Consider the following 230,686-nt stretch of genomic DNA (forward strand, 5'->3'; position numbering starts at 1 on the left):
GTGGCCGCGTTCGCGCGTGCCCCGATGCTGCCCGGCTATCCGCGCGCGGGTGGGACGGTGCTGTTCCTCGGCCGCTACGACGAACCGCGCAAGGGGATGGAGGTCCTGCTCGGCGCGCTGCCCGAATTGGTACGCCGACATCCGGATGTCGAGATCCTCATTGTCGGGCGCGGTGACGAGGACCGACTGCGCCGCGAGGCCGGGCCGCTGGCGCGGCACCTGCATTTCCTCGGCCAGGTGTCGGACGAGGAGAAGGCCTCGGCGATGCGCAGCGCGGACGTGTACGTCGCACCGAATCTCGGTGGTGAGAGCTTCGGCATCATTCTGATCGAGGCGATGGCGGCCGGAACCGCTGTGGTGGCAAGCGAATTGGACGCCTTTCGTCGGGTGCTGCGCGACGGTACGGCGGGAATGCTGGTCCCGGTGGGGGATTCGGCTCGACTCGCCGCCGCGCTGGACACCCTGCTCACCGATGATGTGCGCCGCGAAGCCCAGATCCACACCGCCGACCGGGTGGTCGGCGAGTACGACTGGCCGGTGGTCGCCGAACAGATCCTGCGGGTCTACGAAACCGTTACGGTGGGGGATACGCGCGTGCGGGCCGCCGGATGATCGAGTGGTGGGCGCTGCGTGGATCGCGTCACGATATCGGCGATAGCACGGTGAGGGCTGCTTGATGATTACCTTCTCCGCCACAACGGTTCTCGTACTCGCGCTCATCGCGGCGGTGGTCGTCGCCATCGGTCTGTGGGCGGCCTCGACGGCGAACCGGCTCGACCGGCTGCATGTGCGGTCGGATCAGTCCTGGCAGGCCCTCGACGGTGCACTGGCGCGGCGGGCGGTGGTGGCCAGGTCGATTGCCGTGGCCATCGCGGGTCCGACCGATTCCGCGCTGGTCGAGCAGGCGAGACGGTTGACCGCACTCGCCGATCGGGCTGAGCGGGCGGGCCGCGCCGACCGCGAAACCATCGAAAATCAGCTTTCCGCAGCGCTTTCCGCGGTCGATATCGCCCAATTGCGTCCACAGCAGGTCGCCGAGCTCGCCGATGCCGAGGCCCGGGTGCTGATCGCGCGCCGCTTCCACAACGACGCGGTGCGCGACACCCTCGCCTTGCGCACCCGCCGCCCTGTCCGCATTCTGCACCTGGGTGGTACCGCACCACTGCCGACGTATTTCGAGATCAGCGAACGTGCCACCCCGGCCGCTTCGACCGGCCTGGCCGTCGATACCGTCCGCACGTCGGCGCGTGTGGTGCTGCTCGACGAACAGGATCGCGTGCTGCTCATGCGTGGCAACGACCCGAAGACGCCCGAGGTCTCCTTCTGGTTCACCATCGGCGGTGGCGTGGAACCGGGGGAGACCCTGCGCAGTGCCGCGGTGCGGGAGCTGTGGGAGGAGACGGGATACACCGCGGATCCAACCGCCCTGCGCGGTCCGATCTGGCGGCGGGTCGCGGTATTCCCGTTCGACGGTGAACTCATCCGCGCCGAGGAACTGTTCTTCGCTCTGCGCGTCCCGGCCTTCGACCCCAACCCGGGCAATCTGACCGCGGTCGAGCGACGCAGCATCACCGACAACAAATGGTGCACCGGCTCCGATATCGTCGCGCTCGACCACACCGGCGAGACCGTTTACCCCTATCACCTGGACCAGTTGCTCCCCGAAGCCGCGTCGGCCGCATCGGGCGATTCCGATCCCGCGGTGCGGTCCATTCGGTGAGCGGAATTGCCGGGAACGCCCGCTCTGTCCTCGACTACCCGGGTTCCCGCGCAATCGGTGCTCTGGCCGATCACCCTCGATCGGCATGTGGGGCTGGATCTTTCGACTGTGATGTGTTTCACGATCGTGATAGCGTCGCGACTGGATCGGTGCCGCCTGGGTAGTGCTGCTGGGGGGAGCGCTACTGGGAGTTCTGGTGGTACTTCCACTGCAGTGAGATGGTCCGTTGGCGTGTGGAAGGTAAGCAGTACATGTCCTACCTGTTGTTCGATTTCCTGTTGCCGTTGCTGGGTCCGGGCGCCGCCGAGTACTGGGCACAGCTACTGGTGATCGGCCCTCTCTAGAACGAAACCCGGTGTTCGCCGGGGCGGCGAAGCAATTCGTCGACCCGGCGAAGACCGTTCCCGTGCTGGATCCGGGTTCGCGCCGCAGATGTCGGCTCCCGAGCACCGCCCGACCGGTCCAGTCGCCACCGACCACGCGTGGACCCGCTGGTCGGGGCAAGGCCAGTGGTGTCCAACTGGCTATCAAGTGGCCTGATCGGCTTGCCTAGAATCGGTGACGTTACTTCCAAGCGACCCGATTGGCGCACATGACTCAGGAGTTTGCCGTGACCACGCCCGAGACCACCAACACCATCGGCACCGCCCGCGTGAAGCGCGGGATGGCCGAGATGCTCAAGGGCGGGGTGATCATGGATGTCGTCACCCCCGAGCAGGCCAAGATCGCCGAGGACGCCGGCGCGGTCGCGGTGATGGCACTGGAGCGTGTTCCGGCCGATATCCGCGCCCAGGGCGGCGTCTCCCGGATGAGCGACCCGGACATGATCGACGGCATCATTTCGGCCGTCTCGATTCCGGTCATGGCCAAGGCGCGTATCGGCCACTTCGTCGAGGCGCAGATCCTGCAGAGCCTCGGTGTCGACTACATCGACGAATCCGAGGTGCTGACCCCCGCCGACTATGCCAACCACATCGACAAGTGGAACTTCACCGTGCCGTTTGTCTGTGGCGCGACCAATCTCGGTGAGGCGCTGCGCCGGATCACCGAGGGGGCGGCGATGATCCGCTCCAAGGGCGAGGCGGGCACCGGTGACGTCTCCAATGCCACCACCCACATGCGCAAGATCCGCGCCGAGATCCGCAAGCTGTCCGCACTGCCCGAGGACGAGTTGTTCGTCGCGGCCAAGGAACTGCAGGCACCGTACGAACTGGTGCGTGAGATCGCGCAGACCGGCAAGCTTCCGGTCGTACTGTTCACCGCGGGCGGTATCGCCACCCCCGCCGACGCCGCGATGATGATGCAACTCGGCGCCGAGGGGGTCTTCGTCGGCTCGGGCATCTTCAAGTCCGGCAACCCGGCCGAGCGCGCCGCCGCCATCGTCAAGGCGACCACCTTCTACGACGACCCGGATGTGCTCGCCAAGGTTTCGCGCGGTCTGGGCGAGGCCATGGTCGGCATCAATGTCGAGGAGCTGCCGGTTGATCACCGGCTGGCCGAGCGTGGTTGGTGATTCGGCGCCAGGCTGAACTGATTCGACGCCCGCGGCAAGGGGATCCTGCCGCGGGCGCTGCTCGTACTGGGTGATCGTGTGTGGGAGAAGCTGTCGCTGCCCTCATCGTTGTCTTATGCCCGCCACAGAGTTGATGGCTAGCTTCGGAATTCGGTGCACATCGGCGGCCGTGCGGGCAGTTGGCACGGCACCGTCGGGGTCACGGACCTGTCCGAATGGCAAAGGATGATCAGTTGAAGCTTCGTAAGACCGGACGTATCGCGATCGCGGGTCTGGCTGCCGTGGCCGCGCTGGGCCTCTCGGCGTGTGGCAGCGATGACTCGAAGACCGCGACCACGCCCACCAAGACCTCGACCAGCGTCACGAAGTCGAATGCGAACCTCCCGCCGACCCCGAGCGTTGCCGACCTCAACGCCCAGTTGCTCCGCGCGCTGGACCCGTCGGTGCCGAATTCGGAGAAGGTGGATCTGGTGCAGGGTGCCCAGGCGGATCCGGAACTGCCGAACCGCTTGGCGCAGGCCTTCCAGCAGGCGGGCGCCAAGGCCGAGGTCACCGAGGTGAACGCCTACGGTGACGCACTCAATGCCAAGGCGAAGTTCACCGTCAACGGCCAGGAGAACATTGTCGATGTGCCCTTCGTCGCCGAGGACGGCAAGTGGAAGGTCGAAAAGAGTTGGGCCTGCACCATGTTGACCAACCTCGGTCAGCAGTCGACGGCCTGCGGCTGATCTCTGATTCCGGCCGCAGTGGGTTCGGCCGGGGGAGTGATGATTCGAGGCGGCGAGCATTTGCTCGCCGCCTCGCTGCGTTTCTCAACGCGAATATCCCCACCTTTTCCGAGAGATTCGCGTCCGTCGCGGGCTGCTCCCGACGAGTTATGGGATTCCGCAATTGGCATGTTGATACTAAGATATGCGCATTCGACTATATGACCTGCCCGAGTCCGGAGACGTCTCCCACGCAACAGAATTGCCAGGAGGGGCGGCCAGTGGTCTCGGCTGGATACACCTACCGACGAGCGGTGTCGTCTATGCGGACTGCCGGCCGATCGGAATGGTCCCAGCGGATGAAAAAGGTTGGGGTACTGGCGCTGTCGCGGTCGTGGCCGACGAGGGCGGGGATGGTCCATCGATCGTCCGGTGGGGTGCGGCGGTGGAGCGCGGGTTCGGACATGTCGAGGTGAACGGTCAGGTCGAAGTCGAGACCGCGACCCAAAAGCATCGGACCCGCGACGAGCAAGACGGTCCCGGGGGCGGCGGTGCGGATAGCGGAGCGGGCCGAGCGGTCACGGTGCTCGTCCCAGAGCGCCGGGAGCCAGCGGGCGTCGTGGCGCAGCGCCCGGATGACTTCGCGGTCGAGTGCGGCGTAGTCGAACCAGGCGGTGCGATAAGACATTTCGTCAGTGCGGCCGAATTCCATGCGCAGCGAGGCGGGGCGGATGTAGTCGTGCAGCGAGATGACCGCGGCGGCGCGGCCGGTGTCACGCAATGCGATGGCGATGCGCTCCGCGAGCGCCGCGGGTTCGGCCGCGTCGGCTCCGTCGATGGCGATCAGCATCCGCTCGCCCTGCTCGAGGATGCGGCTGCTGACGAGTTCGACGAGGCCGTCCCGGGTGATCGGATCGAAATGCGGCACCGATCCATTCCATCAAACGATGGTGTCGAACCCGGTTTTGGGCGGCGAACGCGGCCATTGCCGTGAGGTCACCGAGAGGCCGCGTGGGCGCGCGGGATAATCTCGGCCTCATGGCGACAATCGAAGAGGCGCTGGAGATCGAGCGGCTCGAGCGGGATATCTTCCGTGGCGCGTCCACCAAGACCCAGCTCGTACGCACATTCGGCGGACAGGTTGCCGGCCAGGCGCTGGTGGCGGCGGTGCGGACGGTGGAACCGCGGTTCCAGGTGCATTCACTGCACGGGTACTTCCTACGGCCCGGAAATCCGGAAGAGCGGACGGTGTATCTCGTGGAGCGGATCCGCGACGGCCGCTCCTTCTGCACCCGCCGGGTCACCGGCGTACAGGACGGCGCCGCGATCTTCACCATGTCGGCGTCGTTCCATGTCGGTGACGCGGGTCCGGAACACCAGGACGAGATGCCGTCCGTGCAGGGTCCGGATGAGCTGCCCGATGCGAGCACCACGACGAGTCCCGAACAACTGTGGGCGATGCGGGAATGGGAGCACTGGGATATCCGCACCGTGCCGCAGGACGTGGTGACCCGCCGCGACGGCGTGGTATCTCCGCAGCAGGTGTGGTTCCGCTACCGGCATGCGTTGCCCGACGACCCGGTCGTGCATATCTGCACCCTCGCCTATATGAGCGATATGACCCTGCTGGGTTCCTCGAAGGTGACACATCCCGACGAGCCGACCCAGAACGCCTCGCTCGATCACGCCATGTGGTTCCTGCGGCCGTTCCGTGCCGACGAGTGGCTGCTCTACGACCAGTCGTCGCCGTCCGCGGGCTTTGGTCGCGCACTGACCGGCGGCAAGATTTTCAACCGCGAGGGTGAGTTGGTGGCGGCAGTTGTGCAAGAGGGCTTGATTCGCACATTACGCGGGGAGTGAGCGTCCAAACGCTTACTATCCCTGGTAATGGAAAATAGCGAACGGTATGTATTCGTTCGGGGTGCCTCGTAGACTGCCGCGCAAAGAAGTCGCCGACCAGGAACGACGGTTTCAATGCGTCAAGAATGGAGGCAGGAATGTGGCTGTCGGGAGCTTTTCCTTCCAGAATGGATCAGGCTATTCGGACCGGATCGATAATCCGGACGAATACCGCACCTACAACATAGCCATCGGCCGGGGAGCGGCGGACAATCAGACGAATGCAACCGTCTGGTTGTACGCGCGGTCGGACGCTCAAGGGGATTCGACCTACCTCAACCCGGGCACCGGCACCTATCTGAGCACCGGCTATCAGAGCTGCAAATTCACCGGTTGACCCGGCTCGACCAGCGGTGGCAGTGAGTGTGGCCGACTTACGCCACCGCGGCCGGATGAGCCTTCGTCGGGCTCAAACCACCTGGACTCGCAGGTGGCAGACCACGGTGTCGGCCATCCGACGGAGTTCGCGTTCGAGTTCATCACTGCGATGACTGGGCAGCACCCGGTCCCAGCCGGTCGGCGGATCGATCTCGGCGATGACGACGACCTTGCGTCGGCCGGAGAAGTTCTCGCGGACATAGCGGGCGACGGGTCCGCCGACGGTGGCATCGCTGTCCTCGAGCAGGACCAGCCGGACCTCGGGATGCCACGCCTCCCAGGCCTTGGTGAACGCCTTCACCGATTCGTCGGGCAGACAAACATGCACGGCGACAATGTCTTTGCCGATGGACATGGCGGCCGAGAGCGCTTCGCGGCTGAGTTCGGAGACCTCGGAGATCGGCACTACGATCGCGGTACCGGTGGCCTGGGGCTGGTCCGGGATCACGCCGTTGCCGCGGCAGCCGCCGATTTTGATGTAGGCGTCGCGAATTCGCTCCATACCGAGCACGAGTGCGGGCAGCACCAGCACGATCAGCCACGCGCCGTCGGTGAATTTCATTGCGATGGTGACGATGGCGGCGACGCAGGTGAGCACCGCACCGAAACCGTTGAGTGCGATTCGCCAGTGCCAGCCCGTGGTCCTGGTCTGCCACCAGTGCCGGACCATACCGATCTGCGCGATGGTGAATCCGACGAAGACGCCGATCGCGAACAACGGAACGAGCGCGTTCATATTGCCGCGCGCCCCGATCAACAGCACCCCGGCCGTCACACCGAGAGTGAGTACGCCATAGCGGTACACCTGACGCGGTGAGGTGACCGCAAACCGGTGCGGTAGACAGTTGTCGTCGGCCAGAATCCGGGTGAGTGTCGGGAGCCCGCCATAGGAAGTGTTGGCGGCCAGAGCAAGCAGCACGACCGTCGCGAATTGCACAATGTAGTAGCTGATTCCGTGCCCGAGTGCCGCCTCGGTGAGCTGGGACAGCACAGTCGTACCGTCGATCGGGTGCACCGAGAACTTCTCGATGAGCACCGCGAGCCCGATCAACATGATGCCGAGTAGTGCGCCGAGCGCCACTTCCGCGCGCTGGGCGCGTTTCACCTTCGGCTTGGCGAAGCTGGGCACCGCGTTCGCGATCGCCTCGACTCCGGTCAGCGCCGCGCAGCCGCTGGAGAATGCCTTGAGCAGCAACAACACTCCGACGGTGTGCATATCGCCCATGGCTGCGGCACCGCTGGTGACATCGGCTGGTTCGGAGCGCATCAGCCCGCCGATAAGGACGGCGAAGATACCCGCGACGAAGACGATCGTCGGAAGCATGAAGGCACGCGCACTTTCTCGGATGCCGAGCAGGTTGAGCGCGGTGACCCCGACCAGTATCGCGATGCAGATCCACACCGTGTACCCGTGCAGCGCCGGAAATGCCGAGGTCAGAGCCGCGACACCGGCTGCGATCGAGACCGCGACATTGAGGATGTAGTCGACGATCAACGAGGCCGCGGCGACCAGGCTGGTGCGGTGGCCGAGGTGCCGCTTCGCTACCGCGTACGCGCCGCCGCCGTCGGGGAAGGCCGCGATCACCTGCCGGTAGGAGGCGACCAGCACGGCGAGCAGGGCAGCGATCGCGAGGGTCACCGGCAGCGTCATCCCGAGTCCGGCGCCACCGGCGGTGGCCAGCACCAGCACGATTGCTTCCGGACCGTAGGAGACCGATGCCATGGCATCGAGGGAGAGTCCCGCCAAGCCGGTCGATACGGTCAATCCCCGGCGCTCCGACGCGGTATTCGCTTCCGCACGCGGCGCGGGCGCCTTGCGCGGCAACAAGGTAATCACATGTGTGAGTGTCGACCGGTTTCGGGCATATGAACCCGGTCTTGACGCAACGTTGACGGCCACCGTGAGCGGAGCCACAGCGACCCGCCTCGTAAGCTCGTGGCGTGAACGCATCGGTCGCCGCACCCGCAACGGGTGCGCAGCAGAGTCCCGACCGGCCGACCATCGGCGTGCTGGCCCTGCAGGGTGATGTGCGCGAGCATGTCACCGCGCTCGCGGAATGCGGTGCGCAACCGGTACTGGTGCGTCGCGTGTCCGAGCTCGCCGCGGTGGACGCGCTGGTGTTGCCCGGCGGTGAATCGACCGCGATCAGCAAGCTGCTGGAGGTCTTCGAACTCCTCGAACCGCTGCGCGCACGGCTGCGGGAAGGTATGCCCGCCTTCGGATCCTGCGCCGGGATGATCCTGCTCGCCTCCGAGGTGCTCGACACTCGCCCCGATGCCCAACATTTGTCCGGGATCGATATGACGGTGCGGCGGAATGCTTTCGGTCGCCAGGTCGATTCGTTCGAGACCGATCTGGAGTTCGCGGGCCTGACCGATGGCCCGGTGCGGGCGGTGTTCATCCGGGCGCCCTGGGTGGAGCGGGTCGGCGCGGGTGTCGAGGTGCTGGCGACGGTGCCCAGTGGCCCGGCGGCCGGGCGCATCGTCGCGGTGCGGCAGGGCCGGGTGGTCGCGACGTCGTTCCATCCCGAGGTCACCGGCGATCTGCGGGTGCACCGGATGTTCGTCGATCTGGTTCGCACCGCCCAGTAGTCGCCCTCGGGAAGCCGCTGTAACCGGACGAGTAGGCTGGCAGAGTTGTCAACCCGGCCGGTGCGGGTACCGTGCGCACGATCAGACGTGCTGTCGACTGGAGGAAGTAGGGAATGAGCGGCCACTCCAAATGGGCCACCACCAAGCACAAGAAGGCGGGGATCGACGCGAAGCGCGGCAAGCTCTTCGCCAAGTTGATCAAAAACATCGAGGTGGCGGCCCGCACTGGTGGCAGTGACCCGGCGGGCAATCCGACGCTGTACGACGCGATCCAGAAGGCGAAGAAATCGTCGGTTCCGAACGACAACATCGAGCGTGCCCGCAAGCGCGGCGGCGGCGAAGAGGCCGGCGGTGCCGACTGGCAGACCATCATGTACGAGGGCTACGGCCCCAATGGTGTCGCGGTGCTGATCGAATGCCTCACCGACAACCGCAACCGCGCCGCGGGCGAAGTGCGCGTGGCGATGACCCGTAACGGCGGAAATATGGCCGACCCGGGTTCGGTCTCCTACCTGTTCCACCGCAAGGGCGTCGTGACCTTGGAGAAGAACGGGCTGTCCGAGGACGATGTGCTGATGGCCGTGCTCGACGCGGGTGCGGAGGAGGTCAACGACCTGGGTGATTCCTTCGAGGTCATCAGCGAACCGTCGGATCTGATCCCGGTGCGCAAGGCGCTGCAGGACGCCGGAATCGATTACGACTCCGCCGAATCCGGCTTCCAGCCGTCGGTATCGGTAGCCGTCGACATCGACGGCGCGCGCAAGGTGTTCAAGTTGGTCGACGCGCTCGAGGACAGCGACGACGTACAGAACGTCTACACCAACGTGGACATCTCCGATGAGATCGGCGCCCAGTTGGAGCAGGACTGACGCGGCATTGTCGGTGTAGGGGTCTCGATGACGTACAGAACGTCACTGCATCCGATGGTGGACATTTCCGATGAGATCGGCGCCCAGTTGGAGCAGGACTGACGCGGCATTGTCGGTGTAGGGGTCTCGATGACGTACAGAACGTCACTGCATCCGATGGTGGATATTTCCGATGAGATCGGCGCCCAGTTGGAGCAGGACTGACGGGGCATTGTCGGTGTAGGGGTCTCGATGACGTACAGAACGTCACTGCATCCGATGGTGGACATTTCCGATGAGATCGGCGCCCAGTTGGAGCAGGACTGACGCGGCACGTCATCGACCAGCGCCTCGGGGCGGTTCGCGGACATGCGGACCGCCCCGAGTGCACTTCGCACCCGGCTCGGGCTGGTTATTCCGCGATTCGTGTCCGATCGGACCACTCGTAGACCGGAAGCCGCCCTTCGGGCGTATCGGCCTCCCGGTTGGTGACCTTGAAATGCTCGTATCCGCCGCGGAATTCGACCTTGAGTTCGACGCCGGGCGGCGTGATCGGAACGATGCGAGTGGGCAAGTCTTTCGGCCCACCTTCGAGGACAGCCTTCACAACATTGCTCATCCTTCGGATGGTAGGTCCCGAATGTGATGCATGCCACAAACGTGGCCGAAGATCCGTGCTGTCCTGGGGGAATTCCGATGCCGCGACCCGGGGTGATGGCCGAGAGTCACGATGCGGTCGGCTGAAGATTGCTAAAAGTCAGCCGACTGTAGTTCCCGTGTTCGGGGCAGGTGATCTCGGCGGTGTAACAATTGCGACTCGACTGCTGATTAAGAATCGAGGGTTGCGACAAAGCGTCGCGGCCTACCCGATCCGGCTCCAGTGCACCGAGGACTTGCCCCGACCGGAAAGAGACCAGTCATCATGAGTCGATCCCTGGCTGACAAGCATCCCGGCGATTCGATCGATCTGAACGTCACTCTCGCCCCACTCGCGGTTGCGATGGGACTGGCCCTGCTCATCGCCGCATTCGCGACGGTGAACCGGATGCCCGGCTGGGCTGCCGACTATGGTGCGAGCCTGGTGTACTTCGCGATCTTCCTATATGTGGCGATCGCCGGACGCCTGACCTGGTGGGGTGTCGACATTCTGATCGGCCGCGGCAAGAAACGCTGACTCTCGCTCACGGCACCGTGAGCACCAATTTGCCGACGGTGCGACCGGTTTCACCGAGCGCGTGCGCCTTTGTGGCCGCCGTAAACGGGAAGACCCCGGCAATGGCCGGGTGCAGTACACCGGATTCGGCGAGTTCCGCGAGTGCGGTCATACCGGCGTGATCGTCCTCGACCAGCATGCGTGCGGCGCGGACGCCCAATTGCTGTGCCTCGGTGGCCAATTCGGTCGCCCCGAAAGCCCGCAGCGAGACCAACAAGCCGTCCGGGCGGAGTGTGCGCAGCGAGCGCACGCTGTTCTCATCATCGATCGAATCCAGCACGACATCGACATCGCGGACCGCGTCGACGAAATCGATGGTGCGGTAATCGATCGTCTCGTCCGCGCCGATTTCGCGCAGGAATTCGTGGTTGGCCGCGCTCGCGGTGCCGATGATGTACGCGCCGCGCGCCTTGGCGATCTGAACCGCGAAGTGTCCGACGCCACCCGCCGCCGCATGGATCAGGATGCGTTGTCCGGCTTGTAGTTTCGCGGTATCGATGAGGGCTTGCCAGGCGGTGAGCGCGGCCAGGGGGATGGCGGCGGCCTGAATGTGATCCAGATTCACCGGCTTCGGGGCGAACGCGCGGGCGGGACCGACGACGTATTCGGCGAAAGCGCCGTGTCCATGGGGATACGGGAGCATGCCGAAGACCGCGTCGCCCGGCTCGAACAGGGTGACCCCGATGCCCGTAGCGACCACTTCGCCGGATACATCCCAACCCAGTACGAACGGCGGTTCGCCGAGGAAGAGTCCGGCGACGCCGCGGTGCCGCCAATCGGTCGGGTTGAGACCGGCCGCTCGTACCCGGACCAGAATCTCGCCGGGGCCGGGCGTGGGAATCGGCAGTTCGACTTCGGTCAGGACCTCGGGGCCGCCGAGCACATCCTGGCTGATCGCGCGCATGGTGGTGTCGTTCATGTCGTTCAGCCTGCCGTCGGCGGCAATGCGAGAAAATGGCACAATTGCCATTATTCGATAGAATCGCGCCATGGTGGCTACCTCGGATGAGCAATCGGTGCGACATCGGGTGGTCGTGCTCGCTTTGGACGGTGTATATCCATTCGAGCTCGGCATTCCGAGCCGGGTTTTCGGCACCGCCGCGGATCGGTACGAGGTGAGCACCTGCTCGATCGATGGCGCACCGGTGCCGAGCCGAGCCGATTTCGCCATTGCGGTCCAGCACGACAGTCGGGCGCTGGCGACCGCCGACACCGTGGTCATCCCGGCCTGCGATATCGATATAGCGCTCGGTGGCACACTGCCGCCGCCGGTGGCCGCGGCATTCGCGGGTATCCGACGGGGCACCCGCATCGTGTCGATCTGTACCGGCGCATTCGTAGCCGCCGCCGCCGGATTGCTCGACGGTCGTCCCGCGACGACGCACTGGAATGTGGCGGAACTGTTCCGGCGCACCTTTCCTCGGGTGCGACTGAATACCGATGTCCTCTATGTCGACGACGGCGACGTGCTCACCTCGGCGGGCGCGGCGGCAGGCATAGATCTCTGTCTGCACCTGGTGCGCCGCGACCACGGCAGTGCGGTCGCCAATACGGTGGCGCGTCGCTGCGTGATGCCGCCGTGGCGTGATGGTGGCCAGGCGCAATACATCGAGCAGCCGGTGCCGCCGTCGACTTCGCCGGGGACGGCGGCCGCCAGGCACTGGGCCCTCGCGAATCTCCAATTGCCTTTGACCATGGATGATCTGGCCGCCCAGGCCCGAATGAGCAAGCGCACCTTCGCTCGTCGCTTCCGCGACGAGGTCGGCATGAGCCCGGGGCGCTGGCTCATCCAACAGCGCGTCTTCCGCGCCCGCCAACTCCTCGAATCGACCGAGTTGACCGTGGACCGCATCGCGGGCGAGGTCGGCTTCGCCACCGGCAGCTCACTACGCCAACACCTGCACGATTCCATCGGCGTATCGCCGCTGGCCTATCGGCGAACCTTTCGTGCGGAGTCGGTCGCGCCGGCCGAAGTGCTCGGCTGAGCCGAAACCCGATTCATCGACCGCGCAATCGGTTTCAGGTCGCGTCGGGCACCGGGAGACCCACGCGGGCGACGATCCACGGGAACGACGAGGTGAACGCGGCCGAAGCGAATTGCCAGGTGTGGCCGCCCTGGGTGGTGTGGATGGTGCAGTCGATGCCGACTTCGTGGCCTGCGTCGCACAGCTTTTCCGCGGCGCCGACCTCACCGGTGTCGAAAACTCCGTCGTGGCCGCCCATACCGACGGCGTCGTCGTCGGCGGCCGCGGACTGTTGATGTGCGCCATGGGATCCCGGACCGGATTTGGGCGGGGTGAGATCGTCGAACAGACCCGCCATGCCGGTGTACGGGCCGTGTTCGGCCATGACGGTGAGCGGATCGAAGGCGGCCCAGCGGTCGGCGTCGCCACCGAAAAGCCTTCGGATCGTTTGTTCTTTATTACCCGAGGCCGGGCCGAGATCGCCGGCGATGTCGACGAAGGTACGCACCAATTCGGGGTGCATGACCGCCAGATCGACCGCGCAGGTTCCGCCCATGGACCAGCCGACCACCGCCCAGTTCTGCGGATCGGCCGAGGCACCGAACCGCGATTCGAGGTAGGCGGGCACATCTCGGGTCAGATGGTCGGCGGCATCGCCGCGTGGACCGTTCACGCATTCGGTGTCATTGTTGAAGCTGCCGCTGGAGTCGACGAAGACGAGGATCGGCGCGCGTCCGCCGTTGGCGGCGGTGAACTTGTCCACCTCGGGCATGATCTGGCCGCTGCGGATCCAGTCGGCGGGCGTGTTGAATTCGCCGCCGATCATCATGACGACCGGCAGCGTCGGCGGCGTCGGACCGGTGAACCAGGCCGGTGGCAGGTACACGTATTCGGTGCGATGCGGAAAGCCGCTGCCCGCGTCCGGAATTCGCACCGGCACGATCTTGCCGGTCGAGACATCGGTATTGCGCAGTCCGGGCAGCGCATCGATATCGGTCTGATTCGGCAGCGGACCCGCGGTGAGCGCATTCCACGCGGACTGCACGGTGGGGTAGTAGCCCACCCACTGATTGAGCACGATGCCGGTGCTCAACAGCGCCAGCGGTATGGCGAGCACAGAGACACCGCGTCGCCACCACCTGGCACTGCGCCAGCCGAGCGCGGCTATCGCGATCGCCGCGACCGCGATGCCGACACAGGCCCACAGTTCGACCGGGGCGGGATCCGAGGCCAGCCCCTGATTGTTCACATACGCCCACGCCGCCACCGCACCCGCCGCGCCGAGTACCACGCAGACCGGCAGCAGCACCAACCGCCAGCGCCGGGTCCGCCAGCCGATCGCCAGGATGAATGCGGCCACCCCGACCAATTCGACGGTCACCGGCAGCCAGCCGTGCAGCAGCGATATGCCGTGATGAAAGCCGTTCTGATAGTTCGGATTCAGATTCGCCGAAGGTAGCCGCGGTGGTGGCGGCGGTGTCACGGGGGCCGCGGGCGCGGCGAGCGGGGCACGGACTACGGGCACCTACGGCATTGTCGAGACCATTCCTCGAGAAAGCCTGTGAATTCGCTCCAGCAAACCTGGGTTCCCTGAAACGCTGGTAGAGCGCAGGTCGATAACCGCACAGGTGAACCGGACGCCGAACAGTCTTGTCCGGTAAGGTTCAATAGCTGGTCGTGCATGGATTCGGGAGGGGTGCACATGACTTATCAACCACCGCCGCAGTATCCGCAGTATCCGGGGCAGGGGTATCAGGGCTACCCGGGATATCCGCCGCAGCCGCCCAAGGGTAAGCCGGTGTGGCCGTGGGTGCTCGGTGGCGTCTTCCTGGCGATAGTGCTCACCGTCGGCGGCTGCGTAGCAGTCTTCGGATCCATCGCCTACCGGATCGACAGGGAGTCGAAGAAGGAAACCTCGATAACCTATGAGATCACCGGCTCCGGCACCGCCGATATCTCTTACACCAGTGGCGATTTCGACACCACCGATGCCAACGATTCACCGCTGCCGTGGACGAAGGCCGTGACCGTGACCGGATACGTCCGCACCGGCCGGGTGTCGGCGAGCGTCAGTGGCTCCGGCGGCGGCACGGTGACCTGCCGAATCCTGCAGGACGGCAAGGTGATCGTCGAGGATTCGGATTCCGGCAGCTACGCGTACGTGAGCTGCTACCACACGTTCGACTGACCCGCGACCACCCGAATCCCGGACGGGCACCGTGTCCTTGGTGCAGGGCGCGCGCCGTGTCCACTAGACTCTCGAACAATTGTTCGTGCCTTCGAGAGGGGATCGTGTGCGGGTGATGGGCGTCGACCCGGGACTCACCCGGTGCGGCCTCAGCATCGTCGAGGGCGGGCTGGGGCGGAAGGTGACGGCGCTCGATGTCGACGTGGTGCGCACCCCCGCCGATATGGACCTGGCACACCGGCTGATGGGCGTCGCCGACGTCGCCGAACGCTGGATGGACACGCATGAACCCGATGCCGTCGCGATCGAGCGAGTGTTCGCACAGCACAACGTGCGCACCGCGATGGGGACCGCGCAGGCGGGCGGCGTGATCGCCCTGGCGGCCGCGCGGCGGGGGATACCGGTGGCCTTCCACACCCCGAGCGAGGTGAAGGCCGCCGTCACCGGCAACGGCACCGCGGACAAGGCTCAGGTGACCGCGATGGTGACGCGTATCCTCGGGCTCCAGGTCGCGCCGAAACCGGCGGATGCGGCCGATGCGCTGGCCCTGGCTATCTGTCATTGTTGGCGGGCGCCGCTGATGGCGCGGATGGCCGAGGCCGAGGCGCGCGCCGCGGAGGCGCAGCGGCGGTACACACAGCGGCTTGCCGAACAACGGAAGGTGGTGCGCGGGTGATCGCGTCGGTACGCGGTGAGGTGCTCGAGATCGCGCTCGATCATGTGGTGATCGAGGCGGCGGGCGTGGGCTACCGGCTCAATGTCACCCCGGCGACGCTGTCCACACTGAGCCGCGGCGAGGAATCCAGGCTGTTCACGGCGATGATCGTGCGCGAGGATTCGATGACGCTGTTCGGATTCGCCGATACCGAATCACGTGACCTGTTCGGCCTGCTGCAGACAGTCTCCGGAGTCGGCCCCCGGCTGGCCATGGCGGTGCTCGCGGTGCTCGAGCCCGAGGCGTTGCGCAAGGCGCTGGCGGAGAGCAATGTCGCGGCGCTGACCCGGGTGCCCGGCATCGGGAAGCGCGGTGCCGAGCGCATGGTTGTCGAGTTGCGTGACAAGGTGAATCTCGTTCCGGTACAGCCGGGTCCGCCCGGCAGTACGCCGACGCCGGTGCTCACGCCGGTGCGTGAGCAGGTTGTCGAGGCGCTGGTCGGACTCGGATTCCCGATCAAACAGGCCGAACCCGCGGTCGATGCGGTACTCGCCGAGAACTCGGCCGCCGATACTTCGATCGCGTTGCGGGCCGCGCTCGGTTCGCTGGGGAAGAATCGGTAAGACGTCATGGATCACGATCCCGAACCGGACGCCGAATCCCAGGTCAGTGCAAGCTATCTCACATCCGACGGCGATATCGAGGCCAGTCTGCGCCCGAAATCCCTGGACGATTTCATCGGCCAGCCGCGCGTCCGTGAACAGCTCACGCTGGTGCTGCGCGGCGCCAAACAGCGCGGCGGCACCCCGGACCATGTGCTGCTGTCCGGTCCGCCCGGCCTCGGCAAGACCAGTATGGCGATGATCATTGCCGCCGAACTCGGTACCGCACTGCGCATTACATCCGGTCCGGCGCTGGAACGCGCGGGCGATCTCGCCGCGATGCTGAGCAATCTGGTCGAGGGCGATGTGCTGTTCATCGATGAGATCCACCGGATCGCCCGGCCCGCCGAGGAGATGCTCTACCTCGCCATGGAGGATTTCCGCGTCGACGTGGTCGTGGGGAAAGGCCCCGGGGCAACGTCGATTCCGCTCGATATCGCGCCGTTCACCCTGGTCGGCGCAACCACCCGCTCCGGTGCACTCACCGGACCGCTGCGCGATCGCTTCGGCTTCACCGGCCATATGGATTTCTACGAACCCGACGAACTCCTGCGCATCCTGCAGCGCTCGGCCCATATCCTGGGCGTCGCCATCGACCGCGATGCCGCCGCCGAGATCGCGGGCCGCTCCCGCGGCACTCCTCGTATCGCCAACCGCCTGCTGCGCCGCGTCCGCGACTATGCCGAGGTTCGTGCCGACGGCATGATCACCCGTCCCATCGCCCAGGCCGCACTCGAGGTCTACGACGTGGATGTCCTCGGCTTGGACCGCCTCGACCGCGCCGTGCTCGGCGCGCTGGTCCGCAGCTTCGGCGGTGGGCCCGTTGGTGTTTCGACGCTCGCGGTCGCGGTGGGGGAGGAGGCCGCGACCGTCGAAGAGGTCTGCGAGCCATTCCTCGTCCGTGCGGGCATGGTCGCCCGCACCCCGCGCGGCCGTGTCGCGACCGCCGCCGCCTGGGAACACCTCGGTCTCGTGCCGCCCCCCGATCTCGTCTTCGGCTCCATCGAAGTCCGCGGCCGCGAACCCCACCCGACCCTCGACCTCTTCGACTGAACCCTGGAGCCGCGTTGCGGCCAGTTAGCGGTGGTTGTTTTCGAGGGCGGTGACGACGAGATCGAGGAAGGCATCGACCTCGTCGCGGGCGTAGCCGCGGGTGCCGAGGCGGGCCTCGGTGAAGCGGACGGCGCGCACGTCGGCAATGGTCAGGCTGCCGTGACTGCCATGTGCGAGAGTGGCGGCGACCAGGTCCAGGAAGGCGTCTACTTCTTCGGTGTCGTAGCCGCGGCGGCCGACCGCGGCCTGGGTGAACTGGATACGGTGCACATCGTCGGGGGTGAGCAGCGCGGCGGGACCGGAGCCGTTGCCACCGGCGGGGACCGGGCGGGCGCCGCGTTGCCGGTACTCCAGTTCGATGCGGACCCGGTCCAGGAATTCGTCGACTTGATCGGCCTGGTAACCGCGGCCGCCGAAGCGCGGGACGTCGAAGGCGACATGGCGGATATCGTCGGCGGTCAGCACGCCTTGGCCGGCCAATGTCGCCGAGACCAGTTCCAGGAACGCATCGACCTCATCGGCGTGGTAACCGCGGTGCCCCATGGGTGGCATGGCGAAGTGGATTCGGCTCACGTCATCGGGGGTCACCTGCGACATTGTTCCAGGTACGCTGCCCTGCTCGCGTCGAATGCGGATTTTTCGAACTAGGCGGTCTCTGCCGAACACGTGTTGCCCCCGTGGGCCGGTCGATCCGGAACTCACCCTAGCCGGAATCGACTCACCTAGCCGCCGGAGATCTGCCGGATTTCAGTCCTTGCGCACACCGTCGATCAGCAGCCGCCGGATTGCCTCGTTCAACTCCTGCACCGCGGCCTCGTCCGGATTGCGCAGCCCGTGCAGGATGCCGGCGAGCAGCATGCCCGTCACCGCCTTGGCGGTGTGCTTGGTATCGAGATCCGCACGCAGATAACCGAGTTCGACGCCGTGCGACAGATAGCCCGCGGTGAGCGCGTCGGCCATATCGAGCAGGCCATAGAGCCGGGTGGTCAGTTCGTCATCGATACCGGTGGCGTGGAACAGCAGCAGTTGGGCGACCCGGCGATCGTCCACCAGGATTCGGGTGAGTGCGGTGCCGATGCGATCGATCTGGGCGCGGTATTCGTCAAGGGAGGTGGCGGCGTCGGGCGCGTTGTCGGTGCCGAGCGCCTCGATGATGCGGGTGGCCAGATCGTCGATGACCACGTCGATGATCTCGCGCTTATTGCTGAAGTACCGGTAGAAGGTGCCGTGGCCGATGCCCAGTTCGTTGGCGATATCGGCGATGCCGGTGGCGTGATAGCCCTTCTCGGCGAAGCAGACGAAGGCGGTATCGATGATTTCCTGCCGCAGCTCGGCCTTGCGCCGCTGGATCGCATTTCCGGCCGCTGGGCGGGGCGCACGCGTGGATGGCTTCGTCACGTCTCCGATGATACGGTGTTCACAAACGGAATGATGTGTCATTCCGTGAGGGATGGTTCCTACATTCCCGATGGAATGTTTAAGCAGGAGGTTCGACGTGGCGCCTCAATACGACGCGGTCGTGGTCGGTGCGGGATTCGGCGGCATGGGAGCGGGCATCGAGCTCGACCGGCTGGGGCTGAGCAATTTCGTCATTCTGGAGCGCGAGGACGACCTCGGCGGCACCTGGCATGTCAATCACTACCCGGGTCTCGCGGTCGATATCGCCTCGGTGACCTACTCGTATTCCTTCGAGCCCAACCCGTATTGGACGCGCCTGTTCGCACCGGGCCGGGAGCTCAAGAGGTACGCCGCCCATGTTGCCGACAAATACGGCCTGCGCCGCCGGATGCGCTTCGGCACCGTGGTGGACGGCGCCCGCTGGGACGAGGAGCACCAGCATTGGGTCGTCTCCATCGACGGCGGTGAAACCCTCACCGGCCGTTATCTTCTCACCGCCACCGGCTTCCTGTCCCAGCCCTACACGCCGCCGTTTCCCGGCATCGATTCATTCGCGGGCAAGATCATCCACACCACCGCGTGGGAGGACGATTTCGACCTGACCGGCCGCAGGGCCGCCGTCATCGGCACCGGTGCCACTGCCGTGCAGCTGATACCCGAGGCCGCGAAGAAGACCAAGGAACTCACGGTGTTCCAGCGCACCCCGATCTGGGTGGTGCCGAAGATCGACACCGCGATTCCCGCGCCGGTGCAGCGGCTGTTCGCGCGGGTGCCCGCCACTCAGAAGGCCGCGCGGCTGGTCAACACCAGTCTGCTCGAGGCGCTCATGGTGATCGGCGTATTGCACTTCAAGCAGGCCAAGCCGATGAATCTGGCCGCGGGCGTACTCGCCAAGGCGCATCTGCGGGCTCAGGTGCGCGATAAGGAAATCCGCAAGCAGCTCACCCCGCATTACGATTTCGGCTGCAAGCGTCCCACCTTCTCCAACCAGTACTTCAAGACGTTCAATCAGCCGAATGTCCGGTTGGAGACCGATTCGATCGATCACATCGAGGCCGACGGCATCGTCACCGCCGACGGACACAAGACCGAGATCGACACCTTGATCCTGGCCACCGGCTTCAACCTGTGGGATGTGAACTTCCCGGCCATCGAGGTCATCGGCCGCGACGGTGTGGATCTCGGAAAGTTCTGGCGCGACAACCGGTTCCAGGCCTACGAGGGCATCACCGTGCCGAAGTTCCCGAACTTCCTCAGCCTCAACAGTCCGTATTCCTACAGCGGCCTGTCCTACTTCACCACCATCGAGGCCCAGATGAAGCACATGGGTCGGCTACTCGGTGAAATGTTCCGGCGCGGCGAGACCACCTTCGAGGTGACCGAGCAGGCGAATACCCGGTTCCTGGACCGCGTCACCGAGAAGCTGGGTTCCTCGGTGTTCTACGGCGGCGATTGCGCGACCGCGCGCAGTTACTACTTCAACCCGCACGGCGAGGCCGCGCTACTGCGCCCGACCAGCACCGTCAATGCCCACCGCGAGGCGGTGAGCTTCCCGCTCGACGACTACACCTACGGCAAGATCGCCTAGACACCCATTGCGCGGCCCCGTGATCGTCGCTCGGTCGCGGGGGTTCGTGCTGTCCTGGAGTCGCTCGAGACCCGCATTCCGGTACGTCAAGGGTGTGCCGGTGTGGTGGTGCCGACATGAGCTGGCAGACTGTTGGGGTAATAGCCCACTACCACCCACAGACTAGGGACTGACTTCGACGATGGAACTTCTGTTTCCGCTCCTACTGGTAGCCCTGCTCGTGCCCATGTTCCTCGGTGTGCGTCGCCAGAAGCGCGAGGCCGAGAAGGTCACGACCATGCAGGAAAGCCTGAAGGTCGGCGATCAGGTCACCACCACGTCGGGTCTGTACGGCACCGTGGTCGATCTCGACGACACCACGGTCGATCTCGAGATCGCCGAGGACGTCATCACCACCTGGCTGCGTCAGGCCATCCGTGACGTGCGCACCGAGGACGAAACCACGGATGAGACCGTGACCGACGAGGCCGAGACCGGTCCCGTCGAGGAGTCCGCGGAGCAGACCGAAACCCGGCTGACCAAGGACTGACCGGTTCCGCTGGCCTCCGTAGCGACTGCTTGCAGGCCGCTCGAAAGGACCAGCCCGCGCGCGCAGATCGCCGCGGGCCATCCGTCCGGGTGCCCGGCCGTGCGCGCCCGACCGTTCCACCTTCGACTTCCGCCTAGGAGATGACGAACTGTGCCACCTTCCCAGGGATCGGCGCATCCGCTCCGGTTGCTCGGCGTCTACGCCGTGCTGCTGGCCGTGATCTATGCGCTGGTGTTCTTCGCCGGTGACCATTCCCCGACCCCCAAGCTCGGCATCGACCTGCAGGGTGGTACCCGCGTCACCCTGACCGCCCGTACCCCCGACGGCAGCAAGCCCAGCCAGGACAGCCTGCGCCGGGCGCAGACGATCATCGAGAACCGCGTCAACGGCCTCGGTGTCTCGGGTTCCGAGGTCGTCATCGACGGCGACAACCTGGTGATCACGGTTCCGGGTGACGACGGTGGCCAGGCCAAGGCGCTGGCGACGACCGCCAAGCTCTACATCCGGCCGGTGCTGTCGGCGGTGCCCGCGGTCGGTGGTAAGGCATCGTCGCAGACGTCGGGTACCGCGGGGACGGCGACGCCGGGCACGGTTCCGGACACCACCCAGCTCAACCCCGACGGCGCCGTGCCGACCCAGCCCGCGCCCACCACCGAGGCGACGCCGACCACGGAGTCCGCACCCGCTGCGGAGTCGACCCCGCAGCCGCGCGTCTTCCCCGCGCAGGCCCCGACCTCGCCGCCGGCCCCGCCCGGCGGTCTGACGCCGCAGGAACAGGCGAAGAAGGAGATCGCGGACGCCAAGGCGACCAGGCAGAGCGCCGATCCCGCGGTGCAGCAGGCCGCGATTGCCGCGATGGACTGCAATAAGTCCGACCCGCTCGCCGGTAACGACGATCCGAATCTGCCGCTGGTCACCTGCTCCACCGACGGCAAGGAAATCTTCCTGCTGGACAAGAGCCGCATCGACGGCCAGGAGATCAAGAACGCCACCTCCGGACTCAACCAGCAGCAGGCGCGCCACGAGGTGAACCTCGAATTCAAATCCGGTGGTTCCGATGCGTGGGCCTCGCTGACCGGTGAGTACATCAACAAGCGGGTCGCATTCGTGCTCGACTCCAAGGTGGTCAGCGCGCCGGTTGTGCAGTCGGGGCCGCAGCAGGGTGGTCGCACCACCATCTCCGGCAGCTTCACCGCGGCCAGCGCCAAGGAACTCGCGAACACCCTGAAGTACGGTTCGCTGCCGCTGTCGTTCCAGACCTCCGAGGCCGAGACGGTTTCGGCGACACTGGGTCTGTCCTCGCTGCGCGCGGGTCTGCTCGCGGGTGCGATCGGTCTCGCGGTCGTGCTGCTGTACTGCCTGCTCTACTACCGGATGCTCGGCTTCCTCGCCGGATTCTCGCTGATCGCCTCGGGTGTCGCGGTGTACGGCATCATCGTGCTGCTCGGCCGGTGGATCGGATTCACACTGGATCTGGCCGGTATTGCCGGTCTGATCATCGGTATCGGTCTGACCGCCGACTCCTTCGTGGTGTTCTTCGAACGCATCAAGGACGAAATGCGCGAGGGTCGCAGCTTCCGTTCGGCCGTGCCGCGCGGTTGGCAGCGGGCTCAGCGCACCAACCTCTCCGGTAAGACCGTCAGCCTCATCGCCTCGGTGGTGCTCTACATTCTCGCCGCCGGTCAGGTGAAGGGCTTCGCGTTCACGCTCGGTATCACCACCGTCCTGGACGTGATCGTGCTCTATCTGGTGACCGCGCCATTGATGATGTTGGCCTCGCGCTCGTCGTTCTGGGCGAAGCCGTCGGTCAACGGGCTCGGTGCGATTCAGGAAGTGGCCAGGGAGCGCAGGGCCGGCGAGGCGCTGGTTAAGGAGACGGCACGATGAGTACAGCATCGCGTAGCGATTCCATGAGGGGCGGCGGTCCGGTGACGGGTGGGCCGAACTCGACCCTCGAGCCGTTCGCCGATGAGGTGAACGATTTCGAGACGCCCAAGCACAGCGTTTTCGAGCGCCTCTACACCGGTACCGGCGGATTCAAGATCGTCAGTCGGCGGCGTTTCTACTATGCGCTGACCGCGGCCTTCGTGCTGATCTCGTTGCTGAGCATCGGAATTCGCGGATTCACCCTCGGCATCGATTTCGCGGGCGGATCACGCATCCAGATGCCCGCGGCGGGGACGGCCACCACGCAGAAGGTCGAGGACATCTACTCCCAGACCATCGGCCACGCCCCGGTGACGGTGCAGAAGGTCGGGTCCGGCTCGGCAGAGACGATCCAGGTCCGTTCGGACACGCTGAGTGCCGCACAGACCGACGCGCTGCAGACCGCGCTGTTCAACGCCTTCCAGCCGAAGGACAGGGACGGCAACGTCTCGCGCAATGCCATCAGCATCGCCGAGATCAGCGAGACCTGGGGCAGCCAGATCACCAAGAAGGCGGTGATCGCGCTGGTCGTATTCATCGCGCTCACCATGGTCTATATCGCGATCCGCTTCGAACGGGATATGTCGATCGCGGCGATCGCGTCGCTGTTCTTCAACATGATCGTCACGGCGGGGATCTACTCACTGGTCGGCTTCGAGGTGACACCGGCCGCGGTGATCGGTCTGTTGACCATCCTCGGTTACGTGCTCTACGACAATGTCGTCGTCTTCGACAAGGTCGAGGAGAACACCCGCGGTGTGGTCAATACGAGCAGGCGTACCTATGCCGAACAGGCGAATCTCGCGGCGAACCAGACGTTGATGCGTTCGATCAACACCACGGTTATCGGCATTCTGCCGATTGTCGGCATGCTGGTGATCGCGGTGTGGTTGCTCGGCGTCGGCACGCTGAAGGATCTCGCGCTGGTGCAGTTGGTCGGCATGATCGTCGGCGCGTATTCGTCGATCTTCTTCGCGGTGCCGCTGCTGGTGTCGATCAAGGAGCGGTGGGGTCCGGTCGCGGTACACACCAAGAAGGTGCTCAACAAGCGGGCCGGATTGGCGTCGGCGCGTGCGGGCGCGGAGGCCGAGCGGCGTGCGATCGCGGCGACCGGCCGGGAGCTGGGTGCGCGTCCGGTGCGGGAAGCCGGACAGACTCCGCGTCCGGGCGCCCGACCGAGCGGAAAGCGAAACAAGCGCAGGCACTGACAGCCGACGGCAGGGGTTTGCACATATGAAGCAGTCGCTAGCGGTACGTCTGATCGAAGCGGTGGCTGCGGGCACCGTCGCGGCCACGGTGGTGGTCGGGTGCTCCAGCCAGAACCAAGTACCCTCCATCGGCTACGCCGTCGACGCGGTGATCGCCAGCTACAACGGCGGCACCACGCTCGGGGCGAGCAGCGGTTCGGATGCGGTGTTCGCGCGGGTGCTGACCGGGTTCTTCTACACCGGACCGGACGGTCAGCAGGTCGCGGACACCGATGTCGGCACCGCGAAAGAGGTGCCGGGTGAGGCGCAGACGGTGCAGTACCGGCTCAATCCGGACGGGGTGTACTCCGACGGGGTGCCGACGTCATGTGACGATCTGGTGCTCGCCTGGGCCGCGCGCAGTGGCCGCTACAACAAGCCCGGCCAGGTTCCGCTGTTCGATGCCGCGAGCACCGCCGGTTACGCCGATATCGAGCGGGTGGACTGTCAGCCCGGATCCAAGGACGCCACCGTCGTATTCCGCGCCGACCACCACTACCTGCCATGGCGCAACCTGTTCACCGCGGGTGAGTTGATGCCCGCGCATGTGGCGGCGCGGGTGGCGAACGTGCCGAATGTGGTGACGGCCGTGCAGTCCGGTGATCAGGCCGCATTGCAGCGGATCGCCGACTTCTGGAACAACGGGTGGACGATCGGCACGGACAAGATCGATTCTTCGCGGTTCCCTTCGTCGGGTCCGTATCGGATCGATTCCTACTCCGCCGAGGACGGTCTGGTCCTGGTAGCCAATAAGCGCTGGTGGGGCAATAAGCCCGAGACCGGGCGGATCGTGGTGTATCCGAAGACCGCCGATCTGAAGGCGAAGGTCGGCGACAATGCGGTCGGGGTCGTCGATATCGGCGCCGGATCGGTGAAAGACATCAATCTGGGTGGGTTTTCGGTGCGAACCGTCCCGGCGCGCGGTGCCGAGCAGTTGGTGCTGGGTACTTCGGGAGTCTTCGCTTCCGCCGACGCACGGCGGGGTTTCGCATTCTGTGTGCCGCGGCAGGACCTGTTCGACAAGCTCGGCAGGGCCAAGGACGCACCGAAGATCGGACTCGGCACCGCGGTGCTGAATTCCCGTATCACACAGCAGGATTCGCTGTTCTATCCGAATGTGATCGGTGCGGCCGACAAATACCGCGGCGGTGATGCCACCGCCGCGGCCGCGGCCGCCGGTGCGGCGAAGCCGACCATTCGGATCGGATATGTGCAGCCGGACGATCGGCGCACGCAGACCGTGCAGATGATCGCGGACGCATGTAAACCGGCCGGTATCAATGTGGTGGACGCCGGGTCCCCCGATTTCACGCCGTCCCAGCTCACCGAGGGCAAAGTCGACGCCGTCCTCGGCAGCACCGCATCGGCGCCGGGTCCGGCCGGATCCCAGACCGGTGTGGCCGCTACCAGTGCGTTGCGCACCGGTAGCGGGCTCAATTTCGGTCGCTTCGGTAACGGCCGCTACGATTCGATCACCGATCAGCTTGCGGGCGACGACAACTCGACCACAACGCTGAATCTGCGCACCGAGGCCGAGAACCTGCTGTGGGCGGAGATGCCGAGCATTCCGTTGTTCGTCACGCCTCGCACCATCGCATTCGGCAACGGTCTGCAGAACGGCATAGCCGGTCCCACCCAGGCGGGCACCGGCTGGAACATGGACCGCTGGGTGTTGAAGCGGTGACAGGTGTTGGTGGGTGAGTAACCATGGAGAGGTGTCGATGAGCAAGCACGCTGCGGTGGAATCGGACGACGTTCTAGCCGAGCGGACAGGTAAGGCGGCCGAAGTGGTCGAACGCCTGACCCGCTGGCGCGACGATTTCCCCTCTCCCGGCATTCGCTTTGCCGATCTCACGCCTGTTTTTGCCGATCCGGAGGGTTTCCGCGCCGTTATCGACTGCCTCGCGGCGTGCGCGCCCGATGCCGACTTGGTCGCGGGCGTCGACGCTCGCGGATTCATCATCGGAGCCGGCGTTGCCGCGACGCTGGGCACCGGTGTCTTGGCGGTGCGCAAGGCCGGGAAGTTGCCGCCGCCGGTCATCTCGCGTGAATACAGTCTCGAGTACGGCACCGCATCGCTCGAGATTCCCGCAGACGGTGTCGAGTTGAAGGGGCGGCGCATTCTGCTGCTCGACGATGTGTTGGCCACCGGTGGCACCTTGGCTGCCGCCGCGGATCTGTTCCAGGCCGCCGGCGCCGAAATCATAGCGGCCGCAGTCGTTCTGGAATTGGGCTTCCTCAACGGACGTGATCGCCAAGGTGATTATCCGCTGACCTCGGTGGTGCGCATCTAGGTCGCTCGTCTGTGGTTTGCCGGCCGCCAGGCTCGCCGGGTGGTTGTTTCCGCGCCGATGCGCCGGATTCGGGCTTCGTATGATGACGCGACAGTAGTTGTCTATCAGGCATATTCGCCGCAGATCGCCGAACCCGCGGTCGCCGGTGGAACTTTCGTGAATCCGTTCAAGCGGAGCGGACGACGTGGATCGAACCGTCGATGCTGTGGATGATGTATCGCTGCGGATGGGCCGCAAGGGGGCAGGAGCGGATCAGGCGTGGCGAATCCATGAGTTGGTGGTGGCCGGGCAGTTGTCCGCGGCCGGTGCTGCCCTTCCGGTCGAGACGTCGAACGATCATGTCTGCTCCGCGACCCGAAATGGGTGCGAGGAGTGCGAATCCTGGCGCGGCTCGGAGCCGCCGCCGCGTTCAGGCGAAACGTGATTCGAATATCAGTGGCACAACATCCGTGGATGTGGTTAATCTAGACGGGTCTTATCCCCGTTGATCGGAGTCATGTCGTTGCTCTCATGAGGTAGCCACTCGGGCGGCCCGCATCCTGTGCGCCGCATTCCCGCGCAACCTCTGGGGTTTACATGACCAATCTTTCTCTTTCCGATCTCACTTTCTCCTGGGCTGATGGCACCCCCGTCTTCGACGGTCTGGATGCGGTGCTCGGACCCGGCCACGTCGGCCTGGTCGGCGGCAACGGCGCGGGCAAATCCACGCTGCTGCGGTTGATCGCGGGTGAGCTGCCACCGGCGCGCGGTTCGATCACGGTCACCGGGCGGCTGGGCTATCTGCGTCAGGATCTCGGACTCGGCGACGGCCAGCGCGTCGACACGGTGCTCGGCATCGACGAAGCGCGAAAGGCATTGCACCGCATCGAATCCGGCGTCGGCGACGAATCCGACTTCGAGGTCGTCGGCGCGCAGTGGGATGTCGAGGAGAGTGCCATCGCGCTGCTCGGTCGGCTCGGCCTGCACTACCTCGCCGATTCGACCGAACAGTTGGACCGTCGCCTCGAAACCCTCTCCGGCGGCGAGACGGTGCTGCTCGGCCTGATCGCCGAGCTGCTGCGCGATCCGGATGTGCTGCTGCTCGACGAGCCGACCAACAACCTGGATCACGTTGCCCGCCAACGCCTCTACGAGGTCGTAGCTCAGTTCTCCGGCACCGTCCTCACGGTCAGTCACGACCGCGAGCTGCTCGAGCGCATGTCCACCATCGCCGAACTGCGCCAGGGTGAATTGCGTTTGTTCGGTGGCAATTTCAGCGAATACGAGCGGATCATCGAAGCGGAGCAGGAGGTGGCGCGCGCCGCGATCCGGGACGCGCGCAGTGACGTTCGCAAACAGTCGCGGGAACTGGTCGAGACGCGGATCAAACTCGATCGCCGAGCGCGCTACGGGCAGAAGATGTACGAGAACAAACGCGAGCCGAAGATCGTCATGGGTGCACGCAAGCGGGCGGCGCAGGTGTCGGCGGGCAAGCTGCGCAATAACCACATCGAAAAGCTGGACACCGCGAAGGAACAGTTGCAGCAGGCCGAAGATCTGTTGCGCGACGACCGGCAGATCCGGATCGACCTACCGGACACCCGGCTCTACCCGGGCCAGGACGTCATCGATATCGAGGAGGTCGAATTGGCTTGCGGTCCGACGGTGACATTGCGGGTCTGCGGCCCGGAGCGGATCGCGCTGACCGGACGCAACGGCGCTGGCAAAACCACACTGCTGCACCGCATTGCCGCCGCACCACCACAGGTGCCGTGGCGGATGCTGCCGCAGCGCCTCGACATCTTCGACGAACAGCGCACCGTCTTCGAGAATGTCGCCGCGACCGCACCGCACGCCGCTGCCGAACAGATCCGAGCCCAACTGGCCCGGTTCCTGTTTCGCGGTGCCGACGCCGACGTCGCGGCGTCGGCCCTGTCCGGCGGCGAACGCCTCCGCGCGGCCCTGGCCTTGCTCCTGCTCGCCGATCCGGCCCCGAAGCTCCTGCTGCTCGACGAGCCGACCAACAACCTCGATCTGCCCAGCCTCGACCACCTCACCCAGGCCTTGGCCAACTTCGAGGGCGCTCTGATCGTCGTCAGTCACGACCCCCGTTTCCTCGACGATATCGGGGTGACGAGGCGTCTCGAACTAACCGGCGACGGGCTGGTCGAAGCGGGATAGCGCGCGCCGCATGACGCTCGGGTGACGAAGTAGGCGCGGCCCCAGCAGCACTGCGAGCAGGGTCAGCGGGAGCCATGGTCGCAGATGTGGTTCGAGTCGGCGAATGCGGCCGTCGGTGGCCAATTCGAGGACCATGGCCTCGGTCATCCGGAACGGTCCGACGGCCGCCTCCGCCAACAGGACTCGGCGCGCACCTGCGCCGATCTGCTCGGTCCAGCGCAGTCGGCCGAGGCTGCCGTACGCCGCGGTCAGCAGAATGCGCAGATCTGCGTGACCGCGGAAGACCAACCTGCCCGACAGCGGCGAGGTCAACTCGGCATCGGGGGCGAGGGTGGTCATCAGCGCATCGAAATCGCTGGTTTCGGTCGCCTCGCGGAACCGCGCCACAGCATCCGGCATCGTCTCGATCACCCCTTCATATGCGGTTTCCTTCGACGCTTCGCAACGTATCGGAGTACCTTGCAAAAAGCAATGGACTAGGATGGGCGGGTGCCCAAAGCTGCCATGTCCGACATTGTGTGCTCGATCGCGCGAACGCTCGACGTGGTCGGGGAGCGGTGGACGCCGCTGATCCTGCGCGACCTGTTCGTCGGAGTGAACCGGTTCGAGGACATCCGCCGCGATCTGGGCATAGCCTCCAATGTCCTGACCGCGCGTCTGGATGCGTTGCGGCAGGATGGGATCGTCGAGGCCAGGGCGTACCAGACGAATCCGGTGCGCCACGAATATGTGCTCACCGAGCAGGGGCGCGATCTGTATCCGGTGCTCACCATGCTCATCTCGTGGGGTGATAAATGGCTCGCCGGGCCCGCGGGGCCGCCCGCGCTGGTCGTGCATCGCGATTGCGGGCATCCGACATCCGGGGTGGTGGTCTGCCGTGACTGCGGCGCGCCGCTCACCGCCGACAATGTGTACTGGCGGCACGGTCCCGGTGCGCAGCGCGGACCGGGAACCATGCTGATCGGCGATCATCTGGAATCGGCACCGTAGGTCCGCTCGGTAACGCAAGTGTTTCGCTCGAGTTGATCGACGTGCTCGGCTGCAGCATGATCAATCCGATGGATCCGGTGTTACGGGCGATAGCCGATATCGATTGGGCCGAACTGGAACATGCTTACGGCCCGGCGGCGGATGCCCCGGCGCACCTGCGGGCGCTGCTCGACGGCGACGCCGAAGCCTGTATCGACGCGGTCGGCTACCTCGACGCCGCGCTATTGCATCAGGGCAGTGTGTACTCCGCGACCGCGCCGTTCGTCGCGATCGTGGCCGAACTGCTGGCGCGCCCGCATACCGTGATGAAGGTCGAGGACATACTGCCGTGGGATCCCGGCCCGCGACCGTTGCGGGTCGCGCTGCTGGACTACCTCGAGGTCTTCGCGCTGGGGTGTTGTTCGGGAATCTCCGATGAGCAGCTGTATGCCGAGGCCTATCCACCCGGCCGCACCGAGGAGGATCTGCAGCGCGTCAAAGCGAATCGGCGTGCCGGACTGCTGGAACTGGGGCCTGATCCGGCGAATGCCCTGCTGGTGGAACATGTTCCGACGCCGCCGGGTTTGCTGGCGGCCATCGATGACCACGTATTCCGCGCGGCGATGCGGGCCAGGGATGAGATCGCCTGTCGCGCGGTCGTGCCCGGCGTGATCGATGCGGTCGAGCCGCTGGTCGACGATCCGGATGTGGCGGTGCGCATGGCAGCGCTGCGGGCGCTGATCGAACTCACCGCGCATCCGGTCCATGCCGACAAGCGGGTCGTGCTGTTGCAGCGGCTGGACGAGATCGCGCCGGCCATGTCGGATCCGGTCGAACGAGCCACCGCCGCGCGGATTTCCGGCCTCAATGGTGGTCGTCCGGAACAACTTCTCGCCGATGTGCATCCCGGCGTGCGCACCTGCGCCGCGCTGGCGCCCGCATTCGCCGCCGAGCAGCGCGCCACCGATGAACTGCTGGCCGCGCTGGAGCATCCGGAGCTCATCGATCGGTGGTTCGATCGCCATCTGCCCGGACAGGACGGCTGGCTCCGCCACGATGTCATTCGTGAACTCGTCAGCCGGGTCGATGATTTCGAGACGCTCTTGCCCGCCGCGATCGAGGCGGCGTGGGCGGCCAATCCGAGCACCGTGCACTACGACTGTATCTCCTTCCTGCACAGAGCCTTTCCGGATCGGATCGGTGTCGGATCGGAGCTGTCCGCCGCCCAGTTGTCGTTCCTCGCGGTACTGGTGGAGATCGATGATCTCTGGCAGCTCGGCCAACTCGAACGCTGGCTCGATACGGCAGGCCTGCCCGGCGGGCGAGACGGCTGTCGTCGGCTCGTCGAGCAGTAGCCGTCAGTCCAGCTGGGCCACCAGCCTTTTCGGCCCGACCTCCCGGTGTGCGTGGTGAATGATCTCGGTGCTCTCCGTCCGATCGGGATCACACCGATCCAGCCGCGGTGCCCGATTTACGGCCGCTCCCTGCTCTCGGGCAGTGCCAGGCAGATCGCCCGGGTCCGCATCACCGGGTCCACGTCGGCAGTGTAGGTGTAGGGTCCTGACTTTCGCCGCCGGAACGCGGACAGAGGATGTGTATCCATGGGAATCGAGTTGCACGCGGCGGGGGTAAGCCGCGCGCCCACCGCGGACTTCCTCGATCAGGTGGGGGAGTGGTTGCGGACCGGCCCCGCCGGTGCGCGGGTCGGCTGGACCGCCACGTCCGCGCCGTTGCGGAAATCGGTGGAGATCTCCGGAGATCGCCTGCTGGCGGTGTTGCATCCGGCGGCCGAACCGGTCGATCTGCGTGCGGCACACGGTCAGGTGGTGGTGAGCGCGGGTTGTGCGTCGGCCGGTCCCGGCTACCACCGGCATGTCGCGGCGGTGCTGCACGAAATGGGGCGGCGATTCGACATCGTGTGGGACGAGGGGACCGAGGATCCGCTCGGGTTGGGCGATGACCGCGCCGAGGTCGAACGCGATTATCTGGTGTGGATTCGCAGTCTCGCGGAGACGGTGCTGACCGAGGTGCCGGCGGAGGGCGCCTGGGTTTCGATCGGATTGTCGCTCGGCAGTGACCGTTTCGACTACGACGGGCTGGCCGCGAGTTGGTTGGGGCCGCGCGATCGCGACTGGTTCCGGTCCGTACGCGATGGCGACGAGGCGGCCGCGCGCGCATTCTTCCCGTGGTGGGAGGACGGGTGGACCGCACCCACGATTCGCAATACCGCGATGGGCATCATGTGGAACGACGTGCGCTGGCGAGCGCCGTCGGATGCCGATGACATGCCCGCACTGCACCAGGCCGATGCACTGCTGGCCGAGGCGCACCGGCTGGACGCTGCGCTGGAGCTGCCGTGGGCGGCTTGGCACGAATTACGGTTGCTGCTGGCGGGTGCTTCTGGCGCGACCGCGGCGGGTGCGCCCGCCGATCTGCCCGCGCGGGCCGCCACCGCGGTCCCGGTGCCGCTCGGCTACCGCCGACGCCCGGTGCACACGACACCGATATCCGGGTGGAGCTTGCAGATTCCCGGCGATTTCACCTACGGCTGGGACGGTGATCGGTGGTGGGCCTGGGATGGCACCCGCCAGATCGAGATCACCATCCTGCACGTCGGCGATTCGAAAACCGGGCCGCCGCCGGCCGCGATGCTGCAATACGGTGCCAACGCGACCGCGGGTCATCGCGGCGAACCAGTCAGCGGCGGGCCCGGTGACGGATGGTGGTTGCCCTCGGAGGACGGTGCCGAGGTGGGTGTGCAGGGGATCGCCAGTCGCCGCAACGGTGAATTGCTGCTGGTCACGATCAGTGTTCCCGGGACGCAACTGGATTGGGCGATCGAGGCTTGGCGCTCGCTGCGCTACAACGGGGATTGACCGCACGTTTGTGGAAGCGGTTACCCGCTCTGGCCGAGCAAGCTGGCCTTCCGACTCGAACAGGAGGTTCCCTTGGCAATTGCGGTCGATATTGTCGTCGGCGTGTTCTTCCTCGCGATGGGTGTGTATGCCCTCGCGGCTCCCGCGGCGCTGATCAGCCCCTTCGGCATTCGTCTCGAGCAAGCCGAGGCGCGCTACGAGGTCCGTGCCGTCTATGGCGGGTTCGGTCTCGCGATGGCGGCGATGCTGGCGGTCGCGGCAACCAACGACGGGGCCCTGCGTACCGGAATCATGGTCACCATCGGTGTCGCACTGGGTGGCATGGCATTCGGCCGCATCGCATCCGCGGTGCTCGATGACCGAACTGCCTTCTATCCCAACTGGTTCTACTGCATTGTCGAGACGGTCGGCGCGGTGGCTCTGGTCTCGACCGCCTGAGCCCGTCGCGGGACAGTCACTCGTACCCGGTCGGCCTCACGTTCCGTGGCTCTCCTGTGGCTGGGCCAGCGGAAACAGGATCGGGCTCAGCAGGTACGGCGCGCGAGCTCCGGTCGCCGCGTTGGACAGCCGGGGGACCCTTCGACGCTGATTTGACGACGGGCTCGAACATGCCGCTCACGGATATTGCCTGGGGTTGGCCAGCCCCGGTATCGCGTCTCGACAAGGTCGCCCATACGCATGCCGGTGCGGTCGCGGGGCTGGAATCCTTCACCATGACCGATGCATGCCTGCCACACGCGGTCGCTGCCGTGCAGGCGCTGCGCGAGCACCCGGTCGTCGATGCGGATCGGGTCTGCTGGATCGCGACCTCGATGTACAGCGGACCCGCAGCGTCACTGTTCGTCACGCCGTCCGCGGTGATACCGGATCGGTCCATTTTCGCGATTAGCCAGTAGTGAGCCGTTGTGTCTCCGGCGAGCGAATTCGTCGCAGGGGATTTCGACGGACCGGCAATCGGGGCACCCTGGAAGAGAGCCCCTGATCCGATGACAGGAATCCGATCGTGACACGAACGTTGACACAGCTGGAGTTGCTGACCGAACTCGAACCCGTTGCCGAACAAAATCTCAACCGTCACCTATCGATGGCCAAGGACTGGCACCCGCACGAGTACGTGCCGTGGGATCAAGGCCGCAATTTCGCCGAGATGGGCGGAATCGACTGGGAGCCAGCGCAATCCCAGTTGAGTGAACTGGCCAGGGCCGCGATGGTGACCAATCTGCTGACCGAGGACAATCTGCCGTCCTATCACCGACTGATCGCCGAAGCCTTCTCCCAGGACGGCGCCTGGGGTACCTGGGTAGGGCGGTGGACCGCCGAGGAGAACCGGCACGGGACCGTCATGCGCGACTATCTCGTCGTCACTCGTGGCGTGGACCCGGTGGCTCTGGAACATGACCGGATGGACTGCATGACCACCGGGGTGCTGCACCCGACGGGCGTGGACGACCACGGATTCCTGCCCGGTATCGCCTACGTGACGTTCCAGGAGTTGGCGACCAGGGTCAGTCACCGCAATACCGGCCGGGTCTGCAATGACGCGGTCGCCGACCGGATGCTGCAGCGCATTGCCGCCGACGAGAACCTGCACATGGTCTTCTACCGCAACCTGTGCGGTGCTGCCATCGACCTGGCCCCTGATCAAGCGCTGGCAGCGATCTCCGTGATCATCCGCAACTTCCAGATGCCGGGCGCGGGCATGCCGAACTGGCGTCGCAATAGCGTGTTGATGGCCAAACACGGCATCTACGATCTGCGCCAGCACCTCGAGGAGGTCATCACGCCGGTGCTGCGCAAGTGGAATATCTTCGAGCGCAACGACTTCGGTGCCCGTGGCGAACAAGCCCGCGAGGAGCTCGGCCTATTTCTGGAGCAGCTGGGCAAGGATGTGCTCAAGTTCGAGGAGCAGCGCGACCGGGCACTGGCGCGTGAAGCGCGCAAGCGCGAGCGGCAAGGAGCCTGAGCAGGTCCGGTTAGCTCGCTGATCTTGGTCCTGACCAGCGGATTCTTGACGAAGCCTAGTTTTAGTCTTCTGAACTAAAACGCGGCTCGCGAGAGGAAGTGCTGACATGGGATACGGACAGACGGGATGCACTCGAGTGAACCGGCGCGGCGACCGGCGTGTATTCGCGCGACCGCACCGCTGCGCAACGGGACACGGTGGCTCGACGGTGTGCCACTCCGTGTGGACCGCCCGGGGTGGGGCAGGATGGGCTGGCGTGGAGCAATCCGTGGTTTCGGTTGATGTGGTGGCATTGCGGTTCTGGGCCGACGATGCCGGGGTGACTGTGGGGATCGCACCGCGGGAGATGGCGCCGTTCACCGGGCGGTTGGCATTGCCGGGGGTGCTGCTCGGGCGGGGGGAGCGGTTGGTCTCGGCGGCGCGGCGGGCTGTGTACACCAAGTTGGGCGTGCCGGAGTCCGCGATCGGGGCAGTCGGGCAATTGGTGACCTTCGACGAGCCGAACCGCGACCCGCGCGGGCCGACGCTGTCCATTGCCATGTGGGCGGTGATCGGGCCACACGATGGCCCCGCGCAGTGGGTTTCGTTCGATGCGGTACCCGAATTGGCCTTCGACCACAATCGCATCGTCGATGCCGCGCGTGCGCTGTTGGCCCGTCTGCTCTGGAAGGATATGGCTTTCACCAGAGCGCTGACCGGTGACGAATTCCCGGCGACCCGTGCAGTCGAACTCAGCTCCAGTGTCCTCGGCGCTCGCCCCGACCCGGCGAACCTGAACCGCACCCTGGCCGCCATCCCCGGCTTGGAACGCACCACCGAACGCCGTCGCGTCAAGGCCACCGGCCGCCCCGCCGCCGTCTGGGCCTTCGCCGCCGACGAATAGCCCACCGCACCAATGCCTTCCGTGCGACATGGTCAGCCGCGTGGGGCGTACATGATGACAGCCACGCCGAGCAGGCAGAGCGTGGCGCCGAGATAGTCCCAGCGGTCGGGGTGGAATTTGTCGACGATCATGCCCCAGGCGAGCGAGCCCGCCACGAAGACGCCACCGTAGGCGGCCAGGATGCGGCCGAAGTTCGGGTCCGGCTGGAAGGTGGCGACGAACCCGTAGGCGCCGAGTGCCAGTACGCCGGCGCCGATCCAGAGCAGGCCGCGATGTTCACGCCAGCCCTGCCAGACCAGCCAGGCCCCGCCGATCTCGGCGAGTGCGGCAAGGGCGAACAGCAGCAGCGACCGGGCGATCGTCATGCGGTAGAAAATACCCTCGGGTCCGCGGCGAGACCCGGTGCACCTCGTGGATCTTCGGCGGCTCACCGACCGGCGTGTCGATCGGTTTCTGTTCACCTCCCGGATACGCATCCGTGAACAGTGTGAATAGCTATCGGCTATCGACAGTTCAGTGGTTGTTCAGCAAGGCGACCGGCGATGGCGAGGCTGATGAAACGTCCATGAACACTCACTCGGTGCGCTACCGAAGGGGCCCTGTCGTACCGGATCGTTCGGGATATGAGCGCGCGAACCGCAGCGACCACGTACCTCGCACGCAGGCAACTGTTCTCCGGCGCCGTTGCCGTGGCGGCCGTTTCGACCGCACTCGCCGCCGGCCGCGCGCGGGCCGCCACCCATGCCGACAAGGTCGTCCTCATCGGACTCGACGGCACGATGTACCGCAAGATCGAGGAGGTGCGCGCGCCGAACCTGTTGCGGCTCAGCGCCGAAGGCACCCTCGGCCGCACCTCCATCGCGCCGCACGTCACCATCTCCGGCCCGTCCTGGGCGACCGTGCTCACCGGCGTCTGGGGCAGCAAACACGGCATTACCGACAACAACTTCGACGCCACCCCGTTCGCGAAATATCCGACGGTCTTCACCCGCCTGGAACGCCACGATCCGACCCTGAAAACCCAGTCCATCGCCACCTGGGATCAGATCGCCACCATGACGGCCAGCGGTGATCCGCGCGCCGACGTCGTCATCTCCACCCCGCTCATCCCCGATGACGACAACGAAAGCGCCACCGACGCCGCCACCACCGACAGCGTCGTCACCGCCGTCACCAAATACGCCCCCGACTTCCTCTTCACCCATCTCGACCAGGTCGACCGCGCCGGTCACCAGCACGGCGGCGCGTCCGGTGAGTACCGCGACGCCATCACCCGCATCGACGCACTCGTCGGCCGCATAGTCGCGGCTGTGGACGCCCGCGCCCGCGCCAACTCCGCCGAACGCTGGACCATCCTGGTCACCACCGACCACGGCCACCGGCCCAGGGGCGGCCACGGCGGTCAAACCCCCGACGAGACAAGCAGTTTCGTCATCGCCCGCGGCCCGAACTTCCTCGCGGGCGCGACCAGTTCCAGCTTCTCTCTCGTCGATATCACCCCGACCGTGCTGGATATCTTCAACGCCCCCCTCGACCCGGACTTCGACGGCCGATCCCGCCTCCGTCAGCCCGTCGAACCCTTTACCAGCAGATAGGGGGCACTTTTCGCAGGTTGGCGTTCGTTAACCCCGCAGACGATCCGGGCGCCGCGATTCATCCGCGCACAAGGGGCATTTCCGACTCGGCAACCTCGGGTCGGGCAGGTGACCTGCGCTCGGACTAAAGTTGTGGTCTGGGCGGTTGCAGCGTTCGGCTACTGTGGTCCGATCGCGGCGCGGAGAGGTGGTGGCATGACTCAGCATCTGGGCGAGGCGAATGTCGAGCAATCGGCGGGCGCCCCGCAGTCGAATGGTGCGGCCACCCCGGCTGTGACGACGCCGAAACCGCAGCCGAGCGGCGACGCCGTACCGGTGCGGCAGCCGGGGACCGCGGCGGCGGTCCCGACCTCCGCCTCGCGGCGGGTGCGCGCCCGCCTGGCCCGGCGCATGACCGGCCAGCGCGGTATCGCGGCGGTCAAACCGGTGCTCGAACCGCTGGCCAGCGTGCACCGCGAGCTGTATCCGAAGGCGAATCTCACGCTGCTGCAGCGCGCCTTCGACGTGGCCGACGAGCGCCACGCCCACCAGTTCCGCAAGTCCGGTGACCCTTACATCACCCATCCGCTCGCGGTGGCCAATATCCTCGCCGAGCTCGGCATGGACACCACCACGCTGGTCGCGGCGCTGCTGCACGACACCGTGGAGGACACCGGCTATTCGCTCGAACAGCTGACCGAGGATTTCGGCGCCGAGGTCGCGCATCTGGTCGACGGCGTCACCAAACTCGACAAGGTCAACCTGGGTGCCGCCGCCGAGGCCGAGACCATCCGCAAGATGATCATCGCCATGGCGCGCGATCCGCGCGTGCTGGTGATCAAGGTGGCCGATCGCCTGCACAACATGCGCACCATGCGCTTCCTGCCCCCGGAGAAGCAGGCGAAGAAGGCCAAGGAAACCCTCGAGGTGATCGCGCCGCTGGCGCACCGCCTCGGTATGGCCACGGTCAAATGGGAGCTGGAGGACCTCGCGTTCGCGATCCTGCACCCGAAGAAGTACGACGAGATCGTGCGCCTGGTCGCCGATCGCGCGCCATCGCGCGATACCTACCTGGCGCGGGTACGCGCGGAGATCGTGAATACACTTGCGGCGTCGCGGATCAACGCGATCGTCGAGGGGCGCCCGAAGCACTACTGGTCGATTTACCAGAAGATGATCGTCAAGGGTAAGGACTTCGACGATATCCACGACCTGGTCGGCATCCGCATACTGTGTGACGAGGTGCGCGACTGCTATGCGGCGGTCGGTGTGGTGCATTCGCTGTGGCAGCCGATGGCGGGCCGATTCAAGGACTACATCGCCCAGCCGCGCTATGGGGTCTACCAGTCGCTGCACACCACGGTCGTCGGTCCCGACGGTAAGCCGCTGGAAGTGCAGATCCGCACCCAGGACATGCACCGCACCGCCGAATTCGGCATCGCCGCGCACTGGCGCTACAAGGAGACCCGCGGCAAGCATTCCAACGACTCCACCGAAGTCGACGATATGGCGTGGATGCGTCAGCTGCTCGACTGGCAGCGGGAGGCCGCCGACCCGGCCGAATTCTTGGAGTCGTTGCGCTTCGACCTGAAGTCACCGGAGATCTTCGTATTCACCCCGAAGGGTGATGTGATCACGTTGCCGCAGAAGTCGACTCCGGTCGATTTCGCGTACGCCGTGCATACCGAGGTCGGGCACCGCTGCATCGGGGCGCGGGTCAACGGCCGCCTGGTCGCACTGGAGCGTCAGCTCGAAAACGGTGAGGTCGTCGAGGTATTCACCTCGAAGGCACAGAACGCCGGACCCAGCCGCGACTGGCAGAACTTCGTGGTCTCGCCGCGCGCCAAGGCCAAAATCCGGCAGTGGTTCGCCAAGGAACGCCGCGAAGAGGCCCTGGAAAGCGGTAAGGAGCAGATCTCCAAGGAGGTCCGCCGCGTCGGGCTGCCACTGCAGCGATTGATGAGCGTGGACGCGATGACCGCCGTCGCGCACGAACTGCATTACACCGATATCTCCACGCTTTACACCGCCGTCGGCGAGCATCAGGTGTCCGCGCATCACGTCGTGCAGCGGTTGATGGCGCAGCTCGGTGGCATCGGTGATGTGGAGAACGAGCTCGCCGAGCGCTCCACCCCGTCGACGACGCCGAGCCGGCAGCGCGTGACCGGTGACGCCGGGGTGCTGATCCCCGGTGCTTCGGGCACGGTGGCCAAGCTCGCCAAGTGCTGCACCCCGGTTCCCGGTGACGAGATCATGGGCTTCGTGACCCGCGGCGGTGCGGTCAGCGTGCACCGCACCGACTGCACCAACGCCGGTTCGCTGCGCGAACAGGCCGAGCGCATCATCGACGTGGAGTGGGCGCCATCGCCGTCCTCGGTCTTCCTGGTCGCCATTCAGATCGAGGCACTCGACCGCACCCGGCTGCTCTCGGATGTGACCAAGGTGCTGGCCGATGAGAAGGTGAATATCCTGTCCGCTTCGGTCGCCACGCACGGTGACCGGGTCGCGATCAGCAAGTTCACCTTCGAGATGGGCGATCCCAAACATCTCGGCCACTTGCTGAATGTGGTGCGCAATGTGGAGGGCGTCTACGACGTCTACCGGGTGACCTCGGCCACCTAGACCGCTGCGTCAACCGCGCTGGACACGAGGCATCGGCGCACGCTGCTGGGCAACCTGCCGTTGCGGTTGCGTGTCCGCGCGGTTCGGTGATCCGCCGGAATGCGATGTCCAGGTTGATGATTCGAATCATCGAAGGGTCGCCGACGGGTTGCGGGACGATTTTCGTCGCCGGAAACTTGTCGGATATTCCACGATGGCGCGCCGTGAGCTGCCATGCGCCACTCGGCGGTTCGCGCAAACTTTTCGTCGCAGCCGCAGTAGGAGCCGGAATCTGTTACGGTCTATTGCGTTTCATGGCGTTTAGGTTAGCTGCGGCAACACGAATTGATTGCGGATGGCTATGGTGAGCTACACGGCACGGATCTCGGGAATGCTGATCGCATTCGCCGTTGCTGTGGCGACCGCAGGGACCGCCGTGGCGGAACCGTCCGATTCCGCGGGTCCGACGACGAACATCACGATCGGAACCTGTCCGGCACTGTACGCCTTGGGAATTCAGGGCACCGGCGAATCGTCACCGGATGCCGCGCCGACCACCGATACCGGCATGCTCTCCACGGTTTTCCTGCCGATGCTCGCCAAGGCCGATCCCGGTCTGGTCGACCGCGCCTATGTCCCATACGAATCCGGCTTCGGTGGCGCTACCGTCGGTGGCACGGTGTCCTATGCGGAGTCGGTGATCGGCGGACTGATCCGGCTGCGCTCGATGGCCCAGGATGTCGCGGCCCGCTGCACCGGGACCCGCTTCGCGATCGTGGGTTATTCGCAAGGCGCGCATGTGGCCTCGATGTTCGCCCAGGAGGTCGGCCAGGGCCACGGCGTGATACCGCCGGAGAAGGTCGCAGCGGTGGCACTGTTCGCCGATCCGACCCGCAATTCCGGTGCCCCGCTGTTTCCCGGCTCGCCGGGCAAGGCGACCCCGGATCCCGCGCCGGGCACATCGGGGGACCGGATCGCATCCATCGCGGCACTGCCACAGGAGCCCGCGCGCGGTGGCGGTATCGGTCCGGAACGCGATAAGGCCCCCAACTTCGCCGCGCTGACCGGACGTGTCGCGAGTTTCTGTGCCGCAGGCGATCTCGCGTGCGATGCGCCCGAGGGCGCGCCGATCCTCAAAGCCGTGGCGTCCATCGCTGGTCAGTCCGAACTGAGCGGTGGCGATCCGATCGCGTCACTGGTGTCGATTTCCCAGGCGCTGGCGTATACATCGATCAAGACCGCGACCGAAGTCGTCGACGAAGACGTCCAGGGCAACACTCTCGCGAATTTGTCTATTTCACCGAAGAAGTCGATTTCGCAGCGTCTTGCCGATGCCGCCGATCCGCGCACGCCGGTGAATATGCCCGCGGCACTGCATGCGTTGTCGAAGGTCGGCATGATCGGATTGAACGCGGTCGTGGCGGTGGTCAAGTCGGTTATCAATTCGGCCGATATCAGCCAACTCGCCACCGCGGGTCTAACCGATCCGGTCTCCGGAATCCTGCTGTTCGGTACGAAATTGCTGGGTGCGATTCCGCAGCTGGTGCCGCCCACGACCGGTGCCCGGCTGGTCGGCCAGGCCTTCGACGCGGTCGTGCAGAACATCACCGATAACAGCGAACTGCTCAATCTGACCACCTGGGTGCGATATTGGGATACCGTGCAGCGCCACGGCGCATACAGCACGGCCGCGGTCACCGCCACCGGTGACGCGCCCACTCGATTCGTCGCCGACTGGTTTGCCGCGGTGGCATACGATCTGGCCGATAAATTCGGCAGCGGAGCTGTGCCTATCGGTGATAGCTCGAAATCGAGCACTGGATTCTTCGGAGAAAGTTCCGGCGCGTCGACTACGCCGAATTCGTCCGGTACGGGACAATTTCCGTTCGGGACAGGAGCCGATGGCACCTCATCCGGCGGCGCGACGTCGACTCCGCCCACCGTGGTACCCGGCACCCTGAACAACACCTACCCGTTCTCCACGAACTGATCGCAGAGAGGGTCCGATTATGTACGTGCCTCGCTCTGTGGGAATGGGGGAATGTTGAAGTCGTACAAACAGCTGTCGCGCTGGTACGGCACACTGGAGCCGGAGACCGAGGTGGTGGCCTCGCAGCCCGACGAGCCGGGATTGCGCGAACCCGGTGACGAGGACGGTGCGCCCCGGTATCCGCACTACATTCGCGAAGAGGATCCCGACGAGATGCGTGCGCGCAACGAGGTGCCCGCCGATCTGGCGTCCAACCGCAGCGAATTCACCGGTGGGTGGTCGGATTGGGTGGCCGGACGCGCCCCCGGTCCCGACGACGACTACGTCGTTCCGCGTGACGGTGAACTTGTACGGTTCCCGTGGCCGGAGGACGACTACGCCGACGTTCCGCGCGAACGGTCCGAACGCGCGACGCGCGCGCTGCGTCAGGAGGCGCGCGATCATCCGGCCGCGCGCCGGACTCGGGTGATCGTGGTGCTCGTCGTGGCCGTACTGCTGTTGGCCGCGGCCGCCGCGGGCGCGCTGTTCCTCCTGCGCTCGTCCGGTGATCGCGCCGCCGCGCCGGTCGTGCCCTCCATGCAATTCACCGCGGGCAGTGTCCAATCCCGTGGCATCGCCGATTGCCCGACCGAACGTGGTGACCGCGTCGTGCGCAGCGCCGAATCCGGTGGCACGGGCTCCGGGCCGGACGCCATCCTGGCATTCCAATACGCCTACTACGTCGAACGCTCCGGTGAGCAGGTCCGGGCGCTGGTCGCACCGGATTCGAATATCTCCTCGGCCACGGTGATTCAGCACGGCATCGACACCATTCCGCTTGGCACCACGCATTGCGTGCGAATCCAGACGATCACCGACAACCGGTATTCGGTCGAGATCACCGAGTACCGACCCGGCGGCGCGCCCGCCACGTACAACATGCAGACCGTGACCACGGCGGTGGTCGACGGCCGGACGCTCATTTCGAGTATCGCGGTCGGATGAACAGGGAGAGCTGATAGCGATGGGAGACGACTGGAGCCGCTGGCTCGATGAGGCGCCCGATTCGGGTGACCCATCGGACCGGCACGCGCCTTCGAAGGCTCCGGTGGTGCGTCTGCGGCGTAAGCGCGGTGACAACGACGCCGCGGAACCGGCGCAGCGTTCGATTCTGGTGGTCGGTGGCTGTGGTGGTGCGGGAACCACGACCACGGCATTGGGTTTGGCCGGTGAACTCGGTATGACGGGCACCTCGACGGTCGCGGTGGACGCCACGGCGGCGGGTAGCGATCTGGCGCTGCGCGGGGCCGATGAACACCTGCATCCGATCAGCCTCCAATCGTGGTTGTACGGGCGCGGCGACGATGAACCGGCGCCGTTGAAGGAGTGTCTGTCGCAGGCGAGTTCGGGCATCGGACTGCTGTGGCGCGACGCCGCGCCGCTGCGGCGGCGTGCCACATATCTCACAGTCGCGCGCGCGATCTATGACGCCGGGTACACCGCTGTCTACGACGGCGGCAACCCGATTGCCGGACGGCAGCTGCGGCCCCTGCTGGATGACGCGGATGTCGCTCTGATACTTGCCATTCCGGCGCGGGCCGATGCCGCGAATCGGCTGCGGGTGACCCTGGAATGGCTCGACGACCAGTTCGGCGACTCGGCAGAGGGGCAGGGCGGCGGTATCGTCGGCGATACCACAATCGTTGTCTCGCACCAGCTTCCTGGCGCGGACTCGCATGTTGCCGACCATTTGCGCGAACACCTTTCCGGCTGGGTCCGCGATATCAGGGAAATTCCCTACGATCCGCATCTGGCACGCGGTGAACTCGTTCGCCACGCGTCGCTGGCTTCGGAGACGCGCCGGGCTTATGGGCGGCTGCTCGCCGGAGTGGCATCATGACGGCCGCCATGAAACTTCGTCGTCAGTCCCAAGCCGCCCAGGCCGGTGTGGTCGCCCCACCGGAGTCTCGTCGCGCGCCCATTTGGGACCGTCCCGTACCCGGCGTCGGCCGGGCGCCGCTGTGTTGGCTGCTGGGTGTGCACGGCGGTGCCGGAGCCAGCACCCTCGCACGGGTGCTTGCGCCCGCGGCCGATGCGGGCCGCCGCTGGCCCGGCGTCTTCGACCGCGAGTCACCCTTCGTCGTCCTGGTGGCCAGGGAGACCATCGCCGGACTCACCCGCGCACATGACCTACTGCGCCAACATCATTCGGGATTCGCAGGTTCCAGTGAGGTCCTCGGACTGATCACCGTCGCGGCCCGCCCCGGCCGTATGCCTGCCGAGATCCGCCGCTATCGCGATGTGGTCGGCTCCCTGGCCGGTCAGGTGTGGCAGGTCCCGTGGTACGAGGAGTGGACCCTCGTCGAACCGGAGAGCCTGCCGATCTGGCACCCGGGCGACGAGGTGCCGCCGAAGAAGAAAAGGATCGACCCGCTCGAGGAAGTTCCGCTGGAGATCCGCGAACTCGGAGCCGATATCGTTGCGGTCGTGCGTGAAAACCTGGACAGCAGCGCATCTTTCGAGGAGGGCCACCGTTGACCATCACTACCAAGAAAGGCAGCCGATGAGCATGATTCTGCTCGCCGTGCAGGACACGTACGGCACTGTGCTGGCTCAGGTCGGTAACCCGACACCGGAGGCGCCTCCTGGCTCGGAGAAGATCCTGCAGCTGGTCCGCTACCTCACCTGGTTCGTGTTGCTTTCCGGTATCTGCGGAATCACCTACGCGGGTGGCAAATTCGCGTGGGAGAAGTGGACCGGTGGTGGGCTCGAATCGCCGAAGATGGTGGCCGGAGCCATGATCGGCGGCGTCGTCGCGACGAGCGCGGGCACCATCATGAACGCCGTCATCGGAACCTGATGTACCCGATGGCCACCGTGCGAATGTCGGCGGCGGAACTGCTTGCCTACAAGCAGATGCCCGCCGAAGTGCTGCAACCGCTGATGCAGCTGCTGAACTGGCTGCTCTGGTTCGTGCTGCTGGTGTGCCTGGCGTGGATGATCGTCTCCGCCGGCCGCCTGTGGATCGCGTTCCGGAGCGATCTGGCGATGAACGACGCCTCGCACGGCGTATTGATGAGTCTGCTCGGGGCGGCGGTGGCGAGCACGGCCTCGGGGATCGCGTTGGCGTTCCTGCCGACGTGAACCGGGATGGAAACGGCCCTGGGATGATTTCCACACCGCTGGCGACTGCTTGCAGGTCGCGCGAAATTGTCGAGCCGCGGGAACGGCCTGGCGGGTGGCGGCGCGGCATGCGCAAGCCCGCGGCCGGTGCGTTCGGCGCTGCCCTGCTGCTGTCCGCGGTCGGCTGCGGCGGCGGTGACGGCGATTCCGGCCCGAACCTGACGGCCGCACCGACGCACGTGCGGTGGCAGCCGTTCCAGGGCGTCGCACTGCCGAGCGCCGACCAGGGGCCGAAGCGAATATCCGACGGCGCCGCAACGGGTTTCGAGCGTTCCCCGATCGGTGCGGCGCTGGCGGCGATCGTGCACACGGTGCGACTGTCGGTGGCCGCCGACAGCCAATGGGCGGACATCGTGCGCCGAGAGGTGGTGCCGAGCAAGGCCAGAGACGAGTGGGCGGTCAACCGGATCCAGCTCTCGATCGCCGGTCCGGCCGCGCCGGAATACGCGCCGAGAGTGCTCGGGTACAAGATCACCGGGTACACCGATGCGGCCTCGGCCGTAGACGTCTATACCGAATATTCGGACAATTCGAAGGCGGTGAATCACACCACAGTCGAATGGTTCGGCAACGACTGGAGATTACGGCTGCCGGATCTCGACTCGACTGCCCGCCCCATCGAGGCGGTCGATGAATTGCCCACGGACATAGTGAAATTGGAGGCACCGAAGTGAGCGAGAAGGAGTCGTACACGCGCGATCGCGTCTCCTTCGGTGTCATCGCGTCCGCTGCCGCGCTGGTGCTGATCGTGGTCGTCGGCATCTTCGTATACGTGAGCCGGGACGACTCGGCTTCGGGCGGTGACAAGGCCGCCGCCGCGGCGAACTCCGGCGGTGAGGGCTTCGCGACCCCCGAAGTGGATATTCTCGGCAGGCGCGTCGATATCCCGAACAACCCTGCCGGACAACCACTTCCACAGGATCCGACCCGGCAGCGCAAGCCATCGGATGGGGACTGGCTGACCGCGGCGCCTGAGGGCACCACCGCACCACACGGCTGGCAGCGGGTCTACGGCGCCTCGGTCCCGTTCTCCACTTCCGACGGACCGACCCACATCGAAGACGGTCTCGCCGTCGGGTACTCGCACACACCGCAGGGCGCGGTGCTCGCGGCGGCCCAGATCACCTACCGCCTCAACGCCCGCCCCGCCGACCGCGACCTCTATGTCCGCCAGGTCCGCGTCTCGGCCCAGCAGATCGCCGCCTACGACAAGGCCCTGTCCCAGGACAAACTTCCGCGACAGCAGCCGGAAAAGGTGACCAAGTATTTCGTTGCCTCGGATGCGTTCAAGGTCGAGAACTACGCGGATGATCTGGCGATAATCCAGCTGGCGTCGCGCGGTCAGTCGGCCGATGGGAAGCCGCTGTGGGTGGCTCTGCGACTGGTCATGGTGTGGGATGCGGGGGACTGGCGGCTCAAGCCCGCCACCACCAACAACACGCAGCCCGAGTACGTCGAATCCCTGAACGGGTGGACGAAATGGTGAGGTTGGGGCCCGGATCGGGTCCGGCGCAGAACCGCTCGCCACTGGCGATGCTCGGCGTCAGCGCGGTGCTCGCGGTGGTCGTCGCGGTCCTGGTGACCGTGATCGCCATGCGGGACAACACCGTTGGCGGCGACCAGGTGTCGAAGACGGGCACGAGCTCGGAGAATGTGCCCGATACCGCCGCGTCCGGTTTCGGCAACCCGGAAACCGATATGTTCGGCCGCCGAGTCGATGTGCCCGATAACGGCACCGGCGTTGCGCTGGAACAGAATCCGGCGCTGCAGCAGCAGCCGGACGCACCGACCTGGCAGACCGCTGCGCCGCAGCCCGCGAGCGGCCAAGGCGTGTGGCAGCGCGTATTCGGCGGGCCTGTGGTGCGCTTCTCCACCTCCGACGGCCCGGCGCGCATCGATGGCAAGGCCGCCGTCGGCTTCGCACATACACCTCGGGGCGCGGCCCTGGCGGCCGAACAGATCTACTGGCGCACCAACGCCAACCCCCGTGATCGCGATCTGCTTTTGCGGCTGGTCGAGGTCACCCCGCAATACCTGGCCGACTACGACCGACTCGTGGCCGAGGGCAGAGTCTCGGATCGACTGCCGGACAAGTTGAGACCCTTGCTGTTCGCTTCGGATGCGTTCCGAATCGAGAGCTATACCGCAGATTCCGCGACCATCCAGTTTGCGAGAAAGGCCCGAGAAACAACTGATGGCCAACCAACATGGGTCGGCATGCGCCTGGCAGTCATGTGGCGCGACGGTGACTGGAAGCTCACGGCCGTGAGCGGACAGCAGCAAGTCCAGATCGATTCCCTGCCAAGCATCGAGGGGTGGACACAATGGTGAGGCGTGTACTCACGATATTCGCGGTCATCTTCACGGTGATGATCGCGACGCCGACGGTGGCCTACGGCCAGAGTTACGGCTTCGACGAGACGTGTAATGAACTGCACGACACTCTCGACAACGTAGGGCTGCCGGGCGTTTCGCTCGGTGACGCCGCGTCTGCGGTATGCAAGGCGGGCAATGTCGCCTCGCATCCGGGCAGCACCGCGAACGCGATCAAGGACAAGGCCTGGGATTCGACCTTCGGCAAGGTCGTCGATTCGCTGATGAACGGTCTCGGCGAGGCCATCATCCTCGCGCTGACGTTCTGGATGAAGGTCCCCAACGAGGCGGCCAGCGATTCGGGTTCGTTGTTCGTCAAGATCAACGACTACACCTATCAGGCGCAGATATTGCTGCTCATAGCGTCGGTGATACTGTCCGGCGCCAGATTGGCCGAGGCGAGACGCGGCGCCGCCATGAACGAGGCGGCCGAATCGTTCCGCATGTTCACGCGGGTGGTTTTCAGCTCCTGGATGCTCGGCGCGGTCATCGTCGCGGGCACCCAGGCCTCGGATCGCTTCTCCGAGTGGATCATCAACGATTCGACCAATGGCAATGCCAAGGATCTGGCCGAGCTGATGGTGAAAACCAGCAAGCTGCAGGCATTTTCGCCGGGTCTGGTGCTGATCATCGCGATCGTCGGGCTGCTCGGCGCGCTGGCGCAGATCGTGCTCGCCATCGTGCGTCAGGGCCTGCTGATCATCGCGGCCGGTGTGTTGCCGTTGGCGGCGGCCGCATCCGGGATGAATATCGGCAAACAGTCGTATCAGAAGCTGATCGGCTGGATCATCGCGTTCATGCTCTGGAAGCCGGTGGCCGCCATCGTCTATATGATCGCGTTCACCACCGCGGGCCATGTGGATTCGCTCACCGATACCGGCGGACTGCCCGAAGGCGAACAGGCGCAACGGATGCTCGTCGCCATCGTGCTGCTGTGCAGTGTCGCGTTCGTGCTGCCCGCGCTGATGCGGTTGGTCACGCCCGCCGTCGCGATCGTGGGTAGCGGTGGCTCCGGTCTCACCGCGACCGGTGGAACCTTGCTCGCGGTAGGCGCTTTGGGTGCGATGGGCACCAAGGCCGTCTCGGTCAAGGGCGCCGCGCCGGGTTCGGCGGGTTACGTCGGTGGCACCTCGACAGGTCCGCGCCCACCGGGAGGCGCGGGCGGTCCACGCGGTGGCGGTGGCGCGCCGCGCCCGGCCCCGCCACGCGGTGGCGGTGGTGGCGGCGGAGCACCAGCGGGCGCACCTCCGCGCGCCTCCGTCCCACAGGGCGGGTCCGGAGTACCGTCCGGTGCGTCGAGGGCGGCGGGTGCGATCGGCGTGGCCCGCGCGGCGACCGCGCCGCTGAACCGAGCCGATGAAGCCATGGGTGATGTGGCGGGCGACCGCTGGGCGAACCGTTCGCCCGACCTCGGGAGGAGCACCATTCCGCGATGACGATGACGACGAGCGATATCTACGAGCGCCGGGCGTACGGTCTGTGGCAGAAGCCGCGCAGCGCAGGCCTTTTCGGTCTGCGCTGGGAAGAGACCGTCATCGGCTTCGTCGTCGTGATCACGGCCCTGATCTGCGCCATGGTCGGCGGTTTCAAGTGGGGTCTGATCGTGGGTGGCACCGGCGTTGTCGTGATGGTTCCACTGGTGTGGCGGACGGGGGGCCGCTCCGGATACGAGAACGGATTGATGATGTTCAACTGGATGCGCTCACGCAACCGCGGCGAGCATGTGTATCGCGGTGGCCGGTTCTCGCGGATTCCGGGCGGTGTCACGCGCCTACCCGGTCTGCTTGCGCCGTCGAAACTCTACGAGGGCATCGATGCGGGCGGCTACAGCTTCGGCATGATCCACCTACCGCAATTCGCCCAGTACACAGTGGTTCTGCGGGCATGGCCACAGGGGCACGAGGCGGTGGACCAGCCGGTCATCGACCGCTGGGTGTCGGCCTGGGGCACCTTCCTCGCCTCGGTCGGCCAGACCAGTGACATCGTCGCCGTCGTCCCGGTGATCGATACCGTGCCCGAGACCGGCAACCGGCTGCTCACCGAGGTTTCCACCATTACCCGTCCAGAGGCGCCGGAGCTGGCGCAGCAGGTGATGTACGAACTCGCCACCGAGTTGCCGCAGGAACGGGTGCAACTGCTGCCGCGCGTCGCGATCACCTTCAAGGCGACTACCGCGGAGCGGCGCAGGAATCCGGCCGAGGAGGCGGTCGAGATCGGGCGCAGGCTCCCCGGCATCTGTGCCGCACTGGCCGAGGCCGGCGTGCGTGCCCAGCCGATGTCGGCCGATGAGGTCATCTCGTTCATCCGGCGCAGCTACGATCCGGCCTCACAGGCCGATCTCGAGGTCGCCGCGGGCGAACCCGAAGGGCACGGTCTGGATTGGGCCGATGCCGGACCGGTTTCGCACGACGAGAAGTGGGATCACCTGGTGCACGACGGTGGCCGCTCGGTCACCTGGGAGATGGATGCCGCACCCGAGGGCGCGGTGGATGAGCGAGTGCTGCAGCGGCTGCTCGCGCCGAATCCCGAAGTGCCGCGCAAGCGTATCGCCATCGTGTACCGTCCGCATTCGGCGGCCGACGCGGCCGAAATCGTCGACGACGATTTCAAGAACGCCTTGGTGGCCCAGCAGAGCGAACGCGGTGTCGTCTCGGCGGCCGCGACCCTGCGGGTGGGCGCCACCCAGCAAGCCCGTGAGGAACAAGCCCGGGGTCATGGTGTGACCCGCTTCGGGGCGCTGGTGACCATCACCGAGCCCCTGCGCGGTGATCTGCCGCGCATCGAAGCCATTACTCGCGATCTGTCCACACAGGCGCGGTTGAAGATCCGGCGGTGCTACCGCTACCAGGCGGCGGCCTTCGCGGCCTCGCTCGGCTGCGGGGTGATCCTGCCGGAGCACGCGACAATTCCGAAAGCCTTGGCGGGGTGAGCAATACATGGCAGGTGAGTACGAGCCACCCGTGCGCGAGCGGGACGAGGTGCCGGTGCGCCGCAAGCGGCGCCCGGAGGACGCGGCATGGGAGCGGCCTGCGGAAGAACGCGCTCAGCGGTCCGCCGGGGGCCGGGTCGAGCGCTCTGGCATCGAGGAGATGCCCGACCGGGATCGGCGCTCCGGGCGAGGCCCGGCACGGGTGAGCGGCGGCGAGCGGACCGGCATCGGCGAAACGTTCGATCGGGAGCGGCGACCGTCGCGCGATGCGGCCGAGCGACGGGCGCGACCCGGCGCCGCAGCCGCGGACGGTGGCCGTGCCGATCGGCCGCATCCGGACCGCGGCCGTGCCAGGTTCGAAAACGGCCGGGGTGAACGGACTTCGGCCGAGCGTGGACGTCCAGACGGCGCCAGGACCGCTCGACCGCGTGATGGCGCACCGCAACGATCGGTACGGGGGAAACGCGTGGCACGACCGGAACGCAACGGCTCGCGGACGAGTCGCGAGGCACAGCGCGCGGCCAAGATCGACTACACCGCCGACCGCGCTATGGGCACCCCGCAGATGGATAAGGCCGCTCGTCGCGCAAAGGCCAGGTCGGACAAGCGCAAACAGTCCGGTCCACCGCTGCTCGACGATGCGACCAGGGCCAAACTCGAACAGATCAGCCGTGAGGGCACCGGCCTGCGTGCGGCCTTCGCGACCTTCCGGGTCCGCACCGACGATATCCGCCGCCGCAACTATGCGGCCCGTGCCGAACAGGTCTTCGAGGACGGGTTCGACCGCAGCACAGCGCAACTCACCGATCGCGGCTATCTGGGTCCCGGCGGCGGCCGGATGAATGTTGTGGGCCGCCCGGTCGAATACCGGGCCACTACCGCTCAGGTGGCCGGTCTGTGGCCGTGGTCGGTCGGCGCGGGTGCGCCGCTGATCGGGACCCCGCTCGGTTCACATCTGCATACCGGCGCCCCGGTCTGCTTCGACCCGATGAACTGGTTCCTGCGCGGCAGCTTCATCACCGCGCCCAGCCTCTTCGTCCTGGGGCTCAATGGCTTCGGTAAATCCTCGCTGGTGCGCCGGATCGTGCTCGGCGGTATCGCACAGGGCATCACCCCGCTGATCCTGGCCGACGTGAAACCGGACTACCGCAAGTTGGTCGAACTGGTCGGTGGCCAGGTGATCGACCTCGGTTACGGCCACGGCAAACTCAACCCGCTCGCCGCCGGTGTGCTCGGCTCGGTCGTGCCGATGCTGGACGATTTTCCGGCACTGCAACTTCAGGTGTTGCAGGATCTACGCGCCCGCCAGGTTACGCTCATCGCCGGTCTGGTCGAACTCGTACGCGGCGCGCGGGTGCGTGACTACGAGGAGACACTGATCTCCACCGCACTGCGCATCCTCTACCGGCCGGGCAGCGGCTACACGCCCGACCAACCGCCCATCATGGAGAACCTGCTGGAGGTAATCGTCGCCGGTGGTGACGAATTGCAACTCGACGCCGGTGCCGACGATCCGAACGAATACCAGGTGGCCATCAAGGGTCTGCGCCGCTCGCTGCGCGCCTTGACTCAGGGCCCGTTCGGCGCGATCTTCAACGGGCAGACCAGCGTTCCGATCGATACCAGCGCGGTCGCGGTATGCATCGACGTATCCCACATCCCCACCGGCGACAAGAAGCTCAAGGCCGCCGTGATGCTGGCCTGCTGGGCCGACGGTTTCGCCTCGGTGGAGGCCGCGCATGTGCTCGCCGATGCGAAACTCGGCCAGCAGCGCTATTTCCAGGTGGTAATGGACGAGCTGTGGCAGGTGCTCGGCCTCGGTGACTTCATGGTCGACCGGGTCGACGAGCTGACTCGTCTGCAGCGCACCATCGCCACCGCGCTGATCATGATCAGCCACACCATCAAGGACCTGCAAGCACTGGGATCGGAAGCCGCCATCGCGAAGGCGCTCGGCTTTCTCGAACGCGCGCGCGCCAAGATATTCGGCGCGCTGCCCGGCGAGGAGATCAAGCGCCTGGACAGCGTGGTTCCGTTCACATCCGCCGAGGAGGAGATGGTGACCGGATGGTCCGCACCGCAGGCGCTGACGGGCGAGGCACTCAAACCTGGTCAGCTGCGCCCGTCGCCGCCGGGCACCGGAAAATTCCTGCTGAAGATCGGTGAGGATCGCCGTCCCGGCATCCCGTTCCATATGGAATTCACCCTGTCCGAGAAGGAGAGTGGGATCCACGAAACCAACCAGCGCTTCTCCGAGTTCACCGAGTCGACTTCGCGCGGTGGCGATTCCCCCAGTGGGAGTGCCGCATGAGGTGGCTCGAACTGTTATCGAGACCGGCGGACCGCTGTGGGAGGTGGGGTGCATGATGCCGCACCGGTCCTATCGGAGGGTGTCGCCGGAAGTGCGCAAGGCCGCGGTCGAGCAGGTCATTGCGCTCACCGGCAAGCTACGCAGCGAATCGGAGGCGTGCCGGGTGGTCGCCGAGCAGATCGGCGTGCATACCAACTCGGTGCGCAACTGGGTCCGCGCCGCCGAGGGACCGAGTCTGGAGCGCCTGGACGCGACGGCGCTGCGCCGCAAAGTCGCACTGTTACAACAACAACTGGCCGCCGCCGCGGAGATGAACCGCACTCTGGCCGACACTCTCAACGAATCCCGGCGGCAAACGTGAATCTCCTGGGTTCGGCCCGCGGTCGTTCGGCGCTGCCGGGGATGCGGTGACCGGGCGTTCGGTCCTTTACCTGGCCCTGGCGAGCGTACTCGGTTTGATGACCCTGGTCGTGGTCATCGTGATGCCCGCCGTGGACGACGCCTGTGAGGGCTCCTCGGTGCTCGTATCGTCGAGTGTGCTGGCGCCGCTCGGCGGCTACGCGCCGGGTGATTCCCGGGTCGCGGGCACGCCGATGCCCACGAGTACCACCGGCAATCCGACTGCTACCCGAGCCCGTTCGACCGCCACCGGTGCACCGTCGCTGGCCGCGGGCATCGGTCCGATCCGCCGGACGCTGCCGTTGGCCGCGGGTACCTTCACCGTGTCGGACGTATTCGGCGCGCGCGGTGGCACCCATAAGGGTGTCGACTTCGCCGCGGCCGATGGCACCACCATCTACTCGGTCTCCGACGGACGTGTCGTGGCCGCCGGTCCCGCTTCGGGTTTCGGCAACTGGATCGTCGTCGATTCGGTCGATACCAACGGCCGCGCCTATTCGGCCGTCTACGGCCATATGTGGGACAGTGGCGTGCACGTGCGCGTCGGCGATACGGTCGTTGCGGGTCAGCCCATCGCACAGGTCGGCTCGGCGGGCGAATCCAGCGGCCCGCACCTGCACTTCGAGATCGTGCCGGGCGGACGCTTCACCGGCGGTCGGCAGATCGACCCGCTGCCCTGGCTCGACGGGGCACCGACCCCGGATGTCGGTGGTGCGCAGGCCTTCTCGTCCGATCCGCGCTGTAATCGCGGCTTCGGCACCCCGGGCGGTGCGCTGGCCGCGGGTAAGGTGCCGCAGGAACTCGAAATCTGGTATCGCCGCGCGGGTTCCATCTGCCCGCAGATCACCCCGTCGCTGCTGGCCGCACAGGGCAGGCAGGAGTCCGGATTCCGGCGCGGCGCCGCGTCGCCCGCGGGTGCGCAGGGTCTGGCCCAGTTCCTGCCCGGCACGGCGGCCAGTATCGATCCCGATGACGGTAAGCCCTATGTCATCGATGCCGATGGCAACGGCGTCGCGAGCGTTTGGGATGACGGTGACGCGATCATCGGTCAGGGCCGCTATATGTGCGCGCTCGCGCACAAGATCATGGCGTGGGAGTCCGCGGGCCGCGTACAGGGCGATGTCGTCGCGCTGACCCTGGCCGCCTACAACGCAGGAGAGGGTGCGGTACTCGCCTCCGGCGGTATGCCGAACCAGGTGGCCGCACACTATGCCGAAACCCAGCCCTACGTCGCGAATATCCTTGCGATGGAACCGCAATATCGTGCGCAGGGCTCCAATGGCCGCTTCACCCCGCAGGAGGGTGCGGGTGGCGTTCAGGTCGTCCAGGCCGCGCAGCAGTGGCTCGGTACCCCCTATGTCTGGGGTGGCGGCGGCCCGCAGGGGCCGAGCGGCGGCGGTATGGACGGTCCAGGCTTGACTTCGGCCGCGGTGTTCGCGGCATCGTCGGGGACGGTGACGCTGCCGCGGACCGCCGAACAGCAGTGGGAGGCGGGCCTCGAAGTCCCACTGAGCAAGCTGCAACCCGGTGATCTGGTGTTCAGCTCATTCGGCCCGCGCGGCCCCGCCGAGGTCGGAATCTATTCCGGCAGTGGCCGCATGATCCAATCCGTGCCCGCCGCATACGGGCATTCCAGTGGCGTGACCGAGGTCGCGGTGCCGGGTGACGGCCGCGGGAGGAGGGTGCTGTGACGACAACCGCAACCGCGGCAGGCGAACACGCCGAAGCACGTGCGTCGATTGGACCACACAAGTGTCGGTTCCGGCGGCTAGCCTTGAATAATACGGCGGCGCGAGCGACGGACCCGGAAGCGGTAGCGGCGCGTGACCACGAAGGAGCCCGCGAACGTCGCATGTCAGACACTGCACGCGCGAAACTGGTGGTGATGCTGGTGGTGAGCGTTGCGATGTTGGGTGCGGGGTGCGCCAGCTCGGATCGGGAGTCGGGTTCCGGTGCACCGCAGCCGCCCGCGTCCACGACCCGATTGCTGGAGGGGGTGCCCGCACCCGATCCGGTGACGCCCGACGGCGTCGCGGTGGCCGCGCTGAAGGAGATCTACTCCTGGCAGCCCGCCACCGAGGCCCAGGGCGCGTCGCTGTCGCGTGCGCGGAAATGGTTGGGCCCCAGCCTGATCCGTATGTTGGATAGCACGCCGACCGGAATCGAGACACCGAAGGCGACGCTGCAGTGGGCGGACTGGGCCAAGGCGCAGGCACATATCGAGGCCTTCGCCTTCGCGTCGGGGGAGCGCCCGCCCGCGAGCGCCGATCCGAACATCCAACAGTTCAAGATCGGGATCGAGCAAACGGTCGTCTACCCGAACGGGCGCAAGGAATCCCTGCCGCCCACGACGGTCATCGCGACCGTGGTGCGCATGTCGGAAGGTTGGCGGCTCGATGCTTTCCGCTGAATCCGCACCAGCGACAACCACATAGCTAGGTCCTAACAGGAGGCAGACATGGCGAAAAAGAAGAAGGTGCAGGATCCGGCCGCGGTCGGACCCGATATCACCCTCTACATGATCTACGCCGGTTTCGCGACCCTCGGAACCCTGTGGATCGCCTTGCATCTCGGCAACGCGATGGCTGTCACCCCGCAGGACATTCCGATCAACCCGATTGCGATCGTCGCCGATCTGGTCCGGGGGAAATTGCACTGGCCGCGCGCTTCCACGGTGATCGTGCTGCTCGTGATCGCGGCGATCGTGGCCTATGTGGTGGTGCGCAAGCGGCTCGCGGCAATTCGGTCGGTCGGGCGGCTCGCCGTGGACGAGAAGGCCGATGTGATGGGCAGCGGCGATGCGATCAAGTCACTCACCGAGGCCGGGGTACGGGCCAAGGCCGATATGCTCGGCGTGCGGCTGGGCTACAACGACAGTCCGGGTGTGCCGATCGGCATCGGCGTCGCCGATGGGGTGATGCTCTACGGCTCCTATGAGGATCTGCACCTGGACATCTGGGGTCCACGACAGGGCAAATCGACCTCCCGGGTGATTCCGGCCATCCTGACCGCGATCGGACCCGTGCTGTCCACCTCGAACAAGCGCGATGTGGTCGACGCGACCCGAGATGTGCGCGAGGCCAAGGGGAGTCGCACCTTCGTCTTCGATCCACAGGGTGTCGCGGGGGAGGAGCCCACTTGGTTCTGGGATCCACTGGCCTGGGTGGACGCCTATCACGACGGTGCGGAGATGCGGGCCGCGCGGCTGGCCGGACACTTCGCCGACGCCGACAACGGATCCGATGCCAAGAGCGATGTGTTCTTCGATCCCGAGGCCGAGGACCTGCTCGCCGGACTGTTCCTGGCCGCGGCGCTCGGTGGTCGTCCGATCGTCCAGGTCTGGGATTGGGTGACCAACCCCAATGACTCCGAGCCGATCGAGTTGCTGCGCAATGCGAGCAAGCACTACACCGCCTCGGGTCTGGCGATGCAGTACAACGCCGATCCGCGGACCAAGAGCGGCATTTTCGGCACTGCCAAGAAGATGATCCGCTGCCTGCAGCTGTCGAATGTGCACCCGTGGATCCTGCCGGGCGACAACCGTATGCAGTTCGACGAACTCGAATTCATCGAGAACAACGGTACTCTCTACAGCCTCTCGCTCGAGGGCCGTGGTTCGGCGGCGCCGCTGGTCAGCGCGCTCACCGAGGCCGTGGTCGATGTGGCGATGCGCAAGGCAACGCATTCGCCCGGCGGACGGCTGCCGATCCCCATGCTCGCGGTCCTGGACGAGGCGGCCAATGTGGTGCGCTGGAAGGATTTGCCCAAGCAGTACAGTCACTTCGGCTCACGCGGCATCGTGGTGATGACGGTGCTGCAGTCCTGGGCCCAGGGCGCGCGCTGCTGGGGTGACGACGGCATGCTGGCGCTGTGGTCGGCGGCCAATATCAAGGTGCTCGGTCCCGGCGTCGATGATATGAACTTCCTGCGCGACCGCTCCGAGGCGATCGGCGAATACGATGCGATCTCGTCCTCGGTCTCGGAATCCAAAGGCGGCAAGAGCTATTCGCGCTCACTCGGCTCGTCCAAGACATTCACCGTGAACGCGCTGGCGACCCTGCCGCAGGGACGCGCGATCGTGTTCACCTCCGGCCAGCCCGCGGTGCTCGTGCGCACCGTGCCCTGGTGGGAGGGCGACTACGCTGACGATGTGAAGAAGTCGATCTCGCACCATCTTCCGGGGCGTAAGACCGAGATCGCCGACCTGTTCGGCTCGCCCAACCTGACCAAGCCTGCTCCGCCACCCGAATACGGTCAAATCGAGGAGGTTCGGCCACTGTGACCGAGCGTAGCGAGGAAACCATAGACACAGCACGGCCAGTCACAGCGGAGCCGAACGCTAGCGAGGTGGAGCTGTGACCGAGCAGCAGCAACAGCCGATGATTTACACCAATGTGGTGGAGTTCGTCGAGAACTACCTCAGCCTGGTGTATCGGCGTCAGGTCACCGACATCAGTGAAACGGTTTGGTGCCCGGAGTGGTGGAAGCATGCCGAGGCCGTGGCGCGACTAGATGCGCTCTGGCGCGCCTGGGAGCACTACCGCCTCGAGCCGAGCACCGGATTGAGCATCTGGTTTCTCGATCACGCCGATCCGCATATGACCAAACTCTTCGATCCCCGTGGACCGTTCAAGTACTGCAGTGTCCGCAACGGACACAAGGACATGCTGAGCCCGCTGCCGCTGAAGTCCCCCGCCCAGGGGCTCTTCGGCGATCCGACCATCGGCGACTTCCGCATCTGAGAGGCCGAAAACATCGAAACGCCCGCTGATTTCAGCGGGCGTATTCGGTTTCCGGTGCCGGGAAAGCTATTGCCGGACGCGTTCCAAACCGCGTGCGTCCTGTTCTCGACCTCGTGCGGCAGCCGCGCGCGCGGCTTCGTCGCGAAGACGTACCGCTTCTTCGGGCGGTTGGCCCTGGCCTACTTCGATCAGCATCCGCACCGCCGCCAGCTCCGGCGCGATGCCGATCCGGGCGAGATGCGCCGCGATCGCCTGCCGACGTTCCTGGGAGTCGTAGCGGATGAGCGGTTTGGACTGAGCGGAGGCCGTCGCGGCCATCCGGCTGGCCTCGGCCTGTGCGGAGAAACGATCCTTCTCCAGTGAAATCCCCTTGGCCGGAACCGATTTCTCGACCATACGGGCCAGTTCGAGATTGCGTGGGTCCTTGGCCTTGGCGTCGCGGGCCTCACGGATCTGAAGTTCCCGGGCCTCCTTGACTCGGGCCTCGGTGACCTTGACGCGGGCTTCGGCTTCTTTCTGACCACGCTCCCGGGTCCGCAGCGCGACCAGGGTCGCAAGCTGCAACATAGTCTTCATCATGGCCGCGGTTTCCCGGCCGATGTCGTCCAGTTCCTCGGACATGGCTGCTCCCCGATGCTGCAGTGATCACTATGGATGTTGTGGTGCTTCGTCACGGACGCCGCCACGTCGAACTGTAGTCCGCCGCGTCGGTGCCCCGCCTGCAAACGTGGACACCCAGAGAACTCGTCGCGTGGCATTCCCAGTGGGGATCGTCCGGTCAGGGGATGACTACGCTACGCGTTCTCCTTTATTCGAGATTACCCGAGAAATCTCGGCACCAACCGTGCGGGCGTGCCGCTTAACAGCATATAACGCACAATTCCGGCGGGTGGGGGAAAGCTTCGGAGGATCTCCGGTCTTAGCGCACCCTTACCGAATGATTAGGGTCGCCTACCCTGGATTGATCATGGGTGCAGTTCGGGCCCGCTGCCCATTGTGCGCAGCGGGCCCGAACCAAGCGAGTATCCGGATCGGGCGTGTCGCTGGCGACTGCTTGCGTGTCGCTGGAAAGGGTCGGCTCAGTCGATGCGGACCGACTGGATCGTCACCGGAAGATTGGGCTTGCCGTCGCCCTGGCCGTTGGAATTGTCCTGACCGCCCGCGGCGATCTTGTCCAGCGTGCCCATGCTGTCCGGATCGACGGTGCCGAAGATGGTGTAGTTCGGTGGCAGTTGCGAATCGCCGTAGACGATGAAGAACTGACTGCCGTTGGTGCCGCCGCCGGTCATCGGATCCGGTCCCGCGTTGGCCATGGCCAGTGTGCCGCGCTTGTAATCCATGGGCTTCTGCAATGCGGGGTCGGCGGGGTTGTAGCGGTTGGTCGGGTATTCGTTGTCGAACTGGTAGCCAGGGCCGCCGGTGCCGGTGCCGGTCGGATCACCGCACTGCAGTACCTTCAGGCCCTCGTCCGCGGTCATGCGGTGGCAGCTGGTGTTGTCGAAGTAGCCCTGACCGGCGAGGCTGGCGAAGCTGTTCACGGTGCACGGCGCCTTGGCATTGTCCAGGGTCAGGCCGATGGGGCCCTGGGTGGTCTCCATGCTGACGCTGAGGCTCGCATTGTCGCCGGTGTTCTCGATGCCGCTGGTGCGCGGCTTCTTCACCTGCTTGTCGGCGGGCTTCTGACTGTCGAGGTAGTCGCAGCTGATGGCGGCGGGCTTCTCGTCACTCTTGGTCAGGAAGTAGACGCCCACGGCTGCTGCCGCTACGACCACCACGCCGAGCGCCGATCCGGCGATCATGAGTCGCTTGCGCTTGCGCGCCCGATCGGCGCGGTTGGCCAGCTGGCGTTCCAGCTTGCGTTTCGCCGCTGCCCGTCGCTGTTCGTTGCTCGGCACTACCACGTTCCTCCCGTATCCGTTACGTACGGCACTGGATTGTGCCATCTATTCCTGAGACTGCTCAGCAGGCCATTTCGACCAGTGGTGACGCTGTACGAACCGCTGGCGGCAAACCGGTTGGACTCGAGGGGCCGTGGTGGTGGAAACTGGACCATCGTGACCAAGACCAGCAGCTTCTCCGCCCCGAAGGGGGTTCCGGATTACGTGCCACCCGGTTCGGCCGAGTTCGTCGCGGTGCGCGACGGCTTGATCCGTGCCGCCCGACTCGCCGGGTACGGGCATGTGGAGCTGCCGATCTTCGAGGACACCGCCTTGTTCGCACGCGGCGTCGGTGAATCCACCGATGTGGTGACCAAGGAGATGTACACCTTCGCCGACCGCGGCGATCGCAGTGTCACGCTGCGGCCGGAGGGCACCGCCGGGGTCATGCGTGCGGTCATCGAGCACGGGCTCGATCGCGGGCAGTTGCCGGTGAAACTGGTGTACTCGGGCCCGTTCTTCCGCTATGAGCGTCCGCAGGCCGGTCGGTACCGGCAGTTGCAGCAGGTCGGCGTCGAGGCGATCGGTATCGATGACCCGGCACTGGATGCCGAGGTGATCGCGATCGCCGACGCCGGCTATCGCGGACTGGGGCTCGATGGTTTCCGGCTGGAGATCACCTCCCTCGGTGACGAGACCTGCCGTCCGCAGTATCGAGAGCTGCTGCAGGAGTTCTTGTTCCGGCTGCCATTGGACGAGGAGACCAAGCGGCGCGCGCAGCTGAATCCGCTGCGGGTGCTCGACGATAAGCGGCCCGAGGTGCGCGAGATGACCGCGAACGCGCCGCTGATGATCGATCACCTTTCGGAGTCGGCGAAAACGCACTTCGAGCAGGTGCTCGGGTATCTCGACGCGCTCGGCGTGTCCTATGTGGTGAATCCGCGGATGGTGCGCGGCCTGGATTACTACACGAAGACGACCTTCGAATTCGTCCACGACGGGCTCGGGGCGCAGTCGGGTATCGGTGGCGGTGGACGCTACGACGGGCTGATGGCCGAACTGGGTGGACAGCCGTTGTCCGGCATCGGATTCGGGCTCGGTGTGGACCGCACCATCCTGGCGCTGGCGGCCGAGGGCAAGTCGGCGGGCGATCCGGCGCGGTGTGAGGTCTACGGCGTATCACTCGGCGATGCGGCCAAGCAGCGGTTGGTCGTGCTCGCGGCACAGTTGCGGGCGGCCGGTATCCGGGTGGATCTGGCCTACGGTGGTCGCGGCGTCAAAGGATCGCTGAAGGCCGCGGACAAGTCCGGCGCAAAATTCACCCTGGTTCTCGGTGACCGTGACCTGGCCGAGAACACCATCGGCCTGAAGGATATGGCCACCGGTGAACAGCGTCAGATCCCACTGGACGAGACGGTGGCCGCCGTCGCCGCCGCCCTGCGCTCGGGCGAGTAGTACGTTGCCGGGGTACACCCGCACCACGACGAATGGGCAGCCGTGCCTGTAGAACCCACGAATCCCGGCGCAGCCCAACCGGTTCCGACGGTCGGACTCGATCTCGTCGCGCCCGAAACCTACGCACCCATGCTGCGGCGACTCGCCCTCGCCGCGGTAGGGGTTGGCATCGGCGCGGCGCTGCTCGCGGCGCTGCTGGTGCCGTGGTCGATCGCGATCCCGATCGGTCTGGTCGTCGGCGCGCCCACCGTGGCCTACGCCATTGCTTTGCGCCGACGTCGTATGTGGTTGGCCGGGACCACAATTCACGCGCGGCGGGTGATCGGCGAGCGTCAGGTGGATATCGCCGCCGCCAACGGCGTCGAAATCCTGGTCTTTCCGGCCCGTTTGAGTCGCATCGTCCTGCGGGTGACCGCAGGCGTCGATTCCCAGGTCGTCCCGCTCGCGATGTACACCGATGCGGGCAGCGGTCGCGAACTGCACCTCCTCGGCCTCCGCAAATTGGCCGATGCCCTGGCCGCGAGCGAACTCGCTGCGGCGGTATCGGTTTCGACCATGCTCGTCCAGCAATTGCGCGCCGAGGCGCGAGACGCCGGTCTGGAAGCGCGGCCGCTGTACCGTGCCGTGCGACTGGCGCGGGCGAAGGATTACGTTTCGCCGATCGTCCTGACCGACCAGGAAGTCGCGGGGCTGAGTTGATGCGTGGATCGGATCGCGCGACACGCGAATCGGCGTGCCAGGCGCGATTGCGCGCGATGCAGGGTTAGGTGATGCGCTGACCAGTTGCGCACTGTCGGGATTCGTCCCTGCGATCGGATGCGGATGTCGCAGGGTTCGGTGCGCTTGTCGTTGACTGGGCCGGGTGGATGGGTGTGACGGGCCGATTGTCACGTAGCTCACCACTGAGGTTCGGGGGCCGTGAGAGTCGTTAGGGTTAGGGATCGAGTGCCCGCCTATCGCAAGGAGTTTCTCGTGCGCACCGCTGCTCGGACCGCGCCTGTGACCGTCGCCGTGACCGGGGGTGCGGGGCAGATCGCCTACGGCCTGCTGTTCCGGATCGCGTCCGGGGCGCTGCTGGGGTCCGAGACACCGGTACGGCTGCGGTTGCTGGAGATTCCGGCGGCGGTGGCATCGCTGGAGGGGGTGGCGATGGAGCTCGAGGACGGTGCGTTTCCGCTGCTCGAGTCGATCGATATCAGTGACGATCCGTGGGTCGGGTTCGCGGGCGCGAATGTCGCGCTGCTGGTCGGTGCCCGCCCGCGCACCGCGGGAATGGAGCGCTCGGATCTGCTGGCCGCCAATGGCCCGATCTTCACCGAACAGGGCCAGGCGATCAATGCCAGCGCCGCCGCCGACGTCCAGGTGCTCGTGGTCGGAAATCCGGCCAATACCAACGCCTTCATCGCCATGAGCAACGCCCCGGATGTGCCGGCCGAGCGCTTCACCGCGATGACCCGCCTCGACCACAACCGCGCCATCGCGCAGCTGGCCAAGAAGACCGGCGCGCCGGCCGCCGATATCGCCCGCGTCGCCATCTGGGGTAACCATTCCGCGACCCAGTATCCGGACATCACCCACGCCACCATCGCGGGCCGCCCCGCCCTCGACCTCGTGGGCCGGGACTGGGTGCGAGCGGACTTCATCCCCACCGTTCAACAGCGCGGCACCGCCATCATCCAGGCCCGCGGCGCATCCTCGGCCGCCAGCGCGGCCAGTGCCGCCATCGACCACATCCATGACTGGTCCCTCGGCACCCAGACCGACGACTGGACCTCCATGGCTGTTCCCTCCGACGGTTCGTATGGCATTCCCGAAGGCCTCATCGCCTCGTTTCCGGTCACCTGTGCAGCCGGCGAATACTCGATCGTCCAGGGCCTGGAAATCGACGAATTCTCCCGCGCCCGCATCGATGCCAGCATCGCGGAACTCGAACAGGAGCGCGACGCCGTCGTCGACCTCGGATTCGCCAAGCGCGTCTGACTCGTGCTCGGATTGCCCGCCTGTGGTGCGGGCGAAGATGGGGTCGGCGTCGGCAATGTGTACCGAAGGTCGTCGCTCAGGCTGCGGCCGTGGCGGCGCGGCTCCTGCCGAGGGCCAATTGACCCGCAGTGGCGAGATGGATGAGCGCAAGCACACTGCCGCCGACCATCATGCCTGGAATTCCGTGGGTGGCACCGATCGCGACGTCACCGAGCTGTACCGCGCCGGACACGGTCAGCAGCGGTAACAGCGCCCGCTTGCGGCGGCTGGTCAGGCTGAGCAGCAGCGCGGCACCCAAGGGAATGGCGCGGGCTGCGTAGGCCTGCGCATACAGGTCGACACCGGGGGAGTTCGCGGTGCCGGTTATCGCGAGGGTCGGGTCGACGAGCGCCGCGACGCTGAATGCCACGGCGACGCCCGCGCCGATCGCATTGACGATGATTGCGGATCGGGTGAGCTGGTGCATCATTCACTCCCTAAATCGTTCAAAGTCTGAATGGTTTAGCGACAGTATTATGCTGACTATGAAGAACGTCAAGGCGGAGAAGCTGCCGGAGACCATCGCATTCCGGCTCGGACTGCTGGGTGCGTTCCTGACCGACCGGTTCAGTGCCGATGTTTCGACTCTCGGGCTCAAGCCGAAGCATGCCGGGATGCTGAATGTGCTGGCGGCCAATGGCCCGACATCGCAGATGGAGATGGCGCGGACACTGCGGGTCGCGCCGAGTCTGGTCGTCGCGCTGGCCGACCACCTGGAGTCTCTCGGCGCCGTCGAACGGGTGCGGGATCCGGAGGATCGCCGCCGTCAGAACCTGAGCTTGACCTCGCACGGCCACGAACTACTGCGCAAATGTCTCTACGCCGCGCACGCGATCGACGCCGAGACCACCGCGGATCTCACCACCGCCGAGCGTGCCGACCTGCATCGCATCCTCGGCACGCTCGCCGATCGGCTGGGTCTGCCTAGGTGATGGTCCAGGTTTCCGAACCGTTGAGCAGGGATTGCAGCGAATCCTCTTGTACCGGTTTGCGTTCGCGCGCCACGGCGGTTTGATTGCGCACCGCGTCGTCATAGGTGGGCCGGGTGACATTGCGGAAGATACCGGTGACCACGTGGCCGAGGTCCTGGTCGGACAGGCGTGAGAGGGCGTAGGCGTACTCCGGATTGTCGGTGTAGGCGTCGTGGACGATGATCTCGGACTCGTCGACTTCGTCGGTGCGCACCACCGCGAGCCCGAAACCGGCACGCACCACGGCGAATTCGCCATCGGCGCCGAAACGGATCGGCTGACCGTGGTGCAGCGGGATGAGGCGGGATTCGGCATCGCCCTTGCGCAGCACATCGAAGGAACCGTCATTGAAGATCGGGCAGTCCTGCAGGATCTCGACGAATGAGGTCCCGCGATGTTCGGCGGCGGCGCGCAGCACTTCGGTGAGCCAGGCGCGATCGGAATCCAATGCGCGTGCGGCGAAGCTGGCTTCCGCGCCGAGCGCGACCGAGAGCGTATTGAATGGGTGGTCGACCGAGCCCATCGGCGTCGACTTGGTGATCTTGCCCGGTTCCGAGGTGGGCGAGTACTGGCCCTTGGTGAGTCCGTAGATCCGGTTGTTGAACAGCAGGATCGTCATATTCACATTGCGCCGCAGGGCATGGATCAGATGGTTGCCGCCGATCGACAGCGCGTCACCGTCACCGGTCACCACCCACACCGACAGATCCGGCCGGGTGACCGCGAGTCCGGTCGCGATGGCGGGAGCGCGGCCGTGGATGGAGTGGATGCCGTAGGCCTCGAGGTAGTACGGGAACCGGCTCGAGCAGCCGATCCCGGAGACGAACATCAGATTCTCCCTGCGCAATCCGAGTTCGGCGAGGAAGCCGCGCACGGTCGCCAGGATCACATAGTCACCGCAGCCGGGGCACCAGCGCACCTCCTGATCGGAGGTGAAGTCCTTGACCTTCTGCGGCCCGGCCGCGGACGGCACTCCGGACAGTCCGGTGAGACCCAGATCGGTTCCGACGAGCGAGGTTTCGACGATGGTCATCAGTTACCCCCAGTCGAGTACGTGGCCCGCGACCGTGCCGCGAAGGCCTTATCGTGTTCCATATCCTCGATCGACCCATCGAGCGCCGCATCGATTACCCCGACGAGTTCCTGCGCGGAGAAGGCCGTGCCCGCGATCTTCGTCCACGGTTGCACATCCACCAGATACTTCGCACGTAGCAGCATGGCCAGCTGACCGCCGTTCATTTCCGGCGCGACCACCGTTCGATAGCTCCGCAGTACGGCACCGAGGTTGGCGGGCAAGGGGTTCAGATATCGCAGATGCGCCTGCGCGACCGGGACACCACGGCGGCGGGCGCGGCGACAGGCCTCGCCGATCGGCCCGAAGGAACTGCCCCAGCCGATCAACAGCAGTTCGGCCCGCCGCTCCGGATCGTCGACCTCGATGTCGGGGACGGTGATGCCATCGATCTTGGCCTGCCGCAGGCGAACCATCAGTTCGTGATTGCCGGGCTCATAGGAGATATTGCCGCTGCCGTCGGCCTTCTCCAGTCCACCGATCCGATGTGCGCGGCCCGCGGTGCCGGGCACCGCCAGCGGCCTGGCGAGGGTGTCGGGATCACGGGAGTAGGGCTGGAACGGCGTGCCATCCTCGGCCTCGGGTTCGAAGCGCGGATCGATCGGCTCCAATTCGGTGACCCGCGGAATCGACCATGGCTCAGAGCCATTGGCGATCGAGCCGTCGGAGAGCAACAGCACCGGCGTGCGGTAGGTGAGCGCGATGCGGGCCGCTTCCACCGCGGTGGCGAAGCAGTCGGCGGGGGAGCGCGGCGCGAGTACGGCGACCGGCGATTCCCCGTTGCGGCCGTAGAGTGCCTGCAGCAGATCGGCCTGTTCGGTTTTGGTCGGCAATCCGGTGGACGGACCGCCGCGTTGCACATCGACGATCACCAACGGCAGTTCCGTCATCACCGCGAGTCCGATGGTTTCGCTCTTGAGTGCCAGCCCGGGACCGGAGGTACTCGTGACGCCGAGCGCGCCGCCGAGCGAAGCGCCGAGGGCCGCGCCGATGCCCGCGATCTCGTCCTCGGCCTGGAAGGTGGTGACGCCGAAGTTCTTGTGCCTACTGAGTTCGTGCAGGATATCGGAGGCGGGCGTAATCGGGTACGTGCCCAGAAATACCGGCAGCCCGGACAGTTGTCCCGCGGTGACGAGGCCGTAGGCGAGCGCGGTGTTGCCGGTGATCTGGCGGTAGGTGCCCGGTGGCAGTTTGGCGGGGGCCACTTCGAAGGTGGTGGCGAAGCTCTCGGTGGTCTCGCCGTAGTTCCAGCCCGCGCGGAAGGCGAGCAGATTCGCCTCGGCGATATCGGGTTTCGCGGCGAACTTTTCGCGCAGGAAGCGTTCGGTCCCGCCGATCGGACGGCCGTACATCCAGGACAGCAGGCCGAGCGCGAACATATTCTTCGCGCGCTGACCGTCTTTCTTGCCGACACCGGTGGATTCGGTCGCACCGAGGGTGAGTGAGGTCATCGGCACGCGATGGACCACGAAATCGCTCAGCGTGTCGTCGTCGAGCGGATCGGTGGCGTATCCGACCTTGCCGAGATTGCGTTTGGTGAACTCGTCGGTGTTCACGATGAGAGTGGCGCCGCGCGGCAGATCCTCCAGATTGGACTTGAGCGCGGCCGGGTTCATCGCGACCAGCACGTCGGGTTGGTCGCCCGCGGTCAAGATGTCATAGTCGGCGATCTGGATCTGGAAGGACGAGACGCCGGGAAGTGTGCCCTGCGGCGCCCGGATTTCGGCCGGGAAGTTGGGCTGGGTGGCGAGGTCGTTGCCGAATGCCGCCGCCTCGTGCGTGAAGCGATCACCGGTGAGCTGCATTCCGTCACCGGAATCCCCGGCGAACCGAATTACGACCTTTTCCAATTTCGCTGTGCCGACATCACTTTGGTCGGAAACCATATGCCTGCTTCACTTCCTCGTCCGATGGGAGGTGCCATTGGCCAACCTACTCCGCCGTGTGCGGGAATTGCTTGTGAAATGCTCTACGCGAAGAGCGCCAGCTGCGTGTCGTTCGGCAGCGGTGTCGATGGTGGTGCTTGCGGCTCCGAGGTGTGCTCGCGGGTGAGGCCGTGTCGGTGCAGCAGTGGCTGCACCCGCTCGCGTAGCCAGGACGCATATTCCGGTGTCACATAGGCGCCGCGGCCATAGAGCTGGCGGTAGCGGCGCACCAGTGCCGGATGCGCCTCGGCCAGCCAGCTCAGGAACCAGCCGCGGGTGGCCCCGCGCAGATGCATCGGGAATGCGACCACCGATACCGCCCCGGCTTCGGCGATCGCGGCGAATAGTGCGTCGAGGTGGGCGCGGCCGTCGGTGAGATATGGAATTACCGGCGCGACCATGACGTTCACCTCGAACCCGGCATCGGCCAGCGCTCGCACCATCTCCAACCGCGCCTTGGGTGACGGAGTACCGGACTCCAGGCTGCGGTGCAGATCCATATCCAGAATCGCGATGGAAACGGCGATGCTCACCCGGACCTGGCGTGCCGCCGCCGTCAGCAGCGGCAGGTCCCTGCGCAGCAGGGTGCCCTTGGTGAGAATGGAGAACGGCGTGCCGGAATCGGTCAGCGTGCGAATGATGCCGGGCATCAACCGATATCGCCCCTCGGCTCGTTGATACGGATCGGTATTGGTACCCAGCGCGACGGGTTCGTGATGCCAGGACCGCCGGCCGAGTTCCTTGCGCAGCACCGCGGCGATATTGGTCTTCACCACGATCTGCGAATCGAAATCCCGGCCGGCGTCCAGATCCAGATACTCGTGGGTGGGGCGTGCGAAACAGTAGCGGCAGGCATGCGAGCAGCCGCGCATCGGATTGATCGTCCAGTGGAACGGCAGGTTCGACGACTCCGGCATCTTGTTCAGCGCGCTCTTGCACAGCACCTCGTGGAACGTGATGCCCTCGAATTCGGGGGTCTGTACGGTGCGCACGAAACCCGCCCGGTCGAGACCGGGCAGGGCGCCGTCGTCGGCATCCAGGGTTTGGTTTTGCCACCGCACCCAATCAGTCGAACATGTGTTCTAAGTGGTGTCAAGCAGGCTGTCGGGTGTCCGGTGTGCTGAGCTGCTTCGGATCGGTGAAGAAGGTGACCAGATCGCGCACCGTCTCGTCGATGGGCCTTGGCCGATAACCGATTTCGCGCTCCGCCTTGCCGTGGTCGACGATCGGGGCGGAGACCAGCGCGCCGAGTGCGGCCTTCGACACGATGTCGGTCTTGAGCAGTTTGCCGATCGGCGCGAGCGCCGGAATCAAGCCGTTGACGACCTTGGGGGAGATCGAGAACTTCGGCCCCTTCTTGCCGCCGCATTCCGCCGCGGTGCGACACAGGTCGAGCATGGAGATCATGGATCCGCCGAGCAGGTAGTTCTCGCCGGTCCGACCCCGCTCTCCGGCCAGGATCAGGCCCTTCGCGACGTCGCGCACGTCGACGAGATCGAAGCCGCCGCCGATCATCGCGGGCACGCGGCCACGGGCCGCGTCCTTGAGGGTGCGGTTGATTCTGGACAGCGGGGTGCTGTAGTCGAGCGGGCCGAAGACGCCGGTGGGATTGCAGATCACCGCGTCCAGGCCCTGCTCGATCACCGTGCGCAGTTCGACCTCGCCCGCCCATTTCGAGCGGTCGTAGACGGGCAGACTCGGATCGGTGGAACGCACCGAGGTCTCATCGATGCGGCCGCCGCAGGTGTACTGGTTGAAGGCATGGATGGAGCTCGCGTGCACCATGCGGCGCACGCCGAGGTCCAGTGCCGCCTCGGCGACCACACGCACGCCCTCGGTATTGACCTTCCATGCGAGGTCGTGCTGCTCGGCCAGGGTGATCACGGCGACGAGGTGGTAGACGATCTCCGCGCCGGCGAGCACGGTGCGCATGGATTCGGGGTCGAGGACGTTGCCGGAAACCCATGTGACGTTCGGGTCGGTCCGCTGCTCCGGAACGACGCGATCTATTGCTGTGACCTCGTGTCCTTGTTCGACCAGCAGGCTGAGCAGATTTGTGCCAAGGTAGCCGGCTGCGCCGGTCACTGCGACCTTCATGCGATCGAGAATATAGAACTTGTTCTAATTTGCAACACGTTCCAGTTACTTTCCGGTGGTCCCGTTGGGCTCGAAACCAGCCGGTGGGGTCCGCTATATTGGGCGCAACCGCAGCGGCGCCGGTACCGACTCGCCGCAGCGCAGGGGCCCCATCGCAGCCGAACTGCCGGTGCGGGCAGGGAGTAGATGTTGATCGACGCTATGAACACTGAAATGCAGTTCACGACGATTTGGGGGGTGCAACTCGATGGCTGATCTGTCGGTGGAGACCGATGCGGTCCGAGCGTTCGCGGCGACGAATGCCGGGGTCGCCAGTGAGATCGCGGGGGCGGCGAATTTCGATGCCGTGCAGAACGTTGTCGCGCTCACGCCGGTATTCGGCTTGATCGGCGCCGACTATCTGTTGGCGTTCGCCGCGGCACAGGTCCTGCAGGCCAAGGACATCAATGATCTGTCGGCCAAGTACGACAAGCTCTCGAAGTCCGCCTTCACCGCGGCCGCCGCGTTCGACACCACCGACTCCGGCAACGCGGGCGTATTGAGCGCGATCACCAACCAGGTCGGAGGCGGGGCATGAAACCGATGGATGCCGGCGTGACCGGTGTGATCGCACCCGACCAGCAGAGCGTGGCCATCGAAGATGCCGTGATCGCGACGCAGAATACCGCCGTCGACGCGCTGCAGAATGCGTCACGGGGATTGAGCGATCTGGCGCTGCCGCAGTTGCCCGCGGATCTACCGCCGATCGAGGCGCCCGAATTCGTCCTCGCGCGCAAGATCACCGAGGATTCGCCGCAACTGGGGGCCATGCCTGCGGGTATGCCCGGACTCAACGGCAATTCGACGCCGGACGCGAGCGCGATTCTCGCCGGCGCGGTCTCGCCCGATGTATCGCAGGCGCTGACCGATGCGCAGACCGCGATCAGCCATGCGGTAGCACCGGTGGTGCAGGCGGCGCAGCAGGCGCAGAGCGCGGTCAGCGGTGCCCTCGGTGGGGCGAGCAACCACGGGGCGGCCGCGGCGGCGACGAATATTCCGTCCGATCCGGCCACGGCGCTGATGCAGGGACTGTCCATCCCGGGGATTCCCGGCATCGACACGCTGTTCCAGCCTATCCTCGAGCTGCTCAACAGCTTCGGCACCGGCGTTATCGGTGCCTTCGACCCGACCGCGATCCTCAGTCAGTCGTCCAAGATCATCGAGTCCGCGGTGTCGGTCGGTAAGGGCGGTCTGTCGACCGTCGAGCAACTCTGGCAGGGCCAGTCGTCTCGTGAGGCGCAGGCCGCGAGCAAGACCGCGCAGACCCAGGGGCAGGACACCAGTCAGCGCGGTATTGATATCTCCGAACTGACCCAGCGGGCCGCCGCGGTGGTGCAGCAGGGCAATGCGCAGTTGCTCGGGATCGCGAGCGAATTCGCCACGCAGGCAACCGCACTCGTGCCGGTGGCGCTCACCCCGCCCGGTCAGGCCGCACTCATCGCCACCGCGACCGAACATCTCGGGTCGGCGGTCGCGGTCGCCAATGCGACGCGCGGTGATCTGGCCGGGAAGACGGCCGAACTGACCGGTGTAGTGAACCAGCTGCTCGGGACCAGTGGTCTCCCCTCGCCGCAGGAGGTCGCGCAGGCGGCCATGCAGAACCTGGGCGAGCCGATCATGTCGCAGGCGCAGGAGGTCGCACAGAACGCGTCGACCAATGCGGCCGGCCTGCTGGACGGTTCCAGCACCTCCGGTTCGCCGAGCACGTCCACCACCGCGGCGTCGACCTCGGGGCACACCAGTACGGGAACCCCGGGCATCACCGGCATCGGAAGCCGTTCCGGTTCGCCGAGCACCTCGGGCTCGCCGTCGACGCAGAAGGTGACCGGCACACCGGGCAGCAGCGTCTCGCCGATCAGCCGGGTCTCGGGCCTGTCCGGCACATCCCTTGGCACGGGTACGTCGACCAGTGCGGCGAGCTCAGGGAGCTCCTTCATGGGCGGCAGCCCCGGTGCTACCGGTCAACGCGGCGGCAACGACGACGAGCATTCGCGCAATGTGGATCCGTACCAGAGCCGCACCGGTAACGACGACCTCACCGGCCCGCTCGGTGAGTCCACCCCGGACGTCATCGGTGCGACCCACCCGGATGAACTGGTCAGCTCGGACTACGAACAGGACCAGTTCTAGTCGGACGTATTTCTCCAGTGCCCCCACTCGGTTTCTTCCTTCGAGCGGGGGCGCCGGCGTTCTCGAGGCCGGCTCAGTGGTCTTTGGTGAACGCGTCGAGGAGTTTGCGGTAGAGATCGGTGAAGCGTTTGCGGTTCGCTTGTTGGTCGGGGGTGAGGTTCTCGGTCGCGTCGGGGGCGTACATGAGCAGATGGACGTCTTGGTCGGGTGGGGTGGGCATCAGATCGATGATCTGGGTGCCCTCGTCGGTCGCGCTCGGCATGCCGAGGTCGAGGGCGGCGAGTGATTTGGTTTCCGCCAGTGCGGCATTCAGGACGTCGACGGGGATGGTGCCGGAGAGTCGCTGCGGTGGGACGTCGGCGGCGCGGGTGGTGGATGCGGCGTCGGGCTGTTGGACCGCGCGGCCGTCGGCGTAGATCTGCAGCAGCGGACGCAGGTCGACGCGCTCCGACCAACCACTCGGGATGGTGGTGAGTGTCAGCAGCGCCGTGGCGCTGGCGGGCGGTTGTGGCGTGTCGGCCGGTTCGGCCGAGGCGACACCCCAGCTACCCGCGAGTGCCACGACGAGAACCAACAGTGCCGACTTCGTGCTCCGCATGTAATCCCTATCTACGCTGTGCCACAGTCCAATTGGCCTCGGTGATCGAGGTGTATCGATCATCCCAGCGCGCGGGCCGGAACCCGCACCGCGCGCGTCGTGTCGCTCGAATTCCTGTCGATCATCCGTCGGCGATCAGCGCAATGCCGACGGGTTGTTCAGGTCGGCGGCCGAGTACGTATCGCATGCTTGAACCTGGCCGGTCCGGTAACCGGTGAGGAACCATTTCTGGCGTTGGTCCGAGGAGCCGTGAGTCCAGGCCTCCGGGTTGACACGGCCCTGGGCGGCGCGCTGAATTCGGTCGTCGCCGACTGCGGACGCCGCGGAGAGGGCGTCGCGGATATCGTTGTCGGACAGGGGTTTCAGAAACGGCTGGTCGGTGCCGGGGGCGGGCTGCTTGTCGGCGAAGTGGGCCCAGATGCCCGCGTAGCAGTCGGCCTGGAGTTCGGTGCGCACCGCGCCGGATTCCGGTCCGCGCGGATCCCGCTGGGCCCGGCCGATATCACCCAGCAGATTCTGGATGTGGTGGCCGATTTCGTGTGCCACCACATACTCCTGGGCGAGTGGGCCGCCGCTGGAACCGAAGCGGTCGACCAGTTCCTGGAAGAAGGTGGTGTCGAAGTAGGCGGTCCGGTCGCCAGGGCAGTAGAACGGGCCGACCGCGCTGGTGGCATTGCCGCATCCGGTGGAGACGGCGCCGGAGAACAGCACAAGTTTCGGCTTCGAATACTTCTTGCCGGTCTGCTGGGGCAGCTGTGCCGCCCACACCGCGTCGAGACTCTGTGCGGTCAGCACCACCCGGCAATCGACGTACTTGTTGGCGTCCGCGCCGGTCTTGCAGTGCGTTGGCGTGCCCGCGGTGCCGGGCTGCACAGTGCTGTTCTCGGTGCCGTTCAACTGTCCGAGCAGCGACCCGGGATCTCCGCCGAGCAATAGACCGAGTACCAGCAAGATGAGACCGCCGGCACCACCGCCGAGGGCGAGCTTGCCGCCGAACCCGGGTCCACCGCCGGAAGAAGCCCGATCCGGGTCGATCTGGAGGCCTTCGTTGAAGGTCATCTGCTTCGCTTTCTCGTGTGCCGAACGACTCGGTCATACCCTGCTGATACAGCTTCGCACGCGGGGCGGTGATATCGGTTTCCGCTCGGGATATGTGTCTCACTACGATGGCAACCGCACCGGATCGCCCCGCCGGTGTCACATTCGTCGAAAGGAATCCCGTGCTGCGCACCCACTTGGCTGGTTCGCTGCGAAGCGAGCACGCCGGTCAGACCGTCACCCTCACCGGCTGGGTGGCCCGGCGTCGTGACCACGGTGGCGTGATCTTCATCGATCTGCGCGATGCGTCGGGTGTGGCGCAGGCGGTGTTCCGCGAGGGCGAACCCGCGGCTCAGGCGCACAAGTTGCGCGCCGAATTCTGCGTGCAGGTCACCGGTGTGGTCGAGCGGCGACCCGATGGCAACGAGAACCCGGAGCTGCCGACCGGCTCAATCGAGGTCAACGTCACCGAACTCGAGGTGCTCAACGAGAGTGCACCGCTTCCGTTCCAGCTCGACGAGCAGCCAGGTGACGAGGCCCGCCTCAAGTACCGCTATCTGGACCTGCGCCGCGAGGCGCCGGGTAAGGCCATCCGGCTGCGCTCGAAGGTCAACGCGGCCGCCCGCGCGGTGCTGGCCCGTCATGAATTCGTCGAGGTAGAGACCCCGACGATGACCCGCTCGACGCCCGAGGGGGCCCGCGACTTCCTGGTGCCTGCGCGGCTGCAGCCGGGTAGCTTCTACGCATTGCCACAGAGCCCGCAGCTGTTCAAGCAGCTGCTGATGGTCGCCGGTATCGAGCGGTACTACCAGATCGCGCGCTGCTACCGCGATGAGGACTTCCGCGCCGACCGCCAGCCCGAATTCACCCAGCTCGACCTCGAGATGAGCTTCGTGCGCCAGGAGGACGTGATCCTGGTCGCCGAGGAGATCCTGGAGGCGCTGTGGAAACTGGTCGGCTACGAGATTCCGTTCCCGATTCCGCATATGACCTACGCGGAGGCGATGCGCCGCTTCGGTAGCGATAAGCCGGACCTGCGCTTCGGTGTGGAGATCACCGAATGCACCGAGTTTTTCAAGGAGACCCCGTTCCGGGTGTTCCAGGCGGAGTACGTCGGTGCGGTGGTGATGCCGGGGGGCGCGAGTCAGCCGCGGCGTCAGCTCGATGCCTGGCAGGACTGGGCCAAGCAACGCGGCGCCAAGGGGCTGGCGTACGTGCTGGTGCAGGAGGATGGCACGCTCGGCGGTCCGGTCGCCAAGAACCTCAGCGAATCCGAGCGCGAGGGCCTGGCCAAGCATGTCGGCGCGGTACCCGGCGACTGTGTGTTCTTCGCCGCTGGCCCGGCCAAGGCGCAGTGCGCGCTGCTCGGTGCCGCACGTGGCGAGATCGCGCGCAAATGCGGTCTGATCGACGAGAACGCGTGGGCGTTCGTGTGGATCGTGGATGCGCCGATGTTCGAACCCGCCGCCGAGGCGACCGCGAGTGGCGATGTGGCACTTGGCCATTCGGCATGGACCGCGGTGCACCACGCGTTCACCTCGCCCAGGCCGGAGTCGCTGGAAACCTTCGACACCGACCCGGGCTCGGCCCTGGCCTACGCTTACGACATCGTCTGCAACGGCAACGAGATCGGCGGCGGCAGCATCCGTATCCATCGCCGCGATGTGCAGGAGCGCGTCTTCAACGTAATGGGCATCGGGCACGACGAGGCGCAGGAGAAGTTCGGCTTCCTGCTCGACGCATTCTCCTACGGCGCCCCGCCGCACGGCGGCATCGCCTTCGGCTGGGACCGGATCACCGCGCTGCTGGCCGGAATGGATTCCATCCGTGAGGTCATCGCCTTCCCGAAGACCGGTGGCGGTGTAGATCCACTGACCGATGCGCCCGCGCCGATCACCGCGCAGCAGCGCAAGGAAGCGGGACTGGACTTCAAACCGGAGAAAAAGAAGCATGCGGGCGCCGACGCGGGTCCCGTTTCGGAATAGCGGAGGCTGCCGCGGGAACGATACTCGATGATCATCACCCTATTGGCGACATTCCTGTGGGAACAGTTCGGCTGGTAGTCATGGCCGGAGTGCTCGTGCTGGCGCTGCGCCCGCGGGCGGGGAGCGAAGGCGGACCGATCACCCGGCTCGAGCAGTGGTGGTGGATGCGGTCGATGCCCTCGAAGTGATCGCCAATTCTATTACGGGGCTGGGGTTTCGGTGCGCTGGGAGCGGATGCGCCCAGCGCACCGAAGGTTAGGACACGGACACGGTGCCGCCGGTGAGTGCCCGGTAGGCGTAGGTCACCGCGATCGTGCACACCGGTCCGGCGACCAGTAGTCCGAAGCCGCACAGCAGGGTGGCGACGAAGGTGATGACGAGCACCGCGAGGGCGAGTAGCAAAGCCTGCCCGATATTCGTGATGACCAGCGTCGCGCTGGACTTGACGGCTTCGAACGGGCCCTGTTCCTGATCGACGACGAAGTGCAGCGAGAACATGCACAGGAATCCGGCGATCAGACCGGGTACGAAGCACAGCGCCGCGCCGATCCAGGTGAGCGCGAAGGCGAGCAGGGCTGTCAAGAGGACATTGCCCGCACTCACGAAATGGAAGTAGGACGCGAAGGTCGGTTTATTGCCGTCGGTTTCGTAGAGGGCGCCGCGGATCATGGCAGCCTGCAGCAGCCAGATCGCGACCATCACCACGAGGAAGATCAGCAACAGACTGAACAGCGAATTCGGTTGTACGACCTGGACGATGAGCACGAAGGCGAGATAGATGATCACGCCTATCGCGGTAACGGCCAGCCAGGGGCCGAAATTCGCGCGGAACTTCTCCCAGCCGTAGCTCAGGGCGTTGCCGACATCGAGGGTCGTCGGTGCGCCGGGGGCCGATTGGTAGCCGTAGGTCGGTGCGTCGGGCTGAGCGCCCAGGGGCATGGTGCCGGGTGGCGGCATCGTGCCGGGTTGTGTTGCGCCAGGCGGCATTGCGCCAGGGGGTATGGCACCCGGCGGCATGGTACCGGGCTTCGTCAGGCCAGGCGCTGCTGGGCCAGCCGGTTCGAAGCCGGGTTGCACCGAGCCCACGCCAGAAGGCGTCGCGGCGACTCCTGGCGGCATTTCACCGGGGGGCATTGTTCCGGGATGTGCCGAACCGGGTCCGGTTCCCGGTGGACCGTAGGTCGGCTGTCCCGGTTGTCCAGGCGCGCCGACCGGCGGTGGCGGCTCCAGTGGTTCACTACCGTACTGCGCCGCACCGGGCCCCTCGAACTGTGGGTAGCCCGCGGGCCCGGCCATCTCGTGCCTGCCGTGCTCGGCGCCTGGTTCCGTCGGTTGCGGATCGGTACTTTCGTGCTGACCCGGACGCGCGGCGAGCTGTTCGCCACCTTCGTCGGGCGCGCCGCCGCTCGTTCGGTGCGAGCCAGTTGGTTCGTTCGGCGTGGACGACGGTGAGTCGGACATAGTCTGCAGACCTTTCGACACAACTGGTTTGCGGTGTGGCGCACGGCAGTTGACGATGAGAAAACCGGACAGCCGCAATGGTGTCAAGCAAGCAGCGCCCGTTCCGCAACCTTGACGCAGACACGCCGAACGACGCGGAAAGGTTGTGTAACCGCTCGCTAGAAGTGACCCGGTGCGAGTAGCTTGATTAGCGATGACCGCACTATTGGCCGAACGCGCCGCCGAAGTCGTGTCCGCAGCACAGCAGTTGCTCACAAAGCGAATGGGTGCTCCGGTAAAGCTGAGCGATCCGATGGAACTCAGCGGTAGTGGTAGGACGACGGTCCTACGCGTGCGTGTTTCAGAGAACGCCTTCTCCCTGCCCCGGACGCTCATCGTCAAGCAGGTTCGCGGATCCGCGGCGGACCGCACGACGGGTGGTCTCGCGCCCGGCGTCGCCAGCATCGACTCCGCATTTCTACGCGAGGCCGTGTCGTATCAGTTCACCACCGCGCTCAGCCGTGAACAGCGGCCCGGCGCCTATCTGATCGCGCACAGCCTCCCGGACCGGTTGCTCGTCCTGAGTGATCTCGGGGAGAACGCCCGGCTGACGCAGGTGCTGCAATCCGGTGCCGAACCGGCGACTCGCAATGCGCTGATGGCCTTCGCACAGGCACTCGGTCGGATGCATGCGGCAACGGTCGGGCGTGAGGCGGATTTCGTCGCGCTGCTGCGCCGGGTGGATGTGGTGCACCGGGTCGACGGCATCGCGCAACAGGCCGAGGCCGCCATCTCCGAGGTGCCCGGCATGCTGCAGCGCGAACTCGGCATCGAGGTGCCCGGTGAGATCGCCGAGCGGATCGTCCGAGGTAATCGCCTGTTCTCGGCGGGTCGCTTCCGCGCATTCAGCCCCTCGGACCTGTGCCCGGACAATGTGATCCTCAATGACGAGGGCGCCCGCTTCCTCGACTACGAATGGGGTGGCTACCGCGACGCCACCCTCGATATCGCCTACGCGCTGGTGTCCTTCCCCGGCTGCCTCTGCGACTTCGAACTGTCCCGCGAACGCGCCAAGCAAATGGTCGAGGCGTGGCGCGCCGAGGTCGTCGGCGTCTGGCCCGCTCTCGCCGACGACGCCGTACTCGCCGAACGCATCCTGGAAGCCCGCCTCATCTGGGTCTGGCTCACCACCTACTGGTTCCTGCCCGCCGATCACACCCGCATCGCCTCCGCCCGCGAGCACGGCCTCTCGGTCCCGCGTTCGGAAGCCCTCATCAACCGCTGGGCCGCCCTGGCGGAAGACGCGCGCTGCACCGGGGACGACTCGGTCGGTGATTTCGCCGAGGACGTGTCGGCGATGCTCGAAGAGCGCTGGTCGGAGTAGGTTTCGGTGGCGGGTTCGCCGCAGGTGCGAGATCCCGAGGCCGAAGAATAGGCGGCCTGGTTGCGAGGGTGTTTGCCATGACTTCGTCGTCTGCGGACCCCTCGTCGCGAGTGCACACCTGATAAAGGGGGTATCGGAGGGGTGCGAACGTGAGAAGAGTTGCGGGCCAGGGACTCCGCGTCCGACGTGGAATCCGCAATGGGTGTCAGGGCGTGAGATCGGACAGGCGGGATTCGAGGTGGGCTCGCTCTATGGTGTTTTCGGTGAGGAGCAGTGCGGATTCGTAGGCTCGGGCGGCTTCGGTGGTGCGGCCCAGTTCGGTGAGGAACTCCGCGCGGGAGGCTTCGAGATACCCATAGGTGGCGAGTGAGGGTTCGTCGGCGAGGGCGTCGAGCAGGGCGAGGGCTCGGGTCGGCTCGCCGGAAAGGCCAACTGCCACCGCGTGATTGAGGCGCACCACCGGTGAGGGCCAGATTCGGAGTAGCAATACATAGAGGCCGGTGATCTCGCGCCAGTCCGTTTCGGCCCAGGACGGTGCCTCATCGTGGACGGCGGCGATGGCAGCCTGCAAGGTGTATCGATCCGTATGTGGCAGAGCGGTTTTCACCAAGGCGATGCCCTCGGCGATGGCCTCGCGATCCCAGCAAGAGCGGTCTTGGTGTTCGAGGGTGCACAGGCGGCCTTCGGCGTCCACGCGGGCGGTGCGGCGCGCGTCGGTGAGCAGGATCAGGGCCAGGAGGCCGGTGACCGCCGGGTCGTCCGGGACGAGTGCATGCATCATTCGCGCAAGTTGGAGTGCCCGGTCGACCAGATCGGCGCGCACCAGCGCGTCACCCGACGGCGCGGTGTGTCCGGTGGTGAACAGCAGATGGATGACCGCGCAGATAGCGTCGAGGCGCTCCGGGAGCTCGCGCACCGACGGCACCCGATACGGAATGCGCGCTACCGCGATCTTCTTCTTGGCGCGTGTGATCCGGGCCGCCATGGTCGATTCGCTGGTGAGGAAGGCGCGGGCGACCTCGGCGGTGGTGACACCGCAGACCAGACGCAGGGTCAGCGCGACCTGGGCCTCGCGAGCCAGGGCCGGGTGGCAGCAGGTGCTGATCAGACGCAGCCGGTCGTCGGGAATGGCCGAGGTCGAATCCAATTCCGCGAGTGCGAGATCAGCGGTGTCCTCGGCTTGATCGGTAATCAGCATCGGCAGTGTGCGCCGCATGGCCGAGTCGCGGCGCAGCAGATCCAGGCCGCGGCGGCGGGCGACGGTGGTCAGCCAGGCGCCGGGCTTGACAGGAACGCCATGCGCCGCCCACTCGGTGAGTGCGCGTGCATAGGCGTCCTGGACGCATTCCTCGGCGAGGTCGAAGTCGCGGACGAGGCGCACCGTCGCAGCGAGCACGAAGGCCCATTCGCGACGGTGCGCCTGCTCGACGGCCGCGGCCGCTTCGGTATCGATCGGCACAGGGCTAGTCGAAGGTCATGATCGGGCGCACCTCGACGCCGCCGAACCGGGCGGGCACCTGCTTGGCGATGGCGATCGCGGCGTCCAGATCCGCGGCCTCGATCAGGTAGTAGCCGCCGAGTGCCTCCTTGGCCTCGGCGAACGGGGCATCGGTCACGGTGAAGTCCCCGTTGTCGTTCTGCCGGATGGCGGTGGCGGTTGCGGTCGGCTGAAGTGCGTTGCCGCCTTGCACCGCGTCGCCCGCGATCTCCTGGAAAGTCACGTGCGCCTGGTACACCTCGCCCATGACCTGCTCCGATGCGGTCGCGTATGCGTTCTCGTCCTCGTAGATCAGCACCAGGTACTGGCTCATGTTCTCGCTCCTTCGGGTTGCGCCGACCCGCCGGTCGGGCCGTCGTATCGTTCCGACGAGCGAGCTCGACGGAAATCGACAACCTGTCGCGAGAAAATTCTGCTCCTGGAATCGCGTGGCGTCTCGCAAGTCGACACACGTCCCGGAGCTGTCGGACCCTCTCGGTAACGTGCTCGACGTGAGCGAAGGCTTATTCGACGTGCCCGGCGACGAGGTGCCGACCGGACACTCCATCGACAGTGTGGTGCGCCGCGATGCCGGTGCGCCGCTGGCGGTGCGGATGCGGCCGGCGACATTGGACGAGGTGGTGGGCCAACAGCATCTGCTCGGCCCCGGCTCACCGCTGCGGCGGTTGATCGAGGGTTCGGGCGCGGCGTCGGTGTTGTTGTACGGGCCGCCGGGAACCGGCAAGACCACGCTGGCCTCGTTGATTTCGCAGGCCACCGGTCGTCGCTTCGAGGCGTTGTCGGCCCTGTCGGCGGGTGTGAAGGAGGTGCGCGCGGTCATCGATGTGGCCCGCCGCCGTCTCACCGCGGGCGAGCAGACCGTGCTGTTCATCGACGAGGTGCACCGCTTCTCCAAAACCCAGCAGGACGCGTTGCTGGCCGCGGTAGAGAACCGAATCGTGCTGCTGGTCGGCGCGACGACCGAGAATCCGTCGTTTTCGGTGGTCTCACCGCTGTTGTCGCGTTCGCTGGTACTGCAATTGCAGTCGCTCACCGCAGCCGATATCCGGCTGGTGCTCGACCGTGCGCTCGCGGACTCGCGTGGTTACGACGGCGCGTACACGGTGACCGATGCCGCGCTGGAGCATATCGTCCGGATCGCGGGTGGTGACGCGCGCCGGGCGCTCACCGCGCTGGAGGCATCGGCGGAATCCTCGTTGGACGGCACCGTCGATGTGGATCTGGTCGAGGCCAGCGTGGACAAGGCCGCCGTCCGCTACGACCGTGCCGGTGACCAGCACTACGACGTGGTGAGCGCTTTCATCAAATCCATCCGCGGCTCGGATGTCGACGCGGCCCTGCATTATCTCGCCCGCATGCTCAGCGCGGGCGAGGATCCCCGCTTCATCGCCCGCCGCCTGGTGATCTCGGCGAGCGAGGACATCGGCATGGCAGATCCGATGGCGCTGCAGACCGCGGTCGCGGCGGCACACGTCGTGCAGTTGATCGGGATGCCCGAGGCCCAACTCACCCTGACCCACGCGACGATCCACCTGGCCACGGCCCCCAAATCCGGTGCCGTGCCCGCCGCGCTCGGCGCCGCGCTCGCCGATATCTCGGCGGGCAAGGCGGGTGCGGTCCCAGCACATCTGCGTGACGGTCACTATGCGGGAGCCGCCGCCCTCGGCAACGCCCAGGGCTACAAGTACCCACACGACGATCCGGACGGTGTCTTGGCTCAGCAGTATCCGCCCGACGAAATCGTCTGCCGCGACTACTACACCCCGACCGACCACGGTGGCGAACGCGATATCCAACACCGGGTCGAGAAGTTGCGCAGAATTGTCCGAGGACGCTGACGGTGCGCGACCGCCAGCCGCTCCCCGACGCGTGCGGCGTATCGGTGACTGCATCGGTGCATCAACCGTCCGGCCGAGCAGAACAGGAGGACCTGATACCGGCCATGGCGGATCGGCCTCGAATGCTCTCAGCGGAATTCGAACAGCTCGCCAGGCATTCGGGGGAGACGGTAACGCTGGAGTTTCTGTACGGGAAGCTGGGGGTGAAGGCTGTGCCGGATGGGGATCACGCCGAGATTATCCGTTGGATTGCTCGACAGATCCTTCCACTCCGAGGCGAACTCTGGCTGTACCAGGAAGTCGATATCAAGGTCGACAAGTACCGTAATGGCAGGGCGCGCGCCGATGGCGTGTTGGCACCGGACGGTTCCTTTGCCGGACAAGGATGCTGGGTCGACCCAGATCCGGCAGTGATGGTCGTCGAGGTGACGTCCTATGACTCCGACATCGACCGGCGCGACCGTGTCGAGAAGCCGCGCGCGTATGCGGAAGCCACATCCCGGTATACCTGCTGATAGATCGCGACAGCGGAGAATCTTTTGTGTTCAGTAGTCCTGAGGACGGCGTCTACGCCAGCACTATCCGGCATCGGCTCGGCCAGACGATCGTGCTTCCTGATCCGGTCGGTATCAGCATGGATATCGAGCCCCTGAAGTCCTGGGTCCGCTGACAGCGGCAGCAAGTGTGCGGCTGCACCCGGTCGCTGAAAAAGGGGATGCGCGACACCGGTAGGCTGGATATTTGTGCAGACCCACGAGATCCGACGGCGATTCCTGGACCATTTTGTCCGTGCCGGACACACCGAGGTGCCCAGTGCCTCGCTGATCCTGGCCGACCCGACCCTGCTGTTCGTCAACGCGGGCATGGTTCAGTTCAAGCCGTATTTCTTGGGGCAGGAGGCGCCGCCGTTCCCGCGCGCGACCAGTGTGCAGAAATGCGTCCGCACCGGCGATATCGAAGAGGTCGGCGTCACCACCCGGCACAACACCTTCTTCCAGATGGCGGGCAACTTCTCCTTCGGTGACTACTTCAAGGAGGGGGCCATCACCCTCGCCTGGGAGTTGATCACCAAGTCGCAGGAGGACGGCGGCTACGGCTTCGATCCCGAGCGGATCTGGGTGACGGCCTACGAATCCGATCCGGAGGCCGCCGAGATCTGGCACCGGGTCGCGGGCATCCCGAAGGAGCGGATCCAGTTCCGCGACGGCAAGGACAACTACTGGGATATGGGTGTGCCCGGACCGGGCGGCCCATGTTCGGAGATCTACTACGACCGCGGCCCCGAATACGGCAAGGACGGTGGGCCGGTCGCCGACGAGGACCGCTACCTGGAGATCTGGAATCTGGTCTTCATGCAGGACATCCGCGGTGAGCAGAGCCCCAAGCTCGGTCACCCGCCGATCGGATCGCTGCCCAAGAAGAATATCGATACCGGTATGGGCGTCGAGCGCATCGCGTTGCTGCTGCAGGGCGTCGACAACGTCTACGAGACCGACCTGCTGCGCCCGATCATCGATAAGGCCGAGGAGTTGACCGGCCGGTCCTACGGTGTCGAACACGAGGACGACCGCCGCTTCCGCGTCATCGCCGACCACGCCCGCACCTCGGCCATGCTGATCGCCGACGGCGTCAACCCGGGTAATGAGGGTCGCGGTTATGTGCTGCGCCGCCTGCTGCGCCGGATCGTGCGCTCGGCTCGACTGCTCGGCGCGGACAAGCCGGTGATCGGCGAATTCATGAAGGTCGTCAGCGAGCTGATGTCGCCGTCGTATCCGGAACTGGCCACCGACTTCGCGCGGATCGAGAATGTCGCGGTGGGTGAGGAGACGGCGTTCCTCAAGACCTTGAACACCGGTTCCCGGCTGTTCGCCGACGCCGTCGACGAGGTCTCGGCCAAGGGCGGCAAGACAATTCCGGGCTCGGATGCCTTCAAACTGCACGATACCTACGGTTTCCCGATCGAGCTGACCCTGGAGATGGCGGCCGAGGCCGGACTGTCGGTCGACGAGGAGGGTTTCCGCTCGCTTATGGCCGAGCAGCGGAAGATGGCCAAGGAGGATGCGCAGGCGCGCAAGCACGGCCATGCCGACTTGTCCATCTACAAGGAGCTGGTCGATCGTGGCGCAACGGAATTCACCGGTTTCGACGAGCTGACCTCCGAGGCGCACGTCCTGGCGCTGATTGCCGACGGCGTCCGGGTCCCGACCGCGACCGCTGGTCAGGACGTCGAGGTCATCCTGGACCGCAGTCCGCTGTACGCGGAGTCCGGTGGTCAGATCGCCGATCGCGGCACCATCACGGCGCAGGGCCTCAAGCTGCGGGTCAACGATGTGCAGAAGATCGCCAAGAAGCTGTGGGTGCACAAGACCACGGTCGAACAGGGGCAGATCACCGAGGGCGATGTCGTTCTCGCCCAAGCCGATCCGGCCTGGCGCCACGGTGCCACTCAGGGCCACTCCGGCACGCATATGGTGCATGCCGCGCTGCGCCAGGTACTCGGCCCGAATGCCGTGCAGGCCGGTTCGCTGAACAAGCCCGGCTATCTGCGCTTCGACTTCAACTGGCAGGGCCAGCTCACCGAGCAACAGAAGGCCGATATCGAGGCCGTTTCCAATGACGCTATCGGCGCGGATTTCCCGGTGAATACCTTTGTTACCGACCTGCCCAAGGCCAAGCAGATGGGCGCGCTCGCACTGTTCGGCGAGAACTACGGCGACGAGGTGCGCGTGGTGGAGATCGGCGGACCGTTCTCGATGGAGCTGTGCGGTGGTACGCACGTGCAGCATTCCTCGCAGATCGGCCCGATCACCGTGCTCGGCGAATCGGCGATCGGTTCCGGTAAGCGGCGCGTCGAGGCCTTCGTCGGCCTGGACTCCTACAAGTATCTGGCGAAGGAACGTGCGCTGCTGGCCGGTGTCGCGTCCGCGCTGAAGGTGCCTTCGGAGGAGGTGCCCGCACGCGTCGAGCAGCTTGTGGAGCGGCTGAAGGTGGCCGAGAAGGAGCTCGAGCGCACCAAGATCGCCACGGTGCTCGCCTCGGCGGGCAAGTTCGTCGACGAGGCCGAGCGGGTCGGCAGCGTGCTGCTGGTGGCCGCCGCCGCGCCCGAGGGTGTCGCCGCGGGTGATCTGCGCACCCTCGCCACCGATATCCGGGGCCGGTTCGGCACCGAACCGGCGATCGTTGTGCTGCTCGGCAATGCCGATGGCAAGGTGCCGTTCGTCGTGACGGTCAACAAGAGCGCACAGGATCTCGGCTTCAAGGCCGGAGATCTGGTCGCCAGTTTCGGCCCAAGCATTTCCGGTCGCGGCGGCGGCAAGCCGGAGATGGCGCAGGGCGCTGGTTCGGACCCCTCGGGCATCGAAGTCGGTCTGGCCGCGGTCCGTGCTCGGGTGGCCTCGCCGACCGGATGATGGGCGACTCGGAGAGTCATCGTCCCTCGCCCGTCACCGATCCCGGCCGCGGCCGACGGATCGGTATCGATGTCGGCAGTGTCCGAATCGGGGTCGCCTCCAGTGACCCGGACGGCATGCTCGCCACGCCCGTGGAAACGGTGGCGCGCGCAAAGCCGAATAAGCGCGCGCCGGGACCGGCAAGCGATATCGCCAGGATTGCCGAAATTGTGCGGGAGTACGAGGCTGTCGAGGTCATCGTCGGTCTGCCACGGACATTGCGCGGGGAAAAAGGGACTGCCGCCGATGCGGCGCTGGCATTCGCGGAGCGTTTGCGCGCAGTCATAGCACCTGTGCCTATCCGACTTTCCGACGAACGTTTGACTACGGTGTCTGCTGCACGTGCATTGCGGGACAGTGGAGTTCGCGCGCGTGGCCAGCGGCAGGTGATCGATCAGGCGGCCGCCGTAGCGATCCTGCAAGGATGGTTGGACGAACGGAGTGCGGTGTTGAAGTCGGCCGAAGCGGCGTCTGAGTCCGGAGACGGTGCATGACGGATCGATGGGCGCGAGCCGAGGAACGTTTCCGTCAGCGCGAGGCTGAGCGGCGTTACCGGCGAAACGACCAGGCATGGGAGGACTACGAGGACGACACCACGGTTATCCCGCGCTACACCGACGAAGATCACGACGAGGTACTCGCGGCGGAGCGTTCGCGGCGCGCGGCCCAGCAGCGTCCCCAGCGTGCCGAGCGCGGAGAACCGCGGCGCGGGCGTCCCCAGCGTGACGAGAGTGCGCCGCCGCGGCGGTCTCGTGGTGACGGGTTGGGTGGTGGACGCTCCGGCGCCGCATCCGCGCGGTCCGGGCGCGGCAGGTCCGAGCGCGGCGGGAGTCGCAGTGAGGAGCGTGCGGAGTCCCGTTCGGAGCGTCGGCGCAGTGCGCCCTCGCGCGGCCGACGGTCCCGGGCGGCCTCACGCAAGGCCGCCGAGCGGAAGAAGCGCCGCCGGAATATCTGGCTGATGGGTGTGCTGTTCGTGGCGCTGTTCGCCGGTGCCGCGGTGTTCGCCGGCTTCAAACTGATGAAGATGTTCGGCGCGCCCGAGGATTTCTCGGGTCCGGTCGGACCGCTGGTGGTGGTGCAGGTGCATCCGGGCGATACGTCGAACCAGATCGCGGAGGAGATGCAGAAGAAGGGCGTCGTCGCGAGTAGTCAGGCCTTCTTCCAAGCGGCCGTGCGCAATTCGAATATGAATTCGGTGCAGCCCGGCTACTACGCGATCCCGAGTCACAGCCCGTCCGCGCAGGCGGTGACGGCGCTGCTCAACAAGAGTTCGCGGGTCGGCAACCTGGTCGTCTCCGAGGGACGGCAGCTGCACGACCAGCAGGACGTGAATACCGGTTCGCGCAAGGACGGCATCTACCGCAAGATCGCCGACGCCAGCTGCGTCGGCACCGGTACGAATCAGAAGTGCATCACCTATGACCAGCTCGACGCCGCCGGGGCGGGTGCGGATCTGACCGCCCTCGGCGTGCCGAGCTGGGCCGAGCAGCGGGTGCGTGACGTACCGGACCGCAGCAGGCAGCTGGAGGGCCTGATCGCGGCCGGCACCTGGGATTTCGATCCGAGCGGCACGCCGGAGCAGATCCTGAAGCAGCTGGTGAGCGCGAGTGCGCGCAGCTACGAGTCGACCGGTTTGCTGCAGTCGGGCGCCGAGACGAAGCTGAATCCGTACCAGACCCTGATCGCCGCCTCGCTGGTCGAGCGCGAAGCGCTGCCGCAAGATATGGGCAAAGTGGCGCGCGTGATCGTGAACCGGCTCGCGGCCAACCAACCGCTGCAGTTCGATTCGACGGTGAACTACGCGCTGGACCGCACCGAGGTCGCGACCACCGACGCCGACCGGTCCAAGCGCACGCCGTGGAATACCTACGCGATGCCGGGACTGCCGGCCACCCCGATCTCCGCGCCGTCGTTGAATGCGCTGCGCGCGGTGGAGAATCCAGAGCCGGGGACGTGGTTGTACTTCGTAACCGTCGACAAACAGGGGACCACCTTGTTCACCGAGAGCTACAGCGAGCATCTGCGCAATATCGAAAAGGCCAGGCAAAGCGGAATTCTCGACAGTGGGAGGTGAGGCGATGCCGGAAACGCGCAAGGCGGCCGTGCTCGGCAAGCCGATCGCGCACTCGCGTTCGCCACAGCTGCATCTGGCGGCCTACCGTGCGCTCGGCCTGGATTGGATCTATGAGCGGATCGAATGTTCGGCCGAGGAGTTGCCCGGTCTGGTCGATGGGCTCGGGCCGGAATGGGTCGGGCTTTCGGTGACCATGCCAGGCAAAGAGGCCGCTCTGGCGTATGCGAGCGAACGCACGGAGCGTGCCGTGCTGGTGGGCTCGGCGAACACCCTGGTTCGGCTCGATTCGGAAGCGGGCGGTGGCTGGCGTGCCGACTGCACCGATGTCGACGGGGTGCTGGGCGCGCTGCGCGATGGTGGTGTCGGCGAGTTGTCGGAGGCCGTGGTGCTCGGTGCCGGCGGGACCGCGCGTCCGGCATTGCTCGCATTATCCGAACTCGGTGCGAAGACGGTGACCGTTGTCGCCCGCGATGCCGGAAGGGCGCGCAGCGCAGTGGATCTCGCGGAGCGGCTCGGTATGACCACCGCCGTGATCGGTTTCGACAGGGACACATTGCGTGCGGTGTGCACGGATGCCGGTGCCGTGGTCAGCACGATCCCGGCCGAGGCCGCCGCCGTCGTCGCCGAGGCGGTGGCGACGGCGCCGGTGGTCCTCGACGCGATCTACAATCCGTGGCCGACGCCGCTGGCCGTTGCGGTCGCACGGGCGGGGCACACTGTGGTGAGCGGGCTGGCGATGCTGCTGAATCAGGCCTATGGGCAGGTCGAACAGTTCACCGGCCGCCCGGCTCCGCATGCGGAAATGGCCGCGGCGATAAATCTGTAACCGGTTCTCATTTGGATCCGGCTGACTCGAGGCTATGGTGTTGACCATGAATGGTTGGGTGTTGCGAGCCATAGGGCTCGGTGCGCTGGTCGTCGTCCTGCGTGCCCTGCTGGGATTCGCGATGGTGTACTGGCCGACCCAGGGCAGTTGGATGCGACCGCTGTGCCTGGTGGTGCTGCTCGCCGCGGTCGTGTTCTGGGGTGTGCTGGATGGCCGCAAGGACCGGGAGGTCCATCCGGATCCGGAGCACGGCTCCGACCTCACCATCCTGTGGCTGAAGACCGCGGTCGCCGCCGGTCTGGGTAGCGGCGCGGCTTCGTGGCTGCTCGACTGGCTGCCCCGATTCGATCTCGGCGATAACGGTCTGCTGTTCGAACTGACCGCGGGTGCGTCCTTCATCGTCCTGCTGGTCTTCATTCCGGGCCTCATCGGCGTCGGCATCGGCCGCCTCATCGCCGACCGCCGGATCAACAAGTCCGCGAACCAGCCCGCATCCCAGGCGCCGGAGTCTGCCGCGACTCCCGCGTAGCCGCTGGCGAATTCGACCGGAGGCGACCCTCATCGGCCGGAGGGTCGCCTTCGTTTTTCCTGGTGGGCCGCAGTCCTGTGTGCGTCCGTCGGGTGGCGGCGGTACCTGTGGCCGAGAACCAGAATGCGAAGCGGCGCAACCGACTCGGATGCGCCGTTTCGCCGTTCGTGGCTACAGCAGGATCGCGCCGCTGTTGGCGCTGTCCTCGCGGGCGATCGCCGAGTATGCGGCGGCCAGCAGGGTGGGGTCCGGGCCTTCGAGGCGGCCGGGTTTGGCGAGACCGTCGAGGACCACGAAGCGCAGCACACCAGAGCGGGTCTTCTTATCGGTCTGCATGGTGTCGAGGAGTTGGGGGAGGGCGTCGGCGTCGTAGCCGGTCGGCAGGCCGACGCTGGCCAGCACGGTGCGGTGGCGGTCGGCGGTGGCGTCGTCGAGGCGACCGGCGAGGCGGCCGAGTTCGGCGGCGAAGACCAGACCGACCGAGACGGCCGCGCCGTGCCGCCAGCGGTAGCGCTCGCGACGCTCGATGGCGTGGCCGAGGGTGTGGCCGTAATTGAGGATCTCGCGCAGACTGGCTTCCTTGAGATCGGCGGCGACGACATCGGCTTTCACCTGGATGGCACGACGGATCAGTTCGGGCAGCACGTCGCCGGTCGGATCGAGTGCGGCCTCCGGATCGCGCTCCACCAACTCCAGGATCACGGGGTCGGCGATGAAACCGGCCTTGATGATCTCGGCCATACCCGCGACGATCTCATTCCGTGGCACGGTTTCCAAGGTCGCCAGATCCACCAGCACCGCGGTTGGTTCGTGGAAGCTGCCGACGAGATTCTTACCCGCTTCGGTATTGATTCCGGTCTTACCGCCGACCGCAGCGTCGACCATGGCCAGCAGCGTGGTCGGCACATGCACGATATGCACTCCGCGCATCCAGGTGGCGGCGACGAATCCGGCCAGATCGGTCGCCGCACCGCCGCCGAGGGATACCACGACATCATTGCGGGTCAGCCCGATACGCCCGAGCACCTCCCAGCAGAAGCCCGCCACGGCCAGATCCTTGCCCGCCTCGGCGTCCGGGATTTCGACACGATGCGCGTCGATACCCTTGTCGGCCAGAGCCTTGCGCACCACCTCGGCGGTTTCGGCCAGCGGTGGCTGATGGAAGATCGCGACGGTGCGTACACCCGTGGTCGCACCGACGACCGACTCGACGAGCTCGCCGAGCAGGCCGCGACCGACGATCACCGGATAGGGATCGGCGGTGCGGACCTCGATGCGACTCGGTTCGGTCGGACTTGTCGGGTGCTGCTCAGCTGGGCTGACAGGCCGCTCGCTTCGCTCACTCATGTGTACTCGGCTCCGATTCTGTGCGTGCTGTTTGTTTGAGCGCTCGCGCGCGGGCGCGACGGGCCCGGGTGCGGCGGGACCGGCTTCCGGGTGTCGGCGCCTCACCGGATCCTTCGGAACCGGCGGGGCCAATGCCGATTTTGCCGGTTGGCTTGGGGCGGTCGACCATCGCGGTATCGGTCGTGATCCGGTTGGCCACGGTGATCTTGCCATTGGGCTCGAGCCGGTCGGCCGCGGCGGTTTCGTCGCTATCCGCCTGCGCCGCGGCGGCCCGGCGGCGGGCGGCCGCACGGGCCCTGGCAGCGCGCCGGGCCCGGGATCGGCTGCTGCCCTGCGGTTTCGACGCTACGACGTTCGGTGCGGTTTCGCTCGAATCGGGCTCCGCATCTTGGGGCAGCACCGATTCCATGCCCAACTTCGCCATGATCATCCGCACCACTCGGCCCGGACTGCGACCGTCGGTCCGTACCCGTACCGTGGCGACTTCCCGGTAGAGCGGCCGGCGCTTGCGCATGAGCTCGCGATACTTCGCACCCGGATCGGCACCGTTGAGCAGCGGTCGCTGCGTACTCGCGCCGGTGCGCCGAAGTCCTTCGGCCACACTGATTTCCAGATACACCACGGTGCGATTGCGCAGCAGTTCCCTGGTGTCCTTGGAGAGCACAGCCCCGCCACCGAGCGACACCACACCGCGTTCGGCGAGGATGGCGCGGTGCACGACCTGCTCCTCGATTCGGCGGAATTCCGGTTCACCGTCCTCGGTGAAGATCTCCGGGATGGTGCGCCCGGTCTCGCGCTCGATTCCGGCATCGGTGTCGTAGAGCTCGACACCGAGTTCCCTGGCGAGTTTGCGGCCGATCGTCGATTTCCCCGCCCCGGGCGGTCCGACCAGCACCACGCGCGGTGCGCGCGGATCGGACTGCACGATCATTGCGGCACGTGTGGTCGGGTGCCGATGCGCTTGACGTAGCTGGTGATGTTGTCGACGGTCTCGACCAGCGAATCGCCGCCGAACTTCTCCAGCGCGGCCTGCGCGACGACCAGCGCGACCATGGTCTCGGCGACCACACCCGCGGCGGGCACGGCACAGACATCCGAGCGCTGGTGGATGGCGACGGCCTCTTCGCCGGTGGTCATATCGATCGTGGCCAGTGCACGCGGCACCGTCGAGATCGGCTTCATCGCGGCGCGCACCCGCAGCGGCTCACCATTGGTCATGCCGCCCTCGAGACCACCGGCCCGGTTGGTCGAGCGCAGCACGCCGTCCGGTCCCGGCTTCATCTCGTCATGTGCCAGGCTGCCGCGGCGGCGCGCGGTTTCGAAACCGTCGCCGACCTCGACGCCCTTGATCGCCTGAATTCCCATGAGCGCGCCCGCTAGCCGCGAATCCAGCCGATCCGCGCCGCTGATGAACGAGCCCAATCCGACGGGTAGCCCCTCCACGACCACCTCGACCACACCGCCCAGGGTGTCACCGTCCTTTTTGGCGGCCTCGATCTCGGCGATCATCGCGGCCTCGGCATCCTTGTCGAACGCGCGCACCGGACTCTCATCGATCGCGGCCAGATCGGCGGCGGTCGGCACGATGCCGGTGGTATTGGCGGCGGTGCCGATCGAAACGACGTGCGAGACGACCTCGACGCCGAAGGCCTGCCGCAGGAAGTTCCTGGCGACCGTGCCCGCCGCGACCCGCGCGGCGGTCTCGCGGGCGCTGGCCCGCTCCAAGACATTGCGGGCGTCGTCGAAGTTGTACTTGAGCATGCCCGAGTAGTCGGCGTGGCCGGGCCGTGGCCGGGTCAGCGGTGCGTTGCGGGCCATATCGGCGAGTTCGCTCTCGTCCACCGGATCCGCGGCCATGACCGTCGTCCACTTCGGCCATTCGGAGTTCGCGATCTCGATGGCCACCGGTCCGCCCATGGTGCGCCCATGCCGCACCCCACCGATGACGGTGACCTTATCGGCCTCGAACTTCATCCGGGCGCCGCGCCCGTACCCGAGCCGACGGCGCGCCAACTGTGCGGAGATCTCGTCGGACGTCACCTCGACACCGGCCACCATCCCCTCGAGGATGGTGACAAGAGCAGGACCGTGGGATTCTCCGGCAGTTATCCAGCGCAGCACGTTGTCCATCTTCCCATGTCGGCGCGGGTGCTCCGGCACGCGGCCCGCCGTGATCACCGGTACGGCCGTGCCACTGCTTCGGCTAGCCATGCGCCGCCGCCAGGCTCAGCAGCGTCGCGAGGCACATGGCGGGCCCATGGGGCAGCGCATGTGGTCCGCCCTGATCCGCACCGGACCGAATCCGCCAGTGCGCCGATAAGGCGATTCCGAATACCGCGGTCAGAATCGGTGCGATGAGTGCTGCCCGCACCCACACCTGTGCACCGCCGAGCGCGGTGACCGCACCGAGTCCGATCGCCAGCTTCACATCACCCGCCCCGAGCGCTTCCGGTGCGATCAAGTGCACCAATAAATATGGCAGCGCCAACAAGATCGAACCGGCCATCGCGGCTGTGAATTGTGTTGTGATCAGCGCATATCCGAAGATGATCAGCGCGCCGTAGGCGGTGAGCGCATTGGGCAGTCGGCGCTGGCGGATATCGCAGATGGTGAGCATCGAGCACCATGCCACCAGAAAGGCTAAAGCGATGGGGGACATGGTTTTCAGCCTTGTCCGCCCCGGTCGCCGGTGCAGCCCTCGATATCGGATTGGGGATAACCGATCGTAATGTGAACATCGATCGCCTCGCTCGAATACCGGGATCCCGGTGTTTTATGCGGGATCTACGGCGTGTCGGCGGTAGTTTTGACACATGTCTGCTGATCACGTGGGCCCTTGGCCCGACTACGCTGCGCGCCGTGGCGCACTGCGCAGTCTGCTGGTGGAGAACGAGGTCGACGCGCTGTTGGTCACCGATCTGGTGAACATCAGGTACCTGACCGGCTTCACCGGGTCCAATGCCGCACTGCTGGTGACCTCCTGGGATATGCGTAATTCCGAGGAGCGCACCGTGATCGGCACCGACGGTCGCTATCTGAGCCAGGTCGCCGAGCAGGTGCCGGACCTGCGCGCCGAAATAGCCAGGGCCGCCGCCCGCAGAATCGTGGAACTCGCGGGGGAATGGCAGCTCGGCCGGGTCGGCTACGAGAGCCACATCGTCACGGTGGACCAGCATCGCGGATTCATCGAGCAGAAGACCGGTTTGGAGTTCGTCGCCACGCCGGGGCTGGTCGAACAGCTGCGGATGGTCAAGGACGCGTACGAGATCGAACAGTTGCGTGCCGCCTGCGCCGCGGGTGACGCCGGGCTGGCGACCCTGTTGGAACGGGGCGGCCTGCGCCCCGGCCGCACCGAACGCGAGGTTGCCCGTGATCTGGAGTGGGCGATGTTCGAACACGGCGCCGATGCGGTCGCCTTCGAGACCATCGTGGCGACGGGTGCGAACTCCGCGATCCCGCATCACCGGCCCACCGGGGCGGTCTTGACCACCGGCGATTTCGTCAAGATCGACTTCGGCGCCGTGGTCGGCGGCTACCACTCCGATATGACCCGCACTTTCGTACTCGGCGCCGCCTCCGACTGGCATCGCGAGGTGTACGCGCTGGTCGAGGCGGCGCAACGGGCCGGACGCGAAGCGCTGAAGCCCGGCGCGCCGGTCACCGACGTAGATGCGGCGGCCCGCGCGGTGATCGAGGAAGCCGGGCACGGGAAGCTGTTCGTACACGGTCTCGGGCACGGTGTCGGACTGCAGATCCACGAAGCGCCGGGAATCGCAAAAACCGGAACCGGTACACTTCTGTCTGGCGTGGCGGTGACCGTCGAACCAGGTGTGTACTTCCCCGGCCGCGGCGGCGTCCGGATCGAGGACACGCTCGTGGTGCGCGAGGGGGGCCCGGATCTGCTCACCAACACCAGCAAGGACCTGACCGTCGTCGAATGACGCCGGTCACCGAGACCGCATATCCAGAACTAGGAGATCCGAGAACAGTGGCGGACACCAGCGACTTCAAGAACGGCCTCGTGCTGAAGATCGACGGTCAGCTCCAGCAGATCGTCGAATTCCAGCACGTCAAGCCGGGTAAGGGCCCTGCCTTCGTGCGGACCAAGCTGAAGAACGTGCTGTCCGGCAAGGTCGTCGACAAGACCTTCAACGCGGGCGTGAAGGTGGAGACCGCCACCGTCGACCGTCGCGATATGACCTACCTGTACCACGACGGCTCGGATTACGTCTTCATGGACGGCGAGACCTTCGACCAGATCTCCATCTCCGAGGACACCATCGGTCCCGGCGCCCGGTTCCTGCTGGAGAATATGGTCGTGCAGGTCGCCACGCACGAGGGTGCGCCGCTCTACGTCGAACTGCCGGTCACCGTCGAACTCGAGGTACAGCACACCGATATCGGCCTGCAGGGCGACCGCTCCACCGGCGGCACCAAGCCCGCCACCCTGGAGACCGGCGCCGAGGTGCAGGTGCCGCTGTTCATCAACACCGGCGACAAGCTGCGCATCGATTCGCGCGACGGCAGCTACCTCGGCCGCGTGAACGCCTGATCGCCCGCCGAGGCGAACGGGGATAATGACGCTGTGGCGGAACAGCCTGTAGACAAGAAGTCCACGTTCAAGAAGCTCGGCGCGCGCCACAAGGCCCGGCGCCGGGCGGTCGATCTGCTCTTCGAGGCGGAGGCCCGCGACGTGGACGCGGCCGACCTGCTCGCCGAGCGGTCGGAGCTGGCCACCCAGGATCAGACGGTCGCCCCGCTGCACGCCTACACCCGCACTCTGGTCGAAGGTGTCGCCGACGATCTGGATCGGGTGGACGGCACCATCGAGTCCTACCTCAAGGATTGGGAACTGTCCCGGCTGCCCGCCGTCGACCGGGCCATCCTGCGGATCGCGGTGTGGGAGTTGTTCCACGCCAACGATGTTCCGCCGGTGGTCGCCGTCGACGAGGCGGTGGAGCTGGCCAAGGAGCTGTCCACCGACGATTCGCCCGGATTCGTCAACGGTGTGCTCGGTCAGGTCGTGCTGGTTGCCCCGCAGGTGCGCGCGGCCGCCGCGGCGACCAGGGCGCCGCGTCCGGAGTCGCAAGCGTGACCAACAAATACCTGGTCATGGCTATGCGTAAGCCCTCGTTCGACCCCGCCGTCATCGAACCGCATCGACAGTTTTTGAACGAGCTGTTGAACCGCGGGCAGTTGGTGGAGAGCGGACGGTTCACCGACGGCACCGGCGGTGCGTATGTGATCCGCGCCGAAAGTCTCGAAGCCGCAAGGGAAATCGCGTTCACCGATCCGGTGTGTACCACCGGATCCTCAGCGCTCACCGTGTACGAGTGGGAGATCGCGGTCTCCGCCTGATTGCCGTCGGCTCGGCTGCATACCGAAATGGTATGCGGCTGTTGACGTTTCAGGGCGTATCGCGATCCGGTGCCGAGTGGCCGCCCCGAGCTCCCGCTGGTGGGTGTACTGGCCCAGCGGGAGCGGACCGTGAACCGTCGAGGCTGACCGGCTCGCGGAATCGGGGTGTGCCGGCCCCGCGGCGCGCACCGACGGATGGCGGGACCGCATTCGGCGAGCCTGGCACGGGTCGATCCTGATTCCTCAACTGCACTCGAGGTCAAGGGTTCGGCAGGTGGCCTGGGTCACTCACGGTTAGCACGATCTTCCCGGTGGTTCTGGCCTGTTCGATCAGGCGGTGTGCCTCGGTCGCCTGTTCCAGCGGCAGCACCGTTTCCACGTATGGGCGCAGCTGGCCCTTCTCGAACAGGGCGGTCAATGCTTCCAGGTCGGCCCGGTCGGGTTCCACCAGGTAGCCGCTGGCGCGTACGCCGAGTTCGGCTGCGCGTTCGGACATGCCAGGTGTCCACGCCGCCTGTGCGTTGACGAGAATGCCACCGGGACGCAAGGTTTCGAGCATGCGTAGCGCCGATTCGCCGCCGTGCATCTGGATCACGATATCGAGATCGCGGACGGTCGCGGCGATGTCGGTCGTCGTGTAGTCGATGGTCTCGTCGGCGCCGACTGCGGTGAGGAAGTCGTGCTTGGCCGCGCGTGCGGTACCGATCACATACGCCCCGAACGACTTTGCGATCTGCACGGCGAGGTGACCGACCCCACCTGCCGCGGCGGATACCAGAACACGCTGTCCGGGCGCGACTTTCCCGACATCGACGAGCATCTGCCAGGCCGTGAGCGCGGCCAATGGCAGCGCCGCGGCGTCGGTGAAACTCGAACCTGTTGGCATGGGTGCGAATTGATGCGATGGCGCGGTCACGTATTCCGCGTAGGCGCCCGCCGCCCGCGGAAACCACGGCATGCCGTACACCCGGTCGCCGGGCCGGAAGCGGGTCACGCCGTAGCCGACCTCCTCGACGATTCCGGCGACATCCCAGCCGTTGACGAAGGGCAGCGTCAGTGCCCGGACGTACGCCCGCCCTTCTCGGCTGAAACAGTCGATCGGATTGACTCCCGCCGCAACGACTTTCACCAGCACTTCGGTGGGCAGCGGTGTCGGCCGCGTGATCTCCACGAGTCGCATGGTCTCCGGCCCGCCCCAGTGCCCCTGTTGAATGGCGCGCATGATCTGTCCTCTCACCTGAAAAACATGGACGATCGTCCGATATATTCGAGCGGCCGGTGCGTCCGCTCAATCGCTGGTTATATGTCGACTCGGCATCGGGAATCGCCTGATCGGTGGCGGCTGAGCTGTTGATTGCGGTATAGATCAGCGGCGATTTCGTCGAAATCAAGTGGACAACTGTACTATTACTTCTTCTCGGTGCCCTTGTCAATGTGATGTGGTGAGCGATTGATCGAGCTAATTCGGTGTGAAATAATTGGGACGGTCGTCCATTAACTGTGCTCGGCCGCGGACGAAAGGCAGGTACTGATGACCGTGGAAACCAAGGTCGACAAGCGTTTACAGCGCGGTGAGCGATCGCGCCGCGCCATCCTCGACCGTGCCATGGATATCGCCTCGGTCGAGGGCCTGGAAAGTCTGTCCGTGCGGCGTCTGGCGACCGAACTCGACCTCAGCAAGAGTGGCGTTTTCGCGCACTTCGGCTCCAAGGAAGAACTCCAGCTCGCGACCGTCCGCGCGGCGGTCGAGGTATTCGTCGCACATGTGGTGAAGCCCGCGCGACGTGCACCCGCCGGCGTCCGCCGTGTCCGGGCGCTCGGCGAGTCCTGGTTGGACTATGCCGCGAAGCCGTACTTCAGCGGCGGCTGCTTCTTCCTGTCCGCCGTCGCGGAGTTCGACGCCCGCCCCGGGCGTGTGCACGATGCCGTCGCCGCATCCCGCCGAGACTGGTTGCGGCTCTACGAAACCACCGTTGCCGAGGCCATCGGTCTCGGCGAGATCGCTCCCGATAACGATCCCGCCGACCTCGCCTTCGAACTCGATGCCATCGCACGCACCGCCGCCCAGGACGCGCTGCTGTTCGGCGCAGCGGCGCCCTACGATCGGGCCCGCCGTATCCTCGCCACGCGACTGGACGCCGCTGCACCCCGACCCGCCAGTGGGACTTGACCGTTCGCTCGCTGCGTCGACACAGGTGCACCTATCCTGGGTAGAAACCCTAGGGGAGGCCGAAAACATATGGCACGGGTGCTGATCTGGCTGCGGAACAATATCGACGGTCTCGTCGCCCTGGTTCTCGCGGTCATCTTCGGTGTGATCTCGCTGATCGATATCGGCTTCTTCGATGCGGATCTGATCAACGCCGTCATTCTGCTGGTGCTCGGTTTGCTGGCTACCACGCTGCTGCGTGATCGGCATCTGTCGGCCAAGGCGATTCGGGATTCGAACTCGGTACAGCTGCTGTACGGTCCGGAAATCGGGCATGCGCATACGCTCGCGCGCCGCGGTACCGAACAGTGGTTGTTCAAGGGCGGTACCGGAACCTACCTGCGAGCCGTCACACTGCGCGAATCCGTGGAAAACGCCCGCCGCGAACAACGTCCGCTGCGGATCCAGGTGGAAGTGCTGGATCCGACCAATGAGCAGCTGTGCAAGACCTATGCGCAGTTCCGCTCGTCGCTGGTGCCGGAGGCCGACCGCACCGGCGAATTGTGGACCACCGAACGGACTCGCAAGGAGTCCTTCGCGACAGTCCTGGCCGCCTGCTGGTACCGGCAGCGGTTCACCTTCCTGACCATCGATGTCGGGCTTTCGGCGGTGATGACGACCTTCCGCTGGGACCTCTCGTCCAGTTGTGTCATTGTCACCCAGGACAATCCGAATACTCCGGCCCTGATGTTCGAGCGGGACAAGCCCTACTACCGGGACTTCAACCGGGAACTCGTGGCCAGTTTCAAGCAGGCCAGACAGGTGCCGCTGAGCCGGAGCGAGGAACTTGCGCTCGCCGACGAACCGTCGGTCGATCAGACTCGTGCGCTGTTCGATCTGCTCGGTCTCGCGCTACCGGCTTCCTATACCGATCGCGACGTCGCCGATATCGTGCGACGCGCACTGCAGCCGAGGAATCCGTACTGAATGAACGACTATGTCCGACTACGAAAGCTGATCGACTCCGACGCGGCGGGTCCCGCGGTGCGCCGCTGGGCCCGGGATTTCATGACCGGAGTGCTTGCCGGTCGCGCCGAGGTCGGCGCGGTCCGGCATCCGTTGGGGTTCTTGTGTTTTCCTGCATGGCGCGACGGCCGACTCGGCGTCTGCGTGCACATCTGGACCGATGGGCTGCGCTCGCATCCGACGACCTCGGCAATGCACGCGCACAGCTGGGATCTGCTCAGCGTCGTCTTGTACGGCGAGGTCGGCAACGAGATACTCGAAGTGGAGAACGCCGCGGACCGGCCGACCCATCGCATCTTCGAAATCCACAGTGGCGCCGATGGCGACGTGGTGCGCGCGACCGAGCGACTGGTCCGCTACCGCACCCGATCCAGTCGGCACTTCCGCGCCGGTGAGGTATACACCCTGCCGCACGGGGTATTTCACCTCTCCGATGTGCGGGGTGAGGCGGCCACGGTGGTGCTCGGTGAGGTGCGGCGCGGCCGTCCGGACCGATCCCTCGGCACCCTGGCCACCACCGACCACCGGGTGCACCGCACGGGTTGCAGCCCGACCGAAACCCGCCGTGCCGCACAAACGGTGCTGAACCACCTGTGTTTACCCACCCCGCCGGCTCCGCCGGCTGCCATCCCCCAGGGGGATCCCACCCTGCCGGAACAACTGGAGGACCGATGCGAGCAGGCGACGTTGCGAACCTGGTAGTGCCACCGAATGGTCCGGTGCCGGCCGATCCGGATCCGATCAGCCCGTTCGACCGGCTGGACACTGTGCTGACGACCGCTGCCGAGGTTGCCAGGGTGGCGGCGATCGAGGCGGGTCGGGCGATTCGGGAGGGTCTGGCCGGATCACTCACCGTCCGCACGAAGGATGCCAGCGGTGATCTGGTCACCGACCTGGATGTGCGCGCCGAACAGATCATCGTCGGCCACATCCGCCGCGCCTTCCCGCACCATCGCATCCTCGCCGAGGAATCCGGGCTGCAGGGCGTCGATGATTCCTGGTGCTGGGTCGTCGACCCGTTGGACGGCACCAACAACATCGCCATCGGCCTGCACGTCTGCACGATCGGTATCGCCCTGTGTCACAACGGAGTTCCGGTGCTCGGCATCGTCCACGAACCATTGGCCGACCGCACCTGGTCCGCCGTGCGTGGATCCGGCGCGACCGGTCCGGACGGGCCGCTTTGGCGACCGCCGCACCGTCCGTCGGAATCCGCTCCGACCCTGGCCTGGCTGCAGGGCTATCCGGTGACCCGCACCGATACCACGGCACGCGCCCTGCGTCTGGCCCTGGAATCCGGTTCTCGTCGCCTGATTCAGCTGTGGTCTCCGCTGCTGTGCTGGGTCATGCTGAGTCGCGGCGATATCGACGGCTTCGTCGGCTATCGAGCGGGTTTGGTCGATCTGCCCGCGGGCACCCTGCTGGCCCGCGAATCCGGCATCCACATCACCGATTTCGACGGCGCACCGCTCAACGATCATCTCGACCTTCCTGGCGGCGAGGTGAACTTCATTGCCGCCAGCACCGAAATGCTGCCCGAGTTGGCCTTGCTGGTGAAGGCCGCCGCCGAGGTGAGTGTGACGGGGTTGCCGGGCTGAAGGGCAGTCGAAGCTTTCGGTTCGGCTATCCGGTGGCCAAAAGCGCCGCCACCGCACCGGTCGTAGCGACGACCGCGAGCCCGAGTCCGGTCAGTACGAACCGTGACATCGGCACCCGAACACCATGGGTGCGGCAGAACTCCAGGCACAGCAGCGTCGCCAATGATGCCCATGGCGTCACGATCGGCCCGACATTGGTGCCGATGAGCAATGCCAGCAACTGATTTCGATTCTCCGTGGGCACCACCGCCTCACCGGCGGTGTAGGCCGGAAGATTATTGGCCACATTGGACAATCCGGCACCCGCGCCCGCCGCGCGGTACGCACCGACCACTCCGGAGTCGTGCCCGATCAGCGCTTGCATGACATCGGCGAGTCCGAACCTGCTCAATGTCGGCACCACCAGGAACAATCCGACCACGAAAACCAGCAACTGCCACGGGATCAGCGATAGTCGCAGCGATGAACGGTCGAAGATCGCGAAGGCGATCACCGCAATGGCGGCGGCGAGAGTGGCGGCGATACCGATCCGGTCGCCCACGATCGGAATCGCCAGGATGAAGAGCAGACACGCACCTGCCGTCGTGTAGCGCAGCGTGCGCTCCCTGGCATTCTTCGGGCGAATCGGTTCCGGCGGTACGTACCGATCGGTTTCTCGGCGACCCCGCCGCCAATACCAGATCCATAGGCACACCATGGTCGCCGTGATCGACACCAGCTGCGGCCCCCACATCCGTGCCGCGAAATCCGTGGCATGCAGGGCGACCCGGTCGGCGGCGAGGAGATTGGTGAGATTCGAGACCGGCAGGAGCAAACTGGCCGTATTGGCCAGCCAGAGCGTGGTCATCGCCAACGGCAGCGGCGGAATACGGGCCGGTACCGCCAGCGCGAGCATGACCGGGGTGAGCAATACGGCGGTGGTATCGAGATTGAGCAGAATCGTGGTCGCCGCCGCGAAAAGGACGCAGAGCAGGAACAACGCCGGATAATAGCCGCGTCCGAGAATGGCAAGCCGATGTGCGATCGCATCGAATACCTTCGCCTGCCGCGTCAGCTCCGCGAGAATGATCACACTGCACAGGAACAGCAGCAGTGGACCGATCCGACGCATATTCTCGGCGGCTTCGGCACGCGGCAGCAGTCCGGTCGCCACGCACAGCAGTCCGGCCGCGAAGAGTCCGAGCCGGACCCAATCCAGCACGCTCAGCGCCCATCGCGGGCGTGCGGACACCAGGGCACTCGACGGCGGGTTCGCCGCAGCGGAATCGACCTGTTGTTCGGACACCTGCCCATCATGCAACATGACCGATGCCCGCGATGCAGCATATCGGCTGGGGCGCTTCCGCATTCGATGCGCGTCGAAAACGATCTTCGGCCGTTTGGCGTGGCGACCCCGCGGGGCATACTGATGCTGTGACTTCGGGTGGGCGGCGGGACTTCTTCATCAGCTATTCTCCGGCCGACGAGCGGTGGGCCACCTGGTTGGCCTGGCAGTTGGAGACCGCGGGCTACAGCACCCTCATCCAGGCGTGGGATTTCGTGCCCGGCACCAACTTCATCGATTTCATGGATCGCGGAGTGCGCGATTCGGCGGTGGTGCTGGTGGTGCTGTCGGAGAACTATCTCGGCTCCTACTACGGAACCATGGAATGGCAGGCGGCCTACCGCACCGATCCGGGCAAGCTGATGCCGGTGCGCATCGCCGAATGCACGCTCGAGGGTCTGCTCGCCACCATCACCTATGTCGACATGGTGCGGGTATCGACCGCGGAGCAGGCGCGCCGAAGCCTGCTGGAGCGGGTCGGACATCTGCTCGCGGGGCGGGCGAAGCCGCCGTCGGAACCGAGCTTTCCCCATGACGGTCCGGACCGGTTCGCCGCCGAAACCATTTCGGACACACCTCAATCCGTACTGCCGCGCCGCACACCGGTTGCGGCCCCGGCTTTTCCGGGTGCCACCGACCATGAGGAGTCGCGTACCAGCGTCTCCGTGCTGCATGTCGCGGGTCCGCGCTTCGGTCGCGGGCTGCTCGCCGCGGATGAGCCGAGCACCGCGGCCGAATTGCAGGCGCGCATCCACGCCAATGTGACCCATTTGGTGGACCAGGGTGTGGCCAAACCGGATTTGATCGTGGTTTCCGGCGATATGACCGAATCCGGCCGCCCGCGTGAGGTCGACGAGGCGCTGACCTTCCTGAGCGGATTGCGCACGCTGCTCGGCCTCGGCCCAGAGCGGCTGATCGTGGTGCCGGGCAATCACGATGTCTCCAAACCGGCCTGCCACGCGTACTTCCTGAGCTGTGAGGCCCGTGATCGCAAACCGCAGCCGCCGTACTTCCCGAAGCTCGAGCAGTACGCGCGGATGTTCGGCGCGCTGTATCAGGGGCTGGATCACCTCGTCTTCGATATCGGTCAGCCGTGGACGCTGTTCCCGATTCCCGAATTGCGAGTGGTGGTAGCCGGATTGAATTCGACGATGGCCGCGACCCATCTGCCCGAAGATGATTACGGCCGGATCGGCGAGCCGCAGGCGTCCTGGTTCGCCGAGCGGCTACGCCCGTTCGAGGAGAACGGGTGGTTGCGCCTCGGTGTCGTTCGGCACGATCCGCTGCCCGGCGCGGGCACTCCCGTTCATGATCCGGACCTGCTGCGCGATGCGGATACGCTGTCCCGCCTGCTCGGCGGCCGGTTGAACCTGCTGCTACACGGTCCGGGACCCGGTGGACCGCATGTGGATCGGCTCGATGACGCGCTGCCGGTACTGCCCGCCGCCGCCGCGGGCCGCGACGAGATCATCCAGCTCACGGCCGCGGGCCTGGCCCGGTTCTCCGGACGTGGCGAGTCCACCGCGCAACTCGAATTCGACTGGCTGAAGGTGAGTGCGGCCCTGCCGACGGCCAAACAGCCCGAACTACCCGGTCCGGACGAACCCGAACTACCGGAACCGCCCGCCGAAACTCCGGCGGTGGATCCGCGCGGGCGGCTGCTCGAACGCGTCGCCGAGGTGTGCGAGACCCGTTATCCCGGTGCGAAAATCCGGCGTGTCGAGGTGGAGCCGCCGCATCTGCTGATCACCAGGGAGGACGACGAGGTCATCGCCCAGTGGCGCGTCGGTGTGCACGTCGGTGATATGACCAGGCAGGTGGTGGAGGACTTCCTCGGCCACGATCCGGAATACGGTTCCGAACTCGTGTATCGCGGTGCGGCGCCGCCGCGTTCGCTGCGGGAGGACGCGGCCAGCCACGGTCTGCGCGTGCGCAGCTTCACCGAATTCCAGGGCCTGCTCGATCTGGACGACTATCTCATCCACCAGGCGGCACGGTTGCGCGCGGATCGCACCTACCCGCCGGATCTGTATGTGCCGCAGCGCTTCCGGATCCTCGAACACGGTGACCAGCAGATCCGCGACGATCTGGTGGGCGAGCTGATGAAGGTGATCGCGGCCGACCACGGCCGATTCATCCTCATACTCGGTGATTTCGGGCGCGGGAAAACCTTCGCGCTGCGCGAGTTGGCCCGCCGCATCACCGAAACCATGCCCGCGCTGATTCCGATCCTGATCGACCTGCGGGCCCTGGACAAAACCCATTCGGTGGACGGTCTGGTCGCCGCACATCTGGCCAATCACGGCGAGGATCGCATTGATCTGAAGGCGCTGCACTACATGCTGCGCGAGGGCCGGGTGGTGTTGCTGTTCGACGGTTTCGACGAACTCGTCACCCGGATCAGCTACGACTTCGCCGCCGACCATCTGGAAACCCTGCTGCAGGCCGCCGTCGGCAAGGCCAAGATCATCGTGGCCAGCCGCACCCAGCACTTCGAATCCCGCGCCCAGGTGCTCACCGCCCTCGGCGAGCGCGTCGGTCTGCTGCAGGATCGGCGCATCGTCGGCATCGAGGATTTCGCGCCCGCGCAGATCCACGCCTTCCTGACCAACCGCTACGGCGGCGATATCCGCCGCGCGGGCGCCAGAATGGGGTTGATCACCGGTATCGAGGATTTGCTCGGGCTGGCACAGAATCCGAGAATGCTCGGCTTCATCGCCGATCTGGACGAGCGGCGGCTACGGGCTGCTGCGGGTGCCAAACAAGCGGTGGGTCCGGCCGGGCTGTACCGGGAGATCCTGGAGTCCTGGCTGACCTACGAGGCCGACCGGACCGCGGGTGTCGCCGGTGCGCTGCCAGGGCTGCGCCTGCACGAATTATGGCTCGGTGTCACGGCATTCGCGCTGCGGGTCTGGGAAACCGGCGAGCCATATCTGCGGCTATCCGAATTGACCGAGGTCGCAGCGGGTTTGGCCGAGCTGACCGGATCGGGCCGAATGTCGGTGCAGCAATCCGCGCACGCCATCGGCTCCGGTAGCCTGCTGGTGCGCACTGAGGACAACCTGTTCGGCTTCATCCATTCGTCGGTAATGGAATGGTTGGTGGCCAATCACATTGCCGAACAATTCGAGGTCGGCACCCGCACGCCCGCCCAGCTGACCCAATCGCCACTATCGCAACTGTCGATCGACTTCCTCTGCGATCTCGCCGACAACCGGGCGCTGCGCACCTGGGCCGAGGATGTGCTCGCCGACCAGGCGGCCGATGAAGTATCGCGCACCAATGCCATTCGGGTGGCGACGCGGCTGCGCACCGCACCGACCGCGGATCTGCGCGGTGCGAGTCTGGCGGGGGAGGATCTGTCGTATCGGGATCTGCGCGATGTCGATCTCACCGGAGCCGATCTCAGCGGCGCCCGGCTGGTCGGTACGAACCTCGACCGCGCCGTACTGCACGGTGCGCGATTGGTCGGGGCCCGACTCGACGAGGCCAGCCTGGTCGGGGCGGATCTGGGCGAGACCGATCTCACTCGCGCCCGACTGGTGCACACGGATCTGACCGGATCGCGGGCGAGCGGCAGCCGTTGGTCCCGCGCGGCACTCATCGAGGTCACCGGCACCCCGACCGGCACCGATCTGCACGGTGCGGCGTGGGTGCCGGGAGTCGCGGCGCAGACCGAATTCGCGCCTGCCGCAATCGGAGTCCGGCACGGCTTCCACGCGCGGCACGGCCGATTGCCGCAGCCGGTCGCCTACAACCCGGACGGCGGCACGCTGGCCATCGGCAGTGATGACGGCGGCGTGCTCATCTGTGACGCCGAAACCGGAAGACCGCTGCGCACCTTGCAGACCCACCGTGCCCGTGCCTTCGCGGTGGCGTTCACCGATACGGTGTTGGTGACCGGATCCGGCGACGGCACCGTGGGGATCTGGGATGCCGCGACCGGTGAACTGCGCCGAATCCTGTTGGGGCACAAGAACTGGCCTTGGCCGGTGGTGCTCAGTCCCGCCGGTGATCTGCTGGCCACCGGCGACGCCGACGGTGTGTTGCGGCTGTGGACATTGCCGAGCGGCGAATTACGGCACGAATGCCGTCCCGCTGGTGGTGGCCGGGAACTCGTCTACAGCTTGGATATTCGCGGACCGCTGGTCGCCGCCTCCTATCGAGATGGCACCGTACGGTTGTGGGATATCGAAAGTGGTAGGGAGAGCGGCGAATTCAGTGGCGCTCCCGGCTCGGTATTCCGGGTGGCGTTCGATCCGACCGGTGAACTGCTCGCGGTCGGTGGTGTCGACGGCACGCTGGCGTTGTGGGATCCGTCGAGTTGCCGCAAGATTCGCGATCTAACCGGCCACACCGGACGGGTCTATACCGTCGCCTTCCATCGCAGCCGCCCGATCATGGCGAGCGGGGACACCGATGGCGGACTGCGTCTGTGGGATACCGACACCGGTGCGCCACGGCAGTCGCTCACCGAACACACCGCGGCCATCTACTGGCTCGCCTTCGATCCGGCGGGTGAACTGCTCGCCTCGGGCGACAGCGCCGGACTGGTCTGTCTGCGCGATGGTGCGACCGGCGAGTTGCGCCACCGGCTCACCGCGCACACCGGCTCGATCTGGCCCTTCGCCTTTCGCCCGGACGGTACCCAACTGGCCATTACCGACGACCAATTCACCACCCGGCTCTGGGATCCCGTGACCGGCACGTGCAAGCACACGCTCACCGGTCACGGCCGCCAGGTCCGTACGGTCAGCTTCAATGCGGACGGCACCCTGCTCTCCGGCGTGGGCAATGACGGGGTGGTTCGACTGTGGGATCCGGTGACCGGACGGTTGGTGCGCCGACTGATCGGCAGCGATGACCGCTTGCTCACCTTCGAATCGGCGATATTCAGCACACTGGGCCGCCATCAGCTCGGTCTCGTCGTCAACGACGGGCGGCTCAGCCTGTTCAACCTCGACGCCGACCTGTACGAGCGGCACATCACCATCGAATCCGCGCCGATCTGGGCCGCCGCCTTCGACCCGACCGGTGACTATGTGGCCACCGCCAATGACGACGACACGGTGATCATCTGGGTGCGCACCACGGGCGCGCTGCACGCCGTCTGCGGCGAACATCGCGGCCGGGTGCGCTCCATCGCCTTCAGCGCCGATGGTGCGCTGATGGCCACCGGCTGCGACGATTCCGTGGTGCGGCTGTGGGATGTGCGCTCCGGACGATTCCTGCGGGCCCTGAGCGGACATCGCGACCGGGTGTATTCGGTCGCCTTCCATGAGGATCGCCTCGCCAGCGTGTCCTGGGATACCACCGCCCGCATCTGGGATATCGAATCCGGCGCTGCGCTGCACACGCTGACCAGGCATACCGGCAGGCTCTGGACGGCCGCGGTCGACCCGCGCACCGGCACCTTGGCGACCGGGGGTGATGATCTGGTTGTTCGATTGTGGGATATCGCCTCCGGACGTCATCTGCATACCCTCGAAGGGCATAAGCGCCGAGTCTGGTCGCTGAGCTTCGACCCGTCCGGCAAGCTGCTGGCCAGCGGCGGTGATGACGGCAATATCCTGCTCTGGTCGCGGCCGGAGGACGAAGCACCGTCGATCCGCGCGATCCTGCTCGGTCTGCCCGAAGGATGGGCGGCTCTCGCTCCGGACGGCCGATACAAGTTCGAGGGCAATATCGCCGGGCAGTTCTGGCATGTCATCGGTATGTCACGGTTCGAATCGGGCGAGCTCGATCCCTACTTGCCGGAGGTGGGCCAGCTGCCGGCCGATGCCCCGTTCTGAGATGGGGCCCGAGTGGATCGAATGAGAGATTGATAGCCTAATTCTCGCAACATTGCCGTCGATAAGGAGACCGCTGATGGTCGAGAACACGCGCGCGCAGTCCGATCTGACGCACATGGTCGATGGTGGGTGCACGGCCGAGCAGGTATGGGAACTGTTCGACAGCCTGCCCGCGGCCAGGGTCACGGAGGTGACCGTCGGCCGCTGGCGGGGCGCGGAACTCGATACCGGGCATCCGTTCGCCGGGGTATTGGTCGCCTCGGGCTGGTACGGCAAGCAGTTCGACGATCCGGAATCGGTGCACCCACTGTTGTTCGCCGACGAATCGGAGCAGATCTTCGCCGTCGACCCGCGCCGGGTGCCGCTCGGTCTGGCCGGCAAGGTGCCGCTCGCGGGCGTGCGGACGGTGCGGAAGCTGCTGCCCGTCCTCGGTCCGGCAATCCGTACCCGCAGGCCGGCGGCGCGTTTGCGCGATATCGAATACCGGGGCGTGGTGAGTGTCGCGATGGTCTACGACCAACTGCCGATCATCGATCACTTCCGTCGAGTGGATATCGATACGCTGCTCGGGGTGATGGATATGCGGGGGATGGCCGAACCGTACTTCTTCGTGCTGCGTCGCTGATCCGATCGCTATCGCTATCGCTACGGTTCCGGGCCTGGTGCTCGGCTGCGCGGCATACCATTGAGTCGGCCCAGGGAAAACGCTACATCCGCGCCCGCGGAATGTCCGTCCGGCGCATGCGCACGGAGGGAGGCCGGGGCAATGGAACGCACGACATGTCTCGTGGTCGGTGGTGGACCGGCCGGTATGGTGCTCGGGCTGCTGCTCGCCCGCGCCGGTATCGCTGTCACCGTCCTGGAGAAGCATCAGGACTTCTTGCGCGACTTCCGCGGCGACACAGTGCATCCCACGACGCTGGACCTGCTCGACGAACTGGGGCTCGGCGATGAATTCGCGAAACTGCCTGCGCGTAAACTCCAGCAGATCCAGCTGCCGATCCGCGGGTCGGTGCAAACGGTGTTCACCCTGGATCATCTGCCCGGTGCGCACAAATACGTCGCGATGGTGCCGCAGTGGGATCTGCTCGACCTATTGGCCGGTGCGGCCGATCGGGAGCCGAGCTTCCGGCTGCGCATGAATACCGAAGCGACAGGGGTGATTCGGGAGGACGGCCGGGTCGCCGGTGTCGCCTACCGGACCAGAGACGGCGAAACCGGCGAGATCCGCGCCGACCTGACTGTGGCCTGCGATGGCCGTGACTCGGTGCTGCGGGCCGAGGTCGGACTCGGCTCACGCAGTTGGCCGACACCGATGGATGTGTGGTGGTTCCGCTTGCCGCGCACCGATATCGACCCCGCTGGTCTGATCGGGCTGCTCAGCGCCCACCGCGCCGCGGTCATGTTCGATCGCGGTGACTACTGGCAGGTCGCGACCCTCATCGCCAAGGGCGGCGATGCGGCGGCTCGGCGCGGCCCGGTCACCGAAATCGTGCGCAGTATGGCCGATTCGGCACCGTGGCTGCGGGACCGGGAGGATGTGCTCCGAGACTGGGACGAGGTGAAACTGCTCGACGTGAAGTTGGATCGCCTCACCAAGTGGTACACCGATGGTCTGCTCTGCATCGGCGACGCCGCCCACGCGATGTCCCCCGCCGGCGGAGTCGGCATCAACCTGGCCATCCAGGACGCCGTCGCCACCGCGAGAATCCTGGCCCCACCACTGACTTCGGGCACCCTGACCACCCGTGACCTGGCAAGGGTGCAGCGTCGCCGCACCCTCCCGACCGCCGTCACCCAGGGGATACAACGGATCCTCCACGCCGCCGTCTTCCGTCCCGCCCTATCCGGTCGAATCGATATCGCCAGCGCGGAAACGACGCCCTTGCCGCTACGCATCCTGCGCCGAATCCCCGTCCTCCGAACCGTCCCTCCATTTCTGATCGCCCGAGGAATACTCCCCGAACACGCCCCTACGTTCGCCCGCCGCCCCTGACGCCATCACTGAATGCACTCAGTGCAACAATGCAGTCGGCGCACGGGATGATCCACGGGAAACATCAACGGCCACATAGGGTTTCATTCTCCGCTGCCACGGGGTTCGCCGAGTCGAGGGCCGAGTGGTGCGAATCCCGCAAAGGGGTACGGCCTTTCGCGGTGCTGCGGTGGCGCCATGGACCGGGCGGCGATCCGGCCCGCGGTACGCTGCCCTCATGGGTGGTCGTGCGAGCTGTTCGCCACCCCCCTTCGGGTCGAACAGTTCGATGGTGTCCGGACCGAATATCGAAGGTGTTGCACCGGGCTCCCGCAGCTCGGTCCGTGCTGTCAGGTCTGAACTGATACGTGTGCGAGTCAGGGGCGCAGGACGATCTTGCCGATAGGCGAGCGCTGCTCGATGAGCCGGTGGGCCTTGGCGGCCTCGTCGAGGGAGAGGACGGAATCGATTCGGGGAGTGAGGGTTCCGGCGGTGGCCCGCTCGAGGGCTGCGGTGCCGGAGCGGGATACTTCGGCGAGCCAGTCCGGACCGGCGCAGGCGGTGAGGGTGAGGCCGTGGGGGAGTAGGTCCATCGCGGAGATCTGGGCCGGTGCTCCGGAGAGCCAGCCGTAGCTGAGGATTCGGCCGCGTACCGGGGTCATGGCTGCCAGTAGATCTCGGGCGGTGGTGCCGCCGATGGAATCGAAGACGACATCGAGCGTTGTGCCGTCGAGGGTTTCGCGCAGTCGGGTCGGCCAATCCGGCGCGGTGTGATCGATGACCTCATCTGCACCCAATGCCTTTGCCCGCATGGACTTTTCGGGACCGCCAGCGGTAGCGATGACCCGCGCGGCGCCGAATTCCCTGGCGAGTTGGGTGAGTGCGCTGCCGACTCCCGTCGCGGCGGCTTCGATCAGAACCGTTTCGGAGCCGGTGAGCGCCGCGGTCGCGAGCAGGGGCAGTGCCACCGATCCGTCCATCAGGACCGCGGCCGCGTCGGCCGAGGAGAGGTCTTCCGGAATCATGGTCACCGAAGATGCTGGTGCGCAGACGAATTCGGCATAGGAACCGAATCCTGCGGTAGCTACCGTGACGCGTCGACCCAGCAATGTCGCGTCGACCTCGTCCCCGATCTCGACGACCACTCCGGCGGCCTGGAAACCGAAGACCACCGGTGGCTCGACAGGCATCGGAAACTCGCCCGAGCGCAATTTGGTCTCCGGGAACAGCACCGGAATCGCCTCCGCGCGGATCACCAGTTCGCCGACGCCCGGATGTGGTGTGGCGACATCCTGGGCGACCAGGACCTCGGGTCCGCCGATGCCCGTCATTACGATTGCTTGCATTACTGACTCCGTAACTTGACTGTCGGTCCAAATGCCTGTCGAAGAATATGGACCGACGGTCAAGTTGTCAATGAAGGTGGTGGAATGACAGACGAACGCCCGAAGGAACGGGCGGATGCCGCGCGCAACCGGCAGGCGATCCTGGCCGCGACCGCCGCGTTGCTCGCCGAACACGGCGCTGACGCGCTCACCATGGACCGGGTCGCGGCAGCCGCCGGTGTCGGCAAGGGCACGATCTTCCACCGCTTCGGCAATCGCGCCGGATTACTGCACGAGATGATCGCCGAGAGCACCTTCGGATTGATGGATGCCGTCCGCAGCGGTCCGCCGCCGCTGGGCCCCGGGGCGTCGGCAGGGGAGCGACTGTTGGCTTTCTTCGACGCCTTCGTGCGCATGATGACCGACAACATCGAGGTGACGGTCGCCTACCTGCAGGGTCCGCCGCATCCACAGGCCGCCGAAATCCACGAATTCTGGGATGCGCATATCACCGCGCTGCTGCGGGAGGCTCGCCCGGACCTGGACGCGGAGGTGGTCGCCGGGTTGCTGTTGGGGGCATTGGGTGGCGAACAGGTGCCGCGACTCGCGCGAGCGGGGGAGACCGAACGGTTGCGCGCCGCGATCCGTGGACTCGTCGAATCGGTGCTGCGCGGGCCCTAGTCCTTGGCGAGGATGGCGGCGAAGCGTTCGTCGGCGCTGTCGAGTTGGTGCAGGATACGCCGCTTGACGTGGTCGGCAAGCGGTGTATCGGGACGGGTGACGAGGTCGCGGTAGACATCGGTGAGCGGGCGGTACTTGGTGGCGAGTTTGCGCATCGCCGGTCGGTCGGCATAGAGGATGCCGACGCCGTTATCGGTGAAGTCGGACAATTTGACGATGCGGGCCCAGGGCGCGCGATCGAGATTTGTCGCCACATGTTGGCGGTATTGCGCGTGCCGATCGATATCCGGGTCCGGTTCCGGATTGGTGACGGCGGCGACGAGTTCGGCGACCCGGGCGCCGAAGCGGGCCGAGAGTTCCGCGAGGGCTGCATCGGTCGGCGACCCGGGACGCGCACCTGCCAATTCGGCCGAGTGGTCCTCGACCGAATCGTGTAGCAGCCCGGCCGCGACGACGTCCGGATCCCGCACCTCGTAGTGGCTGACGATCCGAATCGCAACGCGCAGCAGATGACTCAAATATGGTTCGCGGCCATAACGATCGTCACGGTGCAGTTCGGTGGCCAGGTCCAATGCCTCGGTGAGCCGGTCGGCGTCGGATAGTTCGGCTATTTCCAGCAGTAGTCGTTCGCGCAGTCCGCTCTCGCCGTAGACCTCGCTGATCGTATGCAGCGGCATCACGGCCAAAACCCCCGCCCCGGGATTGCTCATACCGCCAATCTATCGGGGACGGCCACCTACCGCTGCACTCTGGACCACTGTTCAATTGCGCGAGAATAATCCGTTGCCGCGCGGTGACCGCCGTGGTCTCCTGGAACGCACGCGAGGCAGAACTGGAGGTGAACGTGGCCGCGCAGTACAAACGGCCGCGCCCAGGTTCGGCTACCGACAATATGGCGAAACTGCATCGACGCACCATGGTGCTCGATGGGCGGGTGTATACGGTGTTGACCTTGCGCCCCGGCAGTGATTTCCGCTTCGCAACCAACTATTTCCACGAGACCTGGCATGTGCTCACGGATTGGCGCGGTGCGCGGATGCTGGCTCGACTGCTGTGGGGGTTGGCCTATCAGCGGCGGCCGGGCACACTCGTGGTCATCGATCCGGTGCACTTGGATCCCAATCCGTTCGACGCCGCGCCGTCGGATCCGATTGTGCTCGTGCCCGCGGACCTGACCGTCTTCACCCGCGCCGCCGCCGTCGCATTGCGTAGGCGACTCCCGTTGCGCGACGGTTCACAGGGCACCGTGCGCTGGCAGACCTTCGGTCTGGACGCCGCGGTGGCCGAGCTGCGGGAATGGCGCGCGAAGGGGCCGGGTGAGCGGGACTGGAATTTCGTCGACGTGCCGACCGGCTGGGAGCGGATCGATCGTATCGGTGGCATGGTCACGATTTTCGGCGCGCGCGATCAGTTGCGATCGTGGGGAACCTCGCTCGCGACACTCGGGACCTACGCCTACTACGGCATGGATTACGAATACCTGGACGAAGACCGCAATGGCGAGGTGCAGATCTTCCGGCAGTACCGCCGGAAGGTGAACATCGCGCGCCAGGCGCGCGCCGAAGTGCTCGTCCGATTCGATGGACATGCCTCGACGGAGGAGGTCCAGCGCGCCATCTGGTCGCATGGCGCGACCGTTCGCCGCCGTCGCTTCCCGGCGCACGAAGAACGGCTCGCCATGCGATGAACTGACGGCTACTTCGTCTGCGGGATCAGTGTGTTCTGCCGCGCCGCGGTCCACCACCGACCGTTTGCTTTGACCAGTACGTACAGCGCGATCATCGCGTGATCGATATCGATCAACTCGCCCTCGGCCGTCGTCGCCCGTGCGAGCTTGTGCGCGATCGCGATATCGGGCCGCAGGAATACGATGTCGGCGACCTCGTAGCGGACATACTGATCCTTCAGGAATCCGGCCAGCCCTTGCCGATTCGCGTCCAGCAGTGCGTCTTTTCCGACGATGAGTGCACCGACCGCATTGACCACCGCTGCATTGGCGGTGAAGTCGGCGGTCATGAGCTCGGCATCGTTGGTGTTGTACGCCGTTTCGACATTGGCGATGATCTGCTCGATTGCCGCAGTGTCCGCGGTGTGGTCGACCGTGGTGTCGACGACCACGGGCTGAAATGTCGTTGCGCTCATGGCGATCAGCTTCTTATCTCAACCATGGTTGAGGTCAATGGGTCGTCGGCTCTGTCACAACCGCCGGTGGGGTCAGCGCACGCCCCGCGGTCGATATTGAATGCTGATTCGCGGCCCGGTCGGCCTGCGCGTCTTCGGTACGGCGTGTTCCCAGGTGCGCTGGCATGAGCCGCCCATGACCAGCAGATCGCCGTGACCGACCGCAAACCGAAGACTCGCGCCGCCACCGCGCGGTCGCAATAGGAGTGCGCGCGGCGCACCGATCGAAACGATGGCGACCATGGTGTCGTCGGTCGCCCCCCGCCCGATGGTATCGCCGTGCCAGGCCACGCTGTCGCGTCCGTCGCGGTAATAGCACAGCCCGGCCGTGCGGAACGGCTCGCGAAGCTCCTCGCGATAGTGCGCGGTCAGTGCCTCCCGTGCCTCGTCCAGCACCGGATCCGGCAGCTGTGCCCCCTCCTCGTAGAAGCACAGCAGCCGCGGCACATCCACCACCCGGTCGTACATCGGCCGCCGCTCGGCCTGCCACGGGACCTCGTCCGTCAACCGTTCGAACAGCACATCCGCCCCCGACAGCCACCCGGGCAGCACATCCACCCAAGCGCCATGACTCAATGCCGTCCGGTGGACGCCATCGAGCCCGCCCACCTCGATATTCCCGAAGCCGTCGAGCAATGATCCCTGCAGCGGTGTCGACATGCCGCCGAATCTACGCTCTATCGAACATATGTGCTAGCGAGAAATGGTCAGTCAATTCTTGGTGAGAATGTCGCGCGCGATATCGACAGCGGCGGCGTAGCACTCGTCATCGGTGAGCGGGAGATCGCCCATCATGGCGGTGCTCCAACTGATGGCGAGCAGAGCTTCGCGTGCGCGGAAGACGGCGAGCGGCGGGTGGTCCGGCCCGGCCATCAGGTCGGCGAGCACGCGGAACTGGTAGCGCATGCTGGAGCCGAAATCGAGCTGGCGGAAGGCGGGCTGGTTTTCGTGCCAGAAGCGGACCATGCCGCGGCCGATGCCATGCAGCAGCGCGCCGTAGCGGGTGAGGATTCCGTTGGCCCGCTCCGGGCCGGGCGGCGTGCTCTCGGCCCAGGTCACGATGTCATCGATCCCGCGCCGCAGGTCGTCGGAGAGGCTCGCGACGATATCTTCCTTGGTGCGGAAGTGGTAGTAGAGCGCGGCCTTGGTGACGCCGAGGCGGTCGGCGATCTCGCGCAGCGAGGTCTTCTCGTAGCCGCGCTCGGAGAACAATTCCATTGCGACCGTACGAATCCGCTCGCGCGTATCGCTGCGACGTCCGTCCATGTGCCCTCCTATTTGCTTGACGACCGGCTAGTGAAAGCCTAACGTCTTCGCTGAGCCGGATTGCTAGTCGGGCGACAAGTTATCTATTGGGGAGGCTGTAATGACCGAAACGTATCCGAAGGCGCCGATGACAGGTGTCGCATTGACCGCGATCGGCGTCGCGGTCATCCGGGCGAAGGAATCCGTGCGAGCGGATCGCCTGTACGACGATCCGTTCGCGCGGCTATTCGTCGATGCCGCGCGGCACGCCTACCGCGATGTCGACGGGGGAATCGAGCGCTGGGCGCGACTGGAAGAGGTCGCGGATATGTTCTTCGAAGGCCGCACGGTCGGCGTCCGGCTCGTCGATGACCGGGTCGCCGAGGCGGTCGAACAGGGGATCCGCCAGATCGTGCTCATCGGTGCGGGCTTGGACACCAGGGCTTTCCGCATGGCGCTGCCCGCCGATGTCCGTGTGTTCGAGATCGATCTGCCGGAGCTGTTCGCCTTCAAGGAACCGGTCCTCGCCGCGGCAGATGCGCAACCTCGCTGTGGCCGCGCGGTGCTGGCCATCGATTTGCGCGAGGACTGGGCGAAGCTGCTCGGGGAGTACGGATTTCGGCCGGACCAGCCCACGCACTGGGTGGACGAGGGCGTCCTGGGGTACCTGACTCACGAACACGCACGCCACGTGGTCGCGACACTGACCGAATTATCCGCTCCGGGAAGCCGTTTCGGTGTCAGTCGGTTCGCCGCGGACGAAAATGCCCGGCCATACGCCGAACTCAAACGCCTGGTCCGTGGTGACGAGGGCGTGGATCGTCCGCGTACCGGTCTCGGTGCCGACGCCAGAACCTGGCTGGACGAACACGGCTGGCGCACCGAATTCCGTAGCTGGGACGATATGGTCGCTACCATCGACCGTCCGGCCGCCGTGAACGATCCGGATATCGGAGTGGTCATCGCGGTCCGCGAACCTTAGGGCGCGAACTTCTCGAAACGCTCACCGGAATGTCTGGAGTGTCCGAACCGCGCGTGGCCCCGCTCACAGCGGGATATGCCTGGTTAAAGCGGTGCAAACGGCGCTGCTAGGCTGCATGCCGTAAAGACATCCTTTAACGGACCGTCCGGTGAGGCGGGGAAGGAGGTCGGCATGGCTGTGCCCGAGGAACGGGCCGCCAAGTCCGGCGCTGCCGAAACGTCGCAGCGACACACCCCGGAGTGGGTGAGCGCGGGCCGAGAGTTGCTGTCTCCTTCCGACGTCGGCCGGACCATCGCGCGCATCGCGCATCAGATCATCGAAAAGACGGCCCTGGATGCGGGCGAGCCGGACGCACCGCGCGTGGTGCTGATCGGCATTCCCACTCGCGGCACCACCCTGGCCGCACGTCTGACCGACAAGATCGAGGAATTCTCCGGCGTCCGCCCGGCTCTCGGCTCGCTCGACATCACCCTCTATCGCGACGATCTGCGCAGCCGTCCGCACCGCCCGCTCGAGCGCACTTCCGTGCCCGAGGGCGGTATCGAGGACGCACTCGTGGTCCTGGTCGACGACGTGCTCTTCTCCGGCCGCACCGTGCGCTCGGCGCTCGACGGTCTGCGCGATCTGGGCCGCCCCCGCGCCGTCCAACTCGCGGTGCTCATCGACCGCGGCCACCGTGAGCTCCCGATCCGCGCGGATTTCGTCGGCAAGAACGTGCCGACCTCCCGCAGCGAGGACATTTCCGTATTGCTCACCGAACACGACGGCTGCGACGGCGTCTACTTGCATCAGGAGGAAGCGCAGTGAACCGGGCTCGCCGGAGCGAGTGTCAGCGAGGTGGAGTCGTGAGGGAGCGCAGCGAGCGAACCATCAACGCAGCGACCGGAGGTCGAACGACGGAGCCGAGTGTCAGCGAGGTGGAGTCGTGAGGGAGCGCAGCGAGCGAACCATCAACGCAGCGACCGGAGGTCGAACGACGGAGCCGAGCGACAGCGAGGTGGAGTCGTGAGACATCTGCTGACGGTGACCGACCTCGATCGTGCCACTGCCACCGAACTGCTCGACGAGGCCGAACGTTTCGAGCAGGCGCTGCTCGGTCGCGAGGTGAAGAAGCTGCCGACGCTGCGTGGTCGCACCGTGATGACGGTCTTCTACGAGAACTCCACCCGCACCCGGGTATCTTTCGAGGTCGCAGGTAAGTGGATGAGCGCCGATGTGATCAATGTCAGCGCGAGCAGCTCCTCGGTCGCCAAGGGCGAATCACTGCGCGATACCGCGCTGACGCTGCACGCGGCAGGTGCGGACGCGCTCATCGTCCGGCATCCGGCCTCGGGTGCGGCGCATCAGATCGCGCGCTGGATGGATGCCTGGGCGGTCGCCGAGGGGCGGCAGGGTCCGGCCATCATCAATGCCGGTGACGGTACCCACCAGCACCCGACGCAGGCGCTGCTGGACGCACTGACCCTGCGTCAACGTCTCGGCGATATCGAGGGTAAGCGGATTGTCATCGTCGGCGATATCCTGCACAGCCGGGTCGCGCGCTCGAATGTCTTTCTGCTCGACACTCTCGGCGCCGAGGTGGTGCTGGTCGCGCCGCGTACGCTGTTGCCGGTCGGCGCGGAGCGCTGGCCTACCCGGATCTCGTCGTCGCTCGACGCCGAATTGCCGGGCGCGGATGCGGTGCTGATGCTGCGGGTGCAGCAGGAGCGGATGAACGGTGGGTTCTTCCCGTCGCCCCGCGAATATTCGGTCAACTACGGACTTTCCGAGCGCAGGCTCGCACTGCTGGACGAAAACGCGGTCGTCCTGCATCCGGGGCCGATGCTGCGCGGCATGGAAATCGCCTCGCCCGTGGCGGATTCCCCGCGGGCGGCGATCCTGCAACAGGTGACGAACGGAGTGCATATGCGGATGGCCGTGCTGTTCCGGCTGCTGGTCGGTACCCAGGAGGCAGTGGCATGAGCCTGCTGCTCAAAGGGGTTCGGCCGTATGGCGTGGGCGAGCCGGTCGACGTACTCGTCCGCGACGGTGTGATCGCCGCCATCGGAACGGGTCTCGGCACCGACGACGCCGAGGTCATCGACGCGCAGGGGCAGATTCTGCTGCCCGGTTTCGTCGATCTGCACACCCATCTGCGCGAACCCGGCCGCGAGGACACCGAAACCATCGAAACCGGTTCTGCCGCAGCGGCACTCGGTGGTTATACCGCCGTGTTCGCCATGGCCAATACCAATCCGGTCGCCGATTCGGTGGTCGTCACCGATCATGTATGGCGACGCGGCCAGGAGATCGGCCTGGTCGATGTGTACCCGGTGGGTGCGGTCACGGTCGGCCTCGAGGGTAGGCAACTCGCCGAAATGGGCACCATGGCCGCCGGTGTCGGTTCCGTGCGCATGTTCTCCGATGACGGCCACTGCGTCCACGACCCGCTGCTCATGCGGCGTGCCCTGGAGTACTCGAACTCTCTCGGCGTCTTGATCGCCCAGCACGCAGAAGAGCCACGCCTGACCAAAGGTGCTGTCGCCCATGAGGGTCCGACCGCCGCCCGCCTCGGCCTGGCCGGTTGGCCGCGCGCCGCGGAGGAGTCGATCGTCGCCCGCGACGCACTGCTGGCCCGCGACGCCGGTGCCCGCGTGCACATCTGCCACGCGTCCACGGCCGGCACCGTGGAATTGGTGAAATGGGCCAAGGCGCAGGGCATTTCGATCACCGCCGAGGTCACCCCGCACCATCTGCTGCTGGACGACTCGCGCCTGGAGACCTACGATGCGGTCAATAAGGTGAATCCGCCGTTGCGCGAGGTCTCCGATACCATCGCGCTGCGGCAGGCACTCGCCGAGGGCATCCTCGACTGTGTCGCCACCGACCATGCCCCGCACGCCGAACAGGACAAGTGCTGCGAATTCGCCGCCGCCCGTCCCGGCATGCTCGGCCTGGAGACCGCCCTGTCGATCATCGTGCAGACCATGGTCGAACCCGGCCTGCTGGATTGGCGCGGGGTCGCCCGTGTGATGAGCGAGCGTCCGGCCGAAATCGTCGGACTCGACGGCCACGGCCGCCCGCTCGAGGTCGGCGAACCGGCCAACCTGACGCTGGTCGATCCGGATGCGACCTGGACGGTGCGGGCCACCGAACTCGCCAGCATTTCGAATAACACGCCGTTCGAGGACATGACTTTCCCGGCTCGGGTGACAACGACGTTGCTCCGAGGCCGGGTAACCGCCCGTGAGGGCAAGGCGGTGGGAGGTTCGTAAGTGGAAAGAGCGCTGTGGGTGGTCGGGCTGCTCGCGCTGTTCGTCCTGTGCATCTGGTTGATGTACCGGGGTTGGCGCAACCGTGCCGCGCGGCAGGCGGCACGGATCGGCGAACTACCGCATGTGCCGGGTGATCTCGGCGCTCAGGTGCTCGAGCCGACCACCGGAATGTATCTCGGCAGCACCATCGCACCCAGCTGGCAGGACCGGATCGCGGTGGGCGACTTGGGTTTCCGGGCCACGGCGGAACTCACGCGGTTCGAACGGGGGATTCTGCTCGAGCGCGACGGTGCGACGGTGATCTGGATTCCGCAGGAATCCATTACGGCCGTGCGAACCGAACGCGGCCACGCGGGCAAGGTGATGACGGAAGATGGTGTGCTGGTAATTCGCTGGAAGCTGCCGACCGGAACCGAGATAGATACCGGTTTCCGAGGTGATGACAAGACGGTGTACCCGGCGTGGGCCAGGGCGATGACGGGAGACGACGAGGGATGATGCAAGAAGCAGCAGCATTGGTACTGGAGGACGGCCGGGTGTTCCGCGGCACGGCCTTCGGCGCCGTCGGCCAAACACTCGGTGAGGCGGTGTTCTGCACCGCGATGACCGGCTACCAGGAGACTCTCACCGACCCCAGCTACCACCGCCAGATCGTGGTGGCGACGGCCCCGCAGATCGGCAACACCGGCTGGAACGAAGAAGACGATGAATCCGGCAAGATCTGGGTCGCCGGCTACGCGGTCCGCGATGCCTCGCGCGTCGCATCGAACTGGCGCTCGACCGGCACCCTGCAGGATCAGCTGGACCACCAGCAGATCGTCGGCATCGCGGGTATCGACACCCGCGCGCTGGTGCGCCACCTGCGCACCCGCGGTTCGATGAAGGCAGGCATCTTCTCCGGTTCGGCGCTCGCCGATGCCGAGGAACTGCTGGCCAGGGTCAATGGACAGCCGTCGATGCTCGGCGCGGATCTGGCCGAAGAGGTCAGCACCGACGCGCTGTACACGATAGAACCGAACGGCGACCCGCGCTTCACCGTCGTCGCGGTCGATCTCGGCATCAAGACCAACACCCCGCGCATGTTCGCCCAGCGCGGCATGCGGGTCCATGTGGTGCCGTCGACCGTCACGCTGAGCCAGATCCTGGAGTTGAAGCCGGACGGCGTCTTCCTGTCCAACGGTCCCGGCGACCCGGCCACCCAGGACGGCGCGGTCGCGATCACCCAGGGTGTGCTGGAGCAGGGGCTGCCGCTGTTCGGCATCTGCTTCGGCAATCAGATCCTCGGCCGCGCCCTCGGCCGCAAGACCTACAAGATGAAGTTCGGCCACCGCGGCATCAATATCCCGGTCGTCGAACACGAGACCGGCCGGATCTCGATCACCGCGCAGAACCACGGCTTCGCGCTGGAGGGCGAACAGGGCGAACAGTTCGACACCCCGTTCGGCAAGGCCGAGGTCAGCCACGTATGCGCCAATGACGGCACCGTCGAGGGCGTGCGCCTGGTCGATGGCCGCGCATTCTCGGTGCAGTACCACCCGGAGGCCGCCGCCGGACCCCATGACGCCGCCTATCTCTTCGACCGTTTCGCCGGTCTCATGGAAGGAGCCTGATGCCTCGCCGCGAGGATCTGAAGCACATCCTGGTGATCGGCTCCGGTCCGATCGTCATCGGCCAGGCCTGCGAATTCGACTACTCCGGCACCCAGGCGTGCCGGGTGCTGCGGGCCGAGGGCCTGCGGGTATCGCTGGTGAATTCCAACCCGGCGACCATCATGACCGATCCGGAATTCGCCGACTCCACCTATGTGGAGCCGATTACGCCGGAGTTCGTCGAGAAGGTCATCGAAAAGGAGCGTCCCGACGCCATTCTCGCCACCCTGGGCGGGCAGACCGCGCTGAACACGGCCGTGGCCCTGCACGAACGCGGTGTGCTGCAGAAGTACAACGTCGAGTTGATCGGTGCCGACTTCGAGGCCATCCAGCGCGGTGAGGACCGGCAGAAGTTCAAGGACATCGTCGCCAAGGTCGGCGGCGAGAGCGCGCGCTCCCGGGTCTGCCACACCATGGAAGAGGTCCGCGATACCGTTGCGGAACTGGGCTTTCCGGTGGTTGTGCGGCCGTCGTTCACGATGGGCGGCCTCGGCTCGGGCATGGCCTACAACAATGAGGACCTCGATCGGATCGCGGGCGGCGGCCTGGCCGCCTCGCCCACCGCGAATGTGCTCATCGAGGAATCCATCCTGGGTTGGAAGGAATACGAACTCGAGCTGATGCGCGACGGCCGCGACAATGTCGTGGTGGTCTGCTCGATCGAGAATGTGGACCCGATGGGTGTGCACACCGGTGATTCGGTCACCGTCGCGCCCGCCATGACCCTCACCGACCGCGAATACCAGCGGCTGCGCGACCTGGGCATCGACATTCTGCGTGAGGTCGGCGTCGACACCGGCGGCTGCAACATCCAGTTCGCGGTCAACCCGGCCGATGGGCGCTTGATCGTCATCGAAATGAACCCGCGCGTCTCGCGCTCGTCCGCATTGGCCTCCAAGGCAACGGGTTTCCCGATCGCCAAGATCGCGGCCAAGCTGGCCATCGGCTACACCCTCGACGAGATCGTCAACGACATCACCAAGGAAACCCCGGCCTGTTTCGAGCCGACCCTGGACTATGTGGTCGTCAAGGCGCCGCGATTCGCCTTCGAGAAGTTCCCCGGTGCCGACGCCACGCTGACCACCACCATGAAATCGGTCGGCGAGGCGATGTCGCTGGGCCGCAACTTCGCCGAGGCGCTCGGCAAGGTGCTGCGCTCGCTGGAAACCAAGGCCGCGGGCTTCTGGACCCAGGACGATGGCAAATGGGCCGATACCGAGGCCGTCCTCGAAGACCTGCGCACTCCGACCGAGGGCCGCATCTACCAGGTCGAGCGTGCGCTGCGCCTGGGCGCGAGCATCGAGGACGTCGCTGCGGCCTCCGGCATCGACCCCTGGTTCGTCGCCGAGGTGGCCGGACTGGTCGAACTGCGCCGTGAGCTCATCGACGCGCCCGTGCTCGACGAGCCGCTGCTGCGCCGCGCCAAGCACTACGGCTTGTCCGATCGTCAGATCGCCGCGCTGCGACCGGAATTGGCGGGTGAGACCGGCGTGCGCGCACTGCGTCACCGGCTCGGTATCCGTCCGGTCTTCAAGACCGTCGACACCTGCGCCGCGGAGTTCGAAGCCAAGACCCCGTACCACTACTCGACCTACGAGCTCGATCCCGCAGCCGAGTCGGAGGTCTCGCCGCAGCGCGAGCGCGACAAGGTGATCATCCTGGGTTCCGGGCCTAACCGGATCGGCCAGGGCATCGAGTTCGACTACTCGTGTGTCCATGCGGCGCAGACGCTTTCGCAGGCCGGATACGAGACCGTCATGGTCAACTGCAACCCGGAGACGGTCTCCACCGACTACGACACCGCCGACCGGCTCTACTTCGAGCCGCTGACCTTCGAGGATGTGCTCGAGGTCTACCACGCCGAAACCGAATCGGGCACCGTCGCCGGTGTGATCGTGCAGCTCGGCGGGCAGACCCCGCTGGGTCTGGCGCAGCGGCTCACCGATGCCGGTGTGCCGGTGGTCGGCACCAGTGCCGCCGCCATCGACCTGGCCGAGGATCGCGGCGAATTCGGTGACGTGCTGGTGGCCGCCGGCCTGCCCGCGCCGAAGTACGGCACCGCGACCACCTTCGCGCAGGCCAAGAAGATCGCCGCGGGCATCGGCTACCCGGTGCTGGTGCGTCCGTCCTATGTGCTCGGCGGGCGCGGTATGGAGATCGTCTACGACGAGGCCTCGCTGGAGGGCTACATCTCCCGGGCCACCGAACTCAGCCCGGAACATCCGGTGCTGGTCGACCGCTTCCTGGAAGACGCCATCGAGATCGACGTGGACGCGCTCTGCGACGGCGACGAGGTCTACCTCGGCGGTGTGATGGAGCACATCGAAGAGGCGGGCATCCACTCCGGCGACTCCGCCTGCGCGCTGCCGCCGATCACCTTGGGCCGCAGCGATATCGAGGCGGTGCGCCGCTCTACCATCGCGCTGGCCAAGGGCATCGGCGTCAGGGGCCTGCTCAATGTGCAGTACGCGCTCAAGGACGATGTGCTCTACGTACTCGAGGCGAATCCACGGGCGAGCCGGACTGTTCCGTTCGTCTCCAAGGCCACCGCGGTGCCGCTGGCCAAGGCAGCCGCGCGGATCACCATGGGCGCCACCATCGCCGAACTGCGCAAGGAGGGCATGCTGCCCGGCGAAGGGGACGGTGGCCACGTGCCGCTCGACGCGCCGGTCGCGGTGAAGGAGGCGGTGCTGCCGTTCCACCGGTTCCGCAAGGCCGACGGCAGCGGGGTGGATTCGTTGCTGTCACCGGAGATGAAGTCCACCGGTGAGGTCATGGGTATCGACGCCGATTTCGGCACCGCCTTCGCGAAGAGCCAGGCCGCGGCCTACGGTTCGCTCCCGACCGAGGGCACCGTCTTCGTCTCGATCGCCAATCGGGACAAGCGCGCCATGGTGTTCCCGGTCAAGCGCCTCCACGATCTCGGCTTCCGCATCCTGGCCACCGAGGGCACCGCGGAAATGCTGCGCCGCAACGGAATTCCGTGTGAACAGGTGCGTAAGCATTCCGAGGACGGGCCCGCCGACCAGCCGACCATTGTGGAACAGATCCGTGACGGCGAGGTCGACATGGTGTTCAACACCCCTTACGGCAACTCCGGGCCGCGCGTGGACGGCTATGAGATCCGTACGGCGGCGGTCGGTGTGAATATTCCGTGCATCACCACGGTGCAGGGTGCGGCCGCGGCGGTGCAGGGCATCGAGGCGAGCATCAACGGCGGCATCGGGGTGCGTTCGCTGCAGGAACTGCATTCGGTGCTGCGTGGCTGACGAGGGAGACGGTGCGATGAAGACGTTCGGTGCCCGGCTGCGGCACGCCATGCGGCATTTCGGCCCACTGTGCGTCGGTATCGATCCGCATCCCGGCCTGCTCGAATCGTGGGGCCTCGGCGACGATGTCGACGGTGTCGAGGCATTCGCCGAGATCTGCGTCGAGGCCTTCGACGGCCGGGTCGCGCTGGTCAAACCACAGGTCGCTCTCTTCGAGGCCTATGGTTCCGGTGGCATCGCGGTGCTGGAGCGCACCATCGAGGTGCTGCGCGCCTCGGGCACCCTGGTGCTCGCCGATGCCAAGCGCGGCGATATCGGCTCGACCATGGACGCCTACGCCCGCGCCTGGCTGGGCGACGGACCGCTCGGCTCGGATGCCGTGACGGTCTCGCCGTATCTCGGATTCGGTTCGCTCACACCGGCCTTGACGCTCGCGGAGGCGAACGGCCGGGGTGTCTTCGTGCTCGCCGCTACCTCGAATCCCGAAGGTGCCCAGGTGCAGCGGGCGCTGGCGGCGGATGGTCGCACGATCGCCCAGACCATGGTCGATGCGGCGGCGCAGTGCAATGCGGGCCAGGAATTCGGCTCGGTCGGCATCGTGCTCGGAGCCACCCTCACCGAAGCGCCGGATCTCGCGGGGCTCAACGGCCCGATCCTGATGCCGGGCGTCGGCGCCCAGGGCGGCGGTCCGGAAACCGTGCGTTCGCTGGTGCCGGAGCAGTTGTTGCCGGCCACGGTGCCGACGACTTCGCGCGAGGTGCTCGGTGCCGGTCCATCCGTCTCGGCACTGCGTGCCAAAGTGAGCGCGCTGCAGGAGGAGTTCGCGTTCCTGCGGCGCTGAAGCGGTGATGTTTGCGGTGGATCGACGTTTCGGCGTCGGTCCATTTCGCGTTTCGGGGTGGGAGAGGCCGTTGAGCGGGTATGACATGTCATATCGAACGCCTGTGCGGCCCGCTGCGCCGATTTCTCCGCTATTCGGCATATCGGTGGCCGGAGCGGTGTCCTGATCGATCACGGAGCCAACTGGACCGGCACAGAGTGCCGCTCGTGCTTACCGCGCAGTGGTCGCGGCATATAGCGGGGTTTCTTGGCGGTTCGCGGGTTCGGCGTCGGTCCGGCAGGGTGCGAAAGTCTGAATTCGGTCACTTCCCGCCTCCGACACGCGCAAGAACAACGCGACACGCGGAAAAATCCCAGAAAATTCCAGGTCGGACACGTGACCGGTTGCTGGTGCGATGCGGGTTGATGCCGCAACCCTCTCGCTAACCCGCTTATCGCATGTAAAAGCCCTGCTCGCGGGGCATTTCGAGAATTCGGCGGTAGGATCACCGCAGCGATCGACGCGCTGCGCGCATCCGGCCGGGCACACCCCTACGACATCGGCGAATCATGCGCTGACCTGGGGGGTGGGTTCGCAATCGCGCAACGTCGTGGGTACGGTCGCTGAGACTGCTGGGTTACCGGCAGGAGTTGATGCAATGAACGATGAGACGGAGGAACCGTGGCCCTTCCCCAGCTGACTGACGAGCAGCGCGCCGCTGCTTTGGAGAAGGCGGCTGCCGCTCGCCGTGCTCGGGCGGAGCTCAAGGAGCGCCTGAAGCGTGGCGGCACCGACCTGAAGCAGGTCCTCACCGATGCCGAAACCGACGAGATCCTCGGCAAGATGAAGGTGTCGGCGCTGCTGGAGGCCCTGCCCAAGGTGGGCAAGGTCAAGGCGGCGGAGATCATGAGCGAGCTGGAGATCGCCCCCACCCGGCGGCTGCGCGGACTGGGTGATCGGCAGCGTAAGGCGCTGCTCGCCCGATTCGACTTCGCCTGACCACCAAGGTGGTCGAACACACGCGGAAGGGTCGGCTGGTAGTACTGGTCGGCCCCTCGGCCGTGGGCAAGTCGACCGTGGTCCGTTGCGTCCGCGAGCGGCTGCCCCAACTGGTCTTCAGCGTGTCGGCGACAACCCGGGCCCCCCGGCCCGGGGAGGTCGACGGCCGCGACTACCAGTTCGTGTCCCGGGAGGAGTTCGACGCGATGATCGCGGCGGGTGAACTCCTCGAGTGGGCCGATATCCACGGGGGACTACAGCGCTCGGGCACGCCGGCCGCACCAGTGCGTGACGCACTCGCCGTCGGCCTGCCGGTGCTCGTCGAGGTGGACCTCGAGGGTGCGCGGTCGGTGCGCAAGGCCATGCCGGAGGCGCTGCTGGTTTTTCTCGCCCCGCCCAGCTGGGAGGAACTGGTTTCCCGGCTGAACTCGCGGGGTACCGAATCACCCGAGGTGATCGCCCGCAGGTTGGAAACCGCCAGGACCGAATTGGCGGCGTGTGACGAGTTCGACATCGTCATAGTGAACGACGAGGTGACCAGCGCCTGTGAGCAGTTGGTATCGTTGTTCGTTAGCACAAATTCGAGTTCGTGACCCGCACTCTCGGAAAACTACCCAGCCCGAAGAACCGATCCCCGCAGGAGCCCTCTCAGTGAGCAGTACGGACATCAAGCCCGCGCCCGCATACGACACTCCGGTCGGCCTCACCAACCCGCCGATCGACGAGCTGCTCGAGCGCACCTCGTCCAAGTACGCGCTGGTGATCTACGCGGCCAAGCGGGCCCGTCAGATCAACGACTACTACAACCAGCTCGGCGACGGCATCCTCGAATACGTCGGCCCGCTGGTCGAGCCCGGTCTGCAGGAGAAGCCGCTGTCTGTGGCAATGCGTGAGATCCACTCCGACCTGCTCGAGCACTCCGAAGGCGAGTAACAACCACATCTAGGCCGGAGGCGTAGTGACCACACGGATCGTCGTCGGCGTCGGCGGAGGGATCGCCGCCTACAAGGCCTGTTCGATCGTGCGCCGGTTCACCGAGACCGGGCACCAGGTACGGGTGATCCCCACCGAGTCGGCGCTGCAGTTCGTCGGCAAGGCAACCTTCGAGGCACTGTCTGGGAACCCGGTGCACACCGATGTGTTCACCGATGTGCCCGAGGTGCCGCATGTCCGGTTGGGCCAGGAGGCGGACCTCGTCGTCATCGCCCCGGCGACCGCCGATCTGATGGCGCGTGCCGCACAGGGCCGCGCCGACGATCTACTCACCGCCACCTTGCTGACGGCCCGATGTCCCGTGTTGTTCGCGCCCGCGATGCACACCGAGATGTGGGAGCATCCGGCCACTATCGCCAATGTCGCGACGCTGCGCGCGCACGGTGCGACCGTCATGGAACCTGCATCGGGCCGACTGACCGGTACCGATACGGGTCCCGGTCGCTTGCCCGAGCCCGAGGAGATCTTCGGGCTGGCGACGTTGCTGCTGGAACGTGCCGACGCCATCCCGCGTGACCTGGCGGGCCGCCGCCTGGTCATCACGGCGGGCGGTACCAGGGAACCGCTGGATCCCGTGCGTTTCCTCGGTAATCGCAGCTCCGGCAAGCAGGGCTACGCATTGGCCAGGGTCGCCGCGCAGCGCGGTGCCCATGTCACGTTGATCGCGGGCAATACGATCGAGATGGCCGCACCCGCCGCCGTCGACCTGGTACACATCACCACCGCCGATCAGCTCAAGACCGCCGTCGAGAAGCATGCGGTCGGTTCGGATGCGGTCATCATGGCCGCGGCCGTCGCCGACTTCCGGCCGACCACCGTGGCCGCGGCCAAGATCAAGAAGGGCGCACACGAGCCCGATGTGATCCCGCTGACCAAGACCGACGATATTCTCGCCGGACTGGTTCAGGCGCGGCGCGATGGTCAGCTACCCGGAACCGCGATCGTCGGCTTCGCCGCCGAAACCGGTGACGAACACGGCGATGTACTCACGCACGCGCGGGCCAAACTGGCACGTAAGGGCTGTGACCTGCTGGTTGTGAACGCGGTAGGCGAGGGCAAGGCGTTCGAGGTCGACACCAACGACGGCTGGTTGCTGGGCGCCGACGGCACCGAACAGGCACTCGACCACGGATCGAAGGCATTGCTCGCGAGCCGGGTGCTGGACGCGCTCGGTCCGCTGCTGCGCTGAGACCCGTTGCGGCGCTTGGTTTGCTGTGCATCGTGGGTGTCCGGTGGATACACCGCCGAGTGATGGTTAGGCTGTTGTCGACCGCAACCCGGACTGGTCGATGTGTTGGAGGCTGGAGCCCCGGCCCGATATGTCGACAGATTTCAATAGTCTGAGACAGTTGCCTGTCGTAAACCCCGTCGCGTCGGTGGTTTGGAATAGTCTGAAATGAAGGGTTGTGCGGTGGCCACATCGCGTTACCGTCGCAATCCGATACGAGTAACCCGTTGAGGGAGAGGGAAGAACTGTGCCCACGTCCGGCAGCCGCCTTTTCACCAGTGAGTCCGTGACCGAAGGTCATCCGGACAAGATCTGTGACGCCATCAGCGATTCCATCCTCGATGCGCTGCTCACGGCGGATCCGCGCAGCCGGGTCGCCGTGGAAACGCTCGTGACCACCGGCCAGGTCCACGTCGCGGGCGAGGTCACTACGTCGGCTTATGCGGATATTCCGAAAATCGTCCGCGAAAAGGTTCTGGAAATCGGATACGACTCGTCGGCAAAGGGTTTCGACGGAAATTCCTGCGGTGTGAATATTGCGATCGGCGCGCAGTCGCCGGATATCGCCCAGGGTGTCGACACCTCGCATGAAGCGCGCACCGCCGGATCGAACGACGAGATCGAGCGGCAGGGCGCCGGCGACCAGGGCCTGATGTTCGGGTACGCCAACACCGACACGCCCGAGTTGATGCCGCTGCCGATCTCGCTGGCGCACCGGCTCTCCCGCCGCCTGACCGAGGTACGCAAGTCGGGCGTGCTGCCGTACCTGCGCCCGGACGGCAAGACCCAGGTCACCATCGAGTACGACGGTGACCGCCCGGTCCGCCTCGACACGATCGTCATCTCCACCCAGCACGCGGCCGATATCGACCTGGACAACCTCCTGGCGCCCGATATCCGGGAGAAGGTCGTCGATGTGGTGCTCGCCGATCTCGAGGTGCCCACCCTGGACACCTCGGAGATCCGGCTGCTGGTCAACCCGACCGGCAAGTTCGTCCTCGGTGGTCCGATGGGCGATGCGGGCCTGACCGGGCGCAAGATCATTGTCGACACCTACGGCGGCATGGCCCGCCACGGTGGTGGCGCGTTCTCCGGCAAGGATCCGTCGAAGGTGGACCGTTCGGCCGCCTACGCCATGCGTTGGGTCGCCAAGAATGTGGTCGCCGCCGGACTGTCCGACCGGGTCGAGGTCCAGGTCGCCTACGCAATCGGCAAGGCCGCGCCGGTCGGTCTGTTCGTCGAAACCTTCGGCACCGAGAAGGTCGATCCAGCGCGCATCGCCACGGCGATCACCGAGGTCTTCGATCTGCGCCCCGGCGCGATCATCCGCGATCTCGACCTGCTGCGCCCGATCTACGCGCCGACCGCCGCGTACGGCCACTTCGGCCGCACCGACATCGACCTGCCCTGGGAGCACACCGACCGGGCGGACAAACTGCGCGCGGCCGTCGGCCTGTAGGCATACCGGGGCCCGCGTGCACCAAAACACAGCGGACCTCACCGCCGTGGCTCCCACCGGCTCGGCGGCGCATGATTCGACAACAGCGGGACACCCGATCGCCCGGGTGCTCCCGCTGTTGTCGCCTGCCCACCTGGACCGCGACTTCGACTATCTGGTCCCCCCGGAATTGGACGAAATCGCTCAACCCGGCGTCCGGGTCCGCGTCCGATTCGCGGGCCGCCTCGTCGACGGGTATCTGCTGGCCCGCCTGTCCCACAGCGAACACACCGGCAAAATGGTCAAACTCGAACGCGTGGTCTCCGCCGAACGCGTCTTGACCCCGGAGATCCTGCGACTCGCCAGTGCGGTAGCCGCCCGCTACGCCGGCACCCGCGCCGACGTCCTGCGCCTCGCCATCCCGCCCCGACATGCACGCACCGAGAACGGCGGTTCGAAGAAGGCGGCCGAAGCCGAAGAGCCGCGACAAGATTCGATCGAATCGACTGACGGTGGCTCCGCTGGTGCTGGATCTGAGCTGCCATCAGTGGATTCGACCGAATCGGTGGCGAGTTCGCGGGTTGGATCGGCGCTGCGCGACGATACCGATACTGTCACGAGCGCCAACACGGTAGGAGACGAACCCGAAGGTGTCGACGCATCGGGGCGGATGCGTGCTGGCATTGCCGACGAATCGACGAATATCGCTGCGGTGCAGGCTGATTCGGTCCGCGCCGTGGTGTCGGACGGGTTGGATCTGCATCCGTGGGAGCGGTATGGCCATGGGGCAGCGTTTGTGTCGGCGCTGGGGCAGGGGAAAGGGGTGCGGGCGGGGTGGCAGGCGTTGCCGGGAGAGGATTGGGCGCGGCGGTTGGCGGAGTTGGCGGCGATAGTCGTCGCGCGCGGACGCAGTGCGATTCTGATGGTGCCGGATCAGCGGGATCTGGATCGGGTGTTGGCGGAATGTGTTCGGCTGGTCGGTGATTCGGCGGTCGGGTTGGCGGCGGGACTGGGACCGGCCGCCCGGTATCGGCGGTGGTTGGCGGCATTGCGGGGGACCGCGCGGGTCATTGTCGGGACGCGCAGTTCGGTGTTCGCGCCCGCGGTCGATCTCGGGTTGATCGCGATCTGGGACGACGGGGACGACACCTACGCCGAGCCGAGGGCACCGTATCCGCACGCACGCGAGGTGGCGATGCTGCGGGCACATGAGACCGGTGCCGCATTCGTCGCGGCCGGATTCGCGCGAACGGCGGAGATTCAAGCGGTGGTCGATTCGGGGTGGGCGCACAATCTGGTCGCCGATCGTGCTGTGGTGCGCAAATTTTCGCCGCGCATCAGCGCACCCGGCGACTCCGATATCGCGATGGAGCGCGATCCGGTCGCCAGGGCGGTCCGCATTCCGGCTGTGGGTTACGCCGCTGCGCGATCCGCGCTGAAGGAAGGTGCGGCGGTGCTGGTGCAGGTGCCGCGGCGCGGCTACATTCCCGCGCTGGCATGCGCGAAGTGCCGTACGCCAGCACGATGTCGGCACTGCAACGGTCCACTTGCCCTGCCGGACGGGCGAGCCGGGCATCGCGGCGAGACCGCGCACAGTCCCGCGTGCCGTTGGTGTGGCATCACCGAGGCCGCATTCCGCTGTCCGGCTTGCGCTTCCAGAGCCCTGCGTGCAGTGGTGATCGGCGCCGTCCGGACCGCCGAGGAGCTCGGACGTGCCTTTCCCGGTGTGCCGATTCGCGGTTCCAGTGGCGGTGCCATGCTCGACACAGTGGAACCGGGTCCGCAGGTGATCGTCGCGACCGTCGGCGCGGAGCCGGTGCTGCCCGGCGGCTACGGTGTCGCACTGCTGCTCGACGGGTGGGCGTTACTGAGCCGCGCGGACCTGCGCGCCGCCGAAGATACCCTGCGCCGTTGGATGTCGGCCGCCACCCTGGTGCGCAATCACGGCCAGGTCATCGTCATGGCGGAACCCTCGCTGTCCACCGTCCAGGCGCTGCTGCGCTGGGACCCGGTCGGCCACGCCCGTGCCGAGGTGGCGAGCCGGGCCGAGGTCGGCTTCCCGCCCGCCGTGCGGATGGCCGCCATCGACGGTACCACCGACTCCATCGCCGAATTGCTCGCCGCCGCACAGCTTCCCGACACAACGGATATCCTCGGTCCGGTACCTCTCCCGCCCGGTGCTCGCAAGCCCTTCGATAGCGGCGATACCCCCGCCGAAGTCGAACGCATGCTCTTGCGCGTGGACCGCAGCTCCGGTGCCGCCCTCGCCCGCGCCCTCACCGCCGCCCAGGCCGTTCGCAGCACCCACCGCTCCGACGCCCCGCTGCGCGTCCAAATAGACCCGGTCGACATCGGCTGAGTCGCCATGCCTGTCGGCATGTTCGCCGGATTCGCGGGCAAGGCCGCAGTGTTCCGGTCGATCTTCGAAGTGTCGATTCCCGAGCACGCCGAAGTCTTCGCACGACACATCGATCGGGCCGACTGCCTGGACGCGGTTCTCGATATCGCCGACGCGCTGGCCGGCGACTTCCTCGAACCGATCGCACCCGGGCTCATGGTGGAACCTGCTGCGGCAGATCGAACACGGCCAAGAACTCGCCGCGGTGGTCGCCGAGGACGCGCGCCGCAGCGCGGCGGCGCTGAGCACGCTGCTCGAGCGCGGCATCGAATCGAGGTCGAAGACCTCGACGAGAAGCTGTTCGTCCTCGGCGTCGATGTGCGGGATCGCGAGGGCGAGCAGCGAATTCGAATCGGCGGCCAGAGTTAGCCGAAGACGGCGCGATTGCGTCGCGCCCATTCGGCATACGATGTCGCGGGCCGCCCGAGCACTCGTTCGACATCGGCGCTGACCTGCTGCTCGGACGGCATCGGCGTGCCGAGGATATCGAGGGTGCCGTCCGCGACATCCTCCGGCATGAATCGCAACATCCCGGAACGTGCCTGCGCGCGGGTCAATTCGACGAACCGCAGCTGGGTTCCCAATGCCGCTTCGACCGCTCGAGCCTGCTCGCGCGGACTGATCGCGGCGGGTCCGGTCAGTTCGTAGGTGCGTCCGGAATGGCCGTCAGTCCGCAATGCGGTCGCGGCGACCTCGGCGATATCGCCAGGATCGATGGCGGGCAGTGCGATATCGGCGAAGGGTGCGGCGATCATCCGTTCGGCCCGGATCGACTCGATCCACGCGTAGGTGTTGGAGAAGAAGCCGGTGGGCCGCAGAATCGTCCAGTCCAGCTCCGACCCTCGCAGCGCGGACTCGAACGCATGCAGTCGCGCATGCGAGGCGAGTCCGGGCCGAGTGCCCGTCGCCTGCGACGACAGCAGCACCGTCTTCTTCACTCCACCTGCCGCCGCGACCTCGATGAACCGGGCCGGATCCGGTCCGGTCACCAGCTGCGGTCCGGTCAGCAGCAGGAAGAGCGCATCGGCGTTTTCGACTGCGGGGGACAGGCTTTCGGGATCGGCGAGATCGGCCCGCCGATGCCGCACGCCATCGGGCAGTGCGATGTCCCGATTGCCGCGGGATACGGCGGTCACCTGCTCGCCCGCGGCGGCGAGGTGCCGCACGAGGGTGCGTCCGATATTGCCGGTAGCTCCGGTCACTACGATCACGTTCACTCCTGAGTTAGTTGGCTGACTAAATCGACCGTAGTCGACGGGCGGTGATCTTGTCTATGGTTAGTTGTATGACTAACTCAGTCGGCGGCCGGCGCGCGACACCCAAAGCGGGCAAGCGGGAACGTCTCGCCGCCGCGGCCGCCCAGGTGTTCCATGAGCAGGGCGTCGAGAAGACGACCATCGCCGATATCGCGCGGGTCGCCGAGGTGCCGCTCGGCAATGTGTACTACTACTTCAAGACCAAGGATCAGCTGGTCGAGGCGGCGCTGGGCGCGCATGCGCGGACGCTGCGGGAGTTGATCGCCGCGCTCGAGCAGTACGACGAGCCGCAGGACCGGCTCAAGGCGCTGGTCCGCGGCTGGGTCGACCAGCGCGACCGCGCCGCGCAATTCGGTTGCCCCACCGGAACTCTGGCCTCGGAGCTGGGCAAACGTGGCGACGGCCTGGAACTGGCATCGGCGGCGAGTATCCGCAGCCTGCTCGACTGGATCGAACCGCAATTCGCGGCGATGGGTCGCGTGGATGCGCGGGAACTCGCGGTTGCGCTATTTGCCGCCTATCAGGGAATCTCGTTGCTCGCCAATACCTTTCGCGATCCAGAACTCATGGTGACCGAGGGGCATCGGCTGGAGGGCTGGATTGATTCACTCGCGCCATGATCGTTTCGGTCGCCATTCGTCGTCCGCGACCTGCTGGTGACCTTTGCGAGACGAGTGACCCCTACCGGGCGCTTCTTGCCATTCGGAGGTGACTTGCTCCGGGGGTAAACCCGCTCACGTGACAAATCCCTACGCGGGCCGCGCATCGACAGATGGGCGGCCCGTTCGCCGCATCGGAGCGCCCGGTCGGTTCGTGTTGCCCATCACTCTTGAATGCGATGCATTGTCGATATATCGTCGATAGCGTGAAATATACAAGAGAGCCCAAGGAGGCTGACATGGAAAACATCGAATACGGAGAATTCAGGGGTCGTGGCCGCTGGCGGAAGCCGGGGCATGACGAAGGTGACGCCGGTCGTCGCCAGCATCGCCGCGGCGGGCGGCACGGTTTCGGGCCCGAGTTCGGTCCTGGCTTCGGTCCCGGTTTCGGTCCGGGTTTCGGTCCGGGATTCGGACGCGGGCGCGGGCGCGGCGGCCGGGGGAGGCGTGGCGACGTGCGTGCCGCCATGCTGTTGCTGCTCACCGAGCGTCCGATGCACGGCTACGAGCTGATCCAGCAGATCAGGGAGCGCAGCGACGATGTCTGGCGCCCGAGCCCGGGTTCCATATACCCGGCGCTCGCGCAGCTCGAGGACGAGGGTCTCGTGATCATCGAGCGGGTCGCCGGGCGCAAGACTGCGAAGCTCACCGACGCGGGCGAGACCTATGTCGCCGAGCATCGTGACGAACTCGGCGATCCCTGGGCTGATGTCAAGGAAGATGTCGGCACCCAGGCGATGGATCTGCGTGCGCTCATCGGACAGCTGATGGGTGCGGCCGCTCAGGTCGCGGCGGCGGGTACTCCGCAGCAGGCGACTCGCGCCGCGGAGGTGCTCACCGAGGCACGCAAGTCGTTATACCGCATTCTCGCCGAGGACGACGCCCCCGAAAAGTGACGGCATGTGAAACGCCGTCTGAGCGTGCACTTTTCGAGCCGATCGGGTAGATCATTGTGATATGGAACAGCCGAGTCGGTCGTGGGGTTGGGGAGTATCACAGTTCAGGCGTGCGGTATCTGCCGGTGTCTTGGCCGGAGCCGTCCTTTTCGGCTCCGGCGCGGTGCCGATAGCTGCCGCCGATCCAACCGATCTCGCGCCGGTGAGTGCGTCGGTCGCCGGATATCGCCCGCCGGACGTACCCACTCAAACCGGTCCGGCCCAGCCGGACCATCTGGCCGCCGCGGTCTATCAGAAGGCGCACAAGAACGCGGCGCCGGCCGGTACCAATAACTTCGACTGCAAGCCGACTCGCGAGCATCCCCGCCCGGTCGTCCTGGCGCACGGCACCGATTCGTCGGCCTACTCCGACTGGGCGGCCATCGGTCCGCAGATCTCGGCGCTCGGCTTCTGTGTCTTCGCGCTCAATTACGGTGGTGCGCCCGGTAAGGACACCTGGGGCACCGAGGACATCCTGGTGAGTGCCCACCAGTTCGGCGCATTCGTCGACCAGGTATTGGCCGCCACCAACGCCACTCAGGTCGATATCGTCGGATTCTCTCAGGGCGCCAACGTGACTCGCTATTACGTCAACAAGCTCGGCGGCGCGCCGAAGGTCGATCGGTGGATCGGACTGGCATCGCCGAGCTACGGCGGCGTGATGTACGGACTTGTGCCCGTGGCGCAGGCGATTCCGGGTGCGCTGCAGGCCTTCGCGCAGGTCACCTCGCTGGCAGCGGTACAGCAGGTGCAGGGGTCGCCGCTGATGGTCGAACTCAATGCGGGTGGTGACACCGTGCCGGGCCCGCATTACGTGACCATTGGCAGCCGCGTCGACGAGATGATCCAGCCGTTCAGCAATATTGCACTGCACGGCCCGAATGTGGAGAACATCGCACTGCAGGACGAGTGCGCGGTCGACCAAACAGGTCACTTCCACATGGTCTACGACCCATTCGTGCAGGAGTTGTTGCTGCGGACGCTGGACCCGGTCCGCGCACCGGCTCCGACATGTCGAGAGGTTCCGCTCGGTACCGGCATTCCCGAGGTCATCATCGCCGGACATTCCTGACCGTCGCGGTTTCTCCAGCGCCGGGTGGAGGTATCGACCCTCCGCCCGGCGCTGCCGCCTGTACCGGACTTACGCTGTATGGGAGATGTCCGGAGGAAGGGGTCTGTATAGGTGGCGGCCGAAGTCGAGTCTCGAATCCCGTTGAGCCGGATGCGAGTGCTTTCCACGGCGATCGGTGTCGCCGACGAGAGTGGTATCGAAGCGCTGACGATGCGTCGGTTGGCGGAACTGCTCGGGGTCGAGGCGATGTCGCTGTATCACCACGTGGCGAATAAGGAAGATGTGCTGGATGGCGTCGTAGACGTCATCGTGGCCGGGATCAATCAGATAGTCGACGACATTGATGTGCCCGCTGCCGGGGCAGCGTGGAAGCAGGCCGTGCGACAGCGGATACTCGCCGCGCGCGAGGTGCTGCTCCGACATCCGTGGGCGCCCGGCGTATTCCAGACGCGGACCAGCACCAGCCAGGCCGTGTTGCGCTACTACGACGGTCTGCTCGGGCTGATGCGCGCGGGTGGCTTCACCTACGACCAAACCCACCACGCGATGCATGTGCTCGGCAGTCGGGCACTGGGTTTCACCCAGGAGTTGTTCGATCCCGGCGACGGACCGGTCGATGCGGACGCAGTCGCCGCTCTCGACGCGATGGCCGAGACGCTCCCGAATCTGGTCGGGATGCTGCGGGAGGTTGCCCACGACGATCCGGACTCGACGCTGGGTTGGTGTGATGACCAGTTCGAATTCGAATACGCGCTCGATCTGATTCTCGACGGTCTCGACCGTTTGCGTGAGACTGCTTGATCCGCAACGACTTCGGTCGGCATGGCGGTGTGCGCGGCTGCCATTGACCAGCCTTACAGCGTAAGGGTATCTTACGCTGTAAGGCGTACGAGCGTGGGCGGCGCCTCGGTGCCGCGATCTGAGGAGAACATGATGAAGGCCTATATCCTTCGCACATTCGGACCACCGGAGCAGTTGACTCTCACCGATATCGACCAGCCGATACCCGCCGATGACGAGGTGCTGGTTCGGGTGCGTGCCACCTCGGTGCAGCCCTACGACTGGCATTTCCTGCGTGGCGAGCCGTATATCGCACGGCTGATGAGTGGCGGTGTCGGCCTGCGCAAGCCGTCGGTCGCCATCCTGGGTGCGGATATGGCGGGGTCGGTCGAAGGTGTCGGCAAGGCGGTGACCCGATTCCGCCCCGGCGACGAGGTGTTCGCAATGCTGAGAGGGGGCGGCTTCGCCGAGTACGTTTGTGTCCGGGAAAGCGAACTGGCGCCGAAGCCGAAGAACCTGTCATTCGAGCAGGCGGCTGCGGTACCGCTGGCGGCCAATACCGCATTGGTGGCCCTGCGCGACGAGGGACGGATCCGAGCCGGGCATCGGGTATTGATCAACGGTGCGTCGGGAGGTGTCGGCACATTCGCCGTACAACTCGCGTATGCGTTCGGCGCGGTGGTCACCGGTATCTGTGGCACGCGGAATGTGCAGCTGGTCCGCTCGCTCGGTGCGGATGCGGTAATCGATTACACCGCAGCTGATTTCACGCGCACCGGCCAGCGCTACGACCTGCTGGTGGATATCGCGGGCAGCCGCTCGGTATCGGCATGTCGCCGCGTGCTGACGCCCGAGGGCACCTATGTCGCGGTTGGCGGACCGGCGGGTCGTTGGCTGCAACCCGCCGGACGGATGTTCGCGGCGTTGGCGCTCAGGCCGTTCAGTTCGCAGCGAGTCGCGCTGGCCGAGGTGACCCGATGCACCCGGAACAGGGAAAACCTCATCGCACTCACCGAGCTCATCGAGGACGGAAAGATCACCCCGATCATCGATCGAACCTATCCCTTCACCGAAATACCGGCGGCCGTGCGCTACCAGGAGGAGGGCCACGCCACGGGAAAGGTGGTCGTGGTCGGCGACTAGCGGGCCGTGCGGATCAACGGCGTCTGCCGCGCAGGTAGTCGCTGACCACCGCGGCACCGAGACCGTCCAGATCCGGGGCCACCACACGACCGCCGCTGCGGCGGGCCACCAAATCGACGAATGCGGCCAGGCTCGGGTCGTCGCCGAGCATGAACACGGTGACCGATGCGCCGAGCTTCGCCAGGGCATCGACTTGTGCCATGGTCACGGCCAGAGTGCGCGGTGCGGTCGGCCAATTGAAATACGCCGCACCATCCGGCTCCAGGTGAGCCGTCGGCTCGCCGTCGGTGACGACGAGCACGACGGGCACCGCGTCCGGATGTCTGCGCAGATGACGTGCGGCCAACAGCAATGCGTGGTGCAGATTGGTGCCCTGTTCCCAAACACCTTCCAGCGCGGTCAGTTCGCCGATATCCACGGTGGTGGCGTGCCGGCCGAAGGTGATCAGGCTCAGTGCGTCGGAGCGGAAGCGGGTGCTGATCAACTGATGCAGCGCGAGCGCCGTGCGCTTCATCGGCAGCCACCTGCCCTCCTGCACCATCGACCACGAGGTGTCGACGCAGAGCGCGACGGCGGCCCTGCTGCGCTGCTCGGTTTCCATGATCTCGACATCGGACACGTCGAGCGTGACGCCGCGACGACCCACCGACATCGACCGCAGCACCGCATTGCGCACGGTCTTCGGTACGTCCCACGGTTCGGTATCGCCGAACTGCCATGCCCGGCTGGCGCCTGTCGGCTCGCCCGCCGCACCGGCCAGCCGGGTATCCCGCTCGCCGCGGCGAGACCGCAACTGACCTACGACAGCGCGCAGTGCGGTCTCGCCGAGTCGTCGTAAAGCCTTGGGCGTCAACCGAAGTGAGCCGTCCGCCGCCCGTTCGAACACGCCCTGCCTGCGCAGTTCGCGTTCCAACTCGGCCAGCCGAGCGGCGTCCACGCCCGCGTCGTCGCCGAGCTGGCGGGCGAGGGCGTCCAGATCGATATCCTCGAGGCTGGCTCCCGGATAGGACTGGCTGAGCTGCTCGGCGAGCGCGTCCAATTCGGCGAGATCCTGCAGGGCTTGCGTGCCCGCACCGAGACCCAACGGGTCGTTGCCACGGAACCGCTGGGCGGAGTCCCAGTCCTCGCCCGGCCGCAGCGCCCGCAGGGCGGCGTCGAGGGCAGCGACCTGCTGGGCAATGCGCGGATCACCGAATGCCTGTCCGATCAGCTCGGCCAATTCGGCCTGCTGCTCGGCGGACATCGAATTCAACATGCGCTGTGCGGCGGCGGACCTGGCGGCGAGCGCGTCGATCAGCTCGTCGGTATTGCGCGGATTCTCCGGGAAGAATTCGCCGTGCTCGGCCATGAATTCGGCAAATTGCTGTTCGGTGTTCTCGCCCCGGGCATGCGCCGCGAGCAGGTCGTTCAGGTCGGACAGCATCCGTCCGACGCGTTCGACATCCTCGGGGGTGGTATTCGCCAAGGCCTGTTTCATGCCCTGGAACCGGGATTCGAGCAGTTCCTGACCGAGCAGGTCGCGGATCTTCTGGTAGTTCTCCCTGCCGGTTTCGGATCGCCACTGGTACTCGGCCAGTTCGTTGACGGCGGCCGCGGTGCTCGGCGGCAATGCGTCCAGCTGTGCTTCGGCGAATCTGGCGTCGTCGGACGGATCCGGAAACAGCTCGCGGCGCTCGGCTTTCAGGGCCTGCTCCAGCAGTTCGCGGACCTGTTGCAGGGTGCCGTCGAGCCGGTGTCGTCGAGCGATCTCCGCGCGGCGCTGCCACACCTGCCGGGTGAGCTCGTCGAGCCCGCGCATTTCGCGCATACCGCGGCGCAGCAGCTCCTCCAGTGCGGTGCGCGGTGAGCTGCCTTCCATCACGTCGCGCCCGATCTGGTCCAATGCCTCACGCAGATCGAGCGGGGGTGCCAGTGGATCGGGCCCATCGTGATAGGGCCCGTAGTTGTAGCGGTCGGGGGCGGTCATGAGCCGTACACCGCGACACCGTCGTCGGAGTCCTTGGCAATCTGGCGCGCCAGATAGAGGGCTTCCAGCGCGAATTCGACCGCCGATGCGATCCGGGCCGGTGGTTCGTCGGCGCCGACACCGAGCCGACGCGCGACCTCGTGCAGGACCGGCAGCTCCGGCAGTGCGGAAAGGACATCCTTGCCCGGAACACGTTCGCCGGTGGTGACCAGATGGCCGTCGCCGACCGCCTCCGCCAACGGCCGCAGGTTCAGCCCACCGAGCAGCGCGCTCCCGGCCTCGGCGAACGAACGCCGCATCAGGTGCGTGAGATGCTCCTGCTCACGTCCTTCCTCCCCGGATTCGAATTCCAGCTTGCCGCGCAATACCGCGGGGACGGATTCCAGGTCGACGGGCCGCGCGACGGCGGGACGTTCGCCGGTGAGCGCCGATCTGCGCAGTGCCGCGGCGGCCACCGTCTCGGCGGCCGCGACCGCGAACCGCGCGGACACACCGGACCGCTGGTCGATCGCGGACGATTCGCGCAGGTGCCGCACGAACCGGGCAAGCACCTCGATGAGCGGATCGCCGACCTCGGCCACCAACTCGGCCTCTTGTCGGACCAGCGCCACCTCGGCAGACACACTGAGCGGGTAGTGGGTGCGAATCTCCGCGCCGAACCGGTCCTTCAGGGGAGTGATGATCCGGCCGCGGTTGGTGTAGTCCTCGGGGTTGGCGGTGGCGACGAGCAGCACGTCGAGCGGTAGGCGGAGGGTGTAACCGCGGACCTGGATATCGCGCTCCTCCATCACATTCAACAGCGCGACCTGGATACGTTCGGCGAGGTCGGGCAGTTCATTGATGGCGACGACGCCACGGTGGGCGCGCGGCACGAGTCCGAAGTGGATGGTCTCCGGATCGCCGAGGCTGCGGCCCTCGGCCACCTTGACCGGATCGACATCGCCGATCAGGTCACCGACGGAGGTATCCGGCGTAGCGAGTTTCTCCGCGTAGCGCTCCGACCGGTGCCGCCAGGCGACCGGCAGGTCGTCGCCCAATTCCGCGGCCAGTCGGCGCCCGGCCGGGCTGATGGGGGCAAGCGGATGCTCGCCCAATTCGGTACCCGCGATGACGGGCGTCCACTCGTCGAGTAAACCGATGATGGTACGCAGCAGCCGGGTCTTACCCTGGCCGCGCTCACCGAGGAGCACGACATCGTGGCCGGCCAGCAGCGCACGCTCCAGTTGCGGCAGGACGGTCCGATCGAAGCCGACGATGCCCGGCCACGGATCGTCGCCGGAACCCAACCGGGACAGCAGGTTCTCGCGAATCTCGGATTTCACGCTGCGCGGCAGATGGCCGCCCGCGCGCAACTCGCCGACGGTGGTCGGCAGGTGCTCAGGAACAATCACCCTATCGACGCTACGTCGGTTCGGTGATCCGGTCGACGTTCAGCCGCGCACGGAAACAAGCAGGAAATAAGCTTGACAAGCACGGACGACAGGCGGTTTCCCAGCTGCGGGAGGGCAACGGGGCTGCTATCTGTGTCTAGAATGCTGTGAGTTTGCCTGCGAGACAGTCGATTTCTTGCCGGAGCCGACTCCGGTCGAAGCCAGGTGGTCGAACCCGAGATCTTCGCCGCTTTAGTTCGCGCACAGCTGAACTGAGAGGACAACCGATGGCATCAGCCCTTTCGCTGCCCGTGACGTATCTGGTGGGCAGTGCCAACGCGCCGACCCGCCAGATCGCCATGGAGAAATTCGGCGGTCTGTGGGACTACCTCCCGTCGTTTCCCGAAGGTGATACGGCTTTTCCCGGTTGGATCATGCCGCGGCTACGCAGCACCTTCGCGCTTCCTGGCATGCGGAAGGTGAAGGACGGGAATATCGAGTTGGCCTATCCGGGGATGCCGGGTTACGAGTACGCCGGTGTGGGCGAGCTCGAGATTCCGCCGGTACTGCTGGGTTATTTCGATCAAGCCGAGGCGGCGAAGCCGATTCTGGAGCGCATGATCGCCGAACGCGGCAGCGGCAAGAGTTACCAGGCGTGCATTGTCGATCCGTACGATCACGCGTACTTCGCGCTCGGGGAGGCCGGCCTGGAGCGGCACTACGAGGCGTTTCGGAAGCCGGCATTGGAAGAGATATTCGCCATTCACCGCTTATTCGATGGTGACGTGGTGTTCCAACTGGAGAGCCCTGGGCGCATGTTGACGATCGAAGTGATCGAGTCGGCGCAAGAGCGGGCCGCGAAAGCTGTTGAGCTGGCTGCGGATCTCGCCGCGTTTGTGCGCAGGATGCCGGAGGGTGCCCGGGTCACGATCCATCTGTGTCGGGGTGATTGGGAGCACAGCACGTGGCTGAAGCAGATCAATGGATTCGAGCCGGTTGTGCTATTGGTCAATGCCATTGTGGCGGCGTGGCCCGAGGGCAGGACGCTGCAGGGCATTCATATTCCCTTGGCGGCGGCCGATGTTTTGCCGTTCGCCGATGCGGACAACCCCGATATCTATCAGCCGTTGGAACAGCTCACCACCGACGCGACGATCTACGCCGGCATCGTGCACGAGCAGGCGAGTCTGGACCATATCCGCTTGGCCTTGACACAAGCCAGGAAGTACTACCCCCGTCCATTCGGCGGGCTGAGCACATCGTGCGGCATGGCTCGGATGTCGGAGGCGGATATGGACAAGGCACTGCGATTGCTGACGGAACTGATGGTCTCGCAACAGTGAACCGGACCTCGGTGCCCTGAGCACTGGTTGCGTCACCGAAGGCGACGTGTTCGTCCTGTCGAGTCCGTCCTCCACAGGGCTTTTCCGGGCGGCCGGGCGGAGGGGTGAACACCCCGCCCGGACCGCACTGGAGTTCTACCAGCTTTTTCCCGTTCGGTCGGGGAGATCCGTGTGAACGGAGTCGCTCTCTAGAATGAACCGACCGTGTTCATCGTTTGTGGGGAGCCGCCGCCGTGACCATTCAGCCCGTTCGCCTCTTCGGCGATCCCATCCTGCGATCCCGTGCGGCGGAGGTCACCGAATTCGATCGTGAGCTGCGGCAGTTGGTCACCGACCTGACCGAGACCATGCACGATGACCGCGGGGTGGGTATGGCGGCGCCGCAAATTGGCGTCGGCCTGCGGGTTTTCGTCTACGACACCGAGGATGCCAGGGGGCATCTGATCAATCCGACCTACGAAGTGGTCGGTGCGGAGGAGCAGGTCGGGCCCGAGGGCTGCTTGTCGATCCCCGGGCTGCGTTATGACACACGGCGCGCGCTGCAGGTGCGGGCCGCCGGTGTCGACGTCGACGGTAAGCCGGTGGAATTCGCGGCCGCGGGCCTGCTGGCCCGTTGCGTACAGCACGAGACCGATCATCTGGACGGTGTGCTGTTCATCGATCGGCTCGATCCCGCGCAGCGCAAGGAGGCGATGCGCACCATTCGCGAATCCGACTGGTTCAGCGCGGGTATCACCGTGCGCAGTTCGCGTGCCCTCGGCTCGACCGAGGCCGGCCCGTTCGGACGGGGGCGCTGATGCGCATTGTCTTCGCGGGCACACCGGAACCGGCGGTTCCGTCACTACAGCGTTTCATCGATTCCGAACGGCACGAGGTGCTGGCCGTGCTGACCCGGCCCGATGCGGTCGCCGGGCGTGGACGCAAGGTACAGCGGTCGCCGGTTGGTCGGCTCGCCGATGAGCACGGCATTCCCGTACTGACGCCGCGGCGCCCCGCCGAGCCCGAATTCATCGACCAGCTGACCGAATTGGCGCCCGACTGTTGTCCGGTGGTGGCATACGGTGCGCTGCTGCCGCAGCGGGTCCTCGATATTCCGCGCTTCGGCTGGATCAATCTGCACTTCTCGCTGCTGCCCGCATGGCGTGGTGCGGCGCCGGTGCAGGCGGCGATCGACGCGGGTGACGAGATCACCGGCGCGTCCACATTCCAGATCGAGGCGGGTCTGGATACCGGGCCGGTCTTCGGTGTGGTGACCGAGAAGATCGCGGTGACCGATACCGCGGGCGCACTGCTGGACAGGCTTGCCGATACCGGCGCGGTACTGCTCGAGAGGACACTGGACGGCGTGGAGGACGGGACGTTGCAAGCGGTTCCGCAAGCCAATGACGGTGTTTCCTACGCACCCAAGGTGCCGGTCGAGGCCGGACATATCCGCTGGGATCAGCCCGCATTGGCGATCAACCGCCGGATTCGCGCGGTCACCCCCGCACCCGGTGCCTGGACCGAGGCGAACGGCACTCGCTTGAAGCTCGGTCCCGTCGAGATGGTCGAGGAAATCTTGCCGGAACGGACGATCGAGGTCCGCAAATCCGGCGTCTTCATCGGCACCGCGACCACCGCGGTCCGCCTCGACCAGGTTCAGCCACAAGGTAAACGCATGATGTCCGCCCTCGACTGGGCACGCGGCGCCCGCCTGCAGCCCGGCGCGGTGGTCGAGTGACGACGCCGAATCGCAAGTCCACCGGGAAATCCGTCGACTCGGGTTGGCTCGCCCGCGCGACATCAGCGAAAAGTGGTGCACAAAAGAAGAATTCGCAGTCCATTCGGCGCGACGACGAAGCCCGGCCGTGGCGCACCGACCAGATCCGCGACGATGCGCCGCGGACCCGACCAGAGCGGCGGAATATGACCGATCAGCGCAAATCCGCATCACCGGGGGACGGTTCGGCGCAGCGCAAAGGCGCGTCGCAGGGCAAAGGCGCGTCGCAGGGTAAAGGTTCGTCACGCGGTGGATGGCAGGGCGCCGCACGGGTCGATCGGACAGGCACGGCGGCCGGACAAGGTGATCCGGCGCGGCGCGGCGATGCGACGAGGCGGTCCTCGGAACGCGATGACAGCCGCCGTGCGGCGGGATCGGGTGGTTGGCACAGAGGGCGGGACGACAAGGGGGCGCCGGCGGAGCGAGGCATTCGTTCGGAAGGGAGCGGCGCGGCATCCGGCGCACCGCGGCGGGGCAATCGCCAGGATGCGCCCAAGTCCGGTTCGGCGGGCGGAAACATGGGGCGGCCGGGCAAGCGGGCTGCGGGCGGTGATGCTCACCGTGCGAATCGTGCGGGAAGTCCGAAGGCAGGTGAGAGCAGCGGGGTAGCTGGTGCTCCGGGCGGGCGTGGTGACTCACCGAAAGGTCATGGGCGGCAAAAGGGTTCGGCAGCCCACGCGGATCCGGTGCGGCTTGTGGCGCGCGATGTGTTGCGTGCGGTGCGTGAGCGGGAGGCTTATGCGAATCTGGTGCTGCCCGGTCTGCTGCGCGAGCGGCGGATTTCGGGGCGGGATGCGGCATTGGCGACCGAACTGACCTACGGGGCTTGCCGTTCGCTCGGGTTACTGGACGCGGTGATCGCGGCGGGCGCCGGGCGTCCGGTCGAAGAGATCGATGGGCCGCTGCTGGATGTGTTGCGGCTCGGTGTGTATCAGTTGCTGCGCACGCGGATCGGGGCGCATGCGGCAGTGGATACCTCGGTGGCATTGGCGCGCACGGAATTCGGTGCCGGTAAGGCGGGTTTCGTGAATGCCGTGCTGCGACGGGCGGGGGAGAAGTCTCTCGACGAGTGGGTGGAGGAGCTCGCGCCGCGGGATCCGGTGGGGCGGTTGGCATTCGAATTCGCGCATCCGGTGTGGATCGCGCAGGTATTCGCGGACGCACTCGGTGCGCGGGCCGGGGAGCTGCGTGACGTGCTGGCAGCCGACGATGCTCGTCCGATTGTCCATCTGGTGGCTCGTCCCGGCGATATCACCGCCGAGGAGCTGGCCCTGGTGACGGGCGGCGAAGAGGGCAAGTGGTCGCCGTATGCGGTCTATCTGGACGGTGGCGGCGATCCCGGCAAGCTGGAGCCCGTGCGCGAAGGTATGGCGGCCGTCCAGGACGAGGGCAGTCAACTCGTCGCACTCGCGCTGACCCGGGCCGAACTGGAAGGTCCGGACAATGGCCGCTGGCTGGACCTGTGTGCCGGACCCGGCGGTAAGGCGGCACTGCTCGGTGCGATCGCCGCAATCGACGGCCATCGCGTCGATGCAGTGGAGCCGGCCGAACACCGCGCCGAACTCGTCCGCAAGACGGTCCACGACCTACCCGTCGATGTGCACATCGCCGATGGCCGCGAGAGCGGACTCACTCCTGGCTACGACCGCATCCTCGTCGATGCCCCGTGCACCGGTCTCGGCGCACTGCGGCGTCGTCCGGAGGCCCGCTGGCGTCGTACCCCGGCCGATGTCACAGAGCTGGTCGTCCTGCAACGCGAACTTCTCGCCGCCGCTTGGGATCTGCTGCGTCCAGGCGGTGTGGTCCTCTATTCGACCTGCTCCCCACACCTCCTGGAGACGGTCGCTGTGGTCGCCGACGCCGCCCGCCGGACCGGCGCCATCCAACTCGACACCCGCGACCTCCTCCCCGGTGTCACCGATATCGGCGACGGCCCTGGTGCCCAACTCTGGCCGCACCGTCACGGCACCGATGCCATGTTCCTGGCTGCCCTGCGTAAGCCTCTGGGGTAGCGACCGATCCGGGACGTTGCCGCAGCCTCGGATCCCAGTGGCGGCGGCCCTGCGGTAGCCCAGTGCGGCATCACGGGTCGGGACAGTCCGACGGGTCCGAACCGCAGTTATCCCCACGGGTTCGCACCGCAGGCCGCCGCACGAGGGTCGAAGCTCCATCGGTCGGCCCTGAAGACGCTGCAGGGCCACACCCCGAGGTGACATTCGTCCAAGACGCGGACAGGTCGACGGCACAGACTCATCCCATGGCGATGACATGGGATGAGGTCGTGGCGCTGGCATCCGAGCTTCCCGAGGTGGCGGAATCGACGTGGTGGCGCAATCCCGCGCTGAAGGTGAGTGGCAAGGGCTTCGCGCGACTACGGTCGGAGGCCGAAGGCGGGCTCGTTCTGCTGTGCGAGATGGCAGAGAAGGAGGCCATGCTCGCCTCCGGTGACCCGGCCTTCTACACCACCCCGCACTATGACGGGCATCCTTATATCCTCATCGACCTCGACAGAATCGAGTCCGATCAGCTCCGCGAGTTGCTCGACGCCGCCTGGTGGTTGTCGGCGCCCGCGAAACTGCGCAGACAGCAGGCACGCTGACGGTGCCGGGTGCCTAGTCTCGGGCCGACTGTTCGCGCAGGCGGGCAAGGGTTTTCGCGAGAATGCGCGAGACGTGCATCTGCGATATTCCCATGCGCTGGGCGATCTGGGTCTGCGTCATCGATTCGAAGAAACGCATGGTGAGGATGCGGCGTTCGCGCTCGGGGAGTCCGGCGAGCAGCGGACGGATCGCGACATACTCCTCCACCCGGTCGAATTGGGATTCTTCCTCGCCGAGGGTGTCCAGCAGCGATGCCTCGGTATCCCGGCCGAGTGAGGCGGCATCGATGGAGCTCGGCTGGTAGGCGTTGCCTGCGATGACGGCCTGGGTCACCTCGTCGGGATCCACATCGAGTTCGGCCGCAATCTCTTTCGCGGTCGGGGAGCGGCCGAGGGTTTGGGAGAGCGAGTCGATGGCCGCGCCGATGCGCAGATGGGTCTCCTTCACCCGTCTCGGCACCCGCATGGCCCAGGTGTTGTCGCGGAAATAGCGACGCACCTCGCCCATGATCGTCGGCACCGCGAAGGACAGGAAGTTCGAGCCGCGCGAAATATCGAAACGGTCCACCGCGTGCACCAAACCGACCCGCGCCACCTGCGTGAGATCGTCGAACGGCTCGCCCCGCCCACTGAATTTGCGGGCGATGTGATCCGCGAGTGGAATGCACCGGCCGATCAGCTCGGCGCGCACCGCGGTATGGCGCGCGGTACCCGGTTTACTGGCGGCGAGCTGCTCGAACAGCGCACCGACATCGTCGTAACCCGCGCCGGACGCCTGCAGGGTTTCGACTTCCTCTGCGGCCTCTTCGGTCAGCACGGGTTCGGCGTCGTCGTCCTGCTCGGCATCGGACACGGTGTTCTCGTCCGCCACTACGCTTTCCCCCGGACCCGACGGAACTCCACCGTCGTCGGATATCCGGATGCGGCCGAGTCGAAGGGGTCCTGTGTCGCTTGTACTTCATCGGTGAGGGTGCGCAGCACATGCCAGCCGAAGCTGCGCTGATCCGGCAGCCCCTCGGTCGCGGCGAGGCCGGTGACCCGAACCAGCAGTTCGGTGTCCCCGACGGTGAACCGGCAGTGCAGGCTGGTCGCCGGTGCCGCGACCGCGATCAGCGTCGAGCACACCTCGTCGACGGCCAGCCGGATATCGGCCACCTCGTCCAGGGTGAAATCGCTGAGCAGCACCAGTGTTTCGGCGAGCCCACGCACGATCGGCAGCTGCGTCACCGACGCCGCCACCCGAATCTCCACTGGGGTGCTGTAGAGCCCCTGTTCCGCCGAAATGTTGATCACCCTATGCAGGCTACCCACTCCCGGCCGGAGCAACCCTAGGTACCGGTAAGCTCCCGCGATGTGTCCTCTTCGACGTTTACGCGCCCGACCACGCCGATGATCGCCCCGTCCATCCTGTCCGCCGACTTCGCACGTCTCGCGGATGAGGCAAAAGCAGTGCATGGCGCCGATTGGTTGCATGTCGATGTGATGGACGCACACTTCGTGCCGAATCTCACCCTCGGTCTCCCGGTGGTCGAAAGTCTATTGAAGGCCACCGACATTCCGCTCGACTGCCATCTGATGATCGAGAATCCGGGTCGCTGGGCCCCGCCGTACGCCGAGGCCGGTGCGCACAACGTCACCTTCCATGCCGAGGCGACCGACGATCCGGTCGCGGTCGCACGCGATATTCGCGCGGCCGGCGCCAAGGCCGGTCTTTCGGTGAAGCCGAATACGCCGATCGAGCCGTACCTGGAAATCCTGCGCCACTTCGACACGCTCCTGGTGATGAGCGTGGAGCCGGGCTTCGGCGGGCAGTCGTTCATTACGCATGTGCTCGATAAGGCGCGCATCGTGCGTCGGCTGGTGGACGCGGGCGAACTGCGTTTGATCGTGGAAATCGACGGTGGCATCAACGCCGATACGATCGAGGCCGCCGCGGAGGCTGGCATCGATTGTTTCGTCGCCGGATCCGCGATCTACAACACTGACGATCCGGGCGCGACCGTCGAAAAGCTGCGGCAGCAGGCCGCGGCGCTGCGCAGCTCCTAAGATCGCGAATCTCCTAGCGGGCGGGCGCCTTCCGGCCGCCGATGGCGCGCGTCGCCTCGATCACCGCGGTGAGCGGTGGCAGGGTCGTCGCGTTCTCCGGCGGCTGGATCCAGGTGCGATAGCCGGTGCGCTCGTCATCCGGTGAGGGCAGCACGACCTGACTTCCGGTGCAGGCGACGGTCGCGTAGAGCCGGAACAGTTCCGCGGAAACGGCCGCGCTGAGGGTATCGGGCCGGGCCGGGCCGGTGATGAAGGTCCAGCGCCTGGCTCGCGGATGGTGCACCACCGGTGCCGCGATCTGGGCCTGGATGAGCTGCTGCTGCACCTGTTCGCCCAGCTCGGCGGGCATTGTGATGGCGCCGTAATGGGTACCGATGTGGAGCAGGATGCGGCGGGACGTCGGGTCGATCGATGCCGGCATATGAAATTCGCGCCGGTACTGCACACAGCGAACTTCCAGCGTCGAATCGACAAGAGTGGTCACGCAGCACCCCTATTTGTGTCGAGTCTGATTTCACCCACTGCTGTATCTGGCTTCCTCGAGTGGTGGATTTCCCTGGGTCGAACCCGCCGACCCGCCGTCGGGGCCGGGGCGAACCGTTCCGCACTGAACTGATCGGGTCGAAGTTGAACGATAGGAATCAGCTGAATAACAATCTTGCGACCATTTTCGGGCGGGCGCAAGGTTTTGGTGTAAGTGTGTTTCGGCTGGGTACAACCACTAGTTCGACTCTATGCGTGACGTATGAAATCCGTACGTGTGGTCACCAGAATACGAATGAATAATTATCGTCGGCAGGGAAACGGCGATTTTCTCGCACAGCCGTACACTCTTTCGCTTTGAAAAATAACTGTCGCTGGTTCGTTGCGACCCGCACTGCCTTGCGGTCTGCTTCGGCGGGCACTCGCCGAGCCGTGGTTTCGACCGGCCGCTGGCTGGAACCGCGGTGCCGTCTACGACCCGGCGTCGTTAGGCTGGGGAGGGACCGGCGGACCGATGGGAATAGTCGCCGGATTCCGGCTGTTCGGCAACCGTAGAAACGACGCGACAGGGAGTCAAGGCATGTTCACAGGCATCGTCGAGGAACTCGGCGAGATCGTCGCCACCGAAGAGCTGGCCGATGCCGCGCGACTGACGATCCGGGGCAAGCTGGTCACTTCCGATGCCGGACACGGTGATTCGATCGCCGTCAACGGGGTCTGCCTGACTGTTGTCGATGTGGTCGACGGCGATTCGTTCACCGTCGACGTGATGCAGGAGACACTGAACCGCTCCAGCATCAGCGGCCTCGGCACGGGGTCGCGGGTCAATCTCGAGCGTGCGGCCGCGCTGAACAGCAGGCTCGGCGGCCATCTCGTGCAAGGACATGTCGACGGCACCGGAACCGTGCTCGCGCGCACGCCCTCGGAGAATTGGGAGGTCGTGCGGATCTCGCTGCCCGATGCGATCGCCCGATATGTAGTGGAGAAGGGGTCGATCACCGTCGACGGCATCTCACTGACGGTCTCGGGTCTCGGCATCGCCGATGCGCCCGCCGTCGACGGCAATCGGGACTGGTTCGAAGTCTCGCTCATCCCGACCACGTTGTCCATGACGAACCTCGGCACCGCCGTCGTCGGTACCACCGTGAACCTGGAAGTAGATGTCATCGCCAAGTACGTCGAACGCCTCCAACAGCGCGGCTGATCCGGCCGGGCGGCGGCGACTCGCCGTCGACGCCGTACTGTATGGAGGCACCTATTTCGAGATGGAGCACAACAGACGTGACCAGGTTCGACACCATCGAGCGCGCAGTCGCCGATATCGCCGCTGGTAAGGCGGTCGTCGTCGTCGACGACGAGGACCGTGAGAACGAGGGCGACCTCATCTTCGCGGCGGAAAAGGCGACCCCCGAACTGGTCGCCTTCATGATTCGCTACACCTCGGGCTATATCTGTGTGCCGCTCACGGGTGAGGACTGCGATCGGCTCGGCCTGCCGCCGATGTACGCGCAGAACCAGGATAAGCACGGCACGGCCTACACTGTCTCGGTCGATGCCAGGGAGGGCATCACCACCGGTATCTCGGGTGCCGACCGTGCCACTACCATGCGACTACTCGCCGACCCGAATGCGAAGGCCGACGATCTGACCCGTCCCGGTCACGTGGTTCCGTTGCGTGCCAAGGAAGGCGGGGTGCTGCGCCGTCCCGGCCACACCGAGGCCGCGGTCGATCTGGCGCGGATGGCCGGATTGCAGCCCGCCGGTGTCATCTGCGAGATCGTCAGCCAGAAGGATGAGGGCCACATGGCCCGCACCGAGGAATTGCGCGTCTTCGCCGACGAGCACAACTTGGCGTTGATCTCCATTGCGGAAATGATCGCCTGGCGGCGTAAGCACGAGAAGCAGGTCATTCGGGTCGCCGAGGCCAGGATCCCCACGGCGCACGGCGAATTCAAGGCCGTCGGCTATCAGAGCATTTATGACGATGTCGAACATGTCGCGTTGGTGCGCGGCGATATCGACGACGGAGACGATGTGCTGGTACGGGTGCATTCTGAATGTCTCACCGGTGATGTCTTCGGTTCGCTGCGTTGCGATTGCGGTCCGCAGCTGGACGCCGCACTGGAGATGGTGGCCCATGAGGGTCGTGGTGTGGTGCTCTACATGCGCGGACACGAGGGGCGCGGCATCGGGCTGATGCACAAGCTGCAGGCCTACCAGCTGCAGGATTCGGGCCACGACACCGTCGACGCGAATCTGGAACTCGGCCTGCCCGCCGATGCCCGCGACTACGGCACCGGCGCACAGATCCTGGTGGATCTCGGGATTCGATCCATGCGCCTGCTCACCAACAATCCGGCCAAACGCGTCGGACTTGACGGCTACGGGCTGAAGATCACTCAGCGGGTGCCGATGCCATTGCGCGCCAATGCCGAGAATCTGCGGTACCTGCGCACCAAGCGGGACCGGATGGGGCACGACCTGATCGGGCTGGACGAACTGGATCTCGGCGAGACCGCACAGTGATTTTTCGGTTCGACGCAACTTGGAAAGGAATTCAGTGAGCGAGCGCAGCGAGCGAACCATGTCACAGCGTGCATCGCGCATGCCGGAGCCGAGCGCCAGCGAGGCGCAGGCATGAGTGGTACCGGCGTACCCAGCTTCGAGTTGTCGGATGCCAAGGATCTGAAGCTCGGTATCGTCGCCTCGCGCTGGCACACCCAGATCTGCGACACCCTGGTCGCGAATGCCGAGCAGGTGGCGAAAGACGCGGGCGTCGAGCATGTCACCGTGGTGCGGTGCGCGGGTGCGATGGAACTTCCGGTGGTCGCTCAGGAATTGGCCCGCTCGCATGACGCGGTAGTCGCACTCGGTGTAGTGATCCGCGGTGGCACACCGCATTTCGAATACGTCTGTGATGCGGTGACCGCCGGTCTCACCCGGGTGTCGCTCGATGCCGGCACGCCCGTCGCGAACGGTGTGTTGACCACCAATAATGAGGAACAGGCGCTGGATCGGGCCGGACTGCCCGGTTCCGCGGAGAACAAGGGCGAACAGGCTGCCGCCGCGGCGCTCGACGCGGCGCTCACACTGCGCGCTCTGCGGCAGTCCGCGTAATCATGCCGGTCGTCCGCATCTGGCGCAGGGGCGCCGCTCCGGCCACCGGATCGGCGTCCGGTGAGTGGGAACTCGAGGTGCGGCCGCATCGTGCGGTGCGGACCGCGTGGACCGTCGCGGTGCTGCTGGTCGCCGGTTTTACGGCAGGTGGCATCTTATTGCGTCATGGTTCGACGGGCGTGAACTTCCGGCTCGCAGATCAGTTCGCGATGATCGGTATCGGTGTACTCGGTGCGGCGGCCGTGCTGTTGCTGACTCGGCCGCGGGTCCGGGTCGGCAAGCGCGGAATTTCGGTGCGGAACATCCTGGGTGATACCGAATACCCGTGGGAGTACATCCGCGGCGTCTCGTTCCCGGACCGAAAGTCCTGGGCCCGCCTCGAACTGGTCGACGACGACTATGTCCCGCTCATGGCGATACGCTCCAACGACAAGCAGCGCGCCGTCGAGGCTCTGGATGAACTGCGCGCGCTGGGCGCGAAATACACTGCCGCACAGGAGTAGTCGGGCTACTGCCTGCGGATTGCCCGACGTCCGGACGGAGCCTGTGTTCGCCGACGGTCCACTCATGACAAGCCGGAATTTCCGCGTCTGTATCTTGCGGCCATCGGAACCCGATCTGGCGTGCGCGCCGCGGTTTTCACGTCGCGGTGATCGAGAAGCGCCTTATCGGACACCCCAGATGCGTGTTTCCGGGTGGCGGCCAGACTGTCGAATGTGCCGTTCTATGAGTGTCTCGGGTTCGAACGGCACAGCGAGTCGGCGTTCGACGACGGCCCGGTGCTCTATCCGATGGTGCGGACCGGATAGAGCACCGGCGGGTCAGCGGGTGTCGCCGAGGACGGCGCCTTCGCGTCGGGGATCCGCACCGCCGATCCAGCCGTCGGTGCCATCACGTTGCAATGCGCTGAGGCCGCTGGATTGCGCCGCGACCGAGACCTGATGGCCGAGTTCGCGTAGGCGCAGGACCAGTGGATCGTGATCGCCGTTGTCGGTGGCATTGATGGCAGGGTGTTCGCCGCCCACACCGGTCGCCGGACTGTTTCCGGCGCCGAAGGCGACCGCGGAGACCGCCTGCTGTGGGTCCAGGCCCCAATCCAGCACGCCGATCAATGCTTTCACGACGAACTGGATGATCACCGAACCGCCGGGGGAGCCGGCGACCTGGGTCAGATCGCCGCGGGAGCCGTCGGCATTGTGGTCGAAGACCAGGGTCGGACTCATCGAGCTGCGCGGGCGCTTACCTGGCTGCACGCGATTGGCCACGGGGGCGCCATCGGTGCCGAGTGGATCGGCGGAGAAGTCGGTGAGCTGGTTGTTCAGCACGAATCCGTCGACGAGGTGGAACGATCCGAAGGCGGATTCGACCGTGGTGGTCATCGAGGCGGCATTGCCGTATTTGTCGACCACCGAGATATGGCTGGTGCCGTGCTCGGGCGGCTGCGGGCCGACACCGAGCGGCACCGGGCCGAAATCGCCGGGCTGCGCGGTGCCCATGCTGTGGCCGGGATCGATGAGACCGGCGCGCTTTTTCAGATAGTCCTTGTTCAGCAGAGTCTGTGGTGAATTGCCCGGCAGCGGAATGAAATCCGTATCGGCTACGTACTTGTTCCGGTCGGCGTAGGCGAGCCGCTCGGCCTCCGCGATCAGGTGCACCGCTTCGGCCTTCGGCTTGCCACCGTTGCGGTCGATAGTGTCCGGCTTCAGCGCGGACAGGTCGAAGTTCTCCAGGATGCCGAGGGTGGCCGCGACGGTGATGCCGCCCGAGGACGGGCTCGGCATACCGCAGATCTCGTGCGTGCGGTAGGTCGTGCAGAGTGCGGTGCGCTTCTTGGCCTGATATCCGGCGAGGTCGCCGGTGGTGATCAGGCTCGGAGTGCGGCCGCCCGCGGTGGACGCGGCCTCGGCAACGATGTCTTGGGCGATCGCGCCGGTGTAGAAGGCATTCGCGCCGTCGGTGGCAATGGTGTTCAAGGTCTTGGACATTGCCGGGTTGGTCAGCACGGTATCGGCCCGTTTCGGACTGCCGTCCGGATTGAGGAAGTAGGCCTTCGCGGACTCGTCGAGGGCGAGATCCTTGGCGGATTCGGCGATCTGGCTCGCCAGGCGCGGACTGATCGGGAAGCCGCGATCGGCGAGTCCGATGGCCGGGTCGAACAGATCCCGCCAAGCGGTCTTGCCGTGGTCGCGATGCGCCAGTTCCAGCATGCGCAAGACGCCGGGCACGCCGATCGAGCGTCCGCTCGCACGGGCACTCGGTTTCGGCTCGGTCCGATCGGTGTCGCTGACCCAGCGCAGATAGTTCTCGGTTGCCGCTGCGGGGGCGATCTCCCGACCGTCGTATGCCTCCACGCTCTTGCTGCCCGCATCGTAATAGAGCATGAACGAGCCACCGCCGATGCCGGAGGCCTGCGGTTCCACCAGCCCGAGCACCATCTGTGCCGCGATGAGCGCGTCCGCGGCCGTGCCACCATTGCTCAGCACCTCGCAGGCGGCCTTCGTGGAGACCGGGTTGGCCGTCGACACCGCGTAGGTCTTTGTGTGCACCGCCGTCATGTCGGACCGGTAGCCGGTCGCGATCTCCGGATTCGTGCTCAGATCCTTGGTCGTGCCGGGTGCCGCGACCGCCGAGGTGGCGACCACCGGGGTCCCGTTCGGTGTCGCGGTACACGCCGCGTTCGCCGGAGTGTCGTCGGACGAACATCCGCTGGCAACGCCGACGATGAGCGTGAGCGCCGCCGCGGCGCTGACCCAGGTTCTTCGCGTGCGACTCATGGACGGCACTGTATCGCCGATTGCGGACCGTTGCGGGAAATCCGGCGCTGTGGGCTCCCAGCGCTGGTGAGGTCAGCGAAAACGGTTAGCGGGCAACCGCATTGAGCGCCCTTTCGGATGCGACTGCTGCGGAATCCGCGCGGGAGTGGATGCTGAGGCCGAACCGCTCGTTTTCGCCATGGGTAGGCTGGCGCAGTGGCGATCGAGGCAGTTCTGTTCGACTTCTCCGGCACGCTGTTTCGGCTGGAACCCGATGAAACCTGGGCCGATATGGTCGGGGTCGATGGCAAGTCCCTGGATCGATCGCGGCAGGCCGCGATCCTGGATCGGATGACGACGCCGGTCGGTCACGGTGCGGACTTCGATGCCGCGGGTCGGCTCGCCTGGGAGCGGCGGGATCTGGATCCGGCGCTGCACCGCGCGGCCTACCACGAGGTGCTGCGACAAGCCGGAGTGCCGACACCCGCGCTGGTCGAGCGGCTCTACGACTGGATGCTCGACGCGCTGGCGTGGACGCCGTATCCGGACACCGGTGCCGTGCTGAAAACCTTGGCGGCACAGGGAATCCCGGTTGCCGTGGTGAGCAATATCGCCTTCGATATCCGACCGGCATTTGCCGCAAACGGTTGGGATCGGCTCGTCGCCGCGTACACGCTGTCGTTCGAAATAGGTGCGGTGAAACCGGATTCGCGGATCTTCCGGACCGCGGTGGCGCAACTCGGCGTGCGTCCCGAATCGGCGCTCATGGTCGGCGACAGTGCCGTGGCCGATGGCGGTGCGGTCGGCGTCGGCTGCGGTTTCGCGCTGGTCGATCCGTTGCCGACGGTGGCGCGTCCCGAAGGGCTGCTCGAGGTATTGCGGCGGCACGAACTGGCCTAGTGTCCAGTATGTGACCTGCGACACACTCTTCGATTCCTGAATACCGATGTCCGCGAACTGAATTAGCTTGCTGTGACGCCCACCACATCGCGGTGCGCAAGCTCGACGGGGAGTGGCCATGAATGATGCCGAGGCATATTTCGAATCGTCGGTCGTGCGGGCGGCGCGGCCCGTCGGCCTGCCGGAATCGGTCCGCGAGGCCAGAGAGGCCGCATTGGGACTCGCGGGCTTCGGTCTGGCGTACTCGGTCGTCATGGGATTGCTTGCCGGAGATCACGCGGCCGGATCCGTGGCCGTGCAATTCGGCTGCAGTTGGTTGCTCGGCCTCCTGCTGGTCCTCGGCCGTGGGCCGCTGGTGCGGCGGGTCGCGATGGTTTCGGTTCTGCTGCAGTTCGTCGCGGTCCTGCGAATTCACGTCGAGGCCGTCCCGGACCTGGCCCGGCTGGTCGTCGTCCTCTTCACGCTGGGCGCGTCGGCCACGATGGTCTACCAGCTGTGGCGACCGGAAGCCAAGGCCTGGTTCGATACTCGGATCGTCGACGCCGAATGGTGAACGGCTCGGATCAGGCGGGTTGTGCGGACGGTTCGGTTGTCACGAGATCGGGCTCCGCCGATCGCGCGTAGCGCTGTGCCAGGACCGTGCAGGTCAGTAGCTGTATCTGGTGGAAGACCATCAACGGCAAAACGATCAGGCCGACCGGATGTCCGGTGAACAGGACCGATGCCATGGGGAGTCCGGTGGCCAAGCTCTTCTTCGAGCCGCAGAACACGACGACGATCTGATCGAGGCGCGAGAAGCCCAGCAGGCGGCTACAGAAGGTGGTGATCGTCAGGACTACGGCGAGAAGGCCCGCGCACACCGCGACCGTCGCGAGTAGCGCCCGCGGCGATATGCCACTCCAGATGTGTTCCACCATGCCTGCGCTGAAGGCGGCATAGACGACGAGATAGACCGAACCGCGATCGACGGCCCTGGTCACCGTGACGTGTCGAAGCAGCCAGATCATCCGGGGGCGCAAGAGCTGGCCCGCCAGGAACGGCAGGAGCAACTGGACCACGATCGCCAGGATCGCCGTGGGGGCGACGGTCGCATTGCCGGTAGTGTCCATCAGCAGCATGACCAGCAGCGGGGTCGCGAAGACGCCGATCAGATTCGACAGCGACGCACTGACCACCGCGCCCGCCACATTCCCGCGAGCTATCGCGGTAAAGGCGATCGATGACTGGACGGTGGACGGCACCAGACACAGGAACAGCACGCCGGTGTAGAGATCGTCGGTCAGCACCGATGGCACCAGCACATGCAAGGCAAGTCCGATCAGCGGGAAGACCAGATAGGTCACGGCGAGCACCGACGAATGCAACCGCCAATGCCGCAACCCGGCCAGTACCTCCCGAGGCTCGAGCCGAGCGCCGTAGAGCAGGAAAAGCGCACCGATCGCGATCTTGGTGACCCAGTCGAGCGTATCGGCCGCCATACCCCTGGCGGGCAGCACCGCGGCCACCGCGACGCTGGCCAGGATGCCGAGCATGAACGCATCGATCCGGAGTTTGGCGAACAACTTCACCCGTCGACGGTACGACTCGCCCCATTCAACGTAAAAGGCGTTCAGAACGATATCTGTAAACGCGAACTGTGATAATTGGAGCGTGTTCGAACCCGAACTGCTGCGCACCTTCCTCGCCGTCGAACGCGCGGGCGGCTTCACGGCCGCGGGTCGCATTCTCGGCCTGCGTCAGTCCACCATCAGCGGCCACATCGCCCGCTTGGAGAAGGCCGCTGGACGTGAACTGTTCCGCCGCGATACCCGCAATCTCGCGCTGACCGCCGACGGCGCGGCCATGGTTGGTTTCGCCCGCACCATCCTCGACGCGCAGGGGCAGGCCGAGCGCTACTTCTCCGACTCCACCCTCACCGGCTTGATTCGCCTCGGCGCCGCCGATGATGTGATGGCTCGTGAACTCCCTGACGTGCTCTTGGAATTCCAGCGCACCCATCCGGGCGTCGATCTGGAACTCACCGTCGGCCTGAGCGAAAACCTCAAGACCCGCATGGCCACCGGCGAACTCGACCTGGTCGTCGGCAAACGCCTGCCCGGTGAGCGGCACGGTGAACTGCTCTGGCGCGACCGGCTGGTGTGGGCGGGCCGGTCGGCCACAACGGAATTCGACGATCCGGTCCCGCTGGTCACCTATCCGCCCCCCAGTCTCACCCGCCGCATCGCGCTGCAAGCCCTCGAACGCGACGCCCGAACCTGGCGTATCACCTGCACCAGCGACAGCCAGCTCGGTCTGCGTGCCGCCGTCCTCGCCGGTCTCGGTGTCATCGTGCATGCCGAAACCCTCATCCCGGACGGCCTGCGCGTCCTCGCCGACCCGCGGCTCCCGGCGCTCGGCGACCTCGAATTCGTCCTGATGCGGCGGCGCACGACCCTGTCCGCGCCGGAGCAGGCGCTGTGCGACGCGATCGTCGCGAGCGCCCGCCGCTTCGGCTGAGCCGCGCCCGTGCGGCGCTGTCGGAGCCGGTCGATAGGCTGGGATTCGTGGCAGATCCCGCGACCTACCGGCCGAAGCCGGGCACGATTCCCGTTGAACCCGGTGTCTACAAATTCCGGGACGCGCACGGGCGTGTGATCTATGTCGGCAAGGCGAAGAGCCTGCGCAGCAGGTTGAATTCGTACTTCGCCGATGTGGCCTCGCTGCATCCGCGGACCAAGCAGATGGTCACGACGGCGGCCAGTGTCGAATGGACCGTGGTCACCACCGAGGTGGAAGCCCTTCAGCTGGAATACAACTGGATCAAGGAATTCGACCCGCGATTCAACGTGCGGTATCGGGACGACAAGTCGTATCCGGTGCTGGCGGTCACCTTGAACGAGGAGTACCCGCGGCTGTTCGTCTACCGTGGCGCGCGCAAGAAGGGCGTGCGCTACTTCGGGCCGTACGCACACGCCTGGGCCATTCGGGAGACCCTCGATCTGCTGCTGCGGGTATTTCCCGCGCGCACCTGCTCGAACGGAGTCTTCAAGCGGCACAATCAGATCGGGCGGCCGTGTCTGCTCGGCTATATCGACAAATGCTCGGCGCCGTGTATCGGCCGGGTCGATGCCGACGAGCACCGTCGGATCGTCGAGGACTTCTGCGACTTCCTGGCCGGGCGCACCGATCGCATGGTGCGTGACTTGGAGCGCCGGATGCACGACGCCGCCGAGGAGTTGGACTTCGAAACCGCCGCCCGGCTGCGCGACGATGTCCAGGCGCTGCGGCGGGCGCTGGAGAAGCAGGCTGTTGTCCTCGGTACCGGCACCGACGCCGATGTGGTCGCCTTCGCCATCGATGAGTTGGAGGTGGCGGTCCAGATCTTCCACGTCCGTGACGGGCGGGTGCGCGGTCAGCGCGGCTGGGTGGTCGACAAATCCGGTGACGCCATCGACGGCCAGGAGGCCGGCGGCGAGGTCGCCGCACTGGTCGAGCAGTTCCTCACCCAATTCTATGGTGAACAGGCGGCGCTGGCCGAACAGGGCGAGGACGAACAACCGGCCACCGCGGTGCCGCGCGAGGTGCTGGTGCCGGAACTGCCCGCCGACGCCGAACAGGTGCAGGAGTGGCTGAGCGGACTGCGCGGTTCGGCGGTCCGGCTGCGGGTGCCGCAGCGCGGTGACAAGAAGGCGCTCGCCGAAACCGTGCAGCGCAATGCGATGGAGGCGCTGGCCCAGCACAAACTCAAGCGCGCGGGCGATCTGACCTCGAGATCCGCTGCGCTGCAAGACATTCAAGATGCCCTCGAGCTGGACAGTGCGCCGCTACGAATCGAGTGTGTGGATATCAGCCATGTGCAGGGCACCGATGTGGTGGCCTCGCTGGTGGTGTTCGAGGACGGTCTGCCGCGCAAGTCCGAGTATCGGCACTACACGATCAAGGAGGCTGCGGGCGACGGCCGCTCCGACGATGTCGGCAGCATCGCGGAGGTGACCAGGCGGCGGTTCTATCGCCTGCGCCGCGAACGGGACGAGCTGGCGGCGCAGGAGCCGACAACCGGTCAGGAGAACGGACACGCCGACGAACCCGCCGACGACCTCGAACTCACCTCACGCCCCGGCATCGACCCACACACCGGCCGCCCGCGGAAATTCGCTTACCCGCCCAACCTCTATGTGGTCGACGGCGGCGCACCCCAGGTCGCGGCGGCCGCGGAGGTACTCGACGAACTCGGCATCACCGATGTCGCGGTGATCGGCCTGGCCAAACGGCTGGAGGAGGTGTGGGTGCCGGGAGAAAGCGATCCGGTGATCATGCCGCGCAACAGCGAGGCGCTGTATCTTCTGCAACGGGTGCGCGATGAGGCGCACCGCTTCGCCATCACCTTCCACCGCAGCAAACGCTCGCGCCGGATGACCGCATCCGCACTGGATTCGGTACGCGGCCTCGGCGAGTCCCGCCGGACCGCGCTGGTCACGCATTTCGGGTCGGTTGCCAAACTGAAGGAGGCGACGGTCGAGCAGATCACCGAGGTGCCCGGCATCGGAGTGGCGACCGCCAAGGCCGTTTTGGCCGCATTGCGGGAGGAATAAGACACCTACGTTGTGTGTCTGCGCCCGATACCGGAACCGGTGCGGGATGATCGACAGGCACCCTGACACAGATCCGGTAGGACATGACACGCGTCGAATCGAACAATAGTGCGGGCAGCCCGCGGTCGACCGCTGGGCGGACCGGCCCCGCGGGCAACCTCGGCGCACCCGGCGAACGCGGCGACAGCAACCCACCGCAGCCGAAGGTCGAGGTCGTCATCGTCACCGGCCTATCCGGTGCGGGGCGCGGCACCGCGGCCCGCGTGCTGGAGGATCTCGGCTGGTATGTCACCGATAACCTGCCGCCCGAGCTGATCGGCCGGATGGTGGAACTCGGCGCCTCCGCCGAACCGCCGATTCGCCGCCTCGCGCTGGTCATGGATGTGCGCAGCCGCTTTTTCACCGGCGACCTCTCGGCGGTCACCGATCAGCTGCGGTCCGCGGGCGTGCCGACCAGGATCCTGTTCCTGGAAGCCTCCGATGACGTGCTGATCCGGCGCTTCGGCTTCGCGCGCCGGCGCCACCCGCTGCAGAGCGAAAGCGCCGACGGTACGCTCTCGGCGGGCATCGCGGCCGAACGGATACGCCTGTCCGCCGTGAAGACCGCGGCCGACCTGGTGATCGACACAACCGAACTCTCGATCCACCAACTGCACCGCAAATTGGAGGAGGCCTACGGCGGCGGCGCGCCCACCGCACTGCAGCTGACGGTGCAGTCGTTCGGATTCAAGTATGGGGTTCCACTCGATGCGGACATGGTGTTGGATGTGCGTTTTCTACCCAATCCGCATTGGATACCGGAACTTCGGGAACATTCGGGACAGGAGACCGTGGTCAGCGAGTATGTATTGTCGCGTCCCGGCGCGGCCGATTACTTGAGCACCTGCCACCACCTGGTCGACCTGACGACGAATGGTTACCGCCAAGAGGGGAAGCGATACATGACGGTGGCAGTGGGCTGCACCGGAGGCAAACACCGCAGCGTAGCGATAGCCGAGGCGCTCGGCGAACTGATCGGCTCCGCGGTGTTCGATTCACTGCAGGCAGAGGAATCGGGTCCGGCCGATGTCGTGCGGGTCGTGCATCGGGATCTGGGGCGCGAATGACGGGGTGGGAATCGGATCCCGCCATAGTTGCGCTCGGTGGCGGGCACGGGCTGTACGCGACGCTCACTGCGGTGCGGCGGCTGACCAGAAAGATCAGCGCGGTGGTGACCGTCGCCGATGACGGCGGTTCATCGGGCCGGCTGCGCGCCGAACTCGGTGTGCCACCGCCGGGCGATCTGCGGATGGCTCTCGCTGCGCTGGCCGCGGACGGCGACGATGTGTGGACGCGCACCGTGCAGCATCGCTTCGGCGGCACCGGCGCGCTGGCCGGCCATTCGGTCGGCAATCTGATCCTCGCGGGTCTGACCGAGGTGCTCGGCGATCCGGTCGCCGCGCTCGACGAGGTCGCCAAGATGTTGCGTATCACCGGACGGGTGCTGCCGATGTCACCCATCGCGCTCGATATCGAAGCGGATGTTTCCGGGCTGGAAGCGGATCCGCGCGTGAGCCGCTGCATTCGTGGGCAGGTCGCCATCGCGACGACACCGGGTAAGGTGCGGCGCGTGCGGCTGATTCCGTCCGATCCGCCTGCCAGTCCGGAGGCCACCTCGGCCATCGAACACGCCGATGTCGTTGTGCTGGGCCCGGGTTCCTGGTTCACCAGCGTGATTCCGCATGTCCTCGTGCCCGAATTGCGTGACGCGCTGGTGTATACCAGAGCGCGCAAGGTTCTGGTGCTGAATCTGGCTGCGGAGCCGGGAGAAACGGCGGGTTTCTCCGCGGAACGCCATCTACATGTATTGTCCCAGCACGCACCGGAATTCGTGGTCGACGAGGTTTTGGTCGATTCCGGGTCGGTGCCGGAGGGTCGCGAAAGAGAACATGTGGCCAGGGCTGCCGAACAATTGCGGGCACGAGTAACCTTTTCCGATGTCGCCGAAGCGGGCACCGACCGGCATCACCCCGGAAAGCTTGCCGCCGCACTGGATCAGCTGATCCGGCAACCTCGGCCACATATGGCAGGGCTTCGAGTCGAGGGACGGCACATGGGTCAGGATGTGCGTTCCGGGTTGGGTGGAAAGGAGCGCGTCTCGTGGCGATGACAGCCGAAGTGAAGGACGAGCTGAGCAGGCTCACGGTCTCGCAGGTGAGTTCCCGCAAGGCGGAACTGTCTGCGCTGCTGCGGTTTGCGGGCGGTCTGCACATCGTCGGCGGGCGGGTGATCGTCGAGGCCGAGGTGGATATGGGTTCCATCGCGCGCCGGCTACGGCGGGAGATCTTCGAACTGTACGGCTACGGCTCCGATGTGCACGTGCTCGGCGCGGGCGGTCTGCGCAAGACCTCGCGCTATGTGGTGCGGGTGTCCAAGGAGGGCGAGGCGCTGGCCAGGCAGACCGGTCTGCTCGATGTGCGCGGCCGTCCGGTGCGGGGACTGCCCGCGCAGGTGGTCGGCGGCAGCATCGGTGATGCCGAAGCCGCTTGGCGCGGAGCGTTTCTCGCACACGGCTCGCTCACCGAACCGGGTCGTTCCTCGGCGCTCGAGGTCAGCTGCCCCGGTCCGGAGGCCGCGCTGGCACTCGTCGGCGCGGCGCGTCGGCTCGGCATCACCGCCAAGGCGCGTGAGGTGCGCGGCACCGATCGGGTCGTGGTGCGCGACGGCGAGGCCATCGGTGCATTGCTGACCCGCATGGGTGCTCAGGACACCCGGATCGTCTGGGAGGAGCGCAGGCTGCGCCGCGAGGTGCGGGCCACGGCGAATCGCCTGGCCAATTTCGACGATGCGAATCTGCGGCGCTCGGCCCGTGCCGCGGTCGCCGCGGCCGCGAGAGTCGAGCGCGCATTGGAGATTCTGGGCGACGAGGTGCCCGACCATTTGGCCGCGGCGGGCAAGCTACGGGTGCAGCACCGCCAGGCGTCCCTGGAGGAACTCGGCCAGCTCGCCGATCCGCCGATGACCAAAGACGCTGTGGCAGGGCGGATTCGGCGGTTGCTTTCGATGGCGGACCGCCGGGCCAAGGAGCTGGGGGTACCCGACACCGAATCGGCCGTGACCGCCGAACTGCTCGACGAAGCGTGAGTCGAATCGCCGCCCGAGATTGGGCGGCGATTCGACCGGACATCGCATGTCAACGCGTCTTGTGTCGAATATCGGTGGCGTCCACCCAGCGGTGCAGCCAGCCGGTAATCGGGGATTGTTTACGGCCGAGTCGTCCGCCAACGTATAGACAACGATTCGATCGACGTATGTCCCGTTCCGGCCCAATTGACCACCACGGAGCGAGTCTTACGAGCGACGTTCGCGGCCCGTCTCGCGTCCGAGCCGTCGAAGCGCATGCGACGAAGTCGCGAGTCTCGACGGCGCCGCCAGCGACTGCTTGCAGGTCGCTCGAAAGGGTCAGCCGCGAGACACCCGGGGGCCGCGAACGTGCAGCGCCGTAGGCGCTGCAAATCAGACACAGCTCGGGCACTACTGTGGTCTATGGCATCGGAATGAATCCGCTTGAAAGCTGAGGAGCGATAACGTGACTGTCCGGGTAGGCATCAACGGCTTCGGCCGTATCGGACGTAACTTCTTCCGGGCGGTGGAGGCGCAGAAGGCGCTCGGCACCACCGACATCGAGATCGTCGCGGTCAACGACCTCACCGACAACGCGACCCTGGCCACTCTGCTCAAGTACGACTCGATCCTGGGCCGCTTGCCGCAGGACGTGTCGCTGGACGGCGACGACACCATCGTGGTCGGCGACCAGCGGATCAAGGCGCTGGCCATCAAGGAGGGTCCGTCCGCCCTGCCGTGGGGTGACCTCGGCGTCGACGTGGTCGTCGAATCCACCGGTATCTTCACCGACGCGACCAAGGCGAAGGGCCACATCGCCGCGGGCGCCAAGAAGGTCATCATCTCCGCGCCCGCCAAGGGCGAGGACCTGACCGTCGTCATGGGCGTCAACGACGACAAGTACGACGGCAGCCAGAACATCATCTCCAACGCGTCCTGCACCACCAACTGCCTCGGCCCGCTGGCGAAGGTGCTCAACGACGAGTTCGGCATCGTCAAGGGTCTGATGACCACCATCCACGCCTACACCCAGGACCAGAATCTGCAGGACGGCCCGCACAAGGATCTGCGTCGCGCCCGCGCCGCCGCGCTGAACATCGTGCCGACCAGCACCGGTGCCGCCAAGGCCATCGGCCTGGTGCTGCCCGAGTTGAACGGCAAGCTGGACGGCTACTCGCTGCGCGTCCCGATCCCCACCGGCTCGATCACCGACCTGACCGCGGATCTGGCCAAGAAGGCCACGGTCGAGGAGATCAACGCCGCGTTCAAGGCGGCCGCCGAGGGTCCGCTGAAGGGCATCCTGAAGTACAGCGTGGACCCGATCGTGTCCAGCGATATCGTCACCGACCCGCACTCGTCGATCTTCGACGCGCCGCTGACCAAGGTCATCGACGACCAGGTGAAGGTGTACTCCTGGTACGACAACGAGTGGGGCTACTCCAACCGCCTGGCCGACCTCATCGGCCTCGTCGGCAAGTCGCTCTGACATGGCGGTCGAAACACTCCAGGATTTGCTGAACGAGGGTGTCGAAGGTCGGGGCGTACTCGTGCGCTCCGACCTGAATGTCCCCCTCGACGAGAACGGCGAGATCACCGATCCCGGCCGCATCATCGCCTCGATACCCACGCTGCGGGCGCTGGTCGAGGCCGGTGCCAAGGTGGTTGTCACGGCGCATCTGGGCCGCCCGAAGGGGGAGCCGGATCCGAAGTTCTCCCTCGCCCCGGTCGCGGCGAAGTTGGCCGAGTTGCTGGATCGTAATGTCCAGCTGGCCGGCGACGTCGTCGGCTACGACGCGCTGTCGCGCTCGGAGGGCCTGACCGACGGCGACGTGCTGCTGTTGGAGAATGTGCGCTTCGATCCGCGTGAGACCAGCAAGGACGATGCGGAGCGGGCCAAGTTGGCCGCGGCGCTGGTCGAGTTGGTCGGCGAGGACGGTGCGTTCGTCTCCGACGGCTTCGGCGTGGTGCACCGCAAGCAGGCCTCGGTCTACGACGTGGCCAAGGTGCTGCCGCATTACGCGGGCACGCTGGTCGCCGCCGAGGTGGAGGTGCTTGCCAAGCTGACCGAGAGCCCACAGCGCCCGTACGCGGTGGTGCTCGGCGGCTCCAAGGTCTCCGACAAGCTGGCCGTCATCGAGGCACTTGCCCCCAAGGTCGACACCCTGGTGATCGGTGGCGGCATGTGCTTCACCTTCCTGGCCGCACAGGGCCTTTCGGTGGGCGCCTCGCTGCTGCAGGAGGAGATGATCGAAACCTGCAAGGGACTGCTGGAGCGCTACGCGGACGTCATTCACCTGCCGCGCGATATCGTCGTTGCGAATAAGTTCGCGGCCGACGCGGATTCGAAGGTGGTGCCTGCCAACCAGATTCCGGACGGCTGGCTGGGACTGGATGTCGGTCCCGAGTCGGTGGACCGGTTCGCCGCACTGCTGACCGAGGCGAAGACGGTGTTCTGGAACGGCCCCATGGGCGTATTCGAGTTCGAGAACTTCGCCGCGGGTACCCGGGGTGTCGCCGAGGCGATCGTTACCGCGACCGGCAAGGGTGCCTTCACCGTGGTCGGCGGTGGCGATTCGGCCGCTGCCGTGCGCGCGCTCGGTCTGCCCGAGGATGGTTTCTCACATATCTCCACCGGTGGCGGCGCATCCCTGGAATACCTCGAGGGCAAGGAACTGCCCGGTATCGCGGTACTGGAGGACTGAACCATGGCACGCAAACCGCTCATCGCGGGCAACTGGAAGATGAACCTCAATCACCTCGAGGCCATCGCCCTGGTGCAGAAGATCGCTTTCGCACTGCCGGAGAAGTACTTCGCCAAGGTCGACGTCGCGGTCATCCCGCCGTTCACCGATATCCGCAGCGTACAAACCCTCGTCGAGGGTGACAAGCTGCTGATCACGTATGGTGCGCAGGATGTGTCGACCCACGACGAGGGCGCGTACACCGGTGAGATCAGCGGTGCGATGCTGGCCAAACTGGGCTGCACCTTCGCGGTCGTCGGCCACTCGGAGCGGCGGCAGTACCACTCCGAGGACGACGCCACCGTGCTGGCCAAGGCCAAGCAGGCGCTGAAGTACGGGATCACTCCGATCGTGTGCATCGGTGAGGGACTCAATGTCCGCGAGGCGAAGACCCACGTCGAGTACAACCTCGAGCAGTTGCGTGGCTCGCTCAAAGGTCTGACGGCCGAAGAGATTTCGAAGATCGTCATTGCCTACGAGCCGGTCTGGGCCATCGGTACCGGTAAGGTCGCCACCCCCGCCGACGCGCAGGAAGTCTGCGGTGCGATTCGCGCGGAACTCGTCGGTCTGGCCTCGGCCGAGGTCGCCGCGGGTGTGCGGGTGCTATACGGCGGTTCGGTGAATGCCAAGAACGTCGGCGAATTGGTCGCACAGACCGATATCGATGGCGCGCTCGTCGGCGGTGCGTCGCTCAAGGGCGACGAATTCGCCACGCTGTCCGCGATTGCCGCGGGTGGTCCGCTGCCCTGACATGAATGTCGAATCAGCCCGGTAGCACGCCTGATCGCGCGCTGCCGGGCTGATTCGCGTTCGGCCTTCCCGCTCGAGGCAAGGGGACCGGTGGCGGGGATGCGATGCTGTTCGCGTTTGAAGATCCGTAGGCCGACAAGGACTTTCACGTGAAATCAACCAAGACGCGCGCATTGGTCACGGTCGCGCTGATGGCGTGCACCGTGTTCGGGGCCGGATGCTCCGATGATTCCCCCTCGCCGGTGGAAACCGTATCGAGTGCCGAGGCGGCACCCACCAACCAGGATGCCGGGCACCAGAAGCTGAATCAGCTGGTGGGCGAATGGAATGGCGTCAAGTCGACGTACATCGCGGGTGGTACCGCGGACAATCCGATCAAGAGCGATATCACCTCGCGCTGGCACTGGATCGGCAAGACGGGCAATAACTTCATGCAGGAGGAGGCCGAGGGGACCTTCGGTGGCAAGCCGTACTACCGGCTCGGGACGCTCGGTTATTCGCCGACCGACGACCGCTTCGAATGGTCGACGGTGGACAGCGTGACGCCGATGATGATGACCTACAAGGGCGCAAAGGCCAGCGGCGGCGCTGCCGATATCGAGGTGGCGGGGGAGTTCACCGATCCGGGTGTGCTCGGTCCACAGTTCGTCGGCAAGACGATTCCGATGCGGACGGTGATCGAACTGAAGTCGGCCGATCGGGTGACCATGGAACTCTACTTCGCGCCGCCCGGAGAGACGGAGCGGATCGCGGACCGAGTAGTCCTGACGCGGAAGTAGTTGTCGCCGATCAGAGATGGTTCACGATGAAGCCGCTGGCTGTCAGTGCCAGCTCCAGTGGCTCGTCGTGCGGGTCCATCGTGACCTCGGCGGTCGCCACCTCCGGATAGTGCACATGTAATCGGTACAGCGTCCCGCGGAGCAGGGCGGCGAGTTCGGCCGGCTGCTTGGTCGCGTGCACGATGCACAGCCTGGCGGTTTCCTCGGAGATGCCGACGGAGCAGTCCGCCAGGAGTGCGCCATCGGCATCGATATAGCCCAAAGTGAAGGTGGTGTGCAGAAATTTGTCGCGCGCGGCCAGTAGCGCGGTGACGGCATCCATATCCCAGCCGCCGCTTTCGGTACGGCGGATGTGGCCGGCGGCGGCATAGAGCTCCGCATAGCGGACGAGGGTTACCGGTGACGGCGGCGCCGGCAGTTTCTCGATGTGGGCGGACGGAAGATCCGGCCAGGGGCCGATCGCCACATGCCAGGTGCGTTTGCGGTCCGGATGACGTAGATCCGGTGAGCGGGAGTTTCGGTTCACGCTATGCCGCGCGCAGTGTCAGGCCGAACCCGTTGGTATTGCGCAGAATCAGCGTGTCCGCGTCGATGGTGGCCGTTGTCTTGCCGTCGAGGGCCTTCAGCACTGCCTGCTCGACCTCCATGATCTCCGGTGCGCACGCCATCTTCGTGGTGCCGATCCGGAATGTGACGTCCGGACCGTTGGCGGCGGGCGATGCGGTGGCGTGACCGGTCATGCGATTGCATCCGGCGCTGCCGGAGACCCCGCCGTCGGCCGCGATGGTGAGCGTTGGTTTCACCTCGTCCAGGGTCTGCGAACGGATCTGCGCATCGGGTGTCGTCAGCGTGGAGACGATCCACGTCGTGCCGATGAGCGGCTGATCGGGCTGCGCGAGCTTCTTGTCCAGCAAGGTAACCGTTGTTTCCTTTCCGGTCAGCGTCAGTGTCCCGTCGTCGATCCGCCATTTGGGCAGCGATGTCAACACCTTGTCCTGCCAACTGTCGGCTTGGCCGCGTTCCTCCGGACATGCCATCAGGGTGCTGGCAAGGGTCCCGACGTGCAGGATCCCATCGGTCAGATCCACCGTCCCGTCGGCCGTATTGCAGCCGGAGTTCGCCGAGATCTTGCCATCGGCAAACGTGAGTGTCATCGGCCCACCGCCCGGAATCTGCTGCCCCTCGACACCGGTCGAGACAAAGGTTCGCCCCATCGGCGACCGCGCCGGTTTCTCCGCGTTCTTATCGTCATCCGAACAGCCGGCCACCAGACCGGCCGCCACAGCCAGAAGAACCCCAACGCGCACCGTTGTCGCCGACATGTAGCCGATGGTACGGCCGCGGCCGGTCGAATCCGCGGAAATCGGCACGTCCGCGCCCCGCCCTTCGGAAGACAAATGCCAGGTAGAGGCGGCTATCCCCAGGGGGACATGCACCGGAAACGGACGTGGCCGGCCCGTGCGACGGCCGACCAGCAGCCGCCCCGGCCGCGCACCGCATCGACCCGAGGCGGGGCCTCGCGGCCAAGCGGATCGGCGCCCTCCAGCGGAATAGCGAACGGGCGCGTGCGTGCACCCGTCGCTATGCTCGGCCCGTGACCATTGCCGATGCGACGACACCGTTATCCACCTGGGCGCCGCTACGGTCGCGGATCTATCGGGCGCTGTGGGTGGCGCAGTTGGTTTCGAATCTGGGTACCTGGATGCAAACCGTTGGGGCGCAGTGGATTCTGGTCGATGCGCCCAATGCCGCGACATTGGTGGCGTTTGTGCAGACGGCGACGACATTGCCGGTGATGCTGTTGTCGATTCCGTCGGGGGTGTTGGCGGATCTGTTGGATCGGCGCAGGTTGCTGGTGGGCGCGCAGTCGGCCATGGCCGTGTTGGCGGCGGTGCTCGCGGTGTCGACGGCGACCGGGCATACGACTCCGGGTGTGCTGTTGACATTGCTGTTCCTGCTCGGGTGCGGGCAGGCCATGACGGCGCCGTCTTGGCAGGCCATTCAGCCGGAACTCGTCGCGCGCGAAGAGATTCCGTCCGCTGCGGCGCTGGGCAGTATGAATATCAATATCGGGCGCTCGGTCGGGCCCGCCGTCGCGGGTGTGCTGGTTTCGGTATCCGGGCCGACACTGGTGTTCGCGCTGAACGCGGTCTCGTTCGTCGGTATCGTCACGGTGCTGCTCAGCTGGCGCAGACCGACGCGGGAACGGAAGCTGCCCAGCGAACGTCCGCTGGCCGCGCTGCAGGCGGGCACCCGGTTCATTCGTGCCGCGCCCGGGATCCGGCGGGTGCTGTTGCGCTCGATTCTGTTCATCGCCCCGGCCAGCGCGGTGTGGGCGCTGCTTCCGGTCATCGCCCGTGACGAGCTCGGGTTGTCCTCCTCCGGCTACGGTCTGCTGCTCGGTGCGCTCGGCCTCGGCGCGGTGCTGGGTGCGATCGGCTTGGGCCGGGTGCGTGCCCTGCTGACACCCACACAGCGCTTGACCGCGGCCGCGATCCTGTTCGGCATCGCCTCGGCGGGTGCCGCGCTGCTGCGCAGCGTGCCGGTGGTGTTGGTGTTGTTGGTCGGCGCCGGATTCGCCTGGCTGCTCGCGATGTCGACGATGAACTCGACCATGCAGCTGCTGCTGCCCGCGTGGGTGCGGGCGCGTGGGTTGTCGGTGTACATGCTGGTGTTCATGGGCGGCCAGGCACTCGGCTCGCTGGTGTGGGGGCTGGTCGCGGGTGCGGTAGGGCCGGTGACGGCACTGCTGGCGGCCGCCGCGCTGTTGGCCGGCTCCGCGCTCAGTTCGGTCTGGCTGCCTATCCGCCACAATGCGGAGGAATTGGATATGAGCCCGAGCGCCTTCTGGCCGGAACCGCAGCTCGTGGTCGAACCGGATCCCGAGGACGGACCGGTGCTGGTGCTGCGCACCTACGATGTGCCGCCGGAGAAGGTCGACGAATTCCTGGCCGCGATGGTGTTCGTCGGACGGTCCATGCAGCGTACCGGCGCGATGGAATGGCGGCTGTATCGCGACGTCGGGGTGGTCGATCGCTATGTCGAGGCGTTCGTGGTGCGCTCCTGGTCGGAACATATGCATCAGCATCAGGTGCGGCTGACTGCCCAGGACCAACTGCGCGAGCGCGCCGTCGCGGAGTACATGATCGGCCGGGAAACCACCACGCACCTGGTCGCGGTAGACACACCGTAGGTCGCGTCGAACCGGGGTGATTATGCGGCTGCCGGCGCTCACCCATAGACTGTCCGGCATGCGGATGTTCCTGGATATCCTCCTGATCATCACCAGCGTGCTGCTGGTGCTGCTGGTGCTGCTGCACCGCGCCAAGGGTGGAGGTCTGTCCAGCTTGTTCGGTGGCGGCGTGCAGTCCAGCCTGTCGGGTTCGACCGTCGTCGAGAAGAACCTCGACCGCATCACCATCTTCACCGGCCTGATCTGGCTCATCGCCATCCTCGGCATCGGCCTGGAGATCAAGTTCGCTTGAGTTGCCCGGCGACGATGACGGCCGCCGCCGTCGCCGCCGCCAGCACCAGGGTCGCGATGACGAAGGCCGTCGCATAACCGTCGCCGATGACCGGCGCGACGACCAGGGGACCCAGCATCTGCCCGGCACCATAGCCCGCGGTGAGCGTGGCCGCGGCCCGGTGGTCGGTCAGTTCGATACCGATCTGGATCGCGAGCATGCAGATGCCCATGAACGTCGCGCCGAACAGTGCTGCCGCGACGATCGCCGACCACACGGTCGTCGACAAGGCGAGCAGGGCCGACGACGCGCATTGCGCGAGTAGCGCGAGGACCAGGGCGGTCGTCGGGCTCCAGCGATGTGCGGCAATGCTCCAGAGCACGGCCGGTGTGGCGGCCGCGCCGACGATCACCCACATCGCCGAGCCCACGGTCGCGTTGTGCGCGCCGACGGCGGCGACCAGGAAGGTGCCGAGCACGATATAGCCGACGCCTTCGAGCGAGTAGGCGATGAGCAGTGCGCGCCAAGCCGTACTCGTCCGTTTCGCGCGAACCGCCTCGGTGCGCTGACGTCCGTGGATATCCAGTCGGAAGGCGGGCAGAAGTAGTAGCGCGGTCAGTCCGGCGGCACCGAGCCACAGCCCCTGCCAGGACAGCACCGGCCGCGCGGCCAGTGCGAGCAATCCGGTGAGCGCGATTCCGAATCCGACTCCGCCGAAGGCGATACCTGCCGCATGCGCACGGCCACCGAGCCGGGCGATCGCGCCCGCGCAGCCGACGAAGATCACCGCACTCGCCACGCCCGCGATCAGGCGCAGCAGCGCCGGGAGCGCCGTCGGGCCGGGTAGTACGACCAGTGCTTCGCTGGCTACCAGGACCCCGGCCGAGATGCGAAAGGCCTTGCGGTTGTTCAGATCCGGGCAACGCGCGAGCAGCACAGCGCCGGCGAGATAGCCCGCGTAGTTGGCGGCCGCGATGAACGCGCCGCCGTGGGCATCGACGCGGTGCGCGTCCACCATGGCGGGCAGCAGTGGTGTGTAGGCGAAGCGCCCGACACCGACGGCGCCTGCCAGGCCCGCACCTGCGGCCAGTGCTGGTGCGATGGTGCGGTGCGGGCTGTCGAGGAGAGCTGATGCGGTCACGAGATCCGACGGTATGGTCCGTTGACGAGGCTGTGAAATGCTTTCTGTGCACGATGTATACGCTCGACGCATGGATATCGAGCTGCGGCACCTACGGGCGTACCTAGCGCTCTGCGAGGAAGCGAACTACACCCGCGCCGCCGCCCGGCTACACCTCAGCCAGCCCGCGCTGACCAGGACCATCCAGCAGTTGGAGCGCCTGGTCGAATGCCGGTTGATCGAGCGCACGTCTCGGCGTTTCGAGCTGACCGACGAGGGGATCGAACTGCTCGAACACGGCAGGCGCATTATCGGTGATATCGAGACCGTCCAGGCGGATCTGCGCATGCGCGCCACGATCGAGGTCGGATTCTCCTGGCTGCTGCCCGATGCGTGGTTCGCCGCGATCCGCACCCGTTACGAGGCGCTCGGCGGCCGCATTTCGCTGCGCCGCGTGGAGGATCCGATGGCGGCGCTGGACGACCGCTCGATCGATATCGCCATCCACCGCAACGATATCTGGCTGCCGCACCATCTCGAATCGCGCGAAATCGGTTCGGAGCCGCGGGTTCTGGCCGTTTCGGTGCATGCACCGCTGGCCGGCGCGGTCGAGGCGCGCTGGGCCGATCTCGCGCACTATCCGCTGGTGGCCAATACCGTTTCCGGCACCACCAATGCCGAATCGTGGGACCCGCCCGATCCGAACCGCACCGTCATCACCTGTACGAATTTCGACGAGTGGATCGAACTTGTCGCGGCGGAACGCGGTATCGGGATTGTGCCGGTGCTGGCGCGCACTCGCGCACCGCATCCAGGCGTGGTCTACATCGATATCGTGGATGCGCCGCGATCGCATATCTATCTGACCTGGCGGGTCAAGCCGACGCCGTTGCGGTCGGTGCAGCGCTTTCTGAGTCTCGTCTGAATCTCAGTCGTTGCGCGGGATGCGGCCGTCGACGTCGGTGAAACCGTACTCTTCGGCGAGATCCGCTATGCGCCAGGCCGATCCGGAGCGTTGGCAGCGGTCCGGGTCGGCGGCCAGTGCGACGACGGCGCGACCCGGAAAGTGGGGGGATTCGGCGTTGTCGAGATCGTAGGTGCCCTCACCGGGCAGGGTGACGACACGTCGGCCGTCCTTATCGCGCGGAACCATCTGCAGCAGTTCGGTGTCCACGATTCCGGGCCACAGCGAGACCACCGTGACACCCGTTTCGGCGAGATCGTCGGCCATATCCGAGGTGAGGCGGTCCAGCGCGGCCTTGGCGACACCGTATACCGCGTTGTGCATGTAGCGATCGGCGCCGGGGGAGGAGATATTGGCGATAAGACCCGCCGATTCGATCAGCAGCGGAGCCGCGAAAACGCTTGCGACGTAATGTGATCGGACGCCGACGTCGAAGGTCTCATCCCACGCCTGCGGCGGTACCTCCCAGAACGGTTTGCCAAGCCAGCGCGCGGCGGCGGGAGCGTTGTAGACATTGTTCACCAGCACATCGAGGCGTCCGTGCTCGTTACGGATCCGCTCGAAGAGCCGTTCGACCGCGTCGTCGTCGCGGTGATCGCAGACGACCGGGACCCCGATGCCGCCGAGTAGGTCTATCTCCGCCGCGGTCGCGTGCACGGTTCCGGGTAGGCGTCCCGGTGTGGCTGTGCGCCCGGTGACGTAGACCGTGGCGCCTGCCGCACCCAACTCCAGCGCGATGCCCTTACCGATGCCGCGGCTCGCGCCGGTTACCACCGCGACCCGGCCGCCTAGAACCTGAGGTATTCCGTTCACGATCCCGGGACATTACCGTGAAACAAGAACACGTTCTAGCTATTGGAGGCCGTAGTGGAATTGACCCATCGGTTCGTGACGAGCAACGGCATCGACATGCATGTCGCCGAACAGGGCGAGGGGCATCCGGTGATCTTCTGCCACGGCTTTCCGCACACCTGGTTCATATGGCATCGCCAGCTCACGGCGGTCGCGGCGGCGGGGTATCGGGCCGTCGCGCCGGATTTGCGTGGATACGGTCGCACCGATGTGCCTACCGACATCGAGGACTATACGAACCGCGCCGTCATCGGCGATCTGCTCGGCCTGCTCGATGACATGGGAGCCGAGCAGGCGGTCTTCGTCGGCCTGGATTTCGGGGCCGCGCTGGTATGGGAGTTGGCGTTGCGCGCGCCGGAGCGGGTGAGCGGCGTCATCGTGCTCAACAATCCGTTCGCCCCGCGACCGCCGCGCGCGCCGTCGCAGCTGTGGGCGAAGGCCGCCCAGCGGCACTTTCTGCATCTGGACTATTTCCAGCGGCCGGGTGTGGCCGATGCCGAACTGGGCGGCCGCACAAGGGAATTCCTGGCCCGCGTCTACTACTCGCTCAGTGCCGACTACCACTACCTCGACACCTGGCGCTTCCCGGCCGAGGGCACCGGCTACCTCGACGTTCTCCCCGAGGCCCCGCTGCTGCCGTGGCGCTGGCTCACCATTGCCGAATTCGACACCCTGGCACAGGATTTCGAGCGCACGGGATTTACCGGCGGCCTCAATTGGTACCGGGTGCTCGATCGGAACTGGGAACTCGCCGCCGAATTCGCCGACGCCGAGATCTCCGTTCCGACGTATTTCCTTTACGGCGACCGGGATCCGGATATGGAGGGCTTCAGCGGCCGCGATCCGCTCGCGACACTCCGCGCCAACGTTGCCGATCTGCGTGCCGTTACCAAGATCGCGGACGCGGGTCATCTCGTGCAGCTGGAACGCACCGACGAGGTCAATACCTTGATCACCACCCATCTGCGCGATCTGGTCCCGAATCCGGCGCTCACGCAGTAGCCGGCGCGCGGGTCAGCGGTATTCGTCGGTCAGTTCGGGGTAATCGGCCCAGCTGGGAAGGGGGCGTTGGTCCAGGTAAGCGGTGAGACGGTCCAGCAGGTACTGCCAGCGCGGGCCCACCGAGCAGGCGTCGGCGGGGCAGATGTGGCGGCGGATCAGTTCGAGATTGGTGACGACGCCCACCTGGGTCATACGCAGTTCGAGGATGCCGCCGTCGATATGGATCACCAGATCATGTGGTGCGCGGCAGTCCTCGACGCGGATCGCGATGGGGCCGGGAACCGGTCCGTCGAATGGTTCGATGGTCAGGTTGCCGTTGCCGCCGGTGACCTTGCCGAACCAGCGATCCAATTGCCGGCGTTCGGCGCAGGCGGACCATACGTCGAGTACGGGCATCCGGAACGACCGCAGAAAGTGCAGGAGCACCCTGCCGTCCTCCATCGCCCGATCGTGTTCGGGTCGTACCTCGCCGAGCATGGACATCGTGGTCATAGCCGTGCCCTTTCGCCGCTGGTCACCGTATGTCCACTGTATTTCCTCGGTGGCGCCGCCGAATCCGATTCAACGGAAGTCGGCCGCCGCGTGTCGGATCGGTCGGCGCAATCGGGGGTGACTCGGGCGGCGATGAATCGCACGCAATCGAATTCGTGGTTCAGCACGCCGTGCCGGAAGGCATCGAACTCGTCCGCGTCGAAGCGCAGTGCCACGCCATCGATCGGCTGGGGAACGGCGGCGCGGAAAAACGTATCCACCGTCGCGGCGCGATATCGTCAGGGGTCGATCCACGACCATCCCCTGCGTCGCGGGTAGCGGGGGCGTCGGATGACGACAGCCACGAACGATCGTCGGATGGTGCGAAATGTCCAGTAGCGCAGAGGCAACCGCGCAGCGCTGTCGGCACTGCCGACGCGATCTCGGACTCCCCGCGGTGATCATGCCCGAGACCGAGACGCGGATCATCGTGCAGACCGGACCGGTCAGTGCGGTGGTGATGCCGTCGAGGCTGGCAACGGAATTCGTCGCGGAACAGTCGGTGCCGTTGGGGCCGGTGATCGAGCACCCGGCCTCGCGGCGGTGGACCTTTCCGACCGACCGTCCGGGCCGTGTCCGGAGAATCTGACACCCGCGCTGCTGCGTTGGAATATCGGCGTCGCGTCGAAATACATTGTCCTGCCCTCACCCGATATTGAGCGGCGCGGTTTCCGACGCTGGATCCACGAGCCGCGCAACGGATTTCGGCCGTCCTTGCGAGAAATCCTGGAAGCGGTGCCGAGGTTGCGGCGGTAGCGGTGCCAGCGGGCGCGCGGTACTCGCCGATACGAGGGGTCGGCGAGTTACCCGCGGTCCCGAGCGGGGTGGATTCACCGCCCAGGGCGGGTGACGAGGTCGGTGGCGGCGGATTCGATCCGGGATTCGTCGAGCAGGACCGTGCCCGCGGCCGGGCCCAGGGGAATGAAGGAGTCTGCGCTGGTTACGCGGGCTATGGGGCCGTCGAAACCGGCATCGATCAGGGCGGTGCAGAGGGATTCGGAGATGCCGCCGGTGTGCCGGGTTTCGTCGGCGATGAGAACTCGGCCGGTGGCACGGGCGTGGTGCAGGAGGTCGTCGAGCGGGAGTGGCGAGAGCCAGCGCAGGTCGAGGACGCGGGCTCGGATACCGCGCGACGAGAGGCGTTGGGCTACCCGCAGACTCATGGGGACGCCATTGGCGAAGGTGACGATGGTGAGGTCGCCACCGTCGCCGTAGCCGCGGGCGCGACCGACAGCGACGTGGTCGGCATTGGAAGGTGTTGCGAGCCAGGCATTATCGCCAGGGTGGTGTAGGTCGCGCGTGTGGTAGAGGGCGATGGGTTCGAGATAGACGCAGACCCGGCCGTCGACGCGGGCCGCGGCGACGCAGGTGCGCAGCATGGCGGCGGCGTCATCGGCGCGGGCGGGGGAGGCGATGATAAGGCCGGGGATATCACGCAGTGCCGCAATGGAATTGTCGTTGTGGAAGTGGCCGCCGAATCCCTTCTGATAGCCGTAACCGGCGATGCGGACGACCATCGGATTTCGGTATTGCCCCTGGGAGAAGTACGACAGGGTGGCGGCTTCCCCGCGCAACTGGTCCGCGGCATTGTGTACATAGGCGAGATACTGGATTTCCGGAATCGGCACGAATCCGGCGAGCCCGGCGCCCAAAGCCGTGCCCAGCACACTCTGTTCGTCGAGCAGCGTATCGAACACCCGGCGAACTCCGAACTGCTTCTGCAGCCCCTTGGTGACGCCGTACACGCCGCCCTTGCGCCCGACATCCTCGCCGAAGACCAGCACATCGGGATCCCGGTCGAGCAGTCCGGCGAGCGTCTGATTGATCGCCTGCGCCAATGTCACCGAATCACCTTGTGCAACTGTGTGTTCCGCTACGCCGTGAATGGTCGCATCGGTGTCGCAAGTGACCACACTGTCCAATTCTGCTGCGCGGGTGGATATATCGGCGATCGATGTATCGGCCTGTTGCTCGGTCGCGGAATACTGCCCGTCGCACCGACTCTCGCCCGGCTGGTCGGCCTCGCTGGATCCGAGTGGACCTCGACGGAACACATCGGCCCGTACCAGGTCCGGGTGCAGCGGGGCCAACGGTGCCATTACCGCGGCGGCCGAGGTCAATTTAGGGTCCTGCCATACCGATTCGGCCATGGTGGCGACTCGGTCGCCGATGTCGTCGTAGCGGGCGATGACTTCGGTCGGGGTGGCGACGCCGGAGGTGACCAGGAGGCGGGCGGTTGCGGTCACCGGGTCGCGGCGCAGGTCGGCGGCGATATCGGTGGGGCTGCGGTAGGCGGATTCGACATCGGATCCGGCGTGGCCCATGAGCCGTACGGTGCGCAGGTGGAGGAAGGCCGGTTTACGGTGTTCGCGCACCCAGTCGGCCGCCTGGGTCGCGGTTGTCGCGGCGTCGAGGAGATCACAGCCGTCGGCATCGAAATACTGCAGCCCGAGGCGGATGCCGTAGGACTGTTCGATCCAGCCGGGCGGGGTCGGGACGCTGATGCCGATCCCATTGTCCTCGCAGACGAATAGCAGCGGGAGCGGAACCCCCTGGTGTGCAGTATGAATCGCGGCATTGATGGCACCGGCGGCGGTGGAGTGATTGGCCGACGCATCGCCGAAACTGCAGAGCACTACCGAATCCGACGGCCATTCGCCCGCGAGGCCGAGCCGTGCCGCGCGCTCGATCGCGAAGGCGAGTCCGACAGCGCGGGGCAGATGTGACGCGATGGTGGAGGTCTGCGGGATCACCGCGGCCGGCTTACTGCCGAAGACCTTGTGACGGCCGCCGGATATCGGCTCGGCGGCCGCCGCGACCACGCCGAGCAGCACATCCCGAATAGGGTCTAGGCCGGGTACCTGCCTGGTCCGGTGCACGAAGAACGCTCCGGAGCGATAGTGCAGCAGCGCCGGATCGGTGGGGCGCAGGGCCGCTGCCACTGCCGCATTGCCCTCGTGCCCGGATGACCCGATGCTGTAGTAGCCGCGCTTGGCGCTGCCCAAGCGACGCGCCGCCAGATCGAGATGCCTACTGGTCGCCTGTGATTCGAACAGGTCCAGGCACTGGGCTCCGGTGAGCGCGACACCCTCGAGCGGCTGCTCGACGGGACGGCTCGGTCGCGGTTCCAGCGCCGATAATTCGGCGCGGAGCCGCTCATCAAGGTCGACTCGCTGTTCGGTCACGCTGTGATCATCTCCGACGAAGGCTGCTCCCGGGACCTGATTTCGGTGCGATTTCCGAAACTATTCTGATCACATTGGTCATTGCAAGAAATTAATCCGAGCGCACCGGTCTCGAATCGCGTATTTATCGGTTGTCACCGAGTGGTCGAGTCGAACTGGCGCACAATCGCGGCGTCAGCGAGACTGCTCGGTCTCCTCGATCGTCCGCCGCAGCACATCGCGAGCGGTATCGAGCGCCGCGGCCCGACGGTCCAACTCGGCCAGCCGATCCCGCAGCGCGGGCAGTACGCCAGGACAAGCCCGCAACACACCATCGTCGACAGTGCACGGCAGCAGTTGTCGGATCACCCGGGTCGAGAGTCCCGCCACGAGCAATGCGCGAATCTGCCCAACCCGCTGTTCGGCGGCCGCATCATACTCGCGATATCCATTGGTTCGGCGTTCGGCCGACAGCAGCCCGACCCGCTCGTAATACCGCAGCAGCCGCTCGCTGGTGCGGGTACGGCTGGCCAGCTCACCGATCAGCATGATTTGACCTTCCCATGGTGTCAGGGATCAACACTCGAGCGAGCAACTCGATTCCGCCAGGAGGAAACGTTGATCATCGACGCACACAGCCACGTCCACGATCCGCTCACCGACCACATCGCGCTGCTCGATGCGGCCGGCGTAGACAAGACCATCCTCTTCATGACCCGACCGCATCCCGAACGGGCCGGAAATCTCGTCGAACTCCGCGATGAGATGCACCGGCTGACGGATGCGCTCGCCGGTGGCGGTGCCCTCGGCCGCGAGGCGGCCCGGCACGAACTAGACGCCGCGCTCGCCGCCCACCCGGATCGCTTCATCGGCTTCGCCTCGGTGCCGCTCGATGCGCCCGATGTCGAGGCGATCGTCGAACGGGAGGTAGTCGGGCACGGACTGCGCGGTATCGGTGAGTTGACTCCGCCGCCCGAACAGGCAGCTCTCCTCGAGCCGGTACTCCGTGCCGCCGCCGACCACGATGGACTTCCTGTCGTCGTGCACGGTGCCGCGCCGACGACCGCCGCCGACCTGCGCACCATGACCGACCTCGCACGACGCTATCCGCGCGTCCCCTTGGTGGTCTCCCAACTCGGCGGAGCGCACTGGATGGACGCGATCGAAATGGTCCGCGACACCCCGAATATGTACCTCGAACTGTCCACTGCCAGTATCATTTTCGCCGTTCGCCTGGCCATCGCCGAAATTCCGGAGCGCACCCTCTTCGGCTCGGACGCGCCCTACGGCGACCCGGTCATCGCACGCGTCACCGTCGAACGCGCGACCCGCTCACCGCGGGTGCGCGAACTGGTCCTCGGCGCAACGGCGCAGCGGCTGCTGAGTTAGTTCGAGGCACCCGGCAAGGCCGCAGCGGCGTCCCGATCCAACAGCCATGTGGTGGATTCCGACCCGAGCGCACCCGCCGCGGGAATCTCCACCGGATCCGCACCCGCGACGGCCGCGGCGACGGCTTCGGCCTTGGCCGCACCGCCGACAACCAGCACGACGTGTCGAGTGTGCCGCACCGCGGGCAGTGTCAGCGTGACGCGCACCGGCGGCGGCTTGGGCGAATCCGATACCGCGACAACGAGTTCGTGTTGTTCGCGCACCGCATCGGTATGCGGGAACAGCGAATTCACATGCCCTTCGCCACCCATACCGAGCAGGTGCAGATCGAAGGCCCCGTGCTCCGCGAGGTGTGCGTGCACGGCCGCCGCATATTCCGCGGCGGCCTCGACCGGATCCGGATACTCACCATCGGAGGTGGCAACCGGGTGCACCCGCGACGGATCCACCGGCACATGATCCAGCAGCGCGTCACGCGCCTGCAGATCATTGCGCTCCGCATCGCCCGCGGGTACGAATCGTTCGTCACCCCAGAACACGTCGAGCCGCGACCAGTCGATATCGCCGGGTGTCTTGCGGACCAATTCCAACAGGCCGATTCCGGTGCCACCGCCGGTCAACACCACCGATGCGGAACCACGCGCCGCCTGTGCCGCCACCACGACGGCGACGAATCGCGCGGCCGCCACGGCGACCAACGCGTCGGTGTCGTCATGTACTTCGACGGTATTCGCGGGAAAGTCCGCGCGCTCAGTCATAGGTCACCTTCTCGATTCCGGCGAGCGCCTCGGCATAGATATCGTCGGCATCCAGCCGGCGCAGTTCCTCGGCGAGGCAGTCGCGAGTTTCCCTGCGCGCCAAGGCGATTCGCTGATCAGGGTCACCGGTGCGGGTCAGTGTCGCGGTACGCCCGGTCTGCGGCCGCTCGATCGCGATCGACACCGTCGGGCGATGCACCTGCACCCGCAACGCACCCGAGCGGCGACGTACCGGACAGTTGAGCCGGGCGGCCAACCAGCCCGCGAGCATATCCAGCGCGGGTTCGTCGCGCAGTCCGGAAACGATCACCGAATCCACCGGCTCGAACGGCGGTTCGTCCATGGCAGCCGCCAGCAGCGCCCGCCAATAGGTGATGCGGCTCCACGCCAGATCGGTATCCCCGGAGGCATGGGAGGCGAGCCGCTTCTTGATCGTCGCCTGCGGATCGGCCGCGAAGGTGGCATCGGTGATACGGCGAGTCGCCAAGCGTCCCACCGAATCCTTGGATGGGAACTCCGGGGCGCCGCGCGGCCACCAGGCCACCACCGGAGTATCCGGCAGCAGGAACGGGATGACGACGCTGCTCTCGTGGTTGATCAGATCACCCTGCAGCCGCAGCACTATCACCTCGGCGGCCCCGGCATCTCCGCCCACGCGGATCTGGGCATCCAATCGCGTCTCGGCCTCGCGGTCGCCGCGCGCCAGCACGACCACGCGACAGGGATGTTCGCGGCTGGCGTCATTGGCGGCGTCGATGGCGTCCTCGGCCTCGGAGCTGTCCAGCGTGCAGACGACCAGGGTCAGCACCCGACCCATGGTGATCACGCCATTGCTCTCCCGAAGCCGCACCAGGCGTTTGGTGACCTCGGAGGTGGTGGTCTGTGGCATATCGACGATCATGGCCGCCGCCATTCACGCCCGGTGCGGGCCAACATCTCATCGGCCGAGGCCGGACCCCAGGTCCCCGCCTCATACTGTTCGGGTTTGCCGTCTGCGGCCCAATGCTCGAGCACCGGATCCAGGATGCGCCAGGACAATTCGACCTCCGCGTTCACCGGGAACAGGGACGGCACCCCGAGCAGCACATCGAGGATCAGGCGTTCGTAGGCCTCGGGGGAGGATTCGGTGAACGCCTCGCCGTAACTGAAATCCATATTGACGTCGCGCACTTCCATGCTCGACCCCGGCACCTTCGAACCGAACCGGGTGGTAATGCCCTCATCGGGCTGGACCCGAATCACCACCGCGTTCTGGCCGAGATCTTCGGTCATGGTCTGGTCGAACGGTAGATGCGGAGCCCGCTTGAACACCACCGCGATCTCGGTCACCCTGCGGCCCAGGCGTTTTCCGGTGCGCAGGTAGAACGGCACACCCGCCCAGCGCCGGGTGTCGATGTCGAGGGTGATCGCCGCGTAGGTCTCGGTGCGCGATTGCGGGTCGAAACCCTCCTCGCCGAGCAGTCCGACCACATGCTCACCGCCCTGCCAGCCCTCCGCGTACTGGCCGCGCGCGGTGGTTTCATCGAGGGGCTCGACGAGTCTGGTCGCCGAGAGCACCTTGATCTTCTCGGCCTGCAACTGCTTGGGCTCGAAGCTGATCGGCTCCTCCATGGCCGTCAGCGCGAGCAATTGCAGCAGGTGGTTCTGGATGACGTCGCGGGCCGCGCCGATGCCGTCGTAATAGCCCGCGCGCCCGCCCAATCCGATGTCCTCGGCCATGGTGATCTGGACATGGTCGACGTAATTGGCATTCCAGATCGGTTCGTAGAGCTGGTTGGCGAAGCGCAGTGCCAGGATGTTCTGCACCGTCTCCTTGCCGAGATAGTGATCGATGCGGAATACCGTCTCCTCCGGGAACACCCGGTTGACCAGCGCGTTGAGTTCGACCGCACTGTCCAGGTCGTGGCCGAACGGCTTCTCGATCACCACCCGGCGCCACGGCTTGCGGCCCTCGCCATCGGTTTTCGTCGGTTGGGCCAGTTTGTGCTCGGAGAGCTGATCGAGCACCAGCGGGAACATATTCGGCGGAATCGACAGGTAGAAGGCATGATTGCCGCCGGTGCCCCGGTCTTTGTCCAGCTTGGCCAAGGTATCGGCGAGTTTGGCGAAGGCCGAATCGTCGTCGAAGGAACCCTGCACGAATCGAATGCCCTCGACCAGGTGGTCCCAGACCTCCTGCCGAAACGGTGTGCGGGCGTGCGCTCTTACCGCCTCGAGCACGACCTGCGCGAAATCCTCGTCGGCGTAGTTCCGGCGGGCGAAGCCGACCAGTGCGAAACCCGGGGGCAGCAGCCCCCGGTTCGCCAGATCGTAGATGGCCGGCATCAGTTTCTTCCGGGACAGATCGCCGGTGACGCCGAAGATCACCATGCTGCACGGCCCCGCGATGCGGGGGATCCGCTTATCCCGCTCGTCACGGAGCGGGTTTTTCCAGGTATTCGTCTGAGCGCCGGCCATCGGGTCAGTTTTTCCGAGTCTTGGCCAGTTCGCCTGCCGTGGCGGAAAGCAGCTCCTCCCACGACTTCTCGAACTTCTCCACACCCTCGCGCTCGAGTACCTCGAATACGTCGTCGAGGTCGATGCCGACCGCGACGAGCTTGTCGAAGGCCTCCTGCGCGGCCGCGGCGGTACCGCTGACGGCGTCGCCACGGATCTCGCCGTGATCGGCGACCGCCTCGAGGGTCTTCTCCGGCAGTGTATTCACCGTATTCGGCGCGACCAGTTCGGTGACGTACAGCGTGTCCGAATACTCCGGATTCTTCACACCCGTCGAAGCCCACAGCGGCCGTTGCCGATTCGCGCCGGCGGCGGCCAGATGCGCGTAGGTCGAGGTGTGCGCACCACCGTCGAAAACATCCTGGTACTCGGCGTAGGCCAGGCGCGCGTTGGCGACACCGGCCTGTCCGCGCAGTGCGAGGGCCTCCGCCGTGCCGATCGCCTCGAGCCGCTTATCGATCTCGGTGTCCACGCGGGAGACGAAGAACGAAGCGACCGAATGGATCTTGGCCAGATCGTGGCTGGCGGCCTTGGCGCCGCGCAGACCGTCCAGATAGGCGCCCATCACCTCGCGGTAGCGCTTGACCGAGAAGATCAGGGTCACGTTGACGCTGATGCCCTCCGCGATCACCCGGGTGATCGCGGGCAGGCCCGCCTCGGTGGCCGGAATCTTGATGAACAGGTTGGGCCGGTCCACCGTCTTCCACAGGTCGATGGCCTGGGCGACCGTCTGATCGGCGTCGAAGGCCAGGCGCGGGTCGACCTCGATGGAGACCCGGCCGTCCACGCCATTGCTGGCCTCGTAGGCCCCGGCCAGCACATCGCAGGCCGCGCGCACATCGTCGGTGGTGATGGTGCGGATCGCGGAATCCACATCCGCGCCTTGGGCGGCAAGCTCTTTCACCTGGCCGTCGTAGGCGTGGCCCTGGCTCAGGGCGCCCTGGAAGATGGTCGGATTGGTGGTGACCCCGACGACGCTGCGGGTTTCGATGAGCTCGGCCAGGTTGCCGGACTGAATCCGGTCCCGCGACAGATCATCGAGCCACACCGAGACGCCCGCGGCCGAGAGGGCGGCGAGGTTTTCGTTCTGTGCCATGAGCTCTTATCCCTTCACGTTTTCCAGCGTGCGCTGCGCGGCAGCCACCACGGCTTCCGCGGTGATCCCGAACTCGCGGAACAAGGTCTTGAAGTCGGCCGAGGCACCGAAGTGCTCGATCGACACGATCTCGCCCGCATCACCGGTGAACCGGTACCACGGCATCGCGATACCGGCCTCGACGGCCACGCGAGCGGCGACCGCGGGCGGCAGCACCTCGTCCCGATATGCCTTGTCCTGCGCGTCGAACCACTCCACGCACGGCATCGAGACCACGCGGGTGCCGATGCCCTGCGCCTCCAGCGTAGTGCGCGCCGCGACCGCGAGCTGGAGCTCGGATCCGGTCGCGATCAGGATTACCTGCGGGGTGCCGGTGGACGCCTCGGCCAGCACATAGCCGCCCTTCTTGACGCCCTCGTAGCTGGTGCCCTCGACGATCGGCAGATCTTGGCGGGTCAGTGCGAGCGCGGACGGTCCGTCCTGGTGGGCGGGGTCGGAGACCGAGAAGTGTGAGGTGTGCTCGCTGCTGTCGCGCTCCAGGATGGTGCGCCAGGCGTAGGTGGTCTCGTTGGCGTCGCCGGGGCGAACCACGTTCAGACCCGGAATCGCGCGCAGTGCGGCCAGATGTTCGATCGGCTGATGCGTCGGGCCGTCCTCACCGAGGCCGATGGAGTCGTGCGTCCACACGTAGATCGCGGGCACCCGCATCAAGGCGGCCAGGCGCACAGCCGGACGCATGTAATCGGAGAAGACCAGGAAGGTGCCGCCATACGGACGGGTCGGGCCGTGCAGGGCAATGCCGTTGAGGATCGCGCCCATGGCGTGCTCACGCACACCGAAGTGCAGGGTGCGGCCATACGGGTTGGCCTTCCACATGCCGGTCGAAATCGATTCCGGTCCGAAGCTCGGCGCGTCGGGCATGGTGGTGTTGTTGGATTCGGCGAGGTCGGCCGAACCGCCCCACAGCTCCGGCAGCACCGGTGCCAGCGCGGCGAGCGCCTTGCCGGACGCCTTGCGAGTGGCCATCCCCTTCGGATCCGCCTCGTAGGTAGGCAGATTCGCGGCCCAGCCCGCGGGCAGCTCACGCTTGGCGAGCCGATCGAACAGCGCCTTGTGCCGCGGGTTTGCGGCGGCCCACGCGTCGAACCGCTGCTGCCATGCCGCATGCGCCTGCCGACCGCGCTCGACCACCTTGCGGGTGTGCGCGATGACATCGTCGTCGACCTGGAAGTTCTTTTCCGGGTCGAAGCCGAGGATCTTCTTGGTGGCGGCCACTTCGTCGGCACCGAGTGCGGCACCGTGCGCGGCGCCCGTGTTCATCTTGTTGGGGGCCGGGTAGCCGATGATGGTGCGCAGCACGATGATCGAGGGCTTGCCGGTCTCCGCCTTGGCTGCGGCCAGCGCCGCCTCGATGGCGACGACATCCTCGCCACCCTCGACCACCTGCACATGCCAGCCGTACGCCGCGTACCGCTCGGCGACATCCTCGGTGAAGGCGATGGTGGTGTCGTCCTCGATGGAGATCTTGTTGTCGTCGTAGATCACGACCAGGTTGCCCAGCTGCTGGGTGCCCGCGAGCGAGGAGGCCTCGGAGGTGACGCCTTCCTCCATATCGCCGTCGGAGGCGATGACGTAGATGAAGTGGTCGAACGGGCTGGTGCCCGGTGCGGCGTCCGGGTCGAACAGACCGCGCTCGCGCCGCGCCGCCATCGCCATACCGACCGCGGCGGCCAGACCCTGGCCCAGCGGGCCGGTGGTGATCTCGACGCCGTCGGTGTGGCGGAATTCGGGGTGGCCGGGGGTGAGCGAGCCCCACTTGCGCAGGTGCTCGAGATCGTTCAGCTCCAGACCGTATCCGGCCAGGTAGAGCTGGATGTACTGGGTGATGCTGGAGTGACCGCAGGACAGCACGAACCGGTCCCGGCCGACCCAGCTCGGATCACTCGGGTCCAGGCGCATGGTGCGCTGATAGAGCGTGTAGGCCAGCGGTGCGAGGCTCATCGCGGTGCCGGGGTGCCCGTTCCCGGCGTTCTGGACCGAATCGGCGGCTAGAACCCGAACGGTGTCGACGGCCTTGGTGTCCAGATCCGTCCAGTCGTCCGGGTGGTTCGGCTGAGTGAGGGCGCGGATGTCGTCTGTGACTGACACGACCGAGATTCTCCTGACATTGTTTTCGTCGACGGTGGCGGAGGGGTGCACGCACGGCAGCGGTGGAATGCGAACCGGGTTTACCCCAACCACCCTAGATGTGCCCGATGACCGGCATGTGAGGAACCCGGCTTACTCCGCCGACGTGTCGGATTTCGTTTCCCGGCACAGACCATCGGGTTACCGATTCGAGGCCGGGTACCGACCGGTCGTGGGAATGTTGCCGAATCGCTCCGACCGCATGCCGGAGCGAGGGGCTATGCAAAGAAGGCTGTGCGGCTGGGTCTACCATCGTGTGTAGTAGTTGCCGCCTCGCACCAGCTCGAGCAGGGGAGGGCGGTGGTGGTTCATGCCGGATGCGATGCACAGCGTGCGAGGAGAGACAGTGCGGATTGGGCAACAGCCGGGTGGCAATGGCGCACACGGCTCCTCCGCGACGGCGCTGGCCGACCGGTTGACCGGCGATGGCCTGCTGTCCCGACTACTGCGGCGACCGCTCGCCTATGTTGCGTTGACCAAGCCGCGCGTCATCGAGTTGCTGCTGGTCGCGACCATCCCGACAATGCTGCTGGCCGATCGCGGCCATGTCGATATCCGCCTGATCCTGGCCACGCTGTTCGGCGGTTGGATGGGTGCCGCGAGCGCCAACACGCTCAACTGTGTCGCCGACGCCGATATCGACAAGGTGATGAAGCGGACCGCGAAGCGGCCGCTGGCCAGGGACGCCGTGCCGACCTCGCACGCCTTCGTCTTCGGCGTGACGCTCGGCATCGGCTCGTTCGCCTGGCTGTGGTGGCAGGCGAATCTGCTCAGTGGCCTGCTGGTCGTCGCGACCATCCTGTTCTACGTCTTCGTGTACACCCTCGGCCTCAAGCGCCGCACCTCGCAGAATGTGGTGTGGGGCGGCGCGGCCGGATGTATGCCCGCGCTTGTCGGCTGGTCGGCGGTGACCGGAAATATCGGCTGGCCCGCGATCGCGCTGTTCGGTGTCATCTTCTTCTGGACGCCACCGCACACCTGGGCGTTGGCCATGCGCTACAAGGAGGACTACCGCGCGGCCGGAGTGCCGATGCTGCCGGTCGTGGCCACCGAGCAGGCCGTCACCAAGCAGATCGTCATCTACACCTGGCTCACCGTGCTCACCACCCTCGCGCTGGTCCCCGCGACCGGTGTGGTTTACGCCGCCGTGGCGCTGGTGGCCGGAGCGTGGTTCCTGCTCATGGCGCATCAGCTGTACTCCGGTGTGCGGCGCGGTGAATCGGTGAAGCCGCTGCGACTGTTCCTGCAGTCCAACAACTATCTGGCCGTGGTGTTCTGTGGTCTGGCGGTGGATTCGGTGCTCGGGTGGGACACGATCGGCAGCTTCTTCGGCTAGGTCAGCCGATATATCCGTCGGGTCGGACTCGTACGGTGGTTCCGTCGACCGCGTCGTAGGCGGTGAATGCGTGACCGTCGACATCCACGACGTACTCTCCAGTCGCCTGGTCGCCCGCGCGGATCACCGTGTACCGCTGGACACCGGGTTCGGGTGTCGCCTCGGTTTCGCCGAACGACAGCAGCGTCGTGTGCGGCCCACGGAACAGGTCGAACAGTCGAATCGGCCGCCCCTGGCCATCCTTGACCGGTGCGTCGGGCGCGCGATCGCCGGCGACAAGCACGCCGTCGTCGGCGGGATCGCGGTAGCTGATATCCAGTTGACGGGTCTGCTCGCCGCGCTGCATGGCGTCCTCCGCGCCGTCGACGAGCTTGTCCAACAGTTCGGTGCTGATGCCGAGCACCCGCGCCGCCACCGTGCGGCGCTCGGATTCGTAACTGTCCAACAGTGATTCCTCGCCCGCGACGGCGGCCGCGAGCTTCCAGCCGAGGTTGTAGGCGTCCTGGATACCGGTGTTCATGCCCTGTCCGCCGGTGGGCGGATGGACATGCGCGGCATCGCCCGCGAGGAATACCCGTCCCTCCCGGAACCGCTGCGCCAGACGGATATTCGGCCGCCATACCGTCGCCCAGGTGAGATCGGTGAGGACGATTCCCAGATTTCCGGCATAGCGGTCGACGTACTCCTGCAGCACCTCGAGGGTGGGCTCGGCGTCGGTGTCCAATGGTGCGCCGAACTGGAACTGGCTGCCACCGGGCAACGGGGACAACATGATTCCCTCCATCGGGTGCCCGGCCGCGGCGAACCAGTAGCCGTAATCGTGATCGAGTGCGTCGGCACCGACATCGCCGAGCAACATCCGGATCGAATCGTCGGTGGTGCCTTCGAACGGAATGCCGAGCGCTTTGCGGACGGTACTCTTGCCGCCGTCCGCGCCGACCAGATACGCGACCCGCAGCGTCTCGACGACACCGTCGTGCGCCAACTCGACGCTGACGCCTGTCTCGTCCTGTTCGAAACCGACCAGCGCCGTGGCGAGTTCGACCAACACACCGAATTCCGCGAGCCGGTCCCGCAGGATGGCCTCGGTCCGCGATTGTCCGAGCACCCAGAGGTTGGGGTAGGGGACCGTGGGTGTCGGCTCGACCGGTTCGGCCATCCGATGTTCGCCCGCGAATTCATTGCCGGAGTACGCGCGGATTACCGGTGACGGTGATCCGGCTCGGCGAACCGCATCCAGCACGCCGAGGTCGTCGAAGACTTCGAGTGTGCGTGGCTGGATACCGTCGCCGCGCGATCCGGCGAAGAATTCGGTGGCCCGGTCGATAATGCGCACCGGAATATTGCGGCGGGCCAGGTCGATGGCGAGAGTGAGGCCGGTGGGACCGGCACCTGCGATGAGTACTTGCGTGTGGACGTGCACGATGTCTCCGTACTGAATTGCGTCGGTGGGTTGCGGCTTGTCGTCGATGGATCAGTCCGGGATCACGACCACCCGGGCGGCGCAGAATTGCGCTGCGGCCCACGCGTCTTCGATCTTCGACAGCGCGAACTCCTGCACGGTGGTATCCAACCGGCCGTCGGCGATCAGCTGCATGTATTCGGGAATGGCGGCCAGGATCGACTGCACCGACGCGGATCCGGCCCCGCTACCGGAGATCGTGATGCGGCGGCTGCGCAACAGGGCGGCCGGGATGGCCGCTTCGGTACCTGCCATTGCGCCGATCTGGATGTAGGCGATATCCGCATCGTCCTCGGTCATGCCTCGGCGTCCGAGGGCCGCGAAGGCGGCCTCGGCCGGTGCGCCCCACACATAGTCGAGCACCAGGCTGGGCGCCTCCGTGCCGATCGCTTCGGTCAGCGCTGTGGCGGTGGCGTCTTTGTCGTCCTGGAGCGCGACCGTGGTCGCGCCGTATCCCGCGGCTCGCTCGAGTGCCGACGGATTGCGTCCGGCGGCGATCACCCGGTCCGCGCCGAGTGCGAAGGCGTTCTGCACGGCCAGCAGGCCCGCGGCCCCGGTGGCGCCGAGGATCAGGACGGTGCCCAGCTGCTGGGCGGGCAGTGCGTCGCGGCGTTCGCGCAGGACCAGCCACGAGGACAACCCTGGATTGAGGCCACCGGCGATACGCGCGGGATCGGCGCCGGTCGGGAGCGGAATCCGCATCCGCGTGGGTACCGCCATGCGTTCGGCCAACGTGCCGTAAGGGGCCTGCAGGAAGCCGGTGTAGACGAGTGCGCCGTCGGCGGTGCGGGCCACCGCATCGAGGCCCGGGATCAGTGGATAGGCGTCGGTGCTGCCGTAGTGCTTACTGGCCGCGAGCGATCGAACGATCGGATGGATGCCCGCCGCCACCAGTTCGACCAGTTCCCGGCCCTCGGTCACCTGAGGCTCGTCGAAGTCGGCGTATACCGGACCCTCGCCGGCGCCGCGCAGGACTGCTGCTTTCATGGTCCTCACCAATCTGAATTGAAATTCACTGAATTTAAATTCAGTATGGGGTTGATAGGTTTTCGTGTCAAGGAGGTGGTGCGAGTGACGTCGAGTCGCCGGGAGAAGTCCGCAGAGACCGAACAGGCACTGAAGGATGCGGCGCGGCGGGTGTTCGCCGAACGCGGCTACTTGAACACCAAGATCACCGACATCACCGCCGCGGCGGGGCGTGCGGCCGGATCGTTCTACAACCACTTCGCGAGCAAGGAGGAGTTGCTTCAGGCGCTACTGAACGATCTCGCGAGCGCCGGGGACGAGCGCGCGGAGCAGCCCGAACACAAGTCCGATTTCAGTGATCCGGAGGCGGTGCGGTTTCACATCGCCGCGTATTGGACCTTCGCGCGGGAACATGCGCCGGTACTGCGCGCGATGACTCAGGCGGCGATTGTCAGCGAGGATTTCGCCCGCGTGCTCGGACAGTTCGGGGTCGAACAGCGTGCGGATATCGCCGATCATCTGGATGGCCTGGCCGACAAGGGATTACGGCTGCCGGGCAGCATCGATGCCAGCTTGGCGATGATGTTCCAGGTTGCCCAGGGTATGTTGACGGCGGTCGACGACGGTACCGTCGTGCTGTCCGATGAACAGGCGATCGAAGGGTTGACGCGGTTCATCTACCGCGGCCTGACCGGACAGGACTACTGATCCGGCAACGCTGCGATATGCGAATCGGGCTGCCGGGCAGCGGAACCGGCGTCGGGGCGAATTGAGCTGCCGAGCAAGGGATTCCAGACCCGACGGCCGCGCCGGTGCGCGACCGTCGGCGCGGGCCTACGGCAGCAGGACGATCGAGCCGGTGGTCTTGCGGCCCTCGAGATCGCGGTGCGCCTGCTCGGCCTCGGCCAGCGGATAGGTGGCACCGATCCGCACGTGCAGCGTGCCGTTGGCGATCGCGGTGAGGATATCGGTTGCGCGCCAGAGCAATTCGGCGCGGTCACGGGTGTAATGAGCCAGTGTGGGACGGGTGACGAACAGTGAACCGGCCGGGCCGAGGCGCTGCAGATCGAAGGGCGGTACCGGGCCGCTGGCCGCACCGAAGAGGGCCAGCGTGCCGCGCACCCGCAAAGCCGCCAGGCTGGCCTCGAAGGTGGCCGCGCCGACACCGTCGTATACGGCGGCGACGCCGACGCCGACGGTGCGTGCGCGAACCTGCTCGGCGAGATCATCGGTGTAGCGCAGCACCTCGGTTGCGCCCGCCTCGCGCGACAGCTTCTCCTTCGCGTCCGAGGAAACCGTGGTGATCACCCGCACGCCGCGCGCAACGGCGAGTTGAGTGAGCAACAGGCCGACACCACCGGCGCCCGCGTGCACCAGCACGGTCTCGCCGGGTTCGGGCTTGTAGATCGATTCGATCAAGTAGTGCGCCGTCATACCCTGTAGCAGCGCCGACGCTGCAACCGATGCGTCGACACCGTCGGGCACCTTGACCGCGACCGCGGCCGGTACCGCGACCCGCTGGGCATAGCTGCCGGGGGCGGCTGCCCAGGCGACCCGGTCGCCGACGGCGAATTCGGTCGCATTCGCGCCGACCTCGGCCACCACGCCGGTGCCCTCGGCGCCGGGAACGTAGGGGACTGCCTGCGGATAACGGCCGGTGCGGACATAGGTGTCGATGAAGTTGATGCCGATCGCCTCGGTGTCGACGAGCAGCTGATCCGGACCGATCTGCGGATCCGGCACCTCGACGTAGTTCAGGACTTCGGGACCACCGTGCTCGGAAACCTGAATAGCGCGCATGAGATCTGTTCTACACCCACGGGGCTGGACCCGAACGTACCGGTCAGTAAACTAGCCGCCATGAGTGCTCAAGCCGCCACCGCCCCAGTGCAGCTGTCGGGTTCCCTAGTGGATTCGGTCAAGGGATTCGTCGCCGAGCACGGCGGCTCCGCCACTGCCGTGCTGCAGCCGATCGGCCGCGCGGGCGTCCGCGTCACCCTGGTCGGCTCCGACGGTGTCCTCGGTGACCGGGTGGTCGACGATCTGGCGACCGCCAAGGAATTGGTCGAGACCATCGATGGCCTCACCGAGGCCGATGAATGGGACCGCGAGCTGATTTCGGTGGTCACCCCGCGGAAGGGACACTGGGCCAAGATGGCCGGATGGGTTGCCCGCCAGACCCGTTTTCCCAAGGCGCGCAACGAGAACTGAGCCGTTCGGCCCCTGTGGGGGCGGCCCCACACCCCCCCGTGCTGCTGGGCTGCCTCCGGTCAGGCTCCGGTGGTCGCGCCGTCGACTCCGCGAGATTCGCGTGGGACGCCGCGCAGGACCAGCCGCACGACCGGGCCCGCGAAGATGCCCGCGAGTCGGGTGAAGGGCCAGATGCCGAGAACCAGCAGCAGGATCAATCCGCGTGCCTGGTAGATGAGCGGGGCATGCTGCATGGCCTCGGGGTGCGGATCGATGGTGCACAGCGAGCGGAACCAGGCGAAAAGCGTATCCCCGGTTCGATATTCGCGTCCCACCGTGAGCGGGTCGAATTCGATGATCACGCCGGACAGCAGCGCGGCCGTCATGGCGGGGAAGGTGATGCGGTCGAGTGGGGTGATCACCGGACGCGACGGACCGGCGATCAGTTCGGGTAGGAACAGCAACACCGCCCCGATCGTGGCCGCCGCGACCCCGCCGACCTGCACGATCGTGGTGACCACGTGCAGTACACCGGAGGGGCGGGCCTGAGGTTCGGCGGTGATCACTTGGATGAGGCGGGTGAGGACGACGAGGCACACCCCGGCCCGAAATGCCATCGATCCGATCCGCTGGCCGCGGTCCATCTCCGGATAGCGGGTATAGCTGCGGAAACCGTCGCGCCGGTAGCGCCACACGTGACCGAGCACGAACGACATGAACGCGCCATACGGCAGCGCGATCCACAACAGCGATGTCAACGCGAGTTCGCTTTCCTTGCCGACGATCCGACGTATCACGTTCGCAGAGACACCGAATATCGAACAAGGGACCAACGGCCCTTACCGAAGGGTACTTCGGGTAGCGGCGGCGAGCTGTCGGAGTTCGCCGCCGACCCGCGGCCTACTTCTGGAGTTCGACCTCGCCGTTCTGGTGCCCGTTCGCACTGGGATTCATTGCGGGCAACAGGGATTCGCGCGCAATCGAGGTGAGCGCACCCGCCTGCTGAATGATCTCGGCCAAGGCCGACGTGACACCCTGTGCGCCGTTCAACACCGTGAACTGATCGACGTGCTCGAACGGTGCCGCCGCCGCGGCCACGATCTGCGGGAGCTTCTCGGCGATCTGCTGTGCGATGACGGCCTCCTGGTTCTGGCTCATCGCCTCGGCCCGCTGTTGGATACCTGCGGCCTCGGCGGCCATATGCGCGCGCACGGCATCGGCCTCGGCCAGGCCCCTGGCCTTGATGGCATCGGCCTCGGCCTGACCGGTGAGCCGGGTGGCCTCGGCCTGGGCGGCGGCGCGCAGTTTGATCGCCTCGGCCTCGGCGAGTGCTTGCATCTTCGTCTGTGCCGCAGCGGCTTCCGCGCGCAGCCGCGTCTCTTGGGCATCGGCCTCGGCCTGGCTGATCCGCGCGTCGCGGCCCGCGGTGGCCAGAGTGGTCTGGCGATAGGCCTCGGCATCCGCCGGTTTGCGGATCTCGACCTGCAGTTGCTGTTCCTTCTGCTGCGCTTCCAGTTGTGCAACGCGCGTTGCCATTTCGACTACGGCCTGGCGGGCCTTGGCATCGGCGAGCGGACCCTGCTGGGCGGCTTCCTGACTCGCGCTGTCCACCTCGGCCTGGTATCCGGCCTTCTTGATCTGGGTGTCGCGCATCGCGAGTGCGATCTGTGCCTGCGCGGCCTGCTCCTGCTCGATGGCTTCGCGCTCGGCATTGGCGCGGGCGATGCGGGCCTGCTGCTCGACCGCCGCCTGATGCGGAATCGCGAGATTGGCAATGTAATTCGAGCCGCTGGCAATGGACTGGATCTGGAAGCTGTCGATCACGAGTCCGAAGGATTCCATCTCCTGGGAGCATCGGTCGCGGACCTGCTCGGAGAATTGGTCCTGGTCGCTGATCATATCCTCGACGGTCATCGAACCCGCGATCGCGCGCAGATGACCCACGAAGACGTTCTGCACCTTGGTTTCCAACTCCTCGGCCGGGCGATCCAGGAACCGGCGGGCCGCATTCGCGATGGACCGGTAGTCGTCACCGACCTTGTAGACCACCACACCGGCCAGCTGCAGACTGATCTTCTGCTGGCTGACACAGGGAACGGTGATCTGACTTTCGTGCGCCTCCAACGAGATTCGGCGCACCTTGGTCAAACCGGGGGCGACCAGACTGCCGCGTCCGGTGACGATCCGGAAGCCCATGCTCTCGCCGAAGGTCTGTCCTTCACCCGCACGGAATCCGGAGATGATCAGTGCTTCATCGGGTTCGGCGACCCGCCAGGACAACCGGAAGAGCACGGCGGCCAGGAACAGCACGACAACGGCGATGCCGACGACGACCAGTATCAGGACGTCCATGATGAACCTTCATTTCAGGGGAGTGACTTCAACCGTGCGCCCACCCAGGCTCCCGACCACGAGTACCTGGGCATGCCTCGGAATGGTTGTCGCCCCATCGGCAGGGCGCGCGAGAAATCGCTCGGTGCCCGCCCGCACCTCGATCAGAACTTCGCCGAGATGGTCCGGCTTGATCGTCGCGGTGACGCGGGCGATCTTGCCGATCACGTCTGTCGCCACCGACACCTCCCTGCCGCGGTTCGACCACTCCACGGTAGACCTCGCGAATTCCGAGAGCCGTTGGCGCAAGCGATCTTTACGTTTCCCTTATGCCCTCTTGTCTCCTGCCCTTGACATAGCGACGATGGCGGGCCGGAGGAATCAGTCCAGCGCTTTGACAATCTCCGCGGCCAACGGTGCGGACGAGGCGGGATTCTGGCCGGTGAAGAGATTGCGATCGACCTCGATATGCGGGGCCCACGGCTCACCCTCGCGGAAATCGACGCCGAGCTCGACCAGCCGATCCTGCAGCAGCCACTTGGCCTTGTCGGCGAATCCGGCCTGTGCCTCTTCGGCATTGGTGAATGCGGTGACTCGGAAGCCGACGAACGGGGAATCGCCATCGATGGCGGTCGCGAGCAGTGCGGCGGGCGCGTGGCAGACGATGCCGAGCGGTTTGCCCGAGGTCAGTGCGGCATTGAGCAGGGCGCCGGAGTCGGCATTCACCGACAGATCTTCCATCGGTCCGTGTCCGCCCGGGTAGTAGACGGCGTCGTAGTCGCCCAGGTCGACATCCTCGAGCCGGACCGGGCTGCGCAGCTCCGCCGCGTCGGCGAGGGTCCGGGCGATCTCCGCGGCACCGTCCGCGCCACCGTTCGCCTCGGGCGCGAGACTGCCCTGGTCGACCGTCGGCACCACACCGCCGGGAGTGGCCACCACGATCTCGTGACCCGCCGTCTTGATCGCGCGATACGGCGCCACCATCTCTTCGGCCCAGTAGCCGGTCGGATGTTCGGTGCCATCGGCGAGCGTCCAGTAGTCGACGCCGGTCATGACGAACAAAACCTTCGACATCGTATGCCTCCTGATCGGGAATGGGTCGACGCTCCGACGGTGGATATCCAGAGTGTCGGTTCGTCGCTATGTCGAGGTTAGGCACCCATTCATCGAGGCACCAATAGGATCACCGATAAGAGACATCGGAATAATGATGGGTCTGCGGTTTCGGGTGCGGACGACCTCCGGATCGTAGAGTAGGAGACGATGAACGCGGATAGGGCGAGCGAGCTGGCGGCTCGGCGGGTCGGTGCCGCGCATGCCGACGCGCACCGGCGCGTGGCGCTGGCCGAGAGCTGCTATCCACCCGCGCTGCGCGGCTACGGCCGCGCCGAAATCGCCTTCCTACGTTGGGAACTCGCGCGCGGCGTGCTCGATCCGGAGACCGGCAGCCCATGGTGGCGCGCCATCAACGACCGTCTGCTGCACGACAAACTCGAGGCCGCACTGCTGCATCAGTCCGGTATCCGCGACGCGTCGACACCGGGTGCCCGGCTATGGCTCGAATTCCTCATCGCACCTTCTCCCGCGGCGTGGTACCGGGCGCATAACCGCAGCATCGTCTCCGGCTATTTGGCGCATCAGGAGTTGGCCGAGGCCGAACTGCCCGCCGAGCGACTGATGATCAATGTGACGCTGATGCGGGTGCTGTTCACCCATGCGCTGGTGGCGCGGCCGACGCTGGCGCTGGGCCGGTTCGGGCGTCTCGGCGGCTGGTCGGCCGATCCACGGCGCAGCTCGGTTCGCCTGTTCCTCGACCTGCGCAATGTATTTCCCGAGGTGTATCCACTGACGGAATTATCGGTCGAGGCGGTGCTCGCGCTGGAGGGCCGCGTCGCACGAGCGCTCGACTATGGACTGATCGTCCCCAAGCTGGAGCAGGTGTATGCCTTCGCCGCGGAACATCTGGACGAGCCGATGATCGTCGGCCTCGTCGAGAACGGCGACCCGTGCTACGCGGGATTGCGCATCCAGCGTGTGCGGCTGGCATCGGATGTGCTGATCAGGACGCTCGCGCGGGTGACTCGGCCGCGGCTGTGATCTGTCCGTCGACCAAGCGGCGTCGATGGTGTGCCAGGCCGTCAGTAATCGCCGCGCACAAGGTTTTTCGGAGGTTGCCCAGCCGCGTATCGAGTGATTTCCGCGGCGACTACGGCGTAGGCACGGTCGAGACTGCCTCGGCTACTGCCTGCGACGTGCGGCGTGAGCACTAGACCGGGCGTTGCCCACAGGGGGTGATCGGATGGCAGTGGCTCGGGGTCGGTGAGGTCCAAGGCGGCACGAAGCCGCCCTGAGTCGAGTTCAGCGAGCAGTGCTTCGGTCTGGACGATGGGACCCCGCGCGACGTTCACCAATATCGCGCCATCTGCCATCGCGGCGAGGAATTGCGCGTCGACCATGCCGATGGTCTGCTCGGTCACCGGAACCATCAGTACGACGGCGTCGTAGTCGCCGAGCAGTTCCGGCAATTCGTCGACGCCGTGCACCCCGTCTCTGGCCGTCGTGCCGACCAGCGTCAAGGTCGCATCGAAAGCCTCCAGCCTGCGGCGCAATTCGATACCGAGATCACCCGCGCCGATGCCGAGAATTCGCTTGCCAGCCAGGGTGTCGGTCTGGTGGTACTGCCAATGGCGGCGCAGTCGGGCGTCGGCGAACTCGAACAGGTCGCGATAGATCGTCAGCAGGGCCGCGACAACCCATTCCGCGGAACTGCCGCCATGCGCGCCGCGGGCATTCGACAGCATTACCCCGCCGGGCAGCCGACCGATCCATCGTTCGGTCCCGGCCGTGAGCATCTGCACCAGCCGCAACTTCGGCAGTCCGGCCAGATCGATCGATTCGGGACCGGTCATCGAACAATACGATCCGATACACGCTGGGGTCGAACAACTTTCGCGATCCGCGTCGCCCACCGCCACCGGGCCCACCGTGCACCACGAGCGCGGGTATGCCTTTCGGGTTCCCCGCTGGTCTCCCAATAGATCTGGTTTCCATCGCCCACGTCGAGAAGTCCGTGCGCATACGGCTCGATTTCTGGAAAGAGCTGGGCCGCTCGGGCGCCCGCCCCTGCTGGATTCATCGCCGCTGCGGTAACCGACCCGGCTGTGCTCACTAGGGCTCCTGTCGACGTCGACGGCTTCGCCACTCCGGAAGCCGTCGGCAATCTGTGGCTCAACGCCAGCTTGCCAGTCGAACGGGATCCACCGCCCGGCTTTGCGCACCGGGATGCTTATGCATCCGGTGCGCCCGTGTGCGCAGGGTTTCGAATCTCCGTGTCGATCGGAGTTCGGGAGCGATGCAGCGCTGGGGTTCGAGCCGTCTACGCCGACTGTTCGGCCGGGTTCGGAACCGGTGCCGAGACGTGTTCGCGGGTTCGCATGGAAGCCCACAGTGCTGCGGTGGCGGCGGTGCAGGCGGCGGCGCCACCGACGTGGGTGGCGACCAGGGCGGCGGGGACGTCGGTGAAGTATTGCACGACGCCGACCAAGGACTGGGCGCAGACCAGGGCGAGCAGGACGAATAGTCGGGTGCGGACGGCGGGGGTGATGCCGACGGCGAAGAGGCCGAAGGCCAAACCGATGAGCAGCGCGAGATAGCCGACCAGCAGCTGCGAGTGCAGGTGCACCAGGGTGACGATCTCGATCTGCAGCCGTTCGACCGGTCGCTCGATACTCTTATCGCCCGCATGCGGCCCGGCGCCGGTGACCAGCGTGCCCGCGATGAGGACGCCGGCGAGCGCGATACCGCTCAGCCCGGTGAGCCAGCGCAGCGGCGCGGGCGCCTGGATCACCTCGATGCCGTCATCGGGTTCGCTCACCTTCGCGAACATGACCACAGCTACCCACACCATCAGCATCGATGCCAGCAGATGCACCGACACCGTCCACCACAGCAGACCGGTGCGCACCGTGATACCACCGATGATCGCCTGCAGGACCGTGCCGCCCGGCATCAACCACGCGTACACCAGCACCTCGCGACGGCGGCGGGCACGGGTGACGGCGAGCACGATCAGCGCCGCGCACAATGTCACCGCGAAGCTCAGCATGCGATTGCTGAACTCGACGGTCTGGTGCAGCACCGGAACCTCGGCAACACCGGTCGGGGTGAAGCTGCCGGGGAAGCATTGCGGCCAGGTCGGGCATCCGAGTCCGGACGCCGTGACTCGCACGATCGCACCGGTGACGGCGATACCCGCCTGGGAGACGATGACCGCGACGGCGATCAGTCGCTGCACCCGTAACGAGGGCAGCGGGAGCAGATCGACGAGTCGCAGGAATGCGCGAGACAGCACCCAACGATGGTAGCGGGGTCACCCGAGCCGCCCGCACCCGGTCTACTACATCCCGTCGTTGCTGTCCGCTCGAGGTGGCGGCATCGGCCGGGAAACTCCCGCCGCCTGAGTTCGGGCGGACTAGTCGAAGCGGAAGAAGCGGGTGGCGAGGAAGCCGGAGATGCCGCCCCACGCGGCGAGGACGGCGATGCCGAACCAGTCGATGCTGGTGCGCATGGCGTCTTCCAGCGTGACGGCCAATGCCCCGGACGGCACCAGCCGCACGAGCACGTTCACCGCTGCGGGCAGATCGTCGGATGCGAACACGATGCTGGCGATACCGAGCATGACGAACCACAGGATATTCGCCAGCGCCAGCACGATCTCCGCCTTGAGTGTGCCGCCGAGCAGCAGACCCATTGCCGCGAAAGTGGCTGTGCCGAGCGCGATCACGAGCGCACCGAGGGCGAGCCCGGCGAGGTCCGGTCGCCAGCCGAGTGCGAATCCGATGGCCCCGAGCAGAATTGCCTGCAACACGACCACGATCAGCACCGCGGCGCTCTTGCCCGCGACAATGCCCCAGCGGGGGAGCGGGGTAGCGCCGAGGCGCTTGAGCGCACCGTAGCGCCGGTCGAATCCGACCGCGATCGCCTGTCCGGTGAAGGCGGTCGACATGACCGCGACCATCATGACGGCGGGTACGGTCTTGTCGACTCGGTCCTTGCCGAGGTCCGCGAACGGCAACAGGCTGAGCCCGATCAGCAGGGTGATCGGAATGAACATGGTGAGCAACAACTGTTCGCCATTGCGCAGCAGCAGGATCAGCTCGAGCCGGGTCTGCGCCGTCATCATGGTCAGACGACTGCTCGGGCGCGGATCGGGAGTGAAAGTGCCCGGCGCGAAGCGGTTTCCGACGAGATCTGGCTGATTCATCCGCGTAGGTCCCGTCCGGTGAGTTCCAGGAAGACGTCCTCGAGGCGACGCTGATCGATTCGGATATCGGTCGCCAGCACATTCTGCTGTGCACACCACGCGGTCACCGTCGCCAGCACCTGCGGATCGATCTCACCCTCGATGAGATAATGCCCTGGCATCGTCTCGCGCGGCGAGAATCCTTCCGGCAGTGCGGTTTTCAGCAGCCGCAGATCGAGCTTCGGCGGAGCGGAGAAACGCAACTGACCAGCCGCGCCGTGCGCGGTCACCTCGGCGGGCGTCCCGGAGGCGACGATCTGTCCGTGATCGATGATCACCAGTTGGTCGGCCAGTTGCTCGGCCTCGTCCATCATGTGTGTGGTGAGCAGCACCGTGACGCCGTCGCGGCGCAGCGCGTCGATCAGCTCCCATACGATGAGTCGAGCCTGTGCGTCCAGGCCGGCGGTCGGTTCGTCGAGGAAGACGATCTCGGGCTTCCCGACCAGCGCACAGGCCAGGGCGAGTCGCTGTTGCTGGCCACCGGACAGCCGTCGGTACGGTGTGCGCCGGTTGTCCTGCAGGCCAAGGGTTTTCAGCAACCACTGGGGATCGAGCGGATCGGCCGAGTAGGCGGCGACCAGGTCGAGCATTTCACCGGCACGCGCACCCGGGTACGCACCACCGCCCTGCAGCATGACGCCGATGCGCGGCCGCAGTCGGTCCGAGTCGGCGATCGGATCGAGTCCGAGCACTCGGACCGAACCGGTATCCGGGGTTTTGAACCCCTCGCACATCTCGACGGTCGTGGTTTTGCCAGCGCCGTTGGGGCCGAGCAGGGCCAGCACCTGGGCCCGTTCGACCGCGAAGCTGATTCCGTCGACGGCAGTGGTCTCGCCGTAACGCTTGACGACGCCGTCGATACGGACGGCGGGTTCCGAGGCTGCGGTCACGTGCGCGCCTCGGTGCTCGGCTCCGTCGCGTCCAAGGGTGCTGTGCCCATTGTTCGCTCGCTTCGCTCCCTCACGGTGTCACACCGTAAGCGGTCGACCGATGTGACCCGGACGACACCCCTGCCTCGTCAGTTCTGTGGTCCGGCCGGACCGGCCGTGCTCGGCGCCGGGGCGGCACCGACCTGGTTCAGCCGCCAGGGCAGCGACTTGCGGGTGGCCAGGATCATCAGCGTGCAGGTGAGGATGGTGATGCAGGCCGCATAGATAAGGACGAAGGGCTGGATTTCACTGCCCGATGGCATGAGCATGACGCTGATCGCCGCCGAGGCGATCGTGGCCGAGACCCGGAAGGCGGGTCGGCTGGCCCAGGCCGCCAGCGGGACGATGCCCCAGAGCAGATACCAGGGCTGCACCACAGGGAACAGCAGGACGACCGCGCCGAAGGCAACGCCGAGCGCGCCGACCGGATGCAGCCGACCTCGCCAGGTGGCCACCATGAGCCGCACCACGATCAGCGAGGCCGCGATCGCCGCGATCGGTCGGGTGATGCTCAACAGCGCAGTGGTGTGGTCCCCCAATCCGAGTAGCACCCCACCGAATCCGGTGACGACTCCCAGCGCGGTGGGCAGTGACATCCAGCTGCGCACCGAGTTGGCCATGGTCAGGGTGTCTATCCAACCGAAGCCGAGTCCGCTGCCCAGACATACCGCGAGCATGACGGTACCTGTGACGCCACCGAGGAACAGCGCGGATCTGAGCACAGCACGCCAATCGCCACCCCATTTTCGGCTCAGTGCCATCCACACGAACGCCAGCGCCAGCATCGACGGAATCTTGACCATCGCGGATAGCGCTATCAGGGTGGTGCCCGATAAAAGCAGCACGAGCGCGTGTCCGCGCATCGGTCCGATATTGCTCAGGGCCGCCAGACAATATTCCAACCCGACCAGCATCAGGCCGAGCATCATGGCCTCATTGTGTACACCGGATACCAGATGAAATATCACGAGCGGGTTCACGGCACCCAGCCACAATGCGGCGACCGGCGACACTCGGCACCGCTGTGCCAATCGTGGCAGCGCCCAAACGATGCAGGCCACGCCGAGCAGCGCCAGCATTCGGTGCAGTAGTACTCCGGCGAGCATATTGTCGCCGACGATTTCGGCGATGCCCTTGCCCAGCCATATCGATAGCGGGCCGTACGGCGCGGGCGAATTCTGCCAGATATTGGGGACGCTGCGCGTGAGAATATGGTCCTGGCCCAACCCCTGCACCGGGCCGACGTCATAGGGATCGAGTCCGCTCGCCGCGATCTCACCCTGGGCCAGATAGGAATAGACGTCCTGACTGAACATCGGTGGTGCGACCGACAGCGGGAGTATCCACAACAGCAGCGTGCGGTCCAGTTGCGAGCGGCTGATGCGGCGAATGCGGTTGGATTGCAAGCCGAGTGCGAATCGGCCGAGCAGCAGCCAGGCCAGCATCACGATGACCGTGCCGACCATGGTGGTGGCCAACCCCGAGTTGTGTACGCGCGCGGGCAGTCCGAGAATGGCCTTGCCGTAGGTCGGATTCTGCAATGTGGGTTGGGCGCCGAGGCCGAGTGCGCCGATGGCCATCATGACCGAGCCCGTCGCGCCCAGCAGCCGGACCCGGCGCAATTGCGCGGTCTCCTGCGGATTGAGTTCGGCGGCCTCGGGTTCGTTGATGTGCAGCGTATCGCCGACGGTGTGGTCGGGCGCGACATCCAGACCGATGATCCGACGCCCCAGCGAGACGGCGGTGCTGATCGGCGCGGTCCTACGCAGGCGAATCAGGGTGCCCGAGGTGGTCGACCGGCTGCGTTCGACACCTGCTTCGCCGTGTTCGCCTGACATCACGCGGCCAGCGTAGCCGATTCCACCGGCGTGTCCGGTGCGCCACGGGACCGTCCACCGGGCACGTTCGCACTGCGTACGGATCCGGTGCCGGGCGCGGCCGCGGAGAATCGAATCGGCCCACCGCTCACCGCGGTCGGACGCGCTGACGGATTTTCGCCACCGACGTGTGGCCTAAATCGCACTCGCAATTCCGCCGGGTGTTCGGGCCGGCCGTCGCCCGAGATCCGCAGGTGGCGAGCGTGCCGCATCTTAACGCCGCCCGAATAACGCTCCAGTGCAGGTCATCGGCCCGGTCAAGTCAGGGCACCCTTATTAGATTCCGGGAACTAATTCCGTCACACTGGTGTTGTGAAAACCGTGGGTTCGCCGCACGACGAGGACGGCGGGACCGGTGGCCGTACCGGTGCCGCGACCGCTGCTGCGCCCGCGACCCTGGTTATGGGCGGTGAGGGACATACTCGCGCCGCTGTGGTCCAGCTACTGCTCGAAGAGGGCCCGATCACCGCGACCGCGATCGGTACCAAGCTCGGCCTGACGCCAGCTGGTGTCCGTCGGCACCTGGACGCACTGATCGAATCCGGTCAGGCGCGGGCCAGCCGTTCGGCGCCGTGGCAGCAGAAGGGGCGCGGCCGCCCCGCCAAGCAATATCAGCTGACGGCCGTCGGCCGGGGACGGCTCGGGCACGCCTACGACGATCTGGCCGGGGCGGCCGTTCGCCAGCTCGGTGAGATCGGCGGCGAGCAGGCCATTACCGATTTCGCGCGCAAGCGGGCGCGGACCATTGTCAAGGGCATCGAACCGGTCGCCGAGCACACCCCCGAGACCACTACCGCCAAGGCGGACGAGATCGCCGAGGCCTTCACCGACGCCGGATTCGCCGCGTCCACCCGCAAGGTCGGCGCGGGCGTACAGATCTGCCAGCACCACTGCCCGGTGGCCCACGTCGCCGAAGAATTCCCGCAGTTGTGCGAGGCCGAACTCGAGGCTTTCCGGGACCTGCTCGGAACCCACGTACAGCGACTTGCGACCATCGCCAACGGCGATTGCGCGTGCACGACCCATGTGCCGCTGTTCGTTCTCCCTGTCACCGATAACGCGAACGCTTCCCGAAAGCCCGCTGCACAGCCCGCAGCGGTACGTACGAACGACTCCGGAAGGAGTGCCGAATGACGACGACCACCGACCAGGTGCAACCGCTCACTCAGGAAGAAACCATTGCTTCCCTGGGCAAATACGGTTACGGCTGGGCCGATTCGGATGTGGCCGGTGCCAGTGCGCAACGAGGCCTGTCCGAGGCTGTCGTCCGCGACATCTCGGCCAAGAAGAACGAGACCGAGTGGATGCTCGAACACCGGCTCAAGGCATTGCGCATCTTCGATCGCAAGCCGATGCCGAAGTGGGGCTCCAACCTCGACGGCATCGACTTCGACAACATCAAGTACTTCGTGCGCTCCAGCGAGAAGCAGGCCGAGAGCTGGGAAGACCTGCCCGAGGACATCAAGAACACCTACGACAAGCTCGGCATCCCGGAGGCGGAGAAGCAGCGCCTGGTCGCGGGTGTCGCCGCGCAGTACGAGTCGGAGGTCGTCTACCACTCGATCCGCGAGGACCTCGAGAAGCAGGGCGTCATCTTCCTCGACACCGACACCGGTCTGCGCGAGCACCCGGAGATCTTCAAGCAGTACTTCGGCTCGGTCATTCCGGCCGGTGACAACAAGTTCTCCGCGCTGAACACCGCCGTGTGGTCGGGTGGTTCGTTCATCTACGTGCCGCCGGGCGTGCACGTCGACATTCCGCTGCAGGCCTACTTCCGGATCAATACCGAGAATATGGGCCAGTTCGAGCGGACCCTGATCATCGTCGACGAGGGCGCCTACGTGCACTACGTCGAGGGCTGCACCGCGCCGATCTACAAGTCCGACTCGCTGCACTCCGCGGTGGTCGAGATCATCGTGAAGAAGGGCGGCCGCTGCCGCTACACCACCATCCAGAACTGGTCGAACAACGTCTACAACCTGGTCACCAAGCGGGCCAAGGCGGAGGCGGGCGCGACCATGGAGTGGATCGACGGCAATATCGGCTCCAAGGTCACCATGAAGTACCCGTCCGTGTGGATGATGGGTGAGTACGCCAAGGGTGAGGTGCTCTCGGTCGCATTCGCCGGCGAGGGCCAGCACCAGGACACCGGCGCGAAGATGCTGCACCTGGCGCCGCACACCTCCTCGACCATCGTGTCGAAGTCGGTGGCGCGCGGTGGCGGCCGGGCCTCCTATCGTGGTCTGGTCCAGGTCAACAAGGGCGCGCACGGTTCCAAGTCGACCGTGAAATGTGATGCGCTGCTGGTCGATACGATCAGCCGCTCCGACACCTACCCCTACGTCGACATCCGCGAGGACGACGTGACCATGGGCCACGAGGCGACGGTTTCGAAGGTGTCCGAGGACCAGCTGTTCTACCTGATGAGCCGCGGCCTCACCGAGGACGAGGCGATGGCGATGGTGGTGCGCGGCTTTGTCGAGCCGATCGCCAAGGAACTCCCGATGGAATACGCATTGGAACTGAACCGGCTCATCGAGCTGCAGATGGAAGGGGCCGTTGGCTGATGGCGACTGGTGTGATCGGGGCGGTAGAAGGCGAGAACACCGCGAAGCCGATTCAGAACCCGGGCGCAGGGGCCGCGACCAACAAGGGTGAGGTCTTCACCTCCTACGACGTGAACGCCTTCGAGGTGCCTTCGGGCAAGGACGAGGCGTGGCGGTTCACCCCGCTGCGTCGACTGCGCGGTCTGCACGATGGCACCGCGGTCCGCGACGGCAAGGCCACGGTTGAGGTCTCCTCGGTTGCCGGTGTGAACGTGGAGACGGTGGTGCGCACCGACTCTCGTCTCGGCGCCGCCGGTGTGCCGTCGGATCGTGTTGCCGCCCAGGCGTACTCGGGCTTCGAGTCGGCGACGGTCGTGACGGTCGGCGTGGAGACCGAGGTCGCCGAGCCGGTCGTCGTCACGGTCACCGGTCCCGGCGAGGGCAAGACCGCCTACGGGCACCTGCAGATTCGCCTCGGCAATTTCGCGGTCGCCACCGTGGTCATCGACCAGCGCGGCAGCGGAACCTACGCCGAGAACGTTGAATTCGTGCTCGGTGACAGCGCGAAGCTGACCGTCGTCGCGGTCCAGGACTGGGCCGACGATGCCGTGAACACCACCGCGCACCACGCCAAGCTCGGTCGCGACGCGACCCTGCGGCATATTGCGGTGACACTGGGCGGCGATCTGGTGCGCCTCACCGCGAACGTCCGCTACGACGGTCCCGGCGGCGACGCCGAACTACTCGGCCTCTATTTCGCCGATGCCGGTCAGCACTTCGAGCAGCGCCTGCTCGTCGACCATGCGGTGCCGCACTGCAAGTCGAATGTGCTGTACAAGGGTGCGCTGCAGGGTGATCCGCATTCGCCCAAGGGTGATGCCCGCACGGTGTGGATCGGTGACGTGCTCATCCGCGCCGCCGCCGAGGGCACCGACACCTTCGAGGTGAACCGCAATCTGGTGCTCACCGACGGCGCGCGTGCCGATTCGGTGCCGAACCTGGAGATCGAGACCGGTGAGATCGTCGGTGCCGGACACGCATCCGCGACCGGTCGTTTCGACGACGAGCAGCTGTTCTACTTGCGCGCTCGCGGTATTCCGGAGGATGCGGCCCGCCGTCTGGTGGTGCGCGGCTTCTTCCACGAAATCATCCAGAAGATCGCGGTCCCCGAGATCCGGGAGCGGCTGGAGGCGGCCATCGAGGCCGAGCTCGCCGCGATCGGCGTCTGATACCTGAACCATATACCCCTACAAAGGAACTCGAATTCGATGACCACCCTGGAAATCAAGGACCTGCACGTCGAGGTCGCCAATCCGGACGAGTCCGGCGAGCCCATCAAGATCCTCAACGGCGTGAACCTCACCATCTCCTCCGGTGAGACCCACGCCATCATGGGCCCGAACGGCTCCGGCAAGTCGACCCTGTCGTACGCGATCGCCGGACACCCGAAGTACACGGTGACCTCCGGTTCGATCACCCTCGACGGCGAGGATGTGCTCGCGATGTCGGTCGACGAGCGGGCGCGCGCGGGTCTGTTCCTTGCCATGCAGTACCCGGTCGAGGTCCCCGGTGTCTCGATGTCGAACTTCCTGCGCACCGCCGCCACCGCGGTCCGCGGCGAGGCCCCCAAGTTGCGCACCTGGATCAAGGAGGTGAAGGAGTCGATGAACGAGCTGGAAATCGACGCCGCCTTCGCCGATCGCAGCGTGAACGAGGGTTTCTCCGGTGGCGAGAAGAAGCGCCACGAGATCCTGCAGCTGGGTCTGCTCAAGCCGAAGATCGCCATCCTGGACGAGACCGACTCCGGCCTGGACGTCGACGCGCTGCGCATCGTGTCCGAGGGTGTCAACCGCTACAAGGAGCGCGAGCACGGTGGCATCCTGCTGATCACGCACTACACCCGCATCCTGCGCTACATCCAGCCCGAATTCGTGCACGTATTCGTCGGCGGCCGCATCGTCGCCGAGGGCGGCGCCGAACTGGCCGAAGAACTCGATGCGAACGGCTATGTCCGTTTTACTCAGGGCTCACCCACCCCGTCGGCTGCGCCGACTGCCGTCCCCCAGTCCGCTACCGCTGGAGCCTGATATGACCGCCACGGTCCGTACCCTCGACGTCGCCCGGATCCGGGCCGACTTCCCGATCCTGAGCCGGACGGTTCGGGACGGGAAGCCGTTGGTGTACCTGGACTCCGGCGCGACCTCGCAACGTCCCCTCGCCGTGCTCGACGCGGAACGCGAGTTCCTCACCGAGCGCAATTCGGCCGTACACCGCGGTGCGCACCAATTGGCCGAGGAGGCCACCGACGCATATGAGGGCGCACGCGCCGATATCGGCCGATTCGTCGGTGCGGACGCGGACGAGATCGTCTTCACCAAGAACGCGACCGAATCGCTGAATCTGGTGACGTACGCCTTTTCCGATGATCGCTTCCCGTACCACGTCGGTCCGGGCGACGAGATCGTCATCACCGAGCTCGAGCATCACGCGAATCTCGTTCCGTGGCAGGAGCTTGCGCGCCGGACCGGCGCGACCCTGAAGTGGTACGGCATCACCGATGACGGCCGGATCGATCTCGATTCGTTCGAATTGTCGACCGCCACCAAGGTTGTCGCGTTCACACATCAGTCGAATGTGACCGGCGCGGTCAGCGACGTCGCCGAAATGGTCCGCCGGGCGAAGGAAGTCGGCGCGCTGACGGTGCTCGACGCCTGCCAGTCGGTGCCGCATATGCCGGTGAACTTCCATGAACTCGATGTCGACTTCGCCGCATTCTCCGGGCACAAGATGCTCGGACCGTCCGGTGTCGGCGTGCTCTACGGGCGGCGGGCGCTGCTCGAGCAGACCCCGCCGTTCATCACCGGCGGTTCGATGATCGAGACCGTCACGATGGAGGGCAGCACCTACGCGCCGCCGCCGCAGCGGTTCGAGGCCGGTGTGCCGATGACCTCACAGGTGGTCGGATTGGGTGCGGCCGTACGGTATCTCGAGCAGATCGGCATGGAAGCCGTTGCGGCACACGAGCACGCGCTCACCGGTGCGGCATTGGATGGACTCGCGGCGATCGCGGGCGTGCGGATCATCGGACCGACCGAGAATATCGGTCGCGGCGGCGCGGTGTCGTTCGTGGTCGAGGGCATTCACGCCCATGACGTCGGGCAGATTCTCGACGACGAGGGCGTGGCCGTTCGGGTGGGCCACCACTGCGCCTGGCCGCTGATGCGGCGTCTCGGCATTCCGGCCACCGCCCGTGCCTCATTCGCGGTGTACAACACCCTCGATGAGGTAGACCAGCTGGTAGCCGCCGTGCGGAAGGCCCAGAGCTTCTTCGGAGTTGCATAAGACATGCGCATGGAGCAGATGTACCAGGAAGTGATCCTGGATCACTACAAGCACCCGCACCACCGCGGGCTGCGGGAGCCGTTCGGTGCCGAGGTGCACCACGTCAACCCGACCTGCGGTGACGAGGTGACCTTGCGTGTCCAGCTCGACGGCAATGGTGATGTCGCCGACGTGTCCTATGACGGTCAAGGCTGTTCGATCAGTCAGGCCGCCACCTCGATCCTCACCGATCAGGTGATCGGACTGCCGGTGCAGCAGGCGTTGAAGGTGGTCGACTCGTACAACGAGATGATCTCCAGCCGCGGCACCGTCGAGGGCGATGAGGACATGATCGGCGACGGCATCGCGCTGAGCGGCGTGTCCAAGTACCCGGCGCGGGTCAAATGCGCACTGCTCGGCTGGCTGGCTTTCAAGGATGCGGTGATCCGGATAACCTCCGCGGAGGAGGCCAAGCGGATCATGGGCAGCGACATCTCCACGAATGGGAAATCGTCATGAGTGAGACACCAGTCACCGAAACGACCGAGCAGGTCGAGCTTTCGGCCGAGGACATCAAGCAGCTGGAGGACATCGAGGAGGCGATGCGCGACGTCGTCGACCCCGAACTCGGCATCAATGTCGTCGACCTCGGCCTGGTCTACGGCATGAGCGTCGACCAGGACAATATCGCCACCCTCGATATGACCCTCACCTCGGCGGCCTGCCCCCTGACCGATGTCATCGAGGACCAGTCACGCAATGCTTTGGTCCGCTCCGGCCTGGTCGAAGACCTCAAGATCAACTGGGTCTGGATGCCCCCGTGGGGCCCCGACAAGATCACCGAGGACGGTCGCGAACAGCTCCGCGCCTTGGGCTTCACGGTCTAGTACCGCGTATACGCCTGCGGCGACAGGCCTATCGCGCGCACGATGACGAGCCACGCACTGAGCACAGTGCGTGGCTCGTGTCGATCAGCACTGCTGTTGGAATGGGAAGCAGTGCGCCGCAGGTGACTCGGTCGGGGCCGGTAGTTGTGGCAGCACCGCCGGTTCGGTGCTCGATTCCGGGCGGGGCTCGACGACAGTCGGTTTCGGGTGCACACCTTCGGAAATAAGTAACCAGGTCGTGGCGACAACCACCCCGATCACCACCGCTGTCGCGAGCAGTTGCGGCAGGCCCGCGATGAGCCTCGTCCCCTTGGCGGCCACGGTGGCAACACAGGCGCGCATAGCGGACGCCAGCCGAGGAGTCGAAGCCTGATGCGTACGCTGCGCGGCGGGTGCGCTGACCGGCCGCAACGATCGCAGAGGTCGTGGCTCGGTCATCATCGGTGGTTGCGCTCGAACCGCCGATGAACGCGGTGGCTCGTGCTCCGATACCGGTTGCGCGTCGACCATCGCCGAAGGCTGGGCCGGTGCTGTCGACAATGATCGCGGCTCAATGTCTGACAGCGACCCCGATCCGGTCGCGGTCCAATGCCGCGGCCCTTCCGCAGATCGAGGTTCCGGCCCAGTCGGCGCCGAAGGCTGAAGGCTCGCCTTCGACAGCTGTGGTGCCGCCGTTGCCACAAAATTCGGTGGGGTCGGCAGCCAGTTCCGCAGGCGCGGCTCTCGGTGTGGACGACCTCGACGGTCGAGGTCGCGGTGAGACGGAGGCACATCCGCCAACCCGTCGGGTTCGATCCACGACGACCAACGGTCGGTGAATGCCGACGACAACTGCGGTGCCGGCGGTGCCTGCATCGCCTCCGGATGATCCACCGGCTGCGGTTCCGGCGGCACGGATACCTGGGCGTGTGCGTCCATATCGGTACCGGCCTCGGGCCGCGATGGTGCCACGCTTTCCGACACTTCCTCCTCGATGTCGGCCGGCAGCCATGGCGGGTATGGAGTCCTGGTGGGTGACATGTTCGACGACATGCGAGTGTCGTCGGACAGTTCCACGGCGCCCAGCGCGGACGACGCATGGGCCTGCACCAGCACCCTCGATGCGGGAGGTTCGGGTCGTCTGGTTTGTGACGGAAATCCTTCGACCACAAGCTCTTCGATGGTGACCGCATCCGCAAGGCCGAGCTCGCCGAGCAGTTCGTACGCCTGCTCCGCGGTCCAGATCAGCTTGCGGTTCGCCGTTCGCAGGAACCAGGCTCGCAGCTGCGCCGACGAGCCGAGGACGACAGTACCGCCGGGCTTTCGCGATTCGATGTCCAGTGTGATGGTCGCGTCTCGGGGCGGCACGACCACGATGAGCCGGTCGACCAAGGCGTCCGGGTGCTGCCTGCGCACCAGCTGGCTCAGCAGATACGCATCATTGGTCACCTGGCCGAATGGATCACTGTCCCGGCGGGAAACCGGCTCCCCATCGAATCCGGAAAGCTGCCAGTGCCCGTCGGCCCGCACCGACAGTACCCCGCCGGTCACCTCGGCGGTGATCTCCTGGACTTCGATCACGACTACAGCCCGCGGAGTAATGACCACCACGTCCAGCTGCCGTGTCGTGCCACCTGGGTCGCCATCGGGTATCGGATACCCCGAAACAGCAAGCCCCACAATGACGTATTGACCGTTCCAAGTGCGCATCCAATCGAGCACACACTGTTCGGGTCGTTGCGTCTCCCGTTCGTTGACAACCAGCATCGAGGTCACCCTCCCTCTTGCCTGCACAGTCGACCCCACAACGGTATTCATCGCATACATCGCGCGAAAATGCGAAAGGCACTCGAAGAGCAGGGTTTTGGCAGCAAAAGGTGTCGCTGTGTCGGCGCGTCGGCAGGCGGAGTGTCGGCGGCGCCCTCATCGCCCACCGGCGAGATCGATGAAGGTTCCGGTGACGTAGGTCGCTCGCTCGGACAGTAGCCAGGTGATAGCTTCGGCTACCTCTTCCGGGCGGCCGCCGCGTCGCATCGAGAGGGTGGTGTCGCTGCCGCCGCGGGGTTGTGCACCATCCGCGGCGAGAGGTGCCGTGGCGCTGGGGGATCCTCGACCAACGGTTGCCCAGCTCTGGCGATACAAAGATTTGGACATTTCGGATCGGAACGGTCAGGATGTCGATCCGAAGCTATTTCGGAACTGGGGAGCGCAAGACATGTCACTATCGTCCAAGGCTGCCATGGGTCTGGTGGCCGCGTCCGCGGGTGCATTCGTTGCCGGGGCCGGTGCCGCACAGGCGGACGAGGGCCTCTACGGCTCGCTGGCAATTTCGGTCTCATCACGCGGCGACGCGACGCTTGGATGGGCGTACAACTACTCGAACTGGGCGGATTCGGATCGCGCCGCGGTGCAGCAGTGCGGACTGTCCAGCTGTCATGTCATCGTGCAGTTCGCCAATGCGTGCGCGGCCGTGGCCCGCAACGGCGATGATCACTTGGGCTGGGCCTGGGCGCCGACTCGGGCCGAGGCCGAGCAGCAGGCGATCGCCAATGCCGGGCCGACCGCACCGCCGCCACTGCTGAACTTCGGCAGCTCGGCGCCGCGCGAACCGCGCATCGTCGATTCACAGTGCACCGCGAACGCGGGCTGACGGAAACCCGAGTGTGCTCTCGACGTGATCCGGGTCGTCGGCACACTCGGTTGTCGCCGCAGCGAGGGTTCAGCGGCGCAGCACCTTTCGGGCAATGATATTGCCCAGGAATTGAATCCCCTGCACGCCGACGATAATGATCAGCGTGGCGACCAGGGTGACCTGCCAGTCGAAGCGCTGATATCCGTAGACCAGCGCGAAATCCCCGAGCCCACCGCCGCCGACCGTGCCGGCCATGGCGGACATATCGACGATGGCGATCACCACGAAGGTGTAGCCGAGCACCAACGGCCCCAACGCTTCCGGGATCAGCAGCGTCAAAATGATCCGCAGCGGTCCGGCGCCGACGGCCCTGGCCGCTTCGATGACGCCCGGATCCACCGTGACCAGATTCTGTTCCACGATGCGGGCGATGCCGAACGACGCCGCCACGATCATGACGAAGGCCGCCGCCTCCGTGCCGATGGTCGTCCCGACCACTTCCAGGGTGACCGGACCGAGTGCCGCGAGCAGAATGATGAACGGAATCGGCCGGACCACATTGACCAGCACATTGAGCAGCACATTGATCGGCGTATTCGCCAGCAGCCCGCCCTTGCGGGTGGTGTAGAGGGCGGTGCCGAGGAACAGCCCGATCAATCCGCCGACGACGAAGGTGAGCAGCACCAGATAGATGGTGGTGCCGATGGCCTCGGTCAATACCGGTCGGAGTTTTTCCCAATCCGTATGCACGGCTCCCTTTCAGCCGATGCAGATCGTTTCGAGCGATCTGCACGCAGTCGCTAGCGGTGATCGAGTTCCTCGATCACCTTGTCCACATCGTCGTCCGGACCTTGCAGGGCCAGCGTCATGCTGCCGAATGTCTTGTCCTGCAACGTACTCACCCCGCCGTACACCACCTCGAACCCGATACCGGCATGCGCGGCCGCGGCCAGTGCCGCACCGATCCCACGCTTGTCATCGATATCCACGGTGACCAACCGCCCACCGTGCAGCTCACCGAGCCGTCGCAATTCCTCGGCATCGGGCCGATTGTGTAGCACAGTCTCGACGAACGACTGCGTCGGTGCCGCCCGCGGGGTCGCGAAAACCTCGAAGGTGCTGGCCAATTCCACGATCCTGCCCTCGGCGAGCACCGCGACCCGATCGGCCACCGCACGGATCACATCCATCTCGTGCGTGATCACCACAATGGTGACGCCGAGTTCGCGATTGATCTTCCGTAACAGCCGCAGCACCTCACCGGTGGTCTCCGGATCCAGCGCCGAGGTCGATTCGTCGGCGAGCAGCAGCGACGGCGAGGTCGCCAGTGCTCGTGCGATGCCGATCCGTTGCTGCTGACCGCCCGAGAGCTGATCCGGATAGCTGCGAGCCTTATCGGCGAGCCCGACGAACTCCAGCAGCTCCCGGACCCGTGCCTTGCGCTCCGCACGCTTCCAGCCCGCGACCTTCAGCGGATACTCGATATTGCCTGCGGCCGTGCGCGATCGGAACAGGTTGAACTGTTGGAACACCATGCCGATATCTCGGCGGATGCGGCGCACCTCGGCCTCCCGCACACCTGTGATGGGCGTGCCGGAGACCTCGATGGTGCCGGTGGTCGGCTTCTCCAGTGCGTTGATCAGCCGGACCAGTGTGCTCTTGCCCGCGCCGGAATAGCCGATCACACCGAAGATTTCGCCCTGTTCGATGCGCAGGTCGATACTGTCGAGCGCCACCTGTTTATCCGCGCCCTTGCCGAAAACCTTGGTGACCGAGCGGAATTCGACGGCAGGGATCGTCTGCTCGCTCACTTGCCGTCTTTGATGGTCTGCTGCACCCTGGCCAGGATCTGCTCCAGCTCGGGACCGCTGCGCCGCACTTCGACCGCGGTGTTCTTGGTGACCTCGGCATGCGCCTGCTGCACCTGCGGATCGTGCCAGAGCTGGGCCACCTTCTGATAGAGCTCGCTGTTCTTGTCCTCGGCCCTGGACACCACGACATTGATGTACGGCTCGGCAGCCGGATTCTTCGGATCATCCTTGTAGAGTGCCGAATTGGGGTCGATGCCGGAGCGATCGAGGAAGGTGTTGTTGATGATCGATCCGTCGACCGAGGCCAGTGAGAGCGCGGTCTGCGCGGCGTCGACCGGGGTCACCTTGACCTTGGACGCGCCCTTATCGATATCGGCAGGCGTCGGTGCCTTGCTGTCGCCGGCGAGCTTCAGCAAACCGGCAGCTTGCAACACGAACAGTGCTCGCGCCTGATTGGTCGGATCGTTCGGAATCGCGATCTCGGCACCCTGCGGCAGATCTGTGAGCGACTTGTGCTTCTTGGAGTAGAGCCCGAGCGGCACGATGTAGGTCGAGGCGATCGGCGTCAGGGTGTCATTGTTGGCGACGTTGTAGGCGCCGAGGAACTGCAGATGCTGGAACAGATCGAGATCAATCTGTTTTTGCGACAGTGCCAGATTCGGCTGCTTGTAATCGGAGAAGTTGGTGATCCGTAGCGTGATGCCCTGCGCCTTCGCCTTCTCCTCGAAGACGTCCCAGGCATGGTCCTTGTCGGTGGTGCCGATGCGCACTACGTTGGCGGAGGAAGCCTTGTCGTCGTTGCCGCACGCCGTCAGGGTGAGGGCGGTGGTGGCTACCAGGACCGGGATCGCCAGTACCCGATGGAATTTCACTCGTGCTCCCGAATGCTTGTCGCAATATGAACCCGGTAATCCAAGCGATGCGCCCAGGGCGGGGACAACGGTTTGGATTGGCCTGAGCGAAACCCTGGCAACTAGTTGGACGAGCGTCTAGGTTGCCTGCAATGCGATTGTTGCGCCGTGTTCTGGTGATCCCCTTGCTTCTCGCCCTGGCCGCCGGTGGGGTCGCCTGTGGTCGGGAGCACCATGAGGATGTCGTGCGCATCGGTGTGAACGACATCTCGCTGCCGCATTGGGATGTATACAAGAACAAGGCCGCCGAACAAGGCATCACGGTCGAATTCGTCAACTTCACCGACTACAACCAGCCGAATCCGGCACTGGCACAAGGGCGGATCGATCTCAACAAGTTCCAGCATGTGCGGTATCTGGCCAACTACAACGTTCGCAATAGCGACAGCCTGGTACCGATCGGCGCGACCGAGATCTACCCGCTCACGCTGTACTCGCGCAAGCACAAGTCGGTGGCGGAGATTCCCGAAGGCGGCCAGATCACCCTGAGCAACAACCCCGCCAACCAGGTCCGCCCGCTGCTCGGCCTGGCCGCCGCCGGGCTGGTCGTGCTGAAGGGCGGTGCGAGCTGGGATTCGAAGATCGAGGATGTGGACACCGACGCGTCCAGGGTGACATTGAAGACCATCGATCCGACGCTGACCGCGCAGTCCTTGGACAGTGTCGACGCGGCGTTCGTCGATGACACCTTCGCCCGCCCCGCCGGGCTCACCAAGAACGAGACCATCTTCACCGACGATCCGGAACGCCCGGAACTGAAGCAGTACATCAATGTCTTCGCCGCCCGCGCCGAAGACAGGGACAACTCGAAGCTGCTCGCGCTGGTGCAGCTCTACCACGATCCCGAGGTCGAGGCGGCCATCCGCGCGGAGGCCGGATTCCAGGGCATCTTCAAGACGAATGACGCGGCGGACCTGCAAGCGACACTGGCCGAGTTGGAGACCAAGTTCCGCAAATGAGTGGTGCGGTCACTCCGCGAGGCGTTCGGTGCTTGCCGCCGCGACGACGCGTGCTGCTTCGCGGGTGGCATTGGTATTGGGTTGTAGGGCGCGGGAACCAGCGAGTTTTGTGCGCAGGTGCTCGGCGACGGTGATCGGGGCGTACTTACTGCCCGCGCCGACGCAGGACGGGAGCGTTTCGATGACAGCGTCCGGATTGCCGTCGTGGAAAAAGGCCGCGCTGCGCCGTCGTCGGATAGTGCCGTCGGTGATCGGCGGCATGACGCGGTGCAGGGTGGACAGCCAACGTTCGTTGGTCCAGCGCGCCATGACGTCACCTAGGTTGACCAGCAGCGCATTGTCGGCGGGCTGCACATCGTGCCAGCGGTTGTCGGAGCCGACGACCTGGAGGCCGGGGGCCTGATCCGCCCACAGGACGGTGACGATGCCGTAGTCGGTGTGTTCGCCCATGCCGGTGAGTTCGCCGTCCAGATCCACGCTGCCCGGTGGCAGTGCGTAGTTGTTCATCCGCAGGACGTCGAGCGAATGGTCGGTGAACTCGGTGAAGTAGCCCGACGGCAGTTCGAGGGCGTCGGCGAAGATGGTGGTGAGGGTGCGCGCGATCCGTGCCGCATGCGCGAAGTAGGTTTCCACGGGTGCGCGGAAGCCGGGAACCTCTGTCGGCCAGAGGTTTTCGGCATAATCCTGCGCCGGCAACTCGACCTCCGGATAGGCGGCCGCCGATATGCCCACATTGAATGCCTCGAAGTAATCGTTCATGCGGGTGGCGTATGCGACGCCGAGGCTCAGGCTGAGGCTTTCGCTCTGCGGCGGGGAATAGCCGCGATTGATCTCGGGCGGGGTGCGATAGGCCCGTTTGGTCGCCGGATCGAGGTCGAAGAAGCTGTCGAGTGCGGACGCGAAGTCATCGAGCACCGGCTGTGGAATGGCGTGGCCGGTGATCTGCATGAAGCCGACGGTGCTTGCGGCGATGTCGATTTCGCGGGCGACGGTCCGACGCTCGGCCGTGGAGCCATCGCCTACATAGCACGAGATATCGATGACCGGAACTCGGAATTCCACGGCGGTGTCCTTCCCCTCGGCAACTCCTCGGCGCTGTCCTCACCTCTGCGACACACTTGATGATATGCGTTCCCGAGCCAGCGGAGCGCGGTGTCGGCGCGCCATCGATGATCAGCACGGCGCTGGGCGTCACCCGGGCTGCCGCCCGCGCCCGAATCGGAGCGGGTGCGGATCGTGCGTGCCGACGAAGACGCGTTGATTCCGGTCGCCGACCGGCCCCGATGTCGCCGTCGGCCAGGCGCTGCATATGCGGCCGAACATAGCAGACACGAGGTCATCGCAAACCGCATCGACCCGGTCGCGCATCGGTGAGTGGTTCGAATCGACCGGTGTGAGCAGCGTGAACGGCATCTCCGGTGCGATCGAGCTGGAGACCGGCGGTCATCGCCCTTCCGTCCTGATTGCGCTGTGCGATTCGCCAGCGCGCGCGGGCCGCAGCGGCGATGATTTGCGGGTGGATGACATCACGTATCGGGACACCCGGCTCGCGCTGCACGCGGTGGGGGAGTTGTTGATCGCGGGCCCACAATATCGGCGGTTCGGGACCATCCGACTACGGGTGGTGCACGGTGGTTTCGGCGGTGCGCAGTGGCCGGTGTCGGTGGTCGGCACAGATCTGGTGTGGCCGGAGGGCCGGGTCGCGCTCGTGGGCACCTTCGACAAGGTCGCCGCCGCCGCGGGCTTCGAACCCGAGGCACCGGCCAATGTCTACGCCGACACCACCGGAGTCGACCCCGGCGACCAGTTCGCTATCGACCCGGCGGCGGCAAAGCTCGTCGCGGACTGGTTCGCACTCGGCGATTCGATGCTGCGCTGTACCGCGCCCGACGTCATACCGGTGCTGTGGCCTGAGCATTTCGATCTGTCCAGCACCGTCAATGAGGTCAATTACGGTGTGTCACCGGGAGATTCGGCACATCCGGGTCCATACGCCTATGTCGGCCCGTGGACGCCGCGCACCGGCGAATTCTGGAATGCCCCGTTCGGCGCGCTGCGCCCGCGCGAGGAGGTGAACAGCGCCGCCGCTCTGCTCGACTTCTTCGAGGAGGGAAAAGCGCGGGCTGCCGAGTCCTGAGCCGCCTGCGTCTCGGCGGTCCTCTCGGTGACCAGCGCCGTCGTGATCGTCATCGCATTCCCCAAAGACCGCATCGCACTACTCAGCGAGTGAATGCAAGTAGGCGCTGGTCGCCGGATCCGCAGGGAAGTAGGACTCGATGGCGATCTCATCGAGCGTCACATCGAAGGCTGCGCCGAACCGCATGATCGTATTGAACAGCGACAGCGGGGTGCCGCGATGATCGAGCTGAATCGGCAGTGCGACTTCGGACGGATCTACCTGCGGAAAAACGTCTTCCGATGCGAACGCACTCAATTCCGCATGCAGGACGGCCAATTCGGGATCCCCGGACAGCGCTGCCTGCCGCGCGAGCCGAGGCAGCAGGAAACCACGCACCTGTTCGATATTCCGCACGCGCGGTGCGAACCCGTTGGGATGCAGACCGATTCGCATCATGTTGATCGGTGGCTGGAGCAACTCCGCGGCGACCCCTTCGAAGAACACACCGGCCGCGGCGTTGGCGAACAAGAGATTCCACTGTCGATCGATGGCCAGCGCGGGAAACGGTTCATGGGCGTCGAGTACTCGCCGGATCGCGGCGCGCGCCTGCGCAAGATCCGGATCGTCGAGCGCGCGATGCCGGTACGTCGGGGCGTATCCGGCGGCTACCAGCAGTCGATTGCGTTCGCGCAGCGGGATGTCCAGATGGTCGGCGAACCGCTCGACCATCGCCGGGCTCGGAATGGTGCGCCCGGTCTCCACGAAGCTCACATGCCGGGTCGAAATACCCGACTGGACGGACAAGTCGAGCTGGCTGAGCCTGCGCCGCAGCCGCCACTCGCGCAGCAGCGCCCCGACGGGACGTTCACTATCCACCCGGCCAGTATCACCACACCGTGCGGGGCGCCACCATTACATGCCTGGTAATCGACAGGCTTACCATCTGCTTGCGACGGTTACCGGCATGACGAACAACCTGGCAACCCGCAATAAGGATCTCCTACTGCACGGCCTCGCCGAGTTCGGTAAGGGCAATATCGAGGTACTGCGAAACCTGTTGCACGAGAACTTCATCGAGCACAGTCCGGGCAATCCGTCCGGCCGTGACGCCTTCATCGAGTTCACCGCGAGCGCACCGGTGGCCACCGCCCGACTGGACATCAAACGGGTCATCACCGATGCCGAATACGCCGTCGTGCACTACCACATGATCACGTCCGAGGATGCCCGCGGCGTGGCGGTGGTGGATATCTGGCGACTTGTCGACGGCGTGATCACCGAGCACTGGGATGTGGTACAGCCGGTGCCCGACGCCGACCAGCTCCCGCACGGCATGTTCTGATCCGGGCTAGCGGGCGCCCCGCTCCGGCCAGTCGGCCGCGGCGGATCAGCGCCCGCTCGGTGCCGGGCGGCACCGCGGTCAGCGCCTCGTCGGTGGCATCCAGTTCGGGCTCATTCGGATTCGGACCGACGAACATCGTCACCGATGTCACGGGGACGAACCATCGAGCGTCATCAGTGCCGCCGAGGCGGTATTGCGCTCCCGGAGTACGCGGGTTCTCGGGTCATGCGCCCTTGCGGGCGGTCGCCTTCTTCGCGGTCTTCTTGGCGGCGGTCTTCTTGGCCGCTGCCTTGGTTGCCTTCTCGGCCGGCGCCGCCTTGGCCTTGGGCTCGGCGGCCGCCTTGCCGGAACTCTCCGCGGCCCGCCGTCCACTGGCCTCCAGGCTGCGTTGCAGTGCGGCCACCAGGTCGACGACCTCGGCATCCATCGCGGCGGGCGCCTCCTCGGGCTGGGTGACGACCTTCCCGGTGCCGCTGGCGATGGCGTCGTCGAGCACCTTCTTCAGTTCGATCTGGTACTCGTCGGTGAATTGGTCGGGATCGAAATCGTCGGACATGGTCTCGACCAGCGTCTCGGCCATCTTGATCTCCTGCGGCTTCGGCTCGGCGACACCGTCGAGGGATTCGAAATCGACGGAACGGACCTCGTCGGGCCACAGCAGCGTCTGCAGCACCAGCACGCCGTCGCGCACCCGCAACGCCGAGAGCCTGGTCTTCTGCCGGAGCGTGAAATGTACGAGCGCGGTCCGATCGATGCGCTCGAGCGTGGTCGCCAGCAGGACGTAGGCCTTGGGAGTATTCGAGTCGGGTTCCAGGTAGTAGCTCTTCTCGAACAGAATCGGGTCGATCTGGTCGTTCGGTACGAACTGCAGCACCGGTATCTCGTGCTTCTCGGCGGCGGGCAGCTTCGAGAAGTCCTCGTCGGTCAGGATGACCTTATCGCCCTCGGGTGATTCATAAGCCTTATCGATATCGGCGTACTGCACGGACTTGCCACAGACCGTGCAGACACGGTCGTACTTGATCCGGCCACCGTCCTTGGCATGCACCTGGTGGAACCGAATGTCGTGGTCCTCGGTGGCGGTGTACACCTTGACAGGGACGTTTACCAGCCCGAACGCAATCGAGCCCTTCCAGATAGCTCGTGCCATCACTCCATCATGGACGAACCGATTCGAATAGGCGAGCGAATCGGAATCCCGAGTGTCGCGGTCGCGACGCGCCGACGCAGCGGTGCCGGCAGGGTGGCGAAGAGGGTGCGCATGGCGGCGACGGTGCCGCCGAGATCGGTGCGACCCGAAAGATAGGCCCGTTGCAGATGCGGCGGCAGGGTGAAAAAGGTATCGAAGAAGACGGGAAGGTCGGCGGGCGGCAGTGCGAGCAGCGCACGCAGGCCCGCCGACCGCAAGGTGTGTACCACTCGCGCCTGGGCGGGCCATGCCGATGCATCGAGGGCGACAGTGTCGGCGGCGGCGAGTGCGGCGGTGACGCTGTACCCCGTTGCAGGATGGGTGAATGCGCCCGCCGCGCCGAACCGTCGTGGTCCGGGGCGGCCGCCCTGCACCGGGAACCGCACACGTTCGACCTGTTCACTCCCGGTGAGTTCGATTCCGCGCGAACGCAACCGGTAGTGCAGGCGCTCGCGCAGCACGGTGGTATCCAAGGCGGGACGTCCGGCGAGGCAGGTTTCCTCCAGCAGCATCGTCTCCGCACTCAGGGGCACCGCGTACAGAAACGACCGTGGCGCATCGGGTTCCGTGCCGTTGTCGGCGCGCCAGTCCATGAAGAGGGGGGCGATGTCGGTGTCGCTTGGCACGACCACGCCGTACGCGGTTTGCTCGGCGCGTCCAGGGGCGCGGGGAATTCCTCGTGCGTCGATAACACGTTCGGCACTGAATTTTGTTTCCGAAGCCAAAGTCACAGTGTTGTGCCGAATTTCGACAACGCGATCGGCAACTATTTGTGCGCCATCGAGATTCAGCGAATCGCGCAGCGCCGTGGAATCGAAGACGACATAGGTTCGGTCGAGTCGATGCGGCCGTGTACCCCAGGCGGTCGGATGCGTAACGGTGGTGGCGATGACTGACGGATCCAGCCACCGCGGCAACTCGTCGTACCACCCCGCATACGTCGCCGACCAGCGCCGACTCGGCGCGGGATCGATTGCGGTGACCGACATTCCGTGCGCGAGACAGCGGTGCGTGAGTGCGCGACCGGCGGGTCCGAGTCCGCAGACGATGAGGTCCGCGGTCATCGCATCTCCCAGGCGGAACGCGGATGTCGGTGTGGCACAGCGAGTTCGGTGGTGTCCAGGGTGGGCCCCTCGTGGTCGGCGCGGTTCGTCGGTCGTGCGGAGCTTACTGCCGGGCGGTCGGGGCACCGTTGCGCTGTGATAGTTCACGGATATCGACGGTGACATTCTTCATAATGTGATCATGTCAGATCTCGATTTTCCAGCAACGATGTGACTCGCCAGTAGCACGGTTGTGTCGGCGGGCTGGTGACAATGTGCGGTGCGCCGTATGCTCGGCATTGTCGGACGGATTGCCCAGGGTCGGGTAATCCGGATCCCGAATGCCGAAATCAGTGTTGATTTCGGAACTCCCTGTTCCCCTTGTCTCCTGGAACGGAATTCCCGCATGTCTGCCCGCGGCCATTGTCGTGCCAGCCGGGAAGTTCGTGCTGCCCGTCTCTGTCGAAAGGTCCGCTACGGTGAATTCTTCCCGATTACGCGCCCTTGGAGCCGCCCTTCCGGCCGGCGAATACACCACTTCGGAAGTTCTGAGTCGGATGACGAGCGGCGGCGAATTCGACGTCGAGCGAATTACCGGCATCGGTCATCGCCATATGGTCGACCGCACCATCGAGGACACCATCACCCTCGGCACGCGGGCTGCTCGAGATGCCCTGGCGAAGTCCGGCTTGCAAGCCGCCGACCTGGATATCGTCATCTGCGGCGGCACCACGGTGCACGACGGATTCCGCATGGTCTTCGAACCGTCGGCCGCCCAGGAGATCGCCCGGCGCATCGGCGCGGTCAATGCCTCCGGTTATGACGTGGCGAATGCCTGCGGCGGCACCATGACCGGAATCTATCTGCTGGACAATCTGATTCGCGCGGGTGTGGTGCGCAATGGCATGGTCGTCACGCCCGAGGTGATCTCGCCGGTGACCGAAGGCGCGCTGGCCGAGGCCATCGATGCGCGCGATCCACAGTTCGCCGCGCTGACTCTCGCGGATGCGGCGGTCGCGGTCATTCTGGATCCCGCGGTCGACGCGGCGGATGTGCTGCACTATGTCGATCTGACGACCTGCGCCGAGTACTCGCCATTGTGTATCGCGAAGCCGAGCGATGCCAGCGAGAACATGATCATGTTGACCGATAATCTCACCATGCAAGCCGCGCCACGCCGGGAAACATGGGCGAAATTCCACAGCGATATCCTCGCCAAGCGCGGCACCACATTCGCCGACGAGAAGTTCGACTTCATCGTGTTCCATCAGCTCGGCGTGGGTTTCACCGAGAAGCTCGCCGAATCCGGCAGCAAGATTCATGGCACCGACATGCCGCCACGGCTTGCCACCGTCGAAAAGTATGGCAACACCGGAGCAAGTACGCATTTCCTGGTGCTACACGACTACATTTCCCGAGGCGAGATCCCCAAGGGGGCGAAGATCTGTTTCGTGCCCACCGCCTCGGGAATGGTCTTCGGTGTTCTTTCGGCAACTATCAGCGCATTGGTGGGATGAAATGACGTTCATTATCGGGCGGTCCGCCGTCAGCGCCGACCCCACCCTGGGTTCCATCGACCACGCCGTGCGGGCGGCCGGGGAGTGTCTCGCGGGGGCGGGTGTCGAGCCGAACGATATCGATGTGCTGATCAATGTCGGCGTCTACCGCGACAGCAATATCGTCGAACCGTCCAATGCCGCCCTGATCCAGAAGGAATTGGGGATGCACCTGGACTACCAGGTCGGCTCCGCGCGGGCGGGTTTCTCGCTCGATCTGCGCAATGGGGCCTGCGGCGTGCTCAACGCATTGCAGGCCGCGGGCGCGCTGCTGGAGAACGGCACGGTCGAGCGGGTGCTGATCGTCGGCAGCGATGCCCATCCCGGCGGTATCGCACACGCACCGGCCGACTTCCGCTATGCCGCGGTCGGCGCCGCATTGCTGGTGGCCAAGGGTATCGATGCGGGCACCGGCTTCGATCGCGTGCACATCCCGGCACCATTGCCGCGCGCGGCCGGCACCCATCCCGGTGTCGCCGGCTACCTCGATCTGAAGGCGATGGGTAACGACGGCCAACGTTCGATCACCGTCGATGTCGCCGACGACTACGCCGAATTGGTCGGCGGCGCGGCATTCGCCGCGGTGCGCTCATATCTCGCCGGACGCCCGGAGAGGCAGCGCGTGCTGGTCACCAATAGTCCGGTGCCCGACTTCGCAGCGACCCTGGCGAGCGAATTCGGTTTCGCCCGGATACATCAGGCCGCGACCGGCGACCTGGACGCGGGCAGTTCCGGCTTGATCATCGGTTACCACCAGTTGCTCGAGGCGGGTGAACTGTCTGCCGGTGACGAATTGCTCTTGGTCGCCGCGGGATCCGGTCCGATCGCGGGCTGCGTGAACTACACCGTTCCCGCCGGCGGTGCGGGGTGAGCCAGGAGCCCGCAGATCTCAGCGCACTGCTGGAGCACCGGATCCGGCAGCGCGCCGACCTGCCCGCCATCAGCTATCCGACGGTCGCGCATCCCGAACGCGCCGAGCGCGCGACAGATCTCGCCTTCGCGGTGCTGACCTTCGCCGAACTCGGCGCGCGGGTCGAAGCCTATGCCGCGGCATTCGAACGGATCGGAATCACCAAGGGCGTCAAGACCATTGTCATGATCGAGCCCGATCCCGATCTGTTCGCGGTGATCTTCGCGCTGTTCCGGGTCGGTGCGGTACCGGTGGTGGTGGATCCGGGCATGGGCGTACGGCGCATGCTGCATTGTTTCCGCAGTGTCGGTGCGGAGGCGTTCATCGGCATACCGCTGGCGCATCTGGTGCGGTTGGCGGCGCGGCGCACCTTCGGTTCGGTGCACGTGCATGTGACCGCCGGACGCTCGTTCTGGGGTGGGCACACTTTGCTCGCGATGCGCCGGACGCCCGGTGCGGTCGCACCCGAAATCGCGCATGCGCCCGACGATCTGCTGATGATCGCCTTCACCACCGGCAGTACCGGACCGGCCAAGGGGGTGGAGTTCACCAGGGCCGGATTCGCCGCCTCGCTGCGGGTCATCGAGCAGTTGCACGGCCGACCAACAGGTTTCGTCTCGCTCACCTCGGTACCGCTGTTCGGCATCTTCGATCTGCTCCACGGCGCGCACGTGGTGCTCGGTCCGGTCGATCCGGTGCGGGTGTCCAAGGTCGATCCGGCGCTGCTCAGCGATGTCGTCCGAAGTTTCCAGGCCACCGATATCACCGCATCGCCCGCGCTGCTCGGTCCGCTCGGCGACTATCTGACGTGCACCGGAACCACGCTGCCGAGCCTGGTTCGGGTCATCTCGATGGGTGCCCCCGCGAACCTGGCGGCGCTGGCGGGTGTTCGGGCCGCGCTCGGCGAGTCGGCCCGCGTCTTCACCACCTACGGTGCGACCGAGGCATTGCCGCTGACCACCCTCGAATGGTCTGAACTCGACGAAACCCGCAAGCAGACCGCCGAGGGCGCGGGTACCTGCGTGGGCCGCCCGGTCGCGGAATCCGGCAGCACTGGGTCCACGAACGAGACACGGGTGCGGATCATCGCCATCTCCGATGACGAAATCCCCACCTGGCACGGCGATCTCGTGCTGGCACCGGGACAGATCGGCGAAATCGTCGCCACCGGTGCCCAAGTCAGCACCGCCTATCACCGCAACCCGGCCGCCGATGCGCGCAACAAGATCGACGAGACCGGCCCCGACGGCACCGTGCGCCGCTGGCATCGCGTCGGCGATCTGGCCTGGCAGGACGACTCCGGTCGACTGTGGTTCTGCGGCCGCGCGGCACAGCGGGTCCGGGCCGCGGCCGGTGACCTGTTCACCGTCCAGTGCGAGCAGATCTTCAACACCCACCCGGATGTGCACCGCACCGCACTCGTCGGTGTCGGCGCACCGGGCGCGCAGATCCCGGTGCTGTGCTTCGAACTACGGTCCGGGGTAGCGGAATCCGAGATCCCCCGGGTACAGCGGGAGCTGTGGTCGATTGCGCGCGAGCGCGAATTCACCAGGTCCATCAAGGTATTCCGCGCTCATCCCGGATTCCCGGTCGACATCCGGCACAACGCCAAGATCGGGCGCGAGGAATTGGCCGTCTGGGCCGGAAAGGGTATGGCGCCATGATGGCATTGGTCACCGGGGCATCCGGATTCCTCGGCAGCCATATCGTCGATGCCGCGGTGGCGGCGGGCGACGAGGTGCGTGCTGTCGTCCGGCCGTCGAGCGATCTCGGTTACCTGTCGACGGTGCCCGAACTCGAAACGGTGGCAGGCGATCTCGGCGACTACGAGTCGCTGGTCACTGCGTGCAAGGGCGTCGATGTCGTCTATCACAGCGCGGGGCTGGTCGCCGAGGTCGGCAGCCAGGCGCAGTTCTGGGAGGCCAATGTCGAGGGCACCCGGCGGCTGCTGCGGGCAGCGCGGGAGGCTGGTGTCGGCAGGTTCGTCTTCGTCAGCAGTCCCTCGGTGGCGACCTCCTATGACACCGACCGCTTCGGCATCGATGAGTCCGAACCGTATGTGACCGCTCCGAAGAGCCTTTACGTGGCGACCAAGGCCGCCGCCGAACAGCTCGTCCTGGCCACCGACACCACGGATTTCGTGACCTGCGCGCTGCGGCCGCGAATGATCTGGGGACCGCGGTCCTGCGGCTGGATGACGCTGCTGCTGCGGAAGTTGAAGTCCGGCAAGCTGCCCGACCTCTCCGGTGGCAAGAACGTCATCGTCTCGATCACCTACTGCGAGCACGCCGCGCAGGCCTGTCTGCAGGCGGCGCGCTCGGATCAGGTCGCGGGCAACGCCTACTTCCTCGCCGATCCCGAGGATGTCGACCTGTGGAAGTTCGTCGAGGATCTCGCCGTCGCCCTGGACCTGACGCCACCCACTCGCGGCATCCCCAAACCGGTATTCGACGCCGCCATAGCGGTTTTCGACACGATATGGCGGGTGCCCGCGATCAAAGAGCGGTACGCGCCACCGCTGTCCAGCTGGACCACCGCGGCACTGACCGTTTCGAGTACCTACGACACCGGCGCCGCCACCCGGGATTTCGGCTACGCGCCGACCGTCTCACTGGCCGACGGACTGGCGGCCTATGTCGATTGGGTCGAACAGATCGGCGGTGTCGACGCCGTCATCGCCCGCGGATGACTACCGGAAACCCTCGATCGAGCGCGCGAAAGTCGATCCACGCCTAGGAGACTCCCATGATGACCGCCCGGCTCGCCAGCCGCCCGACCGGCACCGCCGCGGTGCCGACCGCTCCGGGAGCCCTGCCTCTCATCGGACATTCACACCGCCTCGCCCGCAGGCCCTACCGCTTCCTGCAGACGCTGTCGGAACTCGGCCCCGTGGTGCGGGTGAAGATTCCGGGATACGACACCTATGTGGTCACCGAACCGGACCTGATCCGCGAGGCCTTCGTCGGCCTGTCCGATCAGGGTTCGATGATCGATCGCGCGCAGGCACTGCTCGGTGCTGGCGTCACAGTGCTTTCGGGTCCGCAGCACAAACGGGAACGCCGGATGATCGCCCCGGCCTTCGCCCGCGGCCGCATCGCCCGGTACGCCACCGTGATGACGCGTCTGGGCGCGGCACAGGCCGATGCCTGGCGCGACGGTCAAATGGTGGTCGTCGACACGGAGATGCACGACCTCGCGCTGCGCACGGTCGCGGGGGCGCTGTTCAGCGGCGACCTGGGCGCGGAGACCGGCGCGGAAATCCACCAGCTGCTGACACCGGTCATGACGCTGCTCGCCCGCCGCGTCACCCGCCCGGCCTGGATCGACAGGCTGCCACTGCCCAGCAACCGCCGCTTCGACCACCTCGTCGCCGGTATGCAGTCGGCGACCAGCAAGATCATCGCCGCCTATCGCGCTGATCTGGCCGCCGATCCGGATCTGGATCACGGCGACCTGCTGGATACCCTGATCAAGGCTCGCGATGAGGACGGTATCGCACTCACCGACGCCCAGGTGCACGACGAGCTGATCAACTTCCTCGTCGGCGGCACCGAGGCCACCGGCATGACGCTGTCCTGGGTATTCCACGAGCTGGGCCGAAATCCCGAGCTGGAGGCCGCTTTCCATGCGGAGATCGATGCGGTGCTGGGCGGTCGCCCAGCCGAATTCGCCGATCTCGGTCGGCTCGATCTGACCAAGCGAATCGTCACCGAAACCCTGCGCATGTACTCGCCGTGGCTGACCGTCCGCGATGTTCCGGCGAACTATGAACTCGGTGGCAGGGCATTGCCGGCGGGGGCCATGTTGCTCGTCTGTCCCGTTGCGGTACACCGGGATCCGGCGGTCTTCCCGGATCCCGACAGATTCGACCCGGATCGTTGGCTGCCCGCGGCAATGGATTCCCGGCCCAAGGGCGCGTACCTGCCGTTCGGTATGGGCACCCGGCAGTGTCCGGGAAATGTGTTCTCGCTCACCGAGGTTGCCCTGCAGGTTGCTACGATCGGCGGGCGCTGGCGCCTGCGCCCGATGCCCGGTATCGCGGTGCAAGAGACGGTGATCGGCGCCCTGGTACACCCGAAGTATCTGCCGATGCGAGTGGTGGCCAGGCGGGTGCAAGCCGGGCATGTCGCGGATTCGCCGGACAGCGATCGCGGCGCGGCTTAACGAGTGATGAGGGTGTGGCAGTGTTCGAACTGACCAAGCTGACCATTTCGAGCGACCTGCAAGCGGTCGCCACGCGGGGGAGCAAATGGATTCTCGGCATTTTCGTCGGCCTGGCGCTGCTCATGGGAATACTCAGCTCGACGTTATTCGACAGGGTGCAGGGCGGCGGTTACAGCGATCCCGGCGGCGAGGCCAGCCGGGCCACCGAGATTCTGCGCGATACCTTCGGTCAGGCGCCGCCGAACTTCGTGCTGCTGGTGCACAGCGACACCTCGGTCGACGATCCCGAATCGGCAATGGCCGCGGTGAAACTGGCGCTGAAGCTGAAGGATGAACCGGGTGTCGCGGGTGTCATGTCCTACTGGATGGACTCCGCGCCCGCGCTGCGCAGTGCCGACGGCAAGTCGGGGCTGATCGTCGCGAGCATTCTCGGCGCGGAGGGTGCGGTCGACCAGCAGGTCGGCGGCCTGGCGGATCGCTATGGCGGCACGCACGGCCCGGTGCAGGTGCGCGTCGGCGGTTACGCGATGTTGTTGCACGAGACGGTGCAGCAGAGTGAGAAAGACGCCGTACTCGGCGAATCCATCGCCTTCCCGATCACCCTGATCGCCCTGCTGTTCGTATTCGGTGGTCTGGTGGCGGCCAGCCTGCCGCTGGTCGTCGCCGCAGTGACCGTGATGATCTCCATGGGCGCGCTGTGGCTGATCACCCTGGTCACCGATCTCGCCGCGACCGCGACGAATGTGGCAACGCTGCTCGGCCTCGGCCTCGCGATCGACTACAGCCTGCTGATCGTCAGCCGCTACCGCGACGAACTGGCCGCGGGCACCGCGACCGGTCCGGCCGTCGCCGCGACCATGCGTTCGGCGGGTCGCACCGTGGCCTTCTCGGCGGTCACCGTCGCGGTAGCACTGTCGGGCCTGCTGTTCTTCCCACTGCTCGCGGTGCGTTCCATGGGCTATGCCGGTCTGATCGTCGCAGCGATCGCCGCGACGGTATCGCTGACCGTGCTGCCCGCGATCCTGCTGCTGCTCGGCAGCCGCATCGATCGCGGCCAACTCGGCTGGTTCTTCCGTCCGCAACGTCCGGCACCCGGTGAGGGCTTCTGGCATCGGCTCGCGGTATTCGTGATGCGCAAGCCGGTGCCCATCGGGCTGGCGGTCGCGGCCTTCCTGCTGCTGCTCGGGACGCCATTCCTCGGCGTGAAACTCGGCTTCCCGGATGAGCGGGCATTGCCGGAGTCGATGAACAACCGGCAGATCACCGAGACCATCCAGCGTGAGTTCGCCGCCACCGACACCAACGGCCTGTTCGTCGTACTGCCCGACGGCAAATCCGGATTGGACGCCTACGCCAGGAAACTTTCCGAGGTCGACAATGTCCGTCGCGTGGACACCGCCAGCGGCAGCTACGCACACGGCGGGCAGCTCGCCTCGGCCATGGCACAGCATGCGCGCTTCGAAACCAAGGATGCCGCATACCTTTCGGTGACACCGGATACCAGCGATCCGGCGGTGCTGGATCGGGTCGCCGAGGAGTTGCGCGCGGTGCCCGCCCCCGCACAGCGGTTGGTCGGCGGTATCGCGGCCGCGAGCGCCGATTCCCTCGATGCGGTGACTTCGGCGCTGCCCGTGGCGCTGGCCTATGTCGTGATCGTCATGCTGGTCGTGCTGTTCCTGCTGACCGGCAGCGTGGTGCTGCCGTTGGTCGCGATCGTGCTCAGCGCCCTCAGCCTCACGGCGACCTTCGGCGCGCTTGTCTGGATCTTCCAGGACGGGCACCTGTCCGGCCTGCTCGATTTCACCGTGACCGGCGATCTGCCGCCGACCGTGCCGGTCATGCTCTTCGGTGTCGCCTTCGGTCTGGCCATGGACTATCAGGTGTTCCTGCTGTCCCGGATCCTCGAAGAGTATGAACGCACCGGCAAGAACGAATCCGCCGTTGCCCACGGACTGGAGAAGATCGGCCGGATCGTCACCGCCGCAGCGGTCCTGATTTCCTTGGTGTTCTTGGGATTTCTGGCCTCGGATATCACCTTCATGAAGTCCTTCGGCATCGGCCTGCCGCTGGCGGTACTGGTCGATGCGACCCTGATCCGCGGCTTCCTGCTGCCCGCGGTGATGAAACTGCTCGGCGACTGGAACTGGTGGGCGCCCGGCCCGCTCGAAAAGCTGCACGAGCGTTTCGGATTCGACGAAGGGCCGGCCGCGCCGCCCCTGCCCGATCCGAACGATCTGCGCCAGCCCGCCAGGGTGTAGCAGGGCCGATGGCCGTGCGTTATTCGCCGCACGGCGCCATCAGTTCGGTTGGGACGGTTCAGATTCCGCCGGTCGACAGCAATCCGCCGTCGACGCGGATCGTCTCACCGGTGATCCACTTGGCCTCATCCGAGACCAGGAATCCGATCAGCTGCGCCACATCCTCCGGCGTACCGAGTCGCTTCATCGGATACACGCTCGCGGCCCGCTCCTCATCCGCCGAGTACAGCGCATCGGCGAACTTCGTCTTGACGACGCCCGGCGCCACCGCGTTCACCCGGATATTCGGGCCCAGCTGCCAGGCCAGTTCGTCGGTGAGCCGGATCAGCGCGGCCTTGGACGCGCCGTACGCGGCGATCACGCCGGTCGAACGCAGGCCCGCGACACTGGCCACATTCACCACCGCGCCGCCGTGCTCGCGCATCCACGCCTTGTAGGCCTCCTGCACGTACCCGAGTGCGGCGACGACATTGACGTCGAAGATCTTGCGCACCGCCTCGAGATCGGCATCCATGAGTGAGCCGTAGACCGGATTGATACCGGTGTTGTTGATCAGGATGTCCAGCGAGCCGAATTCCGAGAGCACCCGACCCACCGCGGCGGCCCGGCTCTCCGGATCACCCGAATTGCCCGCCAGCGCGCTGACCTCGCCCCGATGGCCGAGCGCCCGCAACTCTGCGGCGGCCTCCTCGAGCGGTTCCGGCTTGCGGGCGGTGATCAGCACATTGGCACCTCGGCGCAGCAGTTCCGCCGCGACGGCCTTACCGATGCCGCGGCTGGCTCCGGAAACGAGTGCGCTCTTGCCCAACAGATCGGTCGTCATGTGATGGCACGCTACCGCTGTTGAAATCCGCCGAGTGGACCCGGTCGGTTTTGCACGATTTCGACCGGCAGTGACTGTTCCCACCGGCGGGGACCCAATGGCCAGAGCATGGCGC

220 protein-coding genes and 3 pseudogenes (1 of these 223 cut by a window edge) are annotated in these 230,686 nt (G+C 66.0%); 148 read left to right on the forward strand and 75 right to left on the reverse strand.

Translation table 11 applies throughout. The features are described 5' to 3' along the window. The 5 genes from AB0L58_RS01405 to AB0L58_RS01425 all read left to right on the forward strand — a co-directional run. Positions 1–612 carry the 3' portion of a glycosyltransferase family 4 protein gene (locus AB0L58_RS01405; protein WP_364379110.1) on the forward strand. Its footprint begins 513 nt before the window's first position, so the window shows 612 of its 1,125 coding nt (coding positions 514–1,125); its start codon lies off the left edge, out of view; the stop codon is at positions 610–612. Between the two features lie 67 nt (positions 613–679). Next, the gene (locus tag AB0L58_RS01410) at positions 680–1,720 is read left to right on the forward strand and encodes an NUDIX domain-containing protein (protein ID WP_364380155.1); all 1,041 of its coding nucleotides are present in this window, start codon (positions 680–682) and stop codon (positions 1,718–1,720) included. A gap of 218 nt (positions 1,721–1,938) precedes the next feature. Then, positions 1,939–2,064: a hypothetical protein gene (locus AB0L58_RS01415; protein ID WP_364379113.1), complete on the forward strand. Its 126-nt coding sequence runs from the start codon at positions 1,939–1,941 to the stop codon at positions 2,062–2,064. A gap of 266 nt (positions 2,065–2,330) precedes the next feature. Beyond that, entirely contained in the window at positions 2,331–3,233 is a 903-nt protein-coding gene (gene pdxS / locus AB0L58_RS01420) for a pyridoxal 5'-phosphate synthase lyase subunit PdxS (protein ID WP_364379116.1), read from the forward strand. Between the two features lie 233 nt (positions 3,234–3,466). Next, positions 3,467–3,961 (forward strand): hypothetical protein, encoded by a 495-nt coding sequence (locus AB0L58_RS01425; RefSeq protein ID WP_364379119.1) that lies wholly within the window; start codon positions 3,467–3,469, stop codon positions 3,959–3,961. 280 nt (positions 3,962–4,241) lie between these two features. On the opposite strand, the gene AB0L58_RS01430 is transcribed toward AB0L58_RS01425, so the two are convergent. Beyond that, complete coding sequence (locus AB0L58_RS01430; RefSeq protein WP_364379121.1) at positions 4,242–4,868, reverse strand: hypothetical protein; 627 nt, start codon at positions 4,866–4,868, stop codon at positions 4,242–4,244. Between the two features lie 110 nt (positions 4,869–4,978). Here AB0L58_RS01430 and AB0L58_RS01435 point away from each other — a divergent pair, with 110 nt between their 5' ends. Then, entirely contained in the window at positions 4,979–5,800 is an 822-nt protein-coding gene (locus AB0L58_RS01435) for an acyl-CoA thioesterase II (protein ID WP_364379124.1), read from the forward strand. 46 nt (positions 5,801–5,846) lie between these two features. After that, positions 5,847–6,176 carry a hypothetical protein gene (locus AB0L58_RS01440; RefSeq protein ID WP_364379127.1) on the forward strand — a complete coding sequence of 110 codons (330 nt, stop codon included), beginning with the start codon at positions 5,847–5,849 and terminating at the stop codon, positions 6,174–6,176. A gap of 72 nt (positions 6,177–6,248) precedes the next feature. Here AB0L58_RS01440 and AB0L58_RS01445 read toward each other — a convergent pair whose 3' ends face one another. Continuing rightward, entirely contained in the window at positions 6,249–8,054 is a 1,806-nt protein-coding gene (locus AB0L58_RS01445) for an APC family permease (protein WP_364379130.1), read from the reverse strand. Positions 8,055–8,158: 104 nt separating this feature from the next. On the opposite strand from AB0L58_RS01445, the gene pdxT reads away from it, so the two are divergent. Both pdxT and AB0L58_RS01455 read left to right on the forward strand, forming a co-directional pair. Further along, positions 8,159–8,809, forward strand: a complete 651-nt coding sequence (pdxT, locus tag AB0L58_RS01450) for a pyridoxal 5'-phosphate synthase glutaminase subunit PdxT (RefSeq protein WP_364379133.1) — start codon at positions 8,159–8,161, stop codon at positions 8,807–8,809. A 113-nt stretch (positions 8,810–8,922) separates the two neighbouring features. Next, entirely contained in the window at positions 8,923–9,678 is a 756-nt protein-coding gene (locus tag AB0L58_RS01455) for a YebC/PmpR family DNA-binding transcriptional regulator (protein ID WP_364379136.1), read from the forward strand. Positions 9,679–10,069: 391 nt separating this feature from the next. Here the strand turns inward: AB0L58_RS01455 and AB0L58_RS01460 are convergent, their stop codons facing one another. Continuing rightward, positions 10,070–10,276 (reverse strand): DUF5988 family protein, encoded by a 207-nt coding sequence (locus AB0L58_RS01460; RefSeq protein WP_364379139.1) that lies wholly within the window; start codon positions 10,274–10,276, stop codon positions 10,070–10,072. A 303-nt stretch (positions 10,277–10,579) separates the two neighbouring features. Here AB0L58_RS01460 and AB0L58_RS01465 point away from each other — a divergent pair, with 303 nt between their 5' ends. Further along, positions 10,580–10,831, forward strand: coding sequence for a hypothetical protein (locus AB0L58_RS01465; RefSeq protein ID WP_364379142.1), 252 nt, complete (start codon positions 10,580–10,582; stop codon positions 10,829–10,831). 7 nt (positions 10,832–10,838) lie between these two features. Here AB0L58_RS01465 and AB0L58_RS01470 read toward each other — a convergent pair whose 3' ends face one another. Continuing rightward, a complete protein-coding gene (locus tag AB0L58_RS01470; protein ID WP_364379145.1) occupies positions 10,839–11,840 on the reverse strand; it encodes an NADP-dependent oxidoreductase in 1,002 nt (333 codons plus the stop codon). 19 nt (positions 11,841–11,859) lie between these two features. On the opposite strand from AB0L58_RS01470, the gene AB0L58_RS01475 reads away from it, so the two are divergent. Beyond that, on the forward strand, positions 11,860–12,855 hold the full coding sequence (locus AB0L58_RS01475; protein ID WP_364379148.1) for a helix-turn-helix domain-containing protein: 996 nt from the start codon (positions 11,860–11,862) through the stop codon (positions 12,853–12,855). A gap of 34 nt (positions 12,856–12,889) precedes the next feature. On the opposite strand, the gene AB0L58_RS01480 is transcribed toward AB0L58_RS01475, so the two are convergent. Next, positions 12,890–14,317, reverse strand: a complete 1,428-nt coding sequence (locus tag AB0L58_RS01480) for an alpha/beta fold hydrolase (RefSeq protein WP_364380158.1) — start codon at positions 14,315–14,317, stop codon at positions 12,890–12,892. Positions 14,318–14,536: 219 nt separating this feature from the next. Between AB0L58_RS01480 and AB0L58_RS01485 the strand changes: the two genes are divergently transcribed. The 4 genes from AB0L58_RS01485 (at position 14,537) to ruvB (ending at position 17,392) form a co-directional block, all read left to right on the forward strand. Continuing rightward, positions 14,537–15,022, forward strand: a complete 486-nt coding sequence (locus AB0L58_RS01485) for an MmpS family transport accessory protein (RefSeq protein WP_364379151.1) — start codon at positions 14,537–14,539, stop codon at positions 15,020–15,022. 106 nt (positions 15,023–15,128) lie between these two features. Then, positions 15,129–15,698, forward strand: a complete 570-nt coding sequence (gene ruvC / locus AB0L58_RS01490) for a crossover junction endodeoxyribonuclease RuvC (RefSeq protein WP_364379154.1) — start codon at positions 15,129–15,131, stop codon at positions 15,696–15,698. Then, positions 15,695–16,300, forward strand: coding sequence for a Holliday junction branch migration protein RuvA (ruvA, locus tag AB0L58_RS01495; protein WP_364379157.1), 606 nt, complete (start codon positions 15,695–15,697; stop codon positions 16,298–16,300). Before ruvC ends, ruvA begins: the two co-directional genes overlap by 4 nt. A 6-nt stretch (positions 16,301–16,306) precedes the next feature. Continuing rightward, entirely contained in the window at positions 16,307–17,392 is a 1,086-nt protein-coding gene (gene ruvB, locus AB0L58_RS01500; RefSeq protein WP_364379160.1) for a Holliday junction branch migration DNA helicase RuvB, read from the forward strand. A 24-nt stretch (positions 17,393–17,416) separates the two neighbouring features. Here the strand turns inward: ruvB and AB0L58_RS01505 are convergent, their stop codons facing one another. Together AB0L58_RS01505 and AB0L58_RS01510 are read right to left on the reverse strand one after the other, a co-directional pair. Further along, a complete protein-coding gene (locus AB0L58_RS01505; protein ID WP_364379163.1) occupies positions 17,417–17,989 on the reverse strand; it encodes a DivIVA domain-containing protein in 573 nt (190 codons plus the stop codon). Positions 17,990–18,139: 150 nt separating this feature from the next. Beyond that, a complete protein-coding gene (locus AB0L58_RS01510; RefSeq protein WP_364379166.1) occupies positions 18,140–18,790 on the reverse strand; it encodes a TetR/AcrR family transcriptional regulator in 651 nt (216 codons plus the stop codon). Positions 18,791–18,887: 97 nt separating this feature from the next. Between AB0L58_RS01510 and AB0L58_RS01515 the strand changes: the two genes are divergently transcribed. The 9 genes from AB0L58_RS01515 to AB0L58_RS01555 all read left to right on the forward strand — a co-directional run bounded on the left by AB0L58_RS01515 (position 18,888) and on the right by AB0L58_RS01555 (position 28,534). Further along, a complete protein-coding gene (locus AB0L58_RS01515) occupies positions 18,888–20,378 on the forward strand; it encodes an NAD(P)/FAD-dependent oxidoreductase (protein ID WP_364379169.1) in 1,491 nt (496 codons plus the stop codon). A gap of 181 nt (positions 20,379–20,559) precedes the next feature. Then, on the forward strand, positions 20,560–20,907 hold the full coding sequence (gene yajC, locus AB0L58_RS01520; protein WP_364379172.1) for a preprotein translocase subunit YajC: 348 nt from the start codon (positions 20,560–20,562) through the stop codon (positions 20,905–20,907). A 150-nt stretch (positions 20,908–21,057) separates the two neighbouring features. Then, positions 21,058–22,794 carry a protein translocase subunit SecD gene (secD, locus tag AB0L58_RS01525; RefSeq protein ID WP_364379175.1) on the forward strand — a complete coding sequence of 579 codons (1,737 nt, stop codon included), beginning with the start codon at positions 21,058–21,060 and terminating at the stop codon, positions 22,792–22,794. Then, entirely contained in the window at positions 22,791–24,041 is a 1,251-nt protein-coding gene (gene secF, locus AB0L58_RS01530) for a protein translocase subunit SecF (RefSeq protein WP_364379177.1), read from the forward strand. The genes secD and secF overlap by 4 nt, the downstream gene beginning before the upstream one ends. A gap of 25 nt (positions 24,042–24,066) precedes the next feature. Continuing rightward, the gene (locus tag AB0L58_RS01535) at positions 24,067–25,764 is read left to right on the forward strand and encodes an ABC transporter substrate-binding protein (protein ID WP_364379179.1); all 1,698 of its coding nucleotides are present in this window, start codon (positions 24,067–24,069) and stop codon (positions 25,762–25,764) included. Between the two features lie 37 nt (positions 25,765–25,801). Next, positions 25,802–26,374, forward strand: a complete 573-nt coding sequence (locus AB0L58_RS01540; protein ID WP_364379182.1) for an adenine phosphoribosyltransferase — start codon at positions 25,802–25,804, stop codon at positions 26,372–26,374. A 57-nt stretch (positions 26,375–26,431) separates the two neighbouring features. Further along, on the forward strand, positions 26,432–26,587 hold the full coding sequence (locus tag AB0L58_RS01545; protein ID WP_364380161.1) for a DUF4291 family protein: 156 nt from the start codon (positions 26,432–26,434) through the stop codon (positions 26,585–26,587). Beyond that, the gene (locus AB0L58_RS01550; RefSeq protein WP_364379185.1) at positions 26,575–26,862 is read left to right on the forward strand and encodes a hypothetical protein; all 288 of its coding nucleotides are present in this window, start codon (positions 26,575–26,577) and stop codon (positions 26,860–26,862) included. Before AB0L58_RS01545 ends, AB0L58_RS01550 begins: the two co-directional genes overlap by 13 nt. A gap of 88 nt (positions 26,863–26,950) precedes the next feature. After that, on the forward strand, positions 26,951–28,534 hold the full coding sequence (locus tag AB0L58_RS01555; protein WP_364379188.1) for an ATP-binding cassette domain-containing protein: 1,584 nt from the start codon (positions 26,951–26,953) through the stop codon (positions 28,532–28,534). On the opposite strand, the gene AB0L58_RS01560 is transcribed toward AB0L58_RS01555, so the two are convergent. Next, positions 28,502–28,933, reverse strand: a complete 432-nt coding sequence (locus tag AB0L58_RS01560; RefSeq protein ID WP_364379191.1) for a nuclear transport factor 2 family protein — start codon at positions 28,931–28,933, stop codon at positions 28,502–28,504. The genes AB0L58_RS01555 and AB0L58_RS01560 overlap by 33 nt on opposite strands. Positions 28,934–29,023: 90 nt before the next feature. Between AB0L58_RS01560 and AB0L58_RS01565 the strand changes: the two genes are divergently transcribed. From AB0L58_RS01565 to AB0L58_RS01595, 7 genes are all read left to right on the forward strand, one after another. Then, the gene (locus AB0L58_RS01565) at positions 29,024–29,524 is read left to right on the forward strand and encodes a helix-turn-helix domain-containing protein (RefSeq protein ID WP_364379194.1); all 501 of its coding nucleotides are present in this window, start codon (positions 29,024–29,026) and stop codon (positions 29,522–29,524) included. 68 nt (positions 29,525–29,592) lie between these two features. Continuing rightward, positions 29,593–30,858: a hypothetical protein gene (locus AB0L58_RS01570; protein WP_364379197.1), complete on the forward strand. Its 1,266-nt coding sequence runs from the start codon at positions 29,593–29,595 to the stop codon at positions 30,856–30,858. A 246-nt stretch (positions 30,859–31,104) separates the two neighbouring features. After that, positions 31,105–32,379 (forward strand): hypothetical protein, encoded by a 1,275-nt coding sequence (locus AB0L58_RS01575; protein ID WP_364379200.1) that lies wholly within the window; start codon positions 31,105–31,107, stop codon positions 32,377–32,379. A gap of 72 nt (positions 32,380–32,451) precedes the next feature. Next, positions 32,452–32,817 (forward strand): DUF4345 domain-containing protein, encoded by a 366-nt coding sequence (locus AB0L58_RS01580; protein WP_364379203.1) that lies wholly within the window; start codon positions 32,452–32,454, stop codon positions 32,815–32,817. Positions 32,818–32,987: 170 nt separating this feature from the next. Next, positions 32,988–33,275, forward strand: coding sequence for a hypothetical protein (locus AB0L58_RS01585; protein ID WP_364379206.1), 288 nt, complete (start codon positions 32,988–32,990; stop codon positions 33,273–33,275). Positions 33,276–33,382: 107 nt separating this feature from the next. Further along, the gene (locus tag AB0L58_RS01590; protein ID WP_364379208.1) at positions 33,383–34,342 is read left to right on the forward strand and encodes an acyl-ACP desaturase; all 960 of its coding nucleotides are present in this window, start codon (positions 33,383–33,385) and stop codon (positions 34,340–34,342) included. A 256-nt stretch (positions 34,343–34,598) separates the two neighbouring features. Then, entirely contained in the window at positions 34,599–35,225 is a 627-nt protein-coding gene (locus tag AB0L58_RS01595) for an NUDIX hydrolase (RefSeq protein WP_364379211.1), read from the forward strand. Positions 35,226–35,257: 32 nt separating this feature from the next. Here the strand turns inward: AB0L58_RS01595 and AB0L58_RS01600 are convergent, their stop codons facing one another. Continuing rightward, a complete protein-coding gene (locus tag AB0L58_RS01600) occupies positions 35,258–35,590 on the reverse strand; it encodes a YnfA family protein (RefSeq protein ID WP_364379214.1) in 333 nt (110 codons plus the stop codon). A 258-nt stretch (positions 35,591–35,848) separates the two neighbouring features. Between AB0L58_RS01600 and AB0L58_RS01605 the strand changes: the two genes are divergently transcribed. From AB0L58_RS01605 to AB0L58_RS01695, 19 genes are all read left to right on the forward strand, one after another. Beyond that, complete coding sequence (locus AB0L58_RS01605; protein WP_364379217.1) at positions 35,849–36,820, forward strand: alkaline phosphatase family protein; 972 nt, start codon at positions 35,849–35,851, stop codon at positions 36,818–36,820. Between the two features lie 195 nt (positions 36,821–37,015). Next, the gene (locus AB0L58_RS01610; RefSeq protein ID WP_364379220.1) at positions 37,016–39,421 is read left to right on the forward strand and encodes a RelA/SpoT family protein; all 2,406 of its coding nucleotides are present in this window, start codon (positions 37,016–37,018) and stop codon (positions 39,419–39,421) included. 340 nt (positions 39,422–39,761) lie between these two features. After that, entirely contained in the window at positions 39,762–41,390 is a 1,629-nt protein-coding gene (locus AB0L58_RS01615) for a cutinase family protein (protein ID WP_364379223.1), read from the forward strand. A 51-nt stretch (positions 41,391–41,441) separates the two neighbouring features. Then, positions 41,442–42,374, forward strand: coding sequence for a hypothetical protein (locus AB0L58_RS01620; protein ID WP_364379226.1), 933 nt, complete (start codon positions 41,442–41,444; stop codon positions 42,372–42,374). A gap of 19 nt (positions 42,375–42,393) precedes the next feature. Further along, entirely contained in the window at positions 42,394–43,269 is an 876-nt protein-coding gene (locus tag AB0L58_RS01625) for a hypothetical protein (RefSeq protein ID WP_364379229.1), read from the forward strand. Continuing rightward, entirely contained in the window at positions 43,266–43,907 is a 642-nt protein-coding gene (locus AB0L58_RS01630) for a DUF6668 family protein (protein ID WP_364379232.1), read from the forward strand. The genes AB0L58_RS01625 and AB0L58_RS01630 overlap by 4 nt, the downstream gene beginning before the upstream one ends. A 25-nt stretch (positions 43,908–43,932) precedes the next feature. Continuing rightward, complete coding sequence (locus tag AB0L58_RS01635) at positions 43,933–44,229, forward strand: hypothetical protein (RefSeq protein WP_040692318.1); 297 nt, start codon at positions 43,933–43,935, stop codon at positions 44,227–44,229. Positions 44,230–44,237: 8 nt separating this feature from the next. Next, a complete protein-coding gene (locus AB0L58_RS01640; protein WP_245567243.1) occupies positions 44,238–44,513 on the forward strand; it encodes a hypothetical protein in 276 nt (91 codons plus the stop codon). 107 nt (positions 44,514–44,620) lie between these two features. Then, positions 44,621–45,226 (forward strand): hypothetical protein, encoded by a 606-nt coding sequence (locus AB0L58_RS01645; protein ID WP_364379235.1) that lies wholly within the window; start codon positions 44,621–44,623, stop codon positions 45,224–45,226. Continuing rightward, a complete protein-coding gene (locus AB0L58_RS01650) occupies positions 45,223–46,038 on the forward strand; it encodes a hypothetical protein (RefSeq protein ID WP_364379238.1) in 816 nt (271 codons plus the stop codon). Before AB0L58_RS01645 ends, AB0L58_RS01650 begins: the two co-directional genes overlap by 4 nt. Continuing rightward, positions 46,032–46,883, forward strand: a complete 852-nt coding sequence (locus AB0L58_RS01655) for a hypothetical protein (protein WP_364379241.1) — start codon at positions 46,032–46,034, stop codon at positions 46,881–46,883. Before AB0L58_RS01650 ends, AB0L58_RS01655 begins: the two co-directional genes overlap by 7 nt. Then, the gene (locus AB0L58_RS01660) at positions 46,877–48,361 is read left to right on the forward strand and encodes a hypothetical protein (RefSeq protein ID WP_364379244.1); all 1,485 of its coding nucleotides are present in this window, start codon (positions 46,877–46,879) and stop codon (positions 48,359–48,361) included. Before AB0L58_RS01655 ends, AB0L58_RS01660 begins: the two co-directional genes overlap by 7 nt. Beyond that, a complete protein-coding gene (locus AB0L58_RS01665; RefSeq protein ID WP_364379247.1) occupies positions 48,358–49,854 on the forward strand; it encodes an SCO6880 family protein in 1,497 nt (498 codons plus the stop codon). Before AB0L58_RS01660 ends, AB0L58_RS01665 begins: the two co-directional genes overlap by 4 nt. A gap of 7 nt (positions 49,855–49,861) precedes the next feature. After that, a complete protein-coding gene (locus AB0L58_RS01670; RefSeq protein WP_364379250.1) occupies positions 49,862–52,165 on the forward strand; it encodes a hypothetical protein in 2,304 nt (767 codons plus the stop codon). A gap of 52 nt (positions 52,166–52,217) precedes the next feature. Beyond that, positions 52,218–52,526, forward strand: a complete 309-nt coding sequence (locus AB0L58_RS01675; protein WP_040692310.1) for a transposase — start codon at positions 52,218–52,220, stop codon at positions 52,524–52,526. 46 nt (positions 52,527–52,572) lie between these two features. Beyond that, entirely contained in the window at positions 52,573–54,255 is a 1,683-nt protein-coding gene (locus AB0L58_RS01680; RefSeq protein WP_364379254.1) for a peptidoglycan DD-metalloendopeptidase family protein, read from the forward strand. A gap of 161 nt (positions 54,256–54,416) precedes the next feature. Continuing rightward, positions 54,417–54,974, forward strand: coding sequence for a hypothetical protein (locus AB0L58_RS01685; protein WP_364379257.1), 558 nt, complete (start codon positions 54,417–54,419; stop codon positions 54,972–54,974). 48 nt (positions 54,975–55,022) lie between these two features. Then, on the forward strand, positions 55,023–56,846 hold the full coding sequence (locus AB0L58_RS01690; protein ID WP_364379260.1) for a TraM recognition domain-containing protein: 1,824 nt from the start codon (positions 55,023–55,025) through the stop codon (positions 56,844–56,846). A 73-nt stretch (positions 56,847–56,919) separates the two neighbouring features. Further along, complete coding sequence (locus tag AB0L58_RS01695) at positions 56,920–57,306, forward strand: DUF4913 domain-containing protein (protein ID WP_364379263.1); 387 nt, start codon at positions 56,920–56,922, stop codon at positions 57,304–57,306. A 66-nt stretch (positions 57,307–57,372) separates the two neighbouring features. Here AB0L58_RS01695 and AB0L58_RS01700 read toward each other — a convergent pair whose 3' ends face one another. Both AB0L58_RS01700 and AB0L58_RS01705 read right to left on the reverse strand, forming a co-directional pair. After that, on the reverse strand, positions 57,373–57,927 hold the full coding sequence (locus tag AB0L58_RS01700) for a hypothetical protein (RefSeq protein WP_364379266.1): 555 nt from the start codon (positions 57,925–57,927) through the stop codon (positions 57,373–57,375). 458 nt (positions 57,928–58,385) lie between these two features. Then, a complete protein-coding gene (locus AB0L58_RS01705; protein ID WP_364379269.1) occupies positions 58,386–59,201 on the reverse strand; it encodes a peptidylprolyl isomerase in 816 nt (271 codons plus the stop codon). A 159-nt stretch (positions 59,202–59,360) separates the two neighbouring features. Between AB0L58_RS01705 and hisS the strand changes: the two genes are divergently transcribed. The 3 genes from hisS (at position 59,361) to AB0L58_RS01720 (ending at position 62,618) form a co-directional block, all read left to right on the forward strand. Then, positions 59,361–60,638 carry a histidine--tRNA ligase gene (gene hisS / locus AB0L58_RS01710; RefSeq protein ID WP_364379272.1) on the forward strand — a complete coding sequence of 426 codons (1,278 nt, stop codon included), beginning with the start codon at positions 59,361–59,363 and terminating at the stop codon, positions 60,636–60,638. 42 nt (positions 60,639–60,680) lie between these two features. Further along, the gene (locus tag AB0L58_RS01715) at positions 60,681–61,337 is read left to right on the forward strand and encodes a hypothetical protein (RefSeq protein WP_364379275.1); all 657 of its coding nucleotides are present in this window, start codon (positions 60,681–60,683) and stop codon (positions 61,335–61,337) included. A gap of 273 nt (positions 61,338–61,610) precedes the next feature. After that, positions 61,611–62,618 carry a malate dehydrogenase gene (locus AB0L58_RS01720; protein WP_364379278.1) on the forward strand — a complete coding sequence of 336 codons (1,008 nt, stop codon included), beginning with the start codon at positions 61,611–61,613 and terminating at the stop codon, positions 62,616–62,618. A gap of 76 nt (positions 62,619–62,694) precedes the next feature. On the opposite strand, the gene AB0L58_RS01725 is transcribed toward AB0L58_RS01720, so the two are convergent. Then, positions 62,695–63,087, reverse strand: a complete 393-nt coding sequence (locus tag AB0L58_RS01725; protein WP_364379281.1) for a hypothetical protein — start codon at positions 63,085–63,087, stop codon at positions 62,695–62,697. Between the two features lie 55 nt (positions 63,088–63,142). On the opposite strand from AB0L58_RS01725, the gene AB0L58_RS01730 reads away from it, so the two are divergent. Beyond that, positions 63,143–63,589 carry a MarR family transcriptional regulator gene (locus AB0L58_RS01730; protein ID WP_364379284.1) on the forward strand — a complete coding sequence of 149 codons (447 nt, stop codon included), beginning with the start codon at positions 63,143–63,145 and terminating at the stop codon, positions 63,587–63,589. On the opposite strand, the gene AB0L58_RS01735 is transcribed toward AB0L58_RS01730, so the two are convergent. The 4 genes from AB0L58_RS01735 to AB0L58_RS01750 form a co-directional block, all read right to left on the reverse strand. Continuing rightward, positions 63,582–64,661, reverse strand: coding sequence for a 2-oxoacid:ferredoxin oxidoreductase subunit beta (locus AB0L58_RS01735; RefSeq protein ID WP_364379287.1), 1,080 nt, complete (start codon positions 64,659–64,661; stop codon positions 63,582–63,584). The two genes, AB0L58_RS01730 and AB0L58_RS01735, sit on opposite strands and share 8 nt — an antisense overlap. Beyond that, positions 64,661–66,586: a 2-oxoacid:acceptor oxidoreductase subunit alpha gene (locus AB0L58_RS01740; RefSeq protein WP_364379290.1), complete on the reverse strand. Its 1,926-nt coding sequence runs from the start codon at positions 66,584–66,586 to the stop codon at positions 64,661–64,663. Before AB0L58_RS01740 ends, AB0L58_RS01735 begins: the two co-directional genes overlap by 1 nt. A gap of 83 nt (positions 66,587–66,669) precedes the next feature. Continuing rightward, on the reverse strand, positions 66,670–67,686 hold the full coding sequence (locus AB0L58_RS01745; RefSeq protein WP_364379294.1) for an Rv2578c family radical SAM protein: 1,017 nt from the start codon (positions 67,684–67,686) through the stop codon (positions 66,670–66,672). 31 nt (positions 67,687–67,717) lie between these two features. Beyond that, positions 67,718–68,722 (reverse strand): NAD-dependent epimerase/dehydratase family protein, encoded by a 1,005-nt coding sequence (locus AB0L58_RS01750; protein ID WP_364379297.1) that lies wholly within the window; start codon positions 68,720–68,722, stop codon positions 67,718–67,720. A 247-nt stretch (positions 68,723–68,969) separates the two neighbouring features. Here AB0L58_RS01750 and AB0L58_RS01755 point away from each other — a divergent pair, with 247 nt between their 5' ends. After that, the gene (locus AB0L58_RS01755) at positions 68,970–69,299 is read left to right on the forward strand and encodes a type VII secretion target (protein WP_364379300.1); all 330 of its coding nucleotides are present in this window, start codon (positions 68,970–68,972) and stop codon (positions 69,297–69,299) included. Then, positions 69,296–70,891, forward strand: coding sequence for a hypothetical protein (locus AB0L58_RS01760; RefSeq protein WP_364379303.1), 1,596 nt, complete (start codon positions 69,296–69,298; stop codon positions 70,889–70,891). Before AB0L58_RS01755 ends, AB0L58_RS01760 begins: the two co-directional genes overlap by 4 nt. A 73-nt stretch (positions 70,892–70,964) precedes the next feature. On the opposite strand, the gene AB0L58_RS01765 is transcribed toward AB0L58_RS01760, so the two are convergent. Continuing rightward, positions 70,965–71,489 (reverse strand): hypothetical protein, encoded by a 525-nt coding sequence (locus AB0L58_RS01765; RefSeq protein ID WP_364379306.1) that lies wholly within the window; start codon positions 71,487–71,489, stop codon positions 70,965–70,967. A gap of 135 nt (positions 71,490–71,624) precedes the next feature. Then, complete coding sequence (locus AB0L58_RS01770) at positions 71,625–72,548, reverse strand: neutral zinc metallopeptidase (RefSeq protein ID WP_364379309.1); 924 nt, start codon at positions 72,546–72,548, stop codon at positions 71,625–71,627. A gap of 161 nt (positions 72,549–72,709) precedes the next feature. Here AB0L58_RS01770 and aspS point away from each other — a divergent pair, with 161 nt between their 5' ends. Then, positions 72,710–74,512 carry an aspartate--tRNA ligase gene (gene aspS / locus AB0L58_RS01775; RefSeq protein WP_364380164.1) on the forward strand — a complete coding sequence of 601 codons (1,803 nt, stop codon included), beginning with the start codon at positions 72,710–72,712 and terminating at the stop codon, positions 74,510–74,512. Between the two features lie 255 nt (positions 74,513–74,767). Here the strand turns inward: aspS and AB0L58_RS01780 are convergent, their stop codons facing one another. After that, entirely contained in the window at positions 74,768–75,469 is a 702-nt protein-coding gene (locus AB0L58_RS01780; protein WP_364379312.1) for a hypothetical protein, read from the reverse strand. 237 nt (positions 75,470–75,706) lie between these two features. Here AB0L58_RS01780 and AB0L58_RS01785 point away from each other — a divergent pair, with 237 nt between their 5' ends. Both AB0L58_RS01785 and AB0L58_RS01790 read left to right on the forward strand, forming a co-directional pair. Beyond that, a complete protein-coding gene (locus tag AB0L58_RS01785; RefSeq protein ID WP_364379315.1) occupies positions 75,707–75,964 on the forward strand; it encodes a hypothetical protein in 258 nt (85 codons plus the stop codon). 202 nt (positions 75,965–76,166) lie between these two features. Further along, complete coding sequence (locus AB0L58_RS01790; RefSeq protein WP_364379318.1) at positions 76,167–77,336, forward strand: kinase; 1,170 nt, start codon at positions 76,167–76,169, stop codon at positions 77,334–77,336. 205 nt (positions 77,337–77,541) lie between these two features. Here the strand turns inward: AB0L58_RS01790 and AB0L58_RS01795 are convergent, their stop codons facing one another. Continuing rightward, on the reverse strand, positions 77,542–78,795 hold the full coding sequence (locus AB0L58_RS01795; protein WP_364379321.1) for a sigma-70 family RNA polymerase sigma factor: 1,254 nt from the start codon (positions 78,793–78,795) through the stop codon (positions 77,542–77,544). 4 nt (positions 78,796–78,799) lie between these two features. Next, positions 78,800–79,147 carry a YciI family protein gene (locus AB0L58_RS01800; protein ID WP_364379324.1) on the reverse strand — a complete coding sequence of 116 codons (348 nt, stop codon included), beginning with the start codon at positions 79,145–79,147 and terminating at the stop codon, positions 78,800–78,802. Between the two features lie 148 nt (positions 79,148–79,295). Between AB0L58_RS01800 and AB0L58_RS01805 the strand changes: the two genes are divergently transcribed. From AB0L58_RS01805 to AB0L58_RS01840, 8 genes are all read left to right on the forward strand, one after another. Further along, positions 79,296–80,672: a replication-associated recombination protein A gene (locus tag AB0L58_RS01805; RefSeq protein WP_364380167.1), complete on the forward strand. Its 1,377-nt coding sequence runs from the start codon at positions 79,296–79,298 to the stop codon at positions 80,670–80,672. A 2-nt stretch (positions 80,673–80,674) separates the two neighbouring features. Beyond that, positions 80,675–81,187, forward strand: coding sequence for a Uma2 family endonuclease (locus AB0L58_RS01810; protein WP_364379327.1), 513 nt, complete (start codon positions 80,675–80,677; stop codon positions 81,185–81,187). 26 nt (positions 81,188–81,213) lie between these two features. After that, on the forward strand, positions 81,214–81,342 hold the full coding sequence (locus AB0L58_RS01815) for a hypothetical protein (protein WP_364379330.1): 129 nt from the start codon (positions 81,214–81,216) through the stop codon (positions 81,340–81,342). A gap of 73 nt (positions 81,343–81,415) precedes the next feature. Then, positions 81,416–84,082, forward strand: a complete 2,667-nt coding sequence (gene alaS, locus AB0L58_RS01820) for an alanine--tRNA ligase (RefSeq protein ID WP_364379333.1) — start codon at positions 81,416–81,418, stop codon at positions 84,080–84,082. Beyond that, positions 84,082–84,615: a Holliday junction resolvase RuvX gene (gene ruvX, locus AB0L58_RS01825; RefSeq protein WP_364380170.1), complete on the forward strand. Its 534-nt coding sequence runs from the start codon at positions 84,082–84,084 to the stop codon at positions 84,613–84,615. Before alaS ends, ruvX begins: the two co-directional genes overlap by 1 nt. Continuing rightward, positions 84,612–86,195, forward strand: coding sequence for an endolytic transglycosylase MltG (mltG, locus tag AB0L58_RS01830; RefSeq protein WP_364379336.1), 1,584 nt, complete (start codon positions 84,612–84,614; stop codon positions 86,193–86,195). Before ruvX ends, mltG begins: the two co-directional genes overlap by 4 nt. A gap of 4 nt (positions 86,196–86,199) precedes the next feature. Next, complete coding sequence (locus AB0L58_RS01835; RefSeq protein WP_364379339.1) at positions 86,200–87,021, forward strand: shikimate dehydrogenase; 822 nt, start codon at positions 86,200–86,202, stop codon at positions 87,019–87,021. 46 nt (positions 87,022–87,067) lie between these two features. Then, complete coding sequence (locus AB0L58_RS01840) at positions 87,068–87,550, forward strand: B-4DMT family transporter (RefSeq protein WP_364379342.1); 483 nt, start codon at positions 87,068–87,070, stop codon at positions 87,548–87,550. A 171-nt stretch (positions 87,551–87,721) separates the two neighbouring features. Here the strand turns inward: AB0L58_RS01840 and aroB are convergent, their stop codons facing one another. The 4 genes and pseudogenes from aroB to AB0L58_RS01860 form a co-directional block, all read right to left on the reverse strand. Continuing rightward, entirely contained in the window at positions 87,722–88,897 is a 1,176-nt protein-coding gene (aroB, locus tag AB0L58_RS01845; RefSeq protein WP_364379345.1) for a 3-dehydroquinate synthase, read from the reverse strand. A 412-nt stretch (positions 88,898–89,309) separates the two neighbouring features. Continuing rightward, a pseudogene (locus AB0L58_RS01850) lies at positions 89,310–89,828 on the reverse strand (shikimate kinase); the annotation flags it as partial. Next, positions 89,825–91,018, reverse strand: coding sequence for a chorismate synthase (aroC, locus tag AB0L58_RS01855; RefSeq protein ID WP_364380173.1), 1,194 nt, complete (start codon positions 91,016–91,018; stop codon positions 89,825–89,827). The gene aroC and the pseudogene AB0L58_RS01850, both read right to left, overlap by 4 nt. An 82-nt stretch (positions 91,019–91,100) precedes the next feature. Next, complete coding sequence (locus AB0L58_RS01860) at positions 91,101–91,547, reverse strand: A24 family peptidase (protein WP_364380176.1); 447 nt, start codon at positions 91,545–91,547, stop codon at positions 91,101–91,103. Between the two features lie 163 nt (positions 91,548–91,710). Between AB0L58_RS01860 and AB0L58_RS01865 the strand changes: the two genes are divergently transcribed. From AB0L58_RS01865 to AB0L58_RS01880, 4 genes are read left to right on the forward strand one after another with little or no spacing between them, the layout of a single operon-like run. Continuing rightward, the gene (locus tag AB0L58_RS01865; RefSeq protein WP_364379348.1) at positions 91,711–92,838 is read left to right on the forward strand and encodes a Xaa-Pro peptidase family protein; all 1,128 of its coding nucleotides are present in this window, start codon (positions 91,711–91,713) and stop codon (positions 92,836–92,838) included. A 47-nt stretch (positions 92,839–92,885) separates the two neighbouring features. Beyond that, positions 92,886–93,449, forward strand: coding sequence for an elongation factor P (efp, locus tag AB0L58_RS01870; RefSeq protein ID WP_062993495.1), 564 nt, complete (start codon positions 92,886–92,888; stop codon positions 93,447–93,449). 33 nt (positions 93,450–93,482) lie between these two features. Then, a complete protein-coding gene (gene nusB, locus AB0L58_RS01875; RefSeq protein WP_364379353.1) occupies positions 93,483–93,992 on the forward strand; it encodes a transcription antitermination factor NusB in 510 nt (169 codons plus the stop codon). Further along, on the forward strand, positions 93,989–94,255 hold the full coding sequence (locus tag AB0L58_RS01880) for a YciI family protein (RefSeq protein ID WP_364379356.1): 267 nt from the start codon (positions 93,989–93,991) through the stop codon (positions 94,253–94,255). Before nusB ends, AB0L58_RS01880 begins: the two co-directional genes overlap by 4 nt. Before the next feature lie 259 nt (positions 94,256–94,514). Here AB0L58_RS01880 and AB0L58_RS01885 read toward each other — a convergent pair whose 3' ends face one another. Then, a complete protein-coding gene (locus tag AB0L58_RS01885; protein ID WP_364379359.1) occupies positions 94,515–95,477 on the reverse strand; it encodes an NADP-dependent oxidoreductase in 963 nt (320 codons plus the stop codon). Between the two features lie 309 nt (positions 95,478–95,786). On the opposite strand from AB0L58_RS01885, the gene AB0L58_RS01890 reads away from it, so the two are divergent. From AB0L58_RS01890 to AB0L58_RS01905, 4 genes are all read left to right on the forward strand, one after another. Further along, complete coding sequence (locus AB0L58_RS01890) at positions 95,787–96,425, forward strand: TetR/AcrR family transcriptional regulator (RefSeq protein WP_364379362.1); 639 nt, start codon at positions 95,787–95,789, stop codon at positions 96,423–96,425. Positions 96,426–96,494: 69 nt separating this feature from the next. Next, the gene (locus AB0L58_RS01895; RefSeq protein ID WP_364379365.1) at positions 96,495–97,391 is read left to right on the forward strand and encodes a hypothetical protein; all 897 of its coding nucleotides are present in this window, start codon (positions 96,495–96,497) and stop codon (positions 97,389–97,391) included. Further along, positions 97,392–98,132, forward strand: a complete 741-nt coding sequence (locus tag AB0L58_RS01900; protein WP_364379368.1) for a hypothetical protein — start codon at positions 97,392–97,394, stop codon at positions 98,130–98,132. Beyond that, a complete protein-coding gene (locus AB0L58_RS01905) occupies positions 98,102–99,028 on the forward strand; it encodes an inositol monophosphatase (RefSeq protein WP_364379371.1) in 927 nt (308 codons plus the stop codon). The genes AB0L58_RS01900 and AB0L58_RS01905 overlap by 31 nt, the downstream gene beginning before the upstream one ends. A gap of 25 nt (positions 99,029–99,053) precedes the next feature. Here AB0L58_RS01905 and AB0L58_RS01910 read toward each other — a convergent pair whose 3' ends face one another. Beyond that, a complete protein-coding gene (locus tag AB0L58_RS01910; RefSeq protein ID WP_364379374.1) occupies positions 99,054–100,313 on the reverse strand; it encodes an SLC13 family permease in 1,260 nt (419 codons plus the stop codon). A gap of 128 nt (positions 100,314–100,441) precedes the next feature. Here AB0L58_RS01910 and AB0L58_RS01915 point away from each other — a divergent pair, with 128 nt between their 5' ends. The 3 genes from AB0L58_RS01915 to AB0L58_RS01925 all read left to right on the forward strand — a co-directional run bounded on the left by AB0L58_RS01915 (position 100,442) and on the right by AB0L58_RS01925 (position 108,140). Further along, the gene (locus AB0L58_RS01915; protein WP_364379377.1) at positions 100,442–106,144 is read left to right on the forward strand and encodes a TIR domain-containing protein; all 5,703 of its coding nucleotides are present in this window, start codon (positions 100,442–100,444) and stop codon (positions 106,142–106,144) included. A 76-nt stretch (positions 106,145–106,220) separates the two neighbouring features. Next, positions 106,221–106,769, forward strand: a complete 549-nt coding sequence (locus tag AB0L58_RS01920; RefSeq protein ID WP_364379380.1) for a DUF4334 domain-containing protein — start codon at positions 106,221–106,223, stop codon at positions 106,767–106,769. A 141-nt stretch (positions 106,770–106,910) separates the two neighbouring features. Then, positions 106,911–108,140: an FAD-dependent oxidoreductase gene (locus AB0L58_RS01925; RefSeq protein WP_364379383.1), complete on the forward strand. Its 1,230-nt coding sequence runs from the start codon at positions 106,911–106,913 to the stop codon at positions 108,138–108,140. Positions 108,141–108,496: 356 nt separating this feature from the next. Here AB0L58_RS01925 and AB0L58_RS01930 read toward each other — a convergent pair whose 3' ends face one another. Beyond that, positions 108,497–109,465, reverse strand: a complete 969-nt coding sequence (locus AB0L58_RS01930; RefSeq protein WP_364379386.1) for a zinc-binding dehydrogenase — start codon at positions 109,463–109,465, stop codon at positions 108,497–108,499. Between the two features lie 84 nt (positions 109,466–109,549). Between AB0L58_RS01930 and AB0L58_RS01935 the strand changes: the two genes are divergently transcribed. Further along, on the forward strand, positions 109,550–110,125 hold the full coding sequence (locus AB0L58_RS01935; RefSeq protein WP_364379388.1) for a helix-turn-helix domain-containing protein: 576 nt from the start codon (positions 109,550–109,552) through the stop codon (positions 110,123–110,125). Here AB0L58_RS01935 and AB0L58_RS01940 read toward each other — a convergent pair. After that, entirely contained in the window at positions 110,122–110,835 is a 714-nt protein-coding gene (locus tag AB0L58_RS01940) for an HD domain-containing protein (RefSeq protein ID WP_364379391.1), read from the reverse strand. The two genes, AB0L58_RS01935 and AB0L58_RS01940, sit on opposite strands and share 4 nt — an antisense overlap. An 83-nt stretch (positions 110,836–110,918) precedes the next feature. On the opposite strand from AB0L58_RS01940, the gene AB0L58_RS01945 reads away from it, so the two are divergent. Then, positions 110,919–111,812 carry a hypothetical protein gene (locus tag AB0L58_RS01945; RefSeq protein ID WP_364379394.1) on the forward strand — a complete coding sequence of 298 codons (894 nt, stop codon included), beginning with the start codon at positions 110,919–110,921 and terminating at the stop codon, positions 111,810–111,812. Between the two features lie 8 nt (positions 111,813–111,820). On the opposite strand, the gene AB0L58_RS01950 is transcribed toward AB0L58_RS01945, so the two are convergent. The 3 genes from AB0L58_RS01950 to AB0L58_RS01960 form a co-directional block, all read right to left on the reverse strand. Beyond that, positions 111,821–112,267 (reverse strand): SgcJ/EcaC family oxidoreductase, encoded by a 447-nt coding sequence (locus AB0L58_RS01950; protein ID WP_364379397.1) that lies wholly within the window; start codon positions 112,265–112,267, stop codon positions 111,821–111,823. Positions 112,268–112,339: 72 nt separating this feature from the next. Further along, positions 112,340–112,966: an alpha-ketoglutarate-dependent dioxygenase AlkB gene (locus AB0L58_RS01955; RefSeq protein WP_364379400.1), complete on the reverse strand. Its 627-nt coding sequence runs from the start codon at positions 112,964–112,966 to the stop codon at positions 112,340–112,342. A 51-nt stretch (positions 112,967–113,017) separates the two neighbouring features. After that, the gene (locus AB0L58_RS01960; protein WP_364379403.1) at positions 113,018–113,572 is read right to left on the reverse strand and encodes a helix-turn-helix domain-containing protein; all 555 of its coding nucleotides are present in this window, start codon (positions 113,570–113,572) and stop codon (positions 113,018–113,020) included. 100 nt (positions 113,573–113,672) lie between these two features. Here AB0L58_RS01960 and AB0L58_RS01965 point away from each other — a divergent pair, with 100 nt between their 5' ends. From AB0L58_RS01965 to AB0L58_RS02035, 15 genes are all read left to right on the forward strand, one after another. After that, entirely contained in the window at positions 113,673–114,533 is an 861-nt protein-coding gene (locus tag AB0L58_RS01965; protein ID WP_364379406.1) for an SAM-dependent methyltransferase, read from the forward strand. Between the two features lie 171 nt (positions 114,534–114,704). Beyond that, a complete protein-coding gene (gene pyrR, locus AB0L58_RS01970) occupies positions 114,705–115,340 on the forward strand; it encodes a bifunctional pyr operon transcriptional regulator/uracil phosphoribosyltransferase PyrR (RefSeq protein WP_364379409.1) in 636 nt (211 codons plus the stop codon). Between the two features lie 198 nt (positions 115,341–115,538). After that, positions 115,539–116,495: an aspartate carbamoyltransferase catalytic subunit gene (locus AB0L58_RS01975; protein WP_364379412.1), complete on the forward strand. Its 957-nt coding sequence runs from the start codon at positions 115,539–115,541 to the stop codon at positions 116,493–116,495. Next, on the forward strand, positions 116,492–117,787 hold the full coding sequence (locus AB0L58_RS01980; RefSeq protein ID WP_364379415.1) for a dihydroorotase: 1,296 nt from the start codon (positions 116,492–116,494) through the stop codon (positions 117,785–117,787). The genes AB0L58_RS01975 and AB0L58_RS01980 overlap by 4 nt, the downstream gene beginning before the upstream one ends. Next, entirely contained in the window at positions 117,788–118,285 is a 498-nt protein-coding gene (locus tag AB0L58_RS01985) for a transporter (RefSeq protein WP_364379418.1), read from the forward strand. Beyond that, positions 118,282–119,397 (forward strand): glutamine-hydrolyzing carbamoyl-phosphate synthase small subunit, encoded by a 1,116-nt coding sequence (carA, locus tag AB0L58_RS01990; protein WP_364379421.1) that lies wholly within the window; start codon positions 118,282–118,284, stop codon positions 119,395–119,397. The genes AB0L58_RS01985 and carA overlap by 4 nt, the downstream gene beginning before the upstream one ends. After that, the gene (gene carB, locus AB0L58_RS01995; RefSeq protein WP_364379424.1) at positions 119,397–122,705 is read left to right on the forward strand and encodes a carbamoyl-phosphate synthase large subunit; all 3,309 of its coding nucleotides are present in this window, start codon (positions 119,397–119,399) and stop codon (positions 122,703–122,705) included. The genes carA and carB overlap by 1 nt, the downstream gene beginning before the upstream one ends. Before the next feature lie 16 nt (positions 122,706–122,721). Then, positions 122,722–123,546: an orotidine-5'-phosphate decarboxylase gene (pyrF, locus tag AB0L58_RS02000; protein ID WP_364379427.1), complete on the forward strand. Its 825-nt coding sequence runs from the start codon at positions 122,722–122,724 to the stop codon at positions 123,544–123,546. Positions 123,547–124,206: 660 nt separating this feature from the next. Continuing rightward, complete coding sequence (gene mihF, locus AB0L58_RS02005) at positions 124,207–124,524, forward strand: integration host factor, actinobacterial type (RefSeq protein ID WP_062993489.1); 318 nt, start codon at positions 124,207–124,209, stop codon at positions 124,522–124,524. Positions 124,525–124,532: 8 nt separating this feature from the next. Continuing rightward, entirely contained in the window at positions 124,533–125,117 is a 585-nt protein-coding gene (gmk, locus tag AB0L58_RS02010) for a guanylate kinase (RefSeq protein ID WP_364379430.1), read from the forward strand. Positions 125,118–125,190: 73 nt separating this feature from the next. Beyond that, entirely contained in the window at positions 125,191–125,457 is a 267-nt protein-coding gene (gene rpoZ / locus AB0L58_RS02015) for a DNA-directed RNA polymerase subunit omega (RefSeq protein WP_174415097.1), read from the forward strand. 25 nt (positions 125,458–125,482) lie between these two features. Then, entirely contained in the window at positions 125,483–126,706 is a 1,224-nt protein-coding gene (gene coaBC / locus AB0L58_RS02020) for a bifunctional phosphopantothenoylcysteine decarboxylase/phosphopantothenate--cysteine ligase CoaBC (protein ID WP_364379433.1), read from the forward strand. 286 nt (positions 126,707–126,992) lie between these two features. Beyond that, on the forward strand, positions 126,993–128,204 hold the full coding sequence (metK, locus tag AB0L58_RS02025; RefSeq protein WP_364379436.1) for a methionine adenosyltransferase: 1,212 nt from the start codon (positions 126,993–126,995) through the stop codon (positions 128,202–128,204). Positions 128,205–128,310: 106 nt separating this feature from the next. Then, on the forward strand, positions 128,311–130,542 hold the full coding sequence (locus AB0L58_RS02030) for a primosomal protein N' (RefSeq protein ID WP_364380179.1): 2,232 nt from the start codon (positions 128,311–128,313) through the stop codon (positions 130,540–130,542). A gap of 6 nt (positions 130,543–130,548) precedes the next feature. Further along, positions 130,549–130,950: a hypothetical protein gene (locus AB0L58_RS02035; protein ID WP_364379439.1), complete on the forward strand. Its 402-nt coding sequence runs from the start codon at positions 130,549–130,551 to the stop codon at positions 130,948–130,950. Here AB0L58_RS02035 and AB0L58_RS02040 read toward each other — a convergent pair. Next, positions 130,947–131,792, reverse strand: coding sequence for an NAD(P)H-binding protein (locus AB0L58_RS02040; RefSeq protein ID WP_364379442.1), 846 nt, complete (start codon positions 131,790–131,792; stop codon positions 130,947–130,949). The two genes, AB0L58_RS02035 and AB0L58_RS02040, sit on opposite strands and share 4 nt — an antisense overlap. 74 nt (positions 131,793–131,866) lie before the next feature. Between AB0L58_RS02040 and AB0L58_RS02045 the strand changes: the two genes are divergently transcribed. The 5 genes from AB0L58_RS02045 (at position 131,867) to AB0L58_RS02065 (ending at position 136,426) form a co-directional block, all read left to right on the forward strand. Then, positions 131,867–132,457, forward strand: a complete 591-nt coding sequence (locus tag AB0L58_RS02045) for a TetR/AcrR family transcriptional regulator (protein ID WP_364379445.1) — start codon at positions 131,867–131,869, stop codon at positions 132,455–132,457. A 278-nt stretch (positions 132,458–132,735) separates the two neighbouring features. Further along, a complete protein-coding gene (locus tag AB0L58_RS02050; protein WP_364379448.1) occupies positions 132,736–133,392 on the forward strand; it encodes a PadR family transcriptional regulator in 657 nt (218 codons plus the stop codon). 130 nt (positions 133,393–133,522) lie between these two features. Continuing rightward, positions 133,523–134,503 carry an alpha/beta fold hydrolase gene (locus AB0L58_RS02055; RefSeq protein ID WP_364379451.1) on the forward strand — a complete coding sequence of 327 codons (981 nt, stop codon included), beginning with the start codon at positions 133,523–133,525 and terminating at the stop codon, positions 134,501–134,503. Positions 134,504–134,614: 111 nt separating this feature from the next. Next, positions 134,615–135,304 (forward strand): TetR/AcrR family transcriptional regulator C-terminal domain-containing protein, encoded by a 690-nt coding sequence (locus AB0L58_RS02060; RefSeq protein ID WP_364379454.1) that lies wholly within the window; start codon positions 134,615–134,617, stop codon positions 135,302–135,304. 132 nt (positions 135,305–135,436) lie between these two features. Then, the gene (locus AB0L58_RS02065; RefSeq protein ID WP_364379457.1) at positions 135,437–136,426 is read left to right on the forward strand and encodes an NAD(P)-dependent alcohol dehydrogenase; all 990 of its coding nucleotides are present in this window, start codon (positions 135,437–135,439) and stop codon (positions 136,424–136,426) included. A gap of 13 nt (positions 136,427–136,439) precedes the next feature. Here the strand turns inward: AB0L58_RS02065 and AB0L58_RS02070 are convergent, their stop codons facing one another. Together AB0L58_RS02070 and AB0L58_RS02075 are read right to left on the reverse strand one after the other, a co-directional pair. Then, positions 136,440–138,392: a VWA domain-containing protein gene (locus tag AB0L58_RS02070; RefSeq protein WP_364379460.1), complete on the reverse strand. Its 1,953-nt coding sequence runs from the start codon at positions 138,390–138,392 to the stop codon at positions 136,440–136,442. After that, entirely contained in the window at positions 138,389–139,783 is a 1,395-nt protein-coding gene (locus AB0L58_RS02075) for an ATP-binding protein (protein ID WP_364379463.1), read from the reverse strand. Before AB0L58_RS02075 ends, AB0L58_RS02070 begins: the two co-directional genes overlap by 4 nt. 266 nt (positions 139,784–140,049) lie before the next feature. Here AB0L58_RS02075 and AB0L58_RS02080 point away from each other — a divergent pair, with 266 nt between their 5' ends. The 5 genes from AB0L58_RS02080 (at position 140,050) to AB0L58_RS02100 (ending at position 145,463) form a co-directional block, all read left to right on the forward strand. Beyond that, positions 140,050–141,105 (forward strand): hypothetical protein, encoded by a 1,056-nt coding sequence (locus AB0L58_RS02080; protein WP_364379466.1) that lies wholly within the window; start codon positions 140,050–140,052, stop codon positions 141,103–141,105. 233 nt (positions 141,106–141,338) lie between these two features. Next, complete coding sequence (gene def, locus AB0L58_RS02085) at positions 141,339–141,902, forward strand: peptide deformylase (protein ID WP_364379469.1); 564 nt, start codon at positions 141,339–141,341, stop codon at positions 141,900–141,902. Continuing rightward, positions 141,902–142,825 carry a methionyl-tRNA formyltransferase gene (gene fmt, locus AB0L58_RS02090; protein ID WP_364379472.1) on the forward strand — a complete coding sequence of 308 codons (924 nt, stop codon included), beginning with the start codon at positions 141,902–141,904 and terminating at the stop codon, positions 142,823–142,825. The genes def and fmt overlap by 1 nt, the downstream gene beginning before the upstream one ends. 557 nt (positions 142,826–143,382) lie before the next feature. After that, the gene (locus AB0L58_RS02095; protein WP_364380182.1) at positions 143,383–144,876 is read left to right on the forward strand and encodes an RsmB/NOP family class I SAM-dependent RNA methyltransferase; all 1,494 of its coding nucleotides are present in this window, start codon (positions 143,383–143,385) and stop codon (positions 144,874–144,876) included. 245 nt (positions 144,877–145,121) lie between these two features. Further along, complete coding sequence (locus AB0L58_RS02100) at positions 145,122–145,463, forward strand: MmcQ/YjbR family DNA-binding protein (RefSeq protein WP_364379475.1); 342 nt, start codon at positions 145,122–145,124, stop codon at positions 145,461–145,463. 13 nt (positions 145,464–145,476) lie between these two features. On the opposite strand, the gene AB0L58_RS02105 is transcribed toward AB0L58_RS02100, so the two are convergent. Both AB0L58_RS02105 and AB0L58_RS02110 read right to left on the reverse strand, forming a co-directional pair. Then, positions 145,477–146,280 (reverse strand): RNA polymerase sigma factor SigF, encoded by an 804-nt coding sequence (locus AB0L58_RS02105; RefSeq protein WP_364380184.1) that lies wholly within the window; start codon positions 146,278–146,280, stop codon positions 145,477–145,479. Between the two features lie 53 nt (positions 146,281–146,333). Next, positions 146,334–146,756, reverse strand: coding sequence for an anti-sigma factor (locus AB0L58_RS02110; RefSeq protein ID WP_364379478.1), 423 nt, complete (start codon positions 146,754–146,756; stop codon positions 146,334–146,336). Positions 146,757–146,852: 96 nt separating this feature from the next. On the opposite strand from AB0L58_RS02110, the gene rpe reads away from it, so the two are divergent. Beyond that, on the forward strand, positions 146,853–147,509 hold the full coding sequence (gene rpe, locus AB0L58_RS02115; protein ID WP_364380187.1) for a ribulose-phosphate 3-epimerase: 657 nt from the start codon (positions 146,853–146,855) through the stop codon (positions 147,507–147,509). Between the two features lie 13 nt (positions 147,510–147,522). Here rpe and AB0L58_RS02120 read toward each other — a convergent pair whose 3' ends face one another. After that, a complete protein-coding gene (locus tag AB0L58_RS02120; protein WP_364379481.1) occupies positions 147,523–147,993 on the reverse strand; it encodes a hypothetical protein in 471 nt (156 codons plus the stop codon). Between the two features lie 579 nt (positions 147,994–148,572). Between AB0L58_RS02120 and AB0L58_RS02125 the strand changes: the two genes are divergently transcribed. The 4 genes from AB0L58_RS02125 (at position 148,573) to AB0L58_RS02140 (ending at position 151,612) form a co-directional block, all read left to right on the forward strand. After that, entirely contained in the window at positions 148,573–149,196 is a 624-nt protein-coding gene (locus AB0L58_RS02125; protein WP_364379484.1) for a riboflavin synthase, read from the forward strand. A gap of 77 nt (positions 149,197–149,273) precedes the next feature. Then, positions 149,274–150,518, forward strand: a complete 1,245-nt coding sequence (locus tag AB0L58_RS02130; RefSeq protein ID WP_364379487.1) for a bifunctional 3,4-dihydroxy-2-butanone-4-phosphate synthase/GTP cyclohydrolase II — start codon at positions 149,274–149,276, stop codon at positions 150,516–150,518. Between the two features lie 111 nt (positions 150,519–150,629). Continuing rightward, entirely contained in the window at positions 150,630–151,109 is a 480-nt protein-coding gene (ribH, locus tag AB0L58_RS02135; RefSeq protein WP_364379490.1) for a 6,7-dimethyl-8-ribityllumazine synthase, read from the forward strand. 2 nt (positions 151,110–151,111) lie between these two features. Beyond that, the gene (locus AB0L58_RS02140) at positions 151,112–151,612 is read left to right on the forward strand and encodes a PH domain-containing protein (RefSeq protein ID WP_364379493.1); all 501 of its coding nucleotides are present in this window, start codon (positions 151,112–151,114) and stop codon (positions 151,610–151,612) included. A gap of 318 nt (positions 151,613–151,930) precedes the next feature. Here the strand turns inward: AB0L58_RS02140 and AB0L58_RS02145 are convergent, their stop codons facing one another. After that, complete coding sequence (locus AB0L58_RS02145; RefSeq protein WP_364379496.1) at positions 151,931–153,883, reverse strand: gamma-glutamyltransferase family protein; 1,953 nt, start codon at positions 153,881–153,883, stop codon at positions 151,931–151,933. A 195-nt stretch (positions 153,884–154,078) separates the two neighbouring features. On the opposite strand from AB0L58_RS02145, the gene AB0L58_RS02150 reads away from it, so the two are divergent. Both AB0L58_RS02150 and AB0L58_RS02155 read left to right on the forward strand, forming a co-directional pair. Beyond that, a complete protein-coding gene (locus AB0L58_RS02150; RefSeq protein WP_364379499.1) occupies positions 154,079–154,762 on the forward strand; it encodes an HAD family hydrolase in 684 nt (227 codons plus the stop codon). Between the two features lie 118 nt (positions 154,763–154,880). Beyond that, complete coding sequence (locus AB0L58_RS02155; RefSeq protein ID WP_364379502.1) at positions 154,881–155,315, forward strand: hypothetical protein; 435 nt, start codon at positions 154,881–154,883, stop codon at positions 155,313–155,315. Positions 155,316–155,325: 10 nt separating this feature from the next. On the opposite strand, the gene AB0L58_RS02160 is transcribed toward AB0L58_RS02155, so the two are convergent. Then, a complete protein-coding gene (locus tag AB0L58_RS02160) occupies positions 155,326–156,330 on the reverse strand; it encodes a bile acid:sodium symporter family protein (protein ID WP_364379505.1) in 1,005 nt (334 codons plus the stop codon). A gap of 82 nt (positions 156,331–156,412) precedes the next feature. Here AB0L58_RS02160 and AB0L58_RS02165 point away from each other — a divergent pair, with 82 nt between their 5' ends. From AB0L58_RS02165 to AB0L58_RS02205, 9 genes are all read left to right on the forward strand, one after another. Further along, positions 156,413–157,258 (forward strand): LysR substrate-binding domain-containing protein, encoded by an 846-nt coding sequence (locus AB0L58_RS02165; RefSeq protein ID WP_364379508.1) that lies wholly within the window; start codon positions 156,413–156,415, stop codon positions 157,256–157,258. A 47-nt stretch (positions 157,259–157,305) separates the two neighbouring features. Next, the gene (uvrC, locus tag AB0L58_RS02170; RefSeq protein ID WP_364379511.1) at positions 157,306–159,333 is read left to right on the forward strand and encodes an excinuclease ABC subunit UvrC; all 2,028 of its coding nucleotides are present in this window, start codon (positions 157,306–157,308) and stop codon (positions 159,331–159,333) included. A gap of 83 nt (positions 159,334–159,416) precedes the next feature. Beyond that, positions 159,417–160,439: an RNase adapter RapZ gene (gene rapZ / locus AB0L58_RS02175; protein ID WP_364379514.1), complete on the forward strand. Its 1,023-nt coding sequence runs from the start codon at positions 159,417–159,419 to the stop codon at positions 160,437–160,439. Beyond that, entirely contained in the window at positions 160,436–161,482 is a 1,047-nt protein-coding gene (yvcK, locus tag AB0L58_RS02180) for a uridine diphosphate-N-acetylglucosamine-binding protein YvcK (protein WP_063043214.1), read from the forward strand. Before rapZ ends, yvcK begins: the two co-directional genes overlap by 4 nt. Further along, a complete protein-coding gene (gene whiA, locus AB0L58_RS02185) occupies positions 161,473–162,456 on the forward strand; it encodes a DNA-binding protein WhiA (RefSeq protein WP_040692075.1) in 984 nt (327 codons plus the stop codon). The genes yvcK and whiA overlap by 10 nt, the downstream gene beginning before the upstream one ends. 445 nt (positions 162,457–162,901) lie before the next feature. Then, positions 162,902–163,921: a type I glyceraldehyde-3-phosphate dehydrogenase gene (gap, locus tag AB0L58_RS02190; protein WP_364379519.1), complete on the forward strand. Its 1,020-nt coding sequence runs from the start codon at positions 162,902–162,904 to the stop codon at positions 163,919–163,921. A gap of 1 nt (position 163,922) precedes the next feature. Further along, complete coding sequence (locus AB0L58_RS02195; protein WP_364379522.1) at positions 163,923–165,137, forward strand: phosphoglycerate kinase; 1,215 nt, start codon at positions 163,923–163,925, stop codon at positions 165,135–165,137. 3 nt (positions 165,138–165,140) lie between these two features. Further along, a complete protein-coding gene (gene tpiA, locus AB0L58_RS02200; protein ID WP_364379525.1) occupies positions 165,141–165,926 on the forward strand; it encodes a triose-phosphate isomerase in 786 nt (261 codons plus the stop codon). A gap of 149 nt (positions 165,927–166,075) precedes the next feature. Next, on the forward strand, positions 166,076–166,705 hold the full coding sequence (locus AB0L58_RS02205) for a DUF1579 family protein (protein WP_364379527.1): 630 nt from the start codon (positions 166,076–166,078) through the stop codon (positions 166,703–166,705). Positions 166,706–166,715: 10 nt separating this feature from the next. Here AB0L58_RS02205 and AB0L58_RS02210 read toward each other — a convergent pair whose 3' ends face one another. After that, positions 166,716–167,231 carry a hypothetical protein gene (locus tag AB0L58_RS02210; protein ID WP_364379530.1) on the reverse strand — a complete coding sequence of 172 codons (516 nt, stop codon included), beginning with the start codon at positions 167,229–167,231 and terminating at the stop codon, positions 166,716–166,718. Between the two features lies 1 nt (position 167,232). Then, entirely contained in the window at positions 167,233–168,027 is a 795-nt protein-coding gene (locus AB0L58_RS02215) for an META domain-containing protein (protein ID WP_364379533.1), read from the reverse strand. Positions 168,028–168,299: 272 nt separating this feature from the next. Between AB0L58_RS02215 and AB0L58_RS02220 the strand changes: the two genes are divergently transcribed. Further along, on the forward strand, positions 168,300–169,898 hold the full coding sequence (locus tag AB0L58_RS02220; protein WP_364379536.1) for an MFS transporter: 1,599 nt from the start codon (positions 168,300–168,302) through the stop codon (positions 169,896–169,898). 58 nt (positions 169,899–169,956) lie between these two features. Then, entirely contained in the window at positions 169,957–170,190 is a 234-nt protein-coding gene (gene secG / locus AB0L58_RS02225) for a preprotein translocase subunit SecG (protein ID WP_062991810.1), read from the forward strand. Here the strand turns inward: secG and AB0L58_RS02230 are convergent. Further along, complete coding sequence (locus AB0L58_RS02230; RefSeq protein ID WP_364379539.1) at positions 170,177–171,310, reverse strand: YbfB/YjiJ family MFS transporter; 1,134 nt, start codon at positions 171,308–171,310, stop codon at positions 170,177–170,179. The two genes, secG and AB0L58_RS02230, sit on opposite strands and share 14 nt — an antisense overlap. A gap of 70 nt (positions 171,311–171,380) precedes the next feature. On the opposite strand from AB0L58_RS02230, the gene AB0L58_RS02235 reads away from it, so the two are divergent. Continuing rightward, on the forward strand, positions 171,381–172,214 hold the full coding sequence (locus AB0L58_RS02235) for a LysR family transcriptional regulator (RefSeq protein WP_364379542.1): 834 nt from the start codon (positions 171,381–171,383) through the stop codon (positions 172,212–172,214). A gap of 3 nt (positions 172,215–172,217) precedes the next feature. Here the strand turns inward: AB0L58_RS02235 and AB0L58_RS02240 are convergent, their stop codons facing one another. Further along, the gene (locus tag AB0L58_RS02240) at positions 172,218–173,066 is read right to left on the reverse strand and encodes an SDR family NAD(P)-dependent oxidoreductase (RefSeq protein ID WP_364379544.1); all 849 of its coding nucleotides are present in this window, start codon (positions 173,064–173,066) and stop codon (positions 172,218–172,220) included. Between the two features lie 54 nt (positions 173,067–173,120). Between AB0L58_RS02240 and AB0L58_RS02245 the strand changes: the two genes are divergently transcribed. Beyond that, the gene (locus AB0L58_RS02245; protein ID WP_364379546.1) at positions 173,121–174,107 is read left to right on the forward strand and encodes an alpha/beta hydrolase; all 987 of its coding nucleotides are present in this window, start codon (positions 173,121–173,123) and stop codon (positions 174,105–174,107) included. Positions 174,108–174,119: 12 nt separating this feature from the next. Here AB0L58_RS02245 and AB0L58_RS02250 read toward each other — a convergent pair whose 3' ends face one another. Beyond that, entirely contained in the window at positions 174,120–174,599 is a 480-nt protein-coding gene (locus AB0L58_RS02250; RefSeq protein ID WP_364379549.1) for a hypothetical protein, read from the reverse strand. Positions 174,600–174,966: 367 nt separating this feature from the next. Between AB0L58_RS02250 and AB0L58_RS02255 the strand changes: the two genes are divergently transcribed. Beyond that, positions 174,967–175,227: a hypothetical protein gene (locus AB0L58_RS02255; RefSeq protein WP_364379552.1), complete on the forward strand. Its 261-nt coding sequence runs from the start codon at positions 174,967–174,969 to the stop codon at positions 175,225–175,227. A gap of 241 nt (positions 175,228–175,468) precedes the next feature. Here the strand turns inward: AB0L58_RS02255 and AB0L58_RS02260 are convergent, their stop codons facing one another. Further along, a complete protein-coding gene (locus AB0L58_RS02260) occupies positions 175,469–177,823 on the reverse strand; it encodes a thiamine pyrophosphate-dependent enzyme (protein WP_364379555.1) in 2,355 nt (784 codons plus the stop codon). Between the two features lie 174 nt (positions 177,824–177,997). Then, positions 177,998–178,351 (reverse strand): MerR family transcriptional regulator, encoded by a 354-nt coding sequence (locus AB0L58_RS02265; protein ID WP_364379559.1) that lies wholly within the window; start codon positions 178,349–178,351, stop codon positions 177,998–178,000. A gap of 69 nt (positions 178,352–178,420) precedes the next feature. Between AB0L58_RS02265 and AB0L58_RS02270 the strand changes: the two genes are divergently transcribed. Next, a complete protein-coding gene (locus AB0L58_RS02270) occupies positions 178,421–179,191 on the forward strand; it encodes an amidohydrolase family protein (protein ID WP_364379562.1) in 771 nt (256 codons plus the stop codon). Here AB0L58_RS02270 and pgl read toward each other — a convergent pair. Genes pgl through tkt form a run of 5 tightly spaced genes read right to left on the reverse strand, consistent with a single transcriptional unit; the run spans position 179,188 to position 185,689 of the window. Next, positions 179,188–179,949, reverse strand: coding sequence for a 6-phosphogluconolactonase (pgl, locus tag AB0L58_RS02275; protein ID WP_364379565.1), 762 nt, complete (start codon positions 179,947–179,949; stop codon positions 179,188–179,190). The genes AB0L58_RS02270 and pgl overlap by 4 nt on opposite strands. Further along, entirely contained in the window at positions 179,942–180,850 is a 909-nt protein-coding gene (gene opcA, locus AB0L58_RS02280) for a glucose-6-phosphate dehydrogenase assembly protein OpcA (protein ID WP_364379568.1), read from the reverse strand. The genes pgl and opcA overlap by 8 nt, the downstream gene beginning before the upstream one ends. Then, positions 180,847–182,406 (reverse strand): glucose-6-phosphate dehydrogenase, encoded by a 1,560-nt coding sequence (gene zwf / locus AB0L58_RS02285; protein WP_364379571.1) that lies wholly within the window; start codon positions 182,404–182,406, stop codon positions 180,847–180,849. Before zwf ends, opcA begins: the two co-directional genes overlap by 4 nt. Before the next feature lie 4 nt (positions 182,407–182,410). Then, positions 182,411–183,541, reverse strand: coding sequence for a transaldolase (tal, locus tag AB0L58_RS02290; RefSeq protein WP_364379574.1), 1,131 nt, complete (start codon positions 183,539–183,541; stop codon positions 182,411–182,413). Between the two features lie 6 nt (positions 183,542–183,547). After that, entirely contained in the window at positions 183,548–185,689 is a 2,142-nt protein-coding gene (gene tkt / locus AB0L58_RS02295; protein WP_364379577.1) for a transketolase, read from the reverse strand. A 385-nt stretch (positions 185,690–186,074) separates the two neighbouring features. Here tkt and AB0L58_RS02300 point away from each other — a divergent pair, with 385 nt between their 5' ends. Beyond that, positions 186,075–187,064 (forward strand): heme o synthase, encoded by a 990-nt coding sequence (locus AB0L58_RS02300; RefSeq protein ID WP_364379580.1) that lies wholly within the window; start codon positions 186,075–186,077, stop codon positions 187,062–187,064. 1 nt (position 187,065) lies between these two features. Here the strand turns inward: AB0L58_RS02300 and AB0L58_RS02305 are convergent, their stop codons facing one another. Next, a complete protein-coding gene (locus AB0L58_RS02305; protein ID WP_364379583.1) occupies positions 187,066–188,487 on the reverse strand; it encodes an FAD-dependent monooxygenase in 1,422 nt (473 codons plus the stop codon). A gap of 51 nt (positions 188,488–188,538) precedes the next feature. Beyond that, the gene (locus AB0L58_RS02310; RefSeq protein ID WP_364379586.1) at positions 188,539–189,513 is read right to left on the reverse strand and encodes a zinc-binding alcohol dehydrogenase family protein; all 975 of its coding nucleotides are present in this window, start codon (positions 189,511–189,513) and stop codon (positions 188,539–188,541) included. An 18-nt stretch (positions 189,514–189,531) separates the two neighbouring features. Here AB0L58_RS02310 and AB0L58_RS02315 point away from each other — a divergent pair, with 18 nt between their 5' ends. After that, a complete protein-coding gene (locus AB0L58_RS02315) occupies positions 189,532–190,200 on the forward strand; it encodes a TetR/AcrR family transcriptional regulator (protein WP_364379589.1) in 669 nt (222 codons plus the stop codon). 126 nt (positions 190,201–190,326) lie between these two features. On the opposite strand, the gene AB0L58_RS02320 is transcribed toward AB0L58_RS02315, so the two are convergent. Continuing rightward, the gene (locus AB0L58_RS02320) at positions 190,327–191,292 is read right to left on the reverse strand and encodes a quinone oxidoreductase (protein ID WP_364379591.1); all 966 of its coding nucleotides are present in this window, start codon (positions 191,290–191,292) and stop codon (positions 190,327–190,329) included. Positions 191,293–191,352: 60 nt separating this feature from the next. On the opposite strand from AB0L58_RS02320, the gene AB0L58_RS02325 reads away from it, so the two are divergent. Further along, a complete protein-coding gene (locus AB0L58_RS02325) occupies positions 191,353–191,703 on the forward strand; it encodes a hypothetical protein (protein ID WP_364379594.1) in 351 nt (116 codons plus the stop codon). A gap of 59 nt (positions 191,704–191,762) precedes the next feature. Here the strand turns inward: AB0L58_RS02325 and AB0L58_RS02330 are convergent, their stop codons facing one another. The 4 genes from AB0L58_RS02330 to AB0L58_RS02345 all read right to left on the reverse strand — a co-directional run bounded on the left by AB0L58_RS02330 (position 191,763) and on the right by AB0L58_RS02345 (position 195,087). Next, positions 191,763–192,479, reverse strand: a complete 717-nt coding sequence (locus AB0L58_RS02330; RefSeq protein WP_364379597.1) for a respiratory nitrate reductase subunit gamma — start codon at positions 192,477–192,479, stop codon at positions 191,763–191,765. 103 nt (positions 192,480–192,582) lie between these two features. Next, a complete protein-coding gene (locus tag AB0L58_RS02335; RefSeq protein WP_364379600.1) occupies positions 192,583–194,034 on the reverse strand; it encodes an SPFH domain-containing protein in 1,452 nt (483 codons plus the stop codon). 9 nt (positions 194,035–194,043) lie between these two features. Beyond that, complete coding sequence (locus AB0L58_RS02340) at positions 194,044–194,253, reverse strand: hypothetical protein (RefSeq protein ID WP_357472069.1); 210 nt, start codon at positions 194,251–194,253, stop codon at positions 194,044–194,046. A 141-nt stretch (positions 194,254–194,394) separates the two neighbouring features. Further along, positions 194,395–195,087, reverse strand: coding sequence for a type 1 glutamine amidotransferase domain-containing protein (locus tag AB0L58_RS02345; RefSeq protein ID WP_364379604.1), 693 nt, complete (start codon positions 195,085–195,087; stop codon positions 194,395–194,397). Between the two features lie 189 nt (positions 195,088–195,276). Here AB0L58_RS02345 and AB0L58_RS02350 point away from each other — a divergent pair, with 189 nt between their 5' ends. Continuing rightward, positions 195,277–196,110, forward strand: a complete 834-nt coding sequence (locus tag AB0L58_RS02350; RefSeq protein WP_364379607.1) for a hypothetical protein — start codon at positions 195,277–195,279, stop codon at positions 196,108–196,110. Between the two features lie 41 nt (positions 196,111–196,151). On the opposite strand, the gene AB0L58_RS02355 is transcribed toward AB0L58_RS02350, so the two are convergent. The 6 genes and pseudogenes from AB0L58_RS02355 to mptB all read right to left on the reverse strand — a co-directional run bounded on the left by AB0L58_RS02355 (position 196,152) and on the right by mptB (position 202,082). Then, on the reverse strand, positions 196,152–196,922 hold the full coding sequence (locus AB0L58_RS02355) for a 2-hydroxyacid dehydrogenase (RefSeq protein ID WP_364379610.1): 771 nt from the start codon (positions 196,920–196,922) through the stop codon (positions 196,152–196,154). Beyond that, positions 196,915–197,149, reverse strand: a pseudogene (locus AB0L58_RS02360) (prolyl aminopeptidase); the annotation flags it as partial. The gene AB0L58_RS02355 and the pseudogene AB0L58_RS02360, both read right to left, overlap by 8 nt. 240 nt (positions 197,150–197,389) lie before the next feature. Then, positions 197,390–198,364, reverse strand: a complete 975-nt coding sequence (locus tag AB0L58_RS02365; protein WP_364379613.1) for a heme A synthase — start codon at positions 198,362–198,364, stop codon at positions 197,390–197,392. 120 nt (positions 198,365–198,484) lie between these two features. Next, on the reverse strand, positions 198,485–199,276 hold the full coding sequence (locus AB0L58_RS02370; RefSeq protein ID WP_364379616.1) for an ABC transporter permease: 792 nt from the start codon (positions 199,274–199,276) through the stop codon (positions 198,485–198,487). After that, the gene (locus AB0L58_RS02375; protein WP_364379619.1) at positions 199,273–200,205 is read right to left on the reverse strand and encodes an ABC transporter ATP-binding protein; all 933 of its coding nucleotides are present in this window, start codon (positions 200,203–200,205) and stop codon (positions 199,273–199,275) included. Before AB0L58_RS02375 ends, AB0L58_RS02370 begins: the two co-directional genes overlap by 4 nt. Before the next feature lie 128 nt (positions 200,206–200,333). Further along, positions 200,334–202,082, reverse strand: coding sequence for a polyprenol phosphomannose-dependent alpha 1,6 mannosyltransferase MptB (gene mptB / locus AB0L58_RS02380; protein WP_364380190.1), 1,749 nt, complete (start codon positions 202,080–202,082; stop codon positions 200,334–200,336). 441 nt (positions 202,083–202,523) lie between these two features. Between mptB and AB0L58_RS02385 the strand changes: the two genes are divergently transcribed. Genes AB0L58_RS02385 through AB0L58_RS02415 form a run of 7 tightly spaced genes read left to right on the forward strand, consistent with a single transcriptional unit; the run spans position 202,524 to position 208,875 of the window. Then, on the forward strand, positions 202,524–203,255 hold the full coding sequence (locus AB0L58_RS02385) for a metalloregulator ArsR/SmtB family transcription factor (RefSeq protein WP_364380193.1): 732 nt from the start codon (positions 202,524–202,526) through the stop codon (positions 203,253–203,255). Next, positions 203,252–204,688 (forward strand): Fe-S cluster assembly protein SufB, encoded by a 1,437-nt coding sequence (gene sufB / locus AB0L58_RS02390; protein ID WP_364379622.1) that lies wholly within the window; start codon positions 203,252–203,254, stop codon positions 204,686–204,688. The genes AB0L58_RS02385 and sufB overlap by 4 nt, the downstream gene beginning before the upstream one ends. Continuing rightward, the gene (sufD, locus tag AB0L58_RS02395) at positions 204,688–205,896 is read left to right on the forward strand and encodes a Fe-S cluster assembly protein SufD (RefSeq protein ID WP_364379625.1); all 1,209 of its coding nucleotides are present in this window, start codon (positions 204,688–204,690) and stop codon (positions 205,894–205,896) included. The genes sufB and sufD overlap by 1 nt, the downstream gene beginning before the upstream one ends. Positions 205,897–205,935: 39 nt before the next feature. Further along, entirely contained in the window at positions 205,936–206,754 is an 819-nt protein-coding gene (gene sufC / locus AB0L58_RS02400; RefSeq protein ID WP_364379628.1) for a Fe-S cluster assembly ATPase SufC, read from the forward strand. Position 206,755: 1 nt separating this feature from the next. After that, positions 206,756–208,009 carry a cysteine desulfurase gene (locus tag AB0L58_RS02405; protein ID WP_364379631.1) on the forward strand — a complete coding sequence of 418 codons (1,254 nt, stop codon included), beginning with the start codon at positions 206,756–206,758 and terminating at the stop codon, positions 208,007–208,009. A 3-nt stretch (positions 208,010–208,012) separates the two neighbouring features. Then, a complete protein-coding gene (sufU, locus tag AB0L58_RS02410) occupies positions 208,013–208,507 on the forward strand; it encodes a Fe-S cluster assembly sulfur transfer protein SufU (protein ID WP_364379634.1) in 495 nt (164 codons plus the stop codon). Further along, complete coding sequence (locus AB0L58_RS02415) at positions 208,504–208,875, forward strand: metal-sulfur cluster assembly factor (RefSeq protein ID WP_364379637.1); 372 nt, start codon at positions 208,504–208,506, stop codon at positions 208,873–208,875. Before sufU ends, AB0L58_RS02415 begins: the two co-directional genes overlap by 4 nt. Positions 208,876–208,959: 84 nt before the next feature. Here AB0L58_RS02415 and AB0L58_RS02420 read toward each other — a convergent pair whose 3' ends face one another. After that, positions 208,960–210,621 (reverse strand): NERD domain-containing protein, encoded by a 1,662-nt coding sequence (locus AB0L58_RS02420; protein ID WP_364379640.1) that lies wholly within the window; start codon positions 210,619–210,621, stop codon positions 208,960–208,962. Between the two features lie 156 nt (positions 210,622–210,777). After that, a pseudogene (locus AB0L58_RS02425) lies at positions 210,778–210,903 on the reverse strand (SDR family oxidoreductase); the annotation flags it as partial. Positions 210,904–211,069: 166 nt separating this feature from the next. Here AB0L58_RS02425 and AB0L58_RS02430 point away from each other — a divergent pair. Further along, positions 211,070–211,504, forward strand: coding sequence for a DUF4189 domain-containing protein (locus AB0L58_RS02430; RefSeq protein ID WP_364379643.1), 435 nt, complete (start codon positions 211,070–211,072; stop codon positions 211,502–211,504). A gap of 69 nt (positions 211,505–211,573) precedes the next feature. Here the strand turns inward: AB0L58_RS02430 and AB0L58_RS02435 are convergent, their stop codons facing one another. From AB0L58_RS02435 to AB0L58_RS02445, 3 genes are read right to left on the reverse strand one after another with little or no spacing between them, the layout of a single operon-like run. After that, on the reverse strand, positions 211,574–212,236 hold the full coding sequence (locus AB0L58_RS02435) for a methionine ABC transporter permease (protein ID WP_364379646.1): 663 nt from the start codon (positions 212,234–212,236) through the stop codon (positions 211,574–211,576). Between the two features lie 50 nt (positions 212,237–212,286). Next, positions 212,287–213,297 carry a methionine ABC transporter ATP-binding protein gene (locus AB0L58_RS02440; protein ID WP_364379649.1) on the reverse strand — a complete coding sequence of 337 codons (1,011 nt, stop codon included), beginning with the start codon at positions 213,295–213,297 and terminating at the stop codon, positions 212,287–212,289. Continuing rightward, positions 213,294–214,112, reverse strand: a complete 819-nt coding sequence (locus AB0L58_RS02445) for a MetQ/NlpA family ABC transporter substrate-binding protein (RefSeq protein ID WP_364380196.1) — start codon at positions 214,110–214,112, stop codon at positions 213,294–213,296. Before AB0L58_RS02445 ends, AB0L58_RS02440 begins: the two co-directional genes overlap by 4 nt. Positions 214,113–214,300: 188 nt before the next feature. Here AB0L58_RS02445 and AB0L58_RS02450 point away from each other — a divergent pair, with 188 nt between their 5' ends. Further along, positions 214,301–215,167 carry a MetQ/NlpA family ABC transporter substrate-binding protein gene (locus AB0L58_RS02450; RefSeq protein ID WP_364379652.1) on the forward strand — a complete coding sequence of 289 codons (867 nt, stop codon included), beginning with the start codon at positions 214,301–214,303 and terminating at the stop codon, positions 215,165–215,167. A gap of 9 nt (positions 215,168–215,176) precedes the next feature. Here AB0L58_RS02450 and AB0L58_RS02455 read toward each other — a convergent pair whose 3' ends face one another. Further along, positions 215,177–216,229 (reverse strand): 2-oxoglutarate and iron-dependent oxygenase domain-containing protein, encoded by a 1,053-nt coding sequence (locus AB0L58_RS02455; RefSeq protein WP_364379655.1) that lies wholly within the window; start codon positions 216,227–216,229, stop codon positions 215,177–215,179. A gap of 331 nt (positions 216,230–216,560) precedes the next feature. Here AB0L58_RS02455 and AB0L58_RS02460 point away from each other — a divergent pair, with 331 nt between their 5' ends. Then, complete coding sequence (locus AB0L58_RS02460; protein WP_364379658.1) at positions 216,561–217,304, forward strand: hypothetical protein; 744 nt, start codon at positions 216,561–216,563, stop codon at positions 217,302–217,304. 78 nt (positions 217,305–217,382) lie between these two features. Here the strand turns inward: AB0L58_RS02460 and AB0L58_RS02465 are convergent, their stop codons facing one another. Then, a complete protein-coding gene (locus tag AB0L58_RS02465; protein WP_364379661.1) occupies positions 217,383–218,162 on the reverse strand; it encodes a helix-turn-helix domain-containing protein in 780 nt (259 codons plus the stop codon). Positions 218,163–218,250: 88 nt separating this feature from the next. On the opposite strand from AB0L58_RS02465, the gene AB0L58_RS02470 reads away from it, so the two are divergent. Next, positions 218,251–218,628: a nuclear transport factor 2 family protein gene (locus AB0L58_RS02470; protein WP_364379664.1), complete on the forward strand. Its 378-nt coding sequence runs from the start codon at positions 218,251–218,253 to the stop codon at positions 218,626–218,628. 223 nt (positions 218,629–218,851) lie between these two features. Here the strand turns inward: AB0L58_RS02470 and AB0L58_RS02475 are convergent, their stop codons facing one another. Beyond that, positions 218,852–219,778 carry a Ku protein gene (locus tag AB0L58_RS02475; protein ID WP_364379667.1) on the reverse strand — a complete coding sequence of 309 codons (927 nt, stop codon included), beginning with the start codon at positions 219,776–219,778 and terminating at the stop codon, positions 218,852–218,854. Further along, the gene (locus AB0L58_RS02480) at positions 219,778–220,881 is read right to left on the reverse strand and encodes a lycopene cyclase family protein (protein WP_364379670.1); all 1,104 of its coding nucleotides are present in this window, start codon (positions 220,879–220,881) and stop codon (positions 219,778–219,780) included. Before AB0L58_RS02480 ends, AB0L58_RS02475 begins: the two co-directional genes overlap by 1 nt. A 536-nt stretch (positions 220,882–221,417) precedes the next feature. Here AB0L58_RS02480 and AB0L58_RS02485 point away from each other — a divergent pair. Genes AB0L58_RS02485 through AB0L58_RS02510 form a run of 6 tightly spaced genes read left to right on the forward strand, consistent with a single transcriptional unit; the run spans position 221,418 to position 229,748 of the window. Beyond that, positions 221,418–222,377 (forward strand): 3-oxoacyl-[acyl-carrier-protein] synthase III C-terminal domain-containing protein, encoded by a 960-nt coding sequence (locus AB0L58_RS02485; protein WP_364379673.1) that lies wholly within the window; start codon positions 221,418–221,420, stop codon positions 222,375–222,377. A gap of 1 nt (position 222,378) precedes the next feature. Continuing rightward, positions 222,379–223,287 carry a hypothetical protein gene (locus AB0L58_RS02490; protein ID WP_364379675.1) on the forward strand — a complete coding sequence of 303 codons (909 nt, stop codon included), beginning with the start codon at positions 222,379–222,381 and terminating at the stop codon, positions 223,285–223,287. Next, positions 223,284–224,990, forward strand: coding sequence for a fatty acid CoA ligase family protein (locus tag AB0L58_RS02495; protein ID WP_364379678.1), 1,707 nt, complete (start codon positions 223,284–223,286; stop codon positions 224,988–224,990). The genes AB0L58_RS02490 and AB0L58_RS02495 overlap by 4 nt, the downstream gene beginning before the upstream one ends. Continuing rightward, positions 224,987–226,015 carry an NAD-dependent epimerase/dehydratase family protein gene (locus tag AB0L58_RS02500; RefSeq protein WP_364379681.1) on the forward strand — a complete coding sequence of 343 codons (1,029 nt, stop codon included), beginning with the start codon at positions 224,987–224,989 and terminating at the stop codon, positions 226,013–226,015. The genes AB0L58_RS02495 and AB0L58_RS02500 overlap by 4 nt, the downstream gene beginning before the upstream one ends. Before the next feature lie 56 nt (positions 226,016–226,071). Next, positions 226,072–227,490, forward strand: a complete 1,419-nt coding sequence (locus tag AB0L58_RS02505) for a cytochrome P450 (RefSeq protein WP_364379684.1) — start codon at positions 226,072–226,074, stop codon at positions 227,488–227,490. 20 nt (positions 227,491–227,510) lie between these two features. Continuing rightward, complete coding sequence (locus tag AB0L58_RS02510; RefSeq protein WP_364379687.1) at positions 227,511–229,748, forward strand: MMPL family transporter; 2,238 nt, start codon at positions 227,511–227,513, stop codon at positions 229,746–229,748. 58 nt (positions 229,749–229,806) lie between these two features. On the opposite strand, the gene AB0L58_RS02515 is transcribed toward AB0L58_RS02510, so the two are convergent. Then, the gene (locus AB0L58_RS02515; protein WP_364379690.1) at positions 229,807–230,571 is read right to left on the reverse strand and encodes an SDR family oxidoreductase; all 765 of its coding nucleotides are present in this window, start codon (positions 230,569–230,571) and stop codon (positions 229,807–229,809) included. Between the last annotated feature and the right edge of the window lie 115 nt (positions 230,572–230,686).

Source organism: Nocardia sp. NPDC052112, from assembly GCF_040680135.1.
Taxonomy (GTDB): Bacteria; Actinomycetota; Actinomycetes; order Mycobacteriales; family Mycobacteriaceae; genus Nocardia.

Excerpts from the sequence above, each read along its gene's own strand:
- AB0L58_RS01470 (WP_364379145.1), bottom strand. The coding sequence starts at position 11,840 with ATGGCAATTGTGCCATTTTCTCGCATTGCCGCCGACGGCAGGCTGAAC.
- AB0L58_RS01980 (WP_364379415.1), top strand. The coding sequence starts at position 116,492 with ATGAGCCTGCTGCTCAAAGGGGTTCGGCCGTATGGCGTGGGCGAGCCG.
- AB0L58_RS01665 (WP_364379247.1), top strand. The coding sequence starts at position 48,358 with ATGACGATGACGACGAGCGATATCTACGAGCGCCGGGCGTACGGTCTG.
- AB0L58_RS01465 (WP_364379142.1), top strand. The coding sequence starts at position 10,580 with ATGAGTCGATCCCTGGCTGACAAGCATCCCGGCGATTCGATCGATCTG.
- AB0L58_RS02140 (WP_364379493.1), top strand. The coding sequence starts at position 151,112 with ATGCCGGTCGTCCGCATCTGGCGCAGGGGCGCCGCTCCGGCCACCGGA.
- AB0L58_RS01435 (WP_364379124.1), top strand. The coding sequence starts at position 4,979 with ATGGCGACAATCGAAGAGGCGCTGGAGATCGAGCGGCTCGAGCGGGAT.
- AB0L58_RS01475 (WP_364379148.1), top strand. The coding sequence starts at position 11,860 with ATGGTGGCTACCTCGGATGAGCAATCGGTGCGACATCGGGTGGTCGTG.
- AB0L58_RS02035 (WP_364379439.1), top strand. The coding sequence starts at position 130,549 with ATGCCTGTCGGCATGTTCGCCGGATTCGCGGGCAAGGCCGCAGTGTTC.
- AB0L58_RS02385 (WP_364380193.1), top strand. The coding sequence starts at position 202,524 with ATGGGCGGTGAGGGACATACTCGCGCCGCTGTGGTCCAGCTACTGCTC.
- AB0L58_RS02355 (WP_364379610.1), bottom strand. The coding sequence starts at position 196,922 with ATGACCGGTCCCGAATCGATCGATCTGGCCGGACTGCCGAAGTTGCGG.
- AB0L58_RS02405 (WP_364379631.1), top strand. The coding sequence starts at position 206,756 with ATGACCGCCACGGTCCGTACCCTCGACGTCGCCCGGATCCGGGCCGAC.
- fmt (WP_364379472.1), top strand. The coding sequence starts at position 141,902 with ATGCGCATTGTCTTCGCGGGCACACCGGAACCGGCGGTTCCGTCACTA.
- AB0L58_RS01635 (WP_040692318.1), top strand. The coding sequence starts at position 43,933 with ATGAGCATGATTCTGCTCGCCGTGCAGGACACGTACGGCACTGTGCTG.
- ruvB (WP_364379160.1), top strand. The coding sequence starts at position 16,307 with ATGGATCACGATCCCGAACCGGACGCCGAATCCCAGGTCAGTGCAAGC.
- AB0L58_RS02430 (WP_364379643.1), top strand. The coding sequence starts at position 211,070 with ATGTCACTATCGTCCAAGGCTGCCATGGGTCTGGTGGCCGCGTCCGCG.
- AB0L58_RS01760 (WP_364379303.1), top strand. The coding sequence starts at position 69,296 with ATGAAACCGATGGATGCCGGCGTGACCGGTGTGATCGCACCCGACCAG.
- AB0L58_RS01865 (WP_364379348.1), top strand. The coding sequence starts at position 91,711 with ATGTCTGCTGATCACGTGGGCCCTTGGCCCGACTACGCTGCGCGCCGT.
- AB0L58_RS02515 (WP_364379690.1), bottom strand. The coding sequence starts at position 230,571 with ATGACGACCGATCTGTTGGGCAAGAGCGCACTCGTTTCCGGAGCCAGC.
- zwf (WP_364379571.1), bottom strand. The coding sequence starts at position 182,406 with ATGGCCGGCGCTCAGACGAATACCTGGAAAAACCCGCTCCGTGACGAG.
- AB0L58_RS02095 (WP_364380182.1), top strand. The coding sequence starts at position 143,383 with ATGGGGCGGCCGGGCAAGCGGGCTGCGGGCGGTGATGCTCACCGTGCG.
- pyrF (WP_364379427.1), top strand. The coding sequence starts at position 122,722 with ATGAAGACGTTCGGTGCCCGGCTGCGGCACGCCATGCGGCATTTCGGC.
- AB0L58_RS02470 (WP_364379664.1), top strand. The coding sequence starts at position 218,251 with ATGACGAACAACCTGGCAACCCGCAATAAGGATCTCCTACTGCACGGC.
- opcA (WP_364379568.1), bottom strand. The coding sequence starts at position 180,850 with ATGATCGTCGATATGCCACAGACCACCACCTCCGAGGTCACCAAACGC.
- AB0L58_RS01965 (WP_364379406.1), top strand. The coding sequence starts at position 113,673 with ATGACCGAAACGTATCCGAAGGCGCCGATGACAGGTGTCGCATTGACC.
- AB0L58_RS01415 (WP_364379113.1), top strand. The coding sequence starts at position 1,939 with ATGGTCCGTTGGCGTGTGGAAGGTAAGCAGTACATGTCCTACCTGTTG.
- AB0L58_RS01630 (WP_364379232.1), top strand. The coding sequence starts at position 43,266 with ATGACGGCCGCCATGAAACTTCGTCGTCAGTCCCAAGCCGCCCAGGCC.
- carA (WP_364379421.1), top strand. The coding sequence starts at position 118,282 with ATGATGCAAGAAGCAGCAGCATTGGTACTGGAGGACGGCCGGGTGTTC.
- pgl (WP_364379565.1), bottom strand. The coding sequence starts at position 179,949 with ATGACTGAGCGCGCGGACTTTCCCGCGAATACCGTCGAAGTACATGAC.
- AB0L58_RS01620 (WP_364379226.1), top strand. The coding sequence starts at position 41,442 with ATGTTGAAGTCGTACAAACAGCTGTCGCGCTGGTACGGCACACTGGAG.
- AB0L58_RS01755 (WP_364379300.1), top strand. The coding sequence starts at position 68,970 with ATGGCTGATCTGTCGGTGGAGACCGATGCGGTCCGAGCGTTCGCGGCG.
- secG (WP_062991810.1), top strand. The coding sequence starts at position 169,957 with ATGCGGATGTTCCTGGATATCCTCCTGATCATCACCAGCGTGCTGCTG.
- AB0L58_RS01625 (WP_364379229.1), top strand. The coding sequence starts at position 42,394 with ATGGGAGACGACTGGAGCCGCTGGCTCGATGAGGCGCCCGATTCGGGT.
- AB0L58_RS02420 (WP_364379640.1), bottom strand. The coding sequence starts at position 210,621 with ATGCTGGTTGTCAACGAACGGGAGACGCAACGACCCGAACAGTGTGTG.
- AB0L58_RS01545 (WP_364380161.1), top strand. The coding sequence starts at position 26,432 with ATGCGCCGGATTCGGGCTTCGTATGATGACGCGACAGTAGTTGTCTAT.
- AB0L58_RS01700 (WP_364379266.1), bottom strand. The coding sequence starts at position 57,927 with ATGTCCGAGGAACTGGACGACATCGGCCGGGAAACCGCGGCCATGATG.
- sufD (WP_364379625.1), top strand. The coding sequence starts at position 204,688 with ATGGCGACTGGTGTGATCGGGGCGGTAGAAGGCGAGAACACCGCGAAG.
- AB0L58_RS02490 (WP_364379675.1), top strand. The coding sequence starts at position 222,379 with ATGACGTTCATTATCGGGCGGTCCGCCGTCAGCGCCGACCCCACCCTG.
- AB0L58_RS01730 (WP_364379284.1), top strand. The coding sequence starts at position 63,143 with ATGAAGAACGTCAAGGCGGAGAAGCTGCCGGAGACCATCGCATTCCGG.
- AB0L58_RS02155 (WP_364379502.1), top strand. The coding sequence starts at position 154,881 with ATGAATGATGCCGAGGCATATTTCGAATCGTCGGTCGTGCGGGCGGCG.
- tal (WP_364379574.1), bottom strand. The coding sequence starts at position 183,541 with ATGGCACAGAACGAAAACCTCGCCGCCCTCTCGGCCGCGGGCGTCTCG.
- AB0L58_RS01885 (WP_364379359.1), bottom strand. The coding sequence starts at position 95,477 with ATGCGCGCCATTCAACAGGGGCACTGGGGCGGGCCGGAGACCATGCGA.
- AB0L58_RS01575 (WP_364379200.1), top strand. The coding sequence starts at position 31,105 with ATGGGAATCGAGTTGCACGCGGCGGGGGTAAGCCGCGCGCCCACCGCG.
- AB0L58_RS01640 (WP_245567243.1), top strand. The coding sequence starts at position 44,238 with ATGGCCACCGTGCGAATGTCGGCGGCGGAACTGCTTGCCTACAAGCAG.
- pyrR (WP_364379409.1), top strand. The coding sequence starts at position 114,705 with ATGGCTGTGCCCGAGGAACGGGCCGCCAAGTCCGGCGCTGCCGAAACG.
- AB0L58_RS01940 (WP_364379391.1), bottom strand. The coding sequence starts at position 110,835 with ATGAGCAATCCCGGGGCGGGGGTTTTGGCCGTGATGCCGCTGCATACG.
- AB0L58_RS01835 (WP_364379339.1), top strand. The coding sequence starts at position 86,200 with ATGCCGGAAACGCGCAAGGCGGCCGTGCTCGGCAAGCCGATCGCGCAC.
- AB0L58_RS02145 (WP_364379496.1), bottom strand. The coding sequence starts at position 153,883 with ATGAGTCGCACGCGAAGAACCTGGGTCAGCGCCGCGGCGGCGCTCACG.
- AB0L58_RS01960 (WP_364379403.1), bottom strand. The coding sequence starts at position 113,572 with ATGGACGGACGTCGCAGCGATACGCGCGAGCGGATTCGTACGGTCGCA.
- AB0L58_RS01935 (WP_364379388.1), top strand. The coding sequence starts at position 109,550 with ATGACAGACGAACGCCCGAAGGAACGGGCGGATGCCGCGCGCAACCGG.
- AB0L58_RS01900 (WP_364379368.1), top strand. The coding sequence starts at position 97,392 with ATGAACGACTATGTCCGACTACGAAAGCTGATCGACTCCGACGCGGCG.
- AB0L58_RS01555 (WP_364379188.1), top strand. The coding sequence starts at position 26,951 with ATGACCAATCTTTCTCTTTCCGATCTCACTTTCTCCTGGGCTGATGGC.
- AB0L58_RS01600 (WP_364379214.1), bottom strand. The coding sequence starts at position 35,590 with ATGACGATCGCCCGGTCGCTGCTGCTGTTCGCCCTTGCCGCACTCGCC.
- AB0L58_RS02265 (WP_364379559.1), bottom strand. The coding sequence starts at position 178,351 with ATGCTGATCGGTGAGCTGGCCAGCCGTACCCGCACCAGCGAGCGGCTG.
- AB0L58_RS01920 (WP_364379380.1), top strand. The coding sequence starts at position 106,221 with ATGGTCGAGAACACGCGCGCGCAGTCCGATCTGACGCACATGGTCGAT.
- yajC (WP_364379172.1), top strand. The coding sequence starts at position 20,560 with ATGGAACTTCTGTTTCCGCTCCTACTGGTAGCCCTGCTCGTGCCCATG.
- secF (WP_364379177.1), top strand. The coding sequence starts at position 22,791 with ATGAGTACAGCATCGCGTAGCGATTCCATGAGGGGCGGCGGTCCGGTG.
- AB0L58_RS01605 (WP_364379217.1), top strand. The coding sequence starts at position 35,849 with ATGAGCGCGCGAACCGCAGCGACCACGTACCTCGCACGCAGGCAACTG.
- AB0L58_RS02215 (WP_364379533.1), bottom strand. The coding sequence starts at position 168,027 with ATGTCGGCGACAACGGTGCGCGTTGGGGTTCTTCTGGCTGTGGCGGCC.
- AB0L58_RS01440 (WP_364379127.1), top strand. The coding sequence starts at position 5,847 with ATGTATTCGTTCGGGGTGCCTCGTAGACTGCCGCGCAAAGAAGTCGCC.
- AB0L58_RS01615 (WP_364379223.1), top strand. The coding sequence starts at position 39,762 with ATGGTGAGCTACACGGCACGGATCTCGGGAATGCTGATCGCATTCGCC.
- AB0L58_RS01455 (WP_364379136.1), top strand. The coding sequence starts at position 8,923 with ATGAGCGGCCACTCCAAATGGGCCACCACCAAGCACAAGAAGGCGGGG.
- AB0L58_RS02335 (WP_364379600.1), bottom strand. The coding sequence starts at position 194,034 with ATGGACGTCCTGATACTGGTCGTCGTCGGCATCGCCGTTGTCGTGCTG.
- AB0L58_RS02050 (WP_364379448.1), top strand. The coding sequence starts at position 132,736 with ATGGAAAACATCGAATACGGAGAATTCAGGGGTCGTGGCCGCTGGCGG.
- AB0L58_RS01485 (WP_364379151.1), top strand. The coding sequence starts at position 14,537 with ATGACTTATCAACCACCGCCGCAGTATCCGCAGTATCCGGGGCAGGGG.
- AB0L58_RS02350 (WP_364379607.1), top strand. The coding sequence starts at position 195,277 with ATGAACGCGGATAGGGCGAGCGAGCTGGCGGCTCGGCGGGTCGGTGCC.
- AB0L58_RS01780 (WP_364379312.1), bottom strand. The coding sequence starts at position 75,469 with ATGCCGCCACCCGGCACCATGCCCCTGGGCGCTCAGCCCGACGCACCG.
- AB0L58_RS01570 (WP_364379197.1), top strand. The coding sequence starts at position 29,593 with ATGGATCCGGTGTTACGGGCGATAGCCGATATCGATTGGGCCGAACTG.
- rapZ (WP_364379514.1), top strand. The coding sequence starts at position 159,417 with ATGACACGCGTCGAATCGAACAATAGTGCGGGCAGCCCGCGGTCGACC.
- AB0L58_RS01740 (WP_364379290.1), bottom strand. The coding sequence starts at position 66,586 with ATGGTTTCCGACCAAAGTGATGTCGGCACAGCGAAATTGGAAAAGGTC.
- AB0L58_RS02070 (WP_364379460.1), bottom strand. The coding sequence starts at position 138,392 with ATGACCGCCCCCGACCGCTACAACTACGGGCCCTATCACGATGGGCCC.
- ribH (WP_364379490.1), top strand. The coding sequence starts at position 150,630 with ATGAGTGGTACCGGCGTACCCAGCTTCGAGTTGTCGGATGCCAAGGAT.
- AB0L58_RS01895 (WP_364379365.1), top strand. The coding sequence starts at position 96,495 with ATGGCACGGGTGCTGATCTGGCTGCGGAACAATATCGACGGTCTCGTC.
- AB0L58_RS01585 (WP_364379206.1), top strand. The coding sequence starts at position 32,988 with ATGCCGCTCACGGATATTGCCTGGGGTTGGCCAGCCCCGGTATCGCGT.
- AB0L58_RS01750 (WP_364379297.1), bottom strand. The coding sequence starts at position 68,722 with ATGAAGGTCGCAGTGACCGGCGCAGCCGGCTACCTTGGCACAAATCTG.
- AB0L58_RS02045 (WP_364379445.1), top strand. The coding sequence starts at position 131,867 with ATGACTAACTCAGTCGGCGGCCGGCGCGCGACACCCAAAGCGGGCAAG.
- AB0L58_RS01955 (WP_364379400.1), bottom strand. The coding sequence starts at position 112,966 with ATGTCGACACCGCTGCAGGGATCATTGCTCGACGGCTTCGGGAATATC.
- AB0L58_RS01735 (WP_364379287.1), bottom strand. The coding sequence starts at position 64,661 with ATGACCATCGTCGAAACCTCGCTCGTCGGAACCGATCTGGGTCTCACC.
- AB0L58_RS01905 (WP_364379371.1), top strand. The coding sequence starts at position 98,102 with ATGCGAGCAGGCGACGTTGCGAACCTGGTAGTGCCACCGAATGGTCCG.
- AB0L58_RS01765 (WP_364379306.1), bottom strand. The coding sequence starts at position 71,489 with ATGCGGAGCACGAAGTCGGCACTGTTGGTTCTCGTCGTGGCACTCGCG.
- AB0L58_RS02500 (WP_364379681.1), top strand. The coding sequence starts at position 224,987 with ATGATGGCATTGGTCACCGGGGCATCCGGATTCCTCGGCAGCCATATC.
- sufU (WP_364379634.1), top strand. The coding sequence starts at position 208,013 with ATGCGCATGGAGCAGATGTACCAGGAAGTGATCCTGGATCACTACAAG.
- AB0L58_RS01675 (WP_040692310.1), top strand. The coding sequence starts at position 52,218 with ATGATGCCGCACCGGTCCTATCGGAGGGTGTCGCCGGAAGTGCGCAAG.
- mptB (WP_364380190.1), bottom strand. The coding sequence starts at position 202,082 with ATGTCAGGCGAACACGGCGAAGCAGGTGTCGAACGCAGCCGGTCGACC.
- AB0L58_RS02475 (WP_364379667.1), bottom strand. The coding sequence starts at position 219,778 with ATGGCACGAGCTATCTGGAAGGGCTCGATTGCGTTCGGGCTGGTAAAC.
- AB0L58_RS01725 (WP_364379281.1), bottom strand. The coding sequence starts at position 63,087 with ATGATGCACCAGCTCACCCGATCCGCAATCATCGTCAATGCGATCGGC.
- AB0L58_RS01800 (WP_364379324.1), bottom strand. The coding sequence starts at position 79,147 with ATGAGCCAGTACCTGGTGCTGATCTACGAGGACGAGAACGCATACGCG.
- AB0L58_RS01660 (WP_364379244.1), top strand. The coding sequence starts at position 46,877 with ATGGTGAGGCGTGTACTCACGATATTCGCGGTCATCTTCACGGTGATG.
- AB0L58_RS01540 (WP_364379182.1), top strand. The coding sequence starts at position 25,802 with ATGAGCAAGCACGCTGCGGTGGAATCGGACGACGTTCTAGCCGAGCGG.
- sufC (WP_364379628.1), top strand. The coding sequence starts at position 205,936 with ATGACCACCCTGGAAATCAAGGACCTGCACGTCGAGGTCGCCAATCCG.
- AB0L58_RS02065 (WP_364379457.1), top strand. The coding sequence starts at position 135,437 with ATGAAGGCCTATATCCTTCGCACATTCGGACCACCGGAGCAGTTGACT.
- AB0L58_RS01645 (WP_364379235.1), top strand. The coding sequence starts at position 44,621 with ATGCGCAAGCCCGCGGCCGGTGCGTTCGGCGCTGCCCTGCTGCTGTCC.
- AB0L58_RS01950 (WP_364379397.1), bottom strand. The coding sequence starts at position 112,267 with ATGAGCGCAACGACATTTCAGCCCGTGGTCGTCGACACCACGGTCGAC.
- AB0L58_RS01840 (WP_364379342.1), top strand. The coding sequence starts at position 87,068 with ATGAATGGTTGGGTGTTGCGAGCCATAGGGCTCGGTGCGCTGGTCGTC.
- AB0L58_RS01770 (WP_364379309.1), bottom strand. The coding sequence starts at position 72,548 with ATGACCTTCAACGAAGGCCTCCAGATCGACCCGGATCGGGCTTCTTCC.
- AB0L58_RS01930 (WP_364379386.1), bottom strand. The coding sequence starts at position 109,465 with ATGCAAGCAATCGTAATGACGGGCATCGGCGGACCCGAGGTCCTGGTC.
- AB0L58_RS02505 (WP_364379684.1), top strand. The coding sequence starts at position 226,072 with ATGATGACCGCCCGGCTCGCCAGCCGCCCGACCGGCACCGCCGCGGTG.
- ruvX (WP_364380170.1), top strand. The coding sequence starts at position 84,082 with ATGGGCGACTCGGAGAGTCATCGTCCCTCGCCCGTCACCGATCCCGGC.
- aroB (WP_364379345.1), bottom strand. The coding sequence starts at position 88,897 with ATGAGTGAGCGAAGCGAGCGGCCTGTCAGCCCAGCTGAGCAGCACCCG.
- AB0L58_RS02415 (WP_364379637.1), top strand. The coding sequence starts at position 208,504 with ATGAGTGAGACACCAGTCACCGAAACGACCGAGCAGGTCGAGCTTTCG.
- AB0L58_RS01560 (WP_364379191.1), bottom strand. The coding sequence starts at position 28,933 with ATGCCGGATGCTGTGGCGCGGTTCCGCGAGGCGACCGAAACCAGCGAT.
- AB0L58_RS01925 (WP_364379383.1), top strand. The coding sequence starts at position 106,911 with ATGGAACGCACGACATGTCTCGTGGTCGGTGGTGGACCGGCCGGTATG.
- AB0L58_RS02235 (WP_364379542.1), top strand. The coding sequence starts at position 171,381 with ATGGATATCGAGCTGCGGCACCTACGGGCGTACCTAGCGCTCTGCGAG.
- AB0L58_RS02345 (WP_364379604.1), bottom strand. The coding sequence starts at position 195,087 with ATGTCGAAGGTTTTGTTCGTCATGACCGGCGTCGACTACTGGACGCTC.
- yvcK (WP_063043214.1), top strand. The coding sequence starts at position 160,436 with ATGACGGGGTGGGAATCGGATCCCGCCATAGTTGCGCTCGGTGGCGGG.
- carB (WP_364379424.1), top strand. The coding sequence starts at position 119,397 with ATGCCTCGCCGCGAGGATCTGAAGCACATCCTGGTGATCGGCTCCGGT.
- AB0L58_RS02250 (WP_364379549.1), bottom strand. The coding sequence starts at position 174,599 with ATGACCACGATGTCCATGCTCGGCGAGGTACGACCCGAACACGATCGG.
- AB0L58_RS02320 (WP_364379591.1), bottom strand. The coding sequence starts at position 191,292 with ATGCGCGCTATTCAGGTTTCCGAGCACGGTGGTCCCGAAGTCCTGAAC.
- AB0L58_RS02370 (WP_364379616.1), bottom strand. The coding sequence starts at position 199,276 with ATGAATCAGCCAGATCTCGTCGGAAACCGCTTCGCGCCGGGCACTTTC.
- AB0L58_RS01460 (WP_364379139.1), bottom strand. The coding sequence starts at position 10,276 with ATGAGCAATGTTGTGAAGGCTGTCCTCGAAGGTGGGCCGAAAGACTTG.
- mltG (WP_364379336.1), top strand. The coding sequence starts at position 84,612 with ATGACGGATCGATGGGCGCGAGCCGAGGAACGTTTCCGTCAGCGCGAG.
- AB0L58_RS02125 (WP_364379484.1), top strand. The coding sequence starts at position 148,573 with ATGTTCACAGGCATCGTCGAGGAACTCGGCGAGATCGTCGCCACCGAA.
- AB0L58_RS01610 (WP_364379220.1), top strand. The coding sequence starts at position 37,016 with ATGACTCAGCATCTGGGCGAGGCGAATGTCGAGCAATCGGCGGGCGCC.
- AB0L58_RS01535 (WP_364379179.1), top strand. The coding sequence starts at position 24,067 with ATGAAGCAGTCGCTAGCGGTACGTCTGATCGAAGCGGTGGCTGCGGGC.
- AB0L58_RS02325 (WP_364379594.1), top strand. The coding sequence starts at position 191,353 with ATGAGTGCTCAAGCCGCCACCGCCCCAGTGCAGCTGTCGGGTTCCCTA.
- sufB (WP_364379622.1), top strand. The coding sequence starts at position 203,252 with ATGACGACGACCACCGACCAGGTGCAACCGCTCACTCAGGAAGAAACC.
- AB0L58_RS01670 (WP_364379250.1), top strand. The coding sequence starts at position 49,862 with ATGGCAGGTGAGTACGAGCCACCCGTGCGCGAGCGGGACGAGGTGCCG.
- AB0L58_RS01690 (WP_364379260.1), top strand. The coding sequence starts at position 55,023 with ATGGCGAAAAAGAAGAAGGTGCAGGATCCGGCCGCGGTCGGACCCGAT.
- AB0L58_RS02310 (WP_364379586.1), bottom strand. The coding sequence starts at position 189,513 with ATGAAAGCAGCAGTCCTGCGCGGCGCCGGCGAGGGTCCGGTATACGCC.
- AB0L58_RS02480 (WP_364379670.1), bottom strand. The coding sequence starts at position 220,881 with ATGACCGCGGACCTCATCGTCTGCGGACTCGGACCCGCCGGTCGCGCA.
- AB0L58_RS02255 (WP_364379552.1), top strand. The coding sequence starts at position 174,967 with ATGTCCAGTAGCGCAGAGGCAACCGCGCAGCGCTGTCGGCACTGCCGA.
- AB0L58_RS01550 (WP_364379185.1), top strand. The coding sequence starts at position 26,575 with ATGCTGTGGATGATGTATCGCTGCGGATGGGCCGCAAGGGGGCAGGAG.
- AB0L58_RS01505 (WP_364379163.1), bottom strand. The coding sequence starts at position 17,989 with ATGTCGCAGGTGACCCCCGATGACGTGAGCCGAATCCACTTCGCCATG.
- tpiA (WP_364379525.1), top strand. The coding sequence starts at position 165,141 with ATGGCACGCAAACCGCTCATCGCGGGCAACTGGAAGATGAACCTCAAT.
- AB0L58_RS02080 (WP_364379466.1), top strand. The coding sequence starts at position 140,050 with ATGGCATCAGCCCTTTCGCTGCCCGTGACGTATCTGGTGGGCAGTGCC.
- AB0L58_RS01790 (WP_364379318.1), top strand. The coding sequence starts at position 76,167 with ATGACCGCACTATTGGCCGAACGCGCCGCCGAAGTCGTGTCCGCAGCA.
- AB0L58_RS01890 (WP_364379362.1), top strand. The coding sequence starts at position 95,787 with ATGACCGTGGAAACCAAGGTCGACAAGCGTTTACAGCGCGGTGAGCGA.
- AB0L58_RS02485 (WP_364379673.1), top strand. The coding sequence starts at position 221,418 with ATGACGAGCGGCGGCGAATTCGACGTCGAGCGAATTACCGGCATCGGT.
- AB0L58_RS01685 (WP_364379257.1), top strand. The coding sequence starts at position 54,417 with ATGTCAGACACTGCACGCGCGAAACTGGTGGTGATGCTGGTGGTGAGC.
- rpe (WP_364380187.1), top strand. The coding sequence starts at position 146,853 with ATGATCGCCCCGTCCATCCTGTCCGCCGACTTCGCACGTCTCGCGGAT.
- AB0L58_RS02195 (WP_364379522.1), top strand. The coding sequence starts at position 163,923 with ATGGCGGTCGAAACACTCCAGGATTTGCTGAACGAGGGTGTCGAAGGT.
- AB0L58_RS02450 (WP_364379652.1), top strand. The coding sequence starts at position 214,301 with ATGCGATTGTTGCGCCGTGTTCTGGTGATCCCCTTGCTTCTCGCCCTG.
- AB0L58_RS01655 (WP_364379241.1), top strand. The coding sequence starts at position 46,032 with ATGGTGAGGTTGGGGCCCGGATCGGGTCCGGCGCAGAACCGCTCGCCA.
- AB0L58_RS02100 (WP_364379475.1), top strand. The coding sequence starts at position 145,122 with ATGGCGATGACATGGGATGAGGTCGTGGCGCTGGCATCCGAGCTTCCC.